This is a genomic window from Galbibacter sp. PAP.153 (assembly GCF_037029175.1).
Lineage (GTDB): Bacteria > Bacteroidota > Bacteroidia > Flavobacteriales > Flavobacteriaceae > Galbibacter > Galbibacter pacificus.
The window spans coordinates 57,672-223,981 of record NZ_JAZEUN010000003.1 but is presented as its reverse complement, the minus strand read 5'-3'; the positions used below and the strand labels follow the sequence as shown (position 1 = coordinate 223,981).

The following is a 166,310-nucleotide window of genomic DNA, read 5'->3' as shown; positions in this document are numbered from 1 at the left end:
GATTTTATCAAAATTAACCATAAGAAATAGTTGTTAAACTATTAATTATCAGTTAATTAAATATACGGCTATTTCTTTTTTTATATGATAAAAATCACCCTGGAATATTAATCGAACTCAGGTTAGTAATAAAAAAATATTAATTTTTATTAAATGCCAGCTATTGGTATTTTTTAATAGGACAATTCAAGTTATTCCAGAATGTTTTGGGTTTTAATGAAGTGGATTGAGTTTCTTTGGGGAAATTAATTGCAAGAGCCTCCATACATTGAAGGCTCTTGTTTGGACTTTTATGCAATTTGTATAAGGTGGTTAGTTATATCCCGGATTTTGCTCCAGGTTGTCATTGGTGTCAATATCCCTTTGTGGGATTGGTAATACAAGAGATTCGTCGTTATATGGGAGGTCGTCCATATTTAAATGTAATCTTTTTATGTCATGAATGGCAAAGCCTTCAAATGCCAGCTCCCTTTTTCTTTCGTCTAAAATATCCTGGAGCGTAATACCCGGGATGGGATCGGCGTTTGCCCTTGTGCGTATTGCGTTTATTTCATCCTCTGCGCTCATACCTACGCTGGTACCTTCTCTAAAATTAGATTCGGCTCTTATTAAATGCATTTCGGCTACCCTTATGAATAGCACATTGGCAAATTGAGCTTGCCATTTTGTGGTAACATCAGTGCCGTTTCCTTCGTAAAAAAAGTTCATTCTATCATCTGGGACGGTAAAATAATCAAAATACGGTGGCTCGATAGACACGTCGGCAGTAAGCGATCTCCCTCCAAATTCGCGGGTAGACCAATAAGTGTTCATATCATTTATGCCATCTTGTGCGGTTACTTGCCATGCTAAAATATCTTCTGTTGAGTTGAATTCGTTGTTAAATGCGCCTTCATATGTTGCTGTTATTACATGTCCGCTGTTTTCAATTACGTCATTGGCGGCATCTCTTGCGGCTGGATAATTTCCTTGCTGTAGATAGATTCTTGCAAGCAGTGCTTCGGCGGTATATTTGTCGGCAAATTCTTCGTTTGATTCGGGTAATAAGTTGTATGCATCCGTAAGGTCGTTTATTGCTTGGCTATAAACTTCGCTAATGGTACTTCTGCTGGGAAATTCTATTTGTGAAGCATCTGTTACGGAATTTAAAACTATTGGTACTCCCAATCCGTCGTTTGCTTGTGTTGTCTCGTAAGGTTGGGCAAAAAAGCGAACCAATTCAAAATACATCATCCCTCTGATAAATTTTGCTTCCCCTTCCATCCTGTTTTTGTCGGAGTCTTCAGTAACGACATTCAAATTGTCGAGCACAATGTTTGCTTGGTTGATGGTTTCATAGCCTTCAATCCATAAATCCGCCACAAACGAATTTGTGGTGGTGATTCTTTTTCTGTTGAATTCCCCTGGTTGCGAGAAAGTACCGCCCCAAAAAATTTCGCCATCGTTGGCCAATAACTCTGAGATTAAGTAAATTTGTCCTCCATAAAGTTCTCCCTGCCCGGCTAAATCATATGCGCCAGTTAAGATGTTTTGAATGTTCTTTTCATTCCCGGTTGCAGCGTCTGGTGTCAGGCTTTGTTCTGGTTCTAAATTTAAATTATCTGCGCAGCTTATAAGTACAATGGTGAGCAGGCTTAAAATAATTCTATTTATGTATGTTGTTTTCATTTGGATTTATTTAAAAGTCTATGTTGATGCCTAAAGTCAATGTTTGTGCCGGTGGCGCAGAATAGAAGTCAACGCCTACTGCCAAATCATTGTTTGAATTAAAGTCGGCTGTAGATTCTGGATCCCATCCGGTGTAATCGGTAAATGTTAGCAAATTAAATGCTGTAAAATAAAGACGCAGTCGTTCTACTTGGAATTTTTTTGTTACTTCTGAAGGGATTGTATAGCCAAGGGTTACATTTCTTAACCGTATAAAATCTGCTTCTTGCAGATACCTTGTGGATTGTTGTGTCCCATTAGCGCCAAACAGCCTTGCTTGTGGAACATCGGTAATGTCTCCGGGTTGTTGCCATCTATCTAACTGGTCACTGGTTTGATTGTCGAAATAATCTGCACTGGCCGATTGAAACCTTCCGCCGTCATTATAAATAGAGGCTCCCCATTGCCCCTGGAAGGTGAAAGACATATCGAAATCCTTAAACCTAATGGTATTTGAAAGACCGGCAATTAAATCTGGAAATGGGCTCCCGGAAACTACTCTTGAAGCTTCATTGAATTCATTGGTGGTCGATCTGTCTCTTGTCCCGTCGGGATTTAAAGTGTTCCTTACAAACAAGGCGTCTCCGTTATCAGGATCGGCCCCGGCAAATTCTACCATATAAAACGATGCAACTGTTTCTCCTTCCCGTGCTATATTTCTCCCAGATATAATGTCACCGCCCGGTAATTCTGTAATTTCATTTTTATTAGTGGAAATGTTGAAAGAAGTTGACCAAAAGAAATCTTCCTTGATAAAGTTTTTGGTGTTTAAAACAAACTCGAATCCTTCATTTTTTAATTCGCCTACATTTTGTGTAATGGATGTAAACCCAGAACTTGAAGGAACGGGTTGGTCCAATAATAGGTCTGATGTGTTTTTATTGTAATAATCTGCCTCAAGCGAAATGCGGTTATTGAAAAACCCAAAATCAATTCCAAGGTCATATTGACTGGTGTTTTCCCATTTTAAGCTTGGATCGCCTAATTGTGTTGGAGATAATGCTGCGCGTTCATTATATGATGCACCACCAAATAGGCTTCTGGATGCGAAATTTCCAATTCCCGCATTTCCGGTGATGCCCCAACTCCCGCGGATTTTTAATAGCGACAATGTTTCGTTGTTTTTTAAAAAGTTTTCTTCAGAAATTATCCATCCGGCCGATACGGCAGGGAAAAGGCCGTACCTTTCGTCCTTGCCAAACCTTGAAGAGCCATCGTAACGCAAACTTGCTTTTAAAATATATTTGCCGGCAATAGTCGCCCCGGCCCTGCCGAAATAGGATAAAAAATTGTAAGCTGTCCTGCTGGAGCCCCCGCCTGTAATTTCTGCTGCACTGTCAACAGTTTGTAAGTCATCCGAAGGGAATTCTTGGCCCTCTACCGATTGCAGGCGCCTTCTGTCGTCTTCGTAAGACATGCCCGCAACGGCATTAAAGTCTATGTTTGAGAATGTCTTGTCAAAAGAAAAATAATTGTTTAGTACGTACTTTTCGTTCTCCACGGCATTTGCATCTGCATAGCCGTTGGTTGAGGCAGATTCGGTCAAGCTGCCAAAAAAACGTTCTTCCACCTGGTTGTTGAAGTCATACCCGAATTCTGACCTAAACTTCAAACTTGGGGTGATTTGGTATTCTCCATAAAGATTTGCAAGGATCCTCCATATGTTTACCTGGTGGTCTGCATTGTATTCTTGAAACAGAAAGTTATAATATAAGGTGTTGCCATTGGGAACAACTCCATTATCTTCATATGGTTTGGAAAAAGGTAATTGAGCAATGGCTTGCAGGGGTGTGGAAAATGCATTGTCATTGGAAAGTCGGTCGATTTTAGTTTTGGATATCCCTGTGCTGATACCTACCTTGAACTTGTTCGAAATGGTGTGGTCGATATTAGACCTTAAGGAATAGCGTTCTAATTTATTGCCTCTTATAATGGCATCTGTTTTGTTGTATCCGGTCGATAAGAAAAACTGGGTTTTTTCGCTACCGCCACTTACATTAACCCCAAAGTCTTCAACCGATCCGTCAACAAGTGCTAGGTCCTGCCAATCGGTGTCCACTTCGTTGTTTCTCCAATCTGCTTCATTTTCGGCAAAAAGATTAAAATAATATGCGGCATCATCTTCGGTTCCGCCACTGTTAATGGTTGCTTCGGTAAATAAATCTACATATTCCCTGGTATTTAAAAAATCCCTTTTGTTGGTGGGTTTGCTCCAGCCATACGATGAGTTGATGGAAACTTTTGTTTTTCCTGCCTTACCTCTTTTGGTAGTGATTAGAACGACCCCGTTTGTACCTCGTGCACCATATATGGCTGCCGAAGAAGCATCTTTTAAAATTTCTATCGATTCAATATCGTTCGGGTTTAAACTTACCAAGGGGTTGATGGGTGAGTCGTTTATGTTTTCGTCGCTGTTAATCATCGGAACCCCGTCTATAACATATAATGGTTCTTGTGATGATGAGATCGTGGCAACCCCGCGAACCCTTATTTTAATGCCCGATTCGGCTTTTCCATTTACCTGTGTTACCTGGACCCCCGCGGCCTTACCGGATAACGTGCTCTGGACGCTTGGGGTAGGGATAAGGTTGATGTCCTCCGAGGATACCGAAGCAATATTGTCGGTAACTTCCCTTTTGGTGGAAGTACCGTAACCAACAATCACTACTTCGTCCAGCGCCTGTGCATCTTCCTGCATGGTTATGTCAATGGTGCTGCTGCTCCCTATGGTGCGTTCTTCGGTTTTCTGGCCTATATAGGTATATATAAGGACAGAGCCAACGGTTGCGTTTATGCTGTACTTACCGTCAAAGTCGGTTTGAGTGCCGGTCTGTGTACCGTTAATCTGGATGTTGACCCCCGGGAGCGGGAGTCCGTCTTGGTCTGTAATAGTTCCATTAATCGTTTTTTCCTGTGCGTATGATAAATAGGTCATACATACAAGAATTAGCGTGAAAATGACACGTAATTTTGTTTTCATTATTTTGATATAGTTTGAGATTAGCTTTGGTGAAAATACAAACAATTATGTTAAAATAATTAACATTTCAACTCAAATGGCAAAAAGTATTGTATAATTATTTGTAATTCAATTTCATTAATAAATTATTGTCAAAATACTAACTAAGTAAGTCCTTTTTTATGAGATTTCTAATTTGGTTTCTGTCTTGTTCTTTATGGTGGATGGATAAGTTTAATAAAGTAATATGTGGTGCCATGCAGATTTTATTGAAAATTAATTAATTAAGATTTGATTTGTTGATAAATATTTCTACCTTTGCCACCCTTTTAAGCGAGAGGTGTGTTCGGTTGCGAACTGTGGGCCAGCGCTTTATAAGGATTTTTAATTAATAAAACATAATTATTGTTAAGTAAATTATGCCAACAATTTCACAATTAGTACGAAAAGGAAGAGCCACGATTACTAAGAAGAGTAAATCGGCTGCTTTGGATTCGTGTCCTCAAAGAAGAGGGGTTTGTACGCGTGTGTACACTACTACACCTAAAAAGCCAAACTCTGCTATGCGTAAGGTAGCAAGGGTTCGTCTTACAAATGGTAAGGAAGTGAACGCATACATTCCCGGCGAAGGACACAATTTGCAAGAGCACTCGATAGTATTAGTAAGAGGCGGAAGGGTTAAAGATTTACCAGGGGTAAGATATCACATCGTTCGCGGTGCGCTAGATACAGCTGGTGTTCAAGGAAGAACGCAACGTAGATCGAAATACGGAGCTAAACGCCCTAAAAAGTAATTAACACTTTTAAAAAGAAGACATGAGAAAAAGACAGGCCAAAAAAAGACCTCTTTTACCAGACCCAAGGTTTAATGATCAGTTAGTAACGCGTTTCGTTAACATGATGATGTGGGACGGTAAAAAGTCTGTAGCTTTTAAGGTTTTCTATGATGCAATAGACATTGTAGACGAGAAAAAACAAGACGAAGAAAAAACTGCTTTGGAAATATGGAAAGATGCGTTGTCTAACGTTATGCCACACGTAGAGGTAAGAAGCCGACGCGTGGGTGGGGCAACCTTCCAGATTCCTATGCAGATCAGACCCGATAGAAAGGTATCAATGGCTATGAAGTGGTTGATTAGCTACTCTCGTAAGAGAAACGAAAAATCAATGGCTCAAAAATTAGCAGCCGAAGTTCTTGCCGCATCCAAAGAAGAAGGTGCAGCTGTTAAGAAAAGGGTTGATACTCATAAAATGGCTGAAGCAAATAAAGCATTCTCTCACTTTAGATTTTAGTAAAAAATAAAATGGCACAAAGAGATTTAAAATATACAAGAAATATAGGGATTGCAGCTCACATTGATGCTGGTAAAACAACAACAACAGAGCGTATCCTTTTTTATACAGGTGTTTCGCATAAAATTGGGGAGGTGCACGATGGTGCTGCCACAATGGACTGGATGGAACAAGAGCAGGAAAGAGGTATTACAATTACTTCTGCGGCTACAACTTGTACCTGGCAGTTCCCAATGGAAAATGCACAGCCTACTCCAGAGACCAAAGGATATCACTTTAATATTATCGATACCCCCGGCCACGTTGACTTTACCGTAGAGGTGAACCGTTCATTGCGTGTGCTTGACGGATTGGTTTTCTTGTTTAGTGCAGTTGACGGCGTAGAGCCTCAGTCTGAAACAAACTGGAGATTGGCCGATAACTATGGGGTTCCGAGAATTGGTTTTGTGAACAAAATGGACCGTCAAGGATCTAACTTTTTGGCTGTAGCTAATCAGGTAAAAGAAATGTTAGGTTCCAATGCAGTGCCAATTGTATTGCCTATTGGCGAAGAAGCCGATTTTAAAGGAATTGTAGACTTGGTTAAAAACAGGGCTATTGTATGGCACGAAGATAACTTTGGATCTACTTTTGATGTAGTGGATATTCCTGAAGAAATGAAAGATGAAGTTCATGAATACCGTGCCAAGCTTATAGAAGAAGTTGCAGAATATGATGAAAACCTGCTTGAAAAATTCTTCGAAGACGAAAATTCAATCACAGAAGACGAAATCCATGCTGCACTTAGAGCTGCGGTTATGGACAGGGCCATTATCCCAATGATCTGTGGTTCTTCATTTAAAAATAAAGGGGTTCAGTTCTTGTTAGATGCCGTATGCCGCTATTTGCCTTCGCCAATAGATAAAGACGCCATCGTAGGGACAAACCCGGACACAGATGCCGAAGTAAAAAGAAAGCCATTGGTAGATGAGCCTTTTGCAGCTTTGGCATTTAAAATTGCTACCGACCCGTTTGTAGGTCGTTTGGCATTCTTCCGTGCATACTCTGGTAGGTTAGATGCCGGTTCTTATGTGTTGAACAATAGATCTGGTAAAAAAGAACGTATTTCACGTATCTACCAAATGCACTCAAACAAACAAAATGCAATTGAATACATAGAAGCTGGGGATATAGGTGCTGCTGTTGGGTTTAAGGACATCAAAACAGGAGATACCCTATCTGACGAAAAGTCGCCAATTGTATTAGAGAGCATGAACTTCCCAGACCCGGTAATCGGTATCGCCGTTGAGCCTAAAACAAAGGCCGATGTAGATAAAATGGGAATGGCTTTGGCTAAACTTTCAGAAGAAGATCCAACTTTCACCGCTAGAACCGATGAGGCTTCAGGTCAGACTATTATTTCTGGTATGGGCGAGCTTCACCTGGATATTATTGTTGACCGTTTAAAGCGTGAGTTCAAGGTTGAAGTAAATCAAGGACAGCCGCAGGTAGAGTACAAAGAATCTGTTACGCAAAAAGCACAGCACAGAGAGGTTTACAAAAAACAATCTGGTGGTCGTGGTAAGTTTGCAGACATTGTCTTTACGCTGGAACCTGCCGAGGAAGGTAAATTGGGTCTTGAATTTGTTTCAGAAATTAAAGGTGGTAACGTACCAAAAGAATTTATTCCATCAGTAGAGAAAGGTTTTAAAGAGGCAATGAAAAACGGACCTTTAGCAGGTTACGAAGTAGATGCCATGAAAGTTACCTTGACCGATGGTTCTTACCACGATGTGGATTCCGATCAATTATCATTCGAATTGGCTGCTAAGTTAGGGTTTAAAGCTGCTGCAAAAGCTGCAAAAGCTGTAATCATGGAGCCAATAATGAAACTGGAAGTGTTAACTCCTGAAGAATATATGGGAGATATAGTAGGTGACCTTAACCGTCGTCGTGGTCAAGTAAATAACATGAGCGACAGGGCAGGGTCTAAAGTGATCAAGGCAAATGTGCCGTTATCAGAAATGTTTGGGTATGTAACAGCCTTACGTACACTTTCTTCTGGTAGAGCAACTTCTACAATGGAGTTCTCGCACTATGCCGAAACACCTTCTAATATATCTGAAGCTGTTATCAAGGAGGCAAAAGGAGTTGAAGCTTAAATCTTAAGAAAATGAGTCAAAAAATCAGAATAAAACTTAAATCGTACGATCACAATTTGGTAGACAAATCTGCTGAAAAGATTGTTAAGACAGTAAAAACAACCGGAGCTGTTGTAACTGGGCCGATCCCGTTACCAACTCACAAAAAAATATTTACTGTATTACGTTCTCCTCACGTAAACAAAAAGTCAAGGGAGCAATTTCAATTGAGCTCTTACAAAAGACTTCTTGATATTTACAGTTCTTCGTCAAAAACCATTGATGCTTTGATGAAGCTGGAGTTGCCAAGTGGCGTAGAGGTTGAGATAAAAGTGTGATGAACTTGGTTTTTTGAAGTTATACTTTCAAAAGCCTTAGTTGAATACATTCCGGAGACGCTTCGGGATCTCATGATGATTACATCCTGAAACAGATTCAGGATAAACATGTCCGGAGCTAGTAAGCAAAGGAAAAACGGGAAAAATACATTCAGGGTTGAAAGTATTTTTGACCCTGAAGTTTTTTAAATAAACAAGTAATAACAAAAAGATGAAAAGGTTTGCCATAGTGTAGACCATACATCGTAAAACTAAATTAGAATGTCTGGGTTAATAGGAAAAAAAATCGGCATGACCAGCATCTTCGACGAGAATGGGAAAAACATCCCATGTACCGTAATCGAAGCTGGACCATGCGTAGTTACCCAAGTCAGAACCAAAGAGGTTGACGGGTATGAGGCTCTTCAGCTTGGTTTCGATGACAAGGCAGAAAAACGTGCAAACAAGGCCGAGTTGGGCCATGCAAAAAAAGCAGGTGTTTCTCCTAAGAAAAAAGTCGTTGAATTCCAAGATTTCAAGAGCGAGTACAAATTAGGAGATACTATAACAGTAGAACAATTTGTAGAAGGAGAGTTTATTGATGTTACAGGTACATCAAAAGGTAAAGGTTTCCAAGGGGTAGTTAAGCGTCATGGTTTTGGCGGGGTTGGACAGTCGACCCACGGTCAGCACAACCGTTTAAGAGCACCTGGTTCTATCGGTGCTGCATCATATCCTGCGCGTGTATTTAAAGGTATGCGTATGGCCGGGCAAATGGGTGCAGAAAGAGTAACAGTACAAAACTTAAGAGTGTTGAAAGTGGTTCCGGAGAAAAATCTTTTAGTAGTTAAAGGATGTGTGCCCGGGCACAAAAACGCTTATGTAATCGTTCAGAAGTAATGGAAGTAGCAGTTTTAGATATCAAAGGAAAAGAAACCGGGAGAAAGGTGAAGCTTTCCAAATCGGTTTTTGGTGTAGAGCCAAGCAGTCACGCTGTCTATTTAGATGTTAAGCAGTACATGGCAAATCAACGCCAAGGAACCCATAAGTCTAAAGAAAGAGCAGAAATTGCAGGTAGTACACGCAAAATAAAGAAACAAAAAGGTACCGGTACTGCAAGGGCGGGAAGTATAAAGTCCCCTATTTTTAAAGGTGGTGGTAGAATTTTTGGTCCAAGACCAAAAGATTATACGCAAAAGGTTAACAAAAGCGTAAAGCGTTTGGCCAGAAAATCTGCTTTAAGTATCAAGGCCCAAGAGAAATCGATTATTGTTGTTGAAGACTTCAGTTTTGAAGCTCCAAAAACAAAAGATTTCACTAATGTTTTGAAAGCTTTAGGGTTAGAAAATAAAAAATCCCTCATTGTGTTGGGCGATTCAAATAATAACGTATATTTGTCGTCACGCAATTTAAAGACCTCTGAAGTTATAACTAACTCAGAATTAAACACTTACAAAATTATTAATGCTAATAATATAGTGCTTTTAGAAGGGTCGATTGAAGGGATTGAGTCGAATTTAAGTAAATAAGAAACCAATGAGTGTGTTAATAAAACCTATTATAACCGAAAAAACAACCGCAGATAGCGAGTTGAACAATCGTTATAGTTTCATTGTAGATACTAAGGCAAACAAGATACAAATCAAAGATGCCATAGAAGCAACTTACGGAGTTTCTGTTGAAAAAGTTCGCACAATGAATTACGGACCAAAGAGAAGTACCCGCTACACCAAGACAGGCATTCAGCATGGTAAAACCAATGCAATCAAGAAAGCCATTATTCAGGTAGCAGAAGGGGACATTATTGATTATTATAGTAATATATAAGTAAAGACAAGAAATGTCAGTTAGAAAATTAAAACCAGTAACTCCCGGACAGCGATTTAGAGTAGTAAACGGATTTGACGCGATTACTACTGATAAGCCGGAGAAGAGCTTGCTCGCTCCGTTAAAAAAGTCGGGAGGTAGAAACAGTCAAGGGAAAATGACCATGCGCTATATAGGTGGCGGTCATAAGAGAAAGTATCGTTTGGTTGATTTTAAAAGAGCTAAAACAGGCGTTGAGGCAACAGTAGAGTCAATTCAGTACGATCCGAACAGAACTGCGTTTATTGCATTGATTACTTACAAAGACGGAGAGAAGAGTTATATAATTGCTCAAAATGGCCTGCAAGTGGGTCAAACAGTAAACTCCGGGTCTGGAGTAGCTCCCGAAATAGGAAATGCAATGCCTTTAAGTGAGGTTCCATTAGGTACTATTATATCTTGTATCGAGTTACGTCCTGGTCAAGGAGCCGTTATGGCCCGTTCGGCTGGAGCTTTCGCCCAGTTAATGGCTAGAGAAGGTAAATATGCTACCATAAAGCTTCCTTCTGGTGAAACAAGATTGGTATTGGCGGGTTGTTTAGCTACAATCGGTGCAGTATCAAATTCAGATCATCAGTTAGTGGTTTCTGGTAAAGCGGGTAGAAAACGTTGGTTAGGAAGAAGGCCTAGAACTAGACCGGTAGTAATGAACCCTGTCGATCACCCAATGGGTGGTGGAGAAGGTAGGGCTTCCGGAGGTCATCCAAGATCGAGAAACGGAATACCTGCAAAAGGATTTAGAACTAGATCTAAGTCCAAAGCGAGTAATAAGTATATTATAGAACGTAGAAAGAAATAAAGTATTAAAAGATGGCACGTTCACTAAAAAAAGGACCTTACGTTCACTATAGTTTAGAGAAAAAAGTTCAACAAAATGTTGAGTCTGGTAAGAAGACAGTTATAAAAACATGGTCTAGAGCATCTATGATTACTCCGGACTTTGTTGGTCAAACAATAGCTGTACACAATGGCCGCCAATTTGTTCCTGTATATGTTACAGAGAACATGGTAGGGCATAAGTTAGGAGAATTTTCACCAACAAGATCTTTTAGAGGTCATGCGGGTGCTAAAAATAAAGGAAAAAAATAATAAGTAGCCATGGGAGTTCGTAAAAGAGAAAGAGCAGAGCAAATAAAAGAAGCTAAAAAAAGTTTAGCGTTTGCAAAGTTGAATAACTGCCCAACTTCGCCAAGAAAGATGAGATTAGTTGCTGATCTTGTTCGTGGTGAAAAAGTTGAAAAGGCACTTGCTATTTTGAAGTTCAGCCAAAAAGAAGCTTCTCGTAGATTAGAGAAATTGCTGGTTTCTGCAATAGCAAACTGGCAAGCTAAAAACGAAGATGCCAACTTGGAAGAAGCAGATTTATTTGTTCAGGAGATCAGGGTAGACGGCGGAAGTATGTTAAAAAGACTTCGTCCGGCTCCTCAAGGTCGAGCACACAGAATTAGAAAGCGTTCGAACCACGTAACAATCGTGATTGGAGCTAAAAATAACACACAAAGTTAATAGATAGTATGGGACAGAAAACAAATCCAATCGGAAATCGCCTTGGTATCATTAGAGGATGGGAATCCAACTGGTACGGGGGTAATGACTATGGGGATAAACTTGCTGAAGACGACAAAATCAGGAAGTACATCCATGCTCGTTTATCAAAAGCTAGTGTGTCTAGGGTAATTATTGAGCGTACATTGAAGCTTGTAACCGTTACTATCACCACGGCCCGTCCAGGTATCATTATTGGTAAAGGCGGCCAAGAGGTAGACAAGCTAAAAGAAGAGCTTAAGAAAATTACAGACAAAGAAGTTCAGATCAATATCTTTGAGATTAAAAGACCGGAACTGGATGCAAACCTTGTAGCGGCTAGTGTTGCCCGTCAAATTGAAAACAGGATTTCATACAGGCGTGCAATTAAAATGGCTATTGCCGCTGCCATGCGTATGAATGCAGAAGGTATTAAAATTCAAATCTCAGGACGTTTGAACGGAGCTGAAATGGCGCGTTCAGAAGCGTACAAAGATGGAAGGATTCCTTTGTCAACATTTAGAGCTGACATTGATTACGCATTGCACGAGGCTCACACTACTTATGGTAGGTTGGGAATCAAAGTGTGGATCATGAAAGGCGAGGTGTATGGTAAAAGAGAACTTTCCCCGCTTGTTGGAATGTCCAAGAAACAAGGGAAAGGCGGCGGAAACAATGCCGGTGGTGGAAGAAAATCTCGTCGTAGAAAGTAATTTTTTAAAGTAAAAGAAAAATGTTACAGCCGAAAAGAACAAAATACCGTAAGCAGCAAAAAGGCCGTATGAAAGGAATCTCTCAAAGAGGGCATGAACTTTCAAATGGTATGTTTGGGATAAAATCAATGGATTCATCGTTTATCACGGCCCGTCAAATAGAAGCGGCCCGTGTTGCAGCAACCCGTTTCATGAAAAGGGAAGGGCAATTGTGGATTAAAATTTTCCCAGACAAGCCAATTACAAAAAAGCCTCTTGAGGTGCGTATGGGTAAAGGTAAAGGTGCCCCAGAATATTGGGCAGCTGTAGTTAAACCAGGTAGAATTATGTTTGAAATAGGCGGAGTTCCTATGGATGTTGCAAAAGAAGCCTTAAGGCTTGCAGCACAGAAACTGCCTGTAAAAACAAAGTTTATTGTAGCTAGAGATTATTCAGCTTAATTATTAAGAAGATTATGAAACAGTCAGAAATTAGAGAATTGTCTACTGCTGAGCTACAAGAAAAGCTTGGTATTGTTAAAAAACAATATGCAGATTTAAAACTGGCTCATGCAATCACGCCTTTGGAAAATCCACTTCAGTTGAGACATACTAGAAGAACCGTGGCAAGATTGGCAACAGAGCTTACTAAAAGAGAATTACAATAATTCGATTCTGCTAGAAGATGGAAAATAGAAATTTAAGAAAAGAAAGAATAGGGGTAGTTACAAGTAACAAAATGCAGAAATCCATAGTGGTTTCTGAAGTTAAACGAGTAAAGCACCCTATGTACGGTAAGTTCGTGTTAAAAACTAAAAAATATGTTGCGCACGACGAAAAAGACGATTGCAACATTGGCGATACAGTAAAAATAATGGAGACACGTCCATTGAGTAAAACCAAATGTTGGAGATTAGTTGAAATCATTGAAAGAGCGAAATAATTATGGTACAACAGGAATCAAGATTAAAAGTAGCAGACAACACCGGGGCTAAAGAAGTTTTGGCCATCCGCGTTTTAGGAGGTACTAAAAGAAGATATGCTTCTGTTGGTGACAAAATAGTTGTTACCGTAAAAGATGCCACTCCAAACGGAAACGTTAAAAAAGGACAGGTATCCACAGCAGTAGTGGTTCGTACCAAAAAAGAAGTAAGAAGACCAGACGGCTCTTACATCCGTTTTGATGATAATGCTTGCGTGCTCCTTAACCCAGCAGGCGAAATGCGCGGAACCCGTGTATTTGGACCAGTGGCAAGAGAATTGCGCGACAAGCAGTTTATGAAAATTGTATCATTGGCGCCAGAGGTGCTTTAATACATTAAGACAATGATAAAACTAAAGATAAAATCAGGAGATACTGTTAGGGTAATTGCAGGAGACCATAAAGGTTCAGAAGGGCAAGTACTTAGAGTAGATCGTGAAAAGAACAAAGCGATTGTTGAGGGCGTAAACCTCGTGTCTAAACACGAGAAGCCAAGCGCTAAAAACCCTCAAGGAGGTATCGTTAAGAAAGAAGCTCTTATCCATATTTCAAACCTATCGTTGATCGATCCCAAATCGGGCGAGACAACAAGGGTTGGTTATGAAACAAGAGATGGTAAGAAAGTGAGATTTTCTAAAAAATCTAATGAAGTAATTTAATTATGGCTTACATTCCAAGATTAAAACAAGAGTACAAAGAAAGAATAGTTTCTGCTCTTACAGGAGAGTTTGGTTATACCAATGTTATGCAGGTGCCTAAACTAGAAAAGATTGTTATTAGCCGTGGAGTTGGTGCAGCTGTTGCAGATAAAAAACTAATCGAATACGCAGTAGACGAATTAAGTAGAATATCTGGGCAAAAAGCAGTTGCAACGATATCTAAAAAAGATGTTGCATCATTTAAACTACGTAAAGGAATGCCAATTGGGGCAAAAGTAACTTTACGCGGGGAGAAAATGTACGAATTCTTAGATAGATTGATTACTTCTGCACTGCCAAGAGTAAGAGATTTTAATGGTATCAAAGCAAATGGTTTTGACGGAAGGGGGAATTACAACCTTGGTGTTACCGAGCAGATTATTTTCCCGGAAATTAATATCGATAAAGTAAACAAGGTCTCGGGTATGGATATTACCTTTGTAACCAGTGCTGAAACCGATAAAGAGGCAAAATCATTATTAAGCGAATTAGGATTACCTTTTAAAAAGAATTAAGACATGGCTAAAGAATCAATGAAAGCCCGCGAGGTAAAAAGAGAAAAATTGGTAGAAAAATATGCTGAAAAAAGAAAGGCCTTAAAAGAAGCCGGAGATTATGAAGCATTACAAAAATTACCAAAAAACGCTTCGCCGGTACGTTTGCACAACCGTTGTAAATTAACCGGAAGACCAAGAGGGTACATGCGTACTTTTGGGATTTCCCGTGTAACGTTCAGGGAAATGGCAAACCAAGGTTTGATCCCAGGGGTTAAAAAAGCAAGTTGGTAAGAAAATTTTAATTGGTGGCAAGTTCGGCCAAAAAACCGAAAACTGTTACCGTAAATAAATACAGATGTATACAGATCCTATATCAGATTATTTAACAAGAATAAGAAACGCGAACAGCGCTGGTCATAGAGTGGTAGAAATACCTGCTTCAAATTTGAAGAAAGACATCACTAAAATATTATTCGACCAAGGATATATTTTAAGTTATAAATTTGAAGACGACTCCCTACAGGGGATTATCAAAATAGCTTTGAAGTACGATAAGCTAACCAAAGAACCTGTTATTAAAAAGCTAAAGCGTATAAGTACGCCCGGTCTGCGTAAGTATGCCGGAAAAGATGAACTTCCTAGGGTTCTTAACGGTCTTGGTATTGCTATTGTGTCAACTTCCCACGGGGTAATGACCAGCAAGCAGGCTAAAAAAGAGAGCGTTGGAGGAGAAGTATTGTGTTACGTTTACTAATATATAAAGACAAGAAAAAATGTCAAGAATAGGTAATAGTCCAATAGCAATTCCCGAGGGAGTTACTGTAGATGTTAAAGAAGACGAAGTTACCGTAAAAGGTAAACTTGGAGAATTAAAACAAACATTTTCTGATGTTACTGTAAAAGTAGAAGAAGGGAATGTAGTTGTAGAACGTTCTTCAGAGATAAAAAACATTAAAGCCAAGCACGGTCTGTACAGATCATTAATCAATAACATGATTATAGGTGTTTCAGAAGGCTTTACTAAAGAGTTAGAATTGGTTGGAGTTGGTTACAGGGCCAGCAACCAAGGTCAGAAATTAGATTTGGCCATTGGTTTTTCCCATAACATCATTATCGAGCTTGCCTCTGAGGTAAAAGTAGAGACGATATCTGAAAAAGGAAAAAACCCAATCGTAAAACTAACTTCATTCGATAAGCAATTAGTTGGTCAGGTAGCAGCTAAAATCCGTTCTTTCCGTAAGCCAGAGCCTTACAAAGGAAAAGGAATCAAGTTTGTTGGAGAACAATTAAGAAGAAAAGCAGGTAAATCAGCTTAATAATTAGCATTATGGCATTATCAAAGACTGAAAGAAGACAGAGAATCAAAAACAGGATACGTAAGGTTGTTTCCGGAACGGAGGCAAGACCAAGACTGGCTGTTTTTAGAAGCAATAAAGAAATTTACGCACAATTGATAGATGACGAATCTGGAAAGACCTTATTGGCGGCATCATCAAGAGACAAAGAAATTAGTTCTGCAAAAGGTACTAAAATAGAAATCGCTGCCCTGGTTGGAAAAGCTATTGCAGAGAAAGCAAAAAGCGCTGGGTATGAAACTATTTCTTTTGATAGAGGTGGTTATCTATACCATGGTAGGGTTAAATCATTAGCAGACGGTGCTAGAGAAGCAGGACTTAAATTCTAAGAAAATATGTATCAAGATTATAAAAACGTAGAATTAGTAAAGCCCAGCGGACTTGAATTAAAAGATCGCTTAGTAGGTGTACAAAGAGTTACTAAAGTTACTAAGGGAGGTAGAGCCTTCGGTTTCTCTGCAATTGTAGTTGTGGGAGACGAGAACGGAGTAGTTGGTCACGGATTAGGTAAATCTAAAGAAGTAGCGGATGCTATTTCCAAAGCAGTAGAAGATGCAAAGAAAAACTTAGTTCGTATACCTCTTAACAAAGGTACATTGCCTCATGAGCAAAAAGGAAAATACGGAGGAGCAAGGGTATATGTACAGCCGGCTTCACACGGTACCGGGGTTATTGCAGGTGGTGCAGTACGTGCGGTACTAGAAGCAGTTGGGGTACACGACGTACTTTCTAAATCGCAAGGGTCTTCAAACCCGCACAACGTAGTAAAAGCAACTTTTGATGCCTTGTTACGTTTAAGGGATGCAAAGACCGTAGCAGCTCAAAGAGGGATTTCTTTAGAAAAAGTTTTTAAAGGATAAATCAAGGATAATCATGGGAAAGATTAAAGTTACACAAGTAAGAAGCAATATAAAACGTCCTGAAACACAAAAAAGAACGTTAAAAGCATTAGGCCTTAAAGGAATTGGTCAAACAGTCGAGCATAATGCAACGCCAAATATCCTTGGTATGGTAAAAAAAGTAGAACACTTAGTTTCTGTAGAAGAAGCTTAATAACAATATAGTTATGAATTTAAGTAACTTACAACCCGCTAAAGGTTCAGTACATAAAGACGGAAAAAGAGTAGGTCGCGGCCAAGGTTCCGGCAAAGGTGGTACAGCCACTAGAGGTCATAAAGGAGCCAAGTCCCGTTCTGGATACTCTAAGAAAATTGGTTTTGAAGGTGGGCAGATGCCACTTCAAAGACGTGTTCCTAAATTTGGTTTTAACAACATCAATAGAAAAGAATACGTTGGTATCAATTTAAACAAGTTACAGGAATTGGTTGATAAAGGTGTTGTTAAAGACACTGTTGATTTAGATGTTTTAGTTAGCAACAGAGTTGTTAAGTCTTCAGACTTGGTAAAAATATTAGGTGGTGGAGAACTAAAAGCTAAATTAAAAATATCAGTACATAAATTTACCGCCAGCGCAAAAGCAGCTATCGAAGCAGCAGGAGGTGAAGCAGTAAGTTTATAACCAACAAGTAACCATGAAGAAATTTATTGAGACATTAAGCAATATCTGGAAGATTGAAGAACTTAAGGGAAGGATTATAGTTACCTTAGGACTTTTGTTAGTGTACCGTTTTGGGGCACAAGTAGTTTTGCCGGGTATTGATACGCAACAATTGGCAGAATTATCGTCCAGGACAGATGGAGGAGGTTTATTGGGGATATTAAATGCATTTACAGGCGGTGCTTTTGCAAACGCTTCGTTCTTTGCATTGGGTATCATGCCATATATTTCCGCATCAATTGTGGTACAGTTAATGGGGCTGGCCATTCCTTATCTTCAAAAATTACAGAAAGAAGGAGAGAGCGGGAGAAAAACATTAAACCAAATAACCAGATGGTTAACCATAGGTATCTGTTTGGTGCAAGCCCCGGCCTATTTGTATTCACTAGGATCTTTAGGGGTTCCGGACAGCGCCTTTCTATTAGGAAAAGGACTGGACTTTATGATTCCGGCAGTGTTAATTTTGGTAACAGGTACCATTTTTGCCATGTGGTTGGGAGAAAAAATTACCGATAAAGGTATTGGTAACGGTATCTCCTTACTTATTATGGTAGGTATTATTGCAAGAATGCCACAGTCGTTTGTTCAGGAATTCGTTTCCAGGACTGCAGGATCCAACGGAGGATTAATGTTGATATTGATTGAATTGATTTTATGGTTCGTTGTTATCCTGGCATGTATCATGCTTGTAATGGCAACTAGACAAATACCGGTTCAATACGCACGAAGAACAGCCTCTGGAGGTTACGAGAAAAATGTATTTGGTTCAAGACAGTATATTCCATTGAAGTTGAATGCATCAGGGGTAATGCCAATTATTTTTGCTCAGGCAATTATGTTTGCACCTGCATACATAGGTAGAATAGGTGCATTGAAAGATACTGGTGTTGGAGAATGGTTGCAAACAGAGTTTAGTAATATCTTTGGATTGTGGTACAATATAGTATTTGCATTGTTAATTATAATATTTACGTATTTTTACACCGCAATTACAGTACCAACCAATAAAATGGCAGACGACCTAAAAAGAAGCGGTGGATTTATCCCGGGCATACGCCCCGGTAAGGAAACCTCAGATTATTTAGATAAAATAATGTCCCTTATTACGTTCCCAGGATCATTATTTTTGGCACTCATTGCAGTATTGCCTGCAATTGTCATGAAGATCATGGGGATTCAGCAAGGATGGGCATTGTTTTATGGCGGTACCTCATTGCTTATTTTGGTGGGTGTTGCCATTGATACAATGCAACAGGTTAACTCATACTTGTTGAACAGGCATTACGATGGCTTGATGAAAACAGGTAAAAACAGAAAAGTTGTAGCTTAGTTATGGCAAAACAACCAGCAATAGAACAAGATGGAACTATTATAGAAGCATTGTCCAATGCAATGTTTCGAGTAGAATTAGAGAATGGTCACGTAGTAACGGCTCATATCTCCGGTAAAATGCGCATGCATTACATTAAACTCTTACCGGGAGATAAGGTGAAACTTGAAATGAGCCCTTACGACCTTACCAAAGCAAGAATTACTTATAGATATTAAAGAGATGAAAGTAAGAGCATCACTAAAGAAAAGAAGTCCCGAGTGCAAAATTGTGCGTAGAAAAGGGAGATTGTATGTAATTAATAAAAAGAATCCTAGATTTAAACAAAGACAAGGATAAGTTATGGCTAGAATCGCAGGAGTAGATTTACCAAAGCACAAAAGAGGAGTTATAGGTTTAACTTACATCTTTGGTATAGGAAAAAGTAGAGCTAAAGAGATCTTAGAAAAAGCTCAGGTTAGCGAAGACAAAAAAGTTAACGATTGGGCAGATGAAGATATCGCTGCAATCAGAGAGGCAATTTCTTCATTCAAGATCGAAGGAGAGCTCCGCTCAGAGGTTCAGTTAAACATTAAGCGTTTAATGGACATCGGTTGTCAAAGAGGTATTCGTCATAGAGCTGGACTTCCTTTAAGGGGTCAGCGTACTAAGAACAACTCTAGAACAAGAAAAGGTAAAAGAAAAACTGTTGCTAACAAGAAAAAGGCAACTAAATAATTCGTAGCTTAATTATGGCAAAGTCAAATACAAAAACTGCTAAGAAACGCAAAGTTGTAGTAGAGTCTGTAGGTGAAGCTCATATAGCTGCATCATTCAACAACGTAATCATTTCACTTACAAACAAAAAAGGAGATGTAGTTGCATGGTCATCAGCAGGAAAAATGGGATTCAGAGGCTCTAAGAAAAACACTCCTTATGCTGCGCAGATTGCTGCAGAAGATGCTGCAAAAGTAGCTCAGGAGGCAGGTCTTAGAAAAGTTAAAGTGTACGTTAAAGGTCCAGGTTCTGGTAGAGAATCAGCAATCCGTTCCATTCATAATGCAGGTATTGAAGTAACAGAAATTATTGATGTTACCCCGCTACCCCACAATGGATGTCGTCCACCTAAAAGAAGAAGAGTTTAATTAATTTATGTTTAAAAGGAGGTTTTTACGATTATCGAAGGATAGCCTTAATTCATAATCACCTTCACAATTTTAAAAAAACATGGCAAGATACAGAGGTCCTAAGACCAAAATAGCCCGTAAATTCGGGGAAGCAATATTTGGAGACGATAAATCTTTCGAAAAAAGAAATTATCCTCCAGGACAACACGGTAACAACCGTAGAAGAGGTAAAAAATCAGAATATGCTGTCCAGTTAATGGAGAAGCAAAAAGCAAAGTACTCTTACGGTATATTAGAAAGACAGTTTAGAAACCTATTCGAAAAAGCAAACCGTAGCAAAGGTGTTACCGGTGAAGTACTTTTACAGCTTTGCGAGTCCCGTTTGGACAACGTAGTTTACAGAATGGGCATATCTCCTTCAAGAAGAGGGGCCAGACAATTGGTTTCGCACCGTCATATTATCGTGAACGGAGAAATCGTGAACATTCCATCTTACCAATTAAAGCCAGGCGATGTAGTTGGGGTAAGGGAAAAATCAAAATCATTGGAAGCTATTAACAATTCGCTTTCAAACAACAGTAGTGTTTACGAATGGATTACTTGGAACAACGAGAAAAAAGAAGGAACTTTTGTTACTGTTCCCGAGCGTTTACAAATTCCAGAAAACATTAAAGAGCAATTAATCGTCGAGTTATACTCTAAATAATAATTAGACAGCAGTCGTACTATGGCAATACTAAATTTTCAGAAGCCCGATAAAGTTATAATGATCGATTCTACCGATTTCGAAGGTAAGTTTGAATTCAGACCTTTGGAACCAGGATACGGATTGACCGTTGGTAACGCATTACGAAGAGTTCTTTTATCTTCATTAGAAGGTTTTGCAATTACATCAACCAGAATAGATAAAGTAGAACATGAATTTTCTACCATAGACGGTGTAGTTGAAGACGTTACGGAAATCATTTTAAATTTAAAACAAGTTCGTTTTAAAAGACAAATAGATGACATCGATAACGAGACCGTTTCTATTTCAATCTCAGGTAAAGAACAGATCACTGCTGGAGATTTCCAAAAATTTATTTCTGGTTTTCAGGTGTTAAACCCAGATCTTGTTATCTGTAATTTAGACCCTAAGGTAACCATAAATATGGAAATCACGATTGAAAAGGGTAGAGGGTACGTGCCTGCCGAAGAGAACAAGAAAGCCAATGCGCCTCTTGGAACCATCTTCACGGACGCTATATATACTCCTATCAAAAATGTTAAATATAGCATTGAGAATTATCGTGTGGAACAAAAAACCGATTACGAGAAATTGGTGTTCGAAATTATTTCAGACGGTTCAATTCACCCAAAAGATGCTTTAACCGAAGCCGCAAAAATACTTATTCACCACTTCATGTTATTCTCTGATGAGCGTATAACACTTGAAGCTGATGAAATTGCACAAACAGAGACCTATGATGAAGAATCACTTCATATGCGCCAACTGCTTAAAACAAAGCTAGTGGACATGGATCTTTCAGTACGTGCGCTAAACTGTTTAAAAGCGGCCGAAGTAGATACACTTGGAGACTTGGTATCTTTTAACAAGAACGATTTAATGAAATTCAGAAACTTTGGTAAAAAGTCACTAACCGAGCTAGAAGAACTGGTAAACAATAAGGGGCTTAGCTTTGGGATGGACCTATCAAAATATAAATTAGATAAAGATTAGTAACAGTAAATAACAAACATCATAATTTGCTCCCTTAACGTAGGTTGAGCAAGATGAAGGTTTAAAAGAAACGTCATGAGACACGGAAAAAAATTTAACCATTTAGGCAGAAAGGCAGCCCACAGAAAGGCTATGCTTGCCAATATGGCCTGCTCTTTAATCGAGCATAAGCGCATCAATACAACATTGGCCAAAGCAAAAGCTTTAAAGCAGTTTATTGAGCCGCTAGTGACCAAGTCTAAAGAAGATACAACACACAACAGGCGTATCGTTTTTAGTAGGATTAGAGACAAATATGCAGTAACCGAACTTTTTAGGGAAGTAGCCGCTAAAGTAGGCGACAGGCCCGGGGGGTATACTAGAATTATTAAACTGGGCAACAGGCTTGGTGATAATGCAGACATGGCAATGATAGAATTGGTTGATTACAACGAAATTTACAATGCCGACAAACCTGCAAAGAAAAAGTCGACCAGAAGAAGTAGAAGCAAGAAAGCTGCCGAGGAAGCTACTGTTGAAGCCCCTCAGGTTAAAGAAGCTCCTGCTAAAGATGAAGATTCTGATAAAGAAAAACCAGAAACTTCACAAGAATAGTGATTAATGTTATCATAACATATCAAAAAGGATAAACGCTTTAGTTTATCCTTTTTTTTATGTTATTTTGTAAAACTTTTTGTAACATCCACAAATGAAGTATCAAACAAGAAAAAAAGCAATGATTTTATTGGCCGACGGAACCATATTTTATGGAAAATCAGTAGCCAATAAAGAAGGAAGCGCATTTGGCGAAGTCTGTTTTAATACTGGAATGACAGGCTATCAGGAAATTTTTACCGATCCATCATATTTTGGGCAATTAATGGTAACCACCAATGCACATATTGGAAATTACGGTGTAAAAAATGATGAAGAAGAATCAGATTCGGTTAAAATTGCAGGGCTTATATGCAAAAACTTTAGCTATGTACCATCCCGCACCGGAAAATCCGATTCATTGGAGAACTTTTTAGCAGAGAACAATTTACTTGCAATTTCCGATGTAGATACAAGGGCACTGGTAAGTTACATCAGGGACCATGGTGCAATGAATGCCGTAATTTCTACCGAAGTAGACAAAATAGACGATTTGAAGTCGCAGTTGGCAAATACTCCCAACATGAAAGGACTTGAGCTTGCTTCAAAAGTATCTGTTAAAGAACCTTACTTCTTCGGTAACGAAGATGCAACCTATAAAATCGCAGCCATGGATTTGGGTATCAAGAAAAACATCCTTAGAAACTTGGCAAAACGCGATTGTTATATTAAAGTTTTTCCATACAATGCCACTTTTGACGAGATGAAGGCCTTTAATCCGGATGGGTACTTTTTGTCCAATGGACCCGGAGATCCAGAACCCTTAACCTCGGTTATAGAAATAGCAAAAACCATTATAGATAAAGATCTTCCTTTGTTCGGGATTTGCCTGGGCCACCAGATAATTGCATTATCTCAGGGGATATCAACCTTTAAAATGTATAACGGCCACCGTGGAATTAATCATCCGGTTATTAACCATAGCACCGGAAAAGGAGAGATTACCTCCCAAAATCATGGTTTTGCCATCAACAGAAAGGAAGCGGAAGCCAATCCTGATATTGAAATTACCCACACTCATTTAAACGACAATGAAGTAATGGGCATTAAACACCTTAAAAAGAATTGTTTTTCGGTTCAATATCACCCAGAAGCTGGTCCCGGACCTAATGATGCCACATATTTATTCGATCAATTTATAGAAAACATTAAACAACAAAAACTAGAAACAGTATGAGTATAATAATAAGTGTTCATGCACGCCAGATATTAGATTCAAGAGGAAATCCAACCGTAGAAGTAGATGTAGTAACAGAAAATGGAGTCTTGGGCAGGGCTGCGGTGCCTTCTGGTGCATCTACCGGAGAACACGAAGCAGTAGAATTGCGCGATGGAGGTAAAGATTACATGGGGAAAGGTGTGGCACAGGCCGTAAAAAACGTAAACACAATTATAGCAGAAGAACTTGTAGGAGCTTCTGTATTTGAACAGAATTTGATCGATCAAACCATGATCGATCTAGATGGAACCCCAAATAAATCCAAATTGGGAGCAAATGCTATTTTAGGGGTTTCACTAGCCGTAGCAAAAGCAGCAGCAAACGAACTCGGGATGCCATTATACCGATATGTAGGCGGCGTAAGTGCAAATACGCTTCCGGTCCCCATGATGAACATTATTAACGGGGGTTCGCATTCTGATGCACCTATTGCCTTTCAGGAATTTATGGTAATGCCCGTGAAAGCAAAAAACTTTACACACGCCATGCAAATGGGGACCGAAATTTTTCATAACCTTAAAAAAGTATTGCACGACAGAGGTTTAAGTACCGCTGTAGGAGATGAAGGAGGTTTTGCGCCCACGCTTGATGGAACCGAAGATGCACTGGATACCATTTCTAAAGCTGTGGAAAAGGCCGGATATAAAATGGGCGATGAAGTAATGATTGCTTTAGACTGTGCTTCAGCAGAGTTTTATGTAGATGGCAAATACGATTATACAAAGTTTGAAGGCGATAAAGGCGCTGTGAGAACTTCTGCTGAGCAAGCAGAATATTTAGCCGGGCTAAGCCAAAAATATCCAATTATTTCTATTGAAGATGGTATGGATGAAAACGATTGGGAAGGCTGGAAAATGCTTACGGAAAAAGTAGGCGACAAAGTACAATTGGTTGGAGACGATTTATTCGTTACCAATGTAGAGCGTTTGTCTAAAGGAATCGATAATGGCATAGCAAATTCTATTTTGATTAAGGTAAACCAAATAGGTACGCTAACCGAAACCATTGCAGCGGTAAATATGGCCAAAAATGCAGGGTATACTTCAGTAATGTCTCACCGTTCTGGAGAGACCGAAGACAATACCATTGCCGATCTTGCCGTAGCATTAAACACAGGGCAGATTAAAACAGGATCTGCTTCCCGAAGCGATCGTATGGCCAAATATAACCAATTGCTCCGCATTGAGGAAGAATTGGGTGCCGTGGCCTTCTATCCGCAAGAAAAAGCGTTTAAAATAAAGTAACAGGAAACGTTTTAAATAAAACACAAAACCTCCCAATTTTTTGGGAGGTTTTTTTATTGCCGTGAAATCAAGTGCGATATTAACATTGATTTAATAAAGTATATTTTCCTTATCTCGGTATAATTGATTAATTTAAAGGTGTTTAAAGCCTGTGGTCTCAATTTTTCTTGAATATTGACCATAACTCATTATTAACCTTCTAAAACGAGTTGCCTTGTGAAGTCTAATTTTCTTTTTGTTTGTGCCGAAAACGATGCGATACCCAACTGTAAAGCCGGGGGGATGGGCGATGTTGTCCGGGACGTTCCCAGGCAATTGGCCGCCAATAACGATACTGTGCATATAGTTACGCCTTCCTATGGTAGGTTGCATCAAGGCGGAATTAAAAAATGCAATTTAAGGTTTAAGTACCGCGGAATGGTTCAAGAGGCAATTTTGTATCAGGTTCCGGGGAAAAAAGAGATGGCCAATATTGCACATTATGTAATAGATCATCCTGCAATTGTTTCGGGAGATATTGCGCATATCTATTTTAATGACCCGGAGCAACCTTTTTATACAGATGCTTGTATGTTTTCATTGTTCTGTACGGCAGTTGCGCAGGCAATAAAACAAGGAGTGTTTGGCGGACTGCAAATTATGCACTTACACGATTGGCATACTAGTTTATTGTTGTTTTTAAAAGAATTTCATCCCGAATATAAATTGTTGCAGAATATTAGGTGCGTGTATTCCATTCATAATTTGGCCATTCAGGGAATACGTCCTTTTGACAAAAATCATTCTTCCCTAAAGGCATTTTATCCGGATATTGATTATGACGAAAGTCGCTTAAAAGATCCCCGGTACCACGACTGCATCAATTTAATGGCATTGGGCATTCGCTTTGCCGATGCAGTTCATACCGTATCGCCTTCTTATAAAGAAGATATTCAAAAACCGAGTAATCCGCCGGTATTTATTGGAGGAGAAGGATTGGAAGAAGATTTGAAGGAGGCAGACAAACAGGGTAGGTTGTTTGGAATTTTAAACGGATGCAATTACAGGAACATTAACAGGGTCAGGAAAAACGAACTGTACAGAAATAGTCTGCGCTATATATTTAAATGGCTGCAAGAGCCCAATAAAAAGTATAAAGCAGATTTTTTAGCGCATACCGGAGATAAAATAGCCATGTTGAGGGAACAAAAGCCCGACTTTATGTGTGTAAGTGTAGCTAGGCTCACGGAACAAAAATTCTTTTTTTATAAAAACAATCCAAGGGTACTGGAACAGATACTACAGGTCCTTAAAAAAAGAAACGGGGTTTATATTGTTCTGGGAACCGGTGCTCCGGAATACGAGCAGTTGCTCCGGAATATCAGCTATGAAAATGAAAATTTTATATTTATAAATGGGCAGTCGGAAGAAATTATAGATTCCCTTTATTACGAATCTGATTTGTATTTGATGCCAAGTTTGTTCGAACCCTGCGGAATAAGTCAAATGTTGGCCATGAGAAACGGCCAACCATGTTTGGTTCATGCCACAGGAGGTTTAAAAGATACCGTTGAGCACATGAAAACGGGATTTTCGTTTGGAGGCATTACGCTGGAAGAAAAAAACAGGGAATTCATTAATGTGTTTGAAGATGCGGTAGACTTATTTTTTGAAGACAAGGAAATTTGGAAACATATTAGTAAAGTTGCAAAAAACAAACGCTTCAGTTGGGAAAAATCGGTTAGGGAATATTACAAGGATCTATATAGGTTGCCAATACCGTTTCAGAATAGCTTTAAACCCCAAAAAAATCCTTCAGCCATAAAAATGGACAAGCTTATATATAACAAATAGAAACCAATTTGAGCAAAATTGCAATTTTGGTATTATTTTAACTTCCATATCCTTGAAAAAGAAGCGGGCTTAACCCTAAATTAACAGTTAATTTCGTATTTTCGCAACACTTGTAAAAAATTGTAAAAACTAATAATATATTATGTCAGATACGGCTACTTTTGAGTATAAAGGTAAAAAAATAGAATTCCCAATTGTTGAAGGTACTGAAAATGAAATAGGAATAGATATTAAAACACTAAGAGCTTCTGCCGGAGTTATTACTTTGGACCCCGGTTATAAAAACACAGGTTCTTGTGAAAGTGCAATAACATATCTAGATGGAGAAAAAGGGATTTTAAGGTACAGGGGGTATGCTATTGAAGACCTGGCAGAAAAGGCAAATTTCTTGGAAGTAGCATATTTATTAATCTTTGGCGAGCTTCCAAACAAAGAGCAACTGGATAAGTTCCATAGTGATATTAAAGCAAATTCTGAAGTAGACGAAGACGTAAAGAAGATAGTGGACAGTTTCCCCAGGACGGCACACCCAATGGGAGTTCTTTCATCGTTAACAAGTGCCTTGACGGCCTTTAACCCTTCTTGTGTGGATATCAATTCTGAAGAAGACATGTACAATGCCATCGTGAAAATCATGGGTAAATTCCCTGTATTGGCAGCCTGGACGCTTCGAAGAAGAAATTCCAAGCCTTACGATTACGGAAATGCATCATTGGGATACGTGGAGAACATGCTTTACATGATGTTTAAAAAACCTAATGAAGAATACAAGTTAAACCCGGTCGTGGTAGATGCATTGGACAAATTGTTGATTCTGCATGCCGATCATGAACAAAACTGTTCTACTTCTACGGTAAGAATTGTGGGGTCTTCGCACGCCGGATTGTTTGCATCCCTTTCGGCAGGAGTTTCAGCATTATGGGGGCCGCTTCACGGAGGCGCCAACCAAGCTGTTATTGAAATGTTGGAAGGTATTAAAGAAGATGGCGGGGATACTGCAAAATATATGGAAAAGGCCAAGGATAAGAACGATTCCTTTCGTTTAATGGGCTTTGGGCACAGGGTTTATAAAAATTTTGACCCACGCGCCAAAATCATAAAAAAATCAGCAGATGAAGTGCTTGGCGACCTTGGGGTCGAAGATCCTGTATTGTCAATAGCCAAAGGATTGGAAAAACAAGCGCTGGAAGACGATTACTTTGTAAAAAGAAAGCTATATCCAAACGTAGATTTCTACTCGGGTATTATTTATAGGGCGCTTGGAATCCCAACTGAAATGTTTACCGTAATGTTTGCATTGGGTAGATTACCGGGCTGGATTGCACAATGGAGAGAAATGCGCTTAAAAAAGGAACCAATTGGAAGGCCTAGACAAATATATGTAGGAGAAAATTTAAGACCTTTTGTAGAAGTTAGTAAACGATAAAGAATATTCAATGATAACAAAACGGGGTATGTTGCAAAACATATCCCGTTTTGTTATTTATAAAAGGAATGTTTTTACTCGATTTTATAATTGAATTATTAATGATATTTTTGGCCAACAATACGGATTTGTTTTTGTGTTGGTTTTTAGTGCCCGATTTTGCATATAATGGGTATAAGAGATTGCAAAAAAATTAAATTTTTATGTTAACATTGCATATTAAAAATGAAACATCAAGGCTACAGGCCGTTGTTTTGGGAACAGCAAAAAGTAATGGCCCTGTTCCATCCATTGAAGAAGCTTACGATCCAAAATCGTTGCAACACATAAAGGCTGGGACGTACCCCAAAGAAGAGGACATGGTGCCAGAAATGGAAGCATTTTCGGCTGTTTTAAAAAAATATAATGTTGAAGTGTTCCGGCCTGAACTAATAGAAAACTGCAATCAAATATTTTCAAGGGACATTGCGTTTGTAATTGACGATTATTTTATAAAATCAAATATTTTACCGGACCGGGAAAAAGAACTCGATGCCATTCAGTACGTAATAGACCAAATGAACCCGTCAAAAGTAATTACGCCCCCAGAAGAAGTCCATATAGAAGGTGGCGATGTAATGTTATGGAACGATTATATTTTTATAGGCACATACAAGGGCAAAGATTACCCCAACTACATTACGGCCAGGACCAATATGCACGGGGTGCAATTTATAAAAGATATGTTTCCCGGTAAAACGGTAAAAGAATTCGACCTGAACAAGTCCAATACAATAGCTAGGGACAATGCCCTTCATTTAGACTGTTGTTTTCAGCCGGTAGGAAAAAACAAAGGGATTATACATAAGGAAGGCTTCAGGGACTTGACCGATTATGAATATTTGGTACGTTTGTTTGGCCACGAAAACCTGTTTCATATCAGCAAGGACGAAATGTATCATATGTTTAGCAATGTATTTTCCATAGACTCGAACATTGTAGTTTCAGAAAAAAACTTTACAAGGCTCAACAAATGGCTACAAGAGCAGGACTTTACGGTAGAAGAAATACCTTATGCAGAAATTGCAAAGCAAGAAGGACTTTTACGTTGTTCTACAATGCCATTGATACGGAATTAACACGTATTTTATATTAGATAACTTCTATCTATATTTGTAGCTTTGCGCGGTAAAATTGGATGTAGCTATGCAACAAATCACCGATACGATTTTTATGGTACGGCCAGTAAGGTTTAGAATGAACGAACAAACTGCCGTAAACAATTATTTTCAGGAAGATATAGACCTTTTAAACGCTTCGGTTAATAAAAAGGCACAACAAGAGTTTGACGGGCTGGTTAAAACCTTGAGGGAAGTAGGTGTTAACGTTATTACCATTGACGATACACAGGAGCCCGACACGCCCGATTCTATATTTCCCAACAACTGGATTTCCACACATGAAGACGGAACGGTGGCTTTATATCCTATGTTTGCCGAAAATAGGAGGATGGAACGAAGGGAAGAAGTGTTGGAGAAACTAGAAAACCACGGTTTCTATATAGGTAATATAATGGATTATACAACTGCTGAAGATGAAGGGGTATATTTGGAAGGTACCGGGAGTATTATTCTTGATAGGGTAAACCGAAAGGCGTATTGTGCCTTGTCGCCCAGGGCAGATGAAGATTTATTTATTGAGTTTTGTGAAGATTTTGAATATTTCCCGGTAATTTTTACCGCCAATCAAACAGTAGACGGGGCTCGAAAGGCAATATACCATACCAATGTTATGATGTGTGTTGGAGATAATTTTGCAGTAATCTGCTTGGATAGCATAGATGATAAAAAAGAACGTAAAAATGTTATTGCCCATTTAAAAAACGACGGAAAAGAAATTATAAACATTACCGAGGCCCAAGTTGCCGATTTTGCCGGGAATATGCTGCAAGTTCGCTCAGCAAAAGGAAAAAAATACTTGGTAATGAGCCAATCGGCACACGATAGCCTAACACAGGCACAAAAAGCAGCTATTAACAAATATGCCAAGATACTGTCGTCTAACCTAAATACTATTGAAACTTGTGGCGGCGGAAGTGCCCGTTGCATGATGGCAGAAGTATTTCTGCAAAAAAAATAGTATATTAGGGACCATCGCGATTTTTGACACACAACACTTATGCTTTCAAAAAAAACTAAATATGGTTTAAAGGCACTTACTTACATGGCTAGAAAGGAAAGTAAGGCCCCAGTATTGATTTCGGAAATAGCAGAAGAAGAAAATATATCCAAAAAATTTTTGGAAATTATTTTGCTTCAGCTAAAAAATAGTGGCTTCCTGGGTTCCAAAAAAGGAAAAGGAGGCGGCTATTACCTAATCCGGGAACCCGAGAAAATCACGATTGCCTCTTTAATCAGAGTTTTGGAAGGGCCAATAGCCATGCTTCCCTGTGTGAGTTTAAATTTCTATGAAAAATGCGACGACTGTAAAAATGAAGAAACATGTTCGTTGAGCAAGCTTATGATAGAAGTTCGTGACAGCACACTTAAAATACTTGAAAATAAAAGTTTGGCCGATCTTACACAATCCACCATAACTTCATTATAATCAATGTTTTACTTTTTTAATTAAAAACTTCGCGTGATTTTTTTGTTAAAAACCTACTTAATTACTAGACTATTAATATCTTTGCTTTCTGGATTAGATATTAAGTGTCATGAATTTAAAAGAAATAAATAAAGAACTTAGCAACAAAACACCCGAAGAAATAGTAGCTTGGGCAATTACGCAAGCAAAAAAGCCGGTTGTTACTACCAATTTTCGACCGTATGAGGCTTCTATTTTGCATGCTACCACTTCAATAAAAAAGGATATTCCTGTAATTTGGTGCGATACCGGTTATAATACCAATAAAACATATCTGCATGCAGAACGTATAATTGATGCACTGCAACTTCAAATAAAATTATACGTTCCCCAGCAAACATCAGCGTACCGCGATGCCGTTATGGGCATTCCGCATATAGATAGTCCACAGCATAAAATATTTACCGAGCAGGTAAAACTGGAACCTTTTAGGCGTGCCATGGAAGAAAACAAACCCGATGTTTGGTTTACCAATTTACGCAAAGGCCAAACTGCATTTAGGGATACATTGGATATTGTAACGCAAGACGACAATGGCGTGTTAAAAGTGAGCCCCTTTTTCTATTGGACCGATGAAGAACTTGATGTCTATCTGGAAGAACATAACCTTGAAAACGAATTTAAATACTTTGATCCCACAAAAGTATTGGATAACCGGGAGTGCGGGCTGCATGTTAGTTAAAAGCTAGAAAAGACCAAAATAATAAAACCCCAATAAAGTTTTGTACTTTGTTGGGGTATTTTTTAATCGATAATAGCGGTTTTCCCCGTTAGTTTACTAAAGAAAAAGCCACATATTTTAAAATATATGCGGCTTTAGGATTAATTATTGTGGGTTTAATCAAAAATTTCTATAATCGGGAGGTTTTTCTTTTATTTCAATACATGTTTTCTTTTGAATGTTTTAGCATTAAATCTTTTTTTTAGTGTAGAAACAAGATGTATTTTATTAAAACAATGTATATATACAAAAAACATAGTTTATACCCTATAAATATCAAATATTTTTCGATATTTGCAGGGTTATAATGTATTTCAGTTGAAATATTTATGATAAGATTAATCATATTAATACATTTATATATGCTGAGAAAATTACCCAACTATTTAATTGTTTTAGGAAGTTTATTATGTACGGTGACGTTTGTAACTTCTTGCAAGCCTGCAATGGTCCATGAAAAAATTATCTTTAATGAGCAGAGAAACGAACTCAGTTTACAATATTTAAAAGAGCGGTACAACATGGTTCAGGATACGCCAACAATAGTTCCCCGTATGGTCGTTGTACATTGGACCGCGATACCTACTTTTCAAAAATCTTTTGATGCCTTTTACGAGCCTACTTTACCGCCCAACAGAAAGGGTATTTCGGGTGCGGGCACGCTTAATGTATCTTCTCAATTTTTAATAGATAGGGATGGAACCATTTATCAACTTATGCCCGAAACACTTATGGCAAGACATGTAATTGGCCTGAATTACTGTGCAATTGGGATTGAAAATGTGGGAGGTACTAAAAGTACACCCCTAACCGATGAACAACTAAAATCCAACATCCGCCTGATAAAATATTTAAAAAAGAAATATGCCATAGACTATGTAATTGGTCATTATGAATATACTTTGTTTGAAAATACAGACCTATGGCGTGAAACCGATGCGAATTACCGAACCGAAAAAACAGATCCGGGGGAAGAATTCATGGAGAAAATTAGGTACGGGGTTCGTAAATTAGACTTAAAACCATTGCCAACTAATAATTAAAACATAAAATTCATGAAAAACCATGTACGAAACCTGTTGTTGCTATGTATTTGCATAGGGACTTTTCAGGTGCTTCAGGCTCAGGACTTTTACAATAAATTGTATGATACGTATAATTCATATAAAGAAGAAAGCATTAAAACACGTAGGTTTACCCATGACCAAATTATACCATTAATTACTGCTTTAAAAAACAAGCCATTTTTTGAAGTAAACCGGGTAGGGACTTCCATAAAGGGGAAAAGCCTTAATTTAATTAGTTTCGGCCAGGGAAGTACAGACGTGTTCTTGTGGTCGCAAATGCATGGCGATGAATCTACGGCAACCATGGCTATTTTTGATATTATAAATTTCTTCCAGTCAGATGATTTTAAAGACGAAAAGAAAGAAATGCTGTCAAACCTTCGCATCCATTTTTTACCAATGCTGAACCCAGACGGCGCCGAACTTTTTACACGTAGAAATGCCTTGGGAATAGATGTTAACCGCGATGCGCTCCGCTTGCAATCCCCGGAAGGGAAAACCCTAAAAAGGGTCCGTGATAGTCTGGAAGCCGACTTTGGTTTCAATCTTCATGACCAGAGCACCTATTACAATGCCAATAGAACTCCAAAGCCTGCTACCATTTCGTATTTGGCACCTGCTTTTAATTATGAGAAAGATATAAACGATGTGCGCAAAAGGGCCATAAAACTTATTGGCTACATGAACAATATCCTCCAACAATACGCGCCTGGACAAGTAGGAAGGTACAACGACGATTTTGAGCCAAGGGCCTTTGGGGATAATATTCAAAAATGGGGAACAAGCACCGTATTGATAGAATCCGGCGGTTACCCTAACGACCCGGAAAAGCAAGAAATTAGAAAACTTAATTTCGTAACCATACTTTCTGCTATCTATGCCATTGCCAATAAGGAATATGAAAAAGTCCCGCAGGAAGTGTATTTTAAAATTCCCGAAAACGACCGTAAACTTTTCGACTTAAAGTTAACCGGAGTTCAATACGAATTGCTGGAAAAAATATATACTGTAGATTTAGGTATAAACACTCACGAAGTGTCCGCACATAACCCGAATGGATATTTCGACAGGGGAGGCATTGCAGATATGGGCGATCTTTCTACCTATTATGGGTACCGCGAATTGGATGCTTCTGCATACCATGTTGTTCCCGCAAAAATATACCCAAAAGCAATGCACTCGGTTGGGGAACTCATGGAAAATGGTGTTAAATGGCTTTTAAAAGACGGTTATGCTTACGTGGTAATAAAAAATATCCCTGCCGATATGAATGCATCATCGGTGCCTGTACATATTTTGGCCGAAGAAAAACCTATTCAGTTTAGCTTGCATGTAGGAGCAAATCCTACATTTTTCCTTCAAAAAGATGGAAAACTTCAGTATTTGGTAATTAATGGCTTTCTGGTAGATTTGGAGCAACCAGAGAAGGGTTTTGGAAATGCATTGATTTATAAATAATTGATTTGTAGCGTATTAAATAATTGTAAAAAACAAAAATATTTTTATTTTTTATATTCAATACATTTAAATAAACACTACCTTTGCGCCCTTAAAATAAAGGGTTTATATGACAGCCATTAAAAATATTGCAATTATCGCACACGTTGACCATGGAAAAACAACCTTGGTGGATAAGATTTTACATCATTGCGAACTTTTCAGGGATAACCAAGAAACAGGGGAGCTAATCCTTGATAACAACGACCTTGAAAGGGAACGTGGAATTACAATTCTTTCCAAAAACGTATCGGTAATGTACAAGGACACGAAAATTAACATTATCGACACCCCCGGGCACGCCGATTTTGGTGGTGAAGTAGAGCGTGTTTTAAATATGGCAGACGGTGTGTTGCTATTGGTAGATGCCTTTGAAGGCCCTATGCCGCAAACCCGTTTTGTGTTGCAAAAGGCCATTTCTATGAAGTTGAAGCCTATTGTGGTCGTAAACAAAGTAGATAAAGAAAACTGTACGCCCGATGAGGTGCATGAAGCCGTTTTTGATTTGATGTTTGAACTTGGCGCAGAAGAATGGCAGTTGGATTTTCCAACAGTATACGGTTCTGCCAAAAACAATTGGATGTCTGATGATTGGCAAAACCCAACAGAAAATATAGAGCCACTGCTGGATATGGTAGTGGAGCACATTCCTTCGCCAAAAGTAGAAGAAGGTTCTACACAAATGTTGATAACCTCTTTAGACTTTTCTTCCTTTACCGGAAGGATTGCCATTGGACGTCTACAACGTGGAATTCTAAAAGCTGGAATGAATGTTTCTTTGGTTAAAAGAGACGGTAGCATAACGAAATCAAGAATTAAAGAACTACATGTTTTTGATGGTCTTGGCCGCAAAAAAGTTGATGAAGTGGTAGCTGGCGACATTTGTGCCATTGCCGGACTGGAAGGTTTTGAAATTGGAGATACCATTGCCGACTTTGAAAACCCCGAAGGGCTTCCAACTATTGCTATCGATGAGCCTACCATGAGCATGCTCTTTACCATTAACGATTCTCCTTTCTTTGGTAAAGACGGTAAGTTTGTTACTTCAAGGCATATTAAGGAGCGTTTGGAGAAAGAATTGGAGAAAAATTTGGCATTGCGTGTAGAAGCAACCGACAGCGCCGATAAATTTATGGTTTTCGGTCGGGGGGTATTGCACTTATCCGTTTTAATAGAAACCATGCGCCGCGAAGGCTACGAACTTCAAATTGGGCAGCCACAAGTTATCATTAAAGAAATAGATGGTAAAAAATGCGAGCCTATTGAAGAGCTTACTATTGATTTGCCCGAAGATGTTTCTGGTAAAGCCGTAGAAATGGTAACGCTTCGTAAAGGTGAAATGTTGAGTATGGAACCTAAAGGAGACCGTATGAACATTACTTTTAACATCCCGTCAAGGGGTATAATAGGGTTGCGTAACCAGTTGTTAACAGCTACTGCGGGAGAAGCCATAATGAACCACCGTTTCTTGGAATATCAACCGTACAAAGGAGATATCCCGGGAAGAAATAACGGATCGTTAATTTCTATGGAAAACGGAAAAGCAATTCCGTATTCAATTGATAAATTACAAGATAGGGGCAAGTTTTTCGTGGACCCCAACGAAGAAATATACGAAGGACAGGTTGTTGGAGAGAATTCACGTAGTGATGATATGACGGTAAATATCACCAAAACCAAAAAATTATCCAATGTTCGTTCTTCTGGAGCAGACGACAAAGCAAAAATTGTACCTGCTATTAAGTTCTCATTGGAAGAGGCCTTGGAATACATACAAAAAGATGAGTATGTGGAGGTAACGCCAAAAACAATGCGTATCCGTAAGATTTATTTAAAAGAAGTAGACCGTAAACGAATGGGCAAACAAATAGGATAGTCTATCCGTTTGTCAATAAGTTCAATATAAAACATCCCAAAAGTTTAAATCTTTGGGGTGTTTGTTTTTTTTGGAGGATACTGTTTTTAAAACTTGACCGAAGCCAATGCTTTAGCAGCATAAGCAGCACCAATTATACCAGCTTCATTAAGGGTTTCAGCTTGTATTACAGGAGTTTTTACTTTTAAATATTTTTCATATTCGTCAAAATATTTACTGCCGCCACCACCAATAATAAATAAGTCCGGACATACAATAAGTTCCACATGGTCGAGGAATTTATTAAACCGCTTTCCCCATTTTTTAAAACTCATGTCTTTTTTCTTCCGAACGGAATTGGCGGCATAATCTTCAATATTCTTATATTTTTTATAGTACATCTGCCCAAGTTCGAAGTTAGGGATCAGGTTTCCGTTAAAAAAAGCACCGCTCCCGAGACCGGTTCCTACGGTAATGGTAAGTACAAAACCTTTTTTCCCTTTTCCGGCACCAAAATTAATTTCGGCAATACCGGCCGCATCGGCGTCATTTACAACAATAAAGGGCAGTCCGGTTACGCTTTCAAAGAGTTCATCAACATTTACCCCTACCCATTTGCTGTGCAAGTTACTTGAAGTAAGCACAATGCTGTTTTTAATGGACGATGGAAATCCGCATCCAACAGGACCGTTCCATTTAAAATGGTCCACGATGGCTTTAATAACTTTGGACATTGCTTCCGGCGTGGCCGGGCGTGGTGTGTCTATACGGAATCTTTCAGTAAGTAAAACCCCTTTTTTTATATCTACAATGGCCCCTTTCATGCCAGAAGCCCCAACATCTATTCCTAAAACTTCCATGGATTGTTTTTTCTGATAAAGAAATCTTTTGATGTAAAAATAATGGATTGTTATTATTAATCAATATTTTTTGTCTTTTTTATAAAAATAATCACCTTTTTTATAAAAACTGATGATTATCTTGACAAAGAATTGTAGCTTAATATGTAATAATTAAAAAAGCTTATATGGAATATTTTAATACGTCCATTACCGAATTAATTGGCTATGCAGCTTCTTTAGGCGTGCTTTTGTCTTTTTTTATGAAAGAAATAAGAAGGCTAAGAATTGTAAATTCCATAGGGTGCCTACTTTTTGTAATTTATGGGGCAATGCTCCCTTCAATCCCCATTATTATTACCAATGCCGCCATACTTGGAGTTAATTTTTATTATTTGTTGATAAGGCGGAAGTAAAAAAGTCATTCATGAATATTTAGTCGCATAAAAGGTAATTTGTTTTTGTTGAACTTCCTAAACGGACTGCCTTACAAATAAAAACCTACACACTTTTCTGTACCACTTCAAATACTTTGCTGCCGTCGCATTTTAGGGTTTTAGAAGGAAACTTTAGCAAGAGGGCATAATCGTGCGTGGCCATTAAAATGGTACGCCCGTTTTTGTTAATGTCCTGTAACACCTTCATTACTTCCACACTGGTTTGTGGGTCGAGGTTTCCGGTAGGCTCATCGGCCAGGATAAGCTCGGGGTCGTTAAGCAAAGACCGTGCAATGGCAACCCGCTGTTGTTCGCCACCCGATAATTGGTGCGGGAACTTAAATCCTTTGGTGGCCATTCCCACTTTGGTAAGCACTTCGTCTATTTTGGCGGCTATTTTGTCTTTGTCGGTCCATCCAGTAGCTTTCAGTACAAACAAAAGATTGTCGTTTATGGTCCGGTCGGGCAATAATTTAAAATCTTGGAACACAATACCTAGCTTTCTCCGTAAAAAAGGAATGTCTTTTTCTTTTAAGGTACGCAAATCGTAGTCTACAATAACGCCCGAGCCTTGCACAAGCGGTAAATCTCCGTAAAGGGTTTTCATAAAACTACTTTTTCCGCTACCGGTCTTGCCTATTAAATAAACAAAATCACCTTTGTTTATATTTAAATTTATTTCACTTAACACCAAATTTTCTTTTTGGTATATGGCAACATCCCGTAGTTCTAGAATTACTTCACTCATTGTATTTGGTTGTGCGTATTTGTTTTTGTTTTTGATGTTTTATAACAGGCCGCATTGAAAATTCAGTATACAAATTTTCAATAATTTAAATAGCATACTATTTTATAAAACTAGCCGTAAAGGTAATTATTATATGTTTTTCTAAAATACAAATTATTGCTTTAGGATAATTATAACAAAAAAACCACGTTATTAATATGTTCATTCATGTATTTTTGAAACTAGAAACAAACCAATTTTTTATGAATCTGACACAGAAAGGATTTACTATGTTGCTGCTGTTGGGAAGTGCAGTTTCCTACAGTCAGCAATCCAAAATTTATACATACGGTCAAAAAGATTATTACAAAGCATTAGACCTGTACAATAAAAAGCAATACCAAGCCTCACAAGTTATTTTTCAAAATGTAAAAAGAACAACCACAGATAATGAAATAGAGGCAAATGCTGCTTATTATATTGCCAATGCAGCCATTAGGACCAACCAATTGGGGGCCGATAAGTTAATGGAAGATTTTGTTACCAACTACCCAACATCCACCAAGCGCAGTTCTGCATTTATGGATGTGGCCGACTATTATTTTAGCCAAGGAAAATATGCCAATGCGTTACATTGGTACGATATGGCCGAAGACCAATCGTTAAGCAATGCCGAACGCGATGAATTCAACTTTAAAAAAGGATATTCATTGTTTGTGTCCAAGAAGTACGGGCCGGCAAAAGAATATTTGGAAAGGGTGTCCACCTCTCAAGAATATGGTTCGCAGGCCAAATATTACATTGGTTACATGGCTTATCAAGGCGATGATTACAATGAAGCAAACCAATATTTCGATCAGGTTTCGGGCAACGAAGAGCTCAACAAGAACCTTTCGTATTATCAGGCCGATATGAACTTTAAGCTAGGGAAGTTTGACGAGGCCATTAAACTGGCAAAAGAACAGCTTCCAAATGCCGATAGGAACGAGCTTTCCGAACTCAATAAAATAATAGGCGAAAGTTATTTCAACAAAAAAGAATACCAAGCCGCCATTCCTTATTTAAAAGAATACAAAGGAAAAGGAGGAAAATGGAACAATACCGATTTTTATCAGCTTGGATATGCTTATTATAAACAAGGAGATTACGAATCGGCCATTGGGCAGTTCAATAAAATAGTAGAAGGGAACAATTCCGTAGCACAGAACGCATATTACCATTTGGGAGAATGTTACTTAAAGACCAACAAGAAACAACAAGCATTAAACGCCTTTAGAAATGCTTCGGACATGCCTTTCGACGAGCAAATTAAAAAAGATGCCTTCCTCAATTATGCACGTTTAAGCTACGAAATAGGAAACCCCTACCAAAGCGCGCCTTTGGTGCTTACCAACTATTTAAAAGCATATCCCAACAGTGAGAACACCCAAGAGATCCAAGAACTTTTGGTAGATTCGTACATTACTTCCAAAAATTACGATGCCGCTCTGGATTTGTTGGAAAAGAACAAAAATTACAGTACAAAAACAACGTATCAAAAAGTTGCCTTTTACCGTGGACTGGAACTTTTTAACGAAGGTAAATACGCAGAAGCGAAAGAATACTTTAATAAATCTGCCAAAGAGCAGCAAGACTTGCTGTTCACGGCAAGGGCTACGTACTGGAATGCCGAGGTTGATTATTTAATGGATAATTATAGTGAAGCTGTAATAGGTTTTAAGCAATTCAATCAAAATACAATGGCTTCACAGACGCCAGAATATAAAAATATGAATTACGATTTGGCCTACGCTTATTTTAAACAAAAGGAATATGCCGAAGCCGCTACTTATTTTAAAGCATATGTAGATGGAAACCAGCAAAAAGACAATGCGCATATAAAAGACAGTTACCTGAGGTTGGCAGACAGCCAATTTGCAAGCAGTCAATACTGGCCGGCCATGGAAGCATACAATAAAGCCATAGAACTGGGTGGGGACGATGCCGATTACGCACATTTCCAAAAGGCGATTAGCTACGGCTTTGTTGACAGGCAGGAAAAGAAAATAACCGAACTGGAATCGTTCATCAACCGTTTCCCCAACTCAACCTTAAGAGACGATGCGTATTACGAGCTGGGGAACACCTACATAAACAACAACCAGACCGATAAAGGTATAGAAGCCTATGGAAAACTGGCCTCAGAATACCGAATGAGCTCCTTTGTGCCCAAAGCCATGCTAAAAGAAGGCTTGGTATACTACAACAATGGCGCCAACGAAAAGGCCTTGTCCAAATTCAAGTCGGTTGTAAGCGCTTATCCAAATACACCAGAAGCCGTTCAGGCAGTGGCAACTGCAAAACAAGTATATGTAGACGAGGGCCGCGTGGGCGAATATGCCTCATGGGTTAAAGGTTTAGGCTTTGTAAACGTAACCGATACAGAGTTGGAAAGCGCCTCCTTCGAGTCGGCCGAACGGCAATACATCCAAAACAAATCCAATGCGGCCATTAAGGGCTTTGAGGGGTACCTCAATGAGTTCCCGCAAGGTTCCAACGCCTTAAAGGCCCATTTTTATTTAGGTGAATTGTATTACAAAGAAGGAAATAAAGAAAAAGCACTGCCGCATTACGAATACATAGTAAACGAAAAACGTAACGAATTTTCTGAAGAAGCCTATGTGAAAACAGGCGAAATGTACATGCAGAACAAAAATTACAACAAGGCCATAGAAGTATTAAAGATACTTGAGCAGGGAGCAGATTTTCAACAGAACATCATCTTTGCGCAGTCCAATATCATGAAAGCTAGCTACGAGCAAAAAAACTATCCGCAGACCATTACCTATGCCGAGAAAGTTTTAAACACAACAAAAGTAGACGACCGTATTAAAAGTGATGCCTATGTAATGATTGCACGTGCTGCAATTGCAACGGGAGACGAGGCAAAGGCAAAAAGTGCCTATGCCGAAGTACAAAAAATAGCTACAGGAGAATTGGCTGCCGAAGCCCTGTATTACAATGCTTATTTTAAAAATAAAGAAGGCAATTATGAAGCCTCAAATGCATCGGCACAAAAATTGGCCAAAGATTATTCGACATACAAAGAAACCGGGGCAAAAGGCCTTATTGTAATGGCAAAAAACTTTTTCGCCATGGACGATGCCTTTCAGGCCACTTATATCTTACAAAATGTAATTGATAATTTTTCGCAGTATCCGGAGGTAGTTGAAGATGCCAAAAAAGAGCTTTCCCTTATTAAAACCAAAGAGGCGCAACGCAATTCTTCAATCAATCCAAACCAAAACTAACCATAGTTTTATGACATTCAATTTAAAAAGCACAGAAGATAAAATAGCACGATATACCATGCGCAAGAATTTATATATAACGGCCTTATTGTTTATTTCCGGAAGCTCTGTTTTATGGGCACAGGAAAAAGACAAGAACAAAGAAAAAGAAGAAGAGGGCATAGGCACAGAGGTTGTAAACGTAGTAAAACCATACACGCCCACTATTTCCGATGCCAATAAAATTCAGGAAACCCCTTCGTTAAACGATTCCATTACCACCACAAGAAAAAATATAGAATACAATATCTTTTCGGTGCCCGTAGCCTCGACCTTCACGCCTGCAAAGGGAAAAGCAACAGGACTAAAAAAGGCTGCCAAGGAACGTCTGTACAACTCGTACCTGTCCTTGGGCCTGGGCAACTACAATACGGCTATGCTGGACTTTTATACAAGCCGCGATTTTAGCAGGGACGAAAGCCTGGACATTATGCTCAATCATCATTCCTCTCAAGGCGGGATAGACAATGTGGTGTTGGACGATAAATTTTTCAATACCTCTTTAGAGGCCTATTACAGAAAAAGAGACCGGTACATGAGCTGGGGGCTTAACGGTGGGTTCCAACATCAAATATACAATTGGTACGGACTTCCCGAAGGTGTATACAGTGATGCCGTAATAGGCAGCATAGACGAGAAGCAAAGCTACTATACCGGTTTTGTTGGTGGTAACCTAGAGTTCGAAGAATCTTATTTTACCGGGGGCGAAGTTTATTACAGGCGCTTTTGGGATGCATACAGCTCAGGAGAAAACAGGGCGGTGCTAAAGCCTAAATTTCAGTTTCCGGTAGGAGAGGAGCTGGTGAACCTGGATGTTGCCGTAGATTATGTTGGCGGAAGCTTTGACAGGATTTATGGAAACGCCAATACCGATATTAACTACAGCAACCTCTTTGCGGGCGTCAAGCCAAGCATACAGATTTTAAACGATGGACTTACGCTTAACCTGGGGGCTTCTATTGTATACAACCAAGATTTGGAAAACAGCGATGGCGATTTCTTTTTCTACCCCAATGTAGATGTGTCCTATGATATTGTAGATGAATTTGTTACCGCATACGGTGGGGTAGACGGTAGTTTGCAGCAAAACTCCTATTACCAATTTGCACAAGAAAACCCATACGTTTCCCCAACGTTGAACATCATGCCAACCGACCAGCAATACAATGCCTTTGCCGGGATTAAAGGCCGCTTTTTGCCAAACGTGGGGTACAACCTAAAGGGCTCGTACATTGTAGAAAACAACAAATACATATACAAGTCCAATTCTATATACACCGGACAGGACAGCCAGATTGTTAACAACGAAGGCTATGCCTATGGAAATTCCTTTGGAGTGGTTTACGACGATGTTACCACAATTTCCGTATACGGGGAGGTAAACGCCGATATAAACCGAAACTTTTCTTTGGGCGCCAATGCAGAGTTTATTGATTATTCTACCGATAACGAAGAAGAAGCCTGGAACCTGCCAACCATTCAAGGGGCATTGTTTGCAAATTATAAGTACGGGAAATGGTCTGCCGGGGCACACCTCTTCTATGTCGGGGAAAGGCACGACAGGATAGACTCGCCCATCCTTTTAGATCCCGAAACGGTAAGCTTGGACGGTTATTTCGACATCAATGCCAACATAGGCTACGATATCACCAACCAATGGTCGGCCTTTATCAAGGCCAATAATATTGCCAACAACCAATACAGCCGCTTGGTGTTTTACCCCGTACAAGGCTTCCAGATACTGGCCGGGGCCGCCTATAAGTTCGATTTGTAAAACACATAGACCAAAGAGTTTAAAAAAATAAAAACATAAAGGAGCTTGTCGAAGGGTTGTATAGAATACATATTGTTATATAAACTTCGATAAGCTCCTTCACAGAAATGAATTTCTTCATAGGTACTCATTTTCTTCATGCATGGCAAAGCCTTTAGAACATGTTATTTACTCAACCCTTAATATTTTTTTCGCGGGTGTGTTTCCTTTAAAGAGCAAAGCACCTTATTCATTCTTTGTTTATGAGTACTTTCCCGGCTGGCAAGGGTCCAGCTCAGTACTTGGTAATAATTCTTAATGCCCTCATAAGCACCAATATAATAAAAAACATCAATGCCATCAATTTCACCCTTAAGTGTTGTTAATCTTGCGGGCATGCTATTTATCAAAGTATCCATCACTTCGCCTTGTACAGGGCTGTTAATACTATTGCTAAGTATATTCAGGGATATATCGGCATAACTGTCAATATCATTGTTATAGATGCTGGATAAATCATTTTCATCTAGTAGTTGCTGCAAACCATCCTTGGGCTCATCAATGACAACTACATAAAATTCACGGATACCGTTCATGTATTGAAGCGAGGCATCATTGTTTAGGTCATTGGCTTTGCTTAAAAACGAAGGGACAGCCAAAGTATACCTATCTTCTACCGATACAATTTGTTCCCCGTCGCCTCCAAGGGCACAAGATTGTAAAAAAAGGATGGTAAGTAGTAGCGTAAAAGTTTTTTTCATGGGTGATCTTTATGGGTTTAAGGTTGGAATATAGTAAATATAACAAGAACTGGCATAAACTTTCGTTACTTATCCCGGTATTTGTCCTCCGTTGGTAGGTTAAACTATTGATGTGGAACCTTATTTACCTGTCATTTCAACTTCCGAGCAGTCTTATCATACAGTAGCAGACCACTTCCGTAAGTTGGCCGGAATACTTGCGATAGCAAAGCATACAACCCAAGCAAATAAGCAGTATAGCAGTTATAAAAATAATAAAATAGTGCTGTTAAAGCATTTTATATGAAGCTATAAACCTTCCATATACTTTTTAATGCCCGCATGAAGGTTTTGGCAAAGGGCATAGAGCCACTCCAGTTGTTCCGAGATAATCCTGACCTCCTTTAGTTGCTCCCTAAGTTCGTCTTTGATGGCATGTTGCCCAGCATCTATCTCCTCGTTTCTTTGTGCTGAAAGGTTATTGTAGATTTCCGCAAGGCGGTTTTTTGCCTGGTTGAGGTCCGGTTCGTTTTGTGGGGTAAAGTCCCTCTTATGGATAATGGCTTCGCAATAAGTAAGCTTGTCGATAATAGAATTCATGTACGCGTCGAAATATTCAGAGGCATCGGTAGTATGATGTATCTGTATATAAGTCCCCATTGAAGCCGTGGCCGAGAGCAATGAGTTTAGTGTTACCACTATTTCGTACAACCTGTTCAGGTTTTGCTGCTGCCATTTGGGTTCTTGCGTCATCCGTTGAAAACCCGCATGTAGGTTTCCTATGGCAATAAAAGTTTGCTTCCGTGAAAGTTTGTAAGAAGTCTTTAACTCTGTTTTATCGTGATAAAAAGCCTTTGCTTCTTCTAAATAAGCCTTGTTGGTTGCAATAGCTTCCATGATTAAGCTTTGTATGCTCTCTTTTTCCCAAGTAGGCCATAACAATAAATTGGCAACACTCGCCAAGATGGCCCCCACTAAGGTGTCTACTACCCTAAATTGAATAATTCCCAGAGTATTGGGCGATAACATGGCATATACAAAAACAATGGTAAGTGTAATAAAAACCGCCGATGCCTTATAGTTTTGTTGTACAAACGTAAAGGCAAGTGTCATGGCAACAAAGGTAATGCCCATGTAAACAAATATGTTGTTGGTAAGCAAAACAATGCCCACGGCAATGGCACCGCCAATAAGGGTGCCTATAATACGCTGCTGCGATCGGTCTTTGGTAAGCACATAGCCCGGCCTCATTATTACTATAATGGTCAATATGATCCAATAAGCATTTTGGAGCGAGAAGAAAGTACCTATAAGGTATCCTGCCAAAACTGTAACCACCAGCCGCAGGGAATGTTTAAATATGGGCGATTTTAACGTGAGGTTCTCCAACAATAATTTAGGACTGTAGTCCTGGGGGGTTATAAATTTAAGGCGGTCCCTGTTTTTAAGCCTTTCCGAAATTTCGTCAGTAAGCGTCCCCGTTAAAATACGTTTAATTATAGTTACCTTTTGATGCTGTTTTTCGGTATAGTCAAGCAGGTTCCTCAATTGTAAAATCTCCTCCCGGTATCTTTTTACGTCTACTTCCTGTTTAAACTTTTCTATGGCCATTTTACAGTTGACAATAAGCTCGTTGATGCTCATGGGCGCCATGCCTTTTTGCTGATGTAGGTTGCGGTTGGACAGTATTTGCAGTCTGTTGGCAATGGCGTTCATGGCAATGGCTATTTCATCTACGGCCTTTTTAAAACCTTGGCTTCCCATGTCGTATTTTTTATAGTGGAGCGGGTTGGCAACGGCAAATTCATGAATATCTATCAACTCTATAAAGAGCATTAATTGCTTTCTTTTAGAATACATCCCGCCCGAGCGTTGCCGTTGGTGCAGTAAAATGGCACGCAGGGTTTCGTGTTTTTCATTAATCTCGTTTTGTAGTGCCAGTTGCTTGTTTAGGGCATTTTCCCTGTTTTTTGCCGCTATAGATGCAACCCTTGTTTTAAGATAAGAAGAGGTAAGCTCCATACATTCGGTCAAGAGCTGGTCGCTATATTGTTGTGTCCGCAATTTTCCAACAAGCTGAGACAAAAGCAGGTACCACATCCCGCCCCCTATTATATAGAGGGCATTGTACCATATGTCCATGCCCGAAAGCGGATGTGCAAAACTCAATGAAATCGCCAACAGGCCGGAAAAGGCAACTAAAGAAGCCCTAAAACCATAAACCGATATATAAGAATTGATAAAGACCAGCACTGCAAGGGAAATAACGAGCAAGTATACATGGGGCATGGTATAATGAATTATAATAAAGCTCGTTATTGCCAACAAAAGCGATATAAGCATTCCGTTTAAATGATGTTTTTTGTTGCCCGGTATATCACTGGCAGAAATTAAAAGAACCCCCAGGGCTGCACCCGCGCCAATGGTCATATTTAAAAAGAAATAGCAAATGGCAATGGCGCTAAAGGCGGCACAGCTTATTAATAAGCCCTTGGTAAAGTTGTAGCTTTTAAAAAATTGAACAATAGTTGGCCTCATTAAAACACATGTTGACAGTACAAAGTTAGGTTATATGTTTAGAACTCGACTTTTCTTTTTTCTGATTTGTTTTTACGGCAGTATTCCATATACAATTGTTTATAGTAAACAGGGAAAAGGGGTTAGGGAGATGGTTAACTGTTATTGGTTGTTAGGGACATACAGTTCTAAACCCCCAACTCTCAGCTACATAACATCATAACAGTGAAACAGCATAACGGCACGAAACCTGAAACCTAAAACCTTCTCCTACTATTTTTTGAATTATATTTGGTAATGCTAATTCTAAAAACCAATACAATGAAAATACAGGGAAAAGTCATAGCTGGTATAGCCACGACCTTCTTATTAACCATGTGCATTTCTTGTGCTAGTAAGCAAAAAGTAGATTTAATAGTAGTAAATGCCAAGGTATATACCGTTGATAAAAACATGAGTAAAGCAGAAGCTTTTGCCGTTAAGGATGAAAAATTTATTGAAATAGGAAGCTCTCAATCCATAACAAGTACTTATGAAGCCAAAAAGGTAATAGACCTTGAAGGTAAGCCCGTATATCCCGGTTTTATAGATGCTCATTGTCATTTTTTCGCACTCGGACTTAACAAGCAAAAGGTAGATTTGGTAGGCACGTCCAGTTATAAAGAAGTTTTAGGGCGAGTTGTAGCCTTTCAAAAAGAAAGACAAGCCAGCTTTATCCAGGGCGGGGGCTGGGACCAAAACGATTGGGAGGTAAAAGAATTCCCAACAAAAGATGCCCTGGATTCGCTCTTCCCCGATACGCCCGTAGTTTTGTCCCGTATAGACGGGCATGCATATCTAGTAAACCAAAAAGCACTGGATTTGGCCGGGATTACTTCAGAAACAAAAATAGATGGCGGAGAGATAATCATAAAAAACGGAGAGCCTACAGGAGTTTTGGTAGACAATCCCATGGGACTAATAGATAAGGTTATGCCGGCTATTACCGCGGAAACAGCGACAAATGCACTAACCGATGCCCAAAAAGTTTGCTTCGACTATGGATTAACTACCGTAAATGATGCAGGTTTGAGCAAACAAACCATTCTTCTAATTGATAGTTTACAAAAAACAGGAAAACTGGATATGCGCATATACGCCATGGTAAGCAATACACCCGAAAGTGTAAATTATTTTTTAGAGCGGGGCATACTTAAAACCGACAAGCTCGATGTACGTTCGGTAAAAGCCTATGCCGATGGAGCTTTGGGGTCGCGCGGAGCGGCATTAAAGGCACCTTACACAGACAAGCACGGCCATTTTGGCGCCATGGTAACACCCGTAGACCAAATATACAGCTTGGCAGAACGTCTGGCCAAAACAGATTATCAGTTAAATACCCATGCCATTGGTGATTCGGCAAATGTGGTTGTTTTGCGCGCTTACGAAAAGGCATTAAAAGATCAAAAAGATAGGCGTTGGAAAGTAGAACACGCCCAAATTGTAGATGTAAAGGACTTTCATTACTTTTCCAACAACATAATTCCGTCAGTACAGCCCACTCATGCCACGAGCGATATGTATTGGGCTGAAGACCGCGTGGGGCCAAAACGTATAAAGGGTGCCTATGCATACAAAACATTGCTGGACAAGGCAGGGGTAATAGCATTGGGTACCGACTTTCCCGTGGAGTATGTAAGTCCGTTTTTAACTTTCTATGCCGCCGTTGCCAGAAAAGATGTTAAAGGATTTCCCCAAAACGGGTTCCAAACAAAAGATGCATTGAGCAGGGAAGAAACCTTAAAAGGGATGACCATCTGGGCAGCCTATTCAAATTTTGAAGAAAAAGAAAAGGGCAGTATTGAAAAAGGCAAATGGGCCGATTTTGTAGTGCTCGATAAAGATATAATGACAGTCCCGGTAGAACAAATACCCGACATGAAAGCAACCTATACCTTTGTGGGAGGTAAACAAATGAAATAATAGGTATAAACAAAAAGCGAAGCGGGTATAAACCGGCTTCGCTTTTGTCTTTTTTTAAATTAGTTTTTAATAGGCATATGTAAAAGGAACTTCTACACGAGCCTTGTCCCATCCCATAATCATATTGGCACCGCCATCAATAGGTGCAAAAATAATTGAAAATGACTCCAAAGACTTGCTGTCGGTTTTGGCAGGCACGTTAATCCTGGCCACATCGTTCGACTCATTATAACTAAAAGCACCCCAAACATCGGTATCTTTATTGATAATAATAGTCCATTCGTCTTTTCCGGGAATGGTAAACAAGCTATAAGTGCCAGCTTCAATTGGCTTTCCGCCAAAAGACACATCTTGGTACAACTTAATCTCGGTAGCCTCATTGGCACCGGTCCTCCATACTTCGCCGTAAGGGGCCAGGTCTATGCCAACAACACGGTCTTTAAGTTGAGGCCGGCTATAGATAACCTTGATGAGCGGGGCGGCATTTTTTTCTGGTCGGTAATAAGCAATGTCTGCCGGACTTTTGTCCAATCCGCTAAATTTTTGGGCTTGTACTTGTGTTCCAAACGAAAGTGCAGCTACAAAAAGCATTGCAACGAGGGTCTTTTTCATAATGGTCTGTTTAATTATTAATAGTTATGTATTTATTTGTAGATATTAAACTTACGTTTAATAGTATGAAAAAAGATCTAGAACTTACATTTTATTAGTCAATAATATAAAAAAAATATATTGTCTTTTGTATTTGCAGTAAAAAGATTAATATTTGTTTTAAATTAAAACCAATATTAATCTTTTTGTTTTTAAATTAAAACTTATAATGCATATTTGCCTTATCAATTATTAGATGGTATATAAAATATATAGATATGTGTGGAATTGTATGTGCATTCGATTTAAAGGAAAAGGCCGAAGACTTAAGGCCTCAGTTATTGGAAATGTCAAAAAGGGTCCGTCATAGAGGCCCCGATTGGAGCGGGATTTATAGTGATAATAAAGCCATCTTGGCACACGAGCGTTTGGCCATTGTAGACCCGGCATCGGGAAAACAACCTTTGTTGAGTGAAGACGGAAAACTTATTTTAGCTGCAAATGGAGAAATATACAATCACCGTGAGTTGCGCAAGCAGTTTGAGGGAAAATATACCTTTAAAACAGAATCCGATTGCGAGGTAATCTTGGCATTATATAAAGAAAAAGGAGCTGATTTTATAGATGAAATGAACGGGATTTTCGGGTTTGCAATCTACGATACCGAAAAAGACGAGTATTTTGTGGCAAGAGACCATATGGGGATTATTCCTTTATACATAGGCTGGGATAAAAACGGAACCTTTTATGTAGCTTCCGAACTAAAGGCTTTGGAAGGCGTTTGTACCAAAATTCAACTCTTTCCTCCGGGGCATTATTTGCACAGCTCAGACGGGGAGTTTAAAAAATGGTACGTAAGGGACTGGACAGAATATGATGCCGTAAAAGATAACGAGACCAGTATTCAAAAAATTAAAGAAGCCCTTGAGGCCGCCGTGCACAGGCAATTAATGTCAGACGTTCCTTATGGCGTGTTGTTGTCTGGTGGGTTGGATTCTTCGGTTACTTCGGCCATTGCAAAAAAATATGCCGAAAAACGTATCGAATCAGACGATGCCTCTGAAGCCTGGTGGCCACGTTTGCACTCGTTTTCAGTAGGATTGGAAGGCTCGCCCGATTTAGCGGCGGCACAAAAAGTAGCCGATCATATCGGGACGGTTCATCACGAAATAAAATTTACTATCCAAGAAGGGCTGGATGCCATCAAAGATGTTGTTTATAACCTGGAAACATACGATATAACCACAATTAGGGCCTCGACACCCATGTATTTAATGGCAAGGGTGATCAAATCCATGGGGATAAAGATGGTGCTTTCCGGAGAAGGTGCAGACGAGTTGTTTGGCGGGTATTTGTACTTCCATAAAGCGCCCAATGCAAAAGAATTTCACGAAGAAACCGTACGCAAATTAAGCAAATTGCATATGTACGATTGCCTGCGCGCCAATAAATCTTTGGCCGCATGGGGAATCGAGGGCCGTGTACCGTTTCTGGACAAAGAATTTATGGATGTGGCCATGAGCATCAATCCACAGGATAAAATGATCAACGGCGAGCGCATGGAAAAATGGGTGGTACGCAAGGCGTTCGAGTCGTATTTGCCAGAAAGCGTGGCTTGGCGGCAAAAAGAGCAATTTTCCGACGGTGTCGGGTATAGTTGGATAGACACTTTAAAAGAGATGGTAAACCAAGAGGTAAGCGACGAGCAATTGGCAAACGCCAAGTTTAGGTTCCCGTTACAGACACCTACTTCAAAAGAAGAATTTTACTACCGTTCTGTCTTTGAGGAGCATTTCCCTTCGGATGCAGCTGCACTTTGTGTTCCGCAAGAAGCATCGGTGGCATGTAGTACACAAATTGCCTTAGAATGGGACGAGGCATTTAAAAACATGAACGACCCTTCTGGAAGAGCAGTGGCAAAGGTGCATACAGATGCCTATGAAAAATAAGGAGTTACATTTTTTCACTAAATAATCTTAGTTTGTAGAGGCAAAATCCCGCGAATGCGGGATTTTTCTTTTTTTGACCATCTTCGGAAATGTTAAAAATCACCGAAATCAATTTTAAGGACGTTTTTAGCAGTTCTAACGAACTTTTAGAGTAATTAACAATTGTTGATAATTTTATGCCCAAATAAGCTCAAGGCTTTTAAAACAGCTCTAATTTTCGTATATTTGTAGGTATTCCAACGAATGCACCAAAGTGCATTTTTTTATGTTTGATAATACCAAAAAATAATAGCATTCAGGGTAGCGGAAACTATAATAAAATTCTGGTTTCCTACGCTCTTTTTGTGTAATTAGAAAGGAAAATTTATGAGCGAAGAAGCAAAAAAGCATAATTATTCGGCCGATAGTATTCAGGCACTGGAAGGGATGGAGCACGTTCGTATGCGCCCGTCCATGTATATTGGGGACGTAGGTACAAGAGGGCTTCACCACTTGGTGTACGAGGTGGTGGATAACTCTATTGACGAAGCATTGGCCGGTCATTGCGATACCATCCGTGTGGTAATAAACGAAGATAATTCCATCACCGTTGAAGATAACGGCCGGGGTATTCCTGTTGACCTTCATAAAAAAGAAGGTATTTCGGCACTCGAAGTGGTAATGACCAAAATTGGAGCCGGAGGTAAATTTGACAAGGATTCTTATAAAGTTTCCGGAGGGCTTCACGGAGTTGGTGTATCTTGTGTAAATGCACTTTCCGAAAGTTTGAAAGCCACCGTTTACCGCGACGGTAAAATTTGGGAACAGGAATACGAACGGGGAAAAACTTTATATCCGGTAAAAACCGTTGGCGAGACCGATTTAAGAGGTACTTTGGTTACCTTCAAACCAGACCCTACCATTTTTCAGCAGACGCTTGAATATAATTACGATACCTTGGCCAGCCGAATGCGCGAGCTGTCATTCTTAAATAAAGGAATTACCATTACCCTTACCGATAAACGTCATAAAGACGAAAAAGGGGAATTTGTTTTTGAAAAATTCTATTCGGAAGAAGGATTAAAGGAATTTGTTAGGTTTTTGGACGGTAACCGCGAACCGCTAATTGCAGATGTGATTTCCATGGAAGGCGAAAAGAACGATATTCCGGTAGAGGTTGCCATGGTATATAATACTTCTTTTAATGAAAATTTACACTCGTATGTAAACAACATCAATACACACGAAGGAGGAACGCATTTATCCGGATTTAGGCGCGGGCTAACAACTACATTGAAAAAATATGCCGATGCTTCGGGAATGCTGGATAAATTGAAGTTTGAGATTGCAGGAGATGACTTCCGTGAAGGATTAACGGCAATTGTTTCGGTAAAAGTAGCCGAGCCTCAATTTGAAGGGCAGACCAAAACAAAACTAGGCAATAGGGACGTAACTTCTGCGGTTTCGCAGGCGGTTTCAGAAATGTTGGAAATCTACTTAGAAGAACATCCAGACGATGCCAGATCTATTGTACAAAAAGTAATACTTGCAGCTCAGGCCCGGCATGCAGCACGGAAGGCGCGTGAAATGGTACAGCGAAAAACTGTAATGAGCGGTGGTGGACTTCCCGGGAAACTATCAGACTGCTCCGAGCAGGATCCACAAAAATGCGAAATCTTTCTTGTGGAGGGTGACTCGGCAGGTGGGACCGCCAAACAAGGGCGTGATAGGAATTTTCAGGCAATTCTTCCGCTTCGCGGTAAAATCCTTAACGTGGAAAAGGCCATGCAGCATAAGGTATTTGAGAATGAGGAAATCCGAAATATCTTTACCGCTTTTGGCGTGACAATAGGTACCGAAGAAGACAGCAAGGCACTAAACCTTGAAAAACTACGCTACCATAAAATAGTGATTATGTGTGATGCCGATGTAGATGGATCCCACATTGCGACACTTATATTGACTTTTTTCTTTAGATATATGCGCGAACTTATTGAAAATGGTTATGTATATATTGCCACACCCCCTTTGTACCTTATTAAAAAAGGAAACAAAAAAGCATATGCTTGGAACGATAAAGAACGCGATAAATTAACCGAAGAATACGGTGGCAGCGTAAACGTTCAACGTTACAAAGGTCTTGGAGAAATGAATGCAGAACAATTATGGGATACTACCATGAACCCTGAGTTTAGAACATTGAGGCAGGTAACCATCGACAGTGGTAGCGAGGCCGATAGGATTTTCTCCATGCTAATGGGTGATGAAGTGCCGCCACGAAGAGAATTTATAGAAAAGAATGCAGTCTATGCCAATATTGACGCATAAAATTTTTTAAAAATATCAGTTAAAAACGAGACCGTCTTTTTTAGGCGGTCTTTTTTGATTAAAACTGAAGCTTATAAAAAGTATAGGTGATTGGTTAATTTACTGAAAATGATTGGGTATAGGATTTTTTTGTATTTTAGTTTTGACCATCAGCGCTAAACTAAAATAATTTTATATGAAATTAAGACTTATCATTTTGTTGTGCTTGTTTTTTATTGCATGCAAAAAAGATGCAGGTACAAAAGACCAAACTTCCTCAACGACATACAAAGTGCCTGTTGAGTATTATAAGTTGGATAATGGGCTAAAAGTTATTCTTTCTCAAGACAAAACGGCACCTACGGCCATTATAGCTGTTTATTACAATATCGGTTTTAGGATCGAACCCAAAAACAGGACCGGTTTTGCCCATTTGTTTGAGCATATGATGTTCCAAGGTTCTCAAAATCTTGGCAAAATGGAATTCATTAATTTGGTGCAAAAAAACGGAGGGGTCCTAAATGGTTCCACCCGATTTGATTTTACCAATTATTTTGAGATTGTCCCGGCCAATAAATTGGAAACCATGTTATGGGCAGAGGCAGACCGAATGAAGGGATTGGCAATTACGCAGGACAATTTAACCAATCAACAGGGGGTAGTTAAGAACGAAGTAAAAGTAAATGTACTTAACCAGCCGTATGGGGGATTCCCTTGGTTGGATATGCCTCAATATGCAAATGAAAATTGGTATAATGCCCATAACTTTTACGGCGATTTGGAAGATTTGGATGCGGCCAACCTGGAGGACGTACAAAGCTTCTTTAAAACATATTATGCGCCAAATAATGCTGCGTTGGCCGTTGTGGGCGATTTTAACATTGACGAGGCCAAAAACTGGATGCAAAAATATTTTGGAGGAATCCCTCCGGTTGAATTACCAGAGCATCCCGATATTTCCGAGCCAAAACAAACCGAAGAAAAAGAATTTGTTAAAAATGATTCCCTTGCCAATAAGCCTGCCATTGCGGTTGCGTATAAGATGCCAAAGCGAAATTCTTCAGAATATTATGCCATGGGCTTGCTAGACCAGATATTGGTACAGGGCGACAACGCTTTATTAAGGCAGAAGTTAGTGAGCGAAAAAGGCTATACTTCAGGGATTTCCGGTGGGATAAATTATTTGGGAAACATGTTTAATTACAAAGGCCCCATGGTGTGGATGTTTGATTTTACTTATGATAAGGAAACTTCTAAAGAAGATGTAATGTCGGCAGTAGATTCGGTGATGATAAACCTAAAATCCAGTATTGATAAAAAAACATTAAATGCTGCGCTTGTAAAAATGCGTTCCAGCCTCTATGATGATTTAGGAGGGACGTTTGGATTGGGTAGGGCAGATATGCTGTGTAGTTTTGCCTTATTCGACGACAATCCTAACCGTATAAATACTTTGGAGGATGAATTCAAGAAAGTTACCCCTGAGATTATTAATAAAACAATTGATAATTATTTAAGGGCTACCAATAGGACGGTTCTGGAGGTTAATCCATTGTTGGAAAACGATAAAAACATGGAGAAATAAAATCGAAAGGATTAAAACGGTCGCTTTCATTTTATATGAAAAGCCTCTTTTAATTATTGAAGGGTTAAATGTATCCAATAAAAACGATAAAAATACATCAAATGAAAAACATCATTCTATATATCATGGCAATTGTATTTGTGTTAAATGCAACTGCACAGGAAAAAGAACTTCCACCAAAAGGTGGGAAACCAAAAGATTTTAAATTGCCCGAAAAACAAACCATAAGCCTTGAGAATGGATTGGAATTAGTAATGGTGCCTTATGGGGCAATTCCAAAGGCAACCATTAACATACGGATAAAGACCGGAAATATTCATGAAAAGGAAAATCAGGTATGGTTGTCGGATTTATTGGCCGATTTAATGGAAGAAGGAAGTGAAACCAGTGATGCCAAAAGTATTTCCAATACAATGGCCTCCATGGGCGGAAATCTTAATATATATGTAAACAGTCACGCTACAACGCTTAATACAAATGTGCTTTCGGAATATGCAGGAAAGGCAATTTTCACCATGGCCGACGTATTGATGCATCCAAAATGGCCGACATCAGATCTGGATCGGTTAAAAAACGATATGAAGCGTAGCTTGACCATTCGTTTGTCACGGCCACAGGCACAGGTCAGTAAAGATTTCTATGCGGCCATATACCCGAATCACCCGTACGGGAATATATATCCTACGGAGGAAATGATAGATTCTTATACCATTGATAATATTAAACAGTTTTACAAAGCAAATTTTGGGGCCAAACGAACAGTTGTTTATGTTGTGGGGAAGTTTGATGCATCGGAAGTTGAAAAAGCGGTGAAGGAAACCTTTGCCGTCTGGAAAGAGGGACCTGAGGTTCAGTATCCGCAGGCTACTCCCGTAACCAAGCATGAAGTGAAAATCATCGATCGTCCGGGGGCGCCGCAATCTACCATAATGTATGGGCTACCAACCATAGACCCTTCGAACCCCGACTATTTGGCATTGAGCATAACCAACTCCTTATTGGGCGGTTCTTTCGGTTCTAGGATTACAAGCAATATCAGGGAAGATAAAGGATATACCTATTCCCCATATAGCAACCTTCAAAGCAATTATAAAACTGGAGTTTGGTATGAGTCTGCCGATGTAACTTCGCAATATACCGGGGCATCAATAGAGGAAATAAAAAAGGAGATTTATAAACTACAGGATTCCATCCCTTCCAAAGAAGAGCTTAGCGGAATTAAAAATTACGTATCGGGCGTATTTGTACTGCAAAACTCAACGCCAAGTGGAATTGTTAATCAATTGAGTTTTTTGGACTTGCATGAATTGCCAGAATCCTGGCTAGAGAATAAGGTTAAAAATATTATGGAATTAACACCGGAGCAAATAACGGAAATGACCAAAAAATACATTAAACCCGAAGGCATGACATTGATTGTTGTTGGCGATAAGGAAAAAATTAAATATCAACTTCGGGAAACCTTTGAAAAAGATAGTCTGGAGAAGTAAAAATTATTGAGAAAGCCGCAAACTATCGGGTTCGAATATCTAGACGGTTTTGGAGAAGATGATTGTTATGATGAAGTTGATTTCTCTATCGAAAATAACAAACCGATGTACCGTATGAACAAAGTAGAAAAAACGGGTTTATTACATTCAAGGAAATTCATTGTATATTTTTGATTATAACTGATAATATAAATTAGTTTTATAACATATTTAATAATTTTCAAAGCTACTGATTGTGTTAAAATTAGTAGCTTTGTGTCTTTGTATAACAAACGTTTAAATTAAAATAATATATAATATGAAAGTTACAGTTGTAGGGGCAGGAGCCGTTGGTGCAAGTTGCGCAGAGTATATAGCTATCAAGAATTTTGCCTCAGAAGTTGTTTTGGTAGATATCAAGGAAGGTTATGCCGAAGGTAAGGCCATGGATTTAATGCAGACAGCCTCCCTGAACGGTTTTGATACTAAAATTACAGGAACCACTGGGGATTATGCCAAAACAGCCCATTCTGATATTGCAGTAATTACAAGCGGTATTCCACGCAAGCCGGGAATGACACGTGAGGAACTTATCGGAATCAATGCCGGTATCGTTAAAGATGTATCAAGCAACCTTATTAAGCATTCTCCCAATGTAACTATTATTGTGGTGAGTAACCCAATGGACACTATGACTTACTTGGTGCATAAAACTACTGGACTTCCTAAAAATAAAATTATAGGCATGGGCGGTGCTTTAGACAGTGCTCGCTTTAAATACCGTTTGGCAGAAGCCTTGGGGGCACCTATTTCTGATGTGGACGGAATGGTAATTGGAGGACATAGCGACACAGGCATGCTTCCTTTAACACGCTTGGCTACAAGAAATAGTGTTCCGGTAAGTAAGTTCTTATCTGAGGAACGTTTGGAGCAAGTAAAAGAAGATACTAAAGTTGGCGGTGCAACCTTGACCAAATTGCTAGGAACAAGTGCTTGGTATGCCCCAGGGGCCGCAGTTTCAGGGCTGGTTCAGGCTATAGCATGCAATCAGAAAAAAATGTTCCCATGTTCTACTTTGTTGGATGGGGAATACGGTTTAAAAGATATTTGTATTGGTGCTCCGGTTATTCTGGGAAATGACGGGATTGAAGAAATAGTTGAAATAGAACTAACTGATGCCGAGAAAAATAAGCTTCAGGAAAGTGCTGCTGGTGTTAGAAAAACAAACGGACTTTTAGAGGTGTAAACAAGAAATAAGTAATATTTTTTTACTAAAATCCTGCAAACATGATTGTTTTGTGGGATTTTTTGTATTTCAAATCTTCAAAAAAATAATTGTCAATTCATATCGTAAACGCTATATTTGTCCGTTTTTAAAAATGACCATTAAAATAAATCAGAATGCAGAATAAAGGACTTATTAGGCTGTTTGCTATTTTGTTTGGTATTGTAAGTATTTATCAGCTTTCGTTTACGTTTGTTGCAAACAACGTAGAAGACGATGCTGAAGTTTATGCAGTTAACAAAATTTCAGATGCAGAAGAAAACTACGTGGCCAAGCGAGAAGCCGAAGAATCTAGGTACTTGGACTCTCTTGAAAACCAGGAAGTTTTTAATCTTGGTTTTACCAGTTTTACCTACAGTGAGGTAAAAGAAAAAGAATTGAACAAGGGGCTTGATCTTAAGGGAGGGATTAACGTAATCCTTCAAATATCGGTAAAGGATATCTTAAAAGGACTGGCCAACAATAGCAAGGACCCTGTGTTTAACAAAGCATTGGCGCAAGCAGATGAGACTTCAAAAAACAGTCAGGACGATTACGTTGACATTTTTTTCCAGGAGTTTGAAAAAGTAAGCGGAGGTACTACAAAATTGGCTTCTCCCGATATTTTTGCCAATAAAACACTGAGCGAAGAGATTAATTTTCAGATGACTGATGCTCAGGTGCAGCCTATCATCCGTAAAAAAATTAACGAATCCATTGTTTCTGCATTCGAGGTATTGCGCAAGCGTATCGATAAATTCGGGGTTACCCAGCCAAACATCCAACGTTTGGGTACTTCTGGCCGTATTTTGGTAGAATTGCCGGGTGCTAAGGACGTAGCCCGTGTACAAAACCTATTGCAAAGTACAGCACAATTAGAGTTTTGGGAAACTTATAAGGCAGATCAAGTGGCCCCTTTCTTAATTGCCGCAAACAATACCTTAAAAGACATAGTTGGTACAGATAAAAAAGAAGAAACCAAGGAAGAAACTACTTCCGAAATAGATTCTTTGTTATCAGATGCTGCCGAAGATTCTTTGGATATAGCCAATCAAGTAAATCCGTTATTTGATTTAATTGCCAGTGGTGGGGCGCAAGGGTCTCCCGTAATTGCAATGGTTGCCATTAAGGATACGGCAAAATTCGATCAGTATTTAAAGATGCCGGAAGTAAAACAAGAGCTTCCAGCAAACCTTCAATATGCAAAATTTGCTTGGGGAATTCCTCCAAAAGATGCTCAAGTAGTAGAATTATATGCACTTAAAGGAAACCGTGAAAACGAACCCAACATGAGCGGTGATGTAATTACAGACGCAGCCCAGTCATACGATTTAGGAGGTAGACCTGCGGTTTCCATGCAAATGAATTCTAGAGGAGCCAAAATCTGGGAAGAATTAACAGGAAAAGCATTTAGGGAACAAGGAAACATAGCCATCGTTCTTGATAATATTGTTTATTCTGCACCTGGGGTTTCCAAAGGGGCCATTAGCGGTGGAAATTCTGAAATTTCAGGAGATTTTACCTTAGATGAGGCAGACGATTTGGCAAACGTATTGAGGGCAGGTAAATTACCAGCTTCGGCTGATATTATCCAATCGGAAGTCGTTGGACCTTCTCTTGGGCAAGAAGCTATAGATAGCGGGATGTTCTCATTTATTGTTGCCATGATCTTGGTATTGATATGGATGATTTCATACTACGGTAAAGCTGGTTTGTTTGCAGATATTGCCTTGGTATTTAACATTGTATTGATCTTTGGTGTTTTAGCAGGATTGGGTGCCGTACTTACATTGCCCGGTATTGCAGGTATTGTATTGACTATTGGTATGTCTGTAGATGCCAATGTAATTATATATGAACGTATAAAAGAAGAGATAAGGGCAGGTAAAGGACAGAAACAGGCCATTGCCGACGGGTTTAGCAATGCACTTTCGTCTATTTTGGATGCCAACATCACTACAGGGTTAACGGCCATTATTCTATTGTTATTTGGAACAGGGCCTATTCAAGGTTTTGCCACAACTCTATTGATAGGTATTGCAACTTCTTTATTTACAGCAATCTTTGTTACAAGGTTATTGATTGAATGGAATTCCAGAGGTGGTAAAAATGAATTGTTGTTTACTACAGCACTTACAAGGGCGTTGCCTAAAAATCCGAATTTCGACTTTTTGTCAAAACGTAAAATAGCGTATGTGATTTCGGGTATAATGATTCTTATTAGTGTTGTAGCATTATTTACCAAAGGCCTCGAAGGCGGCGTGGATTTTGTTGGAGGGCGCTCTTATCAAGTACGGTTTGTAGATCCTGTAAATCCTACTGATATTTCCAACGACTTGGAGACCGTGTTTGGTAATACCGAGGTGAAAACATTTGGTGATGCCAACCAGATAAAGGTTACCACCAAATATAAAGTAGATGAAGAAGGAACACAGGTCGATGAAGAAATTCAAAACAAGCTGTTTGAAGCAGTAAAAAAATACCTTCCAGAAGGTACAACATATAACGATTTTACAACAGGTGGCGGAGCAGACAAAATAGGGATCCTGCAATCTATAAAAGTAGGACCCACAATAGCAGATGATATTAAAAAAGATGCTTTTTGGGCAATTTTAGGATCGCTAGCCGTGGTGTTCTTATACATCTTGTTACGTTTCCAAAAATGGCAATTCTCATTAGGTGCCGTTGTTGCGGTTTTTCATGATGTTATGATTGTTCTGGGAATTTTCTCTTTAACATCTAGTATCATGCCTTTCAACATGGAAATAGATCAAGCATTTATTGCGGCAATATTAACAGTTATTGGTTACTCATTGAACGATACCGTAATTGTGTTCGACCGTATTCGTGAGGTTGTTAGGGAAAAAGGATGGAGAGGCGGAGACAATGCCAATGAAGCATTAAACAGTACATTAAGTAGAACATTGAATACCTCATTAACCACTTTGGTGGTGTTATTGGCAATATTTATTTTCGGTGGTGAATCGCTACGCGGATTTATGTTCGCAATGATTGTAGGTATTGGTGTAGGTACATACTCATCTTTATTTATAGCAACCCCGGTAATGTTTGATACATTGAAGAACAAAGGGGAAAAGAAAGAGTAACTGTTTTTAAAATAGTATAAAATTAAGGACTGCCTTTTGGTGGTCCTTTTTTTTTGCAATGGGAATTGCAGCGGGAGCTTTTGTAAATTTTGATATATGCCATTTGACAAAACTACAATCGTAAAGCCCGGGATGCCGCAATAAAATTGCAATTGCCATAAACTAATAACAGAATTTCTTGTCAATGTCATAAAGGAATAGCGAAGACTATAAAAATATTGCGTAGTTTTACCGCTCAAAGATGTTCTTTACATAATAATCAATCAAATAAAGGTTTGGCTTAACGCCAATTAATAGGGAATTGTGTGCAAATCACAAGCTGTCGCGCAACTGTAAGCTTTATGCTGCCCTGATACTTATCGGGATTATCGGCATCCATTAAAAATGCTTTTGCATTTTTGGGCGTGTTGTTTATTTAAAACCACTGTCTTGGAAACAGGATGGGAAGGTAAAACAACATGAGAGCAAGCCAGGAGACCTGCCTGTATTTTAATGATGATGTTTTCGCGATTTGAAGCAATAATCAAGCATTGATAGTAAACACCTTTTTTATAAGGTGTATTTTGCTATGGATGCACGTGTTTTTTAAATCGGGAAAAGTTTAGGAGTAAGGAAATATCTAGAATGTTTAACCGATTTTTAAAAACAAACAAATGATTACACACAATTTAGGGTACCCGCGTATTGGTGCCAAAAGAGAATTGAAGCGAGCGTGTGAGCAGTATTGCTCTGGTAAAATAGACATTTCGGTATTGCTTGAGGAAGGAAAACGCTTACGGAGAGAACACTGGTTACTTCAAAAAGAAAAAGGAATTGACCTTATCCCAACGAACGATTTTTCGTTTTACGACCAAGTTTTGGATATGTCGTATGCTTTAGGAGCTGTTCCTAAACGATTTTCGAATGTATTCCTTGAAGAAGACCAGCCATTGGATTTATATTTTGCCATGGCAAGAGGATATCAAAAAAACGGTTTTGATATTACAGCCATGGAAATGACCAAATGGTTTGATACGAACTACCATTACATTGTTCCGGAATTTTATAAAGACCAACAGTTTAAACTGAATGCCATAAAGGTTGTAGACGAGTTTAAAGAGGCCAAAAGCTTAAATCTTGAGGCAAAACCGGTGTTAATTGGTCCCGTAACGTATTTATTGTTGGGGAAAGAAAAGGAAGAAGGGTTTAACCGCCTTGATTTGATAAACCGCTTGTTGCCCATATATGTAGAGTTGCTGAGTTTGTTGGAAGCCGAAGGAGCAGAATGGATTCAATTGGATGAACCGTTTTTAGTTACCAATCTTTCCGAAAAGGAAAAAGAAATATATATTGAGGTATACAATGCCCTTGCAAAGCGTTTTCCTGCATTGAAGATTATGTTGGCGACTTATTTTGAAGGATTGCACGAAAACACATCTTGGGTAGCCCGGTTGCCTGTATATGCACTTCATGTAGACTTGGTAAGAGGTAAAAAACAATTGAATGAATTATTGTCTGCAATACCAGAAAAGCTGAAATTATCTTTAGGCTTGGTTGATGGGCGTAATATATGGAAGAATAATTTTGAACAATCGTTGTCAATAATTGAAAAAGCAATAGGGGCCATAGGAAGCGACCGTATTAGCATAGCTCCTTCCTGTTCTTTGTTGCACACTCCTTTTGATTTGGATAACGAAACAGACGAAGCAACCTTGCCCTCGGAAGTGAAAAATTGGATGGCCTTTGCCAAACAGAAAATAGAAGAATTATCACTTCTTGCCGAATTGGCTCGGGAAAACCCTTCAGAAAAAGCCAAAAATGCCTTTGAAGCCAATAAGTTAGCAATGAAGAGCAAGTTAACGTCGCAGTTAATACATAATAAAAAGGTAGAAAATGCCGTAAAAGAAATTACTATAGACCATGCAAAACGAAATAATCCGTTTAATATCCGCCAGGCATTACAACATGGAAGTTTAAAATTACCATTGTTTCCTACCACTACCATTGGCTCATTTCCGCAAACCAAAGAAGTACGTTTGCTACGTTCGCAACTTAAAAAAGGGAGCATAACCGCAAATGCTTATGAAACAGCAATTAAGGACGAAATACAAAAAGCAATTTCTTGGCAGGAGCAAATTGGCTTGGATGTATTGGTGCACGGCGAATTCGAGCGTAACGATATGGTTGAGTATTTTGGCGAACAATTAAATGGTTTTGCTTTTACAAAGTTCGGTTGGGTGCAGAGTTATGGTTCCAGAGCCGTAAAACCCCCAATTATTTATGGCGATGTAGACCGCGTTGACCCCATGACCGTTGCGTGGACTAAATATGCGCAAACTTTAACCGACTTGCCGGTTAAAGGGATGCTTACAGGCCCGGTAACAATTTTACAATGGTCGTTTGTACGCAATGATCAATCAAGAGAAGAAACAACCAATCAAATAGCCTTGGCTATTCGAAAAGAAGTACAAGATTTGGAGTTGGCCGGAATAAAAGTAATTCAGATTGACGAACCGGCTATTCGCGAAGGCCTGCCGTTGCGGAAAGAAGCTTGGAAAAATTATTTAGATTGGGCCATTAGAGCATTTAGGATCAGTGCTTCGGCAGTAAACGATGAAACGCAGATACATACCCACATGTGCTATTCTGAATTTAATGATATTATTGAAAGCATAGCAGCTATGGATGCCGATGTAATTACCATTGAAACTTCCAGGTCACAGATGGAATTACTGGATGCGTTTGTAGATTTTAAATATCCTAACGAAATCGGCCCCGGGGTATACGATATTCATTCGCCAAGAGTCCCTTCGGAAAAGGAAATGGAAGCATTGTTGGAAAAAGCTGCTTTGTTAATACCCATACGGAATTTATGGGTAAACCCCGATTGTGGCTTAAAGACAAGAGGCTGGAAAGAAACCGACAAAGCGTTGGTTAAAATGGTAAATGCCGCCAAAGCATTGCGTGAAAAATATCAAGTTGAAGCATAACTTTAATAAGATATGATCTTTATAAATATGAAGCCGTGCTCCAGCACGGCTTCATATTCTTCTTATTTTTTAAAAGTGAAGCTTTAGTCCTTCATGTGAAGCTGTAAAGCCAAGTTTTTCATAGAAGCGTAGTGCCTCTGGCCTTTTTTTGTCTGTGGTAAGTTGGATTAGGTGTGCGCCTTTTTCTTTTGCTCTTTCTATGGCCCATAAAAAAGCTTTTTCCCCGAGCCCTTTGTTCCTGTGTGCTTTATGGATCCGTACCGCTTCTATTTGAGCCCGTATACCGCCTTTGTATGTTATGTATTGAATAAAACTTAATTGAAATGTACCCGTAATTTCCGAGGCTTCGTTTTCTATAACATAGAGTTCTTGATTGGGATCATTGTCAATATTTGTAAAAGCTTTGTAATATTGTTCGGGGAGCGGGGTTTTGTAATTTTCGCGCAAGCTGCCGAGTTTATCATCAGCTAGCATTGCTACAATAGCAGGAACGTCGTTTTTAGAGGCAGATCGAATATTCATTTTATTTGGTTTCCTTGTAATTTATACGGTCTCCTTTTTCGATCTTTAATTCGTCAGTCATTCCTCCGTTTAATTCCAAAACATATTTAGCGGGAAAGTTGGAAGGTAAAGACGCCTCATTCATGGGATGTGCATTCTTTACAAGGCTCACTATTTTTTTATCGGCATCAATATAAATTATGTCCAACGGGATTTCGGTATTCTTCATATAGAAGTACCGAGGCTCTTCATCTTCAAAAATAAAAAGCATTCCACGGTCTTTTTTCATGGAAGGGCGGTACATAAGCCCGGTTTGCCGTTCGTATTCATTATCGGCAATTTCAATGTCTATTTTTTTTACGGAAAGCGAATCACCTTTGTAAATACTCAATTCGCCCTCTTTTTTAAAGGAAACAGTTTCTGTTTTCACTTCTTTTTTGGTGTTGGATTCACAACTAATAAGCGTTAAGCATAAAAAAATGAGTACTAATAAAACCCTGAATAAAAAATTAATCATGATTTGCTTTTTGAAGGTTTAAACATGAAAAAGAAGCCTGCAATAATGAAAGGGATGCTAAGCCATTGACCGGTGGAAAGCAAACCGAGTTCGTTTTCAAATCCGCCTTGCGATTTTTTATAAAACTCAGCAATAAACCGCACGGTCCATAAAAGAACCAAGAACAGTCCGAAAATATAACCGAGTTTCTCCTTTTTGTTGGTTTTCCAATAAGTGTACCAAAGTATAGCAAAAACAATTATATACCCAAAAGCCTCATAAAGCTGGGCCGGGTGCCGTGGAAAAGTCTCGCTAAGTTGCTTAAAGATAATTCCATAATCGCTATTGGTAGGTTTTCCTACAATTTCAGAATTGAAAAAATTTCCCAACCGCACAAAAACGCCACCAATTGTTACCGGAATAACAATGCGGTCCAGAATCCATAAAATGGGCTTTTTTATAACCCTTTTGCTGTAAAGATACATGGCAATAATAATACCAATGGCTGCACCATGGCTTGCAAGTCCCCTAAAGCCGGTAAATTTAAATTCTGGATTAAATTGTACGGGAAGAATAATGCTCAATGGGTCTTTGACGAACATTTCGGGTTCGTAAAACAAAAAATGTCCTAATCGGGCGCCTATCAATGTTGCCAAAACGGTATATATAAAAAGAGAGTCCAGTGCTTCTTCAGGTTGTCCTTCGTTTTTATAAATTCTTTTCATCAAGAACCAGCCCAATGAAAAGGCAATAACAAACATTAAACTATAATAGCGAAGCTGAAAAAAACCTAAGTCTAATAGAACCCCGTTTGGGTCCCAGGTAATACTTATAAAGTGCATTATCTATATATATTTTGGGTAAATATAGTTATAAACTTCAAAGTTATAAAGTTCGGGGTTGGGTATTTGTATAATACCTATTGTAAAATTCTGTTAACCATGACTGCTTACTATATATTTACCCCGCACAGCATTACCTGTTCTTTATAAGTTCCCGCAAAAAAAGAAAACACATAATGGGTATAAAAATGGCAAAGGGCAACGAGGTTATAATAAGTATTTTTTGCAATGCAATAAGCATGTCTATGTCTGGGCGGGCATTTCCAAGCATAAGCATGGCAATGCAAAATACGGTAACTATAATTCCCCATAGTAAACGATGTGCTTTTTTAGGGGTTGTTTTTCCTTTGTCGGTAAACATGCTCAAAACAAAAATGGCCGAATCTATGGAGGTAAGTAAAAAACCGGCAAGCAGTAGAACCACGACCATATTGATAAAGAGATGATAGGGGAACTCGCTAAAAAATACAAAAACCGATGTAAAAACATTTCCGAACTCGTTATTGTAACTGCCCCAATTTTCAATAATCCTAAAAGCATGGTCGCCAAAGCTGCTAAACCATAAAAAAGTTCCCAACGAGGGGATAACCATTACCCCCAATAACATTTCCCTTATAGTGCGCCCCTTGGAGATACGTGCAATAAACACTCCTGTAAACGGTGCCCAAGCCAACCAAAAAGCCCAATAATAATAAGTCCAATCGGTTAAAAACGCTTTCCCTGGGTTGTAATTGCCCAAGGCTAGACTTAAGGGGATAAAATCTACGATGTAATGATATAAAGCATTAAAAAAAAGCTTTAAAACCGATATAAAATTGCTATTCAGCAAAACAAAAAGCAAAAGTAAAAAAGTAATAAGAATGTTTACCTTCGAAATATTTTTAATGCCTTTATTGATTCCCTTCCATGCCGAAAAAGAAGCCAATAAACAAATAATGACCGTTATACCTATGGTGTGGTTAATTGTAAATTGATAATCGCTTAAATGGTTAAGCCCACCGTTAATTTGTGTTGTGCCAAGGTCTATGGCACCTACAAGTCCGAAAACAGTAGTAATAATAACCAGAATATCAATAGTATTCAATACCCATTGGTTGTGCACACTTCCTGCAACAGAGGCGCTTATGAGTCCTTTTTTTTGTTCAGAAAACAAATAATAACCAATAATCAAGGCAAAGAGCCCATAAAAAGCCCAGGCAGTAAGCCCCCATTGATAAAAAGTATATTCCAGCGCAAGGGTATTGTTTAGAGTTCCCGTCTGCAAAGGTGGATTTACAAACATAAAAACGGGTTCTTGTACGGCCCGCAACAAAATACCGGCTCCCATGCCGGCACTATAAAGCATGGCAATCCAGGACCATCTGGAATGTTCGGGAGTATCTTTTGGGGTACCCAGTTTGACCTTCCCCAAGGGAGAAATTGCTATGCAGAGTAAAAAAATCACACTAAAAAAGCCCAAAACCAAATAAAAGTTTCCAAACCAGTCCCTCACCCATAAAGACCAGTTTTCTATATAATTATATACCCCTTGCGGGTCCATAAATGCAAAAACAGCAAATAAGGCAAAGAAGCAAATGGGTATGGCAAGCAAGTAAAATTTTTTAAAATGCAAAAGACAGATTAAATTAAGTGCAACGGAAAGATATAAAAGTTTTATTAAAATGCAGGTGCTTTATTTTATTATATGGATATCTGGAAAACAGGCCATAAATGGTTATCTTTGCACCCAAATTTTTAAAGCTATAAAGAAAGGGCAATGTGCTTATGCCTGTGCCCTTCTTTTTTTCCGGACGGTTTTATAATCAATAAAATACTAAAAATTTAAGCGCGTGAATATTCAAGATATTATAGTTGCCAAGGTTGAAGAAGCTATAAAGTCGATTTATAATAAGGAAATTGAAACTGTGGAATTACAAGCTACCCGCAAGGAGTTTGAAGGCGATATTACAGTGGTAATCTTCCCTATGTTGCGTACCATTAAAGGAAACCCGCAGCATATAGGGGAAGAAATAGGAGCCTATTTGGTGGCCAATGTAGCCGAAATAGCAAAATTTAACGTGGTAAAAGGCTTTTTAAATCTTGTAATTTCTGATGCTTTTTTTGTAGATTTTTTCAATTCCATCAAAAAAGAAAAACATTACGGATACCAAAGCCCCGCTCCGGGAAGCAAGGCCGTAATGGTTGAGTATTCTTCGCCCAATACAAATAAACCACTCCACTTGGGGCATATTAGAAATAATTTATTGGGGTATTCTGTAGCCGAAATTTTACAAGCCTCCGGGAGAAAAGTATATAAAACACAAATTATCAACGATCGTGGCATTCATATTTGCAAGTCCATGTTGGCTTGGCAAAAGTTTGGGAACGGAGAGACACCACAGTCCACTGGATTAAAGGGCGATAAACTGGTTGGTAATTATTATGTAGCTTTCGACAAGGCCTACAAGGCCCAAATTGAAGAAATGATAGCCAATGGCATCGATAAAAAAGTAGCCGAAAAAGAAGCGCCGTTACTTTTGGAAGCACAGGAAATGCTACGCAAGTGGGAAGCCGGCAACCAAGAAGTGGTAAATTTATGGAAAACCATGAACGGCTGGGTTTATGAGGGCTTTAATGAAACCTATAAAAACCTGGGCGTAGATTTCGACCAGTTGTATTACGAGAGCGACACCTATTTATTAGGGAAAGATGTGGTAGCCGATGGTTTGCAAAGAGGGGTGTTCTTTAAAAAGGAAGACGGCTCTGTTTGGATAGACCTTACCGATGAAGGCCTTGACGAAAAAATTGTGCTCCGTGCAGATGGAACCGCCGTTTACATGACGCAAGACATAGGCACGGCCATACAGCGTATAAAAGATTATCCCGATGTTGGCGGACTTGTTTATACCGTAGGAAACGAGCAGGATTATCATTTTAAAGTATTGTTCCTCATTCTAAAAAAACTTGGGTTCGATTGGGCAGATAACCTTTACCACCTAAGTTATGGAATGGTCGATCTGCCTAGCGGAAAAATGAAAAGCCGCGAAGGAACCGTGGTTGATGCCGACGATTTGATAGTAGAAATGAGCCGGACTGCTGAGGAAATCTCATCAGAATTGGGTAAACTGGATGGTTTTTCAAATAAAGAAAGGCAACAGTTGTACAAAACAATCGGGTTGGGGGCATTAAAATATTACATACTTAAGGTAGACCCTAAAAAACGTATCTTGTTCGACCCGAAAGAATCCATAGACTTTCAGGGGAATACGGGCCCGTTTATACAATATACCTATGCCCGGATACAATCTATTTTAAGGAAAGCCGACTTTGATTATGCCCAGCCTATTGACAATAATTACCATTTGCATGAAAAAGAGCGGGAGCTTATAAAACAGCTTCAATTATTCCCTGAAGTTATACAAAACGCCGCATCCAACTTTAGTCCGGCGCTAATTGCTAATTACGTATACGATTTGGTCAAGGAGTTTAATTCATTTTATCAAAATGTTTCCATTTTGGGGGCCGAAAACACTTCAGAAAAAATAACCAGGGTACAACTGTCCAAAAAAGTAAGTGAAATTATAGCCGATGCTTTAAGTCTATTGGGGATTACCGTTCCAGAGCGTATGTAGTTTCAGGTTGTTACGCTGTTATGTTGCTATATTGTTGAGAGTTGAGAGTCCAGAGGTTCAAAGTTGCAAAGGTTCAAGGTTTAATAACTTATCCCTAATCACTTTTCCCTTATCCCTAACCCTTAATAACCATTAACAAATAACTATGAAGCTATCAAAACCTCATAGTATAGAAAGTGTCTACCGAAGTATTTTTTGCAAATAGTTAAGTATTATGAATATGTGAGAAAGTACTTACTTCAATGACCAAAGTAGCGCGTGAAAAGACCAAAGTACGACGTGAATGCATCAAAATAGCATATAATATAGCAAAGCATCATTTCAATGTATTATGCAGGGCATCGGTTTAAGGAAGTAGGTATCCCGTATGCCCATGAAGGATTTGGCGGTTAATTATAAAGGCTTTAAGTGCCATGGTAGCATAGAAAACCCCTAAAATGGCTTAATTTTTAGGGGTTTCTTTTGTTGCAACGCAACGTTAAACTAACAAACTCAAATAATTCGAAAACAAATATTAGTTAGGGAATAACTTGTAATCGATATCTTTAAAATCTATAAACTCATAGCTGGGCGTTCTCAACCTTATAAGCAATATAAGTTCTTCAACCTCTTGTTTGTTCAACAGGATAAGCAAATTAGACTGTATGGTCGGGATCGGGATGCGCTTATCGTAAACAGAATGTTTGTATTCTTCTTCCCAATAGGCCACTTCTAAGTTGAATATGTATTTATGAAAACTTTCAAACTCGGCTTCGGTAAAATTAAAGTTGAGGTTGTTGAACAGTAATTGATACATACGGTTATGCTTGCAATAAATAAGAATCCCGTTTTTAGATCTATTTAATATTTGAAGGTGTTTGCACATATCAATTACATTTTATTAATAATCGGTTTATTCTTCAGCAATAAAACTGTCTATAACAGCTTCGATATCTTTTTTGCTACTGTTAGGCGGCATGCCAAACAAGTGGGCAAAAAGCGGTTTGTTGTCCACGCTTTTTTTAAGGTGAATGTCTTTGTTCTCATTAAATAACCGTTGCCATTTATTTCTTACGACCTCCCAGAAAGCTTGGTTTTCTTTCCACCAATCTTGAGCCGCTTTGCACTTGGTATCGTCTACCTTTGTATAGGTATCATATCCCTTTTCCTGAGCAAGCACAAAGTCTTTTCCATCATCGTCTCTCACAATTTTATCGTTGTCCTGCTCGTGCAGCCAACCATAACCGGTTATGGCATGTATGTTCCTGCGTTTCATAACATTATAATCGTCGCGAACGGTATGCTCCCTTCTCGGCAGGGGGGCATCGGTAGTGTTTACCCAATAATCCTTACCGTCTACATGGAGCCAAGTGGCCGTACCTTCGTAGCGCGGGCTGTCGTCTACTTGAAATACCTTTTGTGTCCATTGCCCTTTTACGTCCTTATTGTCCAGCGAAGTGTACTTCCAGGTCTTGTCTTTGTAAAATTGATAAAGGTCGGTGTTCTCATAAAGCCAATCCTGTCTCCAATGCTTGATAATCATGGTGTCATTGGCAATTAAAAGGTGTTGCATTACAACCTTTTCGGGTTTATCTTCTACCAATTGCACCCATTCTAGGGCGCCAACCTGTTTAACTTTGGAGGGCTGGTAGGTAGAATCTTTGGCGTTGTTAAAAGTTTCGGCAAAATTAAAGCGGACTTCATAACAGCCGCACATAGCTTTAATGCTTTCCAGGTCTTCTTTCTTTTTTTCCTGTGCAGTTAGGGTCAAGGCCTGTAAAGTTGTTGCAAGGCCTATTAACATTAGTTTTTTCATTGTTGATGTAATTAGTTTTTCAATTTGAATAAGACAAAAATATAAAATTTATTTAGATTGAATAAAAATAACTATATATTTGTGAAAAATTATTAAGAACCAATCTAAATAATGAAGCAACTAACAAACCTGATACTATTCTTAACAATAAGCTTTGGGTATGCACAGGAGGTTAATATGATAGATTCCCTGGCAATAAACAATTTGGAAGAAGTGGTAATAACGGGCCAGTACAATGCACAGTCCATAAAAAAGTCGGTTTACGAAGTTTCGGTAATAAGCAAGGCCGATATAGACAGGCAGGCGGGAAACAACTTGGCCGATATTCTTAACCAGACGTTGAACATAACCATTCTCCCCAGTGCATCCACGGGAAAGTCGCAAGTACGTATGTTTGGTCTCGACGGGCAATACGTAAAGATTCTGGTTGATAACATTCCGCTGGTAAACGATGAAGGATTTGGGAACAATACCGACCTTACCCAGATAAACCTGGACGATGTCGAACAGATTGAAATCGTAGAGGGTGCCATGGGGGTGCAATATGGAACCAATGCCGTGGCGGGCGTTATAAACATAATCACGAAAAAGTCGTCCCGGCACAAATGGAAGATAACCCCTTATATCCAGGAAGAAACCATAGGCAACGAGTATGGATGGTTCGATAAGGGCAGGCATATTCAATCGTTGAGCATAAGCCATGACCTGTCTAATAAATGGTATGCCAATGCCATGTTTACCCGTAACGATTTTGCGGGCCTTTGGGGCGATAAAGAAGGACAAAATTATGCCCAAAACGATGGGAAACGGGGGTACGAGTGGCTGCCAAAAATACAATATAACGGGAAGGCGTTGCTAAGTTACAACGGAGAGCATGCCAAGTTGTTCTATAAGTTTGAATATTTTAACGAAAAGGTTTCCCGTTACGATTCGGTGGTACGGTCAAACGAAAACCCATCTACGGGTACGAACAATCCTATTTCTTCTGATGAGATATTTACTTCCAACAGGATAATGCATCATTTAAATGTCAATGGAAACTTTAACGGTGGCGTTACTTACGATGTGTCGTTTTCTTTTCAGCAACAAAAAAGAAATGCAGAAACCTATAATTACCGTATTCCAACACGGGAAAAATTTGACGTGCAGGATTTTGAGTACGAATCACGCAAGATATATTATTCAAAAGGGATGTTCAGCAATTTCATGGCCGCCAATGCTTTCGACTTTCAATTGGGGTACGAGCTTAATGCCACCAATGGTTATGCATCGGCTATTTCGGGCGATTTTGGAGGGGAGAACATCGACAGGTATTTGGGCGCTTACGATGTTTTTGCTTCCGCAGAATACATACCCGGAAACAGGTTTTCGATAAGGCCGGGTGCAAGGGTGTTCTTTTCCAATAAGTTCGATACACAAACGGCATTGGAGCTTTCATCAAAATACCTTTTCGACAACAACCTAGAGCTCCGGGCAGTGGTGGGTACAGCACCCCGGATGCCCGATTTTACCGAGCTCTATTCGTACTTCGTAGACACGAATCACGATATAAGGGGCAACGAAAACTTAAAACCCGAACAAGGAACATCTATTTTTGTACATGCCAAGAAGTCATTTGTTTTTAATAATGGTTTGATGCTTAAAAGTAAACTGTCGCTGGGTTATATTAATGTAAAAGACCGCATAGAACTTATAATTGTGAACAGCTCTCCTTTGGCATACCAATACAACAACATCGATAAATACCGTACATGGAACATCTCTTTTGCCAATGGTTTTGCATACCAAAACTGGAGCGGGAACCTCGGGGTTTCATATTCGGGCGTTTCCAAAGTTTTGGACAGCCGCGATTATAACGATGATTATCTTAACGCATTGCAATTAAACGCAAATTTGGCATATACCATCCCGGACTGGGGCACTACCTTTTCAACCTATTTTAAGCATAACGGACCCGAATACCAATTTGTACAGCAACAAGATACCGATGGAAACGCTGTATTGGTACGCGGTAAACAAGATGCATACAGCTGGTGGGATGCATCGGTACGTAAATCATTTTTAGAAGATAATAAATTACAAATAACAGTAGGAGCTAGAAACCTATTAAACATAACACGCGTGAATACCACGGCCACAGAAGGCGGCGCGCATTCCGGTCCTCCAAGCAGTGTACTGCTGGGCTATGGCCGGTCTTATTTTATAAAACTATTGTATAATCTAAACTTTAACTAATTAATCATGAAAAAAACAATATTATTATGTGGCCTGCTTTTGGCCTTTGTACTGTTTTCTTGCAGTAGCGATGACGACGGAGGAACTACACAGCAATTTGTCGCGGCTTTTGAAAACCCTTCAATGAGTTTTACCGCAGACGATGCGTCAAAGGAAGTAAAACTGGTATTTTCCAAAACAGCTCCCGAAGATGGAACGGTAACCATTACCTATACAACCGTAAATGCTGAATATGGCACACATTTTACCACCGACCCTTCAGGAGAAGAAGGCACTATAGAAGTCCCTATAACTGCCGGAAGCAACCAATCTACATTTACCTTCAACAAACTTGCAAACCCGATTGAAGGCACCGAAATGTCGGTAAGCTTTAAACTGGAAGCAATTACCAATCCCAATAGCGCCATACAAGGAAATACCACATTGGCTGTAAGCTTTACCGAAAGTGCCGCTGTAGGAGGTGTTATGGCTCCCGAAGTAGGAGGCCCAGATCAGCCTAATCAAGTATATGTGGATTTAAGTGCACAGACCCAAACGGTGGTTAAAAGAGACGCATGGGACTTAGGTTTTTATAGCGGTGAAAGCTTTAGGGTAGTTTTAAATGAATCTGTTTATATGGCAGCAGCTCCATTGGAAGTAACCGATATTGATGCCGTAACAGAGGCCGATGTAGCAGCATTACAACCAAATGTGGCAGTTGGTATACCGGGATCTAATGTATACGTAGATAACCCATCTGGTGATATTCAGGAGACGGTAATTGCCGAAGTTTCTGAAACAGATACCGATAATAAAGTGTATTTAGTAAACCTGGGAATCAATATTGGAGGAAGCATCCATGTGCCGGGCGGTTCGCGCGGATGGAAAAAAATAAGGGTGCTTCGTCAAGGTAATGATTATGTGTTGCAGTATGCCGATTTAAATGCAACGACACATGAAGAAGTTGTAGTAAGCAAAGCAGAAGGTTACAACTTTACTTTCTTTAGTTTTTCTTCAGGAGAGCAAGCTTCTGTAGAGCCTATGAAAAACAAATGGGATTTAAACTTTACACATTATATAGACTTGTTATCCTTTCAAGGAGATAACTACGCATACACCTATCAAGATTTTATAGTGTCTAATACCAAAGCTGGAATAACAGCATATCAAGTTGCAGTTTCTGATTTTACCTATGAAGATTTTACGTCAGAAAATATAGTTGAAGCCAATTTATCGGCCGATCAAAGAAGTATTGGAAGTAGCTGGAGAAACGCTGGAGGTCCCAATGCCCAGCCTTCCATAAAAGAAGATGCGTTTTATGTTCTTAAAGACGCCGACGGGAATTATTATAAAATCCGCTTTACGGCTATGTATAATGAAAGTGGAGAGCGTGGGTATCCTAAATTTGAATACAGTCTTTTATAAAATTTTAAATACATGAAAGTAAACATTCTATTTATAATTCTACGGCTTATTTTGGGCGGGCTCATGGTATATGGAGGGGTTCATAAATTCGAACAGCCCAGTCCGACGCCCATAGCGGTTTTCCAAAAGGCAGAAAAATTTGCAACACCCGAAAAAGAAAGCACGCTCCAAAAGATATTGTACATAAGCGGAGCCAAGCAAACCGGTTATTTCTGGCAGGTTTTGGGAGTATGCGAGCTATTATTTGGTTTGCTCCTTATTTTTCAGGGCACCAGTTTTATAGGGGCAATTTTTCTTTTGCCCATAACCTTGCATATTTTTCTGTTTCATTATTTTTTGGAATCAGATGAAATGGGAGAATTATTAAAAACAACAGGCCTGTTGCTTATCAACATTGCATTGGTATTGAAAGAATACAAAAAATGGAAACCCTTACTCTGGGTAAACCCCATGAGTTAAGGTATAAAAATATTTAGTTGACTTATTGTTAATTAGATAATTAGTTATTTCATTAATTCAACGTGGTGAAGGGGTGCTTTTGCAAAAGGGCATCCCTTTTTTTTCGTGAGACCCGAACCACAAAAGCGTTTGGCACATTGTGTTTCGTGGTCTCACGAATCTTGCATTGGGCAGTAACTATTGGTTCGTGTTCATGGTTTGATGATGAACGTCATTTCATTCATATTTAATATCTTGCAACAAAAACCACTAAATGTCTAAACAACTAATCAAAGCTGCCCTGCTTTCAACAATTCTATTTCTATCGGCTTGTTCCAAGGACGACGACATACAAGATAACGGTAATTCCACGATAGGAAACAGGTTGAGCACCGGAGACTCGGCCCATGAAATTTTATCAGATGAAGAATTTACAGATATGGTTATTGAGGTTGTATATGTAGAAGGCTATCAACCCTCTCAAATTTCATTGAATAATTTAACAAGCTTTATCAAACAACGTTGCTACAAACCAGGGGGTATCGAGCTTAACTTGCGCGCAATACAGGCCCCGGGAAAAGAAACATATACAATTCAGGAAATAGATAGCATAGAAAGAGAAATAAGGTCGCAATATAACAACGGAAAAAGGTTGGCGCTTTTTATTTCTTTTATGGACGGAAGTTTTAATGAAGATACCGATAGTTCGGTTGTCTTGGGGGTTGCCTATAGAAATACTTCTTTTGTTGTTTTTGAAGAAACCATACAAACGCTTAGCGACCAAATTACAGAACCGGACAGGGATTTGTTGGAAAGCACGGTATTGCGGCATGAATTTTCTCATTTGTTGGGTCTGGTCGATTTGGGTACCGATATGCTGACCGATCATCTGGATACCGAAAACGGCCATCATTGCAATGTTGAAAGTTGTTTAATGAATTTCAAAGTAGAGTCGGGGGTAAATTTAATCGGGATGTCATCGGAAGAAAACATACCAAAACTGGACCAACAATGCCTAGCCGATTTAAAAGCAAATGGAGGGAAATAAAACATTCGTTATTTTTCAAAATCGTATACCAATTAAAATCCCTATTTTTATAAGTAATGGAGAAGGGGAACATTCATACAGAAGGTAAAATATTGAATGCGATTTTACGATTGGCTTTTCCTATAATTATGGCCAATGTTTTGCAAACCATGTATCAATTGGTAGATACTTTTTGGTTAGGTAGGCTAGGAGCCAATGCGGTAGCAAGTGTAAGTTTAAGTTTTCCAATTTTGTTTTTGGTGGTTTCTTTAGGTGGTGGGTTAACACTTGCAGGTACCGTTATTGTATCGCAACACAAAGGTGCCAACGACCAACGAATGGTAAACTATGCTGCTTCTCAAACCGTTATGGTTATTTTTTTCACCTCTATTTTGTTAGCGGTTGTGGGTTATTATGCGGCTGCTCCACTAATGAAACTGGTTGGTGCCGGTAATGAAATATTAAACGACTCTGTGGCATACTTTAAAGTTTCGTCTTGGGGGTTTATCTTCATGTTTATGTTTTTTGTATACCAATCGCTTATGCGAGGTATTGGCAACGTAATGATTCCTATGTACATAGTTTTAGGGACCGTTTTACTCAATTTGGTGCTAGACCCACTTTTTATTTTTGGTTATGGTGCTATTCCCGGTTATGGAGTAGCCGGTGCAGCTGTTGCGAGTATTTTTACACAAGCAATTTCGGCCTTCATTGGTCTTTTTATTCTCTTTAGAGGAAAAAGAGGGATAAAAATCAAATTCTTTCATATGAAGCCGAATTTTCCCTGGGTAAAAAACTTATTTGCACTGGGTTTGCCATCGAGTCTAGATCAATCGAGTAGGGCTGCAGCAATGACTGCCATGGTTATGTTGGTTACCAGCTACAGCAGTGATATTGTTGCTGCTTATGGTGTGGGCGCCCGAATTTTGAGTTTGGTTATTGTTCCTGCTTTAGGGCTTTCTATTGCAACCACAAGTTTGGTTGGACAAAATATTGGAGCCGGAAGAATGGATAGAGCAGAAAAGGTAGGCGATTTAAGTACATTAATGGCGGTAATAGGGCTCACTGTTTTAGGAATGTTGCTATTCTTTTTTGCAGAGCCTTTAACTCGGTTTTTTGTTCCAGATAATCCCGAGGTGATAAAAGAAGGGGCAACATTTATAAAAATTATGGCACCAAGTTTTGGGTTATTGGGTGTGCAACAGGTATTAAATGGAGTATTTAATGGTGCCGGACTAACAAAGGTCTCGATGTTGATATCAATATGCGCATTATGGGTAGCTCGTTTCCCTATGGCTTTTATGCTTTCTAATAAAACCGATTTAAATTACGAAGGTATTTGGTGGGCCTTCCCGGTTTCTAATGTTATTGCAGCAATTATTGCATTTTCATATTACAAAAGCGGTAGCTGGAAAGTAAATCAACCGCAGTTATTATAGTTAGGTATTGTTTAAATAGTTCAATAGGATAACGTTAGGGTTTATAAAATAATCTTCCCATTCTTATCAAAAACCCGATAGCTGTAATAGTTTTTTCCAAATAGAAATTGATCTTCTGTTTTGGTGATAAGGTCTTCAGCATTGTAATTCAAAAGTTCCATGTCTTTGTAAGCAGATAGCAAAATTAATTTAAAATCTTGGGTAATAATCCAATTTAAATATCGATCGTTCTTCATAACAGTATATATAGAAACAGCACCATCCAAATTTATGTTTTTGAGTATTTTTTTGGGAAATTCTGAAGTTATATTATTGTTGTAATCAGTAAAAGACATGTCGTTGGTAAAGTTTATATAAAAATCTTTTATATATCCTCTTTCTTTCAGCTCCCATAAATAATTTTGTTGAGAAACAATTTGTATGATATGTTCTTTTTGAGATTCAAAATTAAGAAAAGGGGTTATGCTGTCTTCTAAGCTCATAGTCAGGTCGTAATATAGGCTATCTTTATCCTTTTTATTTTGAATTTTTGCAGTCCAACATTCACCGCTAAAGCTACTTGAAGAAATATTGGCTATTAAAGATTCTTTGATATTGTAATTTTTTACTAACTCTTTTTCTCTTATGAGCAGGTCTGTTAATTCTTTATCAGGATTTTCAATTCTAGACTTTATTGAATAGGGGAAATCTTTAGTAACTAATAAAAATCTATTATCCAGTTGGATGTCCTTTTTATTTAAATAATACTCATAATTTTTTAAAATATTATAAAAATGTAATGTGTTAAAAGTATCAATATCTGTATTGATTAATATTGAAAATAATTCATCTTCAAATTTTTGCCTATTCATTTTTGATGCATTGGCAAAAGCCTTCCCTATTTTGTTTGAAGATGAAAAGTAATGGCCCTTTTTGGGGTTGCCGATTTTGTAACTGCTCCCTAACAATAACTGAACAATATCAAAATTTAATTTCTCTAGATTATTTATATAAGTATTTCTTTCATCGGATGCAATACTGCTATTTGCTACTCTATATGTATAATCATTTAATAAACTTAAAGAGCTATGAATGAAAGCATCCCAGTTTGGAATTGCAGCTGATAAAATTGTCATTTCCATTAATTGAATGTTGGGAGAATTATCAAAGCTGCAACTTCCCGCAACTTGATTGTTTCTAGCAAGATTTAAGGCTATCTTATTATTTATTAATGTGTCGGCAAGCATTATTAAGTCTCGATTGTAAACCGAGCTGTCTTTTGCATATTCGATAGCCTCTTTTAACAATTTGTTGTAGTGCTTATCATATAATTTTAAACTATCATTTAATAATGGCCTTTTTTCTTCCCATTCGTATATAGCATCCATTGATTCTTCAAAATTATCTTGATCATAAGTAGGTTTGTTGGTAACCTTTTCAAAATAGGTCATTAAGGAGTCAATGATCGTAACTTCAAATTTATGAAAAGAAGGCCTGTCGGTGAATTCTGAATTGTAAAAGAGGTTAAATGATGGATTCACATACTTGTCTGTGTAAGCAATGTAGTTGTTATACTTTTGTGGAATAGATTGAGAATTAAAATCTTTTAATAAATAAAAACCTCTAATGTACCCCTTTTTTGCATAATTAGACTTTGGAGTATATTTGTAGATGATGTTTTTGAATTCTTTATTTTTAAAATCAGTTTCGGTAAAAGAAATAGTTTTATCTTGAGAATTGCCTATGCTGTATGTATTAAAGTCGATTTTTATTACATCTTTTTTGCTTTTGTAATCAAAGGCTTCATAACTTGATTTTACAATTAGTAAGTCAAAATCAGTACGAAGATTTTTATACGTTTTGATGAGAGTATTAAAATCAGTAGTTTTAAGAAGCTGTTTAATGAAAATATCCGGATTATCGGTTTTTAATTCGAAATAATGCCCTGTTGTTTGCGGCAATGAATAAAAAGGCTCGCCTTCATCTGTTTTAAATGAACTGTTTATTGAATCTACTTTTTTATTAAGTTTTTCTATATATGGATCGATATTAAAATCTTGTGAAAACAAAGAGAGATTGATAAAGTAAATAAATAGAGAGATAAGTAATTTGATTTTCATAATGTAGTGTATTAGTAAAAAAGTATATCAAAAAGCAGACCGAACTATTAATGAATAAAACCTAAACCAATAACTCCAAAATAACTTTCGCACTTCTCGTTCAAATTCTTAAATTTGCATCTCTCAAGAAATTAGGGATAAAAACTTCTTGAGAACCGAGATGTAAATCTCGCAATACAAGTAAAGCAGCAAGATATTATGTTTGATAATTTAAGCGAAAAGTTAGATAAGGCGTTTCATGTACTTAAGGGGCATGGACAGATTAGCGAGGTTAACGTTGCCGAGACCTTAAAAGAAGTACGCCGCGCATTATTGGATGCCGACGTGAACTTTAAAACCGCAAAAGAATTTACCAATACGGTTAAGGAAAAGGCACTTGGGCAAAATGTATTAACCACCCTAAAGCCCGGCCAGTTAATGGTAAAACTCGTAAAAGACGAGTTGACCGAATTAATGGGCGGCGAAGCGGCCGATATTGATTTGTCCGGAAATCCATCGGTGATTTTAATGGCAGGTTTGCAAGGATCGGGTAAAACCACTTTTTCGGGCAAACTAGCCAATTTCCTCAAAAATAAAAAAACAAAAAATCCACTTTTGGTAGCTTGTGATGTGTATCGCCCTGCGGCGATAGACCAATTACACGTGGTGGGCGACCAAATTGGCGTTGAAGTATATTCCGATAAAGAAAACACCAATCCCGTTGCAATTGCCAAAGCCGGGATTGCTCATGCAAAAGCAAATGGACATAATGTGGTAATTGTTGATACCGCTGGACGTTTGGCAGTCGATGAGCAAATGATGGACGAGATTTCAAACATTCACAAGGCCATTCATCCAAACGAAACCTTATTTGTGGTTGACTCTATGACGGGGCAGGATGCCGTAAACACCGCCAAGGCCTTTAACGATGTGTTGGATTATAACGGGGTAATCCTTACCAAATTAGATGGGGATACACGTGGTGGTGCCGCTTTGTCCATTAAATCGGTAGTTAACAAACCCATCAAGTTTATCGGTACGGGCGAGAAAATGGATGCTGTAGATGTTTTTTACCCTGCACGTATGGCTGACCGTATCCTTGGAATGGGAGACGTGGTGTCGTTGGTAGAAAGGGCACAAGAGCAATATGATGAAGAAGAAGCCCGCAAACTCCATAAGAAAATTGCCAAGAACCAATTTGGTTTTGATGACTTTTTGAGTCAGATACAGCAAATAAAGAAAATGGGGAGTATGAAAGACCTCCTCGGAATGATTCCCGGTGCAGGAAAAGCATTAAAAGGAATGGACATAGACGACGATGCCTTTAAAGGGGTTGAGGCAATTATTCATTCCATGACCCCTGAAGAACGCTCAAACCCTTCCGTGTTGAACGGAAGCAGAAAAAAAAGAATTGCCAAGGGAAGCGGGACTTCTGTTCAAGAAGTAAACCAACTGTTGAAGCAATTCACACAAATGAGTAAAATGATGAAGATGATGCAAGGCGGTGGCGGCCGTAAAATGATGCAGATGATGCAGGGGATGAAGTAGATTTATTATTCCAGGTTTAAAGTTCAATGTTAATTAATGGCTACGATAAAATCTTTTGAAGATTTAGAGATATGGAGACTTTCAAGGGAGATTAATAATACTATCTTTGAAATCACGCAAAGACAGCTTTGAATAGAGATTATGCGCTTAAAGATCAGTTAAATCGTTCTTCTGGTTCGATAATGGATAACATTGCAGAAGGATTTGAGCGTAATGGAAATAAGGAGTTTATTCATTTTTTAAGCATTGCAAAAGCTTCTTGTGGCGAAGCTAGGTCTCAGTTATACAGAGTTAGTGATAGAGGATATATAGATAACGATAAGTTTGAATTAATTTACAATAGATTGATAGAGATAAGTAGGAAGATAAGTTCCTTTATGATGTACCTTAGGAAATCAAATTATAAAGGAACTAAATTTAAATTATAAAGGGCATATCCAGCACCTTAAATCTTGAACCTTGAACTTGGAACCCTTGAACTAAAAAACTAAACAACATTCAGTAAAAAACCATAAAATGGAAATTCTAGACGGAAAGAAAATATCCAATCAAATAAAAGACGAAATTACAGTTGAGGTTGATAAAATGAAGAAAAATGGGGAGAAAGTCCCTCATTTGGCCGCTGTACTTGTTGGAAACGATGGCGCCAGCCTTACGTATGTGGGGAGCAAGGTAAAATCTTGCGAGCGTGTAGGTTTCGAATCCACTTTGGTAAAAATGCCAAGCACAACAAGTGAACTGGAATTGCTTAAAAAAATTGAAGAACTTAATAAAAATCAGGATATCGACGGTTTTATTGTTCAGCTTCCACTCCCGGAACAAATCAATGAACAAAAAGTACTAATGGCCATCGATCCCGATAAAGATGTTGATGGTTTCCATCCGGCAAATTTTGGTAAAATGGCATTGGATATGAGTACTTTTATTCCGGCTACGCCATTTGGTATTTTAGAATTGTTGGAGCGGTATAATGTAGAAACCAAAGGAAAGCATACGGTAGTGATTGGGCGTTCGCATATTGTGGGCCGTCCCATGAGTATTTTAATGGGGCGAAAAGGATTTCCGGGAAACTCTACAGTTACCCTAACACATAGCCATACCAAAAATATTACGCAAATAACATCGCAAGCCGACATTATTATTACCGCATTGGGGCAGCCCAATTATCTAAAAGCCGAAATGGTAAAAGACGATGTGGTTGTAATTGATGTGGGGATTACGCGTGTTCCCGATGAAGACGCACCACGTGGGTATAAGATTACCGGAGATGTGGATTTCGAAAACGTAAGCAAAAAGGCAAGTTATATTACACCGGTACCCGGTGGCGTAGGACCCATGACTATTGCAATGCTTTTAAAAAACACACTGTTGGCAAGAGAACGCCACAGGGCAAAAAACGGAAATTAAAATTCAAGATAGCAATGCCTCGATGATAAATTGGGGCATTGTTGATTATGAGCTTCCGTATTCGTTTTTATAAATTTTTACCAAGAGCAAAAAGAGGCTTAAAAGCAACGGGCCAAAAATAAGGCCTATAAAGCCAAACAAGGGAACACCAATTATAACTCCAATAAGGGTAATGAGCGGGTGCAGGTTTGCCAATCGGTTTTGTACAATAACCCTAAATACGTTGTCGGTAGAGCCCACAACTGCAATACCATAAATTAATAAACCTATAGCTTGCCAATTTTCTCCTTGAGATAACAATAAAATAGTTACGGGAACAATCCCCAATGCCGTTCCTATAAATGGTATCATAGACCCTACCACAGTTACAACAAACCAAAACAAAGGGTCCTTTACGCCAAAGATATAATATCCGATTAAAGCTACGATACCTTGCATAAATGCTACCAAAGGAATGCCTATTGCATTAGATTTTACAATATCGGAACTTTCTTTAGAAATAACCGCTATGTTTTTATCGCTCAGCGGGATATATTCCAAAAAAATAGATTGCAATTTTTTTGCATTTATCAGCATAAAATACAATATAAAATACATAATGGTAACGGCAATAACAGTATCAAACGTAGAACCGACCAATCCCTGTATTTGGTCCGAAACCCACGATGTAATATCTTTTGTGTTTATTTGAGAAAGGAAATCAATGCCGATATAACCTTCAATTTGATCCAATTTCGACTTTACTATTGTTGTGAGTTCTTCTGAATTTGAAGCGGCTTTTTGAATTTTAGAGGAAAGTAAAAGTATAATTAAGGAAATAGGAATTACAATGATGAACATGGAAAGAACAATTACAATGGCTGCTGAAATCCATTGCTTAAAGCCTTTGTTCACAAGTTTTATCATGAACTTTTTAAAAATCACATAAATTGTAATGGCGCCTAGAATACCAGATAGATAGGGAACCATTTCTTTTGCAATTAGGTAGCCTAAAACTATAATAGTGGTAAGCATAAACAATTGGCGGGTCAATGCAGGGCTCAAGCGATCTTTATTCATATGCTATGGTTGGAATTTGTCCTTGTCGGTGCTCAATATAGCCCGCATGGATGTATTAAAGTTATAAAACTTCCTGCATAATAATGTTAATTAGTGCCTAAATTTTAGAAGTATCAATGTCGGTTTTGGGCAAATCATTAACAATGACCCTTGTTTTTGCAAAGCTGTCGGGATAATTTTGTTGAATAAACGTGATTAACTTTTCCCTGATATAAACGCGTAGATCCCATGCCTGTGGAGAGTTTTTGGCACTCATCAATGCCCTTATTTCCACATAATTTTCTTTACAATCGGTTACTTGTAGAACATTGGCCTTGCCGTCCCATAGATTGTGTCCTTCCAAAAGCCGGGTAAACTCTTTTCGTAAAGCATCAAAAGGAACATTGTAGTCCGTATAAATAAAAACGGTACCCAAGATGTCGGCATTGGTGCGTGTCCAATTCTGAAAAGGGGTTTCAATAAAATAAGTAGTGGGTAAAATCAACCTGCGTTTATCCCAAATCCTTACAACCACAAATGTAAGCGTGATTTCTTCCACCCATCCCCATTCGCCTTCAACAACCAATACATCGTCAAGGCGAATGGGCTGTGCAATGGCTATTTGCAAACCGGCAAGAATGGTGCCTATAACCTTTTGGGCCGCAAAGCCAAGAATTATCCCTGCTACTCCTGCTGAAGCAAACAAGCTTATCCCGAGCTTTCGCACACCATCAAACAGCATTAAAATAGCGGCAATGGAAATAAGTACGATAATAAAAATAATAATGCGTTCCAGAATATTGAATTGGGTGTATAGTTTCCTGGCGTCCAGATTGTTTTCGATGTCAAGGCTATAACGCTTTAGATATCTTTTTTTTAATGCTTTTAAAATGGCAATAAGTATCCATGCAATACTTATGATTAACAGTATGGAACTAATTTTGCCTACTATGTATTCGGTTTCTTTATTGAAGTTTAAAAAGCTGTGCGCGCCAGATTTTAAAACGAGCGAAACCACGAAAAAGAGAATGGGGGAGATTATTTTTTTTGAAGTCAATAGTGTCATAAATTCCCGAATTTGTTATAAAATAGAAAAACTTTTTTAATATAACCAGCTAATTAACAAGCTTATAACCTATAACGATATCGAAAAAAAAGAGGCTGCCTTTTCGGGCAGCCTCTTTGGAATGTATGATGCTTTTATATCTTTTTATTGATTCATGGTCATCAAAAATTCTTCATTGTCCTTGGTCATTTTTATGCGTTGTTCCATAAATTCCATTGCTTCAACAGGATTCATGTCCGATAGGTATTTGCGCATAATCCACATACGCTGAATTGAATTTTCATCCAACAATAGATCGTCACGACGTGTAGAAGAAGAAATAAGGTCAATGGCAGGGAAAATACGTTTGTTGGCAATACGTCTATCCAATTGAAGTTCCATGTTACCGGTACCTTTAAATTCTTCAAAAATAACTTCATCCATTTTAGAACCGGTATCGGTCAGCGCAGTGGCAATAATGGTTAAAGACCCGCCTCCTTCAATATTCCTGGCAGCTCCAAAGAAACGTTTGGGCTTGTGTAGGGCATTGGCATCTACACCACCGCTAAGTACCTTGCCACTAGCGGGCTGTACGGTATTGTATGCTCTTGCCAGTCGGGTAATGGAATCCAAAAGGACCACTACGTCATGGCCGCATTCTACCAAACGCTTGGCTTTTTCAAGCACAATATTGGCAACTTTTACGTGCCTGTCCGCAGGTTCGTCAAAAGTCGAGGCAATTACTTCGCCTTTTACGTGGCGTTGCATATCGGTTACCTCTTCTGGACGTTCATCAATTAATAAGATAAGTTGATATACTTCTGGATGATTGGCCGCAATAGCATTGGCTATATCTTTCAATAGCATGGTTTTACCTGTTTTAGGCTGAGAAACTATCATTCCACGTTGCCCTTTTCCGATAGGCGAAAACAAATCTACGATCCTTGTTGAAAGAGTACTGTGTTTTTCGGCAAGCCTAAATTTTTCATTGGGAAAAAGTGGCGTAAGATGTTCAAAAGAAACACGGTCCCTTACAACTTGGGGATCCAGTCCGTTAATTTGGTTCACCTTAATTAAAGGGAAGTATTTTTCTCCTTCTTTCGGAGGCCTAACGGTCCCCTTCACGGTATCCCCGGTTTTTAAACCAAACAATCTAATTTGCGATTGCGATACATAAATATCGTCGGGGGAAGATAGGTAATTGTAATCACTGCTTCTCAAAAAGCCATAACCGTCCTGCATAATATCCAGCACGCCTTCACTTTCCACAATACCGTCAAATTCAAAATCGGGCTCTCTGTAACGGTTTTTCTTCTCTTTGTCAAAGTTGTCCTTGTCTTTTGGCGTATTGCTTTTTTTGTGCTGTTGCTGGTGCTGTTGGTTGCGCTGGGAATTTGTGTTGCTGTTCTCTTTGCGCGGTTTGTTATTTTTGGTGTCGTTATTGTTTTTGGTATCGTTGTGTTTTTGTGTAAACTGCTTTTTAGGTTCCTCTTTTTTAGGTTCTTCCTTTTTTGAGCTTTCTTTTGGGGCCTGCTCGGTTTTTGGTGCAGTTTCTGTTTTGTTTTTTGTAGTTTGATCTGGGGAAGAAGTGTTTGTTTTGGAAGTATTGTCCCTAGAATCGGTTGGGTTGGTTGCTACTTTTTTGGTAGTTCTGGTACGTTTCCTTTGTGCAGGTTTTTTTGGACCCTGCTGGGTATTGCTTGCGGTATTCTTTTCATTAGCTACCGCATTTGGGCTTGCTGCTTGTACATCTAATATTTGGTATATTAAATCGTTCTTTTTTAGAGATTTGTATTTGGGGATACCAGCTACTTTGGCAATCTCATGCAACTCAGCAAGTTTTTTTGCTTTTAAATCTGAAATTTCAAACATTGATTAAATAAATAATTATTATTGGTTTGAGGTGAAAAATGATAGTTTTTCGTGAAAATCTTTATTGAAGTGCAAAAACAAACGTAGTAAAGTACTCGTTTCGAATTGACTACGCAATAATACAAATTTATTTTAATAAACAAGCATATTTTTTAGAAAAGAACATTATTTTTGCCAAACAAAAAGAGAAAAGTGTTACAGCGCATACAAACCATATATTTACTTTTAGTAGTTATAGTAAACGGTGCATTGCCGTTTTGGGTGTATTTGTGGACAGATGCTAACGGAGCAGCAGTATACGCCGAAAGCGATGTTTTGTACTCGGCACTGTTTATAGCTTCGGCCATATTGGCTTTTATCACTATTTTCTTGTTTAAGAATAGAAAAAATCAATTTGTGTTGAACAGATTGAACATGATATTAAATCTTTTTTTACTAGGATTTTTCGTTTATCGGTCGCTAATCTTATCCGGAGAAATTAATATTTCTGAGAAGGGTATTGGGATGCTTCTACCTGTAGTTTCTATCGTTTTTTTAGTGTTGGCAAACAGAGCCATTAAAAAGGACGAAGATCTCGTAAAATCTGTTGATCGGTTACGATAAACCTAACATCTTAGTATATTAGTGCGTGAAGCCCGGGTGAAGATCCGGGCTTTTTTTATGGACAGGTTTTAAAAAAAATTGTACGGCCCTACGTTTTGTCGGAATTATCCAACATGTTGTCCGGGGGCATGCTTGTCAATATTTTCCATACCACTAATATGGCGTTATTGGCAACATTATGTTTTAATCTTCTGCATAATTAAATACATTCGTGGGGATTTAAACAAATTTTATCAATGCTATTTTACAGCCCCCATTCCCCCATAAAGAAAATAGTAATTGCCTGCCTTGTTGTATTTGGTTTGGTAGGCAGTATTTACGGTTTTAGCAAACTTTATACAAATACGGTAAATAAAAATTATGTCCTAGCCCCTGTTGATACCGACGGAGATGGCCTGACGGACGATATTGATAAAGACGATGACAACGATGGAATCCCCGACTTATGGGAAGACGAATGCGAAGTGAAGGGAAATTTCGGTCCCCCGCCGGCACCCACGACCTCAAGCAATGTAGTCGATGCTATTTATTCTGATTATAAAGGATATTGGCAGTCTTCAACTTCAAGTATCAACCCCGTTTCTTTTGATGACCATGCCACGCTTTTGGCATTTAAGGCCATGGGAAAAACCTATGCTACCGGAGCCGGTATTGCAAATCCAAGAATGAAGGACACTGATACGAATGGAAAATTCGACATGATCGATACCGATAACGATGGTACGGGAGACCTCCCCGTTGAAGAGACTACTTGGGTGGCCCTTAAACCAGTTACCCGGATTACAAACGGGATCCGGTTGGAAGGGAGGGCCATAGATGGCGACTTGAACAACGCAAAGGGACCTTTGTTAACGTCGGGCGGGATACCTTTTAACCCCTATTTATACGAAGGCGAAAGAGGGCTCGATATGGCCTATACCATTGCAAATATCGGGAATGCATGGTCTTTTAGGCTCGGTGGGAGTGTCGCCGATGCTTATGACGATGGGAATATGGATATTCTTTTAACCCAGGGCGCAATGTTATTAAGCGGTACCAATTACAATAGGCTCCACCTGCTCGATGCCAATGGAAATTACCTTGGGAATGGGGTAGAGGTAAACTGGAACAATATTCCCGTGGTCGGTAATTCAATAGTAGACCAATACAATCCAAACGATACAGAAAGCCAAAAAAATGCACAGAAGGGAATACGCCTTGCCGCGGTAGAATTATCCGAATTTAATTTAACCGAGGCCGAAATAAGCCAGGCCGTTGTGTTCAGGTTGGAAATATCCAGTGGCGCCGACCCGATTTTCTTTGCCGTAAACGAAAACAGCTTTGTCCCGGGCTGTATTTCTGTCGATACCGACGGGGACGGGATTGCAAACAGCCACGATTTGGATAGCGATAACGATGGCATATTCGATGCCGTTGAGGCCGGTCACGGTATACCCATTAATACCAGCGGAAGGGTTGCGGGCACTGTTGGTACAGACGGCATCCCCGATAGCGTGCAAATGGCTTCCCAGGCAAATAGCGGGAATATAAATTATAATATTGCAGATTCTAATACCGATAACCTGCCCGATTATATTTCGTTGGACAGTGATGCCGATGGATGTAACGATGTTGTAGAAGCCGGGTTTAACGATGATGATTCTGATGGGCTGTTAGGAAGTGCACCGCTTTCGGTTAATGCTTCGGGCGTAGTTTTGGCACAAGGGGGATATTCCGTTCCCGCAGATCTCGACACTAATGGCACTTTTGATTATAGAACTCCCGGAGGGCAACCCAATATTTTGGTACAACCACAAAACACAACCCTTTTTGATGGATATCCAGGCACCCTGAGCATAAATGCAGCCCATACCACCGGTTATCAATGGCAGTTAAGCACCGATGGCGGCATAACTTATGCCAATTTAACCAATGACGATACTTATGCAAATACCAACACAAACACGCTAACCATTAAAGAAGCTTCTTTTTCCATGGAAGGTTATATATATAAGGTGGTGCTAAAAAATACAGCATATGTATGTAATCCAGACAATATTTCTACGGAAGCAATTATAAAAGTGAGGGTTAAAAATGTAATTACCAATAGGAATAAAACCTATCGTGTAAACAAGCCCGATTAATCATGGTTTAAAGGTCTTTTTCCTTTTATGAAGAATGCCTTAACCCCGAACGTTCATAGCTAAAATGCCCATTACACAATAAGGTGTTATCAACTTTATAGCTTTTTTAGGCTAAAAAATACACCTGCAAGTCAAAAAAAGGCTATGCAGAAGAAAAAGGTACCATTGCAATAGGGTAAAAGCCAAAAACTATTCCCTAACCAAGCTAAAATGCCCTTTAGCCACAAATGGTTTGTCCATACCTATTACATCGGCATTAAACCAATAGTCGTCCTGTGGCATATGCTTTCCGTTATAGGTGCCGTCCCAGCCGGGGCCATCGGCATCGAGTACCGTTAATAATTTTCCATAACGGTCAAAGATCCTTACCGTAGAATTGGGTATGGTTTGTGCCCCTGCAATGTGCCAGGTATCGTAAACGCCATCTCCATTTGGAGTAAAGAACTTTGGAAAGCCCAAAACCAGTACGTTTTGTTCAACGGCCGTTTCGCAACCATTTCGATCTATAACCATAATTGTATGGTAGCCTATTGGAACATTCGTAAAGGTGTTTTCCTCTTGGGGCGTTCCGTTATTCAATACAAAAAGATAATCCCCAACCCCGCTAACCGTTACCGTAATACTATTGTTTTCGGTAAAACTCACGGTTTCTACCGCTAGAATGCTGGCTTGTTGAGATTCTATTACGGTAAAGTCCTTTGTGGTACTGCAATTGTATTCTGAAGTTACCGTAACCCAGTAATTTCCAATGGATGGGATGGTAATAGATGGCGTAGTGGCTCCCGTGGACCAAAGATATGTTTCGTTTGTATTTCCTGTTGAAGCATTTACCATAATGTTTGGGGTATTGATGCATTGGGTAAGGGTATCTTCTATGGGAATAAGAGGAAATGGGTCTAGATAGATGTTAAATGAAGCAATATCGTAACATCCAGTTTGAAGATCTTCCAATCTGGCAAAGATTTCATCGCCGTTAATGGCTTCAAAACTTAAAACTTCTTCAGTAGAAAGTGCATTTGCGGCCATGTCGGCATCTTGCTGGTCGTGATAATAGGTTATTTTATGGTTTGCAGGGGTTTCATTTCCCATAATTATGGGAGTTTGCGGTGCGAGGTTAAAAATATAAGAGAAATCGTCTGTACAAACCCGTAAGTCGGGCGGTGTTGTGGCTTCGGGACTTCTGTTTATCTCAATGTTGACCGGCGTGGTTACAAAACAGCCGGTTTCTTTGTAAGTTACCCTTGCAAACAAGGTAAAATAGCTGCCGGGATAGGTAAACCCGTTATTAAGCACGTTGGTATTGTTCTGGGCATCGGTTTCGGTAGAAAAATAGGCAATATCCACTTCCGAAGGTACTTGGTAGAGGCTATTGTTCATGGCCGTAAGATCTATGGTGCCATTGTCGGTAGAGCAGTACATCATGGTGCCAAATGTACTTAAGGTGGGGGGCAGTGCTACCTGAAGTTCCAACGGCACAACCAGGTAACAATTAGAAATGGTATTCGTTGCCCTAACATACACTGTTTGCGGGTTGGTCGTGTTAACATATGCTTCGGGCACGGCAATGGGATCTGTGTTGTTTTCTGCATCGTTCTCGTTTTCAAAATAACCTAACACCACATCTTCTTGACGGATGCCCAATACATTAATGTTGTCACTGGTAAGGTCGAAAACAGTGCTGCCATTATAATCATTGTCACAACCAATTACAGGGTCGGGTTGATTTACCAGGCCAACAATGATAACATTCAGTTCAAATTCTACAATTTCATAGCATCCGTTGGTACTTTCAACACGGGTGAAGATGGTTTGCGGGTTGTCTATGTTGGTATAATCGTTGGGCAGGGGATCTGTATCGGTTTGCGCATCATTTATGGAGTAGTGAAAGCTCAAGGAGCTTATTTCCGGGTGTCCGGCCTGTATTTGTTGGGCTACTGGGGCTAGGTTAAACAATTCTTGGCCATTGTTGGAGATATCGTCACAGGTAAACAAGTCGGTCGGGGCATTGTACCCGGGACTTTCGTTAACCGAGATAGCAAAAGATGCCACATCAAAACAATCTTGATTGTTTACACTCTCTACACGTGCATAAATTGTTTGCGGATTTGAAGTATTGTTGTATGCCACGGTTTTGTTTATGGTATTGGTACGGCTGTTGGCATCTGCCATGGTTTCGTAATAAAGTACCTGATAGCCTGTTTGACCGTTTAGTATGTCTGCATCCTTTGTATTGAAGATAAATTCCCCATTGGCATCGTTGTTGGCCTCGCAATATTGATATGTACTAATATTTTCCAAGGAAGGCAACACACTAATTATAACCTTGAAAGGTACAATGGAGGCGCATCCTGTTTGTGTGCTTTCTACGCGTGCAAAAATAGTTGCAGTAGCCGTTGTGTAACTATTTGGTGAGGCAATCGGGTTGATTGCTTCGTTTGCATCGGGCAATCTTGTATAAAAAGTTACTTGCTTGTTATTGGTGCCTATTGTTATTTCGGGAATTTTAGAGGTTAAGTCAACCGTAGATACGCCATCGGTATTATTATCGCAAACCAAATAATCGGCAGGGATATTGTAGGTGGGTGCCGGCAACACTTCTATTTCAAAGCTTCCTATGTTGGAGCATCCGGTAGGGCCATAGGTAAGCCGGGCATATAAAGTTTGCGGATTTGATGTATTGGTAAAGGTTGCCTTTTCGGGAACAAAGTTGGTAAAACCCTCTGCATCTTCTTCCGTAAGGAAATACTCCACGTAAAGGTCGGGGTCGCCTCCCGTATATAGCTCGTCGTACTGATTAAGGTTGATAACAGTACTTCCGTCTTGGTTTGTATCGCAAACAGTTTGCCTTGCAACGTTTGGAACGTCAATATTTGGGTTTACGCCTATCTCGATGGTTTCGAGTTCGCTACAATTTGGGTCGTCTATACGGATGTACAATATTTGCGGGTTGCTTGTGTTGTTAAAGGGGGCTGTTTTGTCCAACGGGTTTACATTGTTCAGGCGGTTATTTTCAGATAAATAGTACGTAACCGTTACATCGGGGATGGAAGCTGCTATTCTGGTCTCCAATTCCAATAAATCGAAGGGAACAATGCCATCATTGGTGCCGTCATCGCACAAATAATAAGGAGAAAGATCGGTATCGCTCAACAAACGGTTGGTAAACAATCTTAAATAACCAAGTGTAACACAACTTGAGGTATTGTTGGTAAACCTTATGTAAATAACCTGCTCAAAAGGGTTTGTGTTCTCAAAATTTGTCGTGTTGGTAATGGGATTGGTGCCATTGAGGGCATCATTACTACTAAGGTGATAACTCACGGAAACATCGGTAAGGTTTTCTAGCAAAGGGGAGGCTTCTTCCACAAGGTTAAAGGTGGCCCTTCCGTCATGGTCGGGGTCGCAGGCATCTACGCTTATGGTTGAAGCCCCCAAAATGGGCCCGCTTACAATGCGGAGGGTGAGCGGGGCTACCGAGTAACAGCCCGTTTGTGGGTTGCGTACCCTTGCATATACCGTTTCGGTCCCGTTATAACTACTGTATACATAATCGAGCGGATTGATACCCGAATTGGCTTCCTGCTCGGTTGCATGATAGGTGATAAGCATTCCTGTTTCCCCGTTCAATATATCTTCGGTCGCGTCGCCAAGGTTAAATTCTTCGTACCCTATTAAACCGGTATCGCATTGCGATAAAGTTACATTGGTTTTTATATCGGGTAAGGGGTTTACAATTAAATCGAATTGATTATAGGCCAAACATCCATTTGTATTTTCTTCAATCCTTACATATACCGTTTGCGGATTGGAAGTATTGGTAATGGTTGTTTGTGCATTGGTATTGTTCTGTGCATCATCTTCAGATACATAATAAGTAATGGTATAATCTCCCGAATTCCCCACCGATTGCAGGATTTCTTCGTTTTTTATTGAAAGGTCAAAGCTTTCGGTAGTGTCGTTATCGTTATCACATAGCTCATATGAGGTTAGGGGAGTAGAATTTTGCTCGGCACTCAAGGAAACTTCAATGCTATCTTCGGTTGTGCATACATCGTTTCCCAGGGGGATGGTTGCAACAACTCGATAGTTACCTCCTGGCTCTGTGGCCACAATGGAAGAAGTAGTTTGCTGAAGTTGATTGCCATTTAAAAACCATGTATATGATGCGTCGGGATTATTTACATTGGCATTTAAGGTTATGGAAGAAGCACAGGTGCTAATATCGGGGCCCAAGGACACCTCGGTATTGAAGCTATTGCCTTGAAGGAATATGGCCGAGTCGGACAGGGCATCCCTTTGGTCGGCTACAATAAGTTTAATCCGGTAACGGCGGTTGGGCTCGATAGATGCGGTTGCGGTTAATGGAACGGTGCGACCGTTAAAGTTTGTATCTCCCATGTTGTAACCGGCAAAGTATTCTTCGTTTTCAGCATCGCAAAAGCCAACAATTTCCTGGTGTATGGTGGTCGTGGAAATAGGGATGTCGGTCCCCGGGATTACGGCAATGTTGGTATAGGGTTCAGAATTATCGGCAGGTTTTATCAGAAAGGCAAAACTATCGGAAAACCTACATGGAAAATCATTGGAATATTCTTCAGAAGCCAAAAGATAATTAAAACTAAGCGTGTTTGTCCCTGCAATAAATTCAAACTCTATGGTTGTGGCATTGAGCGTATTGGAAACCCCCGTTGCCAGTTCTAAATCGGCATCACTACCCCATGTGTTTTCTCCGGCACTTAAAAGTTCGTTGTTAAAATTGTCCCCAATATCGTTAATGTTGCCAGAAGTAATTACAATACCGTTATCAAACGGAAAAGCAGCATTCTGTTTTTCAAAATAACCATAACTGCTTATATTGTTTACCGATCCGTTTACGGGAGTGCTTACATTGCTAATCTCCACACAGCCTTGAATAAAGTGCTGCTCGATTAAATCTTCGACAGGGAGGCTGTTTTCTACCGAAATCCCCTGTGCATTGACCAAGGAAATACAGCAAAAGAAAACGATAGTACCGATAAAGCATTTAATGTTCATATAAAATGGAGAGTTAAGTCATATTTGGGGGAAGGGGACAACTACAGCATTGGGGTTTTTGTAGGATTAATATCAGATGAAAGATAGTTAATTCTCACATACACTACAAGAAAACATTTTAAATAATAATGCGGGAAGAAGAAGGTTTTTTATAAATAACTGAATTTTAATGAAATGATAATATGAAAAATTGAATATTATGTTTAACTTTATACTTCAATTTATTAAACAAAATAAATAGAATGATTGTAAACTTTCAATATATATCGGTATTTATAAATGTTACAAGCCCATGAAAGAAGTAATTGTTATAGGCTCCGGATTTTCGTCCCTATCGGTGGCATGTTACCTGCAAAAGGCTGGCAAACAGGTAACCGTACTGGAAAAAAACGAGCAAATTGGTGGAAGGGCTTCTATTCTGGAGGCGGAAGGCTTTAAATTTGATATGGGACCTTCTTGGTATTGGATGCCCGATATATTTGAACGGTTTTTCAATGATTTCGGCAAAAAGGTATCCGATTATTACGAACTCATAAAACTCTCACCGGCTTACAATGTGTTTTTTGAAGGAGGAAATTGTATTGAAATAGCCAACGATCTTAAAAAAATATGCAAGACCTTTGATGAAATAGACCCGGGAAGCGGGGAAAAGCTCAGTAAATTTATAAATCGGGCAAAGGAAAATTATAAAATTGCAATGGAAGATCTGATATACCGGCCCGGGATTTCTATAACGGAGTTAATTACCCCAAAAACAATGATGAGGCTAAATTTGTTTGTGTCCAGTATAACTTCAGAAGTAAAAAAAATAACAAAAAACCGGCATTTACAAAGCATTTTGGAATTTCCGGTATTGTTTTTAGGGGCAAAACCCAAAAATACCCCCGCCTTTTATAATTTTATGAACTATGCCGACTTTGGAGGCGGTACCTGGTACCCAAAACACGGGATGAATGGTGTGGTTAAAGGGATGGAAACGCTGGCGACTTCGTTGGGAGTGGTTTTTAAAACCAATGAAGAAGTAAAAAGTATATATGTTGAAAATAGAAAGGTTACCAAAGTGATTACCCAAAAGGAGGAATATGCGCCAGGGATTGTTGTTTCGGGGGCAGATTATTTCCATACAGAAAAACTGCTTGCTGAAAAATTTCGTAATTACAACGCGGCTTATTGGGAAAAGAAAACATTTGCCCCCTCTGCATTTTTGTATTATGTAGGTTTTAAAGGGGGTGTTGAGAGCGTTGGACATCATAACCTTTTTTTTGATACCGACTTTAAAAAGCATGCCGAAGCTATTTATGATAAGAAAACCCTGCCCGACAATCCATTGTTTTATGCAAATTTTCCATCAATTACCGATGAAACATTGGCACCAGATGGACTGTCGACCGCCTTTTTTTTAATTCCAATAGCCGTAGACATAAATGATACAAAGGAAATGCACGATAGGTACTTTAACATCATCATGGAGCGGTTTGAAAAGTGTACGGGCGAGCGTATTGCCAATAGAATCGTGTATAAAAAGGCGTTTGGGGTAAACGATTTTAAGTCGAGGTACAATTCGTACAAGGGAAATGCCTATGGACTGGCCAATACCTTGAGGCAAACATCGGTGCTTAGGCCGGGCATTAGAAACAAAAAAGTAAAGAACCTTTTTTATACCGGGCAGTTAACGGTTCCCGGACCTGGAGTGCCGCCGGCATTGATTTCAGGAAAAATAGTGAGCGATTATATAGTAAAACACAAAATATGACAACCAACTACAAACTATACCAAAAGGTATGCTTGGAAACAAGTAGAATGGTAACCAAAAAGTACAGCACGTCGTTCTCGCGGTCAATAATGTTCCTTACACCCGATATTCGCGAAAACATATATAATATTTATGGTTTTGTGCGCTTTGCCGATGAAATAGTAGATACTTTTCACGAACACGACAGAAGGAAGCTGTTGGACCGGTTTGTTGCCGATTACCATTTGGCCTTAAACGAAGGAATATCGATGAACCCTGTTTTAAATGCATTTTGCAATACCCAGAAAACTTGCAAGATACCGCAGGATTTGGTAGATACCTTTGTAGAATCTATGTACATGGACCTGGGGGAGATGAAAAACCTAAACTCCCAGGCGTATAAAAAATATATTTATGGGTCGGCAGAAGTGGTTGGTTTAATGTGCTTAAATGTTTTTTTAAAAGGTAATGAAGCAGATTACAATAAATTAAAGCCGTATGCGCAAAGTTTCGGCGCCGCACTGCAAAAAGTCAATTTTTTAAGGGACATCAGTTCAGATTTTCATCAACTAAACAGGACTTACTTTCCAAATGTTGACTTTACGCAGTTTACGCTCGAAGATAAAATGCAAATTGAAGAAGATATTAAAAAAGACTTTCAGGAAGCAATAAAAGGGATTAAAAAGTTGCCACTTTCTTCCCGTTTTGCCGTGTATCTTGCGTATCTTTATTACTCAAACCTATTTAATAAAATAAAAAAAACCGACTCCGAGCAGCTTTTTAAAAAGCGAATACGGGTAAACAACTTCGAAAAGGCGTTGTTGTTTTCTAAAATATATATGCACAAGCGTTTAAATATAGAAATATGAGCCTTTTAGTATATCCATTGGTTACCGTTTTGGTTTTCTGTTTTATGGAAGCAGTTACATGGTGTACGCACAAGTATGTCATGCATGGGTTCATGTGGTATTTTCACGAAGACCATCACCGGCCAGGATACCCGCACGTTTTTGAGAAGAACGATTTCTTTTTTGTAATTTTTGCCACTCCCAGCATCTTACTTTTTTATTTTGGAGCCTATAATGGATTAAACGTACTTTTTTTTATCGGCCTTGGAATCCTTATGTACGGAATTGCTTATTTCTTGGTCCACGATGTGCTTATACATCAGCGGTTTAAATGGTTTAAAAACACAAAAAATAAATACTTAAGGGGTTTGAGAAAAGCACATAAAATACACCATAAGCATTTAGGGAAAGAGTCTGGAGAGTGTTTTGGCATGTTGTATGTTCCAAGAAAATACTTTAAAATATAGTGGAAAGGTTTTTATATTTACTATTGGTGACTTTAAGCTTTGTAGTGCCTTTTTTATACAGTTTTGAAAAAAAACGCCTCTATTTTATTAAATATTGGAAGCCTTATTTCTTGTCAATAATTATTGCGGGATTGTTTTTTATAGCATGGGACATTTATTTTACCATTGCAAAAGTATGGGGCTTTAACGACACCTATTTAACCGGACTGACTATTTTTTACCTTCCCGTGGAGGAATGGCTTTTCTTTCTGCTCATTCCCTATGCAAGCAATTTTATACATTATGCCCTGTTGTTTTTTTTCCCATCTCCACGCTTGGGCAAAGTATCTGCACGGTATGTTGCATATTCCCTGTTTGTTATGGCATTGACAATAACCGTTTTTAATAGTGAAAAAATATATACTTTTTGCAGCTTTGGTCTTTTCGCCCTGTTAATATTACTTCAAATAATATATAAATTTCATAGTTTCAATCGTTACGTACTTTCCTTTCTTGTTATTTTAATTCCTTTTTTCATAGTCAATTCCTGGTTGACCGGGCTGTTTACAGAAATGCCCATTGTTTATTACAATAATGAAGAAAATCTGGGGATTCGTTTGGGGGCTATTCCTATAGAAGACATTTTTTATTGTTTTTCATTGTTGTATACAAGTATTCTTCTGTTTGAATTTTTTAAAAAAAGGCCTGTCAAACAAAAAAGAGCATAGATGCTATTACTTTCCGTAAAAAATCTTTCAGTTGAAGCAATATAAGTTGTAAGTAATTGTTATTTAGTTGAATATAAATTTTTTATTATGAATAATAATTCAATATGATGTTTGAAAAATCTGTAAATTTAGAGGAAATACAGTGAAAAAATTTTAAAAACAAAGATTGAAAAAGCCCGAATTTTACAAAAAGGAGATTTTTATTAAAAATCGTGTGACTTTTTTATCCTTGGTGTGTCTAAAGGGATGACACCGGTTTTTTACCGTAAATTTCTTACAATTTTGACGAAATTTGAGAGTGATAATAAAAGTAGTGATGAACAACTTGTAGCGAAGATTGTTGCGACCAACGACGCACATCTCTTTGCTGTTTTGTACGACAGGTACTCGGACCTTGTATATAATAAGTGCCTGAGTTTTACCCGTGACAAAGAAGAAGCCCAAGATGTAACGCACGATGTTTTTATACACTTATTTTTAAAACTAAAGACCTTTAAAGGAAAATCTAAATTTTCTACATGGCTGTATTCCTTTACATATAATTTTTGTGTGAATTACATACAGCGCAATAAAAAGAAACGAAATGAAAAGTTTGTCTTGACAGATGAAATCCCCCCAAACACTGATGAATACGATGAAATTGATGATAAGCAGATTTACCAAATGAAATCTGAAAATTTATCAAAAGCATTAAAGTTGATAGACCCAAGCGATAAAATGATATTGATGATGAAGTACCAAGACGACTTGACAATAAAGGAAATTCAGGAAGTGCTCGAATTAGGGAACAGCGCTATCAAGATGCGCTTGAACAGGGCAAAGGGTCGTTTAATAGAAATATACAATGCTTTGTAATTATGGATAATCCGTTCAAGAAAATAATACAAAACGAAAAATTACCCGATTCCATCAAAGAAAAGATAATGGAAGATATAGATATGATAAAATTGACTTTGGATGTGGCGGATTTATTTATGATTAAATATCCCGATACAATTAACGATATATTAAACTTGAGAAACGATGAATAAACAATTACTTGCAAAACTAGATTTCGATATTTTACATGATTTATTTAATACTATCATTGAATCATTGCCAAAAATACTGGGCGGTATAGTTTATATAGTAGCATGTTGGTTAATCCTTAAATTGGTGCTCTTTATTGCAAAAAAATCATTGAAGTTCACAAAAATAGACGAACTGCTTACCAATGAAAGCGAGAAAAGCAACCTGTTTAATACTTCTGTAAAAATACAGCCAACCAAAATCATATTGGGTTTTATTAAATGGTTTTTAATACTCATATTCATAATAGTGGGGGCCGATATTTTGGGCTTGTCCATAGTCTCTAACGAAGTAGGTAAACTTGTACAGTATCTGCCTAGAATCTTTAGTGCTGTACTGATATTCTTTGTAGGGGCATACGGTGCCATGCTGTTGAAAAAAACAATTCAATCTACATTAAAGGCATTCGATCTAAATGGCTCCAAGGCCATTAGTATGATTGTCTTTTACCTGGTTTTTATTTTTGTAACCATAATAGCACTCAACCAGGCAGGAATAGATACAGAGATAATTACCAACAACCTGTTTTTAATTATCGGGGGCATCCTTGCCGCTTTGGCCATAGCTTTGGGCTTGGGCTCCCGGGAGGTGGTTTTAAGGCTTTTGTTGGGTTACTACTCAAGAAAAAACTTCCCGATAGGCAAACGCATTAAAATTGAAAACGAAGATATTGAGGGTACCATACTATCGGTAGATAATATCTGCATGGTAATAAAAACAAACGGGCAAAAGAAAATAGTGGTGCCTATAAAACAAATTGCAAATAAAAAAGTAGAAATTTTAGACTAATTTTATTTTTATAAAATACTGATTGTTAGTGTTTTGAAATGTGTTTTCAATAAAATTAAAAAATAATTACAAAAAAAGAGTGACCTATTAAGAATATAGGTGTCTAAATTAATAGAGGAGCAATCTTCATAAGTATAACACACAATTTAATTTGCGCATATTATGGAACTTTTATTTTTGCTAGTACAACTTTTGACATTGCCAGGTTTAATTTTTTTGGGTTTAATTAGTTGGTTTGATTACAAAAGATCAAAAGAAGATTATATGAAATTGAAAAATGCGATTGTGCAGCAAAAAGCCCATTAATATGTCAAACTCCAAGAAAAAAGTATTTGCATACTTTTTTTTGAGACATTAAAAGCAGAGCTTAGAAATAAGCTCTGTTTTTTTTGATTAAAAGCAACCGACCATATAATTTTATGGCGGTTTTCTTTTATAACGTTCGATTATGTTGACAAAGTTATAATAATCGAACTCAGATTTATATTACCGCATGGCTTTGCTTAATATGCCCATGACGCCACGAATAAATGTGGCACTGGTAAGCACTTTAACAATGGGGTTCATGCGGGTACTTTTTCTAGAAGAAGATGTCTTGACCCGTTTTTGTTCTTCTTTGGCTTTTTGCTGGGCTTCTTCCCGTTGCGATTTCTCAATTTTTTCCGTAAGAAGCTCATAAGCACTTTCCCGGTCTATTGTTTCGTTGTATTTGGGAATCAATTTGGAATTGTCGAGCACCTGTTTCAATTCACTTTCGGTAAGTATGTCCATACGGCTCATGGGCGCGCGTAACATGGTTGCTGCTAATGGCGTTGGCCTGCCTTTTTCGTCCAGGGCAGATATAAGCGCTTCTCCAATACCCAAAGAAGTTAGTACTTCGGCTGTGTTGTAAAACTCTGAAATAGGATAATTTTCTGCCGTGAGCTTAATGGCCTTTCGGTCTTTGGCGGTAAATGCCCTTAACGCATGCTGTATTTTAAGTCCGAGTTGCGCCAAAACCTCATTGGGGATATCGGTTGGGTTTTGGGTAACAAAATAGAGGCCAATGCCCTTGGAGCGTATAAGTTTTACAATACTTTCTATTTGGTCCAGCAAGGCGTCTGAAGCCTCGTTGAAAATTAAGTGTGCTTCGTCAATAAAAATAACCAGTTCTGGCCTGTCGCTGTCCCCTTGCTCTGGAAAGGAACTGTACACTTCGGCTAAAAGACTTAGCATAAAGGTCGAAAACAGTTTTGGTTTGTCTTGGATATCGGTTAGCCTCACGATGTTGATGATTCCCTTTCCGTTTTCGTCTATCCGGGTAAGGTCATCTACTTCAAAAGATTTTTCTCCAAAAAAGAGGTCGGCTCCCTGTTGTTCCAGTTCTATTATTTTCCTTAATATAGCCCCTGTTGATGATGTTGAGATACGGCCGTAAGATTCCTGAAATTCGTCTTTTCCCTCATTGGTGCAATATTGCAGGATTTTTTTAAAATCTTTTAGGTCCAATAACGGGAGTTGTTTATCGTCGCAATACTTAAAAAGCACGGCAACAATCCCTTGCTGGGTATCGGTAAGGTCAAGTATTCTGGAAAGCAGTACCGGGCCAAATTCAGATACGGTGGCCCGCAACCTTACGCCGTTTTGTTGGGAGAGCGTAAGGATGTCGATAGGGGATTTTTTTGCTTCGTAAGCAAAGCCTATTTTTTGGTGGCGCTCTTGGATCTTGGCATTATTATCGCCCGGTTGTGCCAATCCGCTTAAATCGCCTTTGAGGTCCATGAGCAATACTGGAATTCCTTTTTCTGAAAGGTTTTCGGCTAGTATTTGCAATGTTTTTGTTTTTCCGGTTCCGGTAGCCCCGGCTATAAGCCCATGCCGGTTTAGGGTTTTTAAAGGTATTTTTACATAGGCATTTGTTAACGGCTCGCCATTGAGCATTGCTGCCCCCATGTTTATAAAATCGCCTTTTGTAGTGTAGCCTTTTTCTAGATGGCTAAAAAATGCTTCTTTATTGCTCATGACCAAAATTGTTTGCTACTAAAATAGTTGAAAGTTTGTTAAGTTGAAAGCAGGTCGATGGGTTAATGGAATAAAATGATTGAAAAAGCAAAACTTTTATCGGGATGATACTTAAAAGCGGGGTGTTGAACGAAAGACAAAACCTGTTAGCCCTGATTGCGCCAACTAGCCTCCTGAACGGCTTTTGCCGGGCAGGTGCGTAGTGGCAAAAGCAGGCAAATGCCACGGCTGTAAAAACCGGGCCTCTGTGCTCTAGAAAATAGAAAAGGAAACCGTATCTTTGCCGCATGGAAAAAGAAGCGATTTTAGCGAAGGTAAATGCAGGGGAAATGCTTCCGTTGATGGAAGAATTTTACACCATACAGGGAGAGGGATTTTATAAGGGAACAGCGGCCTATTTTATTAGGATAGGCGGCTGCGACGTGGGCTGTCATTGGTGCGACGTGAAGGAGAGCTGGAATGCCGATACGCACCCGCCAACGGAGGTGAGGAGCATTGTGGAAAATGCGGCTAAATATTCTGATACCATTGTGATTACGGGCGGGGAGCCGCTTACATGGGATATGACTTTTATTACTTCTGAATTGAAGAAAAAAGGGCTAAAAATCCATATTGAAACTTCTGGCGCTTATAAATTGACAGGGGCTTGGGATTGGATTTGCCTTTCACCAAAGAAAATGAAACTTCCTACAGAAGAAGTATATAAAAAAGCACATGAACTGAAAGTAATTGTTTATAATCTGCATGATTTTAAGTTTGCTGAAGAACAGGCCGAAAAAGTGAACAAAGATTGTATTTTGTATTTGCAGCCCGAATGGAGCAAACGTGATAAAATGATTCCAGAAATAGTTGATTATGTAATGAAAAATCCAAAATGGAAGGTTTCGCTACAGACACATAAGTATTTAAATATTCCGTAGGTTTAAGAGGCAAAGAGGCAAAGAGGCAAAGAGGCAAAGAGGCAAAGAGGCAAAGAGGCAAAGCTTTGTGCCTTGTTTTTTGAGTACTGGTTTTATAGCGTGATTTTGGCGAGGTAGTTGTAATGTTCGCCTTCGGCCAGAAGCTCGCATTTTAATTCGGCCATTTGGCAAAAAGTCTGCAAGGTGGTAAAATCCAAATACAGCCAAGTAGTGGTTTCGCGCTCGCCTTTGTATTTTAACGTATATGTAAGTTCGCCATAATAATCGCCGTCCATGGGGATCCACTTTCCACCATCTTCGTCTTCGTCGAACATGTAAATAATATCGGAAGAATCGATAAGAATTTGTCCTTCTTGGTTGAGAAGGCTCTTTAAATGTAGCAGTTTTTTGGGCACTTCCTTATACTTCCCAAAGATTCCGGTGCCGTTCATCAGTAATAAAATGGTATCGAATTTTTGATCTTTCAGTTGAAAAACATCTTGTTGAAAAGCTTTTTTTACGCCCCGTAATTTGCTGGTTTTTATTGCTCCCTCAGAAATATCAACAGCCGTAACGTCTGCATTTTTTTTCTGAAGGTACAGCGAATGACTCCCGGCGCCACAACCAATGTCCAGTACTTTTCCATAAGCATGTTTTAGCGCTGTTTGCTCCAAAGGGGGCATTTCATCAAAACTCCTAAAAAGATACGAAATGGGCAGGGTATCTTCTTCAGAAATGGAAGTTTCGGTAAAAATGTCTTCAGAAAAATTATCGTTGAAATAATCTAAAATGGCCTTGCCAAGAATGTCTTTCATTGCTGTAATGTTGAAAGGGATAATAGTTTGTAAAGGTAATGAGATATTTGCTTTTGGTCGGCATAATTAAGGGGTTATGTAGTTACGTAGTTATGAAGCTATGTAGTTATGAGGTAATGGAATTTTTATTGAGATGAATTATTAAAAAAATCAACTAATTGGAGGCTGACGGTGTTCTTTGTATCTTTGCTCCTTGAGGAAAAAGGCAGCATGGAACATTTTTTAAAACAGCTCCCGCAATTGGCGAACGACAAAAAAGCGGAAAATAAAAAGTATTTTGCGAAACTTAAAAAGAAACCGCCAAAGAACTTGGATTATATCATGCAGGAGCTTCATGACGACGAGTTTGAAAAAACAGATTGCCTTACTTGTGCCAATTGTTGTAAAACCACGGGTCCGCTTTTTACCAATGCAGATATAGAACGTATAGCCAAGCACCTAAAAGTAAAACCACAACAGTTTATTGACCAATACCTGCAAATCGACGAAGAAAACGATTATGTGCTCAAGGAAGTCCCCTGTACTTTTCTGGATGCCGATAATTATTGTTTAATTTACGATGTTCGTCCAAAAGCATGTAGAGAGTACCCGCATACCAATAGAAAGAAATTTCACCAGATAACAAATTTAACATTGAAGAATACCGCTATTTGCCCGGCCGCATACAATATTGTCGAGAAAATGAAAAAGCGGTTGCCTAAATAAAGAGAAGGTTATTGGGCTGACATTATAAAAAAACGGGTTTGAGCGAAAACCTAATTTGGGGCCAAAATAATTTCAATAAAAATGTTATCTTGTAATTATGGAAACCTTAATTGCTTATTTCGAGACCATTCCGTCTTCGCACCGGAGCATTATTTTAATATCCGGCATTACATTTTTTTGGCTATTGGAATATGGTGTGCCCCTTTTTAAATTTAATTATAAAAAGTTTAAACATGCCTGGCCAAACATTTTTTTTACGTTAACGACCATAATTGTAAATTTTGTACTGGCCTTTATCCTGCTAAAAACAAGCGATTGGGTCGTTGTGCATAATTTTGGCGTTTTGCAGTGGCTGGAAATGCCTTTATGGGCAACCATATTGGTTGGACTGCTGCTGTTGGACCTTATTGGGGCATGGTTGGCACATTGGGTACAGCATAAAATAAAACCGTTATGGATGTTCCATTTAATACACCATACCGATAATCATGTCGATACAACTACGGCAAATAGGCACCATCCCGGAGAAAGTGTTGTACGTTTTGTATTTACAACCTTGGGTGTATTCATTGGGGGCGTGCCTATAGGGATTGTATTGTTGTACCAATCGCTTTCAGTAGTTTTTTCGCAATTTAACCATGCCAATATTAAATTGCCCAAAAAGCTCGATACGGTAATCAGCTGGATAATTGTATCGCCCGATATGCACAAGGTTCACCATCATTATGTATTGCCGTATACAGACACCAATTACGGAAATATATTTTCTGTTTGGGACCGCTTTTTTGGTACGTTCTCCAGAATGAGAAACGAAGATTTGATATATGGCGTCGATACATATCCCGATGTAGATTCCAATACACATATCGGGAAACTTTTAAAGATACCTTTCTCAAGATACCGTGCGCCAAAAGGGGCTAAGTTTGAGCAGTAGTTTTTATGATTTTGAAAAAATCAATCGTAAATCAAATATTTTTTTCTGATTTTTTTAAACGAATCCAAATCCTTTTGCCAAGAAGCCCTAATTTCTTCATTGGTTAAGCCACTTTCTATTTGTTTTTGTAATTTCTCGGTACCGGCATGAAGCGTGAACGATGAGGTTCTAAAAAAATTGGGTTTGTCGGTACAATGTTGGTATGCCTTGATAACCCATTGCATACTTACCATTTTTGGAGCTTCAATATGGCTTAAATCTTCACCGTAACAAACTTCGTCCTGGTGTTTGGGCGATTTAGAACCAAAATTGGGCTCGGGAGTGTAGGTAAATGTAAAATAGTTTTTATCCAAAAACGGCGCCCCATACCTTTGGAACTGAAATTCTGTGCCACGACCGGCATTTATATGGGTTCCTTCAAAAAAGCCCAAACTTGGATACAATGCAATGGATTGGTCGTTGGGTAAATTAGGCGAGGGGCGAATGGGTAAACTATAATTGGATTGATGCGTGTAATTTTTTACTGGAATCACCGTTAAATCGCATTGCACTCCATTTGCCAGCCAATGTTCGCCATTGAGCATTTTTCCATATTCCCCAATGGTAAGGCCATACACTAACGGAATAGGTATTTTTCCCAAAAAACTGGTATGCGCCATTTCCAGCATGGGCCCATCCACATAGCTTGCGTTTGGATTTGGACGGTCCAACACGATAAGCGGAACGTTATTTTCTGCACATGCTTCCATGACCAAATGTAGTGTAGAGGTGTAGGTATAAAAACGGACCCCAACGTCTTGAATGTCGAAAACGACAATATCCAAGTCTTTTAATTGCTCAGCGTCTGGCTTTCTCGACTTTCCATACAACGATACAATGGGTAACCCGGTTTTAGTGTCTTTATTCCCCTTTACGTGTTCCCCGGCATCGGCTTTTCCCCTAAATCCATGTTCGGGCGAAAATATTTTTTTTACGGCAATGCCAAGTCCCAGCAAAGAATCTACCAAATGTGTGTGCCTTCCATCCTTTTTAAACAAAACAGAGGTCTGGTTGGCTACAATGCCTACTTTTTTGTTTTTTAACAACGGCAGGTATTCATTTGTTTGGTTGGCCCCCACGACAATTTTTTCTGAAATGTCAACACCGTTATTTTCGGTATGTGTGCCCTCTTTTTTTTGTTGATGTCCATTCCCGCAGGAAATCACTAAAAAAAACAATAATAAAAATGTATTTTTGAAGCTTATAAAGTATCGCATAGTTTGAATTTAGAATATTTTATCGCCAAACGCCTTATAAAGGGAAAGGAGCATAAAAGTAGTATATCGGCACCAATTATAAAAATTGCAATTACGGCAATTGCATTGGGTGTTATCATGATGCTTATTGCCATTGCAACCGGTGTGGGCTTACAACGCAAGATCCGGGAGAAAATTGCGGCCTTTAACGGCCATATTCAAATTTATAATTACGACAATAATACTTCGGATGTTTCCATAAACCCAATTTCCATCCATCAAGATTTTTATCCCGAGTTTAAAACCATAGACGGGATTTCGCATGTGCAGGCGGTCGCTACAAAAGGAGGGATTATCAGGACCGAAAATACTTTTGAAGGAATAATAGCCAAAGGCGTGGGCGCCGATTATAACTGGAAGCCTTTTGAAGATTTTCTGGTGGAAGGAAGATTGCCCGACTTTTCAGGGAAAAGAAATGAAGAAGTGCTGATTTCGCAATATTTGGCAAACCGCCTTAAATTTAAAGTGGGCACAGAGTTTTGGGCCTTTTTCTTAAAAGACGATGTTAGCGATATTCCAAGCCAGATAAAACTTAAAGTGGTGGGGATTTACAATAGCGGGTTTAACGATTTTGATGCTAATTACATTTTTATAGACCTGCGCCATATCCAGCGCATGAACAGGTGGAAGGAAGACCAAGTGGGAACTTTTGAGGTTTTTATAGACGATTTTCATAAAATTCAACAAAAAGGAAGGGAAATATACGGGGTTACCTTATCCACACTCGATTCCCAAACCATTGCCGATAAATATTATACCATTTTTGAATGGCTGTCTTTGTTCGATTTTAACATAGCAATCATTATAGTTATTATGATTATTGTTGGCGGAATAAACATGATTACCGCCCTGCTGGTCCTTATATTGGAGCGAACCCAAATGATTGGGTTGCTAAAAGGCCTGGGGAGCAATAATTGGAGTATTCGCAAGATTTTTCTCTATAATGCAGCATATCTTATTGCAATCGGGCTCTTTTGGGGCAACGTTATTGGCTTAGGTCTGTTATTTTTACAACAAAAATATGGGTTTATTTCCCTTGATGCCCAAACCTATTATGTGTCGCAGGCCCCGGTGTATATACATCCCCTTGATGTCATCATTTTAAACATAGGAGTACTTGTTTTGTGCATGCTCATGCTATTGGTGCCTTCTTACATTATTACTAAAATATCTCCGGCAAGGTCCATAAAATTCGAATAAATATAAATAAGTGCTTTTTAATACTTTTTAACTTGGCTGTTCCCAAAAGCCTACGCTACATTTTATATCTTTAAGGAAATCAATTGTATAGCGTATGGATTATGCAAATAATATATTAGAAACCATAGGGGATACCCCATTGGTTAAGCTTAATAAAATTACCGGTGAAGTAAATGCTTTGGTCTTGGCAAAGGTAGAAACTTTTAATCCGGGCAATTCCATAAAAGACAGAATGGCCGTAAAAATGGTAAACGATGCCGAAGCATCTGGGGCTTTAAAACCCGGAGGAACCATTATTGAAGGAACCAGTGGAAATACGGGCATGGGGCTGGCTTTGGTTGCTATTGCCCGTGGCTATAAGCTTGTTTGTGTAATAAGCGATAAACAATCCAAGGAGAAAATGGACATACTCCGTGCCATGGGTGCCGAAGTTATAGTTTGCCCAACCAATGTTGCGCCCGATGACCCGCGGTCTTATTATTCCGTATCAAAACGTTTGGCTGAAGAAACCCCAAATTCTTGGTATGTAAACCAATACGACAACCTTTCCAACTCGCAGGCGCATTACGAACAAACAGGGCCCGAAATATGGAAACAAACCGATGGAAAAATAACGCATTTTGTTGTGGGTGTTGGTACGGGGGGCACCATCTCGGGCGTTGGAAAATATTTAAAGGAAAAAAATCCAAACATAAAAATATGGGGCGTAGATGCCTATGGCTCTGTTTTTAAAAAATATCATGAAACAGGTGTTTTTGATGAAAACGAAATCTATACATACATTACCGAAGGCATAGGGGAAGACATGCTCCCTAAAAATGTAGATTTTAGCATTATAGATGGGTTTACCAAAGTTACCGATAAAGATGGTGCCGTTTATACAAGGAAACTAGCAAGGGAGGAAGGTATTTTTGTAGGATATTCGGCCGGATCTGCCATTAAAGGGCTGTTGCAATTAAAAGAACATTTTAAGCCCGACGATGTGGTTGTGGTACTTTTTCACGATTCGGGAAGCCGGTATATAGGGAAAGTATTTAACGATGACTGGATGCGGGACCGCGGTTTTTTGGTCTCGGACGTTAAAATGGCTGGGGATTTAATAAAAAGTGCCGAAAATGAATTGATAACCGCCAAGACGGAAGAATTGGTATCGCATGCAATAGAACGCATGAAAACCTATAACATTTCGCAAATACCCGTAACGGATTCATCGGGGTTTGTAGGCTCGCTGGACGAATCGACGCTTTTTAAGGCTTTTATAGACGATAAGGATATTGCCAATAAGCCCATAAAGGAAATCATGCAGGCACCTTTTCCGATAGTGAAAAAAAACACATCGATTGACGAACTTTCAAAATTGATAAATAGAGAAAATAAAGCTGTACTGACCAATTTGGGCGATGGGCGTTATCATATTATTACCAAACACGACATTATAAGTGCTATTTAAATAAAAATCAGTAATTTAAGGATTTATAACAATGAGTTTGAAAATTGTTTAAAGCAAAAAAATAATGATTAACAGAAGAGGATTTATAAAAAATTCGGGGCTTTTGGTAGCAACAAGCTTGCTGCTATATCCTGCCTATTTGTTTGCGCAAAAAAAGCAAAAACTGGGCGTTGCATTGGTAGGATTGGGTTATTATAGCACCGATTTATTGGCGCCTGCACTACAGCTAACAAAGTATTGCGAGCTAAAGGGAATTGTTACCGGGAGCCCGGAAAAAATTCCGGCCTGGCAGTCTAAATACGCTATTAAAGACGGCAATGTATATAATTATGAAAACATGCACGAAATTGCCAATAACAACGAGATAGATGTTGTATACATTGTATTGCCGCCGGCATTGCACGCAAAATACGCTATTATAGCCGCAAATGCAGGCAAACATGTGTGGTGCGAAAAACCTATGGAAGTTACCGCTGCTAAATGCCAGTCCATAATCGATGCCTGTCATAAAAACAAGGTTAAATTGGCCATTGGCTACCGCATGCACCATGAGCCCAACACACAAATCTTGATGAAGTGGGCAGAAACACTTCCTTTTGGGAATATTGAGTATGTTACGGCCGAAGCAGGATATTTTGATAATAGGACAGACCATTGGAAACAAATAAAAGAATTGGGCGGAGGCGCCATGTACGATATGGGGGTATATCCGCTTAATGCCATTAGGTATACAAAAGGAATGGAGCCGGTACAGGTAAGTGCTTCGCACGAGACAAGGCGTCCGGAAATATACCAGGAAGTTGATGAGACCACAATTTTTGAATTAAAATTTGAAGACGGCACCATTGCTCAAGGAAAAACGAGTTTAGGCCAAAGTTTTAATAATCTGGAAGCCAGTTGCGAAGACGGAAGCTATTATCTGCGTCCGTTTCAATCGTATACTGGAGTTCAGGGCAGGGCTAGCGACGGAACGGAATTATTGCCTTTTAAGGGGAACCAACAAGCCAAACAAATGGACGACAATGCCTTGGCCATTATGCACGACCAGCCCATGCTGGTGCCTGGGGAAGAAGGGTTGAAAGATATTCATATAGTAGAAAAAATATACGAGTCGGCTGCCAACAATAGTAAATGGATTTTTATATAACTAAAATTTGTTAATAAATTGATAATTAATGGAATAAATCAATGTGTTTTTAAATTTTATTAGGATTTATTATTAATTTTTTTGTAATTTTAGAATGCTAATAGCTGCCCCAAATAGATTTTAGGTTTATTTTTATTAACTTTTTAAATTATCAACAATGGGGCAATCTTTACATAACGAATCTTCAATTCTTGTTTACGCATTAAAAGCGGTAGTTTTTCTACTCATCGCTATTTTATCATGGGTATTTATCTCGGCAATGTTTAGTTTTGTTGGAATACTCGGGTAAACAACGATAATTTTTATTGGTAAATTAAAGATTTAGAGCATTTAAAGGTTCTTTTAGATGTTCCGAATCTTTTTGTGTTTTGTAAAGTAGCCCTGATCGAGAAAAATTCGAACTTATTTTTAGAAGATTTGGCTCGTTTAGCAAAATTAATAGTATAAAATTGAGACTCTCTTACTAGGAGAAAGGGGAGAATAATCATTGGGTGTTTTGTGATTAAATTCTTATCTTTTTAATGTCTATTCCTGTATTAAGGTTTATTGATGTATAAATCTAAAAACATGAAAAAAATTACTATAAAACAAGCACAAAAGTTACTTAAAGAAGATGGGGTTATACTTAATGAAGAACAAACCCAATCTGTTTTAGACTTTTTATACGACATGGCGGAAATAGTTGTTGATCAATATTTAAATACAGATGATTCAAAGATGTCAGCAAAAAAATAGAATGATTTGAATCCTATCCTGTCGGTTTTAATGGTAAGCCTTCGTCAAAAGATAAAATTATCCTACATTTTCAAAATGAAAATGACGAACAGACACCAGAAATAGAGGTTAAAGTTTGCGGGATAACAATACCTGCTTATTTGGATACTGGAAGTCAGGGATCAATAGAATTGTCAGAAAAAACATTTACATCTTTAAAGCAAGGGAATTGTATAAATGAAATTAAAGGTTTTCATTATGGTAAAAAGGATCACTCAGCTACTATAGTTCAGTTACAGGATATTTCAATTCAGGAAAAAAGTTTTGGTAAGCAGGATAATTTATATTTAGAATCGAACAAAGGGAATGATGAAATATCATTGGGTTACACTTTTCTTAGAAATTATATTTCTACATGGAATTTTAAAAAGAAAACCATTGAATTAATTGAAGAAGAATAAAAAATAGACACTTTCTCTAAAGCGCGAATTTTAATGATTGGGTCTAAGTTGATTCTCTTTTCTTCTAGTGAAGGAAGCACAAAATAACTATTAACTACAATGCCATCAAAGAATTATACAATGTTCGGTGTTGCTTATAAATTTAGGTTTGCTTTCCTAAAATGCGAGTAATGATTTTTCTCTAAGGATAGAAGAATCAAGTATAATCAATATTAAAAATCATGAAAATAAAAAACATATCATCTTTAGTCATAACCTTCTTACTTTTGATACCGGGAATAATAAATGCGAAAACGATGACAAATCCATATAAAATATCAAATTAAACTTTGGCAAAATCCCCGAAATTTGCCATAAATTAATACTACCCTAATTGATGTTTAAAATATTTTTTACACCCGTTTAGGTATAAAGCTGTGTTTTTAAATATAATTTATACCCAAACAGGTATAAATTCATATAAGTTTATTATATTGTACCCGTAAAGGTATAACCATGCAAAAGTGGGACAGAAATAATGAGATAGCAAGCTTTGTACGCAACAGGCGCAAAAAATCAAACCTCACCCAAATAGAGTTAGCAGATATCACGGGTGTAGGAGTTCGTTTTGTACGCGAATTAGAACAAGGAAAGCCTAATTTAATGACCGATAAGATAAATCAGATACTGTTATTTTTTGGCCACACATTAACACCAACACCTATAAGTTATGAGACAAGGAGAAATTTGGGTGAATAATCAACTGGCAGGCATTTTAACCGAAGATGATAATGGGTATCACTTTAGTTATCAAGAAAAGTATTTAGAACAGGACAATGCAATAGCAGTGTCTTTAACCTTGCCATTACAAAAAGAACCATTTCATTCCGAAAATCTATTCCCTTTTTTTGACGGTCTAATCCCGGAAGGGTGGCTGTTGGATATAGCGCATAAAAATTGGAAAATAAATCCCCGGGACCGTATGGGGTTGTTATTGACGACCTGTAGGGATTGTATTGGTAATATTAGTGTGATAAGCAAATGAATTATTGTTTAGCCTGTAATAAAGAGGTGAAAGGTGAGGCCAAATATCACGAGAGTTGCCTTAAAGCATTTTGGCAAGAAGAGACGCCTGTGTTGGAGTTAGACTATGAGCTATCTAAAATAGAAGAGTTGGCCAAAGAAAATATAGCACAGCGTGTCATTGTAACAGGAGTACAACCGAAATTATCATTAGGCTTTGCCCAAGAGAAAGAGAAGAGTCGACTAACTATTGTTGGTGCATTAAATGGAAGATATATTCTAAAACCACCTTTTGACTTGTATCCTCAAATGCCAGAAATAGAGGCATTGTCAATGCTGTTGGCACAAGCTTGTGGTGTTGCTACAGTACCTTTTCTACTAATTCCTATGAAAAGTGGTGAGTTAGCCTATTTAACAAGACGAATAGACCGCACTGCAAAAGATGAAAAATATCCCATGGAAGATGCTTGTCAGTTTACAGAACGATTAACAGAACATAAATACCGTGGGTCGCATGAACAGATAGCGAAAGGAATAATAACTTATGCACAAAACCCGCTATTAGAAGTAGTAAAGTTTTACCAACAGGTAATCATATCATTTCTTATTGGGAATAGTGATATGCATTTAAAAAACTTTTCATTAATAGCTTTTAAAGATAACCAATATCAACTGGCACCCGCCTACGATATGGTAGCAGTAAAATTATTAATTCCGGAAGACCCTGAAGAACTGGCACTAAATTTCAACGGTAAAAAAAGAAAGTTAAAGCGAAAAGATTTCAACGAAGCTATGACTAAAGCACACATCCCGGAAAAAGCGATTGAAAATCTTTGGAACAGGGTAGAAAAAGGCATTCAAAATTGGCCCGATTTAATACAAAGCAGCTTTTTAACGGAAAAACAAAAAATGGCTTTTTTACAACTAATTAAAAGCAGAGCAAATCAACTTGTTTTAAAATTTTAGCTAATATACTGGCTGCTTAATCACCAATGGGGGGTCTTTAAAATTACTTGATAATGAATAGGTTATTTATAAATGGAAAATTTATGACCCCATTACTTTTATGGAGTGGAAAACATACGCAGTTCCCTTACCAGTTGTTCCTTTTCTTTCAATGAACTTTTTATCCATTAGTTCCTGTAAATCACGGGTGGCAGTACTTTTTGATATATTCTCAAGTTGTTGATATTCTGCATTACTTATAGAACCATGCTCCTTAATATATAATAGAGCATTGACTTGCCTTGTGGGAAGGTTTTGTTTTTTTAAGTAATCTTCTGTATAAATATCCTTTGGAAAAATAACACTTACCCCCACCTTGGTCTTCCTCAATAATCGGTTCAGGCAATCCTGCCTCTTTGCAGGCATCAATGATTTTATTTATCCCTCGCCCCCAGGATTCGATATAACCAGCTTTAAAAAGGCATTAGCAATATTTCGATTTCGGGGATAGGACGCTTAGAGGCACAATTGGCAGAACAGACCAGTAGCTCATCGGCAATTAGTATAGACAAAATGCTAGACAAAGCCATTAACTCATTGATAAAGATATATTTAATGTATAATAAAGGTACTGTAGAAGAGAAGAGAACTATAATGAGTTCGATATATCCCGAAAAAATCAGTTTTGACGGATTAAATTATCGAACTTTTCGAATCAATTCAGTTGCTGAATGTGTTTAAATCCCACAAGTTTATGACTTGATCCGTATTTATCAGATAAACAACAACTTACGGAAATAAAAAAACCGGAAAAGTGGAGATTTTTCCCCTTTTCCGGTGAAGTAGCCCCGCCAGGACTCGAACCTGGATCTAAAGTTTAGGAAACTTCTATTCTATCCCTTGAACTACGGGGCTAAAAGAACTGCAAAAATAAGATAAAAATGCAAACCCAAAAATTTTATTGGTGTTGGTTTGCCATGCCTTTTTATAATCGATTGTTTTTACTTTGCGTCAGCGATAGTAGCCGCATCCCCAGACGACACTATGTGCGCCTGGGATATAGCGGATAGCGCGGTCCCGACGTTTACAGTCGGGGAAACGCCCATAAAACTTTACGGACACTAAAAAATTTTGTAATTTGCGGCCACTGCATGGATGATTTCTCTCCGTAAGAAGGAATTGTATAGTTTCACGATTAAAATTTCGATTTCAGAATGGCAGTTTTGGAAAAATTAACTTCAGATGATGCAATAGCATTAGAGAACAAGTATGGCGCACATAATTATCATCCGCTTCCCGTAGTGTTGAGTAAGGGGGAAGGTGTGTTTATGTGGGATGCAGAAGGAAAAAAGTATTACGATTTCTTGTCGGCTTACTCGGCCGTAAACCAAGGGCATTGCCACCCGCGCATTATAAACGCAATGATGGAACAGGCAAAAACGCTTACATTGACATCGCGTGCCTTTTACAATGATATGTTGGGAAGGTTTGAGCAGTTTGCTACATCGTATTTTGGTTTTGATAAGCTTTTACCAATGAACACGGGTGCAGAGGCTGTTGAAACGGCCATAAAAATCTGTAGGAAATGGGCTTATGAAAAAAAAGGCATCAAGGAACAGGAAGCGCAGATAATTGTTTGTGAAAATAATTTTCACGGCCGTACAACGACCATTATCTCTTTTTCGAATGATGAAGACGCAAGGAAAAATTTTGGACCCTATACGCCCGGGTTTATTAAAATTCCTTACGACAATACCGAGGCTTTGGAAAAAGCCCTGAAAGAAAATAAAAATATAGCAGGTTTTCTGGTTGAGCCAATTCAAGGCGAAGCAGGGGTATATGTCCCAACGGAAGGTTATTTAAAAAAGGCTAGGGCATTGTGCAAGGAGCATGGCGTATTGTTTATTGCAGACGAGATACAAACGGGAATTGCCCGCACGGGAAAATTATTGGCAGTGGACCACGAAAATGTAAAGCCCGATATGCTTATTTTGGGCAAGGCCATAAGCGGTGGTGCATATCCGGTAAGTGCGGTATTGGCCAATACCGATATTATGGAAGTAATTAAGCCCGGACAACATGGAAGTACTTTTGGCGGAAATCCGGTGGCCGCAGCAGTGGCCATGGAGGCACTCAAGGTTGTAAAAGATGAAAAGCTTGCCGAAAATGCAGAAAAATTGGGGCAATTATTCCGTAGCGAACTCAATAAATATATAGAGACGAGCACTATTGTAAAATTGGTCCGCGGAAAAGGTTTGTTGAACGCGATTGTAATTAACGACAGCGAAGACAGCTCGACCGCATGGGACATTTGCCTGGCATTAAAAGAAAATGGTTTGTTGGCCAAACCTACTCATGGCAATATTATACGTTTTGCACCGCCTTTGGTAATGAACGAAGAACAATTGAACGATTGTGTTGCCATAATTACCAAAACTTTAAAAGGTTTTGAACAATAGATAAATAAATTTGAACACATAAAAAAGCCTTCCCGGATTTGCCCGGGAAGGCTTTTTAATTACTACCTAAAACGTATTATTATTGTTCGATCCATTCACCGTTCTCATTGGCAAATAGCGTTCCTGTTTGCTCGCCCATTTGCACTTCTATTTTATAGGTGTTCTCCTCGTTCACATATGCTTTTGTAATTTGAGCTTCAGGATAATCGGCTTGAAGCGCTTCTTGTACTGCTTGAGGAACTTCAGCTACCGCTATTTCCTTATAATCGTCTTGTAACGTTGCTACTTTTATGTCGTTGTTAGCAACAGCAGGAGTTGCTGCAAATGCTGTTAAACTACCTAATGCCATTGCTACTACTAATACTATCTTTTTCATGATCTTAAAATTTTATGATTAAACTTTGTTTCTATATTTATTTGTTATGTATAGTGCTATTTCTGTACCATTTCTTTTTTTAGAAAATGCTTACTTATAATGCATTGATATACAGTATTTTAAATTATTATAAGGAAAATGGAGTTTGTGGAACCATTGTGTAATTTATTGATTCACTGTGTAATGAATACACACTTTCGTTATGTTTTTATGCTGAAAATTGAAAGAAAATAAGAATTTTGTTAAGCAGGATATCTATTTTTTTGCTGAAGGATCCGGGTATTTTTTGAAGCATCGGCATTTTTTTGAATAAATACAAAGCCAGAAAAGGGAACTGATATAAAAATGACAAAATAAAAGACTGATAAAAAGAAAGCAAGAGATATTTATTGGTTATCGCAAATTATGCAAATAAAAAAAGCCTTTCCGGATGGCCCGGAAAGGCTTTTAAGGTATCACCTAAAACGGATTATTGTTGTTCAACCCATTCACCGCTTTCATTGGCAAACAGTGTTCCTGTTTGATCACCAACTTTTACTTCAATCTTATATGTGTTCTCTTCGTTCACATAAGCCTTGGTGATTTCGGCACCTGGGTAATCAGCTTGAAGTGCTTCTTGTACTGCTTGAGGAACTTCAGAAGCTGCAATTTCTTTATAATCGTCTTGTACTGTTGCTACTTTTGTATTGTTGTTTACAACGGCAGGTGCTGCTGCAAATGCTGTTAAACTACCTAATGCCATTGCTACTACTAAAACTACTTTTTTCATGATATTTAAATTTTACAATTAAACTTTGTATTCGTTATTTGTAGTGTATAGTGCTATTTTTGTACCATTGGCAATCAGGATATTAAAATTATACATAAATACCTGTAAATCAATAAAATATGTTTTAGCTGTTAAATAAACGATTGTGAAATTACTGTGTAATTGTGAAATTTATTGTGTAACGAATGCACACTTTTACGCAAAATTTAAAAATCGAGCAACTTGTTCAATGTAACTTGGTTGGGGTTTTCTTTATAGATAATAAGCCTGTATTTTAAAATAAGAGGCTTTCTGGTTGAAATTTTAATAGCTTTCCGTCCCGGAAAAGCAGCATTTTGCATGCTATTCTCCGATCTTAATATCCATTTATTGTTCGGTTCGGGGTTTTCTTTACCGGCAATTATAATGATACCCGACTTTTCTTTGTTGTTAAAACTGCCTTGAATGTTTATGTGCCTATTAGCCGTAACCGCTTGGTTTGTGGGAACAATATTGACATTGTTTGAATAAAACCCAACATCTTCGGGCAATTTTACCCGCGCCGAGAACCCGCCATAACCTTTTACATCTTTAGAGCCACCTATTTTTAAACTGTCAACCAAAGCCAGTAACGATATTTTAAAATCTATAATTCTGTAGCTAGCTGTGGCGGGCAATACCTTAATTTCGGTATTTTCATCTACAAAGGGCACTTCTTCCCCTTCCAAGGTATATAAAGGAGAGGTCCATTGGGTATGTATCTTTAATAAAATAGCATCGTTTGCATAATCTTTGGTTTGCACGTTCTTTACATCCCATTTAAAATTCTTACATTCCCAAGAATCCCCTATTTCTTTTTTGCCTATTAAAACTTGGTGCCAGGCCCAAAATATTCCCCGGTGGTGCAAATGGTCGTCGGGGAAGTCTTCGGTTAAAACATTTCCGTCCAGATCAAACAACGGATGGATATAATTGGCCCGTGGGTAATTACCGTTCAACGATTTCTCCTGGCTTTGAAAAAACAATACTTTTTTGCCCCCTTCTTTAAGCAGGATACCTTCGGGCGAAGCTTCATGGCTAAAATTTTGCCCAAAAGTAGTTGTGGCAGTTAGTATTGTTAAAAATAAAAGGTATTTTATAATTAGTTTCCTCATGGATATGTTTTTACTCAAGCATGAATAGGGCATTTACAAAAAATAATTTCCCGTTTTCCCAAAATCCCCTAAATAAAGGGTCGTCTACCATATACACAATCTTTCCGCGCCCCATGTCCTCACTTCCAAATACTAAACTGTTGTTTTGTAGCTTTTGAGCCTCACTTCCGGCAAAACCTGCCAAAGGTTTTTGGGTATCTTCAATATAAACGGCATTTTCACTTTCTAAAAACTCGTATGCATCGCCACTTAGCTTTAAGGTATAGTAAATATTGTTATATCCATATGCCAAAGGGTGCGTGGTATCTACTTTTGCTTTATAAATAGCGCCGGTAATGGTTTTTTTAATGTATTCGCGGGTACTTATGGCATAAGGCTCCGGTTTTTGTATACTATCGTTCTTTTTTCCATCTTTTTCAACAATCGAGAAATCATCATCGTTTTCCAATACACTAATGCTGTTTCCCATGGCAATTAGCTTACCGCCTGCACGGATCCAGTCTTTTATGCTTTTTAACCGGTAATCTTCCAGGTTATGAAGCTGCGGAAGTATCAAAATATCATATTCAGCTAAATCAACACGATCAAAATACGCATCGTCGAGAACAGTGACGGGATAGTGCAATTGTTGCTCAAAAAAGTGCCAGACTTCCCCAAAATTCAGTGTAGAAACACTGCCGCCCGATAATGCCGCTATTTTTGGACTTTTTATCATTTTTACGGCATCCGATCCAAAATCTTTTCCGCTATCTACAAAACCGCTCGTTGCGGGGGTAAGTTCTTTATGATATTTGTTTACGGCATCGTTTAAAATAGAAACATAATCTTTTTTATGTGCGTTATCTCCTTTTAGTATTATCAAACTTCCTCTGTTAAAGGTTTTTCCGTTAATCTCAAAAGGTTCTTCGGCAACCCTAACGTTAATTTTGTTTTTAAGCAGAGCCGTAAGAAAACGTGCATCGTCCATACTGTTCCAGTCCGTAACATAGCCATAGGTAGCGTTGTTAATCGACGTAATGGTGTATGCAGGGGCATTGGTATTTGTATTTACAATATTTCCCGTTGCAATGGCGTCCAATCCATATGCATAGGGCAGGGACCAGGCGGTAATGTCGTATGTAAGGGAATCGCTAAGTTTCGTCTGCGGTTCAAACAAAACTTTTACCAAAGTAGCTTTAGGTTGGTTGGTACTTACCACTAATTTGGTGTTATTTTCTGATAAATCCTCATTTTTTTGGTCTTTATAATTAAATCCGCGCAACTTTCCGGTGGTAAAGCCATATTTAATGGAATGTACGTCCAACAAATGGGTAAGCGCACCTATTTTATCCTTATCTCCCGACAGCACATAGCTGTTGTACTCAAAATCCCTATGCCCATAAAATTTACCAAACTCATCGTTAAGAGCCTTTACATTATTTGCGGCCATTTCTATGGTAGAAAGCCCTGTGGTATAATGGTGAGCAATCCTGTCCTTTAAAGTCAGCGTATCTTTATTGGCCGTAATAACACCCAGTCCCGCGCGGCCACTGCCCCCCTGTTCGTAGGTCATACCTATAGAACCGTTGTAAATAGGGTACGTATCCCCATAACTTGGGTACAGCAAATCAAAAACCTCCTTGGTAAAGTACAGCCACCCTTCTTTATCAAAATATTTGGCATGGTTTTTACCAATGGCCGTTTGAAAGTCTTTTTGCCAATCTGTAATAACTTCATGCATGGGTTCTGCGGCGGGCGCAAAATAATAGGGGTTATTAATGCCCTGTTCATGAAAATCTACATGAATATGCGGCAACCACTCGTTATAAAGTTTCACGCGCTGCTTACTTTCCTTTTGTGTAACCCATGCCCAGTCTCGGTTAAGGTCGAACATATAATGGTTGGGCCGCCCGGACAACCACCCTTCATGGTGTTCCTTCGAGTTTATATCTACATTATTTGGCGTGTTTTTAAAGCTATTGTACCAATTTACATAGCGGTCGCGCCCATCGGGGTTTATACAAGGATCAAAAACCACAATGGTATTGGCCAGCCAATCTTTTTTTACCGTAAGCACTTCATAAATGGTCTGCATGGAAGCCTCGGTACTCACACTTTCGTTACCATGCACATTATAGCTCAGCCAAACAATGGCTTTCCCGGGAGACGTACCATTTTCAATGGCCTGCATATGTTCTTTTTGTATTGCCTCAAGATTATGTATGTTTTCGTCCGAAGAAACAAAGGCCACGAGCAATTCCCTGCCTTCATAGGTCGTTCCATATGGTTTTAGCTTCATCATCTGTGGAAACTGTTCGGCCAGGTACTCATAATAAGCAATTACCTGGTGGTGCCTTGAAAAATGCGTCCCGAGCTCATAGCCAAGAAATTCCGAAGGCGATTTTACATTTTGCGCAACGCAAATAACAGTAAATAAAAGCGCAAAGAACAAAAGTTTATATCTCATAGATTATTATTGGGTTGGTTTGTCTAAACTACTAATATAATGCATTGCGCTACATCTTAACTAATTTTTAGCAGCTAAAAGCCCAAAGAATTTTATATTTACTTTTTTTATAATGGCGCTCCACAAAAATTATGATTTCCATAATTTTGTGGCGGGCTTTTCGCTGTATCTGTTTTGCATTTTTAATGCAGTTTAACAAAAAAATGTAGTTAACCATTAAGTTTTTGGTTTAATCCCGACCTATTAGCCATGCAAAACAGGATGCCGTTGCAATCCCTAGCGCGTTTACAGATTTAAACACAACTATGCCAACAAATTACATATCATTTCAAAAAACAGGATATTTTTCCAAGCTCATTTGCAATTATATAAGCCAGGAAGAAACGTTAAGGCCTTTTTACAACAGGTACCCAACGCTAGACAACTTCAAGGGTCAGATAGAAGAAAAGAAAAGCAGTTTCCCCTGTAAAAACCGTGAAATACTGGCATCGGTTTTAAAAAAACAATACAAAAACATACAGGTAACCACCGCCACGCTCGAACATATAGAGGCTTTAAAGAAAAATAATGCATTTACGGTAGTTACCGGGCATCAATTAAACTTGTTTAGCGGACCGTTGTATTTTCTTTATAAAATTGTTTCCACCATCAACCTCACCAAAAAATTAAACCAAACTTATCCCGCTTCGCACTTTGTGCCCGTGTATTGGATGGCGACCGAGGACCATGACTTCGAGGAAATCAATTATTTTAACTTCAACGGGAAAAAATTTCAATGGCAAGGGCCCAAGACCAGCGAAGAAGGGGGAGCCGTTGGTGAACTTCCCACAAAGGGGCTGGAACAGGTGCTAGAGCTCTTTAGTTTAGAGCTGGGCATGGGAAAAAATGCCGAACAGCTTAAAAAAATGTTCCAACAGGCTTACATCGGGCACGATAACCTTACCGATGCTACCCGTTTTTTGGCAAACGAGCTTTTTGGTGACCAAGGACTGGTAATTATAGATGGGGCAGAGAAAAAACTGAAAGAACTTTTTGTTCCCTACATAAAAAACGAACTTTTTAAACAAGATTCCCACCAAGAAGTATCAAAAACCATTAATGAGCTCAATAAAGTAGACCCATCATACAAAATACAGGTCAATCCAAGGGACATTAACCTTTTTTACCTCGCAAAAGGGCTCCGCGGCCGCATTGTGGAGGTAGATGGGCGCTATGCCGTACACGAGACCGATATTTCATGGAACAAGGACGAGCTGGAAGCACATATAGAGGCGCATCCAGAGCGTTTTTCGCCAAATGTGGTCACGCGTCCGCTGTACCAAGAAGTAATTCTGCCAAACCTATGTTATATAGGCGGCGGCGGCGAATTGGCATACTGGTTAGAACTTAAAAGTTTCTTTAAACAGGAAAAGGTGCCCTTCCCCATGTTGCTTTTGCGTAATTCTGTACTTATCATTACCAAAAAGCAGGCCGATAAGCTGGAAAAACTAAATATCTCCCTCGAACAACTGTTTTTAAAGAAACATTCTTTTATCAATAGAAAAGTTAGGGAAATTAGCAACATAGATATCAATTTCGACCCTCAAAAAGAACATTTGGTTGCACAGTTTCAAGAAATGTACCGCCTTGCCGAACTTACTGACAAATCTTTTCTGGGAGCGGTCAAGGCGCAGGAAGTAAAACAACTAAAAGGGCTCGAACATCTGGAGAAACGCTTGTTAAAGGCACAAAAACGAAAATTATCCGATCAGGTTTCCCGAATGACCGATATACAGAACGAATTGTTCCCAAATGAATCCCTGCAAGAGCGTACCGACAATTTTGCAAACCTATATCAGGCATATGGCCGCGTATTTATAAATTTACTGCTCTCAGAATTATATCCGTTAAGGCAAGATTTTATAGTGATTACCGTTTAGCGGAATTATTGAACAAAATTCAATCCTATTCTAAATTTTAAATGTTCATTTTTTTCATTGATGAAAAACGAACCAACCACGCCCGAACGTAACGCTCGGTATGGACGGGAAAAATCTAGACAGGCCAAAACAAACCTAAATATTTCAAAAACCTTCAAAATAATATGTCCATTGTACCACAGCGGTATTTTTCTATAACATTTTGGATGAAATTGACACAATTGTGAAAATAACTTCCCTTTAGGGGCCGTGTCTTGTTTTTATATGTTTTTTTAAAGAAAAATTCTTCATCCTTCAACAAAAAAACAAGTCAACCGATGCAAAAAATGAAAAAGTAGGACTTTCTATGAAGCATGCAGCACAAGTAAGTGCCAATGCTTCATCTTTTTTAGTTTTTATCCACACTTGGGCACCGATGTTCCATTTTTTTCAGCAATAGTAAGCACCTCGGCATACAAATGATATAGATATGAAGCGATAAACCACCAAAAAATAAAGAATATGCTTTTCAAGCTTAGAAATCCTATGTATTTGTCGCATTTGCCCGTCCCTGCATGGTTTTGAACACCTTGTAGGTTTTATAGGATACAAAAGCAGGCCTATAAGAACAAAAAAAGACCTTGCAGGAGTATTTTATAGCGTATTTGGTACGCTTAATTGATTTTGTAGCAGATAACCGAGTTTTTATCGCCCACGGTAATCATTTCCAGCTTTTTATCATTGTCCATATCGGCAAGATCCACAGCAGCATCCCCGTAAACAGGGAAATTTTCAATCATTTTGGCATTGCTGTCAAACAAATAAACCTTATGCGTTTGTTTATCGGTAACCGACACGTATATTTTATCGTAGATGTAAAATATTTTAGGTTGGGTATAGATGCCAAAGTCTAACGTAGCCTTATTTTCTTTGATGTTCAACATGTTTTCGGAAATCGTGGACAAGGTATGTGCAGTGGCATCGATTAAATGATTTTCCTTTAGATCGAGGGCAATTTTGTTAAGCCTTCCCTGCTGATCCACCTGGATTAGGTCGCCATTGGTATTGGTGGTGGTAAATTTTCCGTTGTAAAGGTATATTTCGTTCCCCGAAAAATCGATATTACCCTTCACACGCACCCGCACATCGCCGGTTCTGTGGAGAATGTCCAGTTTTCCGTCGTTTTCCTGTAAAACAATATAATCTTTGTTGCCAATACGTATGTGTTTAGGGCTATTTATAAGAGTATTGTTGGTTTCTTTTAAGGTAAACCCATTAACGGTTTCGGCATTGCGGTCGTACATTTTTATTTGCTTACCCATAACAATTAAAAACCGGTAATCTCTGTTGTTGCTATAATCAAAAACAGCCAAGGGCTGGGTAATGGTGCTGTTAAAGCTTAACGGGAACGGGGATACGTCCTCGCCATTCCTGTCTACCACCATGAACTTAGTTGCGGTGGTAAAGGCCAGTTGGAGCCGGCCGTTCCTGTACAGGTCAACTTGAGAGATATTGCCCCTTATTTTGCTGTCCAGTTTCTTTTTCCAGAGCACCTTACCATTGGTGGCGATAAGGTAAAGGTTGTTTTCGTTGTCCTGGACAACAATTTCCATTTTCTTGGTATAATGGTTTAAAACAAACTGAGGCTTGGAAACTATGTCGGCATCCAGTGTGGTGCTGTACAATTGGGTAACCAGATTTGAATTTACCGTAGATGTATTGGCCTTTTTAAGCAAAACATGGAAATGGGCAAAGTTTCCTTCGGAAATGTACTGAAACGCGGCATATTTATAATCTTTAAACGAAGTTTTGGCTATTCCGGTTATAAAATCGGGGTTTAAAATAGAGCCGCTGTCCTTAATTTTTTCAAGATTGGCAATGGCCAGGACCGAAGATTCATCGGCCAGTTCGCTCCTTAAATTGGTGTATGTGGAAACTTGCGCCAAGGTAGCGTTGTTTTGGAAATTTGAAATAATGCCTTCCAGAAGGGCACTGTTTTGTGCAAATACATAATAATCGCCAACCTTTGCAACATGGGCGGCCTTGATATGTTTGGCAATTTTGGTTAAATGCGTAACAAGTAAGTCGTCTGTGTTGAGCTCCCAAACGGTTTGGTCCCTGTACGTTGATTTTTGCTTGACAAATTGTTGTAGTTTATCTTCAAAATCGATGTTGTCGTTGTTTTTTACGGCGGCCACCTTAACTTGGTTAAGGCCTATTTCTACAAATTCTTCAATGTTTTTAAAAAGGGAATCTTTAGGCTGAACAGTCCTTAAGTTATATGGGTTTACAGCAGGATATGCAATAAAAAAACTGGCATTGAGCGGCACGATTTCGGCCGCATGCGAAGAAGCAGGGCTTTTGTGCTTAAAAAGGTTTAGTGTATTGGGAATAGAATCGCTGGAAGTGGCAATCCCGTTAAGCTTAATATAATCCTGTGCAATGCTGGCATCTACCGAGGTCCAATCGTTAAATTCCACCATATTGTTCGAAAGGTTTTTGGACAGGACGTTCTGGAACAGGTTTGCCGACTCTTTATGGTTGATAAAAATATTGGCCGCAATGTTGTTTTGAGCCACCTGATAAAGTTTTTCAAGGTTTTTGTCTGCCTTAAGGTTTCCAGTGTTCCGGATGAGGTTTTCAATAAGTAGCCGGGAAGAAGAACCGATAAAATAGTTGTTTACCGAAGTACTGAAAATTTGCTTTTCTCCTATGGAAAGTACTTTAATGGAAGCTCCTTCATACTTTATTTCTTCGACTTTCCGGTTAACGGTAGAATCTATGCTAAATAAATCGTTATGGTTTTTGCATATAAGCGTATAGTTGAACTCATTTTTCCCGATTTCGGTAAAGGTTAACAGCGAAGTTCCTTTTGGGGTAATGTATTTTAAAGCGTTCAATAAGCCGAAAGTGTTTTTATACGCGGGGGTATTTTTTAAAAGCTTGATAAAGTTGTTGTTGATCAACTCGCTTTTAAACGCTTGATAATCGTTAATCTTAATTACAACATTGGCATTTCTGGGAGTATAAGCAATAAGGCCGGAGGCTGGAGATACGGTTTCCTCTTTACAAGATTGAAATAAAACGATAGCCAAGCATGTAAATACAAAAAATCTTTTCATGAAAGGATAATTTTAGACAAAAATAGAATTTCGAACCCAACTTCTTGATATAAAACATTTTTTTCTGCTCCAACATATTTATTATGGTTTAAGAGTAATAAAAAAAATATTCCTCGTGTAAAAAAAATATTTCATTACTTAAAAAACATTCCTATTTATAAAATATTGTCAATACTGAAACCTGAGAAAGATATTACATGTGATATTTTAACTGTTAAGAAAAATATACTATGTTTCATATGCTAAAGCAAATTAATTTAATATGAGGACAAAGTTTACTTGGATGCTGACGCTATTTATGGCGTTGGTTGTACAATCCTCTTTTCCCAAGAGAAAACAATAATCGGGAATGTGACAGACCTAGACGGTGTGCCATTGCCTATAATAATATTGATTCACAGAATTAGTAAGTTATAAAAGGCCACCTTTTGGTGGTCTTTTTTAAATTCTAAAATTCCATTTTTAACTGTTCGGGTAACAGCCTGAAAGATTTTCGGTGGTATTTTGTAATGCCATATTTTTTAATGGCTTCGCGGTGCTCCATGGTTGGGTAGCCTTTGTTTTTTTTCCAATTGTACATAGGGTACTCTTCATGAATTTTTTCCATATATGCATCGCGGTAGGTTTTGGCCAGAATAGAAGCCGCTGCAATGCTTAAATATTTACTGTCCCCTTTTACAATACACTCAAACGGAACGTTTTTATAGGGTTTAAATTTATTACCGTCAACAATAATCTGTTCAATAGAAGCATTCAACATATCCAAGGCTTGATGCATACCAAGAATAGAAGCGTTTAAAATATTAATTTTGTCAATTTCCTCTGGGTAAATATGGGCAACCCCAAAATGAGAGGCCTTAGCTTCAATAAGTGGTTTTAGTAAGTTCCTTTTAATTTCGGTCAGTTGTTTAGAATCGTTTATAATGTTATTTTCAAACTCAATAGGCAAAATCACGGCCGCAGCCGTAACAGGCCCTGCCAAGCATCCTCTTCCAGCCTCGTCGGTACCGGCTTCTAATAGTAACTCGCTAAACGATTTAAGCATATAACTATATTATGGGTTTATACAAAAATATATAAATAAGACAGGAAACAATAAATGGGGGCATAAATCATTTTTAGTATTCAGTACGATAAATAAAAAGAGCATAATTTTCCAAATAGGTACAACATGTATATACATAAAATACCCTTTATCTTTTATTCCACAATTTCAAACTTTTAATTTCGTTCAAATAATATACCTTTGCCTTCAAACAGAAATATAAGGACAGGTGTTTTTTTTGCTTATAAAATAGTTGTCTCATAATTAAAGGGGGATATTTATTTTCAGCACGGAGGCACAATTATTGTAGTACTCCGATTTATAAATAAATTTATCATTAGTTGATTACTAAAATATAAACGTGTGAAATATTTTAATTTCTTGATTTTTTTTCTTGTACTCGGTCTATGTAAAACCAATGCCCAAGAAGTTGAAAACACAAAAGTTGTTAAGGATACAACACTTGTTATCTCTAAAGACGCAAAATCTAATAAAAAGAAAGATAAGGAGTTTCCCATAGAGGATTATAAAATTATCTCTTATCAAAGGGACACCACTACTTTTGATACCACTTTAACCATATACAAAGAATACAAATACAATTATTTGCGGAAAGACGATTTCGAGTTGTTGCCCTTTGCAAATGTTGGACAAACTTATAATATTTTGGGTGCCGAGACCACACAAAAAGGGTTTTACCCCCGAATGGGCGAAGAGGCCAAGTACAATAATTACATGGAAGTAGAAGACATCTCATATTACCGGGTGCCCACACCAACTACCGAATTGTTTTACAAAACTGTTATGGAACAAGGGCAGATCTTGGATGCCATGATTACGCTTAATACTTCTCCTAGGCTAAACATGTCTATTGCCTATAAAGGAATGCGCTCGCTGGGGAAATATCAGCACATACTTTCCAGTACCGGAAATTTTAGGTTTACCACCAATTACCAAACCAAAAATGGAAAATATCAATTAAGGGCACATTACGCTTCTCAGGACATTTTAAATGAAGAAAATGGTGGTTTGGCTGTTCCGGAACAATTTACATCGGGGGATGATGAGTTTATAGACCGTTCCAGGATTGATGTTAAATTTGACGATGCAGAGAATTTTTTGTTGGGAAAACGATATTTTTTAGATCATCAATATTATCTTTTTAAAGAACAAGATTCTCTTAAAAATTATGGGTTGGCAATTGGGCATCAGCTTAATTACGAAACAAAAACATACGAGTTCCGTCAAGATGCTGCAAACGCCTATTTTGGCGAGGCATACCAGACTGCTGACCTTAATGACAGGGCAAAGTTTAAATCTTTTAACAATCAACTTAATTTAAATTACCGAAGCAAGATTGCCGGGGATGTTACTTTTTTGGTTAATTTTTACAAGTACAATTACTATTTTAACAGTGTTGTGGTAACCCCAAATCAAACAATTACCAATCAGTTAAGAGATAACGAAATATCCGTGGGCGGTAAATGGAAAAAGCAAATAGGCGGTTTCTTCCTTAATGCCGATTTTACCCAGAATATTGTGGGCGATATGGGCGGAACGGTTTTAAATGCCCAAATGGGGTACCAACTTACCAATGATATAAGTGTGGACGCATCATTACATGCATCCTCAAGAATGCCAAACTATAATTTCTTATTATATCAAAGTGATTATAAAAATTATAATTGGCAGTATACAGATACGTTTGAAAAACAAAAAATAAGCACCCTTCAAGGAACTGCAACGCATAAAAAATGGGGAAGTTTGAGCGTAGCTTATACCATACGCGATAAATATGCCTACTTTGAAGAACAATTAATGGAGGGGGACTCTGTTTCGGTAGAAGACGATGTCCAACTTGTATCGCCAATGCAATTTGGTGGATCTATAAACTCCATGAAGGTTAAATTTAGCAATGACCTGCATTTTTTAAGGCGGTGGGGGCTTGCCAATACCATTATGTATCAAAATGTAAGTCAGAGTGAAAATATTATAAATGTGCCGGATATTGTAACCAGAAATACGTTGTATTATTCCAACCATTTATTTAAAAAAGCACTATACCTACAAGTGGGTGTTACGGCAAAATATTTTACGGAATATTATATGAACTCATATAGCCCCGTGCTTGGCGAACTGCTTATACAAGACCGTGAAGAAATTGGAGGTTTTCCGTTGTTTGACCTCTTTATCAATGCAAAAGTACGTCGGACCAGGATTTATTTAAAAGCCGAACATTTCAATACAATTTTTACCAGCGAATACAACTATTATAGTGCGCCAAACAATCCCTATCGGGATTTTATAGTCCGTTTTGGTGTGGTTTGGAATTTCTTTTCTTAAAAAATCAATTTTATTGACTAAGATATTTACCTTTAAGGTGATAAATTTTAGTGAGTAAAAATGACAATAGAACAATTTTCGAAAGGGTTTCCCGTAATCAACCAATATACCTATGTAAATACTGCTGCCTCTGGTTTAATGTACGAAAGTTTAATGGAATGGCGTCAGGAACACGATATAGATTTTTTAATCGGGGGGAGTAGGTTCAGGGAAAGCGCCGGAGAACAAATTGAAGATATCCGTGCACAGGTGGCCAGCTTTTTTAATGCTTCAAATCCGAATACCGTTTTAACACCCAATTTTTCATTTGCCCTGAAAACCTTTGTAAATGGAATCGATAAAAACCAAAATATACTTTTATTGGAAGACGATTATCCGTCGTTAAACTGGCCGTTTGTAAGTAGCGGATTTAAAAATGTTTCGTATGTAACGGTAAACCCAGACATGGAGGAAAATATACGGGAGGCCTTTAAAAAATTAAAACCCGATATTTTTGCCTTTAGTGTGGTGCAATACTTGAGCGGGATAAAAATCGATTTAAAATTTATCAAATCATTAAAAAAAGAATATCCAGAAGTACTCTTTATTGCCGATGGGACCCAATACAGTGGAATGTTCGATTTTTCATTTAAAGACTCTGGAATAGATATATATGGCGGTAGCGGTTATAAATGGCTTTTGAGCGGCTATGGAAATGGTTATATGCTGTTTGGCGATGCCATAAAAGATAAAATATATCCAAAGTCTTTTGAGTTCGAGCCCCAAAAAGAACCTTTTTTGCAGGGCGTAAATCATATAAGGGCGCATTTTGAACCCGGGCATTTAGATACTTTAAATTTTGGAAGCTTGGCCTTTTCACTGCAATTGTTCAATGAGGTTGGAATAGCAACCATAGAAAAACATACAAAAAGTATCTCGGCATATGCCATGCAAAAGTTTAAGGAACTCAACTTACTTACCGAAACGGTGGCCGGGCAAAAAGAACACTCGTCAATTTTTAATCTTCAAATTGATAAAAAGAAACAAGCGGCATTAAAATCTAGAAATGTTACATTTTCGCTACGCGGAAGTGGAGCCAGAGTAAGTTTTCATTTGTATAATACCAAAGCCGACATTGATAAAATAGCTAGCATACTTAAACATTAAGCTTCTTTTTCATCAGTTTTGATAGTTAAATTTTGCTAATTTCATTTTTTGGTTAAGGTAGTTTTAATAAAATGATAAATATTTGGTTGTTAGTTGTTTATGATGTTTTAAATTTATTCTTTTGAGGTAGGTTTAATCAATTAAAGCATAAAGGCAATGGCAATTTCAAAACAATACTTAAAATCAAGACCGGTTTGTAAAGTAACATTTACAGTACCTGCCGAAGAAGCAAATGAAGTAGTGGTAGTTGGCGATTTTAATCAATGGAATCCAGAAGAAGCATCACTAAAAAAATTGAAAAATGGGAATTTTAAAGGGACTTTTGAAATACCAAAAGATAGCACCTATGAATTTCGTTACATTATAGACGGTAATTATACCAATGAAATAGAAGCCGATGCTTTTCAATGGAATGATTATGCCGGGACTGAAAATGCTGTCTTGTTTGTTTAGCCCTTAAACGTATAATATACATTACAGGCGTGGGCGCATAATATCGGTAAATTCTTCGTATAATTTATTTACAATATTTAAATCGTAATTATGGTTTACGGGTATTATGGCTCCCTTCCAGTTTCCTAGAACCCAATTGCCCGTTGTTAAATTTGGCAATTGGTCGTAATTTATATTTTTGTCGCCCCATATATAGGCATAATAATATGGCTTGTCGCTTATGCTTCCGTCTGCAATGGCATAACCCAGACCAAATCCTTTTTTCTCGGTTTCTTCGGGATATACCAGCATTCCGGTATCAAAATGGTGCGGCCAGACATAAATGGAGGATGTGTTTTTAGATGAAATTTTTATTTTTTCTAACGAACGTTGTGCAATATTGCGTTGTTCAACAAGTTGAAGTATGGCTTTTTCATCTGTTGAATCCAAAGCGATAAACGTATCAAATTTGGTATTAAGTTTGAAGCCCAGATTGTAATGAAACTTTCCGGCCTCAAGTCCATAATCGCTAATGGTCTCGCGTATCCATGCATCGATATCGCTTTGGGTAAGCCCCAAAAGATCGATTTCTTTAAAATCGCTTCCTTTATACAAGCGCAAATAAACATCGGTGTAATTAAGTTCAAGGTAAAATACATTGTTTACAATTTGAGATTGCAATGCACTTTTTTCAATATTCCACAATAAGGCAGACTGGCTATCGTCTTCTCTTTTTTCTAAAAAGCTGTTGCTAAATGCAGCCAGAATCTGGGCCAGATGATGAAATTTATTTTGTATTCCGTTAATGAGTTCCATATTTATATAGCAAACAAAAAGTTTTTAAATAATTGTTGGGCATCCGTATATTGATTAACGATTTTCAGGTTTACTTGTCCGGCAATCCAGTCAATGGTCTTGAGATCGTATTTTTGAGAAATTTCCGTATGAATGGTTTCCCAGGCATCAAAATCCACATGAAGGTTCATTTTCCTTATAAAAACGGTTTGCGGTTCTGTAGCAACCAAAAAGCTTTTTGCCGTCCCCGTTTCTGGATTATAGCTTTCCCATTGAATAAATTTGTCGGGATTAAAATTTGCATCCAGCTCATTATTGATGCGCACCAAAATATTTTTGTTAAAAGCTTCTGTAATACCAGTTTTGTCGCTATATGCCTTGGTTATTTTCTTGGGATGTTTTTTTTGGTCGAAGCCCATAAACAATAAATCTTGTTTGTGCATGCTTTTTTGAATGCCCTGCATAAAAGAAATTGCATTTTCGTGAACCATGTTACCGATATTGGATCCCAACATCATTATTACTTTTTTTCGGTGCTTAAACTCGTTCAGTTCGTGCAGCACATCAAGATACGTTCCTTGTTTTGGCACCACTTCCAACTGGGGGAATTCTTTGTTTAAATTAGTTTTAAGGTCTAAAAGGGCATGTTTGCTAATATCGATCGGGAGGTAGCTAAATTTGTAATTGTTCTTTGTAAGGTATTGCAATAGTATTTTTGTTTTCTTTCCATCACCTGCCCCCAATTCTATAAGGTCGAATCCTTTTTCTTCATCTTTAAAAATTTCGGCAAGAGCCGGCGTGTAAGTATCAATAATTTCATATTCAGCATTGGTTAGGTAATATTCGGGCATTTCCATAATCTGCTGAAAGATTTTATCGCCCTTTTCATCATAAAAATATTTAGACGAAAGTTTTTTAGGGTACGAGGTCAACCCCTTATAAACATCTTCTTCAAAGGTGTTTTCTAGTTTTGTAAGTGTTTTTTTTTCCATTGAATTTATCTTTTGGCAAGTCTTATTCCGGTGAATTGCCATCTTAAATGCGGATGGAAAAAATTTCTATATGTATACCGTGTATGATTTTTTGAAGTAACAACCGAGCCACCGCGCAATACTTTTTGGTTTACCATAAATTTTCCATTGTATTCGCCCAAGGCCCCCGATATTTTTTTATAATAAGGGTAGGGGATGTATGAGCTTTCGGTCCATTCCCAACGTTTTCCCCAGTCAAAAAATTCTTGTGCTGCTTCCCATTCAAATTCGGTTGGAAGTCGGTGCCCTCTCCATTCGGCATAAGCAAAAGCTTCATAATAAGAAACATGGGTTACGGGAGCTTGAAGTTCCACGGGTTTTAATCCCTTAAATGTATATTGGTACCATTCTCCATTTATTTCATGCCAGTATAAAGGGGCATAAATATTGTTGTTTTTTACCCAGTCCCAGCCTTCGGCATGCCAAAAATTAAAGTTGTGGTAGCCTCCGTCCCTTATAAACTCAATATATTCTTCATTGGTAATAAGCTTGTTGGAGATTTTGTAATTATGTAAAAAGACTTTGTGCTTGCCGAGCTCGTTATCAAAACAAAAATCAGTTGTAACGTGGCCAATTTCATAAATTCCTTCGGGGACCTTAAGCCATTTGGATTTTTGTTTTTCAATAGTATTTTCTTCAAACGTTTCGGAGTATTTAGGGAGCAAGGGGTTGTTTCCCAAGATATATTTTATATCGGTAAAAAGTAATTCCTGATGCTGTTTTTCATGGTGAATCCCAATGGTAATCAATCCGGCAATTTCATCGGTCAAATGGTCGTCTAAAAATTCCGACAAATGATTGGTAACATAATCACGGTACCGATATACTTCTTCTACCGAAGGCCGGGTTAAATTCCCTCTATCGGTTCGAAGTATGCGGTCCCCCATACTTTCGTAATAACTATTGAATATATAACTGAATTGCGGGTTGTATTCGGTGTAATCTGGATGAAATTTCTTAAGGACAAATTCTTCAAAAAACCAAGTGGTATGCCCTAAATGCCATTTTGGGGGTGAGACGTCAATGGTTGGTTGGACTACATAATCTTCCTGGGTTAATGGCGCGCATATTTCTTCTGTGGTTTGCCTTGTTTGTATAAAATCGCCAATAATTTGGTTGGTGATTATCATAAAAGTAATCGTTTTCTTATTGTTCTGTAAATAAATTTAACGATTTTATGTAAAGCTTTTTGTTTTAAGTAGTTAAAAGATGTTAAAAATGGTAATTATGAACTATTGTATTTGAATTTTTTTATAGCCAAACTACGTCTTTATATTCTTGTATTGTTCATAACATTGATTTCATCAGCAACAAAGCATTCAATAGGATCATCTTCTTGATTTTGTAGGCTCACCCCAATTAGAACTGCTAGATTGTCAAAGATACTTGTTTTTGAGCGGGAGTTACATTCATGTTGCTTTTATTTAATATGTCTAATATTTCCTGTCTAAATTTTTTATTGTCAGAAATTACTACGCTGTTTTTAATGGCCCCTATTTTAGAGCAATTTATTAAATGGCCACAACCCCTTTAATATGTGGGTGCGGATCGTAATTTTCCAATGTAAAATCATCAAATTTAAAGTTGAATATATCTTTTACCTCCGGGTTTAATTTCATGATAGGCAATGGTCTTGGGGTTCTGGAAAGTTGCAGTTCCAATTGTTCCATGTGGTTGTTGTATATATGGGCATCGCCAAAAGTGTGGATAAAATCGCCGGGCTGGTAGCCGCATACTTGTGCCATCATCATGGTAAACAATGCATAAGAGGCAATATTAAACGGAACGCCCAGAAAAATATCGGCACTTCGCTGGTACAATTGACAAGAAAGTTTTCCATTGGCCACATAAAACTGAAAAAATGCATGGCACGGGGGCAATGCGGCTTTCCCATTGGTCACGTTCTCGTCAAAAGAAACCGATGTATCCGGTAAAACGCTTGGGTTCCATGCAGAGACCAGCATCCTTCGGCTGTTCGGATTATTTTTTAGCGTTTCCACAACTTCCATTATCTGGTCTATTTCCTCACTGTTCCAATTTCTCCATTGGTGGCCATACACCGGACCCAAATCTCCATTTTCATCGGCCCACTCGTTCCAAATACGCACGCCATTGTCTTGTAGGTATTTTACATTTGTATCGCCATTTAAAAACCATAGAAGCTCATGAATAATCGATTTTAAATGCAATTTTTTGGTGGTAACCATAGGAAACCCTTCACTTAAATCAAACCGCATCTGGTAACCAAAAACACTTTTGGTCCCCGTTCCGGTTCTGTCCCCTTTTTCATTTCCATGTTCCAAAACATGCCTAACAAGATCGTGATACTGCTTCATGCTGTTCATTCTATAAAGTGAGAAATTATTTGGGCGTTCCCCGCACCCCTCCTTCCAGTCGGGTGCGGGGCGGGCTTTCCGAGGTACACGCCTGTATGGCCACTGCCAGTCAGCTGGGGTACCTTGCTGCAATCCCTAACGCGCTGTATTGCGAAAATAAAAAAAGCTGTGCATTCATTTTTAAATGTCCGTGTTTATTTATCAAAAGGTTATCAACGTAATTGTAAATGCCATCCAGATTTACTCACTTCCAAAACTAAAAGTAGGATCCAGTTTAGCGGCTTGCATGCCCACCCTAAAAATTGCATAGGTTACATTTTTAAAAGGGTCTTCGTAATTCCCCGAAACCAGGTCGGCATTGCTAACGCTGGCCGGCACCAGTTTTCCGTAGGTCGGGTAATAAAAGGCATCGGCATTTATAAATTTCATGAAATCCTTTCCCCGGGCCAATACACAAAATCCGGGCGACAAGGCACCTATTTTTATACGTTCGTTACCGCCGGTATAATCGTTTTTGGCTTTTTGCGAAAGCGCCAAGCGTAATGGCCTGCTTTTAAAAAGCACTTCGGGACTTGATTTGTCCAACTTGTTCAACAGTTCGTCAATTAAATTAATGGCACTGTGGGTAATGGCCGGAAAACCAATAGTACTTGTAAACACACGTCCGGTTTTCGATTGAAAAAAATTAAATATACGTTGCCACCATTTGGGTTCTTCGTGCTTTACCACTTCGAAGGTCATTTTTGCCAGTCCGCCGGGAATTTCAATGGGCCTATTGCCAAAGGCCTGTTTAAAATCGGCCTTAAGGTCCTTGGGGGTAACCGGTTCTTTTTTCTCGTTATTGTAGAGATCCAGCCCGGCTGCAATACTCCAAAACACAATATCAAAATTACTATTGGCCGTGCTTTCGTCCTGACCGATATTAATACGCATGGTGGCCCGTGTATTTTTGTCTACTTTTATATCGTCCCCGATATGGAACGATTGCATGTCGAGATTCATCAAAACGTCGGGTGCTTCCCTATTGCCTTCAATAGTAGGTGTAACTTCCGAAGATTCAAAAATTGCGGCACCATCTGCTTTGTCAGAAAGTTGAAATACAATAAACTGGTTACTAAGCTCTTTTTCAGAAAGAATAGTGCTGTCTTCTTTTGTAAAAATAACCGAGCCCCTGTTTTTTGGTAGTTTGTAGACGGCTAGTCCTGGATTTTCAACGGCATTGGCTATAGAAGCATCCGTTTCGGGATATAGCTCGGGCACTAAAATGTCTTTTTCCTTAAAATTAAATGGTTTCATGGCAGGCAAATATTTATCAATAAACAATGAGGTTGCTGTTTGGGGCAATACCAAAGATAAGGTACTTATCCCATTGAAAAAAGTATTTGTATAACTGTAGATAATGTTTGCCTTGAAATTTAAGCTATCCAATAATCATCCCGGCAATGGTAGCCGAAAGGAGCGAGGCCAAGGAGCCCCCGATAACAGCTTTCATTCCAAACTCTGATAAATTTTTGCGTTGTCCGGGAGCCAAAGATCCGATGCCTCCAATTTGAATCCCAATGGATGCAAAATTGGCAAATCCACAAAGCATATACGTGGCCATGATAACCGATTTATTGTATGTAAAATGCGTGGTGCTGGCTACATTTTTTAATTCGGCCAATTGAACATAGCCTACAAATTCGCTCGCGGCCAATTTTATACCCAATAACTGCCCCATGAGCATCATATCTTCTTTGGCTACGCCAATGAGCCACATAAGCGGCGCAAAAACGAAACCGAGAATAGACTCAAGGGAAAAAGATTCGTAGGGCGTGTAATTGGCCATAAGGGTATTTAGCGAGGTAATGTGCCCGATTCTTCCGAGGCCATAATTTATCATGGCAATAAAAGCAATAAAAACCAAGAGCATGGCGCCCACATTGGCGGCCAGTTTAAGTCCTTCGGTGGTACCGTTTGCAATTGCATCAAGAATGTTGGAGCCTATTTTATCTGAAGATACTTCAACATCGGTTACAATATCTTCTACTTGAGGATACAGCATTTTAGACACTACAATGGCGCCCGGGGCAGCCATAACTGAAGCGGCCAATAAATGCTTGGCAAATTGCAGGCGCAATGCCGGATCGTCGCCACCTAAAAAACCAATATAGGCGGCAAGCACGCCTCCGGCAACGGTGGCCATACCGCCAACCATGACCAAGAGAATTTCGGATCTGTTCATTCGCTCCAAATAAGCTTTTATCATCAAAGGTGCTTCTGTTTGCCCTAGAAATATATTCCCGGCTACCGATAAACTTTCTGCGCCCGAAATTCCCAATAATTTTGTAAGCACCCAAGCCATTCCCTTTACTATCACCTGAATAATTCCCAAATAGAACAGCACCGATGTCAGGGCAGAGAAAAATACAATAGTTGGCAATACCTGGAAAAGGAAAATATAACCAAAGCTGGTCGTATCCATTAAACCGCCAAGAAGGAATTCGCTTCCGGCGGCCGTAAAATCTAATACAAGAACAAAAATACTTCCCAGCCATTCAAAAGTTTTTTGAACAAACGAGATTTCCAATACGCCAATAGCCAATATTAATTGTGAAGCCAGGCCGATGCCCACGGTTTTCCAGTTAATGGCCTTGCGGTTGCTACTGCACAAAAAGGCAATAAACAATAAGGATAGCATACCTAAAACGCCCCGCCATAAGCTTTCAAAGCTAAAACCTTGATTGGGTATTATGTTTTGTGCCTCTTTTGAAGAAACCAACGCTTGGCCATTTGCCGTGGATGGCGTAAAATTGTAGGTAGAGGTTTTGTTGCCGAATACCAATGTAGAATCGGTGAGTTCGACTACTTTATACCTTTCGAGGCTGTCGGCCGGAGTGTCGTAATATAATATAAGATTGTTGTTTTGGAAGATGTAGCTCCCTTTATAATCAAGGCCCTTTTTTTTGAAACTGAAATCACCTTCTTTAAACCGTATTTCTTTTATTGAAGATGTATTTTCTTGAGAGCCCCAGTTTTTTTCGATATCCTGAGCAAACAATGCCCCCGTAAAACAAACCGATAATAGTAGGAGTAGTATATTTTTCAACACGTTTTTGTTTAGATAAATTGATGTTAGTTACGGCGGATTGGTTAAATATGCTTTATATAGTTTTTATTTTTCTTCCCTTTTGGAGATTTCATCCCTTATTTTGGCCGCCTTTTCATAATCTTCATTGGCAACGGCACCATCCAACATGGTATAAAGTTCTTGCAAGGAATAGGTTCTGTAGGAAGTATCGGACTTTGACGGTTTGTCTTCATTGCTCAGCACTTCGTCTACAATAATGCTTTCTTCCTGCTGTTCGTCTTCCTTTGGGGAGAATTTTAAATAAATCCCGGCCTTGTCCAGAATGTTTTTATAAGTAAAAATGGGTGCGTTAAAGCGCAATGCAAGTGCAATGGCGTCGCTGGTACGGGCGTCTATAATTTCTTCTATTTTGTCGCGTTCGCAAATAATACTGGAATAAAAAACACCGTCTACAAGTTTGTGTATAATTACCTGTTTTACCACAATTTCAAAACGGTCTGCAAAGCTTTTAAAGAGGTCGTGGGTTAAGGGTCTTGGGGGTTTTATCTCTTTTTCCAGTGCAATGGCTATGGATTGTGCTTCAAAGGCCCCGATAACAATGGGCAATTTTCTTTCTCCGTCTACTTCATTCAATATTAAAGCATATGCCCCGTTTTGGGTTTGACTATAAGAAATTCCTTTTATGTTTAATTTTACTAAACTCATACATCATTTAAAATAGCGAGGGCTGTCTAAACAATGGGCAAATCCCAAAATTTAGACAGCCCTTTAGGGGCACAATTTAACAAAAATTATGCGTTATTCGCTTTAAATTCTTCCAATTTTTCAATTAGTTGCGGAACTACTTCAAAGGCATCTCCAACCACACCGTAATCGGCGGCCTTGAAGAATGGAGCTTCCGCGTCGTTGTTTATAACCAGTTTTACTTTGGATGCGTTGATCCCGGCCAAATGCTGAATTGCCCCAGAAATACCAACGGCAACATATAAGTTGGCTGCCACAGGCTTTCCTGTTTGGCCAACATGCTCGCTATGTGGGCGCCAACCCATGTCTGAAACTGGTTTGGAACAGGCGGTGGCTGCACCGAGCACATCGGCTAATTCTTCGATCATTCCCCAATTTTCGGGACCTTTAAGTCCGCGTCCGCCCGATACTACAATTTCTGCATCGGCTATGGTTACTTTGCCCGTTACTTTATCAACATTGGTCACTTCCGTAGAAAAATCGGCTTCATTTAATTCGGGAGAAAAACTTTCTTCGGTTGCGGCACCGTTGTTTTCCTTTAAACCATAGGCATTTTTGGAAAGCCCGATGAGTTTTACTTCCGAAGAAATTTCGGTAATATTGAAAGCTTTATTGGTAAAGGCAGTGCGCTTTATTTTAAATGGGCTGTCGCTTTCCGGTAATGCAACTACATTGGAGGCATAACCGGCATTGAGGTTGATAGCCAATATGGGCGCCATGAATTTTGCATTGGCACTTGAGCTTACTATTACTACTTTACTGTTTTCTTTTTGGGCGGCTTGTTTTAGTACATCGGCATAGGCCTTTGCGTTAAAATTGCCCAGCTTATCGTTTTTTACGGTTAAAACCTTGTCAACACCATATTTAGATAATTCATTGGTGCTTTCGGCATTCACGGTTACGGCAGTTACCGTAGCCCCAAGCATATCTGCAACTCCTTTTGCGTAGGAAGCTACTTCTAATGCGGTTTTTTTAAGTTTTCCGTTTTCCGTTTCGGTATAAACAAGAACAGACATATTTTATGAGTTATAAAGTTATAAAGTTGAAAGTTTCAAGATCTTATTGTTTTTACTTGTATTGAGATCCTCTCATTTTTCAGCTTTGTATATTTTTATGTTTTATATGGTTGAAAGTTATAATGTTGCAAAGTTAGAAGGTATAATTACGCTAACTTTTTAACGGTTCAACTTCATTATATTACCTTAGCTTCGTTGTGCAGAAGGTCTATCAGCTCGTCTAAATTATCGGGGGAAATTAATTTAATGGCCCCTTTTGGTGCCGGCTTTTCAAAGAAAACGGCTTTTGTGGCAACGTCGCCACTAACGGGTTCTGTGATGTTGAGTGTTTTTTTACGGGCCATCATGATGCCGCGCATGTTGGGTATTTTAAGGTCGCTTTCTTCAACCAGTCCTTTTTGACCACCGATAACGAGTGGAAAAGTTGTTTTTAAGGTTTCCTTACCACCGTCTATTTCACGGACGGCGGTTGCGGTTTCGCCTTCAACTTCGAGCCCGATACAATTATTAACATAATTTGCATCGATAAGGGTTGCCAGCATTCCCGGAACCATACCCCCGTTGTAGTCTATAGATTCCCTTCCGGCAATAATCAAGTTGTAATCTTTGGCAACCTCGGCAAGTTGTTTGGCAACAAAGTAGCCATCGGTTGGGGTTGCGTTTATTCTAATAGCTTCATCGGCGCCTATTGCCAGAGCTTTTCGTAAGGTAGGCTCGGTTTCGGGTCCGCCAACATTAACCACCGTTACAGAGGCACCTTGTTTTTCCTTGAACCACATGGCACGCGTTAACCCAAATTCGTCATTGGGATTTATAACAAATTGCACGCCATTTGTATCAAACTTTGTATCTCCGTCGGTAAAATTTATCTTTGAGGTAGTGTCCGGTACATGACTTATACACACTAATATCTTCATATTTTAGCTATTTTTTGTGATTTTAATGAATGTGCTACGAAGATACTGATAATTTTAAAAATATACTATGCATGCATAATAATTTTTTATTAAAATCTTATTGAAATAGTTGTATTAGAATTACTATTTTTGCTAAGCTTAAAAAAACAGACGTTAATAATATCAAAAAAAATAGATGAGAACAATTCAGTTTAGAGAAGCGATTTGTGAGGCGATGAGCGAAGAGATGCGCAAAGACGACACTATTTATTTAATGGGTGAAGAAGTTGCAGAATATAATGGTGCCTACAAAGCTTCTAAAGGAATGTTGGATGAATTTGGTCCAGACAGAGTGCTGGATACACCTATTTCCGAATTAGGTTTTGCTGGAATAAGTGTGGGAGCAGCCATGAACGGAAACAGGCCTATTGTTGAGTTTATGACTTTTAATTTCTCATTGGTTGGGATTGACCAGATTATAAACAATGCGGCAAAAATCCGTCAAATGTCCGGCGGTCAATTTAATTGTTCAATAGTTTTTAGAGGCCCCACCGCTTCTGCGGGCCAATTGGCGGCAACGCACTCGCAAGCTTTTGAAAGCTGGTTTGCCAATTGCCCGGGCTTGAAAGTAGTGGTTCCTTCCAATCCATATGATGCAAAAGGGTTGTTGAAGTCTGCAATACGCGACAATGACCCCGTTATATTTATGGAATCCGAGCAGATGTATGGAGACAAAGGTGAAGTTCCCGAAGATGAATACAACATACCGTTGGGAGTTGCCGATATTAAAAGAGAAGGAAACGATGTAACTATCGTTTCTTTTGGAAAAATTATAAAAGAAGCCTACAAAGCAGCCGATGAGCTCGAAAAAGAAGGGGTTAGTTGTGAGATAATCGATTTAAGAACAGTAAGGCCAATGGACCATGATGCCATTCTTAAATCTGTTAAAAAAACAAACAGACTGGTAATTCTTGAAGAAGCATGGCCTTTTGGAAATGTTGCAACAGAAATAACCTACCAGGTACAATCGCAAATATTTGATTACCTCGATGCGCCAATCATTAAAATAAATACCGCAGATACGCCCGCGCCGTATTCTCCGGTTTTATTGCAAGAATGGTTGCCCAATGCAGGCGATGTTGTAAATGCGGTAAAAAAAGTTTTATACAAATAAAAGATTTTTCACGTTATTATAACTTCACTGACTATCTTTGGTCAGTGAAGTTTTTATTTTTTATGAAGCAAGCATTATCACTACTCATACTATTTTTTTCAATCTCCCTTTGCGCACAAACCAAAGTAAGCGGTGTGGTAGTAGATAATTTTGGCATAGCAATCCCTTATGCCAATGTAATGTTTCCCGGTTCTACCGAAGGTACCATAACCAACGAGGAAGGCCGCTTTTATTTAGAATCGGACAATACATATACAGCGCTTAACATATCCTTGCTGGGTTACACCACAAAAGAAATTCAACTGGATAAAAAGGTTAATTACGGACTGGAAATCGAGCTAACCGAGGGCGAAGAGCTGGACGAAGTGGTTCTCTATTCGGGGAAGCAACCCAAAAAAGGAAATCCCGCCATTGCAATCCTAAAGAAAATATGGGCAAAAAAGAGGCAAAACGGAGTCTATCTTTTCGATCAATATAAATATGATAAATACGAGAAAATAGAGTTCGATTTTAATACCATCGATAGTGCCTTTATGAACAAAAAGCTCTTTAAGGGGATGGAGTTTATTTTTGATGAAGTCGATACCTCCAACGTTACGGGAAAAACCTATCTTCCTATTTTTATAAACGAATCGCTTGCCGAAGTTTATGGGGATAATAAGCTCAATGAGAAAATAGAGAAGCTAAAAGCCAATAAAAATTCCGGTTTCAGTACCAATCAAAGTATTATAGCATATGTGAAAGATCTGTATGCCGAATACAACATATACAATAATTACATTAAACTGTTCAACAAAAGCTTTGTAAGTCCGCTTTCCAAAACGGGTGTAGACGTGTACAATTATGTGCTGTCAGACAGTGCCTTTATAGACAATAAATGGTGTTACAACATTATATATTATCCGCGCCGAAAAAACGAAATGACCTTTAAAGGGAATTTTTGGGTAAACGATACCACTTTTGCCGTAAAGGATATTAATATGCAGGCCTCTAAAAGTGCTAATGTAAACTGGGTAAAAGAGCTATACATTGAGCAGGAGTTCGAAGTTTTAAACGATTCTGTTTTTCTGCTGAAGCGCGATTATTTGTTGAGCGATTTTAGTTTACGCAAAAAAGAAGAGTCAAAAGGGTTGTACGGAAAACGCACCACTGTGTACAATAATTATGTGTTTAACGAAGAAAAAGCAAAAAGTTTTTACACCAAACGCGTAGATCCATACAATCCCGTTGTGTACGACAGGGACAGTACTTTTTGGGAACAGAATAGGCTGGAAAAGCTAAACGACGACGAGAAAGGCGTATATAAGATGCTGGACACATTAAAAACAGTCCCCAAGTTTAAACGTTTGTACGATCTGGCTACCATTCTCGTTTCGGGATATGTGGAATTCCCTAAAATAAATTTTGATTATGGACCCATATATTCCAGTTTTGGTTTCAACGAAGCAGAAGGCGTTCGTTTACGTGCCGGCGGAAGAACTTATTTTGGGCCCAACGACCCATGGAGAATTGAAGGCTACACGGCATATGGCTTTAGAGACCAGAAATTTAAGTATGGAATCTCTGCCAAATGGTTGCTCGATAGGAAAAACCGACTTATAGTTGAAGCGGGAACCCGAAGGGACATTGAGCAGCTGGGTGTGAGCCTAACCTCTACCAACGATGTGCTGGGACGTAGCTTTGCCTCATCGGCTATCTTTACGGCAGGGAGCAACAATACCTTGACCGATATTAATTTAACAACCTTTGGGGTTGGTTACGAGCCAGTTAAAAACTTAAGGCTCCGTACCGGGCTTACCTTTAGGACGCTTAAATCTGCATTGCCGGACGATTTTAATTTGGATTATGTAGATCCCGAGGCACCGGGCGGAATTGCCAGCCAGACCAAGCAGTTCGACATTAAAATGGAACTGGATTATACGCCGGGAAGAAAAACAATTGGTTATGGGGTAGACAGAAGCGATGTAAACCGTAATTACGCGCGCCTGTTTTTACTTTATACATCGGGACTTAAAGGGTTCTTGGAGAGCGATTTTAACTACGAAAAGCTACAGTTTTACTATCGTCAACCATTTCAGTTAGGTGGTTTGGGAAGGACTATTACAACCGTAGAAGCCGGAAAAACCTTTGGCGAGGTACCTTTGGGCTTGTTGAGTCCCATTCCCGGAAACCAGACCTATTTTAGCATTTTTAATACCTTCCCTAATTTAAATTTCTACGAATTTGTAACAGACACTTATGTTTCGGGGCAATTAGAGCATAATTTTAACGGAAGGTTATTGGCAAGGATACCGTTCTTGAAAAAACTTAATTTAAGGGAAATTGTGGGCATTCGAGGAGTTTGGGGTGAAATTTCCGATGAAAACATTGCCTTGAGCGCTCCTGCCGGCGCCATATTGCGGGCCCCAACCGATAAGGTTTATTACGAATACTCATTTGGTATTGCCAATATTTTAAAAATCATTCGTATCGACTTCAACTTCAGAGGGAATTATTTCGAAATCCCCGATGCCAGGAAATTCTCGGTTACGGGCAATTTAGAGTTTGTGTTTTAACGATTGTTAAAATAGTATCAAATAATAATTAACTAAATCTTCCTTTCATTGCTTTTAAAATAGGTTTTCACTATTTTTGCACTCCATTTTAAAGGAGTATATAACAAATTTTATATGAAGGGTTTTTTAATTTAAACCCCATCATTTTAGAGTTTATAATTAAAAAAAGATGAGTTCAGATCAAATAACCTCTTTCGATGTACTAATCGAAATCCCTAAAGGAAGTAGAAATAAATACGAATACGATTTTAAATTGAAGAAAATCCGTTACGACCGTATGATATTCTCATCGATGATGTATCCGGCAGATTATGGTTTCATCCCGGAAACTTTAGCCTTGGACGGCGATCCGTTGGATGTTTTGGTATTGGTAACAGAGCCTACGTTTCCTGGTTGTGTCATGGAAGTAAAGCCTATTGGGGTTTTTCATATGGAAGACGAAAAAGGGCCGGACGAAAAAGTAATCTGTGTTCCGGTTTCAGATCCTATTTGGAACCGTGTAAACGATTTAAGCGAATTAAACCCGCATTTAATAAAAGAGATAGAACATTTCTTTCAGGTATATAAAGACTTGGAGAAAAAGAAGGTCTCCATTGGTGGATGGGGCGACTATGCTGAAGCAAAAGAAATTGTTGCCAAATGCGTAAACCGTTTTGAAGACAGCGATGTGCCACGTGAAGAAGTAAGCATCGATTAATTGCAATAATTCCATATTTAACATATATAAAAGCAATGGCAAAAAGCTATTGCTTTTTTTATTCTGGTGATTTTGTTACATTTATCAGAATATTATTTACTAACTAACATTTAAATATGGAATCTAACATAATTTATGTACCTATTTTAATGGCCATTCTAGGCCTTATTTTTATGGGAATAAAAGCAGTTTGGGTAAAAAGACAAGCTGCCGGAAACGAGAAGATGCAATCAATTTCAAAAAGTATAAAAGAAGGCGCCCTGGCTTTCTTGAATGCAGAATACCGCCTTTTGGTTGTTTTCGTTATCATTGCTTCCATAGCCTTATATACCATTTCCATTATTGTTCCAACAACAAGTTGGATGATTGTCCCGGCATTTGTTATCGGGGCTATTTTTTCTGCACTGGCAGGTAATATCGGGATGCGTATTGCCACCGAAGCCAATGCCAGGACTACCGAAGCCGCCAAAACCAGTTTACCGCAGGCCCTTAAGGTTTCCTTTGGGGGCGGTACCGTAATGGGACTGGGAGTTGCAGGACTGGCCGTATTGGGGCTAAGTTTATTCTTTTTAATTTTTACGGGCCAGTTTTTAGGGAACGGGGCTTCTTTTTATGAAAACATGACCATTGTGCTCGAAGCACTAGCGGGATTTTCGCTGGGGGCCGAGTCTATTGCCCTTTTTGCCCGTGTTGGGGGCGGAATTTACACCAAAGCTGCCGATGTTGGAGCCGATTTGGTAGGAAAGGTAGAAGCCGGAATCCCGGAAGACGACCCCCGTAACCCCGCCACCATAGCCGATAATGTGGGCGATAACGTTGGCGACGTAGCCGGAATGGGAGCCGACCTTTTTGGATCATACGTAGCAACCGTTTTGGCAGCCATGGTATTGGGGAATTATGTAATTCGCGATATGAGTTTAGATACCCCTTTTTCTGATGCTTTTAATAATATGGGGCCTATCTTATTACCACTGGTAATTGCCGGGGTTGGTATTTTAGCATCTATAATTGGTACTTTTTTAGTGAAAATTTCCAGTAACAATGCAAAGGAATCCCAAGTGCAACGGGCACTCGATACCGGAAACTGGGTTGCCATTGTTTTAATGCTAATAGCTAGCTTCTTTTTAATTCAATATATGTTGCCCGAAACAATGAACATGAAGTTTTTTGGAAACTCGTACACGGTTGCAGTACCTTCCATGAACGTTTTTTGGTCGGCTTGTATTGGGTTGGCAGTAGGGGCGCTAATTTCTTACGTTACCTCTTTTTATACCAGTTTGGGTAAAAAACCAGTATTGGACATTGTTCAAAATAGTTCTACCGGAGCCGCCACCAATATTATTGCAGGCTTGGCCGTTGGGATGAAATCTACCTTTTGGTCGGTATTGTTATTTGCGGCAGCTATATATGGTTCGTATGAACTGGCCGGATTTTACGGGGTTGCATTGGCGGCCTCTGCCATGATGGCAACTACGGCCATGCAATTGGCTATCGATGCTTTTGGACCTATTGCCGACAATGCCGGCGGTGTGGCCGAAATGAGCGAATTGGAGCCCGAAGTAAGGGAACGTACCGATATTCTGGATTCCGTAGGTAATACCACAGCAGCCGTTGGTAAGGGGTTTGCCATTGCTTCAGCGGCATTAACGGCCTTGGCCTTATTTGCTGCCTATGTTACTTTTACGGGTATTGACGGCATTAATATTTTTAAGGCCGATGTTTTAGCGGCACTTTTTGTAGGAGGGATGATCCCCGTTGTTTTTTCGGCATTGGCCATGAAATCCGTAGGGAAGGCAGCCATGCAGATGGTGCAGGAGGTACGTCGTCAGTTTAAGGAAATCCCCGGGATTTTAGAAGGAACCGGGACACCGGAATATGGCAAATGCGTTGCCATTTCAACCAAAGCAGCATTAAGGGAAATGCTTTTGCCTGGTTTGTTGACCATTATTACACCAATTGTAATAGGGTTGATTTTTGGAGCGGAACCTTTAGGCGGATATATGGCCGGGGTATGTGTATCGGGTGTTATGTGGGCAATTTTTCAAAACAATGCCGGGGGCGCTTGGGATAATGCAAAAAAATCTTTTGAAGCGGGCGTCGAGATCAACGGCGAGATGACTTATAAAGGATCGGATGCACATAAAGCGGCCGTTACGGGAGATACCGTTGGAGACCCTTTTAAAGATACTTCGGGGCCGTCCATGAACATTTTAATCAAACTTACCTGTTTGGTGGGCTTGGTAATTGCACCAATTCTTGGCGGACATTCATCAGGATCGATGATGGCAAATTCTAAAGGAACCCTTCAGAAACAAATAGAAGTCGAGGTGCAGTCTTCTGGAGAAGTTGAAGCAAAAGCTATTATAACCACTACCAAAACCGTTAACGGAAAAGTGGTTACAGAAGAGAAGGTTATTGAAGGTACGCCAGAAGAAATTCAAGAAAAAGTTGAAGAACTGAAGAAAGAATAGTGTATAACCATTAAAATTTAACATAAAAGCATCGATTAATCGATGCTTTTCTTATGTAAATCATTGTAAATCAAAAAAATATACTTAAATTTGTAATGAAACTGTTGCCCGTAATTATAGAGTAGGATGCGGGTAACTTGGGGTAGTTTTGAGAAGCTAAAGACATTTTATACAAATGTTTTTAGCTTCTTTTCTTTTGTGCTTTATGTTTCCGCTTATTCAAAAAGACCGTTAATCTCGGCGTCTATTTTATTTATAATTTCACCTAAATCTTCCGGGTTGTCCACAAAATTATATTTGTCTACGTCGATTACCAATAATTTTCCTTTGTCGTATTCATGAATAAAGGCTTCATAACGCTCGTTCAACCTGCTTAAGTAATCTATTGAAATGGAATTTTCGTACTCGCGTCCGCGTTTGTGTATCTGGTTGACCAGATTGGGAATGGAGCTGCGTAAATAAATTAACAGGTCGGGCGATTGTACCAAACTTTCCATTAATTGAAATAAAGAAGAATAGTTTTCAAAATCCCTATTGGTCATAAGCCCCATGGAATGCAAGTTGGGGGCAAAAATATAGGCATCTTCGTAAATGGTCCTGTCCTGGATTATTTTTTTACCGCTTTCCCGTATTTCAAGAATCTGCCTAAAACGGCTGTTCAAGAAATAAATCTGTAGGTTAAAACTCCACCGTTCCATTTGTGTATAGAAATCATCTAAATATGGATTGTCCACAACATCTTCGTAATGAGCCTCCCACTTAAAATGTTTTGAAAGCAATCGGGTCAAAGTCGTTTTTCCGGCGCCTATATTACCTGCAATAGCAACGTGCATGGGTTGATCTGTTTTTTTACTGAATTTAATACTTCGGTAAAGATACAAGATATGAGGGTTTGACGAAAAATAATTTTATTTCAGACTTCACAATTATTACATTCTTGTTATTTACCGGGTTAAAGTGGTGCTTTTTACCGTTTATAGGAGTTTCTTTAGTATAAGTATATAAAAGGAATAAACCCTTGGTTGATAAAGTTGAAGTATGAAATATAAAAAAAATGGCCAAACATTTTTCATTTTCAATCTTATCCTTACATTTGTATCAAGATTTTGAGGAAAGATTTGACTGATTGCCACCTCGTAAAAAAAGAGCTAAAGCAGTGAGAACTTCTTTAGACGTGCCTGTCAAAATCCTTTCCGAAGTAATAAAGATTAAGAAAAAGCAATTATGGCATACTTATTTACATCGGAGTCGGTTAGTGAAGGACATCCCGATAAAATTGCGGACCAAATCAGCGATGCGCTACTGGATAATTTTTTGGCATTCGACCCAGAAAGCAAGGTAGCCTGCGAAACTTTGGTTACAACCGGACAAGTAGTGTTGGCAGGAGAAGTAAAAAGTCATACCTACTTAGACGTGCAGTCTATTGCCCGTGAAGTGATTAATAAAATTGGTTACACCAAAGGGGCTTACCAATTTAGTGGAGATTCTTGTGGTGTAATTTCTTTAATTCACGAGCAATCGCAGGATATAAATCAGGGAGTTGACAGGGCATCAAAAGAACTGCAAGGCGCAGGAGACCAAGGAATGATGTTCGGTTATGCCACCAATGAAACTGCCAATTACATGCCTTTGGCATTGGATATTTCGCATAAATTATTAATCGCCTTGGCAGCGTTGCGTAGGGAAGGAAAAGAAATTCCGTATTTACGCCCAGATGCCAAAGCGCAGGTTACCATTGAATATTCTGATGATAACATCCCGCAACGAATCGATACTATTGTAATTTCCACACAGCATGATCCTTTCAATGAAAACGATGAGGTTATGCTTGACCAGATTAAAAAAGATATTCTTGAAATATTAATACCGAGGGTTAAAAAGCAATTGCCAATATATGTACAAAAATTGTTTAATGATAATATTAAATACCATATAAACCCAACCGGGAAATTTGTAATAGGTGGTCCACATGGCGATTCTGGCCTTACCGGAAGGAAAATTATTGTAGATACCTACGGCGGAAAAGGAGCCCACGGAGGCGGGGCCTTTAGCGGAAAAGACCCGAGCAAGGTAGACCGAAGTGCAGCTTATGCAGCTAGGCACATTGCCAAAAACTTAGTGGCCGCCGGTATTGCCGATGAAGTTTTGGTACAGGTAAGCTATGCAATTGGCGTGGTAGAACCTACGTCTATTTTTGTAAACACTTACGGGACTTCAAAAGTGGAATTGAGCGATGGCGAGATTGCTAAAAAAGTAGCTCAACTATTTGATATGCGCCCATTTGCTATAGAAGAGCGCCTAAAACTACGCAACCCAATTTATTTAGAATCGGCTGCATATGGACATATGGGGAAAGAGCCAAAAATGAAAACGAAGGTTTTTGAATCTCCGTACAATGGACGAATTGAAAGGGAAGTTGAGCTTTTTACGTGGGAAAAGCTCGATTATGTAGAAAAAGTGAAAGAAACGTTCGCTTTGGTCGAATGTGTAGAAAAATAAATGCTCCTTTTAAATAGGGATTTAAAAATTAAGTTCCTGTGCAAGGTTTTAAAGAGTCGAGTTATCCTCAAAAAAACCAGAAAACAGGATAAGTTCAAACATATTTTGAAATGTTATCAAGAAAGGCTGAAGGAATAGACCTATTGACGCCTTAGCAACCCTTGTTCCTCTACTTAACCACTTTTGAAGGGGTTGGGAAGGGGATAAGATAAGAAGGTGCTACATTCTACCCTTGGTACTGAACTTGTTTCCGTACCTGTTAAAATCATTATGAGTTTGATTTAGAGCAGGTATAAGCAAAGTGCCAGAGATAGATAACGTTGAAATTACTTCCTTGTAGTTTTACAGCTTTCTTTTTAACATCGTTTGAAGTTATTTATTAAGACGAATGAATAAAAAATGAATTAAAAGTTGAAAAACGAATTATTACATATTCCGTTAAAAAATTTTACCACCTTAAGCGGGGCTACGCAAGATTTAAATTTATCGTACCAGCTATTTGGCAAACCGTTGCATTCGGCTCCGATTGTTATGGTAAATCATGCGCTTACGGGAAACTCCGACGTGAGCGGAAATAATGGTTGGTGGAAAGACCTAATTGGGGATGGAAGAGCCATAGATACCACTATTTACACAATAGTGTCGTTTAATATTCCAGGCAACGGTTACGATGGGTTTATTATCGATAATTACAAAGATTTTGTGGCCCGCGATATTGCCCGCATTTTCTTACTGGGGCTGGAAAGACTGGAAATTTTAAAGTTATATGCACTTATCGGCGGGTCGCTTGGCGGCGGGATTGCATGGGAAATGGCAGCCATAAAACCAGATATTACCCGGCATTTAATTCCGGTGGCAACCGATTGGAAATCGACCGATTGGTTAATTGCCAATTGCCAGATTCAAGAACAATTTTTGGTCAACTCCAAACAACCTGTGCACGACGCCCGAATGCATGCCATGTTGTGTTACCGAACACCGGAATCTTTTAAAGAACGTTTCAAAAGGACCACCAACGAAGAATTGCAGGTTTTTAATGTAGAGAGCTGGCTATTGCATCACGGTAAAAAATTGCAAGAGCGTTTTCAGCTTTCTGCGTACAAATTGATGAACCAATTGCTAAAAACCATTGATGTAACCCGCGGAAGGCCCGAACATTTTAATGTGCTGGAAACTATTGATGCTTATGTGCATATTATCGGTGTAAGTTCTGATTTGTTTTTTACGGCCGAAGAAAACAGGGAGACCTACAAACAATTGGCACAATCCAGTGACCGGGTACGATACGGAGAAGTGGTGTCGGTACATGGGCACGATGCCTTTTTAATAGAATATGAACAATTAGAAAAATTGATAGGGGGCATTTTTGAATCGTCCCTAAAAAATAATAAAATGAAAGTATTAAAATTTGGAGGAAAGTCGTTGGCAAATGGCGACGGAATCAACAATGTTGTGGAAATTATTGAGAATAAGGTGAACAATGGCGAACGCATTGCCGTGGTTGTTTCTGCAAGGAACAATGCAACAAACGAACTGGAGAGCATACTCGAAACCGCAGCAAGCAAGCAGGATTACGAACATTTGTTTGACGCTTTTAAAAAATACCAACTGCAGGATTATCCAAATGTAAACCTTTCAGAAGAATTTGAAAATTTAGGAAAACTATTTTCGGGGGTAAGCCTGTTGGGCGACTTCAGTACGAAAATAAAAGACGAGGTTTTAGCGCAAGGCGAATTGATTTCGGCTAAACTGGTTACCGAAGTTTTAAAAGAAAAGGGTGTAAACGCCAATTTTACCGATTCAAGAAAACTTATTAAAACCAATGAACGTTTTGGCGATGCACAGCCTTTGGAAAAGCTTTCAAAAGAAAATGTGCTAAAACATTTTACACAGCACAATGGGGATACGGTAAATATTATAACCGGTTTTATAGGTTCCAACGAAAAGAATGAAACCACCACTTTAGGAAGGAATGGAAGCAATTATACCGCGGCACTTTTGGCCAATTTCCTCGATGCCGGGGAACTGCAAAACTTTACGCATGTAGATGGTATTTTTACTGCCAATCCCGATTTGGTGCCCACGGCGCAACGTATTGAAGAATTGTCGTTTAACGAAGCAAACGAGCTGGCAAATTTCGGAGCTACTATTTTACATGCCAAAACCATTATTCCGTTAATCGAAAAAAACATTCCCCTCCGTATTTTAAATACGTTCAACCACGACAATCTGGGGACGTTAATTACGGCTACGCCCAAAAAAGAGGGCATGAAATCGCTTTCTGTATTAGAAAATGTGGCCTTGGTAAACCTCGAAGGCCGTGGTTTGCTCGGGAAAGCGGGAGTCGATGCGCGAATTTTTAACGCTTTGGGCAAAAAAGAAATTAGCGTGAGTATTATTTCGCAAGGTTCTTCAGAGCGGGGCATTGGCTTGGTGGTAAACGCCAAAGATGCCACCGAAGCAATGATTGCCTTGGAAAAGGAATTTGAAAACGATTTTTACTCAAAAGACGTAAATAAAATTTCGGTGGTCGACGATGCATCGGTAATCTCAATTATTGGTCAAGATTTAAGCACCTTTCACAAACCGTATAATGCCTTGATAAAGAATCAGGTAATCCCAATTCTTTTCAATAATACCGTCACTGGGAAGAATGTGAGTTTGGTGGTGAAAAAATCAGAATTGCACAAGGCATTGAATGTAATTCACGGCGAAATTTTCGAAATCTCAAAAAAAATCAACATTGCCATTTTTGGTCATGGCTTGGTTGGCGGAACTTTAATCGATCAAATATTAACATCGGCAGCCAATATCGAGGACCGTAAAAAAATTAAGCTCAACATTTTTGCCGTTGCCAATTCACGCAAATTGTTGTTGGATAAAGATGGAATAAGCAACGATTGGAAGACAGCTATCGCTGCCAGCGAAACGGCATCAAATATCAAAACGGTAATCAATTTTGCGAAGGCGCATCATTTAGAGAACTTAATTGCCATTGATAATACTGCCAGTAAGGACTTTGTGGACAATTATAAGACCATGGTAGAAAACGGGTTCGATTTGGTGTCTTCCAATAAAATAGCGAATACCTTAAGCTTTGATTTTTACAGTGATTTGAGGGATTTGTTGGAGAAAAATCAAAAGCAATATTTGTATGAAACCAATGTGGGCGCTGGGCTTCCGTTAATCGATACTATCAGGATACTTCATCTTTCAGGTGAAAATATTACAAGGATCCGCGGGGTGTTTTCTGGAACGTTGAGCTATTTGTTCAACCGGTTTTCTTCCGAAGAAAAACCTTTCAACGAAATATTAAAAGATACCATTGACAACGGCTTTACCGAACCCGATCCCCGTGAAGACCTATATGGAAACGACGTAGGAAGAAAATTGCTTATCCTGGCTAGGGAATTGGATTTGAAGAATGAATTTGAAGATGTAAACATTCAAAACCTGGTGCCGGAAAATTTAAGAAATGAAGAAGTGCCCGAATTTTTACAGAGTCTTGAACAATTTAACGCCCCCTATCAAGAAATTAAAGATGAGCAGGAAAGCGACCACGTTTTGCGTTATGTAGGTGATTTGCACGGCGATTTACAGCAGGACAAGGGCGAATTGGATGTAAAATTGGTGTCGGTTCCGGCCAATAGCATATTGGGTCAAGTAAAGGGCGCCGATTCAATTTTTGAAATTTACACCGAATCTTATGGAGACAGGCCCATTGTTATCCAAGGAGCCGGAGCGGGAGCTGCGGTAACGGCAAGAGGCGTTTTTGGCGATATTTTAAAACTGGCTGAAAAAGGAAAATAAAATTAGAATAACTCCTGTAAGGTTTTTTACAACCTTGTAGGTATGATTTAAAAAAAATAAGCAAAATTAAAGGGAAGGAATTTTAAAATCTTTGACCTTTCAACTTTACAAACTATACACCATGAGCAAAAACCATTTTGAAACCGATGCAATTAGAACTCAAATTGAACGAACCGAATTTTTAGAACATTCGGCACCTCTTTATTTATCTTCAAGTTTTGTTTTTGAGGATGCCGAAGACATGAGAGCATCGTTTGCAGAAGAAAAAGAGCGTAATTTATACAGTCGCTTTACCAACCCAAATACCACCGAATTTGTGGACAAGGTCTGTAAAATGGAAGGTGCCGAAGCAGGATATGCCTTTGCAACGGGAATGTCGGCGGTATTTTCAACCTTCGCGGCATTGCTAAACAGTGGTGACCATGTGGTTTCGGCGCGTTCGGTTTTTGGTTCGACTCATGCCCTGTTTACCAAGTTTTTGCCAAAGTGGAACATAGAAACCAGTTATTTTAAGGTAAACGAAGTGGATAAAATAGAAAGTTTAATCCTGCCCAATACAAAAATACTGTTTGCAGAAACACCCACCAATCCCGCTGTAGATGTCTTGGATTTGGAATATTTGGGCGAAGTAGCCAAAAAACACAACCTTACTTTAGTAATCGATAATTGTTTTGCAACCCCTTATTTGCAAAAACCAATCGATTTTGGTGCACATATTGTAGTGCATTCGGCCACCAAATTAATGGACGGACAAGGTCGCGTGCTTGGTGGTGTTGCCGTGGGACCAAAAGATTTAATACGCGAAATCTATTTGTTCTCCAGAAACACAGGTCCGGCGCTATCGCCGTTTAATGCATGGGTGCTGTCTAAAAGTTTGGAAACCTTGGCCGTTCGTGTAGACCGCCATTGCGAGAATGCATTAAAAGTGGCCGAATTCTTAGAAGCACACCCTCAGGTAAATTTTGTAAAATACCCCTTTTTAAAATCGCATCCGCAATACAAAATTGCCAAAAAGCAGATGAAACAGGGCGGGAGCATTGTTGCTTTTGAAATAAAGGGGGGCGTTGAAGCCGGAAGAAACTTTTTAAATAACATTAAAATGTGTTCGCTTTCTGCCAACTTGGGCGATACCAGGACCATTGTTACGCATCCTGCATCGACTACGCATAGCAAACTTTCTGAGGAAGACCGTATGGAAGTTGGAATTTCGGATGGTTTGGTGCGTGTTTCCGTAGGTCTCGAAAACGTTTCAGATGTTATAAATGACCTTAATCAGGCTTTAAGTAGTTAAAATTCCCAAAAATCGTTTGGTTTTTTGGAATTAAATAGTACTTTCGCTTTAAAATTCTATTAACCTATCGACTAAGTAGAGTAATAAAAAAAGTGAAAGATGATTCTAGACAAGGTTTTACAGGCAAATAGCGACAAAAAGGCCAGACAAAAAGCTTCGGGCGACAAAATAAGCAGAAGCATTGCAAAATCGGTTAGTTGGCGTATCGTTGGGACCATGGATACCATTTTAATTTCCTGGTTTGTAACCGGAACATTTAAACTGGCCTTGTCTATTGGATTTATTGAATTGGTAACAAAAATGACACTTTACTTTGTTCACGAACGTGTTTGGGAACGGATAAAGTGGGGGAAATAGGCCAATATATGGAAAAGGAAGTTTTCTAAGAAACGAAATTTAAAAGTTATAGAAAACGGTAAGATTAACGAATTAGTGGCAAAAAATAAGTAAACATGCAAAGTTTTAGAACAGAGATCGAAAATCCCGTTGTAGAAAAAGACATTATAGAATTAGAAAAGAAAATCCGTCTTTTTCGTGAAGGAAAGGTAGACGAAGAACGCTTTAGAAGCCTGCGTTTGGCCCGTGGAGTTTATGGCCAACGGCAAGAAGGGGTTCAAATGGTGCGTATCAAGTTGCCCTACGGAAAGGTAACCGGAGATCAATTGTTGCGTATTTGCGATGTTTCTGATGAATATTCACGCGGAAGATTGCATATTACCACACGTCAAGATATACAAATTCATTACGTTAGTTTAGATAGAACACCAGAACTTTGGGCAGAGCTTGAAAAAAACGATGTTACCATCCGTGAAGCCTGCGGGAACACGGTAAGAAATGTAACTGCAAGTCCCGAAGCAGGAATAGACCCCAATGAACCGTTTGACGTTACGCCATATGCGCACGCAACGTTTCAGTTCTTTTTAAGAAACCCGATCTGTCAGGAAATGGGGCGTAAATTCAAGATGTCGTTCTCTTCTTCAGATGATGACACGGCCTTGTCTTATATTCATGATCTTGGATTTCTTCCGAAGATAAAAAACGGGGAAAAAGGATTTAAAGTACTATTGGGCGGTGGTTTGGGCTCGCAACCACGCCATGCCGATGTGATATACGAATTTTTGCCTACCGATCAAATTATTCCGCTTATAGAAAGCGTATTGCGAATATTTGACCGTCACGGAGAACGTGCAAAGCGCTTAAAGGCAAGAATGAAATTCCTCATTAAGGATATTGGTCTGGAAGCATTTTTACAATTAATTGAAGAAGAAAAATTAGCACTAGCGTACCAGTCGTATCCAATTAGTGAAGAAGGTTTTGAGTTTAACCCGTCAATTGTTAGCAACATTACCGTTCCAAAAGTAGATTTAGTTGATGTAGAGGGGTATGAAAAATGGAGGAAATCCAATGTTTTTGCACAAAAACAAGAAGGGCTTTTTTCCATAGGAATTAAAGTTCGTTTAGGCGATTTTTATACAGATAAGGCCCGGAAACTGGCCAACTTGATAAAAAAATATGCCGCCGATGAACTCCGCTTAACATTGCGTCAGGATATTTTAATACGTCATGTAAAAGCAGATTTGTTGCCTTTGTTCTATTTAGAACTCAAGGAGCTTGGCTTTACAGAGCTGGGCTACAATTCTACTGCTGATATTACGGCATGCCCCGGAACCGATACCTGTAACCTTGGTATTGCCAGTAGTACCGGTATTGCAGATGTTCTGGAAGATGTATTGAACGAAGAATATCCGCAATATAAAGATAACCGTGAGGTAGCCATAAAAATTAGCGGTTGTATGAATGCATGTGGCCAGCACAACATGGCACATATCGGGTTTCAGGGAATGTCCATTCGTACCAAAGACAAATTGGTAGCTCCGGCGCTCCAGATTTTATTGGGCGGGGGTGTTCTTGGAAATGGACAGGGAAGATTTGCCGATAAAGTGATAAAAGTCCCATCGAAAAGAGGGCCGCAGGCTTTGCGGTTAATTTTAGACGATTTTGGTAAAAACAAAGAAAACGGGGAAGACTTTTTGGCGTATTACGACCGGAAAGAACAGATGTATTTTTACGATTTCTTGAAACCTTTATCAGATACAGAAAATCTAACTGAAGATGATTTTGTAGATTGGGGGCACGATAAAAAATATGTTCAGGAAGTAGGTGTTGGTGAGTGTGCCGGGGTTGTAATAGATTTGGTAGCTACTTTGTTATTTGAAAGTGAAGAAAAAATAGAGAAAGCACAACTTTCTCTTAACGATAAAAAATGGGCAGATAGTATCTATCAGTCTTATACCTCATTGATTAATACGGCGAAAGCTTTATTGATAGGAGAAAACAAAAAAACAAATACCCAAGCGGGCATTATAAATCAGTTTGACGAAGTATTTGTCGCAACAGGAAAGATTTCACTAAACACCACTTTCCCTGATCTTGTTTATCAAATTAAAAATAATAAACCATCTGAAGCGTTTGCAAAATCGTTTTTAGAAGATGCGCAAGCTTTTTACAAAAAAGCAAATGCTTTCAGAAGATTAGAATTAGCACATGCAGACAAGTAACCAACCAAGACTGACTTTAATAGGGGCAGGTCCGGGCGATCCGGATTTGCTCACTGTTAAGGGTATGAAAGCTTTACAAACAGCCAATGTCGTGCTTTACGATGCCTTGGTAAATCCTGCCTTGTTGGAATATGCCCCAGATGCCGAACTCATTTTTGTAGGAAAACGAAAAGGGTGTTATGCCTATCAACAAGAGCAGATTAACGAGCTTATCGTGAGCCGGGCAAAATCGCACGGTCACGTAGTTAGGCTAAAGGGCGGCGATCCTTTTGTTTTTGGACGTGGCGCCGAAGAAATGGAATATGCCATTGCGCATGGTATAGAAGCCGTTTTTGTGCCAGGAATATCATCGGCGTTGGCAGTACCTGCATACCAAAACATTCCGCTTACCAAACGGGGAAGCTCCGAAAGTTTTTGGGTAATAACGGGCACCACCAAAGAGCATAAATTATCAAAAGATGTTGAATTGGCGTCAAAATCATCGGCTACGGTGGTTATTTTGATGGGAATGAGCAAATTGTCAGAAATAACGGCTTTGTTCAGAAAGGAAAATAAACAAGAAGTTCCTGTAGCAATTATACAAAGCGGTACAACACCAGAAGAAAAAATAGGCATCGGGACCGTTGCGACCATAGAATCTGTGGTGAAAGAAAACAAACTGTCAAACCCGGCAATTATTGTTATTGGCGAAGTGGTAAAGCACCGGGGATTATTATTGAACATAAAAAAAGAGGTTGAATTTATAAGTAGTCATTGAAGTAGAAAATGGAGGAGCGTAACGAACTATATCCGGTATTTTTAAAAGTACATGCATTGCAAATACTTATTGTGGGGGGTGGAAATGTGGCTTTAGAAAAGTTAACATTTCTTCTAAAATCAAGCCCAAATGCAAAGGTATGTTTGTTAGCTCCTTTTTTTCGGGAAGAAACCGTAGCCAAAGCAAAAGTGTTTGGTCTAGAAATAATAAAAGATGCATACCATAAAAAGTACCTGCAAGGAAAAGACATTGTTATAGCCACGACCAATGACGAAACCGTAAATGTACAGGTTTATAAAGATTGCAAAGAAAAAAATATATTGGTAAACGTAGCCGATAACCCACCGTATTGCGATTTTTATATGGGCGGTATTGTTACTAAAGGAAATGTAAAAATAGCCATTTCCACCAATGGAAAATCGCCTACAACAGCCAAAAGACTGCGTCAATTTTTTGAAGAAGTGATTCCTGAAAATATCGATGACCTTGTTCAAAATTTGAATGCATATAGAAAAACCATCAAGGGAAATTTTGAGGAAAAAGTTGAGAAACTAAACGAGTTTACCAAAAGCTTGGTTTCAAAATAGAAAAAGAAAAAGTTAGAAAAGTTAGAAAAAAAGTAGAAGTCATGATTAAAACAGATATACTTATAATTGGCGCAGGTCCCACGGGACTGTTCACGGTATTTGAAGCAGGTTTGTTAAAACTTAAATGTCATTTAATTGATGCTTTGCCGCAACCTGGCGGACAATGTTCGGAGATTTACCCTAAAAAGCCCATTTACGATATTCCGGCCTTTCCAGAAATTCTGGCAGGAGATTTGGTAAACAACCTTTTGGAACAGATAAAACCATTCGAGGCCGGGTACACATTGGGCGAGCGGGCAGAAACCATTGAAAAACTGGAAGACGAGACCTTTATTGTAACCACCAACAAGGGCACGCAACATCATGCTCCGGTTGTGGTTATAGCTGGAGGATTGGGTAGTTTTGAGCCAAGAAAACCGCAAATAGAAAACATTGCCAAATTTGAAGATAATGGCGTTGCATACATGATCAAGGACCCGGAAGTATACCGGGATAAAAAGGTATTGATTGCCGGGGGAGGCGATTCTGCTTTAGACTGGTCTATTTTCTTGGCCGATGTAGCTTCTGAAGTATATTTAGTTCATAGGCGAAATGAATTTAGGGGTGCTTTGGATTCCGTTGAAAAAGTAGCCGAACTTTCCAAAAAAGGAAAAATCGAACTCATAACCGAAGCCGAAGTAACCCATTTGCATGGAAACGACAAATTGGAAGCGGTAACCGTAAAACATTTAAAAAACGGAGAATCTCATATAGAAGTAGATAATTTTATCCCGTTGTTCGGGCTTTCACCAAAATTGGGGCCTATCGGCAATTGGGGACTGGAGATTGAAAAAAATGCAATAAAAGTAGACAATTCTTACGATTATGCTACCAACATCCCGGGAATATATGCTATTGGAGATGTAAACACCTATCCTGGAAAGTTAAAGTTGATCCTCTCCGGTTTCCATGAGGCGGCCATTATGTGCCAAAGTGCTTATCAACGCATTTTCCCCGATAAGAAATATGTCATGAAATACACTACGGTAGGCGGTGTTCAAGGCTTTGACGGCACCAAAAAAGAAGCTAAAAAAGAAGTGGTAAAAAGCATAGTGTAGCTCAATTTACCTATAAAATAGTATTTAAAGCAACTTTGAAAAAAGTTGCTTTTTTTTATTGATAATAGTTGTTCTATTTAGTTTATTTTCTTTATATTACAAAAATAATAAATACGATGATGAAGAAAATAAACTTACTTTTTATAGCATGCTTTTGTATATGGAATTCTTCCTTTTCACAAAATGCTCAAGTGGAAAAGTCAATTTTTGGCATCCAAACAGGATTATTGGGGATTTGGGTGCATAATGAAGCGCGTTTGGCCCCAAAAATTGCATTGCGTAGCGAAATAGGGTTTGATGCCGGTTTTTGGATAAGTTCATACAAGGAAGATGGTTTTGCAATGATTCCCACAATTACACTTGAGCCACGGTACTACTATAATCTTGAAAAGCGCGAAGCTAAAGGAAAGAAAGTCCATCATAACGCAGCCAATTTCTTGTCTCTTGATGTCAATTATATACCAAATTGGTTTGTTATTTCCAACGTAGACAATGTAGAAGTTGTAGAAACCATTTCATTTATTCCCAAATGGGGCATCCGAAGAAATATAGGCCAGCATTTAATTACGAAGTAGGTGCAGGGGTGGGATATTATATAGATGCATACGATTCTGGTCTGGCAATGGATATTCATTTGCATATTGGCTATACATTTTAGGCGAAATTTATGTTGCTTCTACAAAGCATACAACAAATAAAACGGTTTTGCTTAGCAAACTAGAAATGGACGCACTAAAAAATCATCAATTAAACGGCGTATTTGGCATTGGTTTTAGAGTATATTTCAATCCGTTTTTCAAATAAAAATCATCACATATTTTTAAGCCTTCGAACACTTGTATTCCACTAAAATCTAACTTATATTTGCACCTCATTTGTTCATAACAATATTGCACGTTATCAAGAAAGGTGAAGGGATTAGACCCGTTGAAGCCTTAGCAACCCTTAATCCTTTTCCAGTTTTCCGAAGGAAGTGAGTATATAGCTCCTTTCCCTTTGGGGAGGACTGGGGATGGGCTCAAGAAGGTGCTACGTTCTACCGCGCATGGCGTGGACAGATAACAAAAAACTTCCGGTTTTTTCTTTCTTCTTGATACATATTATTGTAATTATTTTAACGGGTATTTACCCTTTTGAACAATGTTTTGTTTCTTATAAGAAAAAGAAAATGGAAAAAAATATTAAAAAAGAACTCGAAAACAGGATTTTGGTGCTAGATGGGGCCATGGGAACCATGTTGCAACAATATAAATTTACCGAAGAAGATTTTCGTGGCGAACGGTTTAAAGATTTTGGGCATCCGTTGCAGGGGAACAACGATTTACTTTCAATAACACAGCCCAAGGCTATTGCAGAAATTCATGCAAAATATTTTGAAGCCGGAGCCGATATCGTGGAAACCAATACGTTTTCGGGAACCACCATTGCCATGGCCGATTATCATTTGGAAGATATTGTGTACGAGCTCAATTTAGAATCGGCTAAAATTGCCAAAAAAGTAGCCGATGAATTTACGGCAAAACAGCCAGGAAAACCGCGTTTTGTGGCGGGGGCCATGGGGCCGACCAACCGTACAGCAAGCATGTCGCCCGATGTAAACGATCCTGGGTTCCGGGCCATTACGTTCAATGAATTGCGCATTGCATACAAGCAGCAAGTCGAAGGACTGATAGACGGTGGCGTGGACGTGCTGTTGGTGGAAACTATTTTTGATACCCTAAATGCCAAAGCGGCACTTTTTGCCATTGAAGAGGTAAAAGAAGAGCGCAACATTGATATTCCGGTTATGGTAAGCGGCACTATTACCGATGCTTCGGGAAGAACACTTTCCGGGCAAACGGCCGAGGCCTTTTTAATAAGTATTTCGCATGTACCTTTGTTAAGTGTGGGGTTTAATTGTGCTTTAGGCGCCGACCAATTGATGCCTTATGTAAAAAGATTATCAGAAAAATCCCCTTTTTATATTTCTGCATATCCAAATGCAGGCTTGCCCAACCATTTTGGCGAATACGATCAAACAGCGGAAGAAATGCAAGCTTTGGTACGCAATTATTTGGAAGAAAATGTGGTGAATATTATTGGTGGATGTTGCGGTACTACACCCGACCACATAAAATTACTGGCCGAAATAGCCAAAGAATATCAACCGAGAAAAGTTTTGGTTGAAAATTATTAATGAATGATGTCATGCTGAGCTTGTTGAAGCACGAATTTATATAAAATGACTAAAAATAAGTTAGTGAAAAATAACACCAATAACCAACAACAAATAGCGAAAGACTACCAACGTGTCCCTTTAGTGCTTTCTGGACTGGAACCTTTGGTAATTGATGAAAATTCTAATTTTATCAATGTTGGGGAACGTACAAACGTAACGGGTTCAAGACGTTTTCTTCGTTTGATAAAAGAAGAAAATTTCGATGAAGCATTAGAGGTTGCCCGTGCCCAGGTTGAAGGTGGCGCCCAGATTATCGATGTGAACATGGACGAGGGTATGCTTGACGGGAAAAAGGCAATGGTCACTTTTTTAAACCTCATTGCCGCCGAACCAGATATTGCCCGTGTACCAATTATGGTAGATAGCTCCAAATGGGAAATTATCGAGGCCGGCCTTCAGGTTGTTCAGGGGAAGGGAATTGTTAATTCCATCAGCTTAAAAGAAGGAGAAGCACAATTTATCCATCATGCCAAACTGGTTAGGCGTTATGGCGCGGCGGTTATTGTAATGGCTTTTGATGAGGTTGGGCAAGCAGATAATTACGAGCGTAGGATTGAAATCTGTAAACGTTCGTATGATATTTTGGTCAACAAGGTTAAATTTTCACCGCAAGACATTATATTCGACCCAAATATTTTTCCGGTTGCCACTGGAATGGAAGAACACCGCCAAAATGCTGTCGACTTTTTCCGGGCCGCCAAATGGATTCGCGAAAATCTTCCGCATGCGCATATAAGTGGTGGGGTAAGCAACGTTTCTTTTTCTTTCCGCGGAAACAACACCGTTCGCGAAGCTATGAATGCCGCTTTTTTATATCACGGAATCCAACACGGAATGACCATGGGGATTGTAAACCCCGAAATGCTCGAAATTTACGATGAGATAGACAAAGAACTGTTGGAATACGTAGAAGATGTATTGCTCGATAAGCGCGACGATGCTACCGAGCGTTTGTTGGATTATGCCGAAACCGTAAAAGGAAATACCAAGGAAACCGAAAAACAAAAACAGGAATGGCGTAACGGCAGTTTACAAGACCGTATAACACATTCGTTGGTAAAAGGGGTATTGGAATTTGTAGAAGAAGATGCGGAAGAAGCCCGGCAAGCTGTAGATAAACCCATCGAGGTTATCGAAGGATATTTAATGAACGGGATGAATGTGGTGGGCGACCTCTTTGGAAGCGGAAAAATGTTTTTGCCGCAAGTGGTAAAATCGGCGCGGGTAATGAAAAAAGCCGTGGCCTATTTGTTACCGTTCATTGAAGCCGATAAAGATGAAAACTCTCGCTCGGCAGGAAAAGTATTGATGGCAACCGTAAAAGGCGATGTGCACGATATTGGTAAAAATATTGTAAGCGTGGTTTTAGGATGCAACAATTACGAGATCATTGACCTTGGGGTAATGGTCCCGCCCGAAAAAATTATTCAAACGGCCATTGACCAACAAGTGGATATTATTGGTTTAAGCGGCCTTATAACACCTTCATTGGACGAGATGGTGTACTTGGCCAAAGAATTGGAAAAACTCAATTTAAGCATCCCGGTAATGATTGGTGGAGCCACCACTTCAAGGGCGCATACAGCCGTGAAAATTGCCCCCGAATACTCTAAAACGGTGGTGCATGTAAACGATGCCTCCCGCGCCGTAAACGTGGCTGGAAGTTTGTTAAACCCGAAGTTGAAAGAAGAATATGGAATTTCGCTCCGAAACGAATACGATAAGCTTCGCGAAGGTTTTTTAAACCGTTCCCGCGAGAAGAATTTTTTAACCATTAAACAGGCCCGGGCCAATAAATTAAAACTGGATTGGGAAGAATTTACCCCCCAAACACCAAATTTTATCGGGGTGAAACAAGTAGCAGTTAATTTAGATGAATTAAAAAAATATATAGATTGGACTCCTTTTTTCCGTTCGTGGGAATTGCACGGGAAATATCCGGCCATTCTGGAAGATGAAGTGGTAGGAAAAGAAGCTGCCAAATTATTTGCCGAAGCTACCGAAATGCTGAACAGGATTATTGATGAAAAATGGTTAACCGCAAAAGGCATTTTAGGAATTTTCCCAGCCAATCAAGTAAACGATGATGATATTCAATTATATGACGAAAATGGAAAGGAACTGAATAAATTTCTTACCCTTCGTCAGCAATCAGAAAAAAACAAAAGGGCATCCAATATTGCATTGGCCGATTTTATTGCACCAAAAGAGCATGGAAAACAAGATTATATCGGTGCTTTTTGTGTAACTACCGGATTTGGAGTCGATGAGATATCCAATAGGTATATAAAAGATCTGGACGATTACAATTCCATTATGGTAAAAGCCCTTGCAGATCGATTGGCAGAAGCTTTTGCCGAGTATTTGCACGAACGGGTACGAAAGGAAATTTGGGGTTACGATGCAGCAGAACAGTTAACAAATGAAGAATTAATTAAAGAATCCTATAAAGGAATACGCCCTGCACCGGGCTACCCTGCTTGTCCTGATCATTTGGAGAAAAAAGTAATTTGGGAAATTTTGAATGTTGAAGAAGAAATTGGCGTGAAATTGACAGACAGTTTGGCCATGTGGCCTGCTTCATCGGTGTCTGGCTATTATTTTGCAAATCCTAAAAGTAAATATTTCGGATTGGGAAAAATAAAAGAAGACCAAGTTGCCGATTATGCAAAACGGAGAGGGATTTCTGTTGAAGAAGCTACCAAATGGTTAAACCCAAATATTGCAGATTGATGAATTATAATTATAAAGTTGAAAGTTGGGAAGTGAGGAAAAACAAAAAACGGTAATAAACCATAAAACAGGCTTAACTTTCTCCTCATTAACTCTTTAACTTTGAAAACCAGCAACCAACAAAAATAAAATAGAAACAGATGAAAACAGAATTTATAGAACTGTCTTTAGGGAGCCATGTTATTTCTCATGGGTTCGATGCCTTAAATAAGGAAATAACCGAAGAAGTCAATGTGGAAGGCTTCTCTAAAAAGGTTGTGGCCATATCAAGGATTAAATCATTAAGCGAAAAATATATTTTGACAGATTACCTTGACGGAAGATGGATCTATTGGGAATACGAAAGTGATTTTGAAGAGCTTAAGAAGCAGTTGTTATAAGTCTGAATTTTAAAGAAAAAGCCAACAGAACAGACAATAATCAACTAGAAAGAGAACGAACAACTAAAAAATGAAAGTAACCGAACATATAGAAAAAGCTAAAGGGAAAGCCTTATTTTCTTTTGAAATAATCCCGCCGCAAAAAGGAAAAAACATACAGGAACTGTACGATAATATAGATCCTTTAATGGAGTTTAATCCACCTTTTATAGATGTAACCACTTCCCGTGAAGAATTTGTTTATATTGAAAGGGACGGCCTTTTCGACAGGAAAATAACACGTATGCGTCCGGGAACGGTTGGAATCTGTGCCGCTTTAAAACATAAATATAACGTAGATACCATACCGCATGTGCTGTGTGGAGGCTTTACAAAAGAAGAAACCGAGTACATGCTGGTGGATTGCCAATATCTGGGAATTGAAAATGTAATGGCCCTCCGTGGCGATGCCATGAAACACCAACGCTATTTTGAACCTACCGATGGCGGACATACGTTTGCAACCGGTTTGGTAAAACAAATACGCAATATGTGCGAAGGAAAATATTTGCATGAAACTATAGAAAAGGCAGACGATTTTAATTTTTGTATCGGCGTTGCCGGCTACCCCGAGAAGCATTTAGAAGCTCCTTCGCTCGATTTCGACCTTAATAAATTAAAAGAAAAGGTAGATGCCGGAGCCGATTATATTGTTACACAGATGTTTTTTGACAACAGCAAGTTTTTTGCTTTTGTAGAGAAAGCCCGCTCCGCAGGAATCAATGTGCCCATTATTCCGGGCATAAAGCCCATTGCGGTTAAAAAACACCTTCAGTTATTACCGCAAGTGTTTAAAATAGACCTTCCCGAAAATTTGGTAAATGCCGTAGATGCCTGTAAGAATAATAAGGAAGTGCGTCAGGTGGGCATAGAATGGTGCATTGAACAATCAAAAGAATTAAAAGAAGCAGGTGTACCTTTGCTACATTACTACTCAATGGGTAAATCCGATAATATTAAGGCTATTGCCTCAGAATTATTTTAAAAATAAGATTATTTTTGCAGTCGAAATTAAAATTATGCGACGCATACTAGCTATTCTATTCTTGGTGTTTTCAAGTGTTTCTTTTGCACAGGAAAACACCAATTCTTATGCATCTTATTTTGATGTAAACTATTTTTATGGAAATATAACCAGGCACAATAACGATATTCTTCACCTAATAACAGCGCATCCCAAGGGTGTTATTTTCAGTTGGAACAAAAAAACGTACGGAAATAAAGAATGGGAGCAGTTGTATAATTATCCAGATTACGGGGCTTCCATGATTTACCATGATTTCAAGAATGAATACATGGGAAGCA

General features: G+C 38.8%; 144 protein-coding genes, 1 tRNA gene and 3 riboswitches (1 of these 148 only partly in view). Of the genes, 106 read left to right on the top strand and 39 right to left on the bottom strand.

Translation table 11 applies throughout. The features are described 5' to 3' along the window. Positions 1 to 312: 312 nt before the first annotated feature. Positions 313 to 1,668, bottom strand: coding sequence for a RagB/SusD family nutrient uptake outer membrane protein (locus UXI14_RS02850; protein ID WP_335964723.1), 1,356 nt, complete (start codon positions 1,666 to 1,668; stop codon positions 313 to 315). A gap of 10 nt (positions 1,669 to 1,678) precedes the next feature. After that, positions 1,679 to 4,687, bottom strand: coding sequence for a TonB-dependent receptor (locus UXI14_RS02845; protein WP_335964721.1), 3,009 nt, complete (start codon positions 4,685 to 4,687; stop codon positions 1,679 to 1,681). Between the two features lie 398 nt (positions 4,688 to 5,085). On the opposite strand from UXI14_RS02845, the gene rpsL reads away from it, so the two are divergent. The 43 genes from rpsL (at position 5,086) to typA (ending at position 35,864) form a co-directional block, all read left to right on the top strand. Next, positions 5,086 to 5,460 carry a 30S ribosomal protein S12 gene (gene rpsL / locus UXI14_RS02840; RefSeq protein WP_143954394.1) on the top strand — a complete coding sequence of 125 codons (375 nt, stop codon included), beginning with the start codon at positions 5,086 to 5,088 and terminating at the stop codon, positions 5,458 to 5,460. 22 nt (positions 5,461 to 5,482) lie between these two features. After that, on the top strand, positions 5,483 to 5,959 hold the full coding sequence (rpsG, locus tag UXI14_RS02835) for a 30S ribosomal protein S7 (RefSeq protein ID WP_277898121.1): 477 nt from the start codon (positions 5,483 to 5,485) through the stop codon (positions 5,957 to 5,959). 11 nt (positions 5,960 to 5,970) lie between these two features. After that, on the top strand, positions 5,971 to 8,100 hold the full coding sequence (fusA, locus tag UXI14_RS02830) for an elongation factor G (RefSeq protein WP_335964719.1): 2,130 nt from the start codon (positions 5,971 to 5,973) through the stop codon (positions 8,098 to 8,100). Positions 8,101 to 8,111: 11 nt separating this feature from the next. Next, a complete protein-coding gene (gene rpsJ / locus UXI14_RS02825; RefSeq protein ID WP_007094989.1) occupies positions 8,112 to 8,417 on the top strand; it encodes a 30S ribosomal protein S10 in 306 nt (101 codons plus the stop codon). A gap of 261 nt (positions 8,418 to 8,678) precedes the next feature. Beyond that, positions 8,679 to 9,296, top strand: a complete 618-nt coding sequence (gene rplC / locus UXI14_RS02820; protein WP_277898123.1) for a 50S ribosomal protein L3 — start codon at positions 8,679 to 8,681, stop codon at positions 9,294 to 9,296. Further along, the gene (gene rplD / locus UXI14_RS02815) at positions 9,296 to 9,925 is read left to right on the top strand and encodes a 50S ribosomal protein L4 (RefSeq protein ID WP_335964715.1); all 630 of its coding nucleotides are present in this window, start codon (positions 9,296 to 9,298) and stop codon (positions 9,923 to 9,925) included. Before rplC ends, rplD begins: the two co-directional genes overlap by 1 nt. A gap of 7 nt (positions 9,926 to 9,932) precedes the next feature. Then, positions 9,933 to 10,223: a 50S ribosomal protein L23 gene (gene rplW, locus UXI14_RS02810; protein ID WP_335964714.1), complete on the top strand. Its 291-nt coding sequence runs from the start codon at positions 9,933 to 9,935 to the stop codon at positions 10,221 to 10,223. Between the two features lie 13 nt (positions 10,224 to 10,236). Beyond that, positions 10,237 to 11,061 (top strand): 50S ribosomal protein L2, encoded by an 825-nt coding sequence (gene rplB, locus UXI14_RS02805; protein WP_277898126.1) that lies wholly within the window; start codon positions 10,237 to 10,239, stop codon positions 11,059 to 11,061. 11 nt (positions 11,062 to 11,072) lie between these two features. Beyond that, positions 11,073 to 11,351, top strand: coding sequence for a 30S ribosomal protein S19 (gene rpsS, locus UXI14_RS02800; RefSeq protein ID WP_008613595.1), 279 nt, complete (start codon positions 11,073 to 11,075; stop codon positions 11,349 to 11,351). A 9-nt stretch (positions 11,352 to 11,360) separates the two neighbouring features. Then, entirely contained in the window at positions 11,361 to 11,768 is a 408-nt protein-coding gene (gene rplV / locus UXI14_RS02795; protein ID WP_335964713.1) for a 50S ribosomal protein L22, read from the top strand. A gap of 8 nt (positions 11,769 to 11,776) precedes the next feature. Next, positions 11,777 to 12,499 (top strand): 30S ribosomal protein S3, encoded by a 723-nt coding sequence (gene rpsC, locus UXI14_RS02790; RefSeq protein ID WP_277898128.1) that lies wholly within the window; start codon positions 11,777 to 11,779, stop codon positions 12,497 to 12,499. A 20-nt stretch (positions 12,500 to 12,519) separates the two neighbouring features. Beyond that, positions 12,520 to 12,939 carry a 50S ribosomal protein L16 gene (gene rplP / locus UXI14_RS02785; protein ID WP_202029075.1) on the top strand — a complete coding sequence of 140 codons (420 nt, stop codon included), beginning with the start codon at positions 12,520 to 12,522 and terminating at the stop codon, positions 12,937 to 12,939. 14 nt (positions 12,940 to 12,953) lie between these two features. Then, a complete protein-coding gene (gene rpmC, locus UXI14_RS02780; RefSeq protein WP_277898129.1) occupies positions 12,954 to 13,145 on the top strand; it encodes a 50S ribosomal protein L29 in 192 nt (63 codons plus the stop codon). A 17-nt stretch (positions 13,146 to 13,162) separates the two neighbouring features. Continuing rightward, positions 13,163 to 13,420 (top strand): 30S ribosomal protein S17, encoded by a 258-nt coding sequence (gene rpsQ / locus UXI14_RS02775; RefSeq protein ID WP_008613590.1) that lies wholly within the window; start codon positions 13,163 to 13,165, stop codon positions 13,418 to 13,420. Positions 13,421 to 13,422: 2 nt separating this feature from the next. Continuing rightward, positions 13,423 to 13,791 carry a 50S ribosomal protein L14 gene (gene rplN / locus UXI14_RS02770; RefSeq protein WP_277898130.1) on the top strand — a complete coding sequence of 123 codons (369 nt, stop codon included), beginning with the start codon at positions 13,423 to 13,425 and terminating at the stop codon, positions 13,789 to 13,791. A 12-nt stretch (positions 13,792 to 13,803) separates the two neighbouring features. Then, the gene (gene rplX, locus UXI14_RS02765; RefSeq protein ID WP_335964712.1) at positions 13,804 to 14,118 is read left to right on the top strand and encodes a 50S ribosomal protein L24; all 315 of its coding nucleotides are present in this window, start codon (positions 13,804 to 13,806) and stop codon (positions 14,116 to 14,118) included. 2 nt (positions 14,119 to 14,120) lie between these two features. Continuing rightward, positions 14,121 to 14,672 carry a 50S ribosomal protein L5 gene (rplE, locus tag UXI14_RS02760; RefSeq protein WP_335964711.1) on the top strand — a complete coding sequence of 184 codons (552 nt, stop codon included), beginning with the start codon at positions 14,121 to 14,123 and terminating at the stop codon, positions 14,670 to 14,672. Positions 14,673 to 14,675: 3 nt separating this feature from the next. Further along, positions 14,676 to 14,945, top strand: a complete 270-nt coding sequence (gene rpsN / locus UXI14_RS02755; RefSeq protein WP_277898133.1) for a 30S ribosomal protein S14 — start codon at positions 14,676 to 14,678, stop codon at positions 14,943 to 14,945. 64 nt (positions 14,946 to 15,009) lie between these two features. After that, positions 15,010 to 15,408 carry a 30S ribosomal protein S8 gene (gene rpsH / locus UXI14_RS02750; RefSeq protein ID WP_335964710.1) on the top strand — a complete coding sequence of 133 codons (399 nt, stop codon included), beginning with the start codon at positions 15,010 to 15,012 and terminating at the stop codon, positions 15,406 to 15,408. 19 nt (positions 15,409 to 15,427) lie between these two features. Further along, the gene (gene rplF / locus UXI14_RS02745) at positions 15,428 to 15,970 is read left to right on the top strand and encodes a 50S ribosomal protein L6 (protein ID WP_335964709.1); all 543 of its coding nucleotides are present in this window, start codon (positions 15,428 to 15,430) and stop codon (positions 15,968 to 15,970) included. Between the two features lie 11 nt (positions 15,971 to 15,981). Next, complete coding sequence (gene rplR, locus UXI14_RS02740; RefSeq protein ID WP_277898136.1) at positions 15,982 to 16,338, top strand: 50S ribosomal protein L18; 357 nt, start codon at positions 15,982 to 15,984, stop codon at positions 16,336 to 16,338. Positions 16,339 to 16,344: 6 nt separating this feature from the next. Beyond that, a complete protein-coding gene (rpsE, locus tag UXI14_RS02735) occupies positions 16,345 to 16,869 on the top strand; it encodes a 30S ribosomal protein S5 (protein WP_277898137.1) in 525 nt (174 codons plus the stop codon). Between the two features lie 13 nt (positions 16,870 to 16,882). Then, positions 16,883 to 17,062: a 50S ribosomal protein L30 gene (gene rpmD, locus UXI14_RS02730; RefSeq protein WP_277898138.1), complete on the top strand. Its 180-nt coding sequence runs from the start codon at positions 16,883 to 16,885 to the stop codon at positions 17,060 to 17,062. A gap of 13 nt (positions 17,063 to 17,075) precedes the next feature. Next, positions 17,076 to 17,528, top strand: a complete 453-nt coding sequence (gene rplO / locus UXI14_RS02725) for a 50S ribosomal protein L15 (protein WP_277898139.1) — start codon at positions 17,076 to 17,078, stop codon at positions 17,526 to 17,528. A 13-nt stretch (positions 17,529 to 17,541) separates the two neighbouring features. Continuing rightward, positions 17,542 to 18,897, top strand: coding sequence for a preprotein translocase subunit SecY (gene secY, locus UXI14_RS02720; RefSeq protein WP_335964708.1), 1,356 nt, complete (start codon positions 17,542 to 17,544; stop codon positions 18,895 to 18,897). Between the two features lie 2 nt (positions 18,898 to 18,899). Beyond that, positions 18,900 to 19,115, top strand: coding sequence for a translation initiation factor IF-1 (gene infA / locus UXI14_RS02715; RefSeq protein WP_014031991.1), 216 nt, complete (start codon positions 18,900 to 18,902; stop codon positions 19,113 to 19,115). Positions 19,116 to 19,119: 4 nt separating this feature from the next. Then, on the top strand, positions 19,120 to 19,236 hold the full coding sequence (gene ykgO / locus UXI14_RS02710; protein ID WP_074978891.1) for a type B 50S ribosomal protein L36: 117 nt from the start codon (positions 19,120 to 19,122) through the stop codon (positions 19,234 to 19,236). A gap of 3 nt (positions 19,237 to 19,239) precedes the next feature. Further along, positions 19,240 to 19,614, top strand: a complete 375-nt coding sequence (gene rpsM, locus UXI14_RS02705) for a 30S ribosomal protein S13 (RefSeq protein WP_277898141.1) — start codon at positions 19,240 to 19,242, stop codon at positions 19,612 to 19,614. Positions 19,615 to 19,628: 14 nt separating this feature from the next. Further along, the gene (rpsK, locus tag UXI14_RS02700; protein ID WP_178949687.1) at positions 19,629 to 20,021 is read left to right on the top strand and encodes a 30S ribosomal protein S11; all 393 of its coding nucleotides are present in this window, start codon (positions 19,629 to 19,631) and stop codon (positions 20,019 to 20,021) included. Positions 20,022 to 20,103: 82 nt separating this feature from the next. Next, entirely contained in the window at positions 20,104 to 20,709 is a 606-nt protein-coding gene (gene rpsD, locus UXI14_RS02695; protein ID WP_277898142.1) for a 30S ribosomal protein S4, read from the top strand. Between the two features lie 21 nt (positions 20,710 to 20,730). Further along, entirely contained in the window at positions 20,731 to 21,723 is a 993-nt protein-coding gene (locus UXI14_RS02690) for a DNA-directed RNA polymerase subunit alpha (RefSeq protein WP_277898143.1), read from the top strand. A gap of 75 nt (positions 21,724 to 21,798) precedes the next feature. Beyond that, positions 21,799 to 22,317, top strand: a complete 519-nt coding sequence (gene rplQ / locus UXI14_RS02685; RefSeq protein ID WP_335964703.1) for a 50S ribosomal protein L17 — start codon at positions 21,799 to 21,801, stop codon at positions 22,315 to 22,317. 94 nt (positions 22,318 to 22,411) lie between these two features. After that, positions 22,412 to 23,533: a glutamine-hydrolyzing carbamoyl-phosphate synthase small subunit gene (carA, locus tag UXI14_RS02680; RefSeq protein WP_335964702.1), complete on the top strand. Its 1,122-nt coding sequence runs from the start codon at positions 22,412 to 22,414 to the stop codon at positions 23,531 to 23,533. Then, positions 23,530 to 24,819, top strand: a complete 1,290-nt coding sequence (gene eno, locus UXI14_RS02675; RefSeq protein ID WP_277898146.1) for a phosphopyruvate hydratase — start codon at positions 23,530 to 23,532, stop codon at positions 24,817 to 24,819. Before carA ends, eno begins: the two co-directional genes overlap by 4 nt. Before the next feature lie 216 nt (positions 24,820 to 25,035). Next, complete coding sequence (locus UXI14_RS02670; protein WP_335964701.1) at positions 25,036 to 26,652, top strand: glycogen/starch synthase; 1,617 nt, start codon at positions 25,036 to 25,038, stop codon at positions 26,650 to 26,652. 142 nt (positions 26,653 to 26,794) lie between these two features. Next, positions 26,795 to 28,078: a citrate synthase gene (locus tag UXI14_RS02665; protein WP_335964700.1), complete on the top strand. Its 1,284-nt coding sequence runs from the start codon at positions 26,795 to 26,797 to the stop codon at positions 28,076 to 28,078. 203 nt (positions 28,079 to 28,281) lie between these two features. Continuing rightward, the gene (locus UXI14_RS02660) at positions 28,282 to 29,196 is read left to right on the top strand and encodes an arginine deiminase-related protein (protein ID WP_335964699.1); all 915 of its coding nucleotides are present in this window, start codon (positions 28,282 to 28,284) and stop codon (positions 29,194 to 29,196) included. Between the two features lie 67 nt (positions 29,197 to 29,263). Further along, entirely contained in the window at positions 29,264 to 30,196 is a 933-nt protein-coding gene (locus UXI14_RS02655; RefSeq protein WP_335964697.1) for an arginine deiminase-related protein, read from the top strand. A gap of 39 nt (positions 30,197 to 30,235) precedes the next feature. Then, a complete protein-coding gene (locus tag UXI14_RS02650) occupies positions 30,236 to 30,664 on the top strand; it encodes an Rrf2 family transcriptional regulator (RefSeq protein ID WP_277898151.1) in 429 nt (142 codons plus the stop codon). 109 nt (positions 30,665 to 30,773) lie between these two features. Next, positions 30,774 to 31,385, top strand: coding sequence for a phosphoadenosine phosphosulfate reductase family protein (locus tag UXI14_RS02645; protein ID WP_335964696.1), 612 nt, complete (start codon positions 30,774 to 30,776; stop codon positions 31,383 to 31,385). A 485-nt stretch (positions 31,386 to 31,870) separates the two neighbouring features. Further along, on the top strand, positions 31,871 to 32,467 hold the full coding sequence (locus UXI14_RS02640) for a peptidoglycan recognition family protein (protein WP_335964728.1): 597 nt from the start codon (positions 31,871 to 31,873) through the stop codon (positions 32,465 to 32,467). Positions 32,468 to 32,479: 12 nt separating this feature from the next. Then, positions 32,480 to 33,949 (top strand): M14 metallopeptidase family protein, encoded by a 1,470-nt coding sequence (locus UXI14_RS02635; protein WP_335964695.1) that lies wholly within the window; start codon positions 32,480 to 32,482, stop codon positions 33,947 to 33,949. Between the two features lie 109 nt (positions 33,950 to 34,058). After that, positions 34,059 to 35,864, top strand: a complete 1,806-nt coding sequence (gene typA, locus UXI14_RS02630; protein ID WP_277898155.1) for a translational GTPase TypA — start codon at positions 34,059 to 34,061, stop codon at positions 35,862 to 35,864. Positions 35,865 to 35,950: 86 nt separating this feature from the next. Here typA and UXI14_RS02625 read toward each other — a convergent pair whose 3' ends face one another. Continuing rightward, the gene (locus UXI14_RS02625; RefSeq protein ID WP_335964694.1) at positions 35,951 to 36,703 is read right to left on the bottom strand and encodes a polyphosphate--glucose phosphotransferase; all 753 of its coding nucleotides are present in this window, start codon (positions 36,701 to 36,703) and stop codon (positions 35,951 to 35,953) included. A 167-nt stretch (positions 36,704 to 36,870) separates the two neighbouring features. Here UXI14_RS02625 and UXI14_RS02620 point away from each other — a divergent pair, with 167 nt between their 5' ends. Then, positions 36,871 to 37,098 (top strand): YgjV family protein, encoded by a 228-nt coding sequence (locus UXI14_RS02620; protein WP_277898157.1) that lies wholly within the window; start codon positions 36,871 to 36,873, stop codon positions 37,096 to 37,098. 85 nt (positions 37,099 to 37,183) lie between these two features. On the opposite strand, the gene UXI14_RS02615 is transcribed toward UXI14_RS02620, so the two are convergent. Continuing rightward, entirely contained in the window at positions 37,184 to 37,867 is a 684-nt protein-coding gene (locus UXI14_RS02615; RefSeq protein ID WP_277898158.1) for an ATP-binding cassette domain-containing protein, read from the bottom strand. A gap of 242 nt (positions 37,868 to 38,109) precedes the next feature. On the opposite strand from UXI14_RS02615, the gene UXI14_RS02610 reads away from it, so the two are divergent. Together UXI14_RS02610 and UXI14_RS02605 are read left to right on the top strand one after the other, a co-directional pair. Next, the gene (locus UXI14_RS02610; protein WP_335964693.1) at positions 38,110 to 41,136 is read left to right on the top strand and encodes a tetratricopeptide repeat protein; all 3,027 of its coding nucleotides are present in this window, start codon (positions 38,110 to 38,112) and stop codon (positions 41,134 to 41,136) included. A gap of 10 nt (positions 41,137 to 41,146) precedes the next feature. Continuing rightward, positions 41,147 to 42,949, top strand: a complete 1,803-nt coding sequence (locus UXI14_RS02605) for a TonB-dependent receptor (protein WP_335964692.1) — start codon at positions 41,147 to 41,149, stop codon at positions 42,947 to 42,949. Positions 42,950 to 43,128: 179 nt separating this feature from the next. Here UXI14_RS02605 and UXI14_RS02600 read toward each other — a convergent pair whose 3' ends face one another. Then, entirely contained in the window at positions 43,129 to 43,689 is a 561-nt protein-coding gene (locus UXI14_RS02600; protein ID WP_335964691.1) for a hypothetical protein, read from the bottom strand. 288 nt (positions 43,690 to 43,977) lie between these two features. Beyond that, on the bottom strand, positions 43,978 to 46,206 hold the full coding sequence (locus UXI14_RS02595) for an FUSC family membrane protein (protein ID WP_335964690.1): 2,229 nt from the start codon (positions 46,204 to 46,206) through the stop codon (positions 43,978 to 43,980). A gap of 354 nt (positions 46,207 to 46,560) precedes the next feature. Between UXI14_RS02595 and UXI14_RS02590 the strand changes: the two genes are divergently transcribed. Continuing rightward, positions 46,561 to 48,147, top strand: coding sequence for an amidohydrolase (locus UXI14_RS02590; protein WP_335964727.1), 1,587 nt, complete (start codon positions 46,561 to 46,563; stop codon positions 48,145 to 48,147). Positions 48,148 to 48,213: 66 nt separating this feature from the next. Here the strand turns inward: UXI14_RS02590 and UXI14_RS02585 are convergent, their stop codons facing one another. Continuing rightward, complete coding sequence (locus UXI14_RS02585) at positions 48,214 to 48,759, bottom strand: DUF2911 domain-containing protein (protein WP_335964689.1); 546 nt, start codon at positions 48,757 to 48,759, stop codon at positions 48,214 to 48,216. Between the two features lie 257 nt (positions 48,760 to 49,016). Between UXI14_RS02585 and asnB the strand changes: the two genes are divergently transcribed. The 7 genes from asnB (at position 49,017) to metE (ending at position 63,367) form a co-directional block, all read left to right on the top strand. Further along, positions 49,017 to 50,687 carry an asparagine synthase B gene (asnB, locus tag UXI14_RS02580; RefSeq protein ID WP_335964688.1) on the top strand — a complete coding sequence of 557 codons (1,671 nt, stop codon included), beginning with the start codon at positions 49,017 to 49,019 and terminating at the stop codon, positions 50,685 to 50,687. 366 nt (positions 50,688 to 51,053) lie between these two features. Further along, positions 51,054 to 52,994, top strand: a complete 1,941-nt coding sequence (gene gyrB / locus UXI14_RS02575) for a DNA topoisomerase (ATP-hydrolyzing) subunit B (RefSeq protein ID WP_277898165.1) — start codon at positions 51,054 to 51,056, stop codon at positions 52,992 to 52,994. A gap of 175 nt (positions 52,995 to 53,169) precedes the next feature. After that, a complete protein-coding gene (locus UXI14_RS02570) occupies positions 53,170 to 54,558 on the top strand; it encodes a pitrilysin family protein (protein ID WP_335964687.1) in 1,389 nt (462 codons plus the stop codon). 101 nt (positions 54,559 to 54,659) lie between these two features. Then, entirely contained in the window at positions 54,660 to 56,048 is a 1,389-nt protein-coding gene (locus tag UXI14_RS02565; protein ID WP_335964686.1) for a pitrilysin family protein, read from the top strand. A gap of 298 nt (positions 56,049 to 56,346) precedes the next feature. Beyond that, a complete protein-coding gene (locus UXI14_RS02560) occupies positions 56,347 to 57,273 on the top strand; it encodes a malate dehydrogenase (protein ID WP_335964685.1) in 927 nt (308 codons plus the stop codon). Between the two features lie 155 nt (positions 57,274 to 57,428). Beyond that, positions 57,429 to 60,398 carry a protein translocase subunit SecDF gene (secDF, locus tag UXI14_RS02555; RefSeq protein WP_335964684.1) on the top strand — a complete coding sequence of 990 codons (2,970 nt, stop codon included), beginning with the start codon at positions 57,429 to 57,431 and terminating at the stop codon, positions 60,396 to 60,398. Positions 60,399 to 60,652: 254 nt separating this feature from the next. Continuing rightward, positions 60,653 to 60,899, top strand: a riboswitch (cobalamin riboswitch). Between the two features lie 152 nt (positions 60,900 to 61,051). Continuing rightward, a complete protein-coding gene (gene metE / locus UXI14_RS02550; protein WP_335964682.1) occupies positions 61,052 to 63,367 on the top strand; it encodes a 5-methyltetrahydropteroyltriglutamate--homocysteine S-methyltransferase in 2,316 nt (771 codons plus the stop codon). A 69-nt stretch (positions 63,368 to 63,436) separates the two neighbouring features. On the opposite strand, the gene UXI14_RS02545 is transcribed toward metE, so the two are convergent. The 4 genes from UXI14_RS02545 to UXI14_RS02530 form a co-directional block, all read right to left on the bottom strand. Beyond that, the gene (locus UXI14_RS02545; RefSeq protein WP_277898171.1) at positions 63,437 to 63,889 is read right to left on the bottom strand and encodes a GNAT family N-acetyltransferase; all 453 of its coding nucleotides are present in this window, start codon (positions 63,887 to 63,889) and stop codon (positions 63,437 to 63,439) included. Between the two features lies 1 nt (position 63,890). Continuing rightward, entirely contained in the window at positions 63,891 to 64,385 is a 495-nt protein-coding gene (locus UXI14_RS02540) for a DUF192 domain-containing protein (protein ID WP_277898172.1), read from the bottom strand. After that, positions 64,382 to 65,206 (bottom strand): prolipoprotein diacylglyceryl transferase, encoded by an 825-nt coding sequence (gene lgt / locus UXI14_RS02535; RefSeq protein WP_335964681.1) that lies wholly within the window; start codon positions 65,204 to 65,206, stop codon positions 64,382 to 64,384. Before lgt ends, UXI14_RS02540 begins: the two co-directional genes overlap by 4 nt. Before the next feature lie 133 nt (positions 65,207 to 65,339). Further along, positions 65,340 to 66,797, bottom strand: a complete 1,458-nt coding sequence (locus UXI14_RS02530) for a BCCT family transporter (RefSeq protein ID WP_335964680.1) — start codon at positions 66,795 to 66,797, stop codon at positions 65,340 to 65,342. Between the two features lie 238 nt (positions 66,798 to 67,035). On the opposite strand from UXI14_RS02530, the gene argS reads away from it, so the two are divergent. Further along, complete coding sequence (gene argS / locus UXI14_RS02525) at positions 67,036 to 68,817, top strand: arginine--tRNA ligase (RefSeq protein ID WP_335964679.1); 1,782 nt, start codon at positions 67,036 to 67,038, stop codon at positions 68,815 to 68,817. 514 nt (positions 68,818 to 69,331) lie between these two features. Here argS and UXI14_RS02520 read toward each other — a convergent pair. After that, positions 69,332 to 69,682: a DUF6686 family protein gene (locus UXI14_RS02520; RefSeq protein WP_277898176.1), complete on the bottom strand. Its 351-nt coding sequence runs from the start codon at positions 69,680 to 69,682 to the stop codon at positions 69,332 to 69,334. Between the two features lie 27 nt (positions 69,683 to 69,709). After that, on the bottom strand, positions 69,710 to 70,612 hold the full coding sequence (locus tag UXI14_RS02515) for a DUF6607 family protein (protein ID WP_335964678.1): 903 nt from the start codon (positions 70,610 to 70,612) through the stop codon (positions 69,710 to 69,712). 111 nt (positions 70,613 to 70,723) lie between these two features. On the opposite strand from UXI14_RS02515, the gene UXI14_RS02510 reads away from it, so the two are divergent. The 5 genes from UXI14_RS02510 (at position 70,724) to UXI14_RS02490 (ending at position 77,155) form a co-directional block, all read left to right on the top strand. Beyond that, positions 70,724 to 72,847, top strand: coding sequence for a TonB-dependent receptor plug domain-containing protein (locus tag UXI14_RS02510; RefSeq protein ID WP_335964677.1), 2,124 nt, complete (start codon positions 70,724 to 70,726; stop codon positions 72,845 to 72,847). Between the two features lie 6 nt (positions 72,848 to 72,853). Further along, a complete protein-coding gene (locus UXI14_RS02505) occupies positions 72,854 to 74,251 on the top strand; it encodes an HmuY family protein (protein ID WP_335964676.1) in 1,398 nt (465 codons plus the stop codon). A 12-nt stretch (positions 74,252 to 74,263) separates the two neighbouring features. Then, positions 74,264 to 74,710, top strand: coding sequence for a DoxX family membrane protein (locus tag UXI14_RS02500; RefSeq protein WP_335964674.1), 447 nt, complete (start codon positions 74,264 to 74,266; stop codon positions 74,708 to 74,710). 253 nt (positions 74,711 to 74,963) lie between these two features. Beyond that, on the top strand, positions 74,964 to 75,737 hold the full coding sequence (locus UXI14_RS02495) for a membrane metalloprotease (protein WP_277898181.1): 774 nt from the start codon (positions 74,964 to 74,966) through the stop codon (positions 75,735 to 75,737). Positions 75,738 to 75,793: 56 nt separating this feature from the next. Next, on the top strand, positions 75,794 to 77,155 hold the full coding sequence (locus UXI14_RS02490; protein ID WP_335964672.1) for an MATE family efflux transporter: 1,362 nt from the start codon (positions 75,794 to 75,796) through the stop codon (positions 77,153 to 77,155). 41 nt (positions 77,156 to 77,196) lie between these two features. On the opposite strand, the gene UXI14_RS02485 is transcribed toward UXI14_RS02490, so the two are convergent. After that, positions 77,197 to 79,254, bottom strand: coding sequence for a hypothetical protein (locus tag UXI14_RS02485; protein WP_335964670.1), 2,058 nt, complete (start codon positions 79,252 to 79,254; stop codon positions 77,197 to 77,199). A 198-nt stretch (positions 79,255 to 79,452) separates the two neighbouring features. On the opposite strand from UXI14_RS02485, the gene ffh reads away from it, so the two are divergent. From ffh to UXI14_RS02470, 3 genes are all read left to right on the top strand, one after another. Next, positions 79,453 to 80,781 carry a signal recognition particle protein gene (ffh, locus tag UXI14_RS02480; RefSeq protein ID WP_277898183.1) on the top strand — a complete coding sequence of 443 codons (1,329 nt, stop codon included), beginning with the start codon at positions 79,453 to 79,455 and terminating at the stop codon, positions 80,779 to 80,781. A gap of 128 nt (positions 80,782 to 80,909) precedes the next feature. After that, positions 80,910 to 81,209 (top strand): four helix bundle protein, encoded by a 300-nt coding sequence (locus tag UXI14_RS02475; protein WP_335964669.1) that lies wholly within the window; start codon positions 80,910 to 80,912, stop codon positions 81,207 to 81,209. A gap of 88 nt (positions 81,210 to 81,297) precedes the next feature. Next, positions 81,298 to 82,188, top strand: coding sequence for a tetrahydrofolate dehydrogenase/cyclohydrolase catalytic domain-containing protein (locus UXI14_RS02470; RefSeq protein ID WP_335964668.1), 891 nt, complete (start codon positions 81,298 to 81,300; stop codon positions 82,186 to 82,188). Positions 82,189 to 82,233: 45 nt separating this feature from the next. Here the strand turns inward: UXI14_RS02470 and UXI14_RS02465 are convergent, their stop codons facing one another. The 3 genes from UXI14_RS02465 to rho form a co-directional block, all read right to left on the bottom strand. Beyond that, positions 82,234 to 83,247, bottom strand: coding sequence for an AI-2E family transporter (locus UXI14_RS02465; RefSeq protein ID WP_335964667.1), 1,014 nt, complete (start codon positions 83,245 to 83,247; stop codon positions 82,234 to 82,236). A 97-nt stretch (positions 83,248 to 83,344) separates the two neighbouring features. Beyond that, the gene (locus UXI14_RS02460; protein WP_335964666.1) at positions 83,345 to 84,292 is read right to left on the bottom strand and encodes a mechanosensitive ion channel domain-containing protein; all 948 of its coding nucleotides are present in this window, start codon (positions 84,290 to 84,292) and stop codon (positions 83,345 to 83,347) included. 144 nt (positions 84,293 to 84,436) lie between these two features. Then, on the bottom strand, positions 84,437 to 86,143 hold the full coding sequence (rho, locus tag UXI14_RS02455) for a transcription termination factor Rho (RefSeq protein WP_335964665.1): 1,707 nt from the start codon (positions 86,141 to 86,143) through the stop codon (positions 84,437 to 84,439). 192 nt (positions 86,144 to 86,335) lie between these two features. Between rho and UXI14_RS02450 the strand changes: the two genes are divergently transcribed. Then, entirely contained in the window at positions 86,336 to 86,746 is a 411-nt protein-coding gene (locus tag UXI14_RS02450; RefSeq protein WP_335964726.1) for a DUF4293 domain-containing protein, read from the top strand. Positions 86,747 to 86,982: 236 nt separating this feature from the next. After that, entirely contained in the window at positions 86,983 to 88,869 is a 1,887-nt protein-coding gene (locus tag UXI14_RS02445; RefSeq protein WP_335964664.1) for a hypothetical protein, read from the top strand. A 189-nt stretch (positions 88,870 to 89,058) separates the two neighbouring features. Here the strand turns inward: UXI14_RS02445 and UXI14_RS02440 are convergent, their stop codons facing one another. Then, complete coding sequence (locus tag UXI14_RS02440; RefSeq protein WP_335964663.1) at positions 89,059 to 93,903, bottom strand: choice-of-anchor L domain-containing protein; 4,845 nt, start codon at positions 93,901 to 93,903, stop codon at positions 89,059 to 89,061. A 292-nt stretch (positions 93,904 to 94,195) separates the two neighbouring features. Between UXI14_RS02440 and crtI the strand changes: the two genes are divergently transcribed. The 7 genes from crtI to UXI14_RS02405 all read left to right on the top strand — a co-directional run bounded on the left by crtI (position 94,196) and on the right by UXI14_RS02405 (position 99,514). Beyond that, entirely contained in the window at positions 94,196 to 95,656 is a 1,461-nt protein-coding gene (crtI, locus tag UXI14_RS02435) for a phytoene desaturase family protein (protein WP_335964662.1), read from the top strand. Continuing rightward, on the top strand, positions 95,653 to 96,504 hold the full coding sequence (locus UXI14_RS02430) for a phytoene/squalene synthase family protein (protein ID WP_335964660.1): 852 nt from the start codon (positions 95,653 to 95,655) through the stop codon (positions 96,502 to 96,504). The genes crtI and UXI14_RS02430 overlap by 4 nt, the downstream gene beginning before the upstream one ends. Beyond that, the gene (locus UXI14_RS02425; RefSeq protein WP_335964659.1) at positions 96,501 to 96,950 is read left to right on the top strand and encodes a beta-carotene hydroxylase; all 450 of its coding nucleotides are present in this window, start codon (positions 96,501 to 96,503) and stop codon (positions 96,948 to 96,950) included. The genes UXI14_RS02430 and UXI14_RS02425 overlap by 4 nt, the downstream gene beginning before the upstream one ends. Then, positions 96,950 to 97,657 carry a lycopene cyclase domain-containing protein gene (locus UXI14_RS02420; protein WP_335964658.1) on the top strand — a complete coding sequence of 236 codons (708 nt, stop codon included), beginning with the start codon at positions 96,950 to 96,952 and terminating at the stop codon, positions 97,655 to 97,657. The genes UXI14_RS02425 and UXI14_RS02420 overlap by 1 nt, the downstream gene beginning before the upstream one ends. 282 nt (positions 97,658 to 97,939) lie before the next feature. Beyond that, on the top strand, positions 97,940 to 98,512 hold the full coding sequence (locus tag UXI14_RS02415) for a sigma-70 family RNA polymerase sigma factor (protein WP_335964656.1): 573 nt from the start codon (positions 97,940 to 97,942) through the stop codon (positions 98,510 to 98,512). A gap of 2 nt (positions 98,513 to 98,514) precedes the next feature. Next, entirely contained in the window at positions 98,515 to 98,688 is a 174-nt protein-coding gene (locus UXI14_RS02410; protein ID WP_335964655.1) for a hypothetical protein, read from the top strand. Further along, complete coding sequence (locus tag UXI14_RS02405; protein WP_335964654.1) at positions 98,681 to 99,514, top strand: small-conductance mechanosensitive channel; 834 nt, start codon at positions 98,681 to 98,683, stop codon at positions 99,512 to 99,514. The genes UXI14_RS02410 and UXI14_RS02405 overlap by 8 nt, the downstream gene beginning before the upstream one ends. Before the next feature lie 486 nt (positions 99,515 to 100,000). Here the strand turns inward: UXI14_RS02405 and UXI14_RS02400 are convergent, their stop codons facing one another. Then, positions 100,001 to 101,515, bottom strand: coding sequence for a helicase HerA-like domain-containing protein (locus UXI14_RS02400; RefSeq protein WP_335964653.1), 1,515 nt, complete (start codon positions 101,513 to 101,515; stop codon positions 100,001 to 100,003). 287 nt (positions 101,516 to 101,802) lie between these two features. On the opposite strand from UXI14_RS02400, the gene UXI14_RS02395 reads away from it, so the two are divergent. Further along, complete coding sequence (locus tag UXI14_RS02395) at positions 101,803 to 102,435, top strand: 7-carboxy-7-deazaguanine synthase QueE (RefSeq protein WP_335964652.1); 633 nt, start codon at positions 101,803 to 101,805, stop codon at positions 102,433 to 102,435. Positions 102,436 to 102,527: 92 nt separating this feature from the next. On the opposite strand, the gene UXI14_RS02390 is transcribed toward UXI14_RS02395, so the two are convergent. Next, positions 102,528 to 103,229, bottom strand: a complete 702-nt coding sequence (locus UXI14_RS02390; protein WP_335964651.1) for a class I SAM-dependent methyltransferase — start codon at positions 103,227 to 103,229, stop codon at positions 102,528 to 102,530. A gap of 210 nt (positions 103,230 to 103,439) precedes the next feature. Here UXI14_RS02390 and UXI14_RS02385 point away from each other — a divergent pair, with 210 nt between their 5' ends. Then, positions 103,440 to 103,934, top strand: coding sequence for a YkgJ family cysteine cluster protein (locus UXI14_RS02385; protein ID WP_335964650.1), 495 nt, complete (start codon positions 103,440 to 103,442; stop codon positions 103,932 to 103,934). Positions 103,935 to 104,031: 97 nt separating this feature from the next. Next, positions 104,032 to 104,868 carry a sterol desaturase family protein gene (locus tag UXI14_RS02380; RefSeq protein ID WP_335964649.1) on the top strand — a complete coding sequence of 279 codons (837 nt, stop codon included), beginning with the start codon at positions 104,032 to 104,034 and terminating at the stop codon, positions 104,866 to 104,868. Positions 104,869 to 104,888: 20 nt separating this feature from the next. Here the strand turns inward: UXI14_RS02380 and UXI14_RS02375 are convergent, their stop codons facing one another. Next, positions 104,889 to 106,124 (bottom strand): DUF1343 domain-containing protein, encoded by a 1,236-nt coding sequence (locus tag UXI14_RS02375; protein WP_335964648.1) that lies wholly within the window; start codon positions 106,122 to 106,124, stop codon positions 104,889 to 104,891. A gap of 3 nt (positions 106,125 to 106,127) precedes the next feature. On the opposite strand from UXI14_RS02375, the gene UXI14_RS02370 reads away from it, so the two are divergent. From UXI14_RS02370 to UXI14_RS02335, 8 genes are all read left to right on the top strand, one after another. After that, the gene (locus tag UXI14_RS02370; protein ID WP_335964647.1) at positions 106,128 to 107,363 is read left to right on the top strand and encodes an FtsX-like permease family protein; all 1,236 of its coding nucleotides are present in this window, start codon (positions 106,128 to 106,130) and stop codon (positions 107,361 to 107,363) included. Positions 107,364 to 107,457: 94 nt separating this feature from the next. After that, positions 107,458 to 108,813: a pyridoxal-phosphate dependent enzyme gene (locus UXI14_RS02365; protein WP_335964646.1), complete on the top strand. Its 1,356-nt coding sequence runs from the start codon at positions 107,458 to 107,460 to the stop codon at positions 108,811 to 108,813. A 64-nt stretch (positions 108,814 to 108,877) separates the two neighbouring features. Continuing rightward, positions 108,878 to 109,960 (top strand): Gfo/Idh/MocA family oxidoreductase, encoded by a 1,083-nt coding sequence (locus tag UXI14_RS02360; protein ID WP_335964645.1) that lies wholly within the window; start codon positions 108,878 to 108,880, stop codon positions 109,958 to 109,960. Between the two features lie 567 nt (positions 109,961 to 110,527). Further along, on the top strand, positions 110,528 to 110,695 hold the full coding sequence (locus UXI14_RS02355; protein ID WP_335964644.1) for a hypothetical protein: 168 nt from the start codon (positions 110,528 to 110,530) through the stop codon (positions 110,693 to 110,695). Positions 110,696 to 110,835: 140 nt separating this feature from the next. Next, positions 110,836 to 111,135 carry a hypothetical protein gene (locus tag UXI14_RS02350; protein ID WP_335964643.1) on the top strand — a complete coding sequence of 100 codons (300 nt, stop codon included), beginning with the start codon at positions 110,836 to 110,838 and terminating at the stop codon, positions 111,133 to 111,135. A 495-nt stretch (positions 111,136 to 111,630) separates the two neighbouring features. After that, positions 111,631 to 111,873 carry a helix-turn-helix transcriptional regulator gene (locus UXI14_RS02345; RefSeq protein ID WP_335964642.1) on the top strand — a complete coding sequence of 81 codons (243 nt, stop codon included), beginning with the start codon at positions 111,631 to 111,633 and terminating at the stop codon, positions 111,871 to 111,873. Next, positions 111,845 to 112,159, top strand: a complete 315-nt coding sequence (locus UXI14_RS02340; protein WP_335964641.1) for a HipA N-terminal domain-containing protein — start codon at positions 111,845 to 111,847, stop codon at positions 112,157 to 112,159. The genes UXI14_RS02345 and UXI14_RS02340 overlap by 29 nt, the downstream gene beginning before the upstream one ends. Continuing rightward, entirely contained in the window at positions 112,156 to 113,103 is a 948-nt protein-coding gene (locus UXI14_RS02335; protein WP_335964640.1) for a HipA domain-containing protein, read from the top strand. Before UXI14_RS02340 ends, UXI14_RS02335 begins: the two co-directional genes overlap by 4 nt. Before the next feature lie 81 nt (positions 113,104 to 113,184). Here UXI14_RS02335 and UXI14_RS02330 read toward each other — a convergent pair whose 3' ends face one another. Both UXI14_RS02330 and UXI14_RS02325 read right to left on the bottom strand, forming a co-directional pair. Then, positions 113,185 to 113,508: a MarR family transcriptional regulator gene (locus tag UXI14_RS02330; RefSeq protein ID WP_335964639.1), complete on the bottom strand. Its 324-nt coding sequence runs from the start codon at positions 113,506 to 113,508 to the stop codon at positions 113,185 to 113,187. 417 nt (positions 113,509 to 113,925) lie between these two features. After that, positions 113,926 to 113,997, bottom strand: a tRNA-Arg gene (locus UXI14_RS02325). 299 nt (positions 113,998 to 114,296) lie between these two features. Between UXI14_RS02325 and rocD the strand changes: the two genes are divergently transcribed. Next, the gene (gene rocD / locus UXI14_RS02320) at positions 114,297 to 115,541 is read left to right on the top strand and encodes an ornithine--oxo-acid transaminase (protein ID WP_335964638.1); all 1,245 of its coding nucleotides are present in this window, start codon (positions 114,297 to 114,299) and stop codon (positions 115,539 to 115,541) included. 79 nt (positions 115,542 to 115,620) lie between these two features. Here the strand turns inward: rocD and UXI14_RS02315 are convergent, their stop codons facing one another. The 4 genes from UXI14_RS02315 to UXI14_RS02300 form a co-directional block, all read right to left on the bottom strand. Continuing rightward, complete coding sequence (locus UXI14_RS02315; RefSeq protein ID WP_335964637.1) at positions 115,621 to 115,917, bottom strand: hypothetical protein; 297 nt, start codon at positions 115,915 to 115,917, stop codon at positions 115,621 to 115,623. 469 nt (positions 115,918 to 116,386) lie between these two features. Further along, positions 116,387 to 116,686: a hypothetical protein gene (locus UXI14_RS02310; protein WP_335964636.1), complete on the bottom strand. Its 300-nt coding sequence runs from the start codon at positions 116,684 to 116,686 to the stop codon at positions 116,387 to 116,389. Positions 116,687 to 116,892: 206 nt separating this feature from the next. Beyond that, on the bottom strand, positions 116,893 to 117,819 hold the full coding sequence (locus UXI14_RS02305; RefSeq protein ID WP_335964635.1) for a DUF6807 family protein: 927 nt from the start codon (positions 117,817 to 117,819) through the stop codon (positions 116,893 to 116,895). 10 nt (positions 117,820 to 117,829) lie between these two features. Beyond that, positions 117,830 to 120,265 carry a M14 family metallopeptidase gene (locus UXI14_RS02300; RefSeq protein WP_335964634.1) on the bottom strand — a complete coding sequence of 812 codons (2,436 nt, stop codon included), beginning with the start codon at positions 120,263 to 120,265 and terminating at the stop codon, positions 117,830 to 117,832. Between the two features lie 305 nt (positions 120,266 to 120,570). Here UXI14_RS02300 and bshC point away from each other — a divergent pair, with 305 nt between their 5' ends. Then, entirely contained in the window at positions 120,571 to 122,184 is a 1,614-nt protein-coding gene (gene bshC / locus UXI14_RS02295) for a bacillithiol biosynthesis cysteine-adding enzyme BshC (RefSeq protein ID WP_335964633.1), read from the top strand. Positions 122,185 to 122,837: 653 nt separating this feature from the next. Here bshC and UXI14_RS02290 read toward each other — a convergent pair. Both UXI14_RS02290 and UXI14_RS02285 read right to left on the bottom strand, forming a co-directional pair. After that, on the bottom strand, positions 122,838 to 125,285 hold the full coding sequence (locus UXI14_RS02290; protein WP_335964631.1) for a ribonuclease HII: 2,448 nt from the start codon (positions 125,283 to 125,285) through the stop codon (positions 122,838 to 122,840). 448 nt (positions 125,286 to 125,733) lie between these two features. Next, on the bottom strand, positions 125,734 to 126,330 hold the full coding sequence (locus UXI14_RS02285) for a ribonuclease HII (RefSeq protein WP_335964630.1): 597 nt from the start codon (positions 126,328 to 126,330) through the stop codon (positions 125,734 to 125,736). 363 nt (positions 126,331 to 126,693) lie between these two features. On the opposite strand from UXI14_RS02285, the gene UXI14_RS02280 reads away from it, so the two are divergent. From UXI14_RS02280 to UXI14_RS02270, 3 genes are all read left to right on the top strand, one after another. Further along, positions 126,694 to 128,673 (top strand): putative porin, encoded by a 1,980-nt coding sequence (locus UXI14_RS02280; RefSeq protein ID WP_335964629.1) that lies wholly within the window; start codon positions 126,694 to 126,696, stop codon positions 128,671 to 128,673. A 60-nt stretch (positions 128,674 to 128,733) separates the two neighbouring features. Next, positions 128,734 to 129,819: an aminotransferase class V-fold PLP-dependent enzyme gene (locus UXI14_RS02275; protein WP_335964628.1), complete on the top strand. Its 1,086-nt coding sequence runs from the start codon at positions 128,734 to 128,736 to the stop codon at positions 129,817 to 129,819. 156 nt (positions 129,820 to 129,975) lie between these two features. Continuing rightward, on the top strand, positions 129,976 to 130,272 hold the full coding sequence (locus tag UXI14_RS02270) for an isoamylase early set domain-containing protein (protein WP_277898216.1): 297 nt from the start codon (positions 129,976 to 129,978) through the stop codon (positions 130,270 to 130,272). 21 nt (positions 130,273 to 130,293) lie between these two features. Here UXI14_RS02270 and UXI14_RS02265 read toward each other — a convergent pair whose 3' ends face one another. The 9 genes from UXI14_RS02265 to UXI14_RS02225 all read right to left on the bottom strand — a co-directional run bounded on the left by UXI14_RS02265 (position 130,294) and on the right by UXI14_RS02225 (position 140,160). After that, a complete protein-coding gene (locus UXI14_RS02265) occupies positions 130,294 to 131,067 on the bottom strand; it encodes a hypothetical protein (RefSeq protein ID WP_335964627.1) in 774 nt (257 codons plus the stop codon). Between the two features lie 2 nt (positions 131,068 to 131,069). Continuing rightward, positions 131,070 to 132,038: an L-histidine N(alpha)-methyltransferase gene (locus UXI14_RS02260; protein WP_335964626.1), complete on the bottom strand. Its 969-nt coding sequence runs from the start codon at positions 132,036 to 132,038 to the stop codon at positions 131,070 to 131,072. A 5-nt stretch (positions 132,039 to 132,043) separates the two neighbouring features. Then, complete coding sequence (gene egtB, locus UXI14_RS02255) at positions 132,044 to 133,207, bottom strand: ergothioneine biosynthesis protein EgtB (protein WP_335964625.1); 1,164 nt, start codon at positions 133,205 to 133,207, stop codon at positions 132,044 to 132,046. A gap of 381 nt (positions 133,208 to 133,588) precedes the next feature. After that, entirely contained in the window at positions 133,589 to 134,413 is an 825-nt protein-coding gene (locus tag UXI14_RS02250) for a thymidylate synthase (protein ID WP_335964725.1), read from the bottom strand. A gap of 240 nt (positions 134,414 to 134,653) precedes the next feature. After that, on the bottom strand, positions 134,654 to 135,709 hold the full coding sequence (locus tag UXI14_RS02245; RefSeq protein WP_335964624.1) for a hypothetical protein: 1,056 nt from the start codon (positions 135,707 to 135,709) through the stop codon (positions 134,654 to 134,656). A gap of 124 nt (positions 135,710 to 135,833) precedes the next feature. Further along, entirely contained in the window at positions 135,834 to 137,501 is a 1,668-nt protein-coding gene (locus UXI14_RS02240; RefSeq protein ID WP_335964623.1) for a nucleoside transporter C-terminal domain-containing protein, read from the bottom strand. A gap of 66 nt (positions 137,502 to 137,567) precedes the next feature. Next, on the bottom strand, positions 137,568 to 138,188 hold the full coding sequence (locus UXI14_RS02235) for a bifunctional nuclease family protein (protein WP_277898222.1): 621 nt from the start codon (positions 138,186 to 138,188) through the stop codon (positions 137,568 to 137,570). Between the two features lie 86 nt (positions 138,189 to 138,274). Next, on the bottom strand, positions 138,275 to 139,243 hold the full coding sequence (locus tag UXI14_RS02230) for an electron transfer flavoprotein subunit alpha/FixB family protein (protein WP_335964622.1): 969 nt from the start codon (positions 139,241 to 139,243) through the stop codon (positions 138,275 to 138,277). Between the two features lie 176 nt (positions 139,244 to 139,419). Continuing rightward, complete coding sequence (locus UXI14_RS02225; protein WP_335964621.1) at positions 139,420 to 140,160, bottom strand: electron transfer flavoprotein subunit beta/FixA family protein; 741 nt, start codon at positions 140,158 to 140,160, stop codon at positions 139,420 to 139,422. 175 nt (positions 140,161 to 140,335) lie between these two features. On the opposite strand from UXI14_RS02225, the gene UXI14_RS02220 reads away from it, so the two are divergent. The 4 genes from UXI14_RS02220 to UXI14_RS02205 all read left to right on the top strand — a co-directional run bounded on the left by UXI14_RS02220 (position 140,336) and on the right by UXI14_RS02205 (position 147,036). Beyond that, positions 140,336 to 141,313 carry a pyruvate dehydrogenase complex E1 component subunit beta gene (locus UXI14_RS02220; protein ID WP_335964620.1) on the top strand — a complete coding sequence of 326 codons (978 nt, stop codon included), beginning with the start codon at positions 140,336 to 140,338 and terminating at the stop codon, positions 141,311 to 141,313. A 62-nt stretch (positions 141,314 to 141,375) separates the two neighbouring features. Further along, on the top strand, positions 141,376 to 143,868 hold the full coding sequence (locus tag UXI14_RS02215) for a DUF5686 family protein (protein ID WP_335964619.1): 2,493 nt from the start codon (positions 141,376 to 141,378) through the stop codon (positions 143,866 to 143,868). A gap of 169 nt (positions 143,869 to 144,037) precedes the next feature. Further along, positions 144,038 to 144,565, top strand: a complete 528-nt coding sequence (locus UXI14_RS02210; RefSeq protein WP_277898227.1) for an inorganic diphosphatase — start codon at positions 144,038 to 144,040, stop codon at positions 144,563 to 144,565. Positions 144,566 to 144,681: 116 nt separating this feature from the next. Beyond that, on the top strand, positions 144,682 to 147,036 hold the full coding sequence (locus UXI14_RS02205) for a sodium-translocating pyrophosphatase (RefSeq protein ID WP_335964618.1): 2,355 nt from the start codon (positions 144,682 to 144,684) through the stop codon (positions 147,034 to 147,036). A 215-nt stretch (positions 147,037 to 147,251) separates the two neighbouring features. Here the strand turns inward: UXI14_RS02205 and UXI14_RS02200 are convergent, their stop codons facing one another. Continuing rightward, positions 147,252 to 147,869, bottom strand: a complete 618-nt coding sequence (locus UXI14_RS02200) for a deoxynucleoside kinase (protein WP_277898229.1) — start codon at positions 147,867 to 147,869, stop codon at positions 147,252 to 147,254. Positions 147,870 to 148,260: 391 nt separating this feature from the next. Between UXI14_RS02200 and metK the strand changes: the two genes are divergently transcribed. From metK to UXI14_RS02130, 14 genes are all read left to right on the top strand, one after another. Further along, a complete protein-coding gene (gene metK, locus UXI14_RS02195; RefSeq protein WP_335964617.1) occupies positions 148,261 to 149,535 on the top strand; it encodes a methionine adenosyltransferase in 1,275 nt (424 codons plus the stop codon). A gap of 110 nt (positions 149,536 to 149,645) precedes the next feature. Continuing rightward, positions 149,646 to 149,801: riboswitch (SAM riboswitch) on the top strand. Between the two features lie 145 nt (positions 149,802 to 149,946). Beyond that, entirely contained in the window at positions 149,947 to 153,345 is a 3,399-nt protein-coding gene (gene thrA, locus UXI14_RS02190) for a bifunctional aspartate kinase/homoserine dehydrogenase I (protein ID WP_335964616.1), read from the top strand. Positions 153,346 to 153,466: 121 nt separating this feature from the next. Beyond that, on the top strand, positions 153,467 to 154,636 hold the full coding sequence (locus tag UXI14_RS02185; protein WP_335964615.1) for an aminotransferase class I/II-fold pyridoxal phosphate-dependent enzyme: 1,170 nt from the start codon (positions 153,467 to 153,469) through the stop codon (positions 154,634 to 154,636). A 99-nt stretch (positions 154,637 to 154,735) separates the two neighbouring features. Continuing rightward, positions 154,736 to 154,993, top strand: coding sequence for a DUF2061 domain-containing protein (locus tag UXI14_RS02180; protein WP_335964614.1), 258 nt, complete (start codon positions 154,736 to 154,738; stop codon positions 154,991 to 154,993). Positions 154,994 to 155,088: 95 nt separating this feature from the next. Next, positions 155,089 to 157,194, top strand: a complete 2,106-nt coding sequence (locus UXI14_RS02175) for a nitrite reductase (protein WP_335964613.1) — start codon at positions 155,089 to 155,091, stop codon at positions 157,192 to 157,194. After that, the gene (gene cobA, locus UXI14_RS02170; protein WP_335964612.1) at positions 157,181 to 157,951 is read left to right on the top strand and encodes a uroporphyrinogen-III C-methyltransferase; all 771 of its coding nucleotides are present in this window, start codon (positions 157,181 to 157,183) and stop codon (positions 157,949 to 157,951) included. Before UXI14_RS02175 ends, cobA begins: the two co-directional genes overlap by 14 nt. Positions 157,952 to 157,959: 8 nt before the next feature. After that, complete coding sequence (locus tag UXI14_RS02165; protein WP_277898236.1) at positions 157,960 to 158,538, top strand: bifunctional precorrin-2 dehydrogenase/sirohydrochlorin ferrochelatase; 579 nt, start codon at positions 157,960 to 157,962, stop codon at positions 158,536 to 158,538. A 41-nt stretch (positions 158,539 to 158,579) separates the two neighbouring features. Further along, complete coding sequence (locus UXI14_RS02160) at positions 158,580 to 159,635, top strand: NAD(P)/FAD-dependent oxidoreductase (RefSeq protein WP_335964611.1); 1,056 nt, start codon at positions 158,580 to 158,582, stop codon at positions 159,633 to 159,635. A gap of 116 nt (positions 159,636 to 159,751) precedes the next feature. Next, positions 159,752 to 160,210, top strand: a complete 459-nt coding sequence (locus UXI14_RS02155) for a hypothetical protein (RefSeq protein WP_335964610.1) — start codon at positions 159,752 to 159,754, stop codon at positions 160,208 to 160,210. A gap of 319 nt (positions 160,211 to 160,529) precedes the next feature. Next, positions 160,530 to 160,700, top strand: a riboswitch (SAM riboswitch). Positions 160,701 to 160,803: 103 nt separating this feature from the next. Next, the gene (locus UXI14_RS02150) at positions 160,804 to 161,811 is read left to right on the top strand and encodes a homocysteine S-methyltransferase family protein (RefSeq protein WP_335964609.1); all 1,008 of its coding nucleotides are present in this window, start codon (positions 160,804 to 160,806) and stop codon (positions 161,809 to 161,811) included. 63 nt (positions 161,812 to 161,874) lie between these two features. After that, complete coding sequence (gene metH / locus UXI14_RS02145) at positions 161,875 to 164,586, top strand: methionine synthase (RefSeq protein ID WP_335964608.1); 2,712 nt, start codon at positions 161,875 to 161,877, stop codon at positions 164,584 to 164,586. A gap of 140 nt (positions 164,587 to 164,726) precedes the next feature. Further along, positions 164,727 to 164,966: a hypothetical protein gene (locus UXI14_RS02140; RefSeq protein WP_335964606.1), complete on the top strand. Its 240-nt coding sequence runs from the start codon at positions 164,727 to 164,729 to the stop codon at positions 164,964 to 164,966. 70 nt (positions 164,967 to 165,036) lie between these two features. Further along, positions 165,037 to 165,990, top strand: a complete 954-nt coding sequence (gene metF, locus UXI14_RS02135) for a methylenetetrahydrofolate reductase [NAD(P)H] (RefSeq protein WP_335964605.1) — start codon at positions 165,037 to 165,039, stop codon at positions 165,988 to 165,990. 34 nt (positions 165,991 to 166,024) lie between these two features. After that, positions 166,025 to 166,310, top strand: the 5' portion of a protein-coding gene (locus UXI14_RS02130) for an acyloxyacyl hydrolase (protein WP_335964604.1). The gene runs 821 nt beyond the window's last position; the window shows 286 of its 1,107 coding nt (coding positions 1-286); the start codon lies at positions 166,025 to 166,027; the stop codon falls past the right edge of the window.

What these genes read in the sequence shown, in the direction of transcription:
- UXI14_RS02850 (WP_335964723.1), bottom strand. Translation starts at nt 1,668, where the DNA reads ATGAAAACAACATACATAAATAGAATTATTTTAAGCCTGCTCACCATT.
- UXI14_RS02845 (WP_335964721.1), bottom strand. Translation starts at nt 4,687, where the DNA reads ATGAAAACAAAATTACGTGTCATTTTCACGCTAATTCTTGTATGTATG.
- rpsL (WP_143954394.1), top strand. Translation starts at nt 5,086, where the DNA reads ATGCCAACAATTTCACAATTAGTACGAAAAGGAAGAGCCACGATTACT.
- rpsG (WP_277898121.1), top strand. Translation starts at nt 5,483, where the DNA reads ATGAGAAAAAGACAGGCCAAAAAAAGACCTCTTTTACCAGACCCAAGG.
- fusA (WP_335964719.1), top strand. Translation starts at nt 5,971, where the DNA reads ATGGCACAAAGAGATTTAAAATATACAAGAAATATAGGGATTGCAGCT.
- rpsJ (WP_007094989.1), top strand. Translation starts at nt 8,112, where the DNA reads ATGAGTCAAAAAATCAGAATAAAACTTAAATCGTACGATCACAATTTG.
- rplC (WP_277898123.1), top strand. Translation starts at nt 8,679, where the DNA reads ATGTCTGGGTTAATAGGAAAAAAAATCGGCATGACCAGCATCTTCGAC.
- rplD (WP_335964715.1), top strand. Translation starts at nt 9,296, where the DNA reads ATGGAAGTAGCAGTTTTAGATATCAAAGGAAAAGAAACCGGGAGAAAG.
- rplW (WP_335964714.1), top strand. Translation starts at nt 9,933, where the DNA reads ATGAGTGTGTTAATAAAACCTATTATAACCGAAAAAACAACCGCAGAT.
- rplB (WP_277898126.1), top strand. Translation starts at nt 10,237, where the DNA reads ATGTCAGTTAGAAAATTAAAACCAGTAACTCCCGGACAGCGATTTAGA.
- rpsS (WP_008613595.1), top strand. Translation starts at nt 11,073, where the DNA reads ATGGCACGTTCACTAAAAAAAGGACCTTACGTTCACTATAGTTTAGAG.
- rplV (WP_335964713.1), top strand. Translation starts at nt 11,361, where the DNA reads ATGGGAGTTCGTAAAAGAGAAAGAGCAGAGCAAATAAAAGAAGCTAAA.
- rpsC (WP_277898128.1), top strand. Translation starts at nt 11,777, where the DNA reads ATGGGACAGAAAACAAATCCAATCGGAAATCGCCTTGGTATCATTAGA.
- rplP (WP_202029075.1), top strand. Translation starts at nt 12,520, where the DNA reads ATGTTACAGCCGAAAAGAACAAAATACCGTAAGCAGCAAAAAGGCCGT.
- rpmC (WP_277898129.1), top strand. Translation starts at nt 12,954, where the DNA reads ATGAAACAGTCAGAAATTAGAGAATTGTCTACTGCTGAGCTACAAGAA.
- rpsQ (WP_008613590.1), top strand. Translation starts at nt 13,163, where the DNA reads ATGGAAAATAGAAATTTAAGAAAAGAAAGAATAGGGGTAGTTACAAGT.
- rplN (WP_277898130.1), top strand. Translation starts at nt 13,423, where the DNA reads ATGGTACAACAGGAATCAAGATTAAAAGTAGCAGACAACACCGGGGCT.
- rplX (WP_335964712.1), top strand. Translation starts at nt 13,804, where the DNA reads ATGATAAAACTAAAGATAAAATCAGGAGATACTGTTAGGGTAATTGCA.
- rplE (WP_335964711.1), top strand. Translation starts at nt 14,121, where the DNA reads ATGGCTTACATTCCAAGATTAAAACAAGAGTACAAAGAAAGAATAGTT.
- rpsN (WP_277898133.1), top strand. Translation starts at nt 14,676, where the DNA reads ATGGCTAAAGAATCAATGAAAGCCCGCGAGGTAAAAAGAGAAAAATTG.
- rpsH (WP_335964710.1), top strand. Translation starts at nt 15,010, where the DNA reads ATGTATACAGATCCTATATCAGATTATTTAACAAGAATAAGAAACGCG.
- rplF (WP_335964709.1), top strand. Translation starts at nt 15,428, where the DNA reads ATGTCAAGAATAGGTAATAGTCCAATAGCAATTCCCGAGGGAGTTACT.
- rplR (WP_277898136.1), top strand. Translation starts at nt 15,982, where the DNA reads ATGGCATTATCAAAGACTGAAAGAAGACAGAGAATCAAAAACAGGATA.
- rpsE (WP_277898137.1), top strand. Translation starts at nt 16,345, where the DNA reads ATGTATCAAGATTATAAAAACGTAGAATTAGTAAAGCCCAGCGGACTT.
- rpmD (WP_277898138.1), top strand. Translation starts at nt 16,883, where the DNA reads ATGGGAAAGATTAAAGTTACACAAGTAAGAAGCAATATAAAACGTCCT.
- rplO (WP_277898139.1), top strand. Translation starts at nt 17,076, where the DNA reads ATGAATTTAAGTAACTTACAACCCGCTAAAGGTTCAGTACATAAAGAC.
- secY (WP_335964708.1), top strand. Translation starts at nt 17,542, where the DNA reads ATGAAGAAATTTATTGAGACATTAAGCAATATCTGGAAGATTGAAGAA.
- infA (WP_014031991.1), top strand. Translation starts at nt 18,900, where the DNA reads ATGGCAAAACAACCAGCAATAGAACAAGATGGAACTATTATAGAAGCA.
- ykgO (WP_074978891.1), top strand. Translation starts at nt 19,120, where the DNA reads ATGAAAGTAAGAGCATCACTAAAGAAAAGAAGTCCCGAGTGCAAAATT.
- rpsM (WP_277898141.1), top strand. Translation starts at nt 19,240, where the DNA reads ATGGCTAGAATCGCAGGAGTAGATTTACCAAAGCACAAAAGAGGAGTT.
- rpsK (WP_178949687.1), top strand. Translation starts at nt 19,629, where the DNA reads ATGGCAAAGTCAAATACAAAAACTGCTAAGAAACGCAAAGTTGTAGTA.
- rpsD (WP_277898142.1), top strand. Translation starts at nt 20,104, where the DNA reads ATGGCAAGATACAGAGGTCCTAAGACCAAAATAGCCCGTAAATTCGGG.
- UXI14_RS02690 (WP_277898143.1), top strand. Translation starts at nt 20,731, where the DNA reads ATGGCAATACTAAATTTTCAGAAGCCCGATAAAGTTATAATGATCGAT.
- rplQ (WP_335964703.1), top strand. Translation starts at nt 21,799, where the DNA reads ATGAGACACGGAAAAAAATTTAACCATTTAGGCAGAAAGGCAGCCCAC.
- carA (WP_335964702.1), top strand. Translation starts at nt 22,412, where the DNA reads ATGAAGTATCAAACAAGAAAAAAAGCAATGATTTTATTGGCCGACGGA.
- eno (WP_277898146.1), top strand. Translation starts at nt 23,530, where the DNA reads ATGAGTATAATAATAAGTGTTCATGCACGCCAGATATTAGATTCAAGA.
- UXI14_RS02665 (WP_335964700.1), top strand. Translation starts at nt 26,795, where the DNA reads ATGTCAGATACGGCTACTTTTGAGTATAAAGGTAAAAAAATAGAATTC.
- UXI14_RS02660 (WP_335964699.1), top strand. Translation starts at nt 28,282, where the DNA reads ATGTTAACATTGCATATTAAAAATGAAACATCAAGGCTACAGGCCGTT.
- UXI14_RS02655 (WP_335964697.1), top strand. Translation starts at nt 29,264, where the DNA reads ATGCAACAAATCACCGATACGATTTTTATGGTACGGCCAGTAAGGTTT.
- UXI14_RS02650 (WP_277898151.1), top strand. Translation starts at nt 30,236, where the DNA reads ATGCTTTCAAAAAAAACTAAATATGGTTTAAAGGCACTTACTTACATG.
- UXI14_RS02645 (WP_335964696.1), top strand. Translation starts at nt 30,774, where the DNA reads ATGAATTTAAAAGAAATAAATAAAGAACTTAGCAACAAAACACCCGAA.
- UXI14_RS02640 (WP_335964728.1), top strand. Translation starts at nt 31,871, where the DNA reads ATGGTCCATGAAAAAATTATCTTTAATGAGCAGAGAAACGAACTCAGT.
- UXI14_RS02635 (WP_335964695.1), top strand. Translation starts at nt 32,480, where the DNA reads ATGAAAAACCATGTACGAAACCTGTTGTTGCTATGTATTTGCATAGGG.
- typA (WP_277898155.1), top strand. Translation starts at nt 34,059, where the DNA reads ATGACAGCCATTAAAAATATTGCAATTATCGCACACGTTGACCATGGA.
- UXI14_RS02625 (WP_335964694.1), bottom strand. Translation starts at nt 36,703, where the DNA reads ATGGAAGTTTTAGGAATAGATGTTGGGGCTTCTGGCATGAAAGGGGCC.
- UXI14_RS02620 (WP_277898157.1), top strand. Translation starts at nt 36,871, where the DNA reads ATGGAATATTTTAATACGTCCATTACCGAATTAATTGGCTATGCAGCT.
- UXI14_RS02615 (WP_277898158.1), bottom strand. Translation starts at nt 37,867, where the DNA reads ATGAGTGAAGTAATTCTAGAACTACGGGATGTTGCCATATACCAAAAA.
- UXI14_RS02610 (WP_335964693.1), top strand. Translation starts at nt 38,110, where the DNA reads ATGAATCTGACACAGAAAGGATTTACTATGTTGCTGCTGTTGGGAAGT.
- UXI14_RS02605 (WP_335964692.1), top strand. Translation starts at nt 41,147, where the DNA reads ATGACATTCAATTTAAAAAGCACAGAAGATAAAATAGCACGATATACC.
- UXI14_RS02600 (WP_335964691.1), bottom strand. Translation starts at nt 43,689, where the DNA reads ATGAAAAAAACTTTTACGCTACTACTTACCATCCTTTTTTTACAATCT.
- UXI14_RS02595 (WP_335964690.1), bottom strand. Translation starts at nt 46,206, where the DNA reads ATGAGGCCAACTATTGTTCAATTTTTTAAAAGCTACAACTTTACCAAG.
- UXI14_RS02590 (WP_335964727.1), top strand. Translation starts at nt 46,561, where the DNA reads ATGTGCATTTCTTGTGCTAGTAAGCAAAAAGTAGATTTAATAGTAGTA.
- UXI14_RS02585 (WP_335964689.1), bottom strand. Translation starts at nt 48,759, where the DNA reads ATGAAAAAGACCCTCGTTGCAATGCTTTTTGTAGCTGCACTTTCGTTT.
- asnB (WP_335964688.1), top strand. Translation starts at nt 49,017, where the DNA reads ATGTGTGGAATTGTATGTGCATTCGATTTAAAGGAAAAGGCCGAAGAC.
- gyrB (WP_277898165.1), top strand. Translation starts at nt 51,054, where the DNA reads ATGAGCGAAGAAGCAAAAAAGCATAATTATTCGGCCGATAGTATTCAG.
- UXI14_RS02570 (WP_335964687.1), top strand. Translation starts at nt 53,170, where the DNA reads ATGAAATTAAGACTTATCATTTTGTTGTGCTTGTTTTTTATTGCATGC.
- UXI14_RS02565 (WP_335964686.1), top strand. Translation starts at nt 54,660, where the DNA reads ATGAAAAACATCATTCTATATATCATGGCAATTGTATTTGTGTTAAAT.
- UXI14_RS02560 (WP_335964685.1), top strand. Translation starts at nt 56,347, where the DNA reads ATGAAAGTTACAGTTGTAGGGGCAGGAGCCGTTGGTGCAAGTTGCGCA.
- secDF (WP_335964684.1), top strand. Translation starts at nt 57,429, where the DNA reads ATGCAGAATAAAGGACTTATTAGGCTGTTTGCTATTTTGTTTGGTATT.
- metE (WP_335964682.1), top strand. Translation starts at nt 61,052, where the DNA reads ATGATTACACACAATTTAGGGTACCCGCGTATTGGTGCCAAAAGAGAA.
- UXI14_RS02545 (WP_277898171.1), bottom strand. Translation starts at nt 63,889, where the DNA reads ATGAATATTCGATCTGCCTCTAAAAACGACGTTCCTGCTATTGTAGCA.
- UXI14_RS02540 (WP_277898172.1), bottom strand. Translation starts at nt 64,385, where the DNA reads ATGATTAATTTTTTATTCAGGGTTTTATTAGTACTCATTTTTTTATGC.
- lgt (WP_335964681.1), bottom strand. Translation starts at nt 65,206, where the DNA reads ATGCACTTTATAAGTATTACCTGGGACCCAAACGGGGTTCTATTAGAC.
- UXI14_RS02520 (WP_277898176.1), bottom strand. Translation starts at nt 69,682, where the DNA reads ATGTGCAAACACCTTCAAATATTAAATAGATCTAAAAACGGGATTCTT.
- UXI14_RS02515 (WP_335964678.1), bottom strand. Translation starts at nt 70,612, where the DNA reads ATGAAAAAACTAATGTTAATAGGCCTTGCAACAACTTTACAGGCCTTG.
- UXI14_RS02510 (WP_335964677.1), top strand. Translation starts at nt 70,724, where the DNA reads ATGAAGCAACTAACAAACCTGATACTATTCTTAACAATAAGCTTTGGG.
- UXI14_RS02505 (WP_335964676.1), top strand. Translation starts at nt 72,854, where the DNA reads ATGAAAAAAACAATATTATTATGTGGCCTGCTTTTGGCCTTTGTACTG.
- UXI14_RS02500 (WP_335964674.1), top strand. Translation starts at nt 74,264, where the DNA reads ATGAAAGTAAACATTCTATTTATAATTCTACGGCTTATTTTGGGCGGG.
- UXI14_RS02495 (WP_277898181.1), top strand. Translation starts at nt 74,964, where the DNA reads ATGTCTAAACAACTAATCAAAGCTGCCCTGCTTTCAACAATTCTATTT.
- UXI14_RS02490 (WP_335964672.1), top strand. Translation starts at nt 75,794, where the DNA reads ATGGAGAAGGGGAACATTCATACAGAAGGTAAAATATTGAATGCGATT.
- UXI14_RS02485 (WP_335964670.1), bottom strand. Translation starts at nt 79,254, where the DNA reads ATGAAAATCAAATTACTTATCTCTCTATTTATTTACTTTATCAATCTC.
- ffh (WP_277898183.1), top strand. Translation starts at nt 79,453, where the DNA reads ATGTTTGATAATTTAAGCGAAAAGTTAGATAAGGCGTTTCATGTACTT.
- UXI14_RS02470 (WP_335964668.1), top strand. Translation starts at nt 81,298, where the DNA reads ATGGAAATTCTAGACGGAAAGAAAATATCCAATCAAATAAAAGACGAA.
- UXI14_RS02465 (WP_335964667.1), bottom strand. Translation starts at nt 83,247, where the DNA reads ATGAATAAAGATCGCTTGAGCCCTGCATTGACCCGCCAATTGTTTATG.
- UXI14_RS02460 (WP_335964666.1), bottom strand. Translation starts at nt 84,292, where the DNA reads ATGACACTATTGACTTCAAAAAAAATAATCTCCCCCATTCTCTTTTTC.
- rho (WP_335964665.1), bottom strand. Translation starts at nt 86,143, where the DNA reads ATGTTTGAAATTTCAGATTTAAAAGCAAAAAAACTTGCTGAGTTGCAT.
- UXI14_RS02445 (WP_335964664.1), top strand. Translation starts at nt 86,983, where the DNA reads ATGCTATTTTACAGCCCCCATTCCCCCATAAAGAAAATAGTAATTGCC.
- UXI14_RS02440 (WP_335964663.1), bottom strand. Translation starts at nt 93,903, where the DNA reads ATGAACATTAAATGCTTTATCGGTACTATCGTTTTCTTTTGCTGTATT.
- crtI (WP_335964662.1), top strand. Translation starts at nt 94,196, where the DNA reads ATGAAAGAAGTAATTGTTATAGGCTCCGGATTTTCGTCCCTATCGGTG.
- UXI14_RS02430 (WP_335964660.1), top strand. Translation starts at nt 95,653, where the DNA reads ATGACAACCAACTACAAACTATACCAAAAGGTATGCTTGGAAACAAGT.
- UXI14_RS02425 (WP_335964659.1), top strand. Translation starts at nt 96,501, where the DNA reads ATGAGCCTTTTAGTATATCCATTGGTTACCGTTTTGGTTTTCTGTTTT.
- UXI14_RS02410 (WP_335964655.1), top strand. Translation starts at nt 98,515, where the DNA reads ATGGATAATCCGTTCAAGAAAATAATACAAAACGAAAAATTACCCGAT.
- UXI14_RS02405 (WP_335964654.1), top strand. Translation starts at nt 98,681, where the DNA reads ATGAATAAACAATTACTTGCAAAACTAGATTTCGATATTTTACATGAT.
- UXI14_RS02400 (WP_335964653.1), bottom strand. Translation starts at nt 101,515, where the DNA reads ATGAGCAATAAAGAAGCATTTTTTAGCCATCTAGAAAAAGGCTACACT.
- UXI14_RS02395 (WP_335964652.1), top strand. Translation starts at nt 101,803, where the DNA reads ATGGAAAAAGAAGCGATTTTAGCGAAGGTAAATGCAGGGGAAATGCTT.
- UXI14_RS02390 (WP_335964651.1), bottom strand. Translation starts at nt 103,229, where the DNA reads ATGAAAGACATTCTTGGCAAGGCCATTTTAGATTATTTCAACGATAAT.
- UXI14_RS02385 (WP_335964650.1), top strand. Translation starts at nt 103,440, where the DNA reads ATGGAACATTTTTTAAAACAGCTCCCGCAATTGGCGAACGACAAAAAA.
- UXI14_RS02380 (WP_335964649.1), top strand. Translation starts at nt 104,032, where the DNA reads ATGGAAACCTTAATTGCTTATTTCGAGACCATTCCGTCTTCGCACCGG.
- UXI14_RS02375 (WP_335964648.1), bottom strand. Translation starts at nt 106,124, where the DNA reads ATGCGATACTTTATAAGCTTCAAAAATACATTTTTATTATTGTTTTTT.
- UXI14_RS02365 (WP_335964646.1), top strand. Translation starts at nt 107,458, where the DNA reads ATGGATTATGCAAATAATATATTAGAAACCATAGGGGATACCCCATTG.
- UXI14_RS02360 (WP_335964645.1), top strand. Translation starts at nt 108,878, where the DNA reads ATGATTAACAGAAGAGGATTTATAAAAAATTCGGGGCTTTTGGTAGCA.
- UXI14_RS02355 (WP_335964644.1), top strand. Translation starts at nt 110,528, where the DNA reads ATGAAAAAAATTACTATAAAACAAGCACAAAAGTTACTTAAAGAAGAT.
- UXI14_RS02345 (WP_335964642.1), top strand. Translation starts at nt 111,631, where the DNA reads ATGCAAAAGTGGGACAGAAATAATGAGATAGCAAGCTTTGTACGCAAC.
- UXI14_RS02340 (WP_335964641.1), top strand. Translation starts at nt 111,845, where the DNA reads ATGAGACAAGGAGAAATTTGGGTGAATAATCAACTGGCAGGCATTTTA.
- UXI14_RS02335 (WP_335964640.1), top strand. Translation starts at nt 112,156, where the DNA reads ATGAATTATTGTTTAGCCTGTAATAAAGAGGTGAAAGGTGAGGCCAAA.
- UXI14_RS02330 (WP_335964639.1), bottom strand. Translation starts at nt 113,508, where the DNA reads ATGCCTGCAAAGAGGCAGGATTGCCTGAACCGATTATTGAGGAAGACC.
- rocD (WP_335964638.1), top strand. Translation starts at nt 114,297, where the DNA reads ATGGCAGTTTTGGAAAAATTAACTTCAGATGATGCAATAGCATTAGAG.
- UXI14_RS02315 (WP_335964637.1), bottom strand. Translation starts at nt 115,917, where the DNA reads ATGAAAAAGATAGTATTAGTAGTAGCAATGGCATTAGGTAGTTTAACA.
- UXI14_RS02310 (WP_335964636.1), bottom strand. Translation starts at nt 116,686, where the DNA reads ATGAAAAAAGTAGTTTTAGTAGTAGCAATGGCATTAGGTAGTTTAACA.
- UXI14_RS02305 (WP_335964635.1), bottom strand. Translation starts at nt 117,819, where the DNA reads ATGAGGAAACTAATTATAAAATACCTTTTATTTTTAACAATACTAACT.
- UXI14_RS02300 (WP_335964634.1), bottom strand. Translation starts at nt 120,265, where the DNA reads ATGAGATATAAACTTTTGTTCTTTGCGCTTTTATTTACTGTTATTTGC.
- bshC (WP_335964633.1), top strand. Translation starts at nt 120,571, where the DNA reads ATGCCAACAAATTACATATCATTTCAAAAAACAGGATATTTTTCCAAG.
- UXI14_RS02290 (WP_335964631.1), bottom strand. Translation starts at nt 125,285, where the DNA reads ATGAAAAGATTTTTTGTATTTACATGCTTGGCTATCGTTTTATTTCAA.
- UXI14_RS02285 (WP_335964630.1), bottom strand. Translation starts at nt 126,330, where the DNA reads ATGCTTAAATCGTTTAGCGAGTTACTATTAGAAGCCGGTACCGACGAG.
- UXI14_RS02275 (WP_335964628.1), top strand. Translation starts at nt 128,734, where the DNA reads ATGACAATAGAACAATTTTCGAAAGGGTTTCCCGTAATCAACCAATAT.
- UXI14_RS02270 (WP_277898216.1), top strand. Translation starts at nt 129,976, where the DNA reads ATGGCAATTTCAAAACAATACTTAAAATCAAGACCGGTTTGTAAAGTA.
- UXI14_RS02265 (WP_335964627.1), bottom strand. Translation starts at nt 131,067, where the DNA reads ATGGAACTCATTAACGGAATACAAAATAAATTTCATCATCTGGCCCAG.
- UXI14_RS02260 (WP_335964626.1), bottom strand. Translation starts at nt 132,038, where the DNA reads ATGGAAAAAAAAACACTTACAAAACTAGAAAACACCTTTGAAGAAGAT.
- egtB (WP_335964625.1), bottom strand. Translation starts at nt 133,207, where the DNA reads ATGATAATCACCAACCAAATTATTGGCGATTTTATACAAACAAGGCAA.
- UXI14_RS02250 (WP_335964725.1), bottom strand. Translation starts at nt 134,413, where the DNA reads ATGAAGCAGTATCACGATCTTGTTAGGCATGTTTTGGAACATGGAAAT.
- UXI14_RS02245 (WP_335964624.1), bottom strand. Translation starts at nt 135,709, where the DNA reads ATGAAACCATTTAATTTTAAGGAAAAAGACATTTTAGTGCCCGAGCTA.
- UXI14_RS02235 (WP_277898222.1), bottom strand. Translation starts at nt 138,188, where the DNA reads ATGAGTTTAGTAAAATTAAACATAAAAGGAATTTCTTATAGTCAAACC.
- UXI14_RS02230 (WP_335964622.1), bottom strand. Translation starts at nt 139,243, where the DNA reads ATGTCTGTTCTTGTTTATACCGAAACGGAAAACGGAAAACTTAAAAAA.
- UXI14_RS02225 (WP_335964621.1), bottom strand. Translation starts at nt 140,160, where the DNA reads ATGAAGATATTAGTGTGTATAAGTCATGTACCGGACACTACCTCAAAG.
- UXI14_RS02220 (WP_335964620.1), top strand. Translation starts at nt 140,336, where the DNA reads ATGAGAACAATTCAGTTTAGAGAAGCGATTTGTGAGGCGATGAGCGAA.
- UXI14_RS02215 (WP_335964619.1), top strand. Translation starts at nt 141,376, where the DNA reads ATGAAGCAAGCATTATCACTACTCATACTATTTTTTTCAATCTCCCTT.
- UXI14_RS02210 (WP_277898227.1), top strand. Translation starts at nt 144,038, where the DNA reads ATGAGTTCAGATCAAATAACCTCTTTCGATGTACTAATCGAAATCCCT.
- UXI14_RS02205 (WP_335964618.1), top strand. Translation starts at nt 144,682, where the DNA reads ATGGAATCTAACATAATTTATGTACCTATTTTAATGGCCATTCTAGGC.
- UXI14_RS02200 (WP_277898229.1), bottom strand. Translation starts at nt 147,869, where the DNA reads ATGCACGTTGCTATTGCAGGTAATATAGGCGCCGGAAAAACGACTTTG.
- metK (WP_335964617.1), top strand. Translation starts at nt 148,261, where the DNA reads ATGGCATACTTATTTACATCGGAGTCGGTTAGTGAAGGACATCCCGAT.
- UXI14_RS02185 (WP_335964615.1), top strand. Translation starts at nt 153,467, where the DNA reads ATGAGCAAAAACCATTTTGAAACCGATGCAATTAGAACTCAAATTGAA.
- UXI14_RS02180 (WP_335964614.1), top strand. Translation starts at nt 154,736, where the DNA reads ATGATTCTAGACAAGGTTTTACAGGCAAATAGCGACAAAAAGGCCAGA.
- UXI14_RS02175 (WP_335964613.1), top strand. Translation starts at nt 155,089, where the DNA reads ATGCAAAGTTTTAGAACAGAGATCGAAAATCCCGTTGTAGAAAAAGAC.
- cobA (WP_335964612.1), top strand. Translation starts at nt 157,181, where the DNA reads ATGCAGACAAGTAACCAACCAAGACTGACTTTAATAGGGGCAGGTCCG.
- UXI14_RS02165 (WP_277898236.1), top strand. Translation starts at nt 157,960, where the DNA reads ATGGAGGAGCGTAACGAACTATATCCGGTATTTTTAAAAGTACATGCA.
- UXI14_RS02160 (WP_335964611.1), top strand. Translation starts at nt 158,580, where the DNA reads ATGATTAAAACAGATATACTTATAATTGGCGCAGGTCCCACGGGACTG.
- UXI14_RS02155 (WP_335964610.1), top strand. Translation starts at nt 159,752, where the DNA reads ATGATGAAGAAAATAAACTTACTTTTTATAGCATGCTTTTGTATATGG.
- UXI14_RS02150 (WP_335964609.1), top strand. Translation starts at nt 160,804, where the DNA reads ATGGAAAAAAATATTAAAAAAGAACTCGAAAACAGGATTTTGGTGCTA.
- UXI14_RS02140 (WP_335964606.1), top strand. Translation starts at nt 164,727, where the DNA reads ATGAAAACAGAATTTATAGAACTGTCTTTAGGGAGCCATGTTATTTCT.
- metF (WP_335964605.1), top strand. Translation starts at nt 165,037, where the DNA reads ATGAAAGTAACCGAACATATAGAAAAAGCTAAAGGGAAAGCCTTATTT.